This is a genomic window from Oxalicibacterium solurbis, assembly GCF_014635845.1.
In the GTDB taxonomy this organism is placed as follows: domain Bacteria; phylum Pseudomonadota; class Gammaproteobacteria; order Burkholderiales; family Burkholderiaceae_D; genus Oxalicibacterium; species Oxalicibacterium solurbis.
Genome location: NZ_BMDP01000001.1, coordinates 628373 through 859058, shown reverse-complemented (window position 1 = coordinate 859058; position 230686 = coordinate 628373). Strand labels below are relative to the sequence as shown.

214 protein-coding genes, 1 tRNA gene and 1 pseudogene (2 of these 216 cut by a window edge) are annotated in these 230686 nt (G+C 59.7%); 124 read left to right on the top strand and 92 right to left on the bottom strand.

Translation table 11 applies throughout. From position 1 onward, the window contains the following. The 3 genes from aroE to corA all read left to right on the top strand — a co-directional run. A protein-coding gene (aroE, locus tag IEV40_RS04110) for a shikimate dehydrogenase (RefSeq protein WP_188419665.1) crosses the window boundary here: on the top strand, window positions 1-304 show its 3' end. It extends 524 nt beyond the left edge of the window; only the last 304 of its 828 coding nucleotides appear in the window; its start codon lies off the left edge, out of view; the stop codon is at window positions 302-304. Window positions 305-370: 66 nt separating this feature from the next. Beyond that, entirely contained in the window at window positions 371-1066 is a 696-nt protein-coding gene (gene mtgA / locus IEV40_RS04105) for a monofunctional biosynthetic peptidoglycan transglycosylase (RefSeq protein WP_188419664.1), read from the top strand. A gap of 410 nt (window positions 1067-1476) precedes the next feature. Continuing rightward, complete coding sequence (corA, locus tag IEV40_RS04100; RefSeq protein ID WP_188419663.1) at window positions 1477-2451, top strand: magnesium/cobalt transporter CorA; 975 nt, start codon at window positions 1477-1479, stop codon at window positions 2449-2451. A gap of 46 nt (window positions 2452-2497) precedes the next feature. On the opposite strand, the gene hemL is transcribed toward corA, so the two are convergent. After that, the gene (hemL, locus tag IEV40_RS04095; protein ID WP_188419662.1) at window positions 2498-3787 is read right to left on the bottom strand and encodes a glutamate-1-semialdehyde 2,1-aminomutase; all 1290 of its coding nucleotides are present in this window, start codon (window positions 3785-3787) and stop codon (window positions 2498-2500) included. Window positions 3788-3819: 32 nt separating this feature from the next. Continuing rightward, window positions 3820-4668: a bifunctional hydroxymethylpyrimidine kinase/phosphomethylpyrimidine kinase gene (thiD, locus tag IEV40_RS04090; protein WP_188419661.1), complete on the bottom strand. Its 849-nt coding sequence runs from the start codon at window positions 4666-4668 to the stop codon at window positions 3820-3822. A gap of 96 nt (window positions 4669-4764) precedes the next feature. Between thiD and IEV40_RS04085 the strand changes: the two genes are divergently transcribed. The 6 genes from IEV40_RS04085 (at window position 4765) to IEV40_RS04060 (ending at window position 14797) form a co-directional block, all read left to right on the top strand. Beyond that, window positions 4765-4917 (top strand): rubredoxin, encoded by a 153-nt coding sequence (locus IEV40_RS04085; protein WP_188419999.1) that lies wholly within the window; start codon window positions 4765-4767, stop codon window positions 4915-4917. Between the two features lie 167 nt (window positions 4918-5084). Beyond that, complete coding sequence (locus tag IEV40_RS04080) at window positions 5085-5492, top strand: response regulator (protein ID WP_308632361.1); 408 nt, start codon at window positions 5085-5087, stop codon at window positions 5490-5492. Window positions 5493-5512: 20 nt separating this feature from the next. After that, window positions 5513-5878: a response regulator gene (locus IEV40_RS04075; RefSeq protein WP_188419660.1), complete on the top strand. Its 366-nt coding sequence runs from the start codon at window positions 5513-5515 to the stop codon at window positions 5876-5878. Window positions 5879-5892: 14 nt separating this feature from the next. After that, a complete protein-coding gene (locus IEV40_RS04070) occupies window positions 5893-6465 on the top strand; it encodes a chemotaxis protein CheW (protein ID WP_188419659.1) in 573 nt (190 codons plus the stop codon). Window positions 6466-6522: 57 nt separating this feature from the next. After that, window positions 6523-8793: a methyl-accepting chemotaxis protein gene (locus IEV40_RS04065; protein ID WP_188419658.1), complete on the top strand. Its 2271-nt coding sequence runs from the start codon at window positions 6523-6525 to the stop codon at window positions 8791-8793. 109 nt (window positions 8794-8902) lie between these two features. Then, window positions 8903-14797, top strand: a complete 5895-nt coding sequence (locus tag IEV40_RS04060; protein ID WP_188419657.1) for a hybrid sensor histidine kinase/response regulator — start codon at window positions 8903-8905, stop codon at window positions 14795-14797. 81 nt (window positions 14798-14878) lie between these two features. Here the strand turns inward: IEV40_RS04060 and IEV40_RS04055 are convergent, their stop codons facing one another. Continuing rightward, window positions 14879-16357 (bottom strand): cryptochrome/photolyase family protein, encoded by a 1479-nt coding sequence (locus IEV40_RS04055; protein WP_188419656.1) that lies wholly within the window; start codon window positions 16355-16357, stop codon window positions 14879-14881. Window positions 16358-16480: 123 nt separating this feature from the next. Between IEV40_RS04055 and IEV40_RS04050 the strand changes: the two genes are divergently transcribed. The 6 genes from IEV40_RS04050 to IEV40_RS04025 are packed head-to-tail and all read left to right on the top strand — an operon-like array spanning window position 16481 to window position 21102. Continuing rightward, complete coding sequence (locus tag IEV40_RS04050; protein WP_188419655.1) at window positions 16481-17140, top strand: YqgE/AlgH family protein; 660 nt, start codon at window positions 16481-16483, stop codon at window positions 17138-17140. A 15-nt stretch (window positions 17141-17155) separates the two neighbouring features. Further along, a complete protein-coding gene (gene ruvX, locus IEV40_RS04045) occupies window positions 17156-17542 on the top strand; it encodes a Holliday junction resolvase RuvX (protein ID WP_188419654.1) in 387 nt (128 codons plus the stop codon). Beyond that, window positions 17539-18051, top strand: a complete 513-nt coding sequence (gene pyrR / locus IEV40_RS04040) for a bifunctional pyr operon transcriptional regulator/uracil phosphoribosyltransferase PyrR (RefSeq protein WP_188419653.1) — start codon at window positions 17539-17541, stop codon at window positions 18049-18051. Before ruvX ends, pyrR begins: the two co-directional genes overlap by 4 nt. Then, window positions 18044-19003: an aspartate carbamoyltransferase catalytic subunit gene (locus IEV40_RS04035; RefSeq protein WP_188419652.1), complete on the top strand. Its 960-nt coding sequence runs from the start codon at window positions 18044-18046 to the stop codon at window positions 19001-19003. The genes pyrR and IEV40_RS04035 overlap by 8 nt, the downstream gene beginning before the upstream one ends. Window positions 19004-19008: 5 nt before the next feature. Continuing rightward, window positions 19009-20292, top strand: a complete 1284-nt coding sequence (locus tag IEV40_RS04030) for a dihydroorotase (protein WP_188419651.1) — start codon at window positions 19009-19011, stop codon at window positions 20290-20292. Between the two features lie 57 nt (window positions 20293-20349). Beyond that, on the top strand, window positions 20350-21102 hold the full coding sequence (locus IEV40_RS04025) for a lysophospholipid acyltransferase family protein (RefSeq protein ID WP_188419650.1): 753 nt from the start codon (window positions 20350-20352) through the stop codon (window positions 21100-21102). An 8-nt stretch (window positions 21103-21110) separates the two neighbouring features. On the opposite strand, the gene IEV40_RS04020 is transcribed toward IEV40_RS04025, so the two are convergent. After that, the gene (locus IEV40_RS04020; RefSeq protein ID WP_188419649.1) at window positions 21111-21935 is read right to left on the bottom strand and encodes a symmetrical bis(5'-nucleosyl)-tetraphosphatase; all 825 of its coding nucleotides are present in this window, start codon (window positions 21933-21935) and stop codon (window positions 21111-21113) included. 332 nt (window positions 21936-22267) lie between these two features. Between IEV40_RS04020 and IEV40_RS04015 the strand changes: the two genes are divergently transcribed. The 3 genes from IEV40_RS04015 (at window position 22268) to IEV40_RS04005 (ending at window position 25294) form a co-directional block, all read left to right on the top strand. After that, window positions 22268-23644 carry a phosphomannomutase/phosphoglucomutase gene (locus tag IEV40_RS04015; RefSeq protein ID WP_188419648.1) on the top strand — a complete coding sequence of 459 codons (1377 nt, stop codon included), beginning with the start codon at window positions 22268-22270 and terminating at the stop codon, window positions 23642-23644. A 183-nt stretch (window positions 23645-23827) separates the two neighbouring features. Further along, window positions 23828-25099, top strand: a complete 1272-nt coding sequence (waaA, locus tag IEV40_RS04010) for a lipid IV(A) 3-deoxy-D-manno-octulosonic acid transferase (protein ID WP_188419647.1) — start codon at window positions 23828-23830, stop codon at window positions 25097-25099. Between the two features lie 15 nt (window positions 25100-25114). Further along, window positions 25115-25294, top strand: a complete 180-nt coding sequence (locus IEV40_RS04005) for a hypothetical protein (protein WP_188419646.1) — start codon at window positions 25115-25117, stop codon at window positions 25292-25294. Between the two features lie 126 nt (window positions 25295-25420). Here the strand turns inward: IEV40_RS04005 and IEV40_RS04000 are convergent, their stop codons facing one another. The 3 genes from IEV40_RS04000 to IEV40_RS03990 are packed head-to-tail and all read right to left on the bottom strand — an operon-like array spanning window position 25421 to window position 27775. Beyond that, entirely contained in the window at window positions 25421-26038 is a 618-nt protein-coding gene (locus tag IEV40_RS04000; protein WP_229723939.1) for a phosphatase PAP2 family protein, read from the bottom strand. Continuing rightward, window positions 26035-26874, bottom strand: a complete 840-nt coding sequence (gene lgt, locus IEV40_RS03995; protein ID WP_188419645.1) for a prolipoprotein diacylglyceryl transferase — start codon at window positions 26872-26874, stop codon at window positions 26035-26037. Before lgt ends, IEV40_RS04000 begins: the two co-directional genes overlap by 4 nt. A 4-nt stretch (window positions 26875-26878) precedes the next feature. Next, window positions 26879-27775, bottom strand: a complete 897-nt coding sequence (locus tag IEV40_RS03990; protein WP_188419644.1) for a LysR family transcriptional regulator — start codon at window positions 27773-27775, stop codon at window positions 26879-26881. 204 nt (window positions 27776-27979) lie between these two features. Between IEV40_RS03990 and ilvD the strand changes: the two genes are divergently transcribed. Further along, window positions 27980-29653: a dihydroxy-acid dehydratase gene (gene ilvD / locus IEV40_RS03985; RefSeq protein ID WP_188419643.1), complete on the top strand. Its 1674-nt coding sequence runs from the start codon at window positions 27980-27982 to the stop codon at window positions 29651-29653. Between the two features lie 163 nt (window positions 29654-29816). Here the strand turns inward: ilvD and IEV40_RS03980 are convergent, their stop codons facing one another. Continuing rightward, window positions 29817-30065, bottom strand: a complete 249-nt coding sequence (locus IEV40_RS03980; RefSeq protein ID WP_188419996.1) for a DUF3297 family protein — start codon at window positions 30063-30065, stop codon at window positions 29817-29819. 258 nt (window positions 30066-30323) lie between these two features. On the opposite strand from IEV40_RS03980, the gene IEV40_RS03975 reads away from it, so the two are divergent. Beyond that, entirely contained in the window at window positions 30324-32543 is a 2220-nt protein-coding gene (locus tag IEV40_RS03975) for an OsmC domain/YcaO domain-containing protein (protein ID WP_188419642.1), read from the top strand. 101 nt (window positions 32544-32644) lie between these two features. Here IEV40_RS03975 and IEV40_RS03970 read toward each other — a convergent pair whose 3' ends face one another. The 5 genes from IEV40_RS03970 to IEV40_RS03950 all read right to left on the bottom strand — a co-directional run bounded on the left by IEV40_RS03970 (window position 32645) and on the right by IEV40_RS03950 (window position 37341). Then, complete coding sequence (locus IEV40_RS03970) at window positions 32645-33448, bottom strand: TlpA disulfide reductase family protein (protein ID WP_188419641.1); 804 nt, start codon at window positions 33446-33448, stop codon at window positions 32645-32647. Window positions 33449-33844: 396 nt separating this feature from the next. Then, the gene (locus tag IEV40_RS03965; protein WP_188419640.1) at window positions 33845-34972 is read right to left on the bottom strand and encodes a pyridoxal-phosphate-dependent aminotransferase family protein; all 1128 of its coding nucleotides are present in this window, start codon (window positions 34970-34972) and stop codon (window positions 33845-33847) included. A gap of 129 nt (window positions 34973-35101) precedes the next feature. After that, entirely contained in the window at window positions 35102-35851 is a 750-nt protein-coding gene (locus tag IEV40_RS03960) for a hypothetical protein (protein WP_188419639.1), read from the bottom strand. A gap of 160 nt (window positions 35852-36011) precedes the next feature. Beyond that, entirely contained in the window at window positions 36012-37043 is a 1032-nt protein-coding gene (locus IEV40_RS03955) for a DUF2971 domain-containing protein (protein ID WP_188419638.1), read from the bottom strand. Between the two features lie 82 nt (window positions 37044-37125). Further along, a complete protein-coding gene (locus tag IEV40_RS03950; RefSeq protein WP_188419637.1) occupies window positions 37126-37341 on the bottom strand; it encodes a TIGR04438 family Trp-rich protein in 216 nt (71 codons plus the stop codon). 147 nt (window positions 37342-37488) lie between these two features. On the opposite strand from IEV40_RS03950, the gene IEV40_RS03945 reads away from it, so the two are divergent. Beyond that, entirely contained in the window at window positions 37489-37794 is a 306-nt protein-coding gene (locus IEV40_RS03945; protein ID WP_188419636.1) for a c-type cytochrome, read from the top strand. A gap of 63 nt (window positions 37795-37857) precedes the next feature. Here the strand turns inward: IEV40_RS03945 and IEV40_RS03940 are convergent, their stop codons facing one another. After that, window positions 37858-38997, bottom strand: a complete 1140-nt coding sequence (locus IEV40_RS03940; protein ID WP_188419635.1) for a branched-chain amino acid ABC transporter substrate-binding protein — start codon at window positions 38995-38997, stop codon at window positions 37858-37860. Window positions 38998-39135: 138 nt separating this feature from the next. Between IEV40_RS03940 and IEV40_RS03935 the strand changes: the two genes are divergently transcribed. Beyond that, window positions 39136-39645 carry an Lrp/AsnC family transcriptional regulator gene (locus IEV40_RS03935; protein WP_188419634.1) on the top strand — a complete coding sequence of 170 codons (510 nt, stop codon included), beginning with the start codon at window positions 39136-39138 and terminating at the stop codon, window positions 39643-39645. A gap of 198 nt (window positions 39646-39843) precedes the next feature. Here IEV40_RS03935 and IEV40_RS03930 read toward each other — a convergent pair whose 3' ends face one another. The 6 genes from IEV40_RS03930 to folD form a co-directional block, all read right to left on the bottom strand. Continuing rightward, window positions 39844-41157, bottom strand: a complete 1314-nt coding sequence (locus IEV40_RS03930) for a D-amino acid dehydrogenase (protein ID WP_188419633.1) — start codon at window positions 41155-41157, stop codon at window positions 39844-39846. Window positions 41158-41298: 141 nt separating this feature from the next. After that, complete coding sequence (locus IEV40_RS03925) at window positions 41299-41712, bottom strand: DUF2486 family protein (protein WP_188419632.1); 414 nt, start codon at window positions 41710-41712, stop codon at window positions 41299-41301. Beyond that, entirely contained in the window at window positions 41709-42134 is a 426-nt protein-coding gene (locus tag IEV40_RS03920) for a DNA polymerase III subunit chi (protein ID WP_188419631.1), read from the bottom strand. The genes IEV40_RS03925 and IEV40_RS03920 overlap by 4 nt, the downstream gene beginning before the upstream one ends. Window positions 42135-42146: 12 nt before the next feature. Beyond that, window positions 42147-42755, bottom strand: a complete 609-nt coding sequence (locus IEV40_RS03915; protein WP_188419630.1) for a glutaredoxin family protein — start codon at window positions 42753-42755, stop codon at window positions 42147-42149. Window positions 42756-42820: 65 nt separating this feature from the next. After that, window positions 42821-44902 carry a M3 family metallopeptidase gene (locus IEV40_RS03910; RefSeq protein ID WP_188419629.1) on the bottom strand — a complete coding sequence of 694 codons (2082 nt, stop codon included), beginning with the start codon at window positions 44900-44902 and terminating at the stop codon, window positions 42821-42823. After that, window positions 44902-45750 (bottom strand): bifunctional methylenetetrahydrofolate dehydrogenase/methenyltetrahydrofolate cyclohydrolase FolD, encoded by an 849-nt coding sequence (gene folD, locus IEV40_RS03905; protein ID WP_188419628.1) that lies wholly within the window; start codon window positions 45748-45750, stop codon window positions 44902-44904. The genes IEV40_RS03910 and folD overlap by 1 nt, the downstream gene beginning before the upstream one ends. A 296-nt stretch (window positions 45751-46046) precedes the next feature. Here folD and aceE point away from each other — a divergent pair, with 296 nt between their 5' ends. The 5 genes and pseudogenes from aceE to IEV40_RS14740 all read left to right on the top strand — a co-directional run. Continuing rightward, entirely contained in the window at window positions 46047-48743 is a 2697-nt protein-coding gene (gene aceE / locus IEV40_RS03900) for a pyruvate dehydrogenase (acetyl-transferring), homodimeric type (protein WP_188419627.1), read from the top strand. A 113-nt stretch (window positions 48744-48856) separates the two neighbouring features. Beyond that, window positions 48857-50218 (top strand): dihydrolipoyllysine-residue acetyltransferase, encoded by a 1362-nt coding sequence (aceF, locus tag IEV40_RS03895; RefSeq protein WP_188419626.1) that lies wholly within the window; start codon window positions 48857-48859, stop codon window positions 50216-50218. Between the two features lie 12 nt (window positions 50219-50230). Next, window positions 50231-50800, top strand: coding sequence for an Ntn hydrolase family protein (locus IEV40_RS03890; protein WP_188419625.1), 570 nt, complete (start codon window positions 50231-50233; stop codon window positions 50798-50800). 105 nt (window positions 50801-50905) lie between these two features. After that, complete coding sequence (gene lpdA, locus IEV40_RS14700) at window positions 50906-53065, top strand: dihydrolipoyl dehydrogenase (RefSeq protein ID WP_188419624.1); 2160 nt, start codon at window positions 50906-50908, stop codon at window positions 53063-53065. A gap of 147 nt (window positions 53066-53212) precedes the next feature. Further along, window positions 53213-53395, top strand: a pseudogene (locus IEV40_RS14740) (hypothetical protein); the annotation flags it as partial. A gap of 48 nt (window positions 53396-53443) precedes the next feature. Here IEV40_RS14740 and IEV40_RS03875 read toward each other — a convergent pair. Further along, window positions 53444-54424: an integron integrase gene (locus IEV40_RS03875; protein WP_188419623.1), complete on the bottom strand. Its 981-nt coding sequence runs from the start codon at window positions 54422-54424 to the stop codon at window positions 53444-53446. 495 nt (window positions 54425-54919) lie between these two features. On the opposite strand from IEV40_RS03875, the gene IEV40_RS03870 reads away from it, so the two are divergent. The 4 genes from IEV40_RS03870 (at window position 54920) to IEV40_RS03855 (ending at window position 56918) form a co-directional block, all read left to right on the top strand. Continuing rightward, entirely contained in the window at window positions 54920-55303 is a 384-nt protein-coding gene (locus tag IEV40_RS03870) for a DUF6173 family protein (protein WP_188419622.1), read from the top strand. Window positions 55304-55400: 97 nt separating this feature from the next. Beyond that, window positions 55401-55871, top strand: coding sequence for a DUF4262 domain-containing protein (locus IEV40_RS03865; protein ID WP_188419621.1), 471 nt, complete (start codon window positions 55401-55403; stop codon window positions 55869-55871). Window positions 55872-55948: 77 nt separating this feature from the next. Next, the gene (locus tag IEV40_RS03860; protein WP_188419620.1) at window positions 55949-56188 is read left to right on the top strand and encodes a hypothetical protein; all 240 of its coding nucleotides are present in this window, start codon (window positions 55949-55951) and stop codon (window positions 56186-56188) included. 211 nt (window positions 56189-56399) lie between these two features. After that, window positions 56400-56918, top strand: a complete 519-nt coding sequence (locus IEV40_RS03855; RefSeq protein WP_229723937.1) for a DMP19 family protein — start codon at window positions 56400-56402, stop codon at window positions 56916-56918. A 222-nt stretch (window positions 56919-57140) separates the two neighbouring features. Here IEV40_RS03855 and IEV40_RS14765 read toward each other — a convergent pair whose 3' ends face one another. Then, the gene (locus IEV40_RS14765) at window positions 57141-57476 is read right to left on the bottom strand and encodes a hypothetical protein (RefSeq protein ID WP_229723979.1); all 336 of its coding nucleotides are present in this window, start codon (window positions 57474-57476) and stop codon (window positions 57141-57143) included. Between IEV40_RS14765 and IEV40_RS03845 the strand changes: the two genes are divergently transcribed. Both IEV40_RS03845 and IEV40_RS03840 read left to right on the top strand, forming a co-directional pair. After that, window positions 57364-57915 carry a YdeI/OmpD-associated family protein gene (locus IEV40_RS03845; RefSeq protein WP_188419618.1) on the top strand — a complete coding sequence of 184 codons (552 nt, stop codon included), beginning with the start codon at window positions 57364-57366 and terminating at the stop codon, window positions 57913-57915. The two genes, IEV40_RS14765 and IEV40_RS03845, sit on opposite strands and share 113 nt — an antisense overlap. A gap of 29 nt (window positions 57916-57944) precedes the next feature. Continuing rightward, window positions 57945-58343 (top strand): VOC family protein, encoded by a 399-nt coding sequence (locus tag IEV40_RS03840; protein ID WP_188419617.1) that lies wholly within the window; start codon window positions 57945-57947, stop codon window positions 58341-58343. 67 nt (window positions 58344-58410) lie between these two features. Here the strand turns inward: IEV40_RS03840 and IEV40_RS03835 are convergent, their stop codons facing one another. The 3 genes from IEV40_RS03835 to IEV40_RS03825 all read right to left on the bottom strand — a co-directional run bounded on the left by IEV40_RS03835 (window position 58411) and on the right by IEV40_RS03825 (window position 61442). Beyond that, window positions 58411-58911: a C40 family peptidase gene (locus tag IEV40_RS03835; protein ID WP_229723936.1), complete on the bottom strand. Its 501-nt coding sequence runs from the start codon at window positions 58909-58911 to the stop codon at window positions 58411-58413. Window positions 58912-58915: 4 nt separating this feature from the next. Further along, on the bottom strand, window positions 58916-60118 hold the full coding sequence (locus IEV40_RS03830; RefSeq protein WP_188419616.1) for an acetylornithine transaminase: 1203 nt from the start codon (window positions 60116-60118) through the stop codon (window positions 58916-58918). Window positions 60119-60398: 280 nt separating this feature from the next. Beyond that, window positions 60399-61442 (bottom strand): CDP-6-deoxy-delta-3,4-glucoseen reductase, encoded by a 1044-nt coding sequence (locus tag IEV40_RS03825; RefSeq protein WP_188419615.1) that lies wholly within the window; start codon window positions 61440-61442, stop codon window positions 60399-60401. Between the two features lie 17 nt (window positions 61443-61459). Here IEV40_RS03825 and IEV40_RS03820 point away from each other — a divergent pair, with 17 nt between their 5' ends. Together IEV40_RS03820 and IEV40_RS03815 are read left to right on the top strand one after the other, a co-directional pair. Then, a complete protein-coding gene (locus tag IEV40_RS03820) occupies window positions 61460-62341 on the top strand; it encodes an SDR family oxidoreductase (RefSeq protein ID WP_229723935.1) in 882 nt (293 codons plus the stop codon). Window positions 62342-62849: 508 nt separating this feature from the next. Further along, a complete protein-coding gene (locus IEV40_RS03815; RefSeq protein ID WP_188419613.1) occupies window positions 62850-63641 on the top strand; it encodes a TerC family protein in 792 nt (263 codons plus the stop codon). Window positions 63642-63821: 180 nt separating this feature from the next. Here IEV40_RS03815 and IEV40_RS03810 read toward each other — a convergent pair whose 3' ends face one another. Continuing rightward, the gene (locus tag IEV40_RS03810) at window positions 63822-64559 is read right to left on the bottom strand and encodes a CerR family C-terminal domain-containing protein (protein WP_188419612.1); all 738 of its coding nucleotides are present in this window, start codon (window positions 64557-64559) and stop codon (window positions 63822-63824) included. Window positions 64560-64637: 78 nt separating this feature from the next. Between IEV40_RS03810 and IEV40_RS03805 the strand changes: the two genes are divergently transcribed. Genes IEV40_RS03805 through IEV40_RS03795 form a run of 3 tightly spaced genes read left to right on the top strand, consistent with a single transcriptional unit; the run spans window position 64638 to window position 68872 of the window. After that, window positions 64638-65798, top strand: coding sequence for an HlyD family secretion protein (locus tag IEV40_RS03805; RefSeq protein ID WP_188419611.1), 1161 nt, complete (start codon window positions 64638-64640; stop codon window positions 65796-65798). Then, window positions 65791-67395, top strand: a complete 1605-nt coding sequence (locus IEV40_RS03800; protein ID WP_371870025.1) for an MDR family MFS transporter — start codon at window positions 65791-65793, stop codon at window positions 67393-67395. The genes IEV40_RS03805 and IEV40_RS03800 overlap by 8 nt, the downstream gene beginning before the upstream one ends. Window positions 67396-67414: 19 nt before the next feature. Next, window positions 67415-68872, top strand: coding sequence for an efflux transporter outer membrane subunit (locus tag IEV40_RS03795; RefSeq protein ID WP_188419609.1), 1458 nt, complete (start codon window positions 67415-67417; stop codon window positions 68870-68872). 28 nt (window positions 68873-68900) lie between these two features. Here the strand turns inward: IEV40_RS03795 and IEV40_RS03790 are convergent, their stop codons facing one another. From IEV40_RS03790 to IEV40_RS03775, 4 genes are all read right to left on the bottom strand, one after another. After that, window positions 68901-70124, bottom strand: a complete 1224-nt coding sequence (locus IEV40_RS03790; RefSeq protein WP_188419608.1) for an MFS transporter — start codon at window positions 70122-70124, stop codon at window positions 68901-68903. Between the two features lie 322 nt (window positions 70125-70446). Continuing rightward, window positions 70447-72255, bottom strand: a complete 1809-nt coding sequence (tfpB, locus tag IEV40_RS03785; RefSeq protein WP_188419607.1) for a type IV pilus assembly ATPase TfpB — start codon at window positions 72253-72255, stop codon at window positions 70447-70449. An 83-nt stretch (window positions 72256-72338) separates the two neighbouring features. Next, complete coding sequence (locus IEV40_RS03780) at window positions 72339-73160, bottom strand: spermine/spermidine synthase domain-containing protein (RefSeq protein ID WP_188419606.1); 822 nt, start codon at window positions 73158-73160, stop codon at window positions 72339-72341. A gap of 28 nt (window positions 73161-73188) precedes the next feature. Further along, window positions 73189-73704, bottom strand: coding sequence for a DNA-deoxyinosine glycosylase (locus IEV40_RS03775; RefSeq protein WP_188419605.1), 516 nt, complete (start codon window positions 73702-73704; stop codon window positions 73189-73191). 76 nt (window positions 73705-73780) lie between these two features. Between IEV40_RS03775 and IEV40_RS03770 the strand changes: the two genes are divergently transcribed. The 4 genes from IEV40_RS03770 to IEV40_RS03755 are packed head-to-tail and all read left to right on the top strand — an operon-like array spanning window position 73781 to window position 75709. Next, a complete protein-coding gene (locus tag IEV40_RS03770) occupies window positions 73781-74530 on the top strand; it encodes an SDR family oxidoreductase (protein ID WP_188419604.1) in 750 nt (249 codons plus the stop codon). Window positions 74531-74562: 32 nt separating this feature from the next. Then, window positions 74563-75066, top strand: coding sequence for a hypothetical protein (locus tag IEV40_RS03765; RefSeq protein ID WP_188419603.1), 504 nt, complete (start codon window positions 74563-74565; stop codon window positions 75064-75066). A gap of 11 nt (window positions 75067-75077) precedes the next feature. Then, the gene (locus IEV40_RS03760) at window positions 75078-75497 is read left to right on the top strand and encodes a nuclear transport factor 2 family protein (protein ID WP_188419602.1); all 420 of its coding nucleotides are present in this window, start codon (window positions 75078-75080) and stop codon (window positions 75495-75497) included. After that, window positions 75494-75709 (top strand): hypothetical protein, encoded by a 216-nt coding sequence (locus IEV40_RS03755; RefSeq protein WP_188419601.1) that lies wholly within the window; start codon window positions 75494-75496, stop codon window positions 75707-75709. The genes IEV40_RS03760 and IEV40_RS03755 overlap by 4 nt, the downstream gene beginning before the upstream one ends. Before the next feature lie 57 nt (window positions 75710-75766). Here IEV40_RS03755 and IEV40_RS03750 read toward each other — a convergent pair whose 3' ends face one another. The 8 genes from IEV40_RS03750 to IEV40_RS03715 all read right to left on the bottom strand — a co-directional run bounded on the left by IEV40_RS03750 (window position 75767) and on the right by IEV40_RS03715 (window position 83756). After that, window positions 75767-76039: a hypothetical protein gene (locus IEV40_RS03750; RefSeq protein ID WP_188419600.1), complete on the bottom strand. Its 273-nt coding sequence runs from the start codon at window positions 76037-76039 to the stop codon at window positions 75767-75769. Between the two features lie 43 nt (window positions 76040-76082). Continuing rightward, a complete protein-coding gene (locus IEV40_RS03745; protein WP_188419599.1) occupies window positions 76083-76529 on the bottom strand; it encodes an SRPBCC family protein in 447 nt (148 codons plus the stop codon). Window positions 76530-76642: 113 nt separating this feature from the next. Next, window positions 76643-77590 (bottom strand): MrcB family domain-containing protein, encoded by a 948-nt coding sequence (locus IEV40_RS03740; protein ID WP_188419598.1) that lies wholly within the window; start codon window positions 77588-77590, stop codon window positions 76643-76645. Window positions 77591-78013: 423 nt separating this feature from the next. Then, complete coding sequence (locus IEV40_RS03735) at window positions 78014-78802, bottom strand: hypothetical protein (protein WP_188419597.1); 789 nt, start codon at window positions 78800-78802, stop codon at window positions 78014-78016. 190 nt (window positions 78803-78992) lie between these two features. Next, window positions 78993-79529 carry an FUSC family protein gene (locus tag IEV40_RS03730; protein WP_188419596.1) on the bottom strand — a complete coding sequence of 179 codons (537 nt, stop codon included), beginning with the start codon at window positions 79527-79529 and terminating at the stop codon, window positions 78993-78995. Between the two features lie 74 nt (window positions 79530-79603). Continuing rightward, window positions 79604-80056 (bottom strand): GNAT family N-acetyltransferase, encoded by a 453-nt coding sequence (locus IEV40_RS03725; protein WP_188419595.1) that lies wholly within the window; start codon window positions 80054-80056, stop codon window positions 79604-79606. A gap of 91 nt (window positions 80057-80147) precedes the next feature. Next, complete coding sequence (gene htpG, locus IEV40_RS03720; protein WP_188419594.1) at window positions 80148-82061, bottom strand: molecular chaperone HtpG; 1914 nt, start codon at window positions 82059-82061, stop codon at window positions 80148-80150. 249 nt (window positions 82062-82310) lie between these two features. Beyond that, window positions 82311-83756 carry an aminotransferase-like domain-containing protein gene (locus IEV40_RS03715; RefSeq protein ID WP_188419593.1) on the bottom strand — a complete coding sequence of 482 codons (1446 nt, stop codon included), beginning with the start codon at window positions 83754-83756 and terminating at the stop codon, window positions 82311-82313. Window positions 83757-83913: 157 nt separating this feature from the next. On the opposite strand from IEV40_RS03715, the gene IEV40_RS03710 reads away from it, so the two are divergent. From IEV40_RS03710 to IEV40_RS03695, 4 genes are all read left to right on the top strand, one after another. Next, window positions 83914-84504, top strand: a complete 591-nt coding sequence (locus IEV40_RS03710) for a LysE family translocator (protein ID WP_188419592.1) — start codon at window positions 83914-83916, stop codon at window positions 84502-84504. An 18-nt stretch (window positions 84505-84522) separates the two neighbouring features. After that, window positions 84523-85398, top strand: coding sequence for a DMT family transporter (locus IEV40_RS03705; RefSeq protein ID WP_188419591.1), 876 nt, complete (start codon window positions 84523-84525; stop codon window positions 85396-85398). Window positions 85399-85506: 108 nt separating this feature from the next. After that, window positions 85507-85965 carry a RidA family protein gene (locus IEV40_RS03700; RefSeq protein WP_188419590.1) on the top strand — a complete coding sequence of 153 codons (459 nt, stop codon included), beginning with the start codon at window positions 85507-85509 and terminating at the stop codon, window positions 85963-85965. 51 nt (window positions 85966-86016) lie between these two features. Then, window positions 86017-87213, top strand: coding sequence for an aminotransferase-like domain-containing protein (locus IEV40_RS03695; RefSeq protein ID WP_188419589.1), 1197 nt, complete (start codon window positions 86017-86019; stop codon window positions 87211-87213). Window positions 87214-87376: 163 nt separating this feature from the next. Here IEV40_RS03695 and IEV40_RS03690 read toward each other — a convergent pair whose 3' ends face one another. From IEV40_RS03690 to IEV40_RS03680, 3 genes are all read right to left on the bottom strand, one after another. Continuing rightward, on the bottom strand, window positions 87377-88501 hold the full coding sequence (locus IEV40_RS03690; RefSeq protein ID WP_229723933.1) for an MBL fold metallo-hydrolase: 1125 nt from the start codon (window positions 88499-88501) through the stop codon (window positions 87377-87379). A 7-nt stretch (window positions 88502-88508) separates the two neighbouring features. After that, window positions 88509-90824: a DNA topoisomerase IV subunit A gene (gene parC / locus IEV40_RS03685; protein WP_188419588.1), complete on the bottom strand. Its 2316-nt coding sequence runs from the start codon at window positions 90822-90824 to the stop codon at window positions 88509-88511. Between the two features lie 146 nt (window positions 90825-90970). Next, window positions 90971-92950, bottom strand: coding sequence for a DNA topoisomerase IV subunit B (locus IEV40_RS03680; protein WP_188419587.1), 1980 nt, complete (start codon window positions 92948-92950; stop codon window positions 90971-90973). 353 nt (window positions 92951-93303) lie between these two features. Here IEV40_RS03680 and IEV40_RS03675 point away from each other — a divergent pair, with 353 nt between their 5' ends. Together IEV40_RS03675 and IEV40_RS03670 are read left to right on the top strand one after the other, a co-directional pair. Beyond that, window positions 93304-93981, top strand: a complete 678-nt coding sequence (locus IEV40_RS03675) for a hypothetical protein (RefSeq protein ID WP_188419586.1) — start codon at window positions 93304-93306, stop codon at window positions 93979-93981. 61 nt (window positions 93982-94042) lie between these two features. Beyond that, window positions 94043-94870, top strand: coding sequence for a response regulator (locus tag IEV40_RS03670; RefSeq protein ID WP_188419585.1), 828 nt, complete (start codon window positions 94043-94045; stop codon window positions 94868-94870). Window positions 94871-94961: 91 nt separating this feature from the next. Here IEV40_RS03670 and IEV40_RS03665 read toward each other — a convergent pair whose 3' ends face one another. Continuing rightward, window positions 94962-96128, bottom strand: a complete 1167-nt coding sequence (locus IEV40_RS03665) for a vWA domain-containing protein (RefSeq protein ID WP_188419584.1) — start codon at window positions 96126-96128, stop codon at window positions 94962-94964. Window positions 96129-96146: 18 nt separating this feature from the next. After that, window positions 96147-97001 (bottom strand): AAA family ATPase, encoded by an 855-nt coding sequence (locus IEV40_RS03660; RefSeq protein WP_188419583.1) that lies wholly within the window; start codon window positions 96999-97001, stop codon window positions 96147-96149. Between the two features lie 237 nt (window positions 97002-97238). Here IEV40_RS03660 and IEV40_RS03655 point away from each other — a divergent pair, with 237 nt between their 5' ends. The 3 genes from IEV40_RS03655 to IEV40_RS03645 all read left to right on the top strand — a co-directional run bounded on the left by IEV40_RS03655 (window position 97239) and on the right by IEV40_RS03645 (window position 100273). Next, window positions 97239-99410, top strand: a complete 2172-nt coding sequence (locus IEV40_RS03655) for a transporter-like protein (protein ID WP_188419582.1) — start codon at window positions 97239-97241, stop codon at window positions 99408-99410. Window positions 99411-99586: 176 nt separating this feature from the next. Further along, a complete protein-coding gene (locus IEV40_RS03650) occupies window positions 99587-99907 on the top strand; it encodes a c-type cytochrome (RefSeq protein ID WP_188419581.1) in 321 nt (106 codons plus the stop codon). Between the two features lie 12 nt (window positions 99908-99919). Then, the gene (locus IEV40_RS03645; RefSeq protein WP_188419580.1) at window positions 99920-100273 is read left to right on the top strand and encodes a c-type cytochrome; all 354 of its coding nucleotides are present in this window, start codon (window positions 99920-99922) and stop codon (window positions 100271-100273) included. 80 nt (window positions 100274-100353) lie between these two features. On the opposite strand, the gene IEV40_RS03640 is transcribed toward IEV40_RS03645, so the two are convergent. Beyond that, window positions 100354-100776: a DUF1841 family protein gene (locus tag IEV40_RS03640; RefSeq protein ID WP_188419579.1), complete on the bottom strand. Its 423-nt coding sequence runs from the start codon at window positions 100774-100776 to the stop codon at window positions 100354-100356. A gap of 155 nt (window positions 100777-100931) precedes the next feature. Here IEV40_RS03640 and IEV40_RS03635 point away from each other — a divergent pair, with 155 nt between their 5' ends. Then, window positions 100932-101516 (top strand): malonic semialdehyde reductase, encoded by a 585-nt coding sequence (locus tag IEV40_RS03635; protein ID WP_188419578.1) that lies wholly within the window; start codon window positions 100932-100934, stop codon window positions 101514-101516. A gap of 9 nt (window positions 101517-101525) precedes the next feature. On the opposite strand, the gene nth is transcribed toward IEV40_RS03635, so the two are convergent. The 3 genes from nth to fdxA form a co-directional block, all read right to left on the bottom strand. Then, complete coding sequence (gene nth, locus IEV40_RS03630; protein WP_188419577.1) at window positions 101526-102176, bottom strand: endonuclease III; 651 nt, start codon at window positions 102174-102176, stop codon at window positions 101526-101528. Then, window positions 102173-102889 (bottom strand): electron transport complex subunit RsxB, encoded by a 717-nt coding sequence (gene rsxB / locus IEV40_RS03625; RefSeq protein ID WP_188419576.1) that lies wholly within the window; start codon window positions 102887-102889, stop codon window positions 102173-102175. The genes nth and rsxB overlap by 4 nt, the downstream gene beginning before the upstream one ends. Before the next feature lie 199 nt (window positions 102890-103088). Beyond that, window positions 103089-103412, bottom strand: a complete 324-nt coding sequence (fdxA, locus tag IEV40_RS03620) for a ferredoxin FdxA (RefSeq protein WP_188419575.1) — start codon at window positions 103410-103412, stop codon at window positions 103089-103091. 244 nt (window positions 103413-103656) lie between these two features. On the opposite strand from fdxA, the gene IEV40_RS03615 reads away from it, so the two are divergent. Next, window positions 103657-103941 (top strand): polyhydroxyalkanoic acid system family protein, encoded by a 285-nt coding sequence (locus IEV40_RS03615; RefSeq protein WP_188419574.1) that lies wholly within the window; start codon window positions 103657-103659, stop codon window positions 103939-103941. 128 nt (window positions 103942-104069) lie between these two features. Here the strand turns inward: IEV40_RS03615 and IEV40_RS03610 are convergent, their stop codons facing one another. Beyond that, window positions 104070-104426: an FKBP-type peptidyl-prolyl cis-trans isomerase gene (locus IEV40_RS03610; protein ID WP_188419992.1), complete on the bottom strand. Its 357-nt coding sequence runs from the start codon at window positions 104424-104426 to the stop codon at window positions 104070-104072. A 177-nt stretch (window positions 104427-104603) separates the two neighbouring features. On the opposite strand from IEV40_RS03610, the gene IEV40_RS03605 reads away from it, so the two are divergent. The 5 genes from IEV40_RS03605 (at window position 104604) to pbpG (ending at window position 108945) form a co-directional block, all read left to right on the top strand. Beyond that, window positions 104604-105449 (top strand): EI24 domain-containing protein, encoded by an 846-nt coding sequence (locus IEV40_RS03605; protein WP_188419991.1) that lies wholly within the window; start codon window positions 104604-104606, stop codon window positions 105447-105449. An 89-nt stretch (window positions 105450-105538) separates the two neighbouring features. Further along, the gene (locus IEV40_RS03600; RefSeq protein ID WP_188419573.1) at window positions 105539-106339 is read left to right on the top strand and encodes a competence/damage-inducible protein A; all 801 of its coding nucleotides are present in this window, start codon (window positions 105539-105541) and stop codon (window positions 106337-106339) included. A gap of 32 nt (window positions 106340-106371) precedes the next feature. Then, window positions 106372-106566, top strand: coding sequence for a hypothetical protein (locus IEV40_RS03595; RefSeq protein ID WP_188419572.1), 195 nt, complete (start codon window positions 106372-106374; stop codon window positions 106564-106566). 134 nt (window positions 106567-106700) lie between these two features. Continuing rightward, window positions 106701-107615 (top strand): DMT family transporter, encoded by a 915-nt coding sequence (locus tag IEV40_RS03590; protein WP_188419571.1) that lies wholly within the window; start codon window positions 106701-106703, stop codon window positions 107613-107615. Between the two features lie 166 nt (window positions 107616-107781). Beyond that, window positions 107782-108945, top strand: a complete 1164-nt coding sequence (pbpG, locus tag IEV40_RS03585; RefSeq protein WP_188419570.1) for a D-alanyl-D-alanine endopeptidase — start codon at window positions 107782-107784, stop codon at window positions 108943-108945. Between the two features lie 189 nt (window positions 108946-109134). Here the strand turns inward: pbpG and IEV40_RS03580 are convergent, their stop codons facing one another. Beyond that, the gene (locus tag IEV40_RS03580; protein ID WP_188419569.1) at window positions 109135-109920 is read right to left on the bottom strand and encodes an IclR family transcriptional regulator; all 786 of its coding nucleotides are present in this window, start codon (window positions 109918-109920) and stop codon (window positions 109135-109137) included. Window positions 109921-110201: 281 nt separating this feature from the next. On the opposite strand from IEV40_RS03580, the gene IEV40_RS03575 reads away from it, so the two are divergent. After that, window positions 110202-110639, top strand: a complete 438-nt coding sequence (locus tag IEV40_RS03575; protein WP_188419568.1) for a diacylglycerol kinase — start codon at window positions 110202-110204, stop codon at window positions 110637-110639. Window positions 110640-110716: 77 nt separating this feature from the next. Here the strand turns inward: IEV40_RS03575 and IEV40_RS03570 are convergent, their stop codons facing one another. Continuing rightward, window positions 110717-111271 carry an NADPH-dependent FMN reductase gene (locus tag IEV40_RS03570; protein WP_188419567.1) on the bottom strand — a complete coding sequence of 185 codons (555 nt, stop codon included), beginning with the start codon at window positions 111269-111271 and terminating at the stop codon, window positions 110717-110719. A gap of 247 nt (window positions 111272-111518) precedes the next feature. On the opposite strand from IEV40_RS03570, the gene IEV40_RS03565 reads away from it, so the two are divergent. The 10 genes from IEV40_RS03565 to IEV40_RS03520 all read left to right on the top strand — a co-directional run bounded on the left by IEV40_RS03565 (window position 111519) and on the right by IEV40_RS03520 (window position 119775). Beyond that, entirely contained in the window at window positions 111519-112523 is a 1005-nt protein-coding gene (locus IEV40_RS03565; RefSeq protein ID WP_188419566.1) for a sulfate ABC transporter substrate-binding protein, read from the top strand. Window positions 112524-112566: 43 nt separating this feature from the next. Next, window positions 112567-113157 (top strand): NADPH-dependent FMN reductase, encoded by a 591-nt coding sequence (ssuE, locus tag IEV40_RS03560; protein ID WP_188419565.1) that lies wholly within the window; start codon window positions 112567-112569, stop codon window positions 113155-113157. Window positions 113158-113286: 129 nt separating this feature from the next. Then, on the top strand, window positions 113287-114273 hold the full coding sequence (locus IEV40_RS03555; RefSeq protein ID WP_371870032.1) for a sulfonate ABC transporter substrate-binding protein: 987 nt from the start codon (window positions 113287-113289) through the stop codon (window positions 114271-114273). Between the two features lie 61 nt (window positions 114274-114334). Next, complete coding sequence (gene ssuD, locus IEV40_RS03550) at window positions 114335-115483, top strand: FMNH2-dependent alkanesulfonate monooxygenase (protein ID WP_188419990.1); 1149 nt, start codon at window positions 114335-114337, stop codon at window positions 115481-115483. 9 nt (window positions 115484-115492) lie between these two features. Further along, on the top strand, window positions 115493-116323 hold the full coding sequence (gene ssuC, locus IEV40_RS03545) for an aliphatic sulfonate ABC transporter permease SsuC (protein WP_188419563.1): 831 nt from the start codon (window positions 115493-115495) through the stop codon (window positions 116321-116323). 22 nt (window positions 116324-116345) lie between these two features. After that, window positions 116346-117182, top strand: coding sequence for an ATP-binding cassette domain-containing protein (locus IEV40_RS03540; RefSeq protein WP_188419562.1), 837 nt, complete (start codon window positions 116346-116348; stop codon window positions 117180-117182). 106 nt (window positions 117183-117288) lie between these two features. Beyond that, entirely contained in the window at window positions 117289-117507 is a 219-nt protein-coding gene (locus IEV40_RS03535) for a TOBE domain-containing protein (RefSeq protein WP_188419561.1), read from the top strand. A 66-nt stretch (window positions 117508-117573) separates the two neighbouring features. Continuing rightward, window positions 117574-118425 carry an EAL domain-containing protein gene (locus IEV40_RS03530; RefSeq protein WP_188419560.1) on the top strand — a complete coding sequence of 284 codons (852 nt, stop codon included), beginning with the start codon at window positions 117574-117576 and terminating at the stop codon, window positions 118423-118425. Beyond that, window positions 118422-118988, top strand: coding sequence for an RBBP9/YdeN family alpha/beta hydrolase (locus IEV40_RS03525; RefSeq protein WP_188419559.1), 567 nt, complete (start codon window positions 118422-118424; stop codon window positions 118986-118988). The genes IEV40_RS03530 and IEV40_RS03525 overlap by 4 nt, the downstream gene beginning before the upstream one ends. Before the next feature lie 100 nt (window positions 118989-119088). Continuing rightward, window positions 119089-119775, top strand: coding sequence for a hypothetical protein (locus tag IEV40_RS03520; protein ID WP_188419558.1), 687 nt, complete (start codon window positions 119089-119091; stop codon window positions 119773-119775). A 146-nt stretch (window positions 119776-119921) separates the two neighbouring features. Here IEV40_RS03520 and IEV40_RS03515 read toward each other — a convergent pair whose 3' ends face one another. Continuing rightward, window positions 119922-120602: a Vgb family protein gene (locus IEV40_RS03515; RefSeq protein WP_188419557.1), complete on the bottom strand. Its 681-nt coding sequence runs from the start codon at window positions 120600-120602 to the stop codon at window positions 119922-119924. A 60-nt stretch (window positions 120603-120662) separates the two neighbouring features. Further along, complete coding sequence (locus tag IEV40_RS03510; RefSeq protein WP_188419556.1) at window positions 120663-121883, bottom strand: helix-turn-helix domain-containing protein; 1221 nt, start codon at window positions 121881-121883, stop codon at window positions 120663-120665. A 249-nt stretch (window positions 121884-122132) separates the two neighbouring features. Here IEV40_RS03510 and cysT (IEV40_RS03505) point away from each other — a divergent pair, with 249 nt between their 5' ends. The 4 genes from cysT (IEV40_RS03505) to IEV40_RS03490 all read left to right on the top strand — a co-directional run bounded on the left by cysT (IEV40_RS03505) (window position 122133) and on the right by IEV40_RS03490 (window position 126039). Further along, window positions 122133-122996: a sulfate ABC transporter permease subunit CysT gene (cysT, locus tag IEV40_RS03505; protein ID WP_188419555.1), complete on the top strand. Its 864-nt coding sequence runs from the start codon at window positions 122133-122135 to the stop codon at window positions 122994-122996. A gap of 1 nt (window position 122997) precedes the next feature. Continuing rightward, window positions 122998-123924 (top strand): sulfate ABC transporter permease subunit CysW, encoded by a 927-nt coding sequence (gene cysW, locus IEV40_RS03500; protein ID WP_188419554.1) that lies wholly within the window; start codon window positions 122998-123000, stop codon window positions 123922-123924. Beyond that, window positions 123921-124997: a sulfate/molybdate ABC transporter ATP-binding protein gene (locus IEV40_RS03495; RefSeq protein WP_188419553.1), complete on the top strand. Its 1077-nt coding sequence runs from the start codon at window positions 123921-123923 to the stop codon at window positions 124995-124997. The genes cysW (IEV40_RS03500) and IEV40_RS03495 overlap by 4 nt, the downstream gene beginning before the upstream one ends. 100 nt (window positions 124998-125097) lie before the next feature. Beyond that, entirely contained in the window at window positions 125098-126039 is a 942-nt protein-coding gene (locus tag IEV40_RS03490; RefSeq protein WP_188419552.1) for a CysB family HTH-type transcriptional regulator, read from the top strand. Between the two features lie 70 nt (window positions 126040-126109). On the opposite strand, the gene gap is transcribed toward IEV40_RS03490, so the two are convergent. From gap to tkt, 3 genes are read right to left on the bottom strand one after another with little or no spacing between them, the layout of a single operon-like run. After that, a complete protein-coding gene (gap, locus tag IEV40_RS03485; protein WP_188419551.1) occupies window positions 126110-127120 on the bottom strand; it encodes a type I glyceraldehyde-3-phosphate dehydrogenase in 1011 nt (336 codons plus the stop codon). 19 nt (window positions 127121-127139) lie between these two features. After that, on the bottom strand, window positions 127140-127712 hold the full coding sequence (locus IEV40_RS03480; protein WP_188419550.1) for a GNAT family N-acetyltransferase: 573 nt from the start codon (window positions 127710-127712) through the stop codon (window positions 127140-127142). Window positions 127713-127724: 12 nt separating this feature from the next. Then, a complete protein-coding gene (tkt, locus tag IEV40_RS03475; RefSeq protein ID WP_188419549.1) occupies window positions 127725-129719 on the bottom strand; it encodes a transketolase in 1995 nt (664 codons plus the stop codon). A 277-nt stretch (window positions 129720-129996) separates the two neighbouring features. On the opposite strand from tkt, the gene IEV40_RS03470 reads away from it, so the two are divergent. The 7 genes from IEV40_RS03470 to IEV40_RS03440 all read left to right on the top strand — a co-directional run bounded on the left by IEV40_RS03470 (window position 129997) and on the right by IEV40_RS03440 (window position 138189). After that, on the top strand, window positions 129997-130722 hold the full coding sequence (locus tag IEV40_RS03470) for a 16S rRNA (uracil(1498)-N(3))-methyltransferase (protein WP_188419548.1): 726 nt from the start codon (window positions 129997-129999) through the stop codon (window positions 130720-130722). A gap of 88 nt (window positions 130723-130810) precedes the next feature. Beyond that, window positions 130811-131788 (top strand): bifunctional riboflavin kinase/FAD synthetase, encoded by a 978-nt coding sequence (locus IEV40_RS03465; RefSeq protein WP_188419547.1) that lies wholly within the window; start codon window positions 130811-130813, stop codon window positions 131786-131788. 63 nt (window positions 131789-131851) lie between these two features. After that, complete coding sequence (gene ileS, locus IEV40_RS03460; RefSeq protein ID WP_188419546.1) at window positions 131852-134728, top strand: isoleucine--tRNA ligase; 2877 nt, start codon at window positions 131852-131854, stop codon at window positions 134726-134728. Between the two features lie 123 nt (window positions 134729-134851). After that, window positions 134852-135343: a signal peptidase II gene (lspA, locus tag IEV40_RS03455; protein ID WP_188419545.1), complete on the top strand. Its 492-nt coding sequence runs from the start codon at window positions 134852-134854 to the stop codon at window positions 135341-135343. A 55-nt stretch (window positions 135344-135398) separates the two neighbouring features. Then, window positions 135399-136595: a bifunctional phosphopantothenoylcysteine decarboxylase/phosphopantothenate--cysteine ligase CoaBC gene (gene coaBC / locus IEV40_RS03450; protein ID WP_188419544.1), complete on the top strand. Its 1197-nt coding sequence runs from the start codon at window positions 135399-135401 to the stop codon at window positions 136593-136595. Window positions 136596-136636: 41 nt separating this feature from the next. After that, entirely contained in the window at window positions 136637-137086 is a 450-nt protein-coding gene (gene dut / locus IEV40_RS03445; protein WP_188419543.1) for a dUTP diphosphatase, read from the top strand. A 32-nt stretch (window positions 137087-137118) separates the two neighbouring features. Next, a complete protein-coding gene (locus tag IEV40_RS03440; RefSeq protein ID WP_188419542.1) occupies window positions 137119-138189 on the top strand; it encodes a M48 family metalloprotease in 1071 nt (356 codons plus the stop codon). A gap of 116 nt (window positions 138190-138305) precedes the next feature. Here the strand turns inward: IEV40_RS03440 and glnE are convergent, their stop codons facing one another. Beyond that, complete coding sequence (gene glnE / locus IEV40_RS03435) at window positions 138306-141014, bottom strand: bifunctional [glutamate--ammonia ligase]-adenylyl-L-tyrosine phosphorylase/[glutamate--ammonia-ligase] adenylyltransferase (RefSeq protein ID WP_188419989.1); 2709 nt, start codon at window positions 141012-141014, stop codon at window positions 138306-138308. 277 nt (window positions 141015-141291) lie between these two features. On the opposite strand from glnE, the gene IEV40_RS03430 reads away from it, so the two are divergent. The 4 genes from IEV40_RS03430 to aroG all read left to right on the top strand — a co-directional run bounded on the left by IEV40_RS03430 (window position 141292) and on the right by aroG (window position 149080). Continuing rightward, window positions 141292-145350, top strand: coding sequence for a YhdP family protein (locus IEV40_RS03430; RefSeq protein WP_229723931.1), 4059 nt, complete (start codon window positions 141292-141294; stop codon window positions 145348-145350). 3 nt (window positions 145351-145353) lie between these two features. Then, a complete protein-coding gene (locus IEV40_RS03425) occupies window positions 145354-146163 on the top strand; it encodes a carbon-nitrogen hydrolase family protein (RefSeq protein WP_188419540.1) in 810 nt (269 codons plus the stop codon). 101 nt (window positions 146164-146264) lie between these two features. Beyond that, on the top strand, window positions 146265-147725 hold the full coding sequence (tldD, locus tag IEV40_RS03420; RefSeq protein WP_188419539.1) for a metalloprotease TldD: 1461 nt from the start codon (window positions 146265-146267) through the stop codon (window positions 147723-147725). 287 nt (window positions 147726-148012) lie between these two features. Beyond that, window positions 148013-149080 (top strand): 3-deoxy-7-phosphoheptulonate synthase AroG, encoded by a 1068-nt coding sequence (aroG, locus tag IEV40_RS03415; RefSeq protein ID WP_188419538.1) that lies wholly within the window; start codon window positions 148013-148015, stop codon window positions 149078-149080. Window positions 149081-149150: 70 nt separating this feature from the next. Here the strand turns inward: aroG and IEV40_RS03410 are convergent, their stop codons facing one another. Both IEV40_RS03410 and IEV40_RS03405 read right to left on the bottom strand, forming a co-directional pair. After that, the gene (locus IEV40_RS03410; RefSeq protein ID WP_229723930.1) at window positions 149151-149750 is read right to left on the bottom strand and encodes a retropepsin-like aspartic protease family protein; all 600 of its coding nucleotides are present in this window, start codon (window positions 149748-149750) and stop codon (window positions 149151-149153) included. A 117-nt stretch (window positions 149751-149867) separates the two neighbouring features. Then, window positions 149868-150353, bottom strand: a complete 486-nt coding sequence (locus IEV40_RS03405; protein WP_188419536.1) for a YajQ family cyclic di-GMP-binding protein — start codon at window positions 150351-150353, stop codon at window positions 149868-149870. A 108-nt stretch (window positions 150354-150461) separates the two neighbouring features. Between IEV40_RS03405 and murB the strand changes: the two genes are divergently transcribed. Genes murB through IEV40_RS03390 form a run of 3 tightly spaced genes read left to right on the top strand, consistent with a single transcriptional unit; the run spans window position 150462 to window position 152168 of the window. Further along, a complete protein-coding gene (gene murB, locus IEV40_RS03400) occupies window positions 150462-151502 on the top strand; it encodes a UDP-N-acetylmuramate dehydrogenase (RefSeq protein ID WP_188419535.1) in 1041 nt (346 codons plus the stop codon). Between the two features lie 8 nt (window positions 151503-151510). Continuing rightward, on the top strand, window positions 151511-151822 hold the full coding sequence (locus IEV40_RS03395) for a DUF1294 domain-containing protein (protein WP_188419534.1): 312 nt from the start codon (window positions 151511-151513) through the stop codon (window positions 151820-151822). Between the two features lie 43 nt (window positions 151823-151865). Next, entirely contained in the window at window positions 151866-152168 is a 303-nt protein-coding gene (locus IEV40_RS03390) for a hypothetical protein (RefSeq protein WP_188419533.1), read from the top strand. A 72-nt stretch (window positions 152169-152240) separates the two neighbouring features. Here the strand turns inward: IEV40_RS03390 and IEV40_RS03385 are convergent, their stop codons facing one another. From IEV40_RS03385 to IEV40_RS03350, 8 genes are all read right to left on the bottom strand, one after another. Then, on the bottom strand, window positions 152241-153551 hold the full coding sequence (locus IEV40_RS03385; protein ID WP_188419532.1) for a histone deacetylase family protein: 1311 nt from the start codon (window positions 153549-153551) through the stop codon (window positions 152241-152243). 12 nt (window positions 153552-153563) lie between these two features. After that, window positions 153564-155240, bottom strand: coding sequence for a hydantoinase/oxoprolinase family protein (locus tag IEV40_RS03380; RefSeq protein ID WP_188419531.1), 1677 nt, complete (start codon window positions 155238-155240; stop codon window positions 153564-153566). A 302-nt stretch (window positions 155241-155542) separates the two neighbouring features. Next, window positions 155543-155857 carry a pyrimidine/purine nucleoside phosphorylase gene (gene ppnP / locus IEV40_RS03375; RefSeq protein WP_188419530.1) on the bottom strand — a complete coding sequence of 105 codons (315 nt, stop codon included), beginning with the start codon at window positions 155855-155857 and terminating at the stop codon, window positions 155543-155545. A gap of 28 nt (window positions 155858-155885) precedes the next feature. Further along, window positions 155886-157229 (bottom strand): argininosuccinate synthase, encoded by a 1344-nt coding sequence (gene argG / locus IEV40_RS03370; protein ID WP_188419529.1) that lies wholly within the window; start codon window positions 157227-157229, stop codon window positions 155886-155888. Window positions 157230-157301: 72 nt separating this feature from the next. Beyond that, window positions 157302-158216, bottom strand: coding sequence for an ornithine carbamoyltransferase (gene argF, locus IEV40_RS03365; protein WP_188419528.1), 915 nt, complete (start codon window positions 158214-158216; stop codon window positions 157302-157304). Between the two features lie 275 nt (window positions 158217-158491). After that, entirely contained in the window at window positions 158492-159421 is a 930-nt protein-coding gene (gene rsgA / locus IEV40_RS03360; RefSeq protein WP_188419527.1) for a ribosome small subunit-dependent GTPase A, read from the bottom strand. Next, entirely contained in the window at window positions 159393-159728 is a 336-nt protein-coding gene (locus IEV40_RS03355; RefSeq protein ID WP_188419526.1) for a 4a-hydroxytetrahydrobiopterin dehydratase, read from the bottom strand. The genes rsgA and IEV40_RS03355 overlap by 29 nt, the downstream gene beginning before the upstream one ends. A gap of 5 nt (window positions 159729-159733) precedes the next feature. After that, window positions 159734-160999: a M48 family metallopeptidase gene (locus IEV40_RS03350; protein ID WP_188419525.1), complete on the bottom strand. Its 1266-nt coding sequence runs from the start codon at window positions 160997-160999 to the stop codon at window positions 159734-159736. A 49-nt stretch (window positions 161000-161048) separates the two neighbouring features. On the opposite strand from IEV40_RS03350, the gene orn reads away from it, so the two are divergent. Further along, complete coding sequence (gene orn, locus IEV40_RS03345) at window positions 161049-161639, top strand: oligoribonuclease (protein WP_188419524.1); 591 nt, start codon at window positions 161049-161051, stop codon at window positions 161637-161639. Between the two features lie 116 nt (window positions 161640-161755). Here orn and IEV40_RS03340 read toward each other — a convergent pair whose 3' ends face one another. Beyond that, window positions 161756-162454, bottom strand: coding sequence for a UPF0149 family protein (locus IEV40_RS03340; protein ID WP_188419523.1), 699 nt, complete (start codon window positions 162452-162454; stop codon window positions 161756-161758). Window positions 162455-162549: 95 nt separating this feature from the next. Between IEV40_RS03340 and IEV40_RS03335 the strand changes: the two genes are divergently transcribed. Beyond that, window positions 162550-163578 carry a serine/threonine protein kinase gene (locus IEV40_RS03335; protein ID WP_188419522.1) on the top strand — a complete coding sequence of 343 codons (1029 nt, stop codon included), beginning with the start codon at window positions 162550-162552 and terminating at the stop codon, window positions 163576-163578. Window positions 163579-163640: 62 nt separating this feature from the next. On the opposite strand, the gene IEV40_RS03330 is transcribed toward IEV40_RS03335, so the two are convergent. The 3 genes from IEV40_RS03330 to IEV40_RS03320 all read right to left on the bottom strand — a co-directional run bounded on the left by IEV40_RS03330 (window position 163641) and on the right by IEV40_RS03320 (window position 166389). After that, window positions 163641-164363, bottom strand: coding sequence for a glutamine amidotransferase (locus tag IEV40_RS03330; protein WP_188419521.1), 723 nt, complete (start codon window positions 164361-164363; stop codon window positions 163641-163643). Between the two features lie 59 nt (window positions 164364-164422). Beyond that, entirely contained in the window at window positions 164423-164761 is a 339-nt protein-coding gene (locus IEV40_RS03325; RefSeq protein WP_188419520.1) for a hypothetical protein, read from the bottom strand. Window positions 164762-164826: 65 nt separating this feature from the next. Then, window positions 164827-166389, bottom strand: a complete 1563-nt coding sequence (locus tag IEV40_RS03320; RefSeq protein WP_229723929.1) for a response regulator — start codon at window positions 166387-166389, stop codon at window positions 164827-164829. A gap of 266 nt (window positions 166390-166655) precedes the next feature. On the opposite strand from IEV40_RS03320, the gene IEV40_RS03315 reads away from it, so the two are divergent. Genes IEV40_RS03315 through IEV40_RS03305 form a run of 3 tightly spaced genes read left to right on the top strand, consistent with a single transcriptional unit; the run spans window position 166656 to window position 169513 of the window. Further along, window positions 166656-167276: a hypothetical protein gene (locus IEV40_RS03315; protein WP_188419519.1), complete on the top strand. Its 621-nt coding sequence runs from the start codon at window positions 166656-166658 to the stop codon at window positions 167274-167276. 1 nt (window position 167277) lies between these two features. Next, window positions 167278-167973: a hypothetical protein gene (locus IEV40_RS03310; protein WP_188419518.1), complete on the top strand. Its 696-nt coding sequence runs from the start codon at window positions 167278-167280 to the stop codon at window positions 167971-167973. Window positions 167974-167983: 10 nt separating this feature from the next. Continuing rightward, complete coding sequence (locus IEV40_RS03305) at window positions 167984-169513, top strand: Dyp-type peroxidase (RefSeq protein WP_188419517.1); 1530 nt, start codon at window positions 167984-167986, stop codon at window positions 169511-169513. Between the two features lie 87 nt (window positions 169514-169600). On the opposite strand, the gene IEV40_RS03300 is transcribed toward IEV40_RS03305, so the two are convergent. Then, window positions 169601-170647 carry a catalase family protein gene (locus IEV40_RS03300; protein ID WP_188419516.1) on the bottom strand — a complete coding sequence of 349 codons (1047 nt, stop codon included), beginning with the start codon at window positions 170645-170647 and terminating at the stop codon, window positions 169601-169603. A gap of 246 nt (window positions 170648-170893) precedes the next feature. Between IEV40_RS03300 and IEV40_RS03295 the strand changes: the two genes are divergently transcribed. The 3 genes from IEV40_RS03295 to IEV40_RS03285 all read left to right on the top strand — a co-directional run bounded on the left by IEV40_RS03295 (window position 170894) and on the right by IEV40_RS03285 (window position 181976). Continuing rightward, a complete protein-coding gene (locus tag IEV40_RS03295; RefSeq protein ID WP_188419515.1) occupies window positions 170894-175894 on the top strand; it encodes a trifunctional serine/threonine-protein kinase/ATP-binding protein/sensor histidine kinase in 5001 nt (1666 codons plus the stop codon). Further along, entirely contained in the window at window positions 175894-178017 is a 2124-nt protein-coding gene (locus IEV40_RS03290; RefSeq protein ID WP_188419514.1) for a response regulator, read from the top strand. The genes IEV40_RS03295 and IEV40_RS03290 overlap by 1 nt, the downstream gene beginning before the upstream one ends. A gap of 194 nt (window positions 178018-178211) precedes the next feature. Next, entirely contained in the window at window positions 178212-181976 is a 3765-nt protein-coding gene (locus IEV40_RS03285) for a coiled-coil domain-containing protein (protein ID WP_188419513.1), read from the top strand. A gap of 82 nt (window positions 181977-182058) precedes the next feature. On the opposite strand, the gene IEV40_RS03280 is transcribed toward IEV40_RS03285, so the two are convergent. The 10 genes from IEV40_RS03280 to rarD all read right to left on the bottom strand — a co-directional run bounded on the left by IEV40_RS03280 (window position 182059) and on the right by rarD (window position 192397). Continuing rightward, a complete protein-coding gene (locus IEV40_RS03280) occupies window positions 182059-182235 on the bottom strand; it encodes a hypothetical protein (RefSeq protein ID WP_188419512.1) in 177 nt (58 codons plus the stop codon). A 312-nt stretch (window positions 182236-182547) separates the two neighbouring features. Then, window positions 182548-183408: a sulfate ABC transporter permease subunit CysW gene (gene cysW, locus IEV40_RS03275; RefSeq protein WP_188419511.1), complete on the bottom strand. Its 861-nt coding sequence runs from the start codon at window positions 183406-183408 to the stop codon at window positions 182548-182550. Between the two features lie 10 nt (window positions 183409-183418). After that, complete coding sequence (gene cysT / locus IEV40_RS03270) at window positions 183419-184255, bottom strand: sulfate ABC transporter permease subunit CysT (RefSeq protein WP_188419510.1); 837 nt, start codon at window positions 184253-184255, stop codon at window positions 183419-183421. Between the two features lie 157 nt (window positions 184256-184412). After that, a complete protein-coding gene (gene cysP / locus IEV40_RS03265) occupies window positions 184413-185420 on the bottom strand; it encodes a thiosulfate ABC transporter substrate-binding protein CysP (protein ID WP_188419509.1) in 1008 nt (335 codons plus the stop codon). Between the two features lie 247 nt (window positions 185421-185667). After that, complete coding sequence (sodB, locus tag IEV40_RS03260; protein WP_188419508.1) at window positions 185668-186246, bottom strand: superoxide dismutase [Fe]; 579 nt, start codon at window positions 186244-186246, stop codon at window positions 185668-185670. A 140-nt stretch (window positions 186247-186386) separates the two neighbouring features. Then, complete coding sequence (gene xseA, locus IEV40_RS03255; RefSeq protein ID WP_188419507.1) at window positions 186387-187733, bottom strand: exodeoxyribonuclease VII large subunit; 1347 nt, start codon at window positions 187731-187733, stop codon at window positions 186387-186389. Between the two features lie 113 nt (window positions 187734-187846). Next, window positions 187847-189883, bottom strand: coding sequence for a TonB-dependent receptor plug domain-containing protein (locus tag IEV40_RS03250; protein WP_188419506.1), 2037 nt, complete (start codon window positions 189881-189883; stop codon window positions 187847-187849). 142 nt (window positions 189884-190025) lie between these two features. Then, window positions 190026-190529 (bottom strand): hypothetical protein, encoded by a 504-nt coding sequence (locus tag IEV40_RS03245; protein WP_188419505.1) that lies wholly within the window; start codon window positions 190527-190529, stop codon window positions 190026-190028. A 37-nt stretch (window positions 190530-190566) separates the two neighbouring features. Continuing rightward, window positions 190567-191388 carry a hypothetical protein gene (locus tag IEV40_RS03240; RefSeq protein WP_188419504.1) on the bottom strand — a complete coding sequence of 274 codons (822 nt, stop codon included), beginning with the start codon at window positions 191386-191388 and terminating at the stop codon, window positions 190567-190569. Window positions 191389-191509: 121 nt separating this feature from the next. Next, a complete protein-coding gene (rarD, locus tag IEV40_RS03235; protein WP_188419503.1) occupies window positions 191510-192397 on the bottom strand; it encodes an EamA family transporter RarD in 888 nt (295 codons plus the stop codon). A 12-nt stretch (window positions 192398-192409) separates the two neighbouring features. Between rarD and IEV40_RS03230 the strand changes: the two genes are divergently transcribed. The 17 genes from IEV40_RS03230 (at window position 192410) to IEV40_RS03150 (ending at window position 210062) form a co-directional block, all read left to right on the top strand. Continuing rightward, on the top strand, window positions 192410-192604 hold the full coding sequence (locus tag IEV40_RS03230; RefSeq protein ID WP_188419502.1) for a hypothetical protein: 195 nt from the start codon (window positions 192410-192412) through the stop codon (window positions 192602-192604). Window positions 192605-192879: 275 nt separating this feature from the next. Beyond that, entirely contained in the window at window positions 192880-194505 is a 1626-nt protein-coding gene (locus IEV40_RS03225) for an AAA family ATPase (RefSeq protein WP_188419501.1), read from the top strand. Between the two features lie 321 nt (window positions 194506-194826). Beyond that, window positions 194827-195438, top strand: a complete 612-nt coding sequence (locus IEV40_RS03220; protein WP_188419500.1) for a MotA/TolQ/ExbB proton channel family protein — start codon at window positions 194827-194829, stop codon at window positions 195436-195438. Window positions 195439-195450: 12 nt separating this feature from the next. Beyond that, the gene (locus IEV40_RS03215) at window positions 195451-195879 is read left to right on the top strand and encodes an ExbD/TolR family protein (protein ID WP_188419499.1); all 429 of its coding nucleotides are present in this window, start codon (window positions 195451-195453) and stop codon (window positions 195877-195879) included. 56 nt (window positions 195880-195935) lie between these two features. After that, the gene (gene lpxK, locus IEV40_RS03210; RefSeq protein WP_188419498.1) at window positions 195936-196997 is read left to right on the top strand and encodes a tetraacyldisaccharide 4'-kinase; all 1062 of its coding nucleotides are present in this window, start codon (window positions 195936-195938) and stop codon (window positions 196995-196997) included. Continuing rightward, entirely contained in the window at window positions 196978-197160 is a 183-nt protein-coding gene (locus IEV40_RS03205) for a Trm112 family protein (RefSeq protein WP_188419497.1), read from the top strand. The genes lpxK and IEV40_RS03205 overlap by 20 nt, the downstream gene beginning before the upstream one ends. A 54-nt stretch (window positions 197161-197214) precedes the next feature. Next, window positions 197215-197967, top strand: coding sequence for a 3-deoxy-manno-octulosonate cytidylyltransferase (kdsB, locus tag IEV40_RS03200; protein WP_188419496.1), 753 nt, complete (start codon window positions 197215-197217; stop codon window positions 197965-197967). A gap of 162 nt (window positions 197968-198129) precedes the next feature. Beyond that, window positions 198130-198786, top strand: a complete 657-nt coding sequence (adk, locus tag IEV40_RS03195) for an adenylate kinase (protein WP_188419495.1) — start codon at window positions 198130-198132, stop codon at window positions 198784-198786. A 213-nt stretch (window positions 198787-198999) separates the two neighbouring features. After that, complete coding sequence (locus IEV40_RS03190) at window positions 199000-201138, top strand: sodium-translocating pyrophosphatase (protein ID WP_188419494.1); 2139 nt, start codon at window positions 199000-199002, stop codon at window positions 201136-201138. 229 nt (window positions 201139-201367) lie between these two features. Continuing rightward, on the top strand, window positions 201368-203134 hold the full coding sequence (gene ggt, locus IEV40_RS03185; RefSeq protein ID WP_188419493.1) for a gamma-glutamyltransferase: 1767 nt from the start codon (window positions 201368-201370) through the stop codon (window positions 203132-203134). Window positions 203135-203204: 70 nt separating this feature from the next. Continuing rightward, window positions 203205-204416, top strand: coding sequence for a patatin-like phospholipase family protein (locus tag IEV40_RS03180; protein WP_188419492.1), 1212 nt, complete (start codon window positions 203205-203207; stop codon window positions 204414-204416). Window positions 204417-204530: 114 nt separating this feature from the next. Continuing rightward, complete coding sequence (locus IEV40_RS03175) at window positions 204531-204905, top strand: guanyl-specific ribonuclease (RefSeq protein WP_188419491.1); 375 nt, start codon at window positions 204531-204533, stop codon at window positions 204903-204905. A gap of 51 nt (window positions 204906-204956) precedes the next feature. Continuing rightward, a complete protein-coding gene (locus IEV40_RS03170) occupies window positions 204957-205355 on the top strand; it encodes a barstar family protein (protein WP_188419490.1) in 399 nt (132 codons plus the stop codon). A gap of 137 nt (window positions 205356-205492) precedes the next feature. Continuing rightward, the gene (gene purN, locus IEV40_RS03165) at window positions 205493-206104 is read left to right on the top strand and encodes a phosphoribosylglycinamide formyltransferase (protein ID WP_188419489.1); all 612 of its coding nucleotides are present in this window, start codon (window positions 205493-205495) and stop codon (window positions 206102-206104) included. 28 nt (window positions 206105-206132) lie between these two features. Continuing rightward, on the top strand, window positions 206133-207395 hold the full coding sequence (locus IEV40_RS03160; RefSeq protein WP_188419488.1) for an RsmB/NOP family class I SAM-dependent RNA methyltransferase: 1263 nt from the start codon (window positions 206133-206135) through the stop codon (window positions 207393-207395). A 4-nt stretch (window positions 207396-207399) separates the two neighbouring features. Further along, complete coding sequence (locus tag IEV40_RS03155) at window positions 207400-208752, top strand: mechanosensitive ion channel family protein (RefSeq protein WP_188419487.1); 1353 nt, start codon at window positions 207400-207402, stop codon at window positions 208750-208752. A 116-nt stretch (window positions 208753-208868) separates the two neighbouring features. Next, window positions 208869-210062: a DesA family fatty acid desaturase gene (locus IEV40_RS03150; RefSeq protein ID WP_188419486.1), complete on the top strand. Its 1194-nt coding sequence runs from the start codon at window positions 208869-208871 to the stop codon at window positions 210060-210062. A 94-nt stretch (window positions 210063-210156) separates the two neighbouring features. Here the strand turns inward: IEV40_RS03150 and IEV40_RS03145 are convergent, their stop codons facing one another. From IEV40_RS03145 to radC, 4 genes are all read right to left on the bottom strand, one after another. Then, window positions 210157-210807 (bottom strand): FMN-binding negative transcriptional regulator, encoded by a 651-nt coding sequence (locus IEV40_RS03145; protein WP_188419485.1) that lies wholly within the window; start codon window positions 210805-210807, stop codon window positions 210157-210159. 126 nt (window positions 210808-210933) lie between these two features. After that, the gene (rpmG, locus tag IEV40_RS03140) at window positions 210934-211101 is read right to left on the bottom strand and encodes a 50S ribosomal protein L33 (protein ID WP_188379232.1); all 168 of its coding nucleotides are present in this window, start codon (window positions 211099-211101) and stop codon (window positions 210934-210936) included. Window positions 211102-211125: 24 nt separating this feature from the next. Then, window positions 211126-211362, bottom strand: a complete 237-nt coding sequence (gene rpmB, locus IEV40_RS03135; protein WP_132257685.1) for a 50S ribosomal protein L28 — start codon at window positions 211360-211362, stop codon at window positions 211126-211128. 157 nt (window positions 211363-211519) lie between these two features. Further along, complete coding sequence (gene radC / locus IEV40_RS03130; RefSeq protein ID WP_188419484.1) at window positions 211520-212194, bottom strand: RadC family protein; 675 nt, start codon at window positions 212192-212194, stop codon at window positions 211520-211522. 129 nt (window positions 212195-212323) lie between these two features. Here radC and IEV40_RS03125 point away from each other — a divergent pair, with 129 nt between their 5' ends. From IEV40_RS03125 to ggt (IEV40_RS03090), 8 genes are all read left to right on the top strand, one after another. Next, window positions 212324-212779, top strand: a complete 456-nt coding sequence (locus tag IEV40_RS03125) for an FKBP-type peptidyl-prolyl cis-trans isomerase (protein WP_188419483.1) — start codon at window positions 212324-212326, stop codon at window positions 212777-212779. Window positions 212780-212840: 61 nt separating this feature from the next. Continuing rightward, a complete protein-coding gene (ispH, locus tag IEV40_RS03120; RefSeq protein WP_188419482.1) occupies window positions 212841-213770 on the top strand; it encodes a 4-hydroxy-3-methylbut-2-enyl diphosphate reductase in 930 nt (309 codons plus the stop codon). A 399-nt stretch (window positions 213771-214169) separates the two neighbouring features. Beyond that, window positions 214170-215099, top strand: coding sequence for a branched-chain amino acid ABC transporter permease (locus IEV40_RS03115; protein WP_188419481.1), 930 nt, complete (start codon window positions 214170-214172; stop codon window positions 215097-215099). A gap of 18 nt (window positions 215100-215117) precedes the next feature. Next, entirely contained in the window at window positions 215118-216332 is a 1215-nt protein-coding gene (locus tag IEV40_RS03110) for an ABC transporter permease subunit (RefSeq protein WP_188419480.1), read from the top strand. A 12-nt stretch (window positions 216333-216344) separates the two neighbouring features. Continuing rightward, complete coding sequence (locus IEV40_RS03105) at window positions 216345-217118, top strand: ABC transporter ATP-binding protein (RefSeq protein ID WP_188419479.1); 774 nt, start codon at window positions 216345-216347, stop codon at window positions 217116-217118. Then, window positions 217118-217843 carry an ABC transporter ATP-binding protein gene (locus tag IEV40_RS03100; RefSeq protein WP_188419478.1) on the top strand — a complete coding sequence of 242 codons (726 nt, stop codon included), beginning with the start codon at window positions 217118-217120 and terminating at the stop codon, window positions 217841-217843. Before IEV40_RS03105 ends, IEV40_RS03100 begins: the two co-directional genes overlap by 1 nt. 443 nt (window positions 217844-218286) lie before the next feature. Further along, window positions 218287-219591, top strand: coding sequence for an oxalate/formate MFS antiporter (oxlT, locus tag IEV40_RS03095; protein ID WP_229723928.1), 1305 nt, complete (start codon window positions 218287-218289; stop codon window positions 219589-219591). Window positions 219592-219723: 132 nt separating this feature from the next. Next, window positions 219724-221319, top strand: a complete 1596-nt coding sequence (gene ggt, locus IEV40_RS03090; RefSeq protein WP_188419477.1) for a gamma-glutamyltransferase — start codon at window positions 219724-219726, stop codon at window positions 221317-221319. Window positions 221320-221356: 37 nt separating this feature from the next. Here the strand turns inward: ggt (IEV40_RS03090) and IEV40_RS03085 are convergent, their stop codons facing one another. Continuing rightward, window positions 221357-222055 (bottom strand): GntR family transcriptional regulator, encoded by a 699-nt coding sequence (locus tag IEV40_RS03085; protein ID WP_188419476.1) that lies wholly within the window; start codon window positions 222053-222055, stop codon window positions 221357-221359. Window positions 222056-222256: 201 nt separating this feature from the next. Beyond that, window positions 222257-222331, bottom strand: a tRNA-Arg gene (locus IEV40_RS03080). A gap of 170 nt (window positions 222332-222501) precedes the next feature. Between IEV40_RS03080 and IEV40_RS03075 the strand changes: the two genes are divergently transcribed. Continuing rightward, complete coding sequence (locus IEV40_RS03075; RefSeq protein WP_188419475.1) at window positions 222502-224415, top strand: ATP-binding cassette domain-containing protein; 1914 nt, start codon at window positions 222502-222504, stop codon at window positions 224413-224415. Window positions 224416-224474: 59 nt separating this feature from the next. Here IEV40_RS03075 and IEV40_RS03070 read toward each other — a convergent pair whose 3' ends face one another. Both IEV40_RS03070 and murJ read right to left on the bottom strand, forming a co-directional pair. Continuing rightward, window positions 224475-225314, bottom strand: a complete 840-nt coding sequence (locus IEV40_RS03070; protein WP_188419474.1) for a SirB1 family protein — start codon at window positions 225312-225314, stop codon at window positions 224475-224477. 48 nt (window positions 225315-225362) lie between these two features. Next, the gene (murJ, locus tag IEV40_RS03065) at window positions 225363-226913 is read right to left on the bottom strand and encodes a murein biosynthesis integral membrane protein MurJ (RefSeq protein WP_188419473.1); all 1551 of its coding nucleotides are present in this window, start codon (window positions 226911-226913) and stop codon (window positions 225363-225365) included. 260 nt (window positions 226914-227173) lie between these two features. Between murJ and rpsT the strand changes: the two genes are divergently transcribed. Beyond that, window positions 227174-227437: a 30S ribosomal protein S20 gene (gene rpsT / locus IEV40_RS03060; RefSeq protein ID WP_188419472.1), complete on the top strand. Its 264-nt coding sequence runs from the start codon at window positions 227174-227176 to the stop codon at window positions 227435-227437. Window positions 227438-227562: 125 nt separating this feature from the next. Here rpsT and IEV40_RS03055 read toward each other — a convergent pair whose 3' ends face one another. From IEV40_RS03055 to cspE, 3 genes are all read right to left on the bottom strand, one after another. Next, window positions 227563-228015, bottom strand: coding sequence for a DUF192 domain-containing protein (locus IEV40_RS03055; protein WP_188419986.1), 453 nt, complete (start codon window positions 228013-228015; stop codon window positions 227563-227565). A 77-nt stretch (window positions 228016-228092) separates the two neighbouring features. Beyond that, window positions 228093-228674 (bottom strand): pseudouridine synthase, encoded by a 582-nt coding sequence (locus tag IEV40_RS03050; protein WP_188419471.1) that lies wholly within the window; start codon window positions 228672-228674, stop codon window positions 228093-228095. A 92-nt stretch (window positions 228675-228766) separates the two neighbouring features. Further along, entirely contained in the window at window positions 228767-228970 is a 204-nt protein-coding gene (gene cspE, locus IEV40_RS03045) for a transcription antiterminator/RNA stability regulator CspE (RefSeq protein WP_009665919.1), read from the bottom strand. 363 nt (window positions 228971-229333) lie between these two features. Between cspE and clpS the strand changes: the two genes are divergently transcribed. Both clpS and clpA read left to right on the top strand, forming a co-directional pair. Further along, the gene (gene clpS, locus IEV40_RS03040) at window positions 229334-229642 is read left to right on the top strand and encodes an ATP-dependent Clp protease adapter ClpS (protein ID WP_188419470.1); all 309 of its coding nucleotides are present in this window, start codon (window positions 229334-229336) and stop codon (window positions 229640-229642) included. Then, a protein-coding gene (gene clpA / locus IEV40_RS03035) for an ATP-dependent Clp protease ATP-binding subunit ClpA (protein WP_188419469.1) crosses the window boundary here: on the top strand, window positions 229639-230686 show its 5' portion. The gene runs 1256 nt beyond the window's last position; the window shows 1048 of its 2304 coding nt (coding positions 1-1048); the start codon lies at window positions 229639-229641; its stop codon lies beyond the right edge, outside the window. The genes clpS and clpA overlap by 4 nt, the downstream gene beginning before the upstream one ends.

The window sequence follows — 230686 nt, the reverse complement described above, 5'->3', positions numbered from 1 at the left end:
CGATTTCGGCGAACTGGAAGACGTGTTCGACGTCGTCATCAATGCGACGGCAGCCAGCCTGTCGTCCGAAGTGCCGCCGGTTTCGCCGCGCGTCTTCGGTCCGCATACGCTGGCTTACGACATGATGTATGCCAGTGAACCGACCGCTTTCATGCGTTTCGCGACACAGCATGGCGCGCAGGCGCGCGACGGACTCGGCATGCTGGTCGAGCAGGCGGCCGAATCGTTCGATCTGTGGCGCGGCGTGCGGCCGGAAACGGCTGCCGTATTTGCCGAATTGCGGGCGCGCATGGAAGCGACCTGATCGCATGCCATCCTCGCTTCCATCCGTCTTCATCGTTTTTCGTAACAGCGTTTTTCGTAACAGCATATGAAAACCCTGCACAGGTTGCTGCTCTGGTTGATTCTGGTGCCGGTCGCCCTGATCGTGCTGGTGCAGCTGTATTTTTTCCTGCAGATCGGCTGGTGGGTCCATCACGATCCGGAGTCGACCAGCTTCATGCGGCATCAGTTGTCCGTCATGCAGGAGAAAAATCCGAATGCGAAGCTGAAGCAGAAATGGGTGCCGTACAACCGGATTTCCAAGAACCTGAAGCGCGCGATCATCGCATCGGAGGACGCGAACTTTTCAGACCATGAAGGCATCGACTGGAGTGCGCTGGAAAAAGCCTACGAAAAGAATCTGAAGAAGGGCAGGGTGGTCGCCGGCGGATCGACGATCACGCAGCAACTGGCGAAGAACCTGTTCCTGTCGGGCGATCGCAGTTATCTGCGCAAGGGGCAGGAAGTCGTCATCACCTACATGCTCGAATTCTGGATGGACAAGGAACGCATTTACGAAATCTATCTGAACGTCGTCGAATGGGGTGTCGGCGTCTACGGTGCCGAGGCGGCGTCGCGCCATTACTACGGTGTATCGGCGGCACAGCTGGACGCGGTGCAGGCAGCAAGACTGGCTGTGATGCTGCCCAATCCGCGCTATTACGATACGCATCGTGGTTCGGCCTATCTGGCGCGCCGTACCGATTTGATCCTGCGTCGCATGAGTTCGGCGGCCTTGCCCTGATTCTGCCCCGCTTCTTTTTGGCTGTTCATTTCATCAAACTGTCACTTTTCATTTCGCATGCATTGTGGTGTGGTTGCGTGTCAACGATCCGTGTCTTCGGACGTTGAAGAGTCAGATGCGGCTTGCGGGCACAAGGACTTATCAGTAAACTTGCGCTGTTTTTATTAACGGAGACCCGACTTGGGTAGTCCAACTTCATGTTGTCAGCCGTTGCTTGACGGTCGATCCGCGAGATAGCGCTTTCGCGCACGTTCCAAAGCGCCTCTCGCCGATCCGGGTGGGAGGTCGCGTCCAGGCTGCTTGTCGGCCGCGTTCCCCTGAAAAATTTGATTTGCCCGCAGCTTGGCTGCAGGATGGGTTGTGTGTGTCATCAGCGAAGGTTGATGTCTCTAACGCGGCTGGGAGAGCTTATGATCAACGTATTCGTATTACAGAATGGCCGCCTGAACCAGGTCAATATCGATAGCCGCGCCGATCTCGAAAAGAGCCGGCCGATCTGGGTGGACCTGACCGATCCGAACGAAGACGAGCGTAACTGGGTGCGCAGCATCTACGGCGTCACGCTGCCCGGCGAGGACGAGGTCAAGGATATCGAGGCGTCGGCCCGCTACTATGAGGCGGAAAACGGTGACTTGCATTTGCGCACCGATTTCCTGCTGGAAGAAGGCGACGGCCCGTCGAGCGTCGTCACCGTCGCTTTCATCCTGACGACGGACATGCTGTTTTCCGTGCATTCGGACGACCTGCCGATCTTCCGGCTGGTGCGCATGCGCGCTCGCTCGCGCCCCGGTTCCATCAACGACTACAAGGACGTGTTGCTGGATCTGTACGCGACCGATGCCGAATATTCGGCGGATTCGCTGGAAGGCATTTACCTGACGCTGGAAGAAGTCAGCCATCGCGTGCTGCAGAAAGACGTGACCGATCAGGATGCGGCTTCGATCCTGAACGCGATCGCGCACGAGGAAGATTTGAACGGCCGCATTCGCCGCAACATGATGGATACGCGGCGCGCGGTCAGCTTCCTGATGCGCGGCCGCCTGTTGAATCCGGAACAGTTCGACGAAGCGCGCCAGATCATGCGCGACATCGAATCGCTGGACGGCCACACGGCCTTCCTGTTCGACAAGATCAACTTCCTGATGGATGCGACGGTCGGTTTCATCAACATCAATCAGAACAAGATCATCAAGATCTTCTCGGTTGCCAGCGTGGCATTGCTGCCGCCGACGCTGATTGCCAGCGTTTATGGCATGAATATGAACGTCGGTTTCCCGGAGCTGAAGTTCTTCGGCAATTTCGAGTATCCGTACACGCTGATGCTGATGCTCGCCAGCGCGCTGGTGCCGATGTGGTATTTCCGCCGCCGTGGCTGGCTGCGGTAAGGCAATGGTGATTAGCGCCGTCCGAATCGGCGGCGCGTTACCAGAATCAGTTCGCCTTCAGTTGTGCAAAGGCGCGACGAGCGGCCTGGATTGTCGCATCGATGATGGTGTCGTCATGTGCGGCCGATACGAATCCGGCTTCGAAGGCGGAAGGTGCCAGATAGATGCCGTCGTCCAGCATCGCGTGGAAGAAGGCATTGAAGCGCGTCTTGTCGCATTCCATCATCGTCGCATACGACACCGGCAATTCTTTCGCGAAATACAGACCGAACATGCCGCCAATTGCATCGGCGCAGAAGGCGATGCCGGCTTCGCGCGCCGCTTCCGTCAGGCCTTTTGCCAGTTTGGCCGTTTGTGCGGTCAATCGCTGGTAGAAGCCGGGCGCCTGGATCAGTTGCAGTGTCGCCATGCCGGCGGCGACCGTGACCGGATTGCCGGACAGTGTTCCCGCCTGATAGACACCGCCGAGCGGCGCCAGATGCTGCATCAGATCGGCGCGGCCGCCGAATGCCGCCACCGGTAGACCGCCGCCGATGACCTTGCCCAGTACCGTCAGATCTGGCGTGATGCCATACAGTGATTGCGCGCCGCCGAGTGCGACGCGAAAGCCAGACATCACTTCATCGAAAATCAGCACGGCGCCGTGCTGTGTGCACAGGCGGCGCATCGCTTGCAGGAATTCCGGTGTGGCGCGCAGCAGGTTCATGTTGCCGGCGACTGGTTCGACGATCACACAGGCGATTCTGTCACCCATTTCACGGAACGCGTTTTCCAGTTTCTGCACATCGTTGTAGTCGAGCACCAGCGTGTGCTTGGCGAAATCTTCCGGCACGCCAGCCGACGTCGGATTGCCGAAGGTCAGCAGGCCGCTGCCGGCTTTCACCAGCAGCGAATCGGCATGGCCGTGATAGCAGCCTTCGAACTTGACGATCATGTCGCGTCCCGTTGCGCCGCGCGCCAGACGCAAGGCGCTCATCGCCGCTTCGGTGCCGCTGGAGACGAGGCGTACCTGTTCGATCGACGGCACCAGCTTGCAGATCAGCTCTGCCATCTCGATTTCGCCTTCGGTCGGCGCACCGAACGACAGGCCGCGCGCGGCCGCATCCTGCACGGCCTGCACGACTTCCGGGTGCGCGTGGCCGACGATGGCTGGGCCCCATGAGCCGATGTAATCGATGTAGCGTTTGCCGTCGGCATCCCAGAAGTACGGGCCTTCGGCGCGCGTGATGAAGCGTGGCGTGCCGCCGACCGAACGGAAGGCGCGCACCGGCGAATTGACGCCGCCCGGCGTGCTCAGTTGCGCACGGGCGAACAGGGTGTCGTTATGAGAGGTCATGCGGTATTCGTAAGCGAAGAAGTGAAGGGCAATTACTGGATGGGCGGATCGACATCGCCGACCGAACCATCCGATTCGCGTGCCCAGAAATAACGATCGGGCACGAGCTTGCCCATGCCGAGGCGCTGGGCGTTGGCAATTGCGGCGATGGTGAATTCCTGCGCCTCGAATGCGGCTTCCGGCACGTCGATTCCATTGGCCAGCAGCGCAGCAACGGTTGCGGCCAGGGTCGAGCCGGCACCGCTGTACGAACCAGAAATGCGTTGCCAGTTATCGTGGCGCACGACGCCATTCTCGTCGAACAGCGTATTGGCGACATCGGTCAGGCTGGACGGCGTGCCGGTGACGAACACATATTCGCAACCCATTTCGATCAGTCGCATCGCATCGACCGCCATCATGTCTTCGTCGGAAGGTTCGCGCCAGGTTTCGGCCAGGCGCGACAGTTCCACTGCCGACAGCACCAGCAGCGTGGTTTGCGGAATCAGCAGTTCGCGCGTGGCCATCAGCATGTCTTCGCCTTCGGGGCCCTGATCGGGCAGAGAAGACAGGAAAGGATCGAAGACCAGCGGAATGTCCGGATAATCAGAGACGATTTCGGCGATCGCCGACACATTCTCGATGCTGCCGACGGCGCTGATCTTGAAGGCCGCGACGGGCATGTCTTCCAGCACGACGCGTGCCTGGTCGATCACCCAGTCCGAATCGACGACCTGCGCATCTTCGATGCGTGCGGTATCGCCGATGAACAGCGACGTCACGACCGACAGGCCGTGACAGCCCATCGCCGCAAAGGCCGCCAGGTCGGCCTGGATGCCGACCGCGCCGACCGGATCGGTCGGTCCGAAAGTGAGAATCAGCGGTGAAGTTTGGTTTTGCACGACGGGTATATTAAGATAGCTGACTGTGCATTTTAACTTGAAGGACTCTCTGCCGTGAGTAATAACGAAGCATCAACTGAACCGTTCAAAACGTGGATGTGCCTGATCTGCGGATGGATTTACGACGAAGCTGCCGGCCTGCCGGAAGAGGGCATTGCGCCGGGGACACGCTGGGCCGATGTGCCGATGAACTGGACTTGTCCGGAGTGCGGCGCGCGCAAGGAAGACTTCGAAATGGTCGTGGTCTGATTGCAGTTTGATGGCGCTGGCGCCTTCAAATCATCTGCATTATGAGTTTGGCAATTTTTGGTTGAAAAACCACGATGCGCACATTCACATCATCGGCGCTCGTCTGAAGAATCTTGCTTTTTGTTACTGATGGGCCGTATATTGTGGACACAGTTTAATCAGGAATCATGACGACAATGGCACCAGATAATGCTGATATGAAAATCATGGTGATCGACGACAGCAGCACGATTCGTCGGTCGGCAGAGATTTTTCTGGGCCAGGCGGGCTACAGGGTTGTCCTGGCGGACGACGGTTTCGATGCCCTCGCCAAGATGAACGACCACAAGCCGGCGCTGATCTTTTGCGACATTCTGATGCCGCGCCTCGATGGTTACCAGACCTGTGCGCTGATCAAGAAAAGCGCCAAATTCCATTCCACGCCAGTGGTCATGTTGTCGTCCAAGGACGGCTTGTTCGACCGGGCGCGTGGTGCCATGGTGGGTTCCGATGCCTACCTGACCAAGCCGTTTACCAAGGACAGCCTGCTAAAGACCGTGCGCGAATACACGGCGGCGGAAGCCCTTGCAAAATAATTTCGATTCAAAGGTTTTAGATGGCCATTCAGAAAATCCTCATCGTTGACGATTCCCCTACCGAACGCTATTTCCTTACCGATATCCTCGTCAAGAAAGGCTATTCCGTTTCCACTGCAGAAAACGGTGAAGAAGCGCTGCAGAAAATCAAGGCGGACAAGCCGCAACTGATCCTGATGGATATCGTGATGCCGGGCCAGAACGGCTTTCAGGTCACACGCGCCATCACCCGTGATCCGGAAACGCAGGATGTGCCTATCATCATCTGCACCAGCAAGGGCCAGGAAACCGATCGCATCTGGGGTCTGCGTCAGGGCGCGCGCGATTACATCGTCAAACCGGTCGATCCGACCGAGTTGCTCTCCAAGATCGCGGCGCTCGGATAACACGCCAGCTGACCATGAGCCAGCCCTCGTCGGATTCTCAAGCGATCCAGAAGCCGGAACTCACCGCACGGCGCACCCGCCTGCGTGAATTTCAGGCGCAATTGGTCGAGCGCATGCACACCGCGCGCAGTGAAGGCGTGCATGCCAATCTGCTCGGCGTGATGATGGGCGACAGCCGCTGGCTGCTCGATCTGCAGTCGGCCGGCGAAATCGTGCCGATCGGCACGATTACACAGGTTCCGCTGACCCAGCCGTGGTTTCTCGGATTAACCAATATCCGCGGCAATCTGATAAGCGTCATCGATTTCCCCTGCTTCGAAGGCGGCCGTTCCACCGCGGTGGACAAGGACAGCCGTATCGTCGCCTTCGGTTCCGCGTTGTCGTTCAACAGCGGCTTGCTGGTGTCGCGCGTGCTCGGCTTGCGCAATGTCGACGACATGCAGCACTACGACGGCAGTGACAACGACGGTGGGGAAAAGCCGGCATGGGCCGGTCGGCGTTATCTGGATCGGGATTCCCAGATATGGACGGAACTCGATCTTTCCTCGGTCATTCAACACCCCAGGTTTCTGCAGGTCGGTCTGTAATACAGCGACCATCGATGAACCCGGACGCATTATAAAAACAGAGTCAGGAGAATCAGTATGGCGTTTAAATTACCGCTCTTTTCGCGTAACGGAAAGGATGAAGCGGATCAGGGAGGCAACGCCAGCAACGACGCACAAGCCGTTGCGCCCGATACGCAGACGCGTGTGGAAGCTGCCGTACGCACGATCAATCCGAATGCGACCTATATCGGCGACGTTCTGGAAAAAAGCGGCGACATCCGCCTGCCGCTGATCGGCAATCTGCCGCTGCAACAGCAGGTTCGCATCCTGCTCGCCGCGCTCGGTGGTTCGCTGATACTGAGTGCCGTGTTCGTCTGGCTCAATGCTGATTATTCCGAACTGACTTCTACGCAAACCCAGATTGCCGGTGACGCGCTGATGCACTCGCAGCGTGTCGGTAAGGCAACGCCGAACGCGATTCAGGGTAACAAGGAAGCATTCAAGCAGCTGGCCGACAGCCGCAAGGAATTCAACAACGATCTGGCCGTGCTGTCCAAGGGCGGCATCTATCGTGGCCGCAACATCAGTCCACCGGACGCCAGGATGGATGCGATGCTGAAGGAAACGCAGAAGCTGTGGACCGGCTCCGACAAGGCAGCAGCATCGATCCTGAAGCTGGAAAAGGAACTGACCGGTTTCGGTTCCACGCTGGAAGTGCTGAACGGCATTTCGCCGAACCTGCTGGAACTATCCGAACAGATCGCCAACCTGAAGGCGCAAAGTGGCGCGTCGCCACGCGAGATCGCGGCGGCCGGCACGCTGGTGATGCTGACGCAGCGTCTGGCGCGTAGCGCGAACGAATTCCTGAGTTCCGAAGGCGTGGATCCGGAAACCGCCTTCCTGCTGGGCAAGGACACCAATACCTTCCGCGAACTCACCGACGGCTTCCTGAACGGCAGCGAATCGCTGCGCCTGACCAAGACCACCGAGCCGGATACGCGCGACAAGCTGCTGGAATTGCAAACGGCCTTCGGCGAATACCAGAAGTCGATTGCACAGATTCTCGGCAACCTGCAGAACTTCATTGCGGCAAAACAGGCCGAGGAACTGATCTTCAAGGAAAACGAGGCGCTGAAGCAGCGACTGTCCGACGTGCAGCAAGCCTATCGCACCGAACAGGATTCGCTGACGTTGCCGTTCTGGCTGATGCTGGCCAGCGTGCTGGCTGCGCTGTTGTCCGCTGCGGGCATTGCGCTGGTTCTGCTGCAAGACAGCCGTAATAGAACGAAGGAAGCGGACGCCCGACGGATGGAAGCAGAAGGCCAGCGTCTGGAAGCGCAACGCCAGGAAGAAGAAGCCAAGAAGGCGAACGATCAGAACCAGGCGGCAATTCTGCGCTTGATGAACGAACTGCAGGAAGTGGCGGACGGCGACTTGACCGTGCAAGCGACGGTGTCGGAAGACGTCACCGGCGCGATTGCCGACTCGGTCAACTACACGGTGGAAGAACTGCGTGGCCTGGTCGGACGCGTGACGCGCACTGCCGAGCAGGTGACTTCGGCATCCAATCAGGCGCAGAACATTTCGACCGAACTGCTGGAAGCATCGCAAAAGCAATCGCGCAACATTCAGGAAACCGGTCAGGCGGTGCTGAGCATGGCAACGCAGATTACCGATGTGTCCAAATCGGCCAACGAATCCGCAGCGGTGGCGCGGCAGTCGGTGACGGCGGCGGAACAGGGCGCGCGCGCGGTGGAAAACGCGATCAAGGGCATGAACGAGATTCGAGAACAGATTCAGGAAACCTCGAAACGAATCAAGCGTCTCGGCGAATCGTCGCAGGAGATTGGCGAGATCACCGAACTGATTTCCGATATTACCGAACAGACCAACGTGCTGGCGCTGAACGCGGCAATTCAGGCGGCGTCGGCAGGCGAAGCAGGCCGCGGCTTCTCGGTGGTTGCGGAAGAGGTGCAGCGACTGGCGGAACGCTCCGGTGAGGCAACCAAGCAGATCGGCGCGCTGGTGCGCACCATTCAGACCGATACGCACGATGCTGTCGCCGCGATGGAAAAGTCGACGCAGGGTGTGGTCGAAGGCGCGAAACTGTCCGATGCGGCCGGCGCCGCACTGGCCGATATCCGCCGCGTGTCGAATCGTCTGGCGGAACTGATTCAAAGCATTTCGTCGGCGACCGAACAGCAGGCGACGTCGGCCAACGGCGTGGCGCAGAACATCCAGGGCATTCTGAACATTACCGAGCAGACGCAACAGGGTACGCAGCAGACCGCACTCTCGATTCGCGAACTGTCGAAACTGGCCGAAGAGCTGAAGAACTCGGTGTCGCGTTTCCGCGTCACGGCCTAACACGGTCAGGCGCCATTCAGAAGTTTGTTTGCAGTCCTGCCGACGGCAGGTCTAACAGCAATCGAGACAGCCGATCGGCGATCGGCTGTCTCCGCACCGCGAGGCAGTCATGCATACCCCTTCCTCCCCCGTGTCGCAAGGCGGCCGGGACAACTTCGATACCGGTCCGCTGTCCTGGGTCATCGGTGAAATCCGCGAAGCGCTGACGCGTTCCAGGGTGGCGCTGGGCGAAGCCCTGGTGCAGCCGGATGCGGAGAACCGTTCGACCACGCTGCGGCATGCCAAGACCTATCTGCATCAGGCGCATGGCGCCTTGCAGATCGTCGACGTCGATGGTGTCGTCATCATCACCGAAACGGTGGAAGACCTGTTCGATCGTTTCGAATCGGGGCAGCTCGAACTTTCCGACGACAGCGTGCAGGCGATCGGCCACGCCTATCAGGCGCTGGTCGAATATCTGGAAGAATTGCTGGCGGGTCTGCCGCAGCAGCCGGTGCGGCTGTTTCCCTACTATCGCGCGCTGCTACAGGTGCGCGGCGCCGAACGCATCCATCCAGCTGACTTGTTCTTCCCCAACCTGGCGATTCGTCCGCAGCTGCCTCCGGCGACAAAGACGCTGGCGCGCGACGATTACGTCGCATTGCGCAAGCGCTTCGAACGTGCATTGTTGTTGTTCCTGAAAGGCGGCGACGGCAGTCAGGCCAGCGCCGCCACGATGCGCGACATCGTGCAGCGTGTCGAATACGCGCAAGCCACGCCACAGGCGCGCAGTTTCTGGTGGGTCATGCACGGTTTTGCCGATGCGGTGGCGGCGGGGCAGGTGCCAAGTGAACTGTATGTCAAACAGCTGTTTGCTCGCATCAACCTGCAGATCCGTCGCTTGAGCGAAGGCTCGTCCAGTATCACGGAACGTTTGCTGCGTGACGCCTTGTTCTTCATTGCACGCGTCGAACAGCCGTCCGCACTGGCGCAACAGATTCGCGCTGCCTATCAACTGGACGGCGCGGTACCGTCTGACTACGAGAAGAAACGCTACGGCCAGATCGATGCAGAATCGCTGGCGACCGCCAAGGAAAAATTGTCGCAGGCAAAGAACCTGTGGAACCGTATCGCAGGCGGCGATGCGAGTGTCGCGCAGGCTTTCGAAAAGGAAATGGCCGGATTGGCCGATGCCGGCAGCAGACTCAATGCACCGTCGCTGGCGAAACTGTTGCGTGAGCTGAGCGGCATCGCGCGTCATGCTGCGCATTCCCGCCCGGGCGACAGCCTGAGTCTGGAAATCGCGACCAGCCTGCTGTTCGTCGAGAATGCGCTGCAGCAGATCGGTCATTTGTCCGACGATTTTGCCGAACGGGCTGATGCGTTGACGACGCGGTTGCTGTCCGCCGTCGCCGGCGAACCGGTTGTACAGTCGGCGCAATGGCTGGACGACATGTCGCGCGAGGCGCAGCAGCGCCAGACGATGACTGCGCTGTCGGGCGAACTGCAATCCAGCTTGCGGCAGGTCGAGAAGCTGCTCGATGAATATTTCCGCGATCCGCAACGGCGCGATGGATTGGCCGATATCGACAGCATCCTCTATCAGATCAGCGGTGCGCTGTCGGTGCTCGATCAGCAGGATGCGGTGCGTGCGGTACAGCATACGCAGCAAGCCGTGCGCCGCTTCATCGATGCAGCCGATCAGCCAGACGTGAAGGAATTCGAGCAGGTGGCGCAGAACGTCGGTGCGCTGAGTTTCTTCATCGAGACCTTGCAATTGCATCCGGATGTGGCGCAAAGCCGTTTCGCGTTCGACGAAGGGAGCGGCATCTTTCGTGCCAGTCTTGCCGAACGCAAAGAAATCCCGGAAGACGGATTGACGGTCGATATTCCGCAGATACCGCAAGTCGAGGCCGATGAGCCGGCGCTGCCGACTGTCGAAGCGGAACTGGCCTATCACCAGAAGCACTCGGAAGAACTGGCGATGTCGTTGATGGATGAGCCGACCAATCCGGAGTTGCAGGAACAACTGAAGGAGTCGCTGGAACAGGTACGGCTGGATGCAACGCTGGTCGACAATCCGGAAGCGAACGATCGCGCACGCGCAGTGATCGATATGCTGGAAGCGCCCGACTTCGTGCCGTCGCCGCAGGCAATGGAAGACATTGCACTGGCGACAGGTGCGCAGGTCAAGACTGTCGATTCGGAAATGTCGGAAGTGACCGCATCCGCAGCGCCTGCTTCGGAAGAGGCGATCGATGCCGAACTGCTGGAAATCTTTCTCGGTGAAGCGATCGAGGTTCTCGAGTGCGTGCGCCAGACGCTGCCGCTGTCGCGCAATGCACCACACAACCAGGAATATCTGACGACGCTGCGTCGCTCTTTCCATACGTTGAAAGGCAGCGGCCGCATGGTCGGCCTGATTGCGCTGGGCGAAGCGGCATGGAGCGTCGAGCAGGTGCTGAATCTGCGCCTGTCCGAAACGCGTGGCGGCGATGCCGAACTTTATACATTGCTGGAAAAGGCGACCGATGTACTGGAAGCCTGGGTTGATGATTTGCAGACGAAGGGCAATTCGGAACGCACCGGTCTGGCGCTGATTGCCGCGGCGGACCGCGTGAAGAATGGCGAGCCGTTCCGCTATGCAGAAAATGAGCAGGCGACTGCGGCTATGGAATCGAGTGTGGAATTCGACGCACCGCAAACCGATGTGCCTGCCGGGATGCAATCCGGTTTTGCAGCGGACGACAATCCGGAGGAAGAAGCGCCGGCTGCCGTAGCGGAAGCGGAAGAAGTGGAACTGAGCGACGAGGAACTGGCGCAATTCCATCGTGGCGATACCGAACCGTCGGTAACGGAGGAAGCAGCGGCTGTCGAGCCGAAGGCAGCAGCAGAAACAACAGCAGCAGAAACAGCGGCGGAAGCGACTGCAGCCCCGGTTGCCGATGTCATAGACTTCCCGGGCAAGCCGGCACCGGTAGCGCGGGCTGACGACAACATCAAGCGCGTCGGCGATCTGGAAATCAGTCTTCCGCTGCACAATATCTATCTGGCAGAAACGGACGAACTGGTGCGTCTGCTGTCGCAGGACTTCGCCGAGTGGCGTCATGAATCGGATCGGCACGTCAGCGTGCAGGCCGTACATGCGGCACATTCACTGGCCGGCAGCTCGGCTACCGTCGGCTTCAAGCCGTTGCACCAAATTGCCTATGCACTTGAAATGGTGTTGCAGTATCTGGCGCGCAAACCGGTCAAGCTGCTGCTGAGCGAATACGACACGCTGGAACAATCAGTCGAGCGCATTCGCTACATGCTGCAGATGTTCGCACTGGGAGAAATGCCGGCCGAGGAACCGGATCAGGTAAAGATGCTGGAAAGCATGCCGGAAGATCTGGAGGTGCGTGCCGTAACGCGAAATGTGATGCCGGCTGCATCCATCGAAGTGCCGGTGGCTTTCGATCCTGCTGCTGCGAATGCGGTAGTCGAGGCTGCGGAATCAGGTCAATCGATGCCGGAGCACGTTCCTTTCGAGGAGCCGGTCTATCCGCGCGATGGCGAGGAACTGGCCGATCCGGCGCTGGCGATCAAGGATGAGCTGGACGCCGACCTGCTGGCCGTCTTCATCGAAGAGGGGCAGGACATGCTGCCGCAAATGGGGCAGATGCTGCGTGCGTGGCAACAGAATCCGTTGGATGCTTCCTTGCCGCAAGGCGTTTTGCGTACGCTGCATACCGTCAAGGGCAGCGCGCGCATGGCCGGTGCGATGATGTTGGGCCAGCATTTGCACGAGATGGAAACGCGCATCGAAAACATCACGCATGCGGGCCAGCCTTCTGCGCTGGTGCTCGACGATCTGCTGGCACGCTACGATCACGGCCTCTCTCTGTTCGAAAAACTGCTGGCGCCGGATGCGGTCGAACAGTCGCGTTCGCAGTCGACCGTGCTGCCATCCTCGCAACCGTCTGTCGACGAGAGCGAATCGGCACCGATGCCGACAGCAGTCGAGCATGTCTCAGGTTCCGAACCGCCGGTCATATCCGGCGTAATGCCAGCGGCAGAGCAATCTGCCGCTGCATCTCTCGTACCTTCTGCGCCTGCCGTGCCGGCGGATGCCAATACGCGTTCGCTGGCGGCACCGTCCTCGACGCCACTGGTGCGTGTGCGTGCAGACATTCTCGATCGTCTGGTCAATCAGGCCGGTGAAGTGTCGATCTCGCGTTCCAAGCTGGAAACCGAAGTCGGCACATTGAAACAATCGCTGGGCGAGTTGTCGGAAAATGTTGTCCGTCTGCGCGATCAGCTGCGCGAAATCGAGATGCAGGCCGAGTCGCAGATCAGTTCGAACATGGGCGTATCGGTCGATCGCGAATTCGATCCGCTGGAATTCGACCGCTTCACGCGCCTGCAGGAACTGACGCGCATGATGGCCGAGAGCGTCAGCGACGTCGGCACTGTCCAGCAGAACCTGAACCGCACGCTCGACAGCGCCGTCACCGATCTGACGGTGCAGGCGCGACTCACGCGCGATCTGCAGCAGGATCTGATGCGCGTGCGCATGGTGCAGTTCGCCAGCATCTCCGAACGGCTGTTCCGCGTCACGCGGCAGGCTGCCAAGGAAATGGACAAGCGCGTCAACCTCGATATCCGCGGCAGCGCGGTGGAGATCGATCGCAGCGTTCTGGAAAAGATGGCCGGCCCGTTCGAACATCTGCTGCGCAATGCGATCGTGCACGGCATTGAGTCGCGCGAGCGGCGCCAAGCTGCGGGCAAGAGCGAAACGGGTGAACTGCTGGTGGAAATCCGGCAGGAAGGCAACGAAGTCGTTATTCACTTCTCCGACGACGGCCAGGGCTTGAACCTGGAAGGCATCCGCCGCAAGGCAATCACGAATGGCCTGCTGACGAACGACGCGGAAGTTTCCGATGCCGAAGTGACGGACCTGATCTTCCATCCCGGTTTTTCGACGGCGGAGGAAGTGACCGAACTGGCTGGCCGCGGCGTCGGCATGGATGTCGTGCGTTCCGAAGCGGCATCGCTGGGCGGCCGCGTGTCCACGGTTTCCGAACCGGGCAAGGGCGCGCAATTCACCATCCATCTGCCGTTGACGTTGGCGGTCACGCAGGTCGTGCTGTTGTCTACCGGCGGCAAAACCTACGCGGTGCCGTCGGTACTGGTCGAGCAGGTGCAGCAGTTGAAGACCGGTGCGCTGGCGGCGGCCTACAACGAAAGTGCCGTGATGTGGCAATCGCAACGCGTGCCCATGCATTACCTGTCGACGCTGCTGGGCGATCAGGACGCGACGCCGGTTACGCAGCATTATTCGCCGTTGCTGATCCTGAAGAGCGGCAACGATCGCGTGGCACTGCACGTCGACGAGGTGATCGGCAACCGCGAGGTCGTCGTCAAGAACATCGGCCCGCAACTGTCGCGGATGATCGGCATCGCCGGTGCGACCGTGCTCGGCTCGGGCGAGATCGTGCTGATCCTGAATCCGGTGCCGCTGGCGCAGCGTGTCGCGCAGGAAAACATCCGTGCGCCGCGCCTGACGCCGTCCGATGTGCCGGACAACATGGGAGCGGTGGCGGAAATGGCATCGCCCGGGCGTGCGGAGCGGCATGCCGCTCCAGTGCAGGGCTTGCGCACGCAATCCATCGTCATGGTGGTCGACGATTCGCTGACCGTGCGCCGCGTCACGCAGCGTCTGCTGACCCGCGAAGGCTATCAGGTCGTGCTGGCGAAGGATGGCGTCGATGCGCTCGAACATCTGCAATCGATCACGCCGGACGTGATGCTGGTGGACATCGAGATGCCGCGCATGGACGGCTTCGACCTGACGCGCAACGTGCGCGACGACGAACGCACCCGCGACATTCCGATTATCATGATCACGTCGCGCACGGCCGCCAAGCATCGCAATTACGCGATGGAACTGGGCGTCAACGAATACCTGGGCAAGCCGTATCAGGAAGATGCATTGCTGGCGCTGGTAGCAAATTTTGCCGGCAAGGCGGCGGTCGAGCGCTAGGCCGCGCCGGCCATTCCCCAAAAAGTCCCGCACATGTTGCGGGATTTTTTATGCAGGTGTCGATGTGCCAACGCATCACGATCAGGAATAAGTTTTCTTGACGACGCCGTAGCGCTGCAGCGTACGTACGCGTGCTTCCTCGTGCGACACGATCGGTTGCGGATAATCGCGGCCCAGCACGATGCCGGCGTCCTCCAATTCGGTTGCCGCAAGCTTCCATGGCGCATGGATATGCTTGTTTGACAACCTGGCCAACTGCGACAGATAGCGACGGATGAACTTGCCGTCGGGATCGAATTTCTCCGATTGCGTGACCGGGTTGAAGATGCGGAAGTAGGGTTGCGCATCGCAACCGGTCGAAGCCGCCCATTGCCAGCCGCCATTGTTCGCGGACAGGTCGTAGTCGTTCAGTTTTTCGGCGAAATAGCGTTCGCCGCGCCGCCAGTCGATGCCGAGATCCTTGACGAGAAAGGATGCCGTTACCATGCGCAGGCGGTTGTGCATGTAACCGGTCTGATTGATCTGCGCCATTGCCGCATCGACCAGCGGATAGCCGGTGCGGCCGTTACACCAGGCATCGAACAGGCGATCCGCATGCGCGCCTTCTTCCCAGACGACGGCATCGTATTCCGGCTTGAAGCTGCGGTCGACCACATGCGGATGACGGGCAAGGATCATGAAATAGAAATCCCGCCAGATCAGTTCGTTCAGCCATGTCGCTGCGCCGCTGCCGCCCTGGCCGGTGCGCATGGCCTCGATTGCATAGCGGACCAGACCGCGGATCGATACCGTGCCGAATCGTAGATGGACGGACAGGTAGGACGGGCCTTTCACCGCCGGGAAATCGCGCGTCCGGTCGTATTGCGGCAGACGTTCCGCAAAATCCTCGAACAGCCGTTGCGCGCCGGACATGCCGGTCGACAGTTGCAGTTCCTTCAGATTGGTTGCGCTGAAACCGAGGCCGGCCAGAGTCGGCATGTGTGCATGCCGATTTTGCGCGGGGTCGGCAAAATGCGCGGCGAAGGAATCGATGTCGTACGGCTGCAGGCCGTTGATGTCGGTTTGCAGCTTTTTCATCCACGCATTCCGGTACGGCGTGAAGACCGAAAACGGTGTGCCGGATTGCGTCAGTACTTCGTCTTTCTCGAAAACGACCTGATCCTTGAGGCGATGCAGAATGCGTCCGTCTTCGGCCAGTTTTTGTGCCACGTCGTCGTCGCGGGCGATCGCGGCGGGTTCGTAGTCGCGGTTGACGAAGACGGCATCGGCTTGCAATTCTTCGGCCAGTGCGGGAATGGCGGTGCGTGCATCGCCGTGCAAGACCAGCAGCCCGCCGCCGAGCTGGCGCAGGCTGGCGTCGAGTTCGGCGACGCTGTCGCGGATGAATTCGATACGGCGGTCGGCGCGTGGCAGTTTGTCGATGATGGCCTGGTCGAAAACGAAGACGCAGAAGACCCGGCGACTTGTTGCCAGCGCATGGTGCAGGGCGGCATGGTCGAAGCTGCGCAGGTCGCGCCGGAACCAGACCAGGGCGGTATCGGAATGGGAAAAACGGGGCATCGGTATTGCCATGTTGTCCATCAGCGGGATTGCCGCCACTATGCCGCAAAACCGCGCCGGCATGCGCCCGGCGGTGAAAAAATCCGGCGAAAACAGCGGGTCAAAACTGTTAAAATAGCGGCCATGTCGAAGCAACGTAAGACCAGCAACCCTGCCAGCGATCCCGGCTCTCCCTGGGATTCACTCGATTTTTCCTCCGCTTCTGATACTCCCCAACGCGACGAGCTGAGCCTCGCCGATCATTTCCTGATCGCGATGCCGTCCATGCTCGACCCCGTATTCGGCGGCACCGTCGTCTATCTGTGCGAGCACAACACCAACGGTGCGCTGGGCGTCATCATCAACAAGCCGACCGACATGACTGTCGAAACGCTGCTCAACCGCATCGATCTGAAACTCGAAATCGCGCTGGCGCAAGTGGAAAGCAAGCCGGTGATGTTCGGCGGCCCGGTGCAGTCGGACCGCGGTTTCGTGCTGCATGCGCCGATCGGCGATTTTTCGTCGACGCTGCCGGTGACCGACCAGATTGCGCTGACGACGTCCAAGGACGTGCTGGAAGCGGTGGCGACCGGGCGCGGCCCGGAACGCATGCTGGTCAGCCTGGGTTGCGCCGGCTGGGGTGCAGGCCAACTGGAAGAAGAAATCACGCGCAACGGCTGGCTGACGGTGCGTGCCGATCCCGGCATCCTGTTCGATCTGCCGCTGGAACAGCGTTTCGTCGCCGCGCTGAAACTGCTGGGCATCGATCCGATGATGCTGAGCGGAGAGGCAGGGCATGCCTGACGGAGCGCGGCGCTAGTGGAAACCGTACTGGGTTTCGATTTCGGCTTGAAGCGCATCGGCGTGGCAGTAGGCAATACCCTGTTGAAGCAGGCGCAGCCGCTGGCTGTCATCCGTGCCGCTACCAACGACGAGAAATTCGCAACGATTGCCGAGCTGATGCAGCAATGGAAGCCCGCCTTGTGCGTGGTCGGCCTGCCCTTGCATCCCGATGGCGCGGAGCACGAGATGACGGCGCGCTGCCGGCGTTTTGCGAACCAGTTGCATGGCCGTTTCGATGTGGCAACGGTGCTGGTGGATGAGCGTTACTCATCCGCGGTGATTTCCCACCAACGCGGCGACACGATCGACGATCAGGCCGCCGCGATCATCCTGCAGCAATATTTCGATGGTATTTCGCAATGACCCTACCGAATCCTGAACTCGACGCCGAAGCGCTGTACCAGTCACTGGCAGCGCAGGTGAAAACCGCATTGGCCAAGGCCGAGAACGTCGGCATCGTCGGCATCCATTCCGGCGGCGCCTGGCTGGCCGAGCGGCTGGCGATGGAAATGCAGCTGGGCGAACGCCTCGGTTTCATCGACGTTTCCTTCTATCGCGACGATTTCGCGGAAAAAGGCCTGCGCACCGACGTCAAACCGACACAGATCCCATTCGACGTCGACGGCGCGACGATCCTGCTGGTGGACGATGTGCTGTACACCGGCCGCACCACGCGCGCGGCGATCAACGAACTGTTCGACTACGGCCGCCCGGCGCGCATCCTGCTGGCGGCGCTGGCCGATCGCGGCGAACGCGAGCTGCCGATCGCTGCCGATTTCGTCGCGACCACGATTTCCATACCGGACCGGCAGCAGCTGGTCCTGCAACGGGCCGAAGACGGCCGCTTATCCCTGACGGTGGACCATGCTTAATCCGCAATTGAACAAGAACGGCGAGCTGCAGCATCTGCTCACCATCGAAGGCCTGCCGAAGGCGCACATCCTGCATATCCTCGATACCGCTTCCTCGTTCGTCAGCATTGGCGACCGCGAGGTGAAGAAGGTGCCGCTGATGCGCGGCAAGAGCGTGTTCAACCTGTTCTTCGAGAATTCGACGCGCACCCGCACGACCTTCGAGATCGCGTCCAAGCGCCTGTCGGCCGACGTGATCAACCTGAACATCGCGGCATCGAGTTCGAGCAAGGGCGAATCGCTGCTGGACACGATCGACAACCTGTCGGCCATGCACGCGGACATGTTCGTCGTGCGTCACGCGCAATCGGGCGCACCCTACCTGATCGCCAAGCACCTGAACGACACGATGCAGCCGCACGTGCACGTGGTGAACGCCGGCGACGGCCGCCACGCGCATCCGACGCAGGGCCTGCTCGACATGTACACGATCCGCCACTACAAGAAGGATTTCAGCAACCTGACGGTGGCGATCGTCGGCGACATCCTGCACAGCCGCGTCGCGCGTTCGGACATCCACGCACTGACCACGCTGGGCGTGCCGGAAGTGCGCGCGATCGGGCCGCGTACATTGCTGCCTAGCGGACTCGAACAGATGGGCGTGCGCGTGTTCACCGACATCAACAAGGGTTTGAAGGACGTCGACGTCATCATCATGCTGCGCCTGCAGAACGAGCGGATGAGCGGCGCGCTGCTGCCGTCGGCGCAGGAATTTTTCAAAAGCTACGGCCTGACGACCGAGCGTCTCGCGCTGGCGAAACCGGATGCGATCGTCATGCATCCGGGACCGATGAACCGCGGCGTCGAGATCGAATCGGCAGTGGCGGACGGCACGCAGGCCGTGATTCTGCCGCAGGTGACCTTCGGCATCGCGGTGCGCATGGCGGTGATGAGTATTCTGGCGGGAAATTAAAAGAGATGAAAATCCACATCAAGAACGGCCATCTGGTTGATCCGGCCAACGGCGTCGATGCCAAACAGGATCTGTACATTGCAGCCGGCAAGATCGTCGGCGTCGGCAACGCGCCGGCCGATTTCACGGCGACCAAGACGCTCGATGCGAGCGGCCTCGTCGTCGCACCGGGCCTCGTCGATCTGAGCGCGCGTCTGCGCGAGCCGGGCTACGAACACAAGGCCACGCTGGAATCGGAAATGCAGGCAGCCGTGCAGGGCGGCATCACCAGCCTGGTCTGTCCGCCGGATACCGATCCGGTATTGGACGAACCGGGCCTGGTCGAGATGCTCAAGCATCGTGCACGCCTGCTGAACCAGGCGCACGTCTATCCGCTCGGCGCGCTGACGATGAAGCTGCATGGCGAAGCGCTGACCGAGATGGCGGAACTGACCGATGCCGGCTGCATCGGCTTCTCGCAGGCCGATCAGCCGATTCTGGATACCACGGTGCTATTACGCGCATTGCAGTATGCGAAAACTTTCGACTACACGGTGTGGCTGCGCCCGCAGGACCCGCATCTGGGCCGCAACGGCGTCGCGCATAGCGGCCCGGTCGCTTCGCGTCTGGGTTTGTCCGGCGTGCCGGTAATGTCGGAAACGATTCCGCTGTACACGATCTTCGAACTGATGCGCGTGACGGGTGCGCGCGTTCATCTGTGCCGCATGTCGTCGGCTGCCGGTCTGGAACTGGTGCGCGCGGCGAAGAAGGAAGGCTTGCCGGTCACCTGCGACGTCGGTGCGCATCATGTGCATCTGACCGAGATCGATGTCGGCTTCTTCGATGCCAATGCACGCCTGACGCCGCCATTGCGCGGTCAGCGCGACCGCGATGCGATTCGTGCAGCCCTGCTAGATGGCACCATCGATGCGATCTGTTCCGACCATACGCCGGTCGACGACGACGAGAAGCTGCTGCCGTTCGGCGAGGCTTCTCCGGGTGCGACCGGTCTCGAACTGCTGCTGTCGCTGGCATTGAAATGGGGCGAGGAATGCGCGGAGCCGAAGCAGGCAGTGTCGCGTGCGATCGCCATGGTCACGGCCGATGCCGCGCGCATCATCGGCGCACCGGCCGGCCAATTGGCAGTTGGTGCAATTGCCGATATCTGCGTATTCGATCCGGCGGCACGCTGGACGGTGGCGGCGCCCGTGCTGGCAAGCCAAGGCAAGCACACGCCTTTCCTCGGCTACGAATTGGCTGGGCAGGTGAAGGCGACGGTGGTGGCAGGTCATATAGCTTTTCAGCGCTGATCGTTCATCGATGAAGCCGACGCTTCTTCCCGAGACGGTTTTCGGCAGGGCGGCAGCATGATCGCATGGACCTTTTTGCGCGTGCTGCTGCATCTGCTGGCTGGACTGGCGACGTCGGCTTTCGTTTTTCCATTCGTCAACGATGCCGGCCGCGAGCGCCGCATTCGCCGCTGGTCAGGCGGCCTGCTGGCGATCTTGCACATCAGTGTCGATCTGTGTGCGGAGAACGGCGCGCAACTGCAAGGGCGCGAACTGATCGTCGCCAATCACGTCTCGTGGCTCGATATCTTCGTCATCAATTCGCAGCAGCCGTGCCGATTCGTTGCCAAGGCGGATATCCGCAACTGGCCGGCATTGGGCTGGTTGTGCGAGAAGGCCGGCACCATCTTCATCGCACGCGGCAAGCAGCGCGAAATCCGGCGTGTCTACGAAGGACTGGTGATCAGTCTGCGCAAGGGCGAGCGAATCGCATTTTTTCCCGAGGGGACGACGGCGGCGCAGGGCACGCTGCTGTCTTTCCATCCGAACCTGTTTGAAGCCGCCATCGAGGCGAAGGTGCCGGTGCAGCCGGTCGCCTTGCGTTACGTCGATGCGGAGGAAAAACTCCACCCCGCGGCCGATTTTGTCGGCGACATGACCTTCGTCGCCAGCCTGCTGACGATCATGCGTTCATCGCCTATGCGTGTGCAATTGATGCCGCTGGCGGAGATAGATTCGACTGGCACGCACCGGCGTGAATTGTCGCTGGCGGCGCATCGTGCAATCGCCATCCGGCTCGGTTACGCGGAAGAGTCCGAACGCGCAGCCTGATCCCTGCGTCAGTGTTTGCCCGGCTGCCGGTGTTGCGGGCAATCGACCTGCACGACGGAGCGATCCTGCAGATTGACGGCCGTCAGTTTGCCGCCCCACACGCAGCCGGTATCCAGCCCGACCAGGTTCGGGCGCAGCGTCAATCCCAATGTCGACCAGTGGCCGAATACGACGGTAGCGTTTTCGGTCTGCCGATCCGGCATGTCGAACCACGGCTGCAATCCCGGTGGCGCATCGGCCAGGCTTTCCGAGACTTTCAATTCCATGCTGGCATCGGCGCGGCAGTAGCGTATGCGCGTCAATGCATTGACGATGCAGCGCAGCCGGTCCGCGCCTTGCAATGCATCGTCCCAGCGGTCCGGCGTATTGCCGTACATCGTTTGCAGGAAATCTTTCCAGTTCGCACTGCGCAGCGCGGTTTCCACTTCGTGCGCCAGCGACAGCGTCTGCTGCATGCTCCATTGCGGCAGCACGCCGGCATGCACGCACAGGCAGCCATCGGCTTCCAGCGCCAGCGGCTGGTGCCGCAGCCAGTCGATCAATTCGTCGCGATCGTCGGCGGCGAGGATGTCGTCCAGCGTATCCGACGCATGCGGCTGGCGCAGTCCGCAGAAAACCGCCAGCAGGTTCAGATCGTGATTGCCGAGTACGACGCGCGCGCGATTTCCCATGGCACGCACATGCCGCAGCGTTGCCAGCGACTGCGGGCCGCGATTGACGAGATCACCGACGAAGACGAATTGCGCATCCGGCGAGGCGGCTTCGATTTTTTTCAACAGCGCGATGAACTGGGTGTGGCAACCTTGCAGGTCGCCGATGGCATAGGTGGTCATGAAGAGGTTTCGGTTGGATGCGCCGGATGCGGCATAGTGCACATTATAAGGAAAGCGCCTTTCGGCAAAGCCTGCCGGCATTGCATGTAAAGCTTGCCGTGTCTGAAACTTCCGTCGACATCGGCCGGTCATACCTGCGGCGCACGATTGCCCATGCGGCGCACCTGGCCTGCGGATGAAGACGATGGTCTTGTTCGGCAACAGTGGGTAAAGCGCGCAAGGGCTGTTAAAGTATTTCCTTCCTGCATTTTTCCGCATTCCATCGGATCACGAATCGGGTCGCTGCATGGATTGCGGTTTGGTGAATTTTTCTGAAAGGTTCAAGGTTGCATATGGCGGCTCTCACGCAAGGCATCTTCAAGGCTTATGACATTCGCGGCATCGTCGGCAAGACGCTGGATGCCGGCATTGCACGCGACATCGGACGCGCTTTCGGCAGCGCCGTGCGCGCCAAGGGCGAAACCACGGTCGTGATCGGCCGTGACGGCCGCCTGTCCGGCCCCGAACTGACGGCTGCGCTGGCGGAAGGCCTGCAGGCTGCCGGCGTCGACGTGATCGATCTGGGCGTGGTTGCCACACCGGTGCTGTATTTCGGCACGCATGAACTCGATGCGCGTTCCGGCATCATGGTTACCGGCAGCCACAATCCGCCTGACTACAACGGCTTCAAGATGGTATTGGCCGGCGAGGCGATCTATGGCGACGCGATCCAGGCGCTGCATCAGGCGATCGTCGACGGCACACTGACCGAAGGCAAGGGCAGCTATCGTACGCACGACATTCGTGATGCCTATCTGAAACGCATCACCGGCGACGTCAAACTGGCGCGGCCGATGAAGGTTGCCGTCGATTGCGGCAACGGTGTGGCAGGTGCGTTTGCCGGCGATCTGTACCGCGCGCTGGGTTGCGAAGTGATCGAACTGTTCTGCGACGTCGACGGCAATTTCCCCAATCATCATCCCGATCCCGCGCATCCGGAAAATCTGCAGGACCTGATCAAGTGCCTGCAAGAGACCGATGCCGAAATCGGCCTTGCGTTCGACGGCGATGGCGATCGCCTCGGTGTCGTTACCAAGGACGGCCAGATCATCTATCCGGATCGCCAGCTGATGCTGTTCGTGAAGGATGTGCTGACGCGCCATCCGGGCGAACAGATCCTGTACGACGTCAAATGCACGCGCCATCTGTCGCCGTGGATCGAGCAGTACGGCGGCAAGCCGCTGATGTGGAAGACCGGGCATTCGCTGGTCAAGGCCAAGATGCGCGAAACCGGCGCACCGATCGGCGGCGAGATGAGCGGCCATATTTTCTTCAAGGATCGCTGGTACGGTTTCGACGACGGTTTGTACGCCGGTGCGCGCATGCTGGAACTGCTGAGCCGCGAGAAGGATCCGTCGGCCGTGCTGAATGCGCTGCCGCAATCGACATCCACGCCGGAACTGCAATTGAAGCTGTCGGAAGGCGAAAGCTTCCCGTTGATCGCCAAGCTGCAGAGCGAAGCAAAATTCCCCGGCTCCGATCGCACGATTACGATCGACGGCCTGCGCGTCGAATATCCGGACGGTTTTGGCCTGGCGCGTTCGTCGAATACGACGCCGGTCATCGTCATGCGCTTCGAGGCGGAATCGCAGCAGGCACTGCAGCGTATCCAGGCCGAGTTCAAGCGCGTGATCACGGCAGCCAAGCCGGATGCCGTGATGCCGTATTGAAGAAGCACGGATTGCCGAATCCTGCGGCCGGCTGCATGCCGGCCGTTTTGGTTTCGCTTGCCTTCGCTTACCTTTGTGCGATGCCGCGCGGACAGTGACCCATGCCGGGCAACACGGCATAATACGCGGCATGCGATTTTCCTCCCGTCCCCCTGATATCCGCGCCGCGCGTGGACTGCTGCCATGCGCGTGATCTATTCCGTTGCCTGGTGGTTGGCCTTGCCGCTGGTGCTGCTGCGCCTGTGGCTGCGCGGACGGCAGGAGCCCGGATACCGCCAGCATGTCGCGGAGCGATTGGGTTTCTACGGCGGCGTGCAGGAAGCCAGCCAAGGCCCCCTGTTATGGGTGCATGCGGTATCCGTCGGCGAGACGCGCGCTGCGCAACCGCTGATCGAGGCGCTACTGCAGGAATATCCGTCACATCGCATCCTGCTGACGCACATGACGCCGACCGGCCGTGCGACCGGCAGGGCCTTGTTCGGCAACGAGCCGCGCGTGACGCAGTGCTACTTTCCCTACGATACCGGCTGGATGGTCGGACGTTTTCTGCGCCGTTTTCGTCCGCAGTTGTGCGTGCTGATGGAAACCGAGGTGTGGCCGAACGCGATGACGCAATGCCGGTGGCGCGGTGTACCGGTGGCACTGGTCAACGCCCGCTTGTCCGAACGTTCGCTGGCGCGTGCGATGCGGTTTCCGGGGCTGTTCACCGAAGCCGCCGCTGCGATGTCGTGCGTGGCGGCGCAGACCGATAGCGATGCGCTGCGTATCCGCCAGCTCGGTGCGCCGAATGTACAGGTGACCGGCAGCATCAAGTTCGATGTGGTGCCGCCGGAAGAAATGCTGGCGCGCGGTGCAGTGCTGCGTGCGCGTTTCGGTGCGCGCCCGGTTCTGGCATGCGCCAATACGCGCGACGGCGAGGAAGCGCTGATCCTGTCCGAGCTGGCGCAGCTCGATATCCCTAATGTGCTGCTGTTGATCGTGCCACGACATCCGCAACGCTTCGACGAAGTTGCGCGACTGGTTGTGGAACACGGCCTGAAACTGGCGCGTCGCTCGTCGAGAGGCGAAGAAGTGCTGGCACCGGACGTACGCGTTTTTCTTGGCGACACGATGGGCGAGATGTTCGCTTATTACGCGGCGGCAGATGTTGCGTTCGTCGGCGGCAGCCTGCTGCCGCTGGGCGGGCAAAACCTGATCGAAGCTTGTGCAGTCGGCACGCCGGTGCTGGTCGGTCCGCACACCTTCAATTTTGCCGATGCAGCGCAGAATGCAATCGAGGCGGGCGCGGCATTGCGCGTGGCCGATGCGTTGGAACTGATGCGGCAGGCAGACAGGCTGTTGTCCGACGTACATACACGTAATGAGATGGGGCAGCATGCGCGGCATTTTTCGCAGCAGCATCGCGGTGCCACGGCGCGTACGATGGCTTTGCTTGCGCCTTTTGTGAATAAATGATCTGACGAGGTGAAGATGAATAACGCGGAAGACAAGATGCAGTCGTCGGGCTTGCCGGAAACCGAAGCGTACAGGGAGGTGACAGTGGAAGCAGTCACTGATGCTTTCACGGTGACAGGGGAAAAGCCGGTCGATTACCGCTATGTCCGTCATGGTCACGGGCCGTGCGCCTGTTGCGGTCCGCACAGCGAATGAATGCGGATGCAAGGCTGCACAAAAAAATGCCGGTCAGTTGACCGGCATTTTTCATGAGGAAAATCGGAAGCGATTGTTATCGCTGCTTTCGATCTCGCTTTCTTCGATCAAGTTCGGTCAATGTCATCAAAGACCTGTCGTACGCTGCCGGATTTGGTCTGCATGTTCTGCGCCGGCCAATGCAATCGCAATCCGCACGATCCAGCTTTCGGTTGGTGCCGGCTTCAGTATCAATAGCGGCAGCAGGAACAATGTCGCGAGCGCCAGTGAACGGCGATCGAAAGCAATCGTCGGATGGTGCGCGCAGAAGCGGATGAACAGCCAGGCAACGGCAAAGCCGAGCATCCAGCCGGTAACAACCTCCGATACCGAATGCACCTGCAGTACCAGCCGCGAAATGCCGATACCCAATGCAAACAGCACGCCGAACAAGACGCCGGTAGTCAATACCGTGCGCGAACGGCGCTGCAACAGCACATGCATCAGCACCGGCGCCAGCGCCGCCGCGCGCATCGCATGGCCGCTGAATCCCCTGAAATCGATGGCGGCGATGCCGATGCCCCAGCCAGCATAGGCGATCTTGGTTGCGGCGACGAGGAACAGTCCGCCGCCGAACAGCACGCACCACAGCAGGCAGGTGCGCCATGTGCGGGCGCACAGCAGCCAGACCGTGAGGACGGCTGCGGCGGGAATCGTGAGATTGGTATCGGCGAGGCGGGTGAAGTGTTCCCAGTATTCCATCATCCTGCCCGCGTCTGCGCTTCTTGGGACGGCACGCGATCGGGAGCATGCGCACCGCGGCGATACGCGACGATCAGCATCACGATGCCGAGCGCGATCAGCGGCAGTGACAGCATCTGTCCGGCCGAGATCGTGATGCCGGCGAAATGGACTTCATAGTCCGGCACGCGGAAGTATTCGGTGATGAAGCGTCCCATGCCGGACAGCAGGCAGAACATGCCGCCGACTGCCATGCGCGGGCGTTCCTTGCGCGCGAAGTACCACAGCAGAGCAAACTCCACGACGCCTTCCAGCGTCTGATACAGCGGCGACGGATGGCGCGGCAGATTGTCGACGTTTGGCCAGATCATCGCCCACGGCAGCGTCGCATCGGCGATGCGGCCCGGCAGTTCGGCATTGATGAAATTACCGAGGCGGCCGAAGGCGTAGCCGAGCGGCACCATCGGCGCGATGAAGTCCAGCACGTCCCACGCATTGCGCCTGCGCTTGTAGGCCCAGATGCTCATCGCCAGCAGCACGCCGAGGAAGCCGCCGTGGAAGGACATGCCGCCGTTCCAGACTTTGACGATTTCCAGCGGATTGGCGAAATAGAATTCCGGGTGATAGAACAGCACTTCGCCGAGCCGTCCGCCGAGTACCACGCCGAGCACGCCATAGAACAGCATGTCGTCGATATCTTCTTTCGTCCAGCCGCAGCGCGCGATCTGTGGCTGTTTGATGCGCACGCGCGCCAGCGCGACGAACTGGATGAAGGCGGCCAGATACATCAGGCCGTACCAGCGGATGTGCAGCGGGCCGATCGACAGCGCGACCGGATCTGGCATCGGGTGAACCCACATAACTCTATTTCTTTCGTAACAGTTCAAGGAAGGCGCGCAACACCGGTGAGGCATTGTCGCGCCGCCAGGCCAATCCGGTCTCGACCAGCGGCGTCCTGTCCGCCAGCGGCCGGTATTCAACGCCGGGCCGCTTCAGGTTCGACACGGATTGTGGCACAAGCGCGATGCCCATGCCGGCGGAAACGAGGCCGATGATGGTCTGCATCTGGATCGCTTCCTGTCCGATGCGCGGCGTCAGCCCCGCGTCGTGATAGCAGGCGACGATCGCATCGTGCAGCGCCGGTGCAATGCGACGCGGGAAGATCACCAGCGGCTGTTCGGCCAGCGCCTGCAATGCGATCTTGGTCTTGCCGCGCAGCATGGACAGTCCTTTGGGTACGGCGAGGATCAAAGGTTCCGTCAGCACCGGCAGATAATCGAGCTGCGCCCGAGCGCGATCCGGTAATGGCGGGATCAGCAGGCCGACATCGACGCGGCCCTGCAGCAGTTCCTCGATCTGCACGTCGGTGGTGGCTTCGCGCAGGTCGATTTCCACATCGGGGTACGCCTCGCGGAATTCGCGTAGCACCGGCGGCAACACGCTGTAGTCTGCCGTCGAGACGAACGCCAGTGATAGCCGGCCCGATGCGCCAGAGGCGGCACGCCGCGCCAGATCGGGCAGGGCGGAAGTCTGCTGCAGGATACGTTGCGCTTCAGGCAATAGCGCCGTGCCGGCCGGAGTCAATGCCACGCTGCGGCTGGTACGCGTAAACAATTGCACGCCGCCGAGTGCCGCTTCCAGTTGCTGGATCGCCTGCGACAGCGGCGGTTGCGTCATGTGCAGCCGCTGCGCCGCGCGGCCGAAATGCATCTCGTCCGCCACGGTGACGAAATAGCGCAATTGCCGCAGTTCGATGTTCATCCGTTCGCCTGTCTGGTTGTGCTTGATTGATATGAAATACGTATTGATATGCATTGAATCATATATTTGACACGCAGCGCCACGCAAGGCAATCTAGCCGCTCTTTTCGGTTTTTCAAGGAATTGCCCTGTTACCGGGCAGGCAACCGCCGCAGCCTCTGTTCCGTTTTCAAATTGCGGCGCATTACCGACTTCTGGAGTCACCATGTCATTCAACCGCCGTTCCAAGAACATCACGCAGGGCGTGTCGCGCAGCCCGAACCGTTCCATGTATTACGCCATGGGTTACGAGAAGGAAGACTTCGACAAGCCGATGGTAGGCATCGCCAACGGTCACTCGACGATTACGCCGTGCAACTCCGGCCTGCAGAAACTCGCCGACATCGCGATCAAGACCATCAAGGAATCCGGCGGCAATCCGCAAGTGTTCGGCACGCCGACGATTTCCGACGGCATGTCGATGGGTACCGAAGGCATGAAGTACTCGCTGATCTCGCGCGAAGTCATCGCCGACTGTATCGAAACTGCCGTCAACGGCCAGTGGATGGACGGCTGCGTCGTCATCGGCGGTTGCGACAAGAACATGCCGGGCGGCATGATCGCCATGCTGCGCACCAACGTGCCGAGCATCTACGTGTACGGCGGCACCATCAAGCCGGGCAACTGGAAGGGCAAGGACCTGACCATCGTGTCCGCATTCGAAGCCGTGGGTGAATTCACCGCTGGCCGCATGTCGCAGGAAGATTTCGACGGCATCGAGCGCAACGCCTGCCCGTCGTCGGGTTCGTGCGGTGGCATGTACACGGCAAACACGATGTCGTCGTCGTTCGAAGCGCTCGGTCTGGCCTTGCCGTACTCGTCCACGATGGCCAATCCTGACGATGAAAAAGTCGGCTCCGCAGCGGAATCCGCCCGCGTGCTGATCGAAGCGATCAAGAACGACCTGAAGCCGCGCGACATCGTGACGCGCAAGGCAATCGAAAACGCCGTCGCCGTCATCATGGCAACCGGCGGCTCGACCAATGCCGTGCTGCACTTCCTCGCGATTGCACACGCTGCGGAAGTGGAATGGACCATCGACGACTTCGAGCGCATGCGCAAGAAGGTTCCGGTCATCTGCGATCTGAAACCTTCGGGCAAATACGTCGCGACCGACCTGCACAAGGCCGGCGGCATTCCGCAAGTGATGAAGGTGTTGCTCGACGCAGGTCTGCTGCACGGTGATTGCATGACGATCACCGGCAAGACCGTGGCCGAAATGCTGGCCGACGTGCCATCGGTGCCGCGTGCCGATCAGGACGTGATTCACCCGATCAAGGACGCGTTGTACGAACAAGGCCACCTCGCGATCCTCAAAGGCAATCTGTCGCCTGAAGGCTGCGTGGCAAAAATCACCGGCCTGAAAAACCCGGTCATCACCGGCCCGGCGCGCGTGTTCGACGACGAATACTCGGCAATGGACGCGATCATGGCCAAACAGATCAAGGCGGGCGACGTCGTCATCCTGCGTTACCTCGGACCAAAAGGCGGTCCGGGCATGCCGGAGATGCTGGCACCGACTTCCGCGCTGGTCGGTCAAGGTCTGGGCGAATCCGTCGGCCTGATCACCGACGGTCGTTTCTCCGGCGGTACCTGGGGCATGGTGGTCGGTCACGTGTCGCCGGAAGCATTTGTCGGCGGCCTGATCGGTCTGGTGGAAGAGGGCGACTCGGTCACGATCGATGCGCACAAACTGCTGATTCAACTGAACGTGTCGGAAGAAGAAATCGCACGCCGTCGTGCCAACTGGAAGCAGCCAGCGCCACGTTATACGCGTGGCGTGTTGTCGAAGTTTGCGGCACTGGCTTCGACCGCGAGCAAGGGCGCGGTCACCGGTTGATCGGAAGCGTGCTGTAACTGAAAAGCCGGACAGTAGTCCGGCTTTTTTAATGGCGCTGAAGGCAATCGGCTGAAAGCGGCTTGGCAGTGTTGCCGCAAGAAGCGTTAACGCCTGTCCGCTGCAGCCATGACAGGCATGAAGGAATGTCGGTGAAAGGCGATCGTCACCGGTAAAAAGCTTCGACCTTGCCTTTCAACTTTGTCAGTAAAGGATTGCCTTTGCGGTCCAGCGCCTTTCCGGCCGGGACTTTCACCCATCCCTCGCTGATGCAATATTCCTCAACATCGGAGCGTTCCTTGTCGTTCAGCCTGATGCCCACTTGATGTTCAAATATGGCGGCATCGTAATAAGGGCTGCGAGGATCGATGGAGAGTCGGTCGGGAAGAGCGGGGCGCTGTGTAGTATCGTTCATGTCGACAATTATCAACGATAAGATCAGGCAAAACAAATTTTGCCTTGCCTCGTGCATCGGCCGATAGCCGCTATCGACCCAAACAGCGATTGACTGCATGTGACGCCAGTTTCGGCCACTTCCCGCGTAATGGCGTTTGCCGGTCAAATTATCCGTATGCAGCAACGTTTGTGAAAAACATCGTTGCATGACACGACACCGGCGTGGCGACGGATAATAGCGGCTACTTCATCAAGCACCATTTTTGGAATTCGCCCCATGGAAATCAAGGTCAATTTTCTCGACAAGCTGCGTCTTGAGGCCAAGTTCGATGACTTTACGGTTATTGCGGACCAGCCGATTCGCTACAAGGGCGATGGTTCGGCACCAGGTCCGTTCGATTATTTTCTGGCTTCGTCCGCCTTGTGTGCGGCGTACTTCGTGAAGTTGTATTGCAACACACGCAACATTCCGACCGAAAATATTCGTCTGTCGCAGAACAATATTGTCGATCCGGAAAATCGCTACGCACAGATTTTCAAGATTCAGGTCGAGCTGCCGGCGGATATTTCGGAAGCCGATCGCCGAGGCATCCTGCGTTCGATAGAGCGCTGCACGGTGAAAAAAGTGGTGCAGGAAGGCCCAGAATTCGTCATCGAAGAAGTAGAAAATCTGGATGCCGATGCGCAGTCGTTGCTGACGTTGACGCCGGCACCCGATGCACGCACCTGCATCGCGGGTAAGGATCTGCCGCTGGAACAAACGATCGCCAACATGTCGGGCCTGCTGGCGAGCATCGGCATCAAGATCGAGATCGCGTCGTGGCGCAACATCGTGCCCAACGTATGGTCGCTGCATATTCGCGATGCGCATTCGCCGATGTGTTTCACCAACGGCAAGGGCTCGACCAAGGAAAGCGCGCTGGCGTCGGCGCTGGGCGAATACATCGAGCGCGTCAGCAACAACCATTTCTACGCCGGTGTGTTCTGGGGTGAAGACATCGCCAACGCCGAGTTTGTGCACTATCCGAACGAGCGCTGGTTCAAACCCGGCCGCAAGGATGCACTGCCGAAGGAAATTCTCGATGAGTACTCCCTGGCGATTTACAACCCGGATGGCGAACTGCGCGGCTCGCATCTGATCGATACCAACTCGGGCAATGTGCAGCGCGGCATCTGCTCGCTGCCGTATGTGCGGCAGTCGGACGGCGAAGTCGTGTATTTCCCGTCCAATCTGATCGAGAATCTTTATGCCAGCAACGGCATGAGCGCCGGTAACACACTGGCCGAAGCACAGGTGCAATGTCTGTCCGAAATTTTCGAGCGTGCAGTGAAGCGCGAAATTCTCGAAGGCGAAATCGCCTTGCCCGATGTGCCGCAGGAAGTGCTGGCGAAATATCCCGGCATTGTTGCCGGCATCAAGGGATTGGAAGAACAAGGCTTTCCGGTGCTGGTGAAAGATGCGTCGCTGGGCGGCGTCTATCCGGTGATGTGCGTCACGCTGATGAACCCGCGCACCGGCGGCGTGTTTGCATCATTCGGCGCGCATCCAAGCCTGGAAGTAGCGCTGGAACGCAGCCTGACAGAATTACTGCAGGGGCGCAGCTTTGAAGGCTTGAACGATTTGCCGCGACCGACTTTTGCCAGCGAAGCCGTGACCGAGCCGTACAACTTTGTCGAGCATTTCATCGATTCCAGCGGCGTGGTGTCGTGGCGTTTCTTCAGCGCCAAACCGGATTTCGATTTTGTCGAATGGGATTTTTCCGGCCATGGCGAAAATTCCAATGTGGAAGAAGCCGCGACCTTGTTCGGGATCCTCAAAGAAATGGGCAAGGAAGTGTACGTGGCGGTGGTCGACCAGTTGGGTGCGACGGCGTGCCGCATTCTGGTGCCCGGCTATTCCGAGGTGTATCCGGTAGAGGATTTGATCTGGGACAACACCAACAAGGCACTGCTGTTCCGCGCCGATATCCTGAACCTGCATCAACTGGACGATACTGCGCTGGAAGCATTGCTCGATCGTCTGGAAAACAACGAGCTGGATGAATACGGCGATATCGCCACCTTGATCGGTATCGAATTCGACGAAAACACGGATTGGGGGCAGTTGACCGTGCTCGAACTGAAATTGCTGATCCGTCTCGCCTTGCAGCAATTCGAGGAGGCGCATGAACTGGTAGGTGCCTTCCTGCAGTACAACGACAACACGGTCGAGCGCGGATTGTTTTATCAGGCCCTGAATGTGGTGCTGGAGGTGCTGCTGGATGACGAACTGGAACTGGACGACTATGTGGTCAATTTCCGCCGCATGTTCGGCAACGCCCGGATGGACGCGGTGCTGGGTTCAACGGACGGCAGCGTGCGCTTTTTCGGCCTGACACCGACAAGCATGCAACTGGAAGGTCTCGAAAGGCACCAGCGTCTGCTCGACAGCTACAGGAAACTGCATGCAGCGCGGGCCGGCTTGGCAACTATCGCCAGTCAGGCCGGCGCCTTGTGACGGGGGCGATGGGGGCCCGTCTTCCAGAAAAAAGCATGTTCGATAGCGGCGCGAGTGTCAGTGCGGGCATGCCGGCCTGAATGATATCAGCCGCTATTCAATCACTTTATTTTTGATAATCCACTGGCCAGCGTTGCTTCCGACAAGCCGCCTACATGCGTTGCCACCAGCTCTCCATTCTTTGAGTAGTACAAGGTAGTCGGCAGCACGCGCGCGCCGAACATGCGCATCAATCCAAAATCGTAATCGGCGACGATGCTGCCGGTCGGCAGATTCATCTGGTTGGCGAAGAGTAATCCCTCGTCCCGATCGCTATCTTCATTGACGAAGACAAAGGCAATGCCCTTGTTCTTCTTCTGCGCTTCCACCAGCAGCGGCATTTCGCGGCGGCAGGGCGGGCACCAACTGGCCCACAGATTGACCACCAGCGGTTTGCCGTGGGCGAGTTTCTCGAACGTCGTGAGCTTGCCATCGAAGGTCGTGAGCGTCACGGCTGGCAACGCGACTTCTCCTGCAATCGAATCGGCAGACGGCACGGCGATGCCCCATGCCAGCAGGAAGGTCAGTGTGCCGACGGCCAGCGGTGTGCGCAGTATCGGCTGTTTCCAGCTGCGCCACGCAACCAGCGCACAACCTGCAGCGATACCGGCCGCAACGTTGAAACCGCCGTCACGAATGTCCAGTATCGACAACGGTGCTTTCCAGTAATGTTCGAACCATGTGGCGACAAACACGATACGTGCGACGACCATCGAGAGCAGAATGATCTGCAACGATGTATCAATAATCTTGATATTTTTACGCCGGGAAACGATCAGTGCGATTGCCAGTGCAGCGAGAAGGCAGATGACGAGAAGCAGCTGCGAGGTTTTGATCGAGAAGATGCCGAAGGATAGGCTGGACATGGGCGATAGCAGGTCGATTAAAAATGAAGAGAAGACCTGTGTAATTCGTCGATGCTGGTGAATCGGTTACATCTTGTGCGGAATATTCGATGCCGGTTGTCGTGACACCGGTTTTCCGAAGAAGATCATCGCGCGTATGGTGTTTGCAATTCTCCCAATAAAAAAGCCGGACGTTTGTCCGGCTTTTGAACTTGGTCGACAGGCTTGCGAGATTGCAATCGCGCCCGGCCGATGTGGTTCCCGATGCAGCTTCCGTTACGGATTGACGTACAGGGAGATTGCCGAGATGGCGACGACGAAGATCGTCACGATGATTTTCCACTTCGTATTCATGTCTGCTCCAATAAACAATGTGCGATGGGTTGCCGGCCTTGCGACTGCCGGCAGTGATGCGTATTACGCCATCGCGTCCAGCGCCTTCTCCAGATTCGCGACGGTACGCTCGATGTTGTGCAGTTTGTCCAGGCCGAACAGTCCGACACGGAAGGTCTTGAAATCCGGACGTTCATCGCATTGCAGCGGTACGCCGGCTGCCGTCTGCAGGCCGACTGCAGCGAATTTCTTCGACGACTGGATGCCGTCGTCTGTCGTGTAGCTGACGACCACGCCCGGTGCCTGGTAGCCTTTTGCCGCCACGCTCTTGAAACCGCGCTCTGCCAGCAGCTTGCGCACGCGGTCGCCCAACTCCTGCTGTTCGGCGCATACCTTGTCGAAGCCGTAGTCTTCGGTTTCCTTCATCGTGTCGCGCAGGATGGTCAGCGCGTCGGTCGGCATCGTCGTGTGGTAGGCGACGTTGCCTTGCTCGTAGGCTTCCATGATCTGCAGCCATTTGCGCAGGTCGCAGGCGAAGCTGGTGCTTTGCGTGGAATCGATGCGTTCGCGCGCGAGCTTGCTCAGCATGATGAAGGCGCAGCCGGCGGAACCGCTCCAGCCTTTTTGCGGTGCGCTGATCAGGATGTCGGTGCCGGTCTTTTCCATGTCGACCCAGATCGTGCCGGAGGCGATGCAATCCAGTACGAACAGGCCGCCGACCGAATGCACGGCGTCGGATACCTGGCGCATGTAATCGTCCGGCAGCAGGATGCCGGAAGCGGTTTCGACGTGCGGTGCGAAGACGATGGCGGGTTTGGTTTCCTTGATGGTGGCGACGACTTCGTCGATCGGCGCCGGCGCGTAGGCGGCCTGCACGGAATCGTCCTCCGGACGCGCCATCAGAATGGTGGTGCTGGACGGGATGCTGCCGGTTTCAAGGATCTGCGTCCAGCGGAAGCTGAACCAGCCGTTGCGCAACACGAGGCAGGGTTTGCCGGTGGCGAACTGGCGGGCGACGGCTTCCATGCCGAAGGTGCCGGAGCCCGGCATGACGATGGCCGAATGCGCGTGATAGACCTGCTTCAGCGTCCGGGAGATATCGCACATGACGCCCTGAAAGCGTTTCGACATGTGATTGACCGCGCGATCCGTGTAGACGACGGAATATTCGAGAAGACCGTCGGGATCGACGTTGGGAAGTAGACCAGGCACAGTGGCTCCAGCAAGTGTGAAAAGTAAACCGGCCCGGCTGCGCATGCGCGGCCAGGCCCCAAAAAAGTGCAAATCTGCGAAACCGTGATTTTACCGCTTGTGCGGTTTCTTGGCTTGCCTGCCGGCGGTTCAGGTGGCCTGATCAGGGACGACGCGTACCGAAAATGCCTCATCGATGTAGAAACCGTCATCCGGGAAGCCCTTTTCGTCGCTGAAGCCGAACCAGCTGAAATTGCCCTTCGGCTCGATGGTCAGCAGGATTTTGCGCACGGTCAGCGTCTGATCCAGCGACTCGCTTTGCTCCCAGTCCTTCAGGAGTTGCTCGATTGTTAAGAGTTGTTTGGTCCAGGCGGTGTTGATGCGCAGGAAGCGGTCGTACAGATCCTGAAACGCATCGAGCGTCAGCGTGCCGCCTGGCGACAGCAGCATCAGGAAGGGCGGGATGATGCGGGCGATGTTGTCCGGCTCCGTCATCAGCACTTGCTGCAGATACGGGAAGGTGTCCTTGTCGCTGTCGTGCTGAAACTGTTCGGGGGTGAAGCCGAGCGCAAGGAAACGCGCGTAGATCTTGTGCCGTTGCAGTTCGTGATTCAGTACGTTGATGAAGGTCGGCGTTGCTTCCTGTTCGAACACGGAGGAAATGCCGAGCCGGATCGGGCGGAAACCGGACAGCAGGAGCTCGATCGTCAGCAGCTCCTGTGCCAGCGCCGCACTCGGATGGCGGCAACCAGCGTATTCGATGACGGCGCGTTCGCCGTCCACGCTGGAGAGCCAGTGTTCGCTATCGGATTTTTCGAACTTGAGTCGTGTACGTTGCTGCACGCTCTGCAGTAGCGCGGCAATGCGACGGTCGCCGCGGGCCTTGTCGATGACGCTCATGGGAAGGCGAAGATTGAAAAAGAGGAAGCCGGCATTATGCCGCATGCCTGCAGTTGCTTCGTTTTTGCTTCGCTTGCGTCGCGGCTTTTGTTTTCGCTTTGATATCCATTGACGGCGATGTCCGACCGTAACATCTGATCGCAATATCCGGCTACAGGATTCAGCTGCAGCGCAGCGGAATATTGGACACCACGATCTTCTTGCCCGGATGGCGGACGCCAGCGCGTTCCAGTAGTGCGACGAATTCTTCCTTCAGCGATTGCGGCGATGCTGTCGGGCCGATGATGACGCGGTTCAGCAGTTGCGGCAGGCCTAGTCCGTACAGACCGTTCTGCGGATCGTCACGGAACTTGATCTTCTGCACCTTCTGCGGAATGTCGCGTATGGTTTCGATGGCCGATGTGCGCACCGCGACTTCCGGCCATTGCGCATTGGTGATGATGCGCCATTCGCGCTCTTCGTGAAAGCCGGGATGCTTGATGCACAGAACCGCGTAATGCAGCATCGACAGCACGTTGTCGCGCACCCGTTCGCGGCCCAGGCTGCAGAGCAGTTCGCGTGCCTCTTCCATGTTGCGTACGACGGCGCGCAGTTCCTTGCGTACCTGGGCTGCCGTCATGTAGCCGACCGGGCTGGAATATGCGCCCAGCGCACGCGAGGAAATCTTCAGCATCGCTTCGGCATTCAGGATCAGCGCGACGCCGGAACTGCCGCCGTAGGCGCGCCACATCGACAGGCGGCCGTGATGGTTCTCGCGCGAACGGTGCTTGGAAACGCAGGCGATGAAGGTATGCGTCTTCAGGTGCGGCGACCAGCTGTCGAAGCGTTGCAGGATTTCTTCGGCCAGGCCTTCCGCGCAATCGTCGAGCACGGCCATGAAGCGACTCTTCAGTGCGTCGTCATCGAACGCTGTGTGCAGGCAATCGAAGCCGTATTCGATTTCCATCGCGTCGTTCATGTCGTAGGTGTCGCGCATCCAGATTTCCTCGTTGGCGAGGATGCGGCGCGCGGTCTCGGCGTTGGTGTAATAAGCGAAGCGGGATTTCTTGCTGATGCGCTGCAGTTGCCGGTCGGCGTAGGGGAAGAAGATGCGGTTGAGCCGGTTCTTCAGTTCGTTCCGGGGAATTGGGCCGGAAAATGTATCGGGCAGAACATCCGGGAGCGCATCGGGAAATTCATGATTGACCTGCATACCCCGTCATTATCCACGGCCATGTGACGGTGGCATGACGTATTCATGTTTTGACTATGCCTGTTGCCTCGAGATTTCGAGATTATTTGAAGGTCTTGTTGACGCGTTCCTTGCGCGCTTTCTCCAGCTGTTCGTGCGCCTTGCGCTTGTCCAGTCCGAACATGCGTTCGACGAATTCGAACCAGATGAAGGCGACGCAGAACAGTCCGGCGATCCACCACCAGGACAGTTTCTCCAGCGGACCGACTTCGAAGTATTTCAGCACGGCCAGCAGGACGATCACGATAATCAGCGGCATGGATTTCTCCCTGTTTTTTCCGGTGCAGCATAGGAGGAAACGGGGCAACGGTCAATTGTGTTGTCGCGTGTGCAAGACGTGACGGCGCGGCGAAACGAAATGGGGAAACAGGATAGAATGGCCGCGATCCTTTTCCGGAGAACGAGTATGAAGCGTTTGATGTTGGCGTGTCTGTTGACGATGGGCGTATCGGGCGCCGCGATGGCGAATGCCGATCTGGCGAAGGCGAAGAATTGCATGGCCTGCCATTCGGTCAACAACAAGATCGTCGGCCCTTCTTTCAAGGATGTAGCGGCAAAGTATGCCGGCCAGAAGGGCGCGGAAGACAAGTTGGTGCAGAAGGTGATGAAGGGCGGCGGCGGCGTCTGGGGCGCGGTGCCGATGCCTGCGAATACGCAGGTCAGCGAGGCCGAGGCGCGCACACTGGTCAAGTGGATCATGACTTTGAAATAATGCGTCGCTCGCAATAAAAAAGCGCTTCGATCGAAGCGCTTTTTTTGTGCCCGTCTGCCGGAATTATTTGGTGACGGCCAGCAGTTCGCGTTTGCCGTTGCGGTAGGTATAGAGCGTCAGCATGCCGTCCTTGATGTCGCCGTTGGCATCGAAGGCGATGTTGCCCGTCACACCCGGGTAATTGCTCTTCACCAGTTCCGGCAGATATTTGGCCGGTTCGGTGGAGTTGGCGCGCTTCATCGCATCGACCGCGGTATAGACTGCATCGTAGGCGTAGGCAGCGGTGTACACCACATCGATGCCGAATCTCTTCTTGTACTTGGCGCGGAATTCGTCGACTGCCTTGCGACGATCTTCCGGAACGCCGCCGGCTTCGGCGCAGACGACTTGATCATTGCCGAGTCCTGAACCGGCCAGGCCGGGCAACGAGCCGGTGCAGATGCCGTCGCCACCCATGAACTTGGCATTGATGCCGAGCTGATGCATCTGGCGCAGCATCGGGCCGCCGACGGCATCCATGCCGCCGAAGAAGATGATGTCTGGTTTCTTCGACTTGATTGAAGTCAGGATGGCATTGAAGTCGGTCGCCTTGTTGTTGGTGTACTGGTTCGCGACAATCTTGCCGCCGGCTGCCTTGACGGCTTTGGCGAACTGGTCAGCCACACCCTGGCCGTAGGCGGTGCGGTCGTCGATGATGGCGAAGGTCTTGCCGCCCATGGTCTTGACGGCATAGTTGCCCAGCGTGCCGCCAAGCTGCGCATCATTGGCGACGAGGCGGAAGGTGGTCTTGAATTTCTGCTGCGTGTATTTGGGATTGGTGGCCGACGGCGACAGCTGCGGAATGCCGGCGTTTGCATAAATGCGCGAGGCGGGAATCGTGGTGCCGGAATTCAGGTGGCCGATGACGGCGGAGACGTGTGCATCGACCAGCTTGGTGGCGGCATTGGTGGCCTGGCGCGGATCGGCAGCATCGTCCTCGGCCATCAATTCCAGCTTGATCTTCTTGCCGCCGATGGCCAGGCCCTTGGCGTTGATTTCCTCGACAGCCAGGCGTGTGCCGTTTTCATTGTCCTTGCCCATGTGCGAATCGGAACCGGTGGTCGGCGCGACACTGCCGATGAGCACGACCTGTTCCTGTGCCGAGGCTGTACCCGCCAGCGCAAGCGCCATCACGCCTGCCAGTGAAATCATCTTCAACTGCATTATTTGTCTCCTGAGGATTGTAAAACCTGGACTTAGCTGCAACACTTGGACCGTGAAGATCCCGAATAACCGGACCATACAACATCGGAAAACGGTAAGCCAAGCGTTTTGTTCGGTTTTTACGCCAGAGACGATTCCATGCCGAAAGCACATACCTTAGACAAAGTCGACCGCAAGCTGCTGAATCTGCTGCAGAAGGACAACCGGATATCGACCAGCATGCTGGCGGATAAGGTACACATTTCGCAGCCGACCTGTTTGCGCCGCATCCGGGATATGCGCGAGGCCGGCATCATCAGCGCCGATGTGGCGATGATCGATCCGTTTGCACTGGGCTACGGCATGCTGGCCTTCCTCGAAGTGTCGCTGGAGAATCAGGCCGACGAGCGCATGCAGGAATTCGAGGCACGCATGAACAAGGAGCCGGAAGTGATGCAGTGCTACTTCGTTTCCGGCGATTACGATTACTTTCTTGTCGTGCATGTGGTCGACATGGATGCCTACTACCAGTTCGTGCGCCGTGCGATTTCCGGTTCCGGCAACGTGCGGCATTTCCAGTCGAGGTTTCCGATGAAGCGCGCCAAGTTCGATACGCGTATTGCGTTCGACGAGAAGGCGGCGGAGGTGCAGGTCAAGACGGGAAAATGATGCGTTGATCCGGCGTCTTGATCGATATCTGGATTTGCTGCAGTAATTTTGTCGCATCAATTCCAGGCATTCATTCGATGCAGCTATGCAATGTCGCCATTCGATGTCGTCCGTCGGTCAATTGATGCGACCGGATGTGGAAACGGCGCAGCGAGAAAATTCGCTGCGCCGTTTTTTATTTGTCGATGCCGGAAACGTTCAGGCCGTGATGGAACGCGGCGCGCCCGACTGGCCGGAGTTGAATTCCGGTCCGGTGAAACGGAAATCCACTTCCGGCCGGCTGCCCGATACGATATCGGCGATCGCACGGCCCGAGCCGCAGCCCATGGTCCAGCCCAGCGTGCCGTGGCCGGTGTTGAGGAACAGGTTGGCGTAGCGCGTCCTGCCGATGTAGGGCACGTTCGACGGCGTCAGCGGACGCAGGCCGGCCCAGTAGGTCGGATTGTCGTAATCGCAGGCATCCGGGAACAGTTCACGCGTGCGGCGCGTGATCGCTTCGCAGCGCGTCGGATTCAATTCGCGTGTGTAGCCGTTCAGCTCGCAGGTGCCGGCCACGCGCAGGCGATCGCCCAGGCGCGACAGCACCAGCTTGTAGCCGTCGTCGGTCAGCGAGACGATCGGTGCGGTGTCCGGATTCGTCACCTTGTAGGTGGCCGAATAGCCCTTGCCCGGATAGACCATCAGGTCGATGCCGAGCGGCTTCAGCAATTGCACGGAGAAGCTGCCCATTGCCATGACGAAGGCATCCGCATGCAAGGTCTGGTGGCGGCCCTGTCCATCGATGACTTCCACGCCGGTGATCTTTGCATGCGCGCCGCTGCCGGATGTGAGCAGGCGCGTCACCGTCGTGCTGAAACGGAAATCGACGCCAGCCGTCGCCGCGCGTGCCGCGAGACCCGTGGTGAATTTGTAGACGTCGCCCGATTCGTCGCTCTGCGTGAAATCACCGCCGACGATGCGGTCGCGCATATGCGCCAGCGCCGGTTCGATGCGCACGACTTCATCGGCGCCGATCGATTCGCGCGGACAGCCGAGTTCGCGCATCAGCTTTGCGGCCGGCAGCGAATCCTCGAACTCTTTCGCATCGGTGTAGAAGTGCAGGATGCCGCGCGTCAGGTGATCGTATTCGATGCCGGTTTCGGCGCGCAGCGCCTGCAGCGTCTGCCGACTGTATTCGGCAATGGCGACGATCTGGCGAATGTTGTCGTTGGTGCGTGCTTCAGTGCATTCGCGCAGGAAGCTCAGCCCCCATTTCCACTGCAGCAATTCGGGACGCAGGCGAAACAGCAGCGGCGCATCTTCCTTGCCCAGCCATTTCAGGATCTTTTTCGGCGCGGCCGGATTGGCCCACGGTTCGGCATGCGAGACGGAAATCTGGCAGCCGTTGGCGAAACTGGTTTCCTGCGCGGCGCCGGGCTGGCGCTCGATGACGGTTACGTCATGACCGGCCTTGTTCAGGAACCACGCGGACGCGGTGCCGACGATGCCCGAACCCAGAACGATGACTTTCATTGCAAATCCCCAGCTTTATTCGATACCTTGAATTTTACGGACTTCCTGCTTTGCTGAGCGTTCAATCTGGCGGGGAATATTTGCGATTCGTTGAGAAAAATCGCAGTTTGCATACAGGAATGAAAAATATCGCCAGAAAACTTAATTTTTCGAAAATCGCATGTTTTCGATTTCCTCGGCGACGGCTTCGCGTACCAATTGCTCCAGCGTCTGTTGCAATTGGCGGCGCAGATGGCGCTGCATGTCGGCCAGCGCCGTTTCCACGGCGACGGCCACGCTGTCGGCGATCTGCTGTTCCATTACCGGATCGATGCGTTCCTGCAACTGCGCCAGCGTGCGCGCCGCCACTTTCTGTTCGAGACGCGTCCATTCTTCGTCGAGCCAGCCGTCGATCGGCTCCGGATCGATCGGTTGCGTCGATACAGGCGGTTCGTGTTCGTCGAGCGGCACGGCGGCGGCAACGACAACTGGCGGTTCCGGTTCTGCGGGAGCAGGAGGCGGCTGGATGACTTCCGTCAGCATCGGAATGCCGGCGTCTTGTGCGGATTTGTTCATGCGTTGTCGGCCACGAAATGGGTCAGCGGATAGCCACGCTGCTTGTAATAGCTGTAGCGCTCGCGTCCGGCGGACTTGTCCGTTTCGTCGGAGGAGACGATTTCGAACACCCGCTCGAAGCGGGCGAAGTGTGCAGGCGGCGTATCGGACAGGTTGATCAGAATCTGGTGATGCGGCGATTCCATCCCGGGATCGGCGGTCAGCAGGATCGGTGTCTGCGCGGCGAGGGCGTCGTTGGCCATCACGTGCGGCAGGAAATCCTGCTCGGAAAAAGTCCACAGCAGCGCATCGAGCCGCGCCAGTTGCGAACGGTCCTGTGCCAGGATCACGATGCGGAAATCGGCATTGCGGGCCTTGCGTGTCAGCCTGCAGGCGTAAGCCAGCTTGTCGGGAACGTTGCTGTGGAAGTCGATGCGTGTCATTGGATCGGCAGATCAGAAGCGGAAACCGGGCGGCGCATTGCCTGCGGCTGGCGGGCGTTCGGCTGGTGCCTGTGGTGCCGGTTCTTCGGCTGCCGGTTTCGTTTCGGGTTTTTTGGGCGCCGCAGGTTGCGGTGCCGGATTGCGGTAATTAGGTGGCAATTTGCTGGTGGCCGGATAGCCGGCGGCGGTCAGCGCGGTATTCCATTCGTCGGGATCGGCGCCAGTCAGCTTGCTTCTGCCGATCGTCACGAAGGGCAACTGCTGGGTGCCGCCGGCCTGTTTCAGACGAGCGATATCTTCATCGCTGCTGACGGTTTTTTCAGTGAAGGGAATGCCGCGAGCTTTCAGCAATTCGCGTCCGCTGGCACAGCCTTCGCAGTTTGACGTGGTATAGAGCGTGACCGGATTGCTGCGTACGGCTTGGACCACTTCGAACGGCAGGCCGCTGGTGACGCTGCTGCCGGTGCCGATGGATTTTTCCTCGACCTTGGCTGCCGAGGCGGGCGGCGGCATGTCGCTGTAGGTGACCTTGCCGTCCGGTCCGACCCATTTGTAGAGCTGTGCCTGTGCGCTGGCCGAAACCAGCAGCGACAGCAGCAGCCACGACCAGCGGTTCTTCATTGCAACGCTCCTTCGTTGTTCATGCTGCCGAATCTACCGAATGCGGAAAGTGCGGAAACGGCACGTCAGGCTGCCATGCCGCTGTGACGCAGCAACGCATCGATTTCCGGTTCGCGGCCGCGGAAGGCCTTGAACGATTCGATTGCCGGACGCGAGCCGCCCATTGCGAGAATTTCGCGCAGGAAGCGCGCGCCGGTTGCTGCCGACAGCACGTTGCCGTCCACCTTGCCGGCTTCCTCGAATGCGCCATAGGCGTCGGCCGACAGCACTTCCGCCCACTTGTAGCTATAGTAACCGGCCGCATAGCCGCCGGCAAAGATGTGCGAGAACGAGTGCTGGAAGCGATTGAATGCCGGCGGCAGCATCACCGAAACCTGTGTACGCACTTCGTTCAGTACGTCCTGCACCGATTGCGGACCAGCGGCGTCATAGCCGTTGTGCAATAGCATGTCGAACAGCGAGAACTCGACCTGGCGCAGCGTCTGCAGGCCGGACTGGAAATTCTTCGCGGCGATCATCTTGTCGTACAGCGCGCGCGGCAGCGGCTTGCCGGTGTCGGCATGCGCGGTCATGTGCTGCAGCACGTCCCATTCCCAGCAGAAGTTTTCCATGAACTGTGACGGCAGTTCGACCGCATCCCATTCGACGCCGTTGATGCCGGATACGCCCAGTTCGCCGACCTGCGTCAGCATGTGGTGCAGGCCATGGCCGAATTCGTGGAACAGCGTGATGACTTCGTCGTGCGTGAACAGCGCCGGTTTCGTCTTGCCGTCGACGGTGATCGGCGAGCTGAAGTTGCAGGTCAGATAGGCAATCGGCGTCTGCACGCGTTCGCCATCGTTACCGGTGATGACACGGCGGCCGCGGGCATCGTCCATCCACGCGCCGCCGCGTTTGCCGTTGCGTGCGTACAGATCAAGATAGAACTGGCCGACCAGTGCGCCGTTCTTTTCGATGCGGAAGAATTTGACATCCGGATGCCAGACCGGCGCATTGTCTGGCTTGATGGAGACCGAGAACAACGTCTCAACGGTGCGGAACAGGCCGGCGACGACTTTCGGCTCAGGGAAATATTGTTTCACTTCCTGTTCGGAAAACGCATAGCGCTGTTCGCGCAGTTTTTCCGATGCGTAGGTCGCGTCCCAGGCTTCGAGTTTCGTGATGCCGAGTTCTTTATCTGCGAAGGCACGTAGTTCGGCCAAATCTTTTTCCGCGAATGGGCGTGCACGCTTGGCCAGGTCTTCGAGGAAGCCGATGACCTGTTCCGGCGTTTGCGCCATCTTCGGTACTAGCGAGACTTCGGCAAAGTTCTTGTAGCCGAGCAGCTTCGCTTCTTCGTCGCGCAGCTTCAGGATCTCGACGATGTTCTGCGTGTTGTCCCATTCCGGATGATCGGTCGCCTGGTCGGATGCCTTGGTCGCGTTGGCACGATAAATCGTCTCGCGCAGCTTGCGGTTGTCGGCATATTGCAGGATCGGGAAATAGGACGGGAAGTGCAGCGTGAATTTCCAGCCGGGTTTACCGTCCGCTTCGGCGGCGGCGCGCGCGGCCTGCTTCGCGTCATCCGGCAAGCCGGCGAGTTCGGCTTCGTCATCGACGAACAACGCGTAATCGTTGGTCGCGTCGAGAATGTTTTCAGAAAACTTCGTCTGCAGCGCCGCCTGCTTTTCCTGAATCTCGGCAAAGCGCGGCTTCTGCTCTTCGCGCAGTTCGGCACCGCCGAGGCGGAAATCGCGCACGGCGTTTTCGATGATCTTCTTGCGCGCCGGCGAATAGCCGTTGTAGTCGGGGCCGAGCTGCAGCGCCTTGTATTTGGTGAACAGCACGAGGTTCTGCGACAGCGCGGTCCAGAACTCGGTAATCTTCGGCTGGTTCTCGTTGTAGGCGGCGCGCAGTTCTGGCGTATCGACGACGGCGTTCATGTGGCCGACGGCACCCCAGGCGCGGCCGAGTTTTTCGGTCACGTCTTCCAGCGGTTCGACGAAGTTTTCCCACGTCACCTGATCCGTGCGGGATTCGAGATCCTTGACGACGTCGCGGCATTGTTCGAGCAGGCTGTCGATCGCCGGACCGACGTGCTCGGGTTTGATGGCATCGAAGCGCGGGAGATCGGAAAAGTCCAGCAACGGGTTCAGGGCGATATTCATCAGAGTTCTCTTTCCGCTGCCTCGACGGTGTTGACGAGCAGCATGGTGATGGTCATGGGGCCGACGCCGCCCGGTACGGGCGTGATGTGGCCGGCCACTTCCTTCGCGTTGGCAAAATCGACATCGCCGCACAGCTTGCCGTTGTCGTCGCGGTTGATGCCGACGTCGATGACGATGGCGCCCGGCTTGATCATGTCGGCCGTCAGCGTATTGCGGCGGCCTGTGGCGACGACGACGACATCGGCCTGCCGCGTGTGATGACCGATATCCGTGGTACCGCTATGGCAGATGGTGACGGTGGCGTTGGCTTGCAAGAGCAGCAGCGCCATCGGCTTGCCGACCGTGTTGCTGCGGCCGATGACGACGGCATGCTTGCCTTTCAGGCTGGTGCCGGTGCTTTCGATCAGCTTCATGCAGCCGTACGGCGTGCAAGGGCGGAAGCCGGGGAGGCCGGTCAGCAGTTCGCCGGCGCTCAGTACCGAATAGCCGTCCACGTCCTTGCGCGGCGAGATCGCCTCGATCACCTTGTGCGGATCGATGTGCTTGGGTAATGGCATCTGGACCAGGATGCCGTTGATCTTCGGATCGTTGTTCAGTGCATCGATGCGCGCCAGCAATTCGGCTTCGGTCAGCGTTTCTTCGTATTTTTCGAGCAAGGAATAAAGACCATTGTCTTCGCAGGCTTTGACCTTATTACGTACATACACCTGCGAAGCCGGATCGGCGCCGACCAGGATCACGGCCAAGCCGGGCTGTTTGCCTTTGGCGGTCAGTGCGGCGGCACGTCTGGCGACGTCGGCGCGCAATTGTTGGGAGAGCAGGTTGCCATCGATGAGTTGTGCGGTCATGGGAAGCGTTCAGTGAAAAACGGATAAAGGAAGACGACGAACGAAATGAAAAGCGAAAAGGACTGATTATATAGAAGAGCCTGCAGCGACCCGGAAAGAGCGGTCGAGGAAAGTCAAAGTGCGGAATCAGGCAGCAGATTGCAATAGATTTCGCATTATGAAAAGTAATGCCGTAATTTGGAAATGCTAAAAACTGCTGTTAAACTCCGTGCCGTTCACATGACAATGTGCAAATCGGATTCAAATATCGTCCGCCTTTACAAAAGGCGGCTTCAGGAAAAATCAGGAGACTTATTATGTCAGCCCAGCTCGACCAGGTATTGGCGCAAGCCGCCAACGATCCCGATGTAATGGAAACGCAGGAGTGGCTGGATGCCCTCGAAGCGGTGATCGAAACGGAGGGCCCGGACCGTGCCCATTATCTCGTCGAGCGCATGATCGATCTGGCGCGCCGCCGCGGCGCACAGGTTCCGTTCTCGCCGACCACGGCCTACGTCAACACGATTCCGGCTGACATGAGCGAGCCATGCCCGGGCAACCTGGAATACGAAGAGCGCCTGCGTTCGTGGATGCGCTGGAATGCGATGGCGATGGTGGTGAAAGCCAACCGCGCCGACGGCGACCTGGGCGGTCACATCTCGAGCTTTGCCTCGCTGGCGAACATGCTGGGCATCGGCTTCAACCACTTCTGGCATGCGCCGACCGAAGACCACGGCGGCGATCTGCTCTATATTCAAGGCCACTCGTCGCCGGGCGTCTACGCGCGTGCTTTCCTCGAAGGCCGTCTGTCCGAAGAACAACTGGTCAACTTCCGTCGCGAAGTCGACGGCAACGGTTTGTCCTCGTATCCGCATCCGAAGCTGATGCCGGAATTCTGGCAGTTCCCGACTGTCTCGATGGGTCTGGGCCCGTTGATGGCGATCTATCAGGCACGCTTCCTCAAATACCTGCACGCACGTGACGTTGCCAAGACCGACAACCGCAAGGTCTGGGTCTTCTGTGGTGACGGCGAGATGGATGAAGTCGAATCGATGGGCGCGATCGGCGTGGCCGGCCGTGAAGAGCTGGACAACCTGGTGATGGTCGTCAACTGCAACCTGCAGCGTCTGGACGGCCCGGTGCGCGGCAATGGCAAGATCATCCAGGAACTGGAAGGCGAATTCCGCGGTGCCGGCTGGAACGTCATCAAGATCATCTGGGGTTCCAACTGGGATCCGCTGTTGGCCAAGGACAAGGAAGGCATTCTGCAGCGCGTGATGATGGAAACGCTGGACGGTGAATATCAGAACTACAAGTCGAAGGATGGCGCATACGTACGCAAGCACTTCTTCGGCAAGCATCCGAAGTTGTTGGAAATGGTGTCGCGCATGTCGGACGACGACATCTGGCATCTGCTGCGCGGCGGCCACGATCCGCACAAGATCTACGCCGGCTTCAAGGCGGCGCAGGAACACAAGGGCCAGCCGACCGTGCTGCTGGTGAAGACCGTCAAGGGTTACGGCATGGGCAAGTCGGGCGAAGCCCGCAACACCGCGCACCAGACCAAAAAACTGGATGACGAAGCCGTGCGCGAAATGCGTGATCGCTTCTCGCTGCCGATCGCCGACGACAAGCTGCCGGAAGTGCCGTTCTTCAAACCGGACGAAGACACGCCGGAAATCAAGTACCTGCATGAACGCCGCCAAGCGCTCGGCGGCTATCTGCCGCAGCGCCGCATGCAGGCCGACGAAAAACTGCCGGTGCCGGCGCTGGATACCTTCAAGGCAATCCTCGATCCGACCGCCGAGGGCCGTGAAATCTCTACCACGCAAGCCTACGTGCGTTTTCTGACCGTTCTGCTGCGCGACGCCAACCTCGGCAAGCGCGTGGTGCCGATTCTGGTCGACGAATCGCGTACCTTCGGCATGGAAGGTCTGTTCCGTCAGATCGGCATCTATAACCACCAGGGTCAGTTGTACGAGCCGGTCGACAAGGATCAGGTCAGCTACTACCGTGAAGACAAGGCAGGCCAGATTCTGCAGGAAGGCATTAACGAAGCCGGTGCGATGGCATCGTGGATCGCGGCGGCAACGTCATATTCGACGAACAACCGGGTCATGCTGCCGTTCTACACGTTCTATTCGATGTTCGGCCTGCAGCGCATCGGCGATCTGGCGTGGGCAGCGGGCGACATGCGCGCGCGCGGCTTCCTCCTCGGCGGCACCGCCGGCCGTACGACGCTGAACGGTGAAGGCCTGCAGCACGAAGACGGCCACAGCCATCTGCTGGCATCGACGATTCCGAACTGCCTGCCGTACGACCCGACCTTCGCGCACGAAGTCGCCGTCATCATGCACGACGGCTTGAAGCGCATGGTCGAAAATCAGGAAGACGTGTTTTACTACATCACCGTGATGAACGAGAACTATCCTCAGCCAGGCCTGAAAGCCGGCCAGGAAGCGGACATCCTGAAAGGCCTGTACCTGTTGCAGGACGGCGGGAAAAAATCCAAGCAGCGCGTGCAATTGATGGGCTCCGGCACCATTCTGCGCGAAGTGATCGCTGCGGCTGAGCTGCTGAAGAACGACTGGGGTGTCACTGCCGACATCTGGTCTGCACCGTCGTTCACGCTGCTGGCGCGCGACGGCCAGGACGTCGAACGCTGGAACATGCTGCATCCGACCGCGGAACCGCGCCAGGCGCATATCACCAAGTCGCTGCAAGGCACGAGCGGCCCGATCGTGGTTGCTACCGACTACATGCGCACGTTCGCCGAACAGGTGCGCGCGCACATTCCGAAAGGCCGTACGTACAAGGTGCTGGGCACCGACGGTTTCGGCCGTTCGGACAGTCGTGCGAAACTGCGTGAATTCTTCGAGGTCAATCGCTACTTCGTCACCATTGCAGCCCTGAAGTCGCTGGCTGAAGAAGGTGCGATCTCGGCCGATGTCGTCGCGCAGGCGATCACGAAGTACAGCATCAATCCGGACAAAGCCAATCCGGTCACGCAGTAATTCCAGTTAGAGATTCTTCCTCTGGCTGAACGGGGAATGCAGTGCGCGTTACATGTCTTGCGCCTGCTTCCCCGCAGTCATGATGGTGATACGCAAACAAGCGGAGAAAAATAATGAGCATGGTGGAAGTCAAGGTCCCGGACATCGGCGACTTCAAGGAAGTCGAAATCATCGAACTGCTGGTCAAGCCTGGCGATACGGTCAAGGCCGATCAGTCGCTGATCACCGTCGAATCGGACAAGGCCAGCATGGAGATTCCGTCGAGCCACGCCGGCGTCGTCAAGGAACTGAAGGTCAAGCTGGGCGACAAGGTCAGCGAAGGCTCGCTGCTCCTGTTGCTGGAAGCGGCGGAAGACAAGGCGGCTGCCCCGGCAGCGGCACCTGCTCCGCAGCAAGCGCCTGCACCTGAGCCGGCCGCACCGAAAGCAGAACCGGCACCGCAAGCTGCGGCAGCGCCTGCACCGACGCCAGCGCCGGTTCCCGTATCTGCACCAGCACCGCAGGCAGCGCCTGCAGCGGCAGCACCAAGTGCAGGCGCAAGCAAGGCGCATGCATCGCCATCTGTACGCAAGTTCGCACGCGAACTCGGTGTCGATCTCGGCAAGGTAGCCGGTTCCGGTCCGAAAGGCCGTATCACGCAACAGGATGTGCAGAGCTATGTGAAGGGCGCGCTGGCTGCAGGTTCGACCGCAGCAGCACCTACGGCTACATCGGCTGCAAAAGTCGAAGGCGGCGGGCTGGGCCTGCTGCCGTGGCCATCGCTGGATTTCTCGAAATTCGGCCCGACCACTATCGAACCGCTGTCGCGCATCAAGAAGATCAGCGGCCCGAACCTGCATCGCAACTGGGTGATGATCCCGCACGTGACGCAGTACGACGAAGCGGACGTCACCGAACTGGAAGCACTGCGCAAGGAAAGCAACGAGAAGCTGGCCAAGTCCGGCGTCAAGCTGACGCTGCTGGCTTTCGTCATCAAGGCTTGCGTCGCCGCGCTGAAGAAACAGCCGGAATTCAACTCATCGCTCGATGAAAAGGGCGAGAACCTGATCCTCAAGCAGTACTACCACATCGGTTTTGCAGCCGATACGCCGCACGGTCTGGTCGTGCCGGTGGTCAAGGATGCGGACAAGAAATCCGTGACCGAGATCGCGCGCGAGATGGGCGAACTGTCTGCGCAGGCACGTGACGGCAAGCTGAAACCGGCCGACATGCAGGGCGCGACGTTCACGATCTCGTCGCTGGGCGGCATCGGCGGCACCTACTTCACGCCGCTGATCAACGCACCGGAAGTGGCGATCATCGGCCTGTCGAAAACACAGATGAAACCGGTCTGGGACGGCAAGCAGTTCGTGCCGCGTCTGATCCTGCCACTGTCGTTGTCGTACGATCATCGCGTGATCGACGGCGCGCAAGGCGCGCGCTTCGTGACCTATCTGAGCGAAATGCTGGGCGATCTGCGCAAGTCGCTGCTGTAAGGGAGGTTGCGCATGACTACCTGCGTCGTCGTCAAGAAGAACAACGAGATTGCGATCGCCTGCGATTCGCTGGTGACCTTCGGCGATACGCGCTTGTCGTACGCGTACGAAGAGAACAACAAGATGTTCCAGATCGGCGACTCGTACGTCACGCTGGCAGGTACCGCCGCGCACTTCCCGGTCATGCGCAAACTGCTGACCGGCATGGGCGAGGATTGCAAGCTTGATACGCGCGATGAAGTTTTCGATACGTTCAGCAAAGTGCACCAGATCCTGAAGGAGCAATATTTCCTGAACACGAAAGAAGAGGAGGACGATCCATACGAGTCGTCGCAGATCGCCGCGCTGGTGGCCAATCCGCACGGCATCTACGGTGTTTATTCGTATCGGGAAGTCTTCAGCTTCGATCGTTTCTGGGGTATCGGCAGCGGCCGCAATTTCGCATTAGGCGCGATGTACGCCGTGTATGAAGGCAAGGCCACTGCACGTGAGATCGCCGAGATCGGCGTGCATGCCGGCGCGGAGTTCGACAAGAGTTCTGCGGGGCCGTTCCAGATCGTCAGCTTCCCGGTGAAGGCGTGATCGTCGCGCGGGAATAAAGAATCAAACAACATCAGGCCGTCGGTTCGTGAGCGAAACGACAGGATAAACAACAAAGCGACAACAAAGCGTAACGGAGCGAAAGCGATGAGCACGATTGAAGTGAAAGTCCCGGATATCGGCGATTTCAAGGATGTGGAAGTGATCGAGGTACTGGTCAACGTCGGCGATACGGTCAAGGTCGATCAGTCGCTGATTACCGTCGAATCCGACAAGGCTAGCCTGGAAATTCCATCCAGCCATGCCGGTGTCGTCAAGGAACTGAAGATCAAGCTCGGCGACAAGATTTCGGAAGGTTCGCTGCTGTTGGTTCTGGAGGGTGAAGAAGCTGCAGCGGCTCCGACACCTTCCGCGCCTGCTCCGGTCGCTGCCGTGTCGCAACCTGCGCAACCCGCAGCGCCACAACCTGCAGCGCCTGCATCGGTGCCTGTTGCATCTGCTCCTGCACCAGCCCAGGCCGGCGGCACTGTCGAAGTGACGGTGCCGGACATCGGCGACTTCAAGGAAGTCGAAGTGATCGAACTGCTGGTCAACGTCGGCGACACGATCAAGGCAGACCAGTCGCTGGTCACGGTCGAATCCGACAAGGCCAGCATGGAGATTCCGTCCAGTCACGCCGGCATCATCAAGGCATTGAAGATCAAGCTTGGCGACAAGGTGTCTGAAGGTTCGCCGCTGCTGACGCTGGAAGTCGCCGCCAGTGCGCCGGCCGCGCAACCCGCGGCTCCTGCACCTGCCGTTGCAGCGACGCCTGCAGCACCGGCACCCGCGCAACCAAAGGCGGTGGAAGCCGCACCCGTTGCAGCCAGTTTCAACGGCAAGGCCGATATCGAATGCGACATGATGGTCCTCGGTGCCGGCCCTGGAGGTTATTCGGCCGCGTTCCGTTCGGCCGATCTCGGCATGTCCACCGTGCTGATCGAGCGCTATGCGACGCTCGGCGGCGTCTGCCTCAACGTTGGTTGCATCCCGTCGAAAGCATTGCTGCACGTGGCGGCCGTCATCGATGAAACTGCATCGATGGCTGCGCATGGTGTCACCTTTGGCAAGCCGCAGATCGATATCGACAAGCTGCGTGGCTACAAGGAAAAAGTCATCGGCAAGATGACGACCGGCCTGGCCGGCATGGCGAAGATGCGCAAGGTCAACGTGCTGCAGGGCGTCGGCACCTTCGTCGGCACCAATCACATCGAAGTCGCGATGGCCGACGGCAGCAAGAAGACCGTGCAGTTCAAGCAGGCGATCATCGCTGCTGGCTCGTCGGTCGTGAACCTGCCATTTATTCCTCAGGACCCGCGCATCGTCGATTCGACCGGTGCACTGGAACTGCGCACCGTGCCGAAGCGCATGCTCGTCATCGGCGGTGGCATCATCGGCCTGGAAATGGCGACCGTCTATTCCACGCTCGGCGCGCGCATCGACGTCGTCGAAATGATGGATGGCCTGATGCAGGGCGCGGACCGCGACATGGTCAAGGTCTGGCAGAAGTTCAACGAAAAGCGTTTCGACAAGGTCATGCTGAAGACCAAAACCGTTGCTGTCGAAGCGCTGAAGGAAGGCATCAAGGTTACGTTCGAAGCAGCGGATGCTTCCGTCACCGCACCGGAACCGCAGTTGTACGACATGGTGCTGGTAGCGGTCGGCCGCAGCCCGAACGGCAAGAAGATCGGTGCAGAGAAGGCCGGTGTGGCCGTCACCGATCGCGGTTTCATCGAAGTCGACGCGCAGATGCGCACCAACATCCATCACATCTTTGCCATCGGCGATCTGGTCGGTCAGCCGATGCTGGCGCACAAGGCCGTGCATGAAGCACACGTCGCTGCCGAAGTGGCTGCCGGCGAGAAATCCTACTTCGATGCGCGCGTGATTCCGTCGGTCGCCTATACCGATCCGGAAGTCGCATGGGTCGGTATCACAGAGGACGACGCCAAGGCCAAGGGCATCAAACTGGAGAAAGGCCTGTTCCCGTGGGCGGCTTCCGGCCGTGCAGTGGCGAACGGCCGCGACGAAGGTTTCACCAAGCTGCTGTTCGATGCCGAGACGCATCGCATCGTCGGCGGCGGCATCGTCGGTACGCATGCTGGCGACATGATCGGCGAGATCGCACTGGCGATCGAGATGGGAGCCGATGCTGTCGATATCGGCAAGACGATTCATCCGCATCCGACGCTGGGTGAATCGATCGGGATGGCGGCGGAAGTGTTTGAAGGGGTTTGTACTGATTTGCCGCCGACACGAAAAAAATAAGCTTGATGGTTCGCAGAAAAAGCGACGCATTTGCGTCGCTTTTTTTTGGCGCTCAATCTGGTTCTTGCATGGAATCATGCAAATTGGACACGCTCCATCCAGAAGAGCAACTAGCATGACGACAGAAAATTTTCTTATAGCCCAAAGATGCGTAGAACGACAGAGAAAAGACAAACCATCCGGATAGGCTGTATGTTCTTCAACTGGAAGGAGGAGAGCATGAAGGAATTGCCGAAAAATGTTGTCCCCTGCAAAAGAACGCCGGAGTTCACAGCAGAAAGTGTGCTTGCCGGTCTTCTGCATGCGCATCAGACCAAGGAATCGGTATGGGCAAAGATTGACGCATGTGCCACTTTTTATTGCATGGCTATGACGAACCTAAAGGGAATCGAGCGGACTGCGTACGCCACGTCCGCCCTTGTTCAGTACGTGCGTGTAGATCATCGTGGTGCTGATGTCTGCATGGCCAAGCAATTCCTGAATCGTGCGAATGTCGTAGCCGGCTTGCAGCATGTGCGTGGCAAATGAATGTCGCAATACATGTGGAGAGCAGGGTTTTGTTATTCCTGCTCGTTTTGCTGCACTGGACACGGCGCGCTGGACAGTTTGTTCATACAAGTGATGCCGGCGCGTTTTTTCCGAGCGCGGATCGGTGGAAAGTGTCGGGCTGGGAAAAACGTATTGCCATCCCCAAGCGGTTGCGGCGCGCGGATATTTCCTTGCCAGGGCATCTGGCAACCAAACCTCGCCCAAGCCTTTTTTCAGATCGGATTCATGCAAGAGGCGGGCATGTTCGATTTGTGTTTGCAAGGGCATGATCAGATTTTCCGGTAAAACGGTAATGCGATCCTTGTTGCCCTTTCCTTCGCGAACGACGATTTCACGCCGTTCGAATTCCACATCCTTCACGCGCAGATGCAGCGCTTCCAGGATACGCATGCCGGTTCCATACAGTAGCGAAACGACGAGCCAATGCGTTCCATCGAGATGATGCAAAAGATCGCGTACTTCATGCGGTGTCAGTACGACTGGCAGGCGGCGCGATGCCTTGGCGGTAACGATATCCTGCAGCCATGGCAGATCGATACACAAAACTTCCTTGTACAGAAAAAGCAGGGCTGCCTTGGCCTGATTCTGAGTGGAGGCCGATACGCCGCGATCGACGGCGAGATAACTCAGAAAAGCAGTAATTTCCTCTGCACCCATTTCCTGCGGATGCCGCTTGCCGTGAAACAGAATGAAGCGCTTGATCCAATCGGCATAGGCTTTCTCGGTTCGAATGGAATAATGCAGTACACGAATCCGTTCCCGTACCCGATCCAGAAGGCGAGGTGGTGGCGCAAGTGAGGAATCAGTCATACGCATTTATTTAGGCGGTCTAAATCCCATGTTTATGGTAAATCTCCTTATATTTCAATGACATAGTGCGTTTCATTATTGACTTAGACAATGCCATGATCATATGATGCGGCGATCTAAATATAGTTAGGCCTCCAATGTCGCTCTATACCGAACAATGGCGGAACTACAAGCAGTGCCACTGGGCAGTTGTGGTGGGACTCATTGCCGGTTTTCCTGCGGCATGTGTTATTGCTTGGCTTCTACGGACACTCAGCATCATTCATGGCAATCTTTTTCTTTTTTTATCATCTTGCTGTGGGCTGTCGCTTGGGGCTGTCTGGCGTTTCGCTTGGCACGTTTTCCATGCCCTCGCTGCAAAGCACCCCTTGCATCTGGTCACTGGTGCGGCAAATGCGGCTTGCGGCTGTATGAGCAGGCCTAACAATTCATTCAAGCCGACACCGCTTCGCGGCGCGGCTTAATTCAGGCGTTATGCCTTAGAAGGAAAGGTGCATGGACATCGATAATTTAATGCCGCGATTTAATCCGGCACACTTAATGCCGCCTAAGGACCACAACCTTGCGGATGAATTTCACAGGCGTTTGATTCAGTGGATAAACAATTTTCACCGCTCTCTGGATGAAAATCATGAGGTAGGTGCACGGCTAGTCAGTTTCGGTCAATCCGTTACTTTCCACATTGACGATATCGGGTACTGGAACCCTTCTCTGATTTCGTTTCGAGGAAAGAATGAAAATGGAGAGGCCGTTGAGCTAATCCAGCACGTGTCGCAAATCAGCATCTTGCTCGTTGCTTTGAAACGAGAAAATCTGAGCCAACCTAAACGGCCAATTGGGTTTTCAAGCTGGGCAGAATATGACGCACAGAAGGCATAACACTTCGGTCAAGAGGGACTGCGGGACCGGCGTGGTTTCTCCGGTCAGTCTCTTTCGCGCCGCAGCCCCTTACCTCCAACGTTAAGCATACATCCCTATGCGCATCGCTCATGACAAAGCCGAGCAAAAAGTACTCGATGACATTGCAAAGTTTGGATGGCATTTCGTTAGTGTCATGGAGGATGAAACTCATCCGCCCCATGGATTCACAGTCGGACTCTTCGAAACTTTCAATCACCCAGAAGTACTCATCATTGGCCTAGATGCAAAACTAATGCACTCAATGGCAAATGAAATTGCCCGTAATTTGAAAGCTGGTCAAAGCATTTCTCCCGGCGATAACTATCCAGGTTTAATAACAGATTTCGACTGTGTTTTAGTCAATGTCGATAAAGCTCACTATCAAAGCCATGTAGGCTTTGCTCGTTGGTACTACGAAGGCAATAACTTTCCTTTAGTTCAGTGCGTATGGCCTAGCAATGAAGGTCTGTTCCCGTGGCAAGAGGGCGCACCATCAAACTTTGTATCTTGGCAATCTGTTCTGGGAAACCATGAACAATCTGCCTAACCCTTCGGTCAAGCGGGATCGTCTTCCGGCGTGCCGCCTTCAGCCGGCCCCCTTACCTCCAACGTTAGGAGTATTGGATGAAGGACGAGCTCCGTGACCTTATAAGCTTTGTAATACTAAAAGCGCCAGACCGGTTCCCCGCTGATACGGAAATGACGCTTGACGCTGCATTTGACGAAATAACACGACTCCTAAAACTGTTGAATCTTGACAATCAATTCATTGGGGCTGTTCGAGCGGCATATAAAAGCTATAGCGTTGGTGATCAGAAATCCGCCATCAAAAACTTGCAGATCGTTCGATCTTCTTTAACCTGAAATACCAATACCAATACCATTTGCCTCTACAACTCCTAACCCTTCGGTCAAGCGGGACTGCGGAATCGGCGTGGTTTCTCCGGGCAGTCGTTTTCGCGCCGCAGCCCCTTACCTCCAACGTTAGCTGTCCCCAATGACCTTGCGCGTACCTTGCCCTCAATGCGGGGCACAAATCCTCCCAGAGACAGCGGCTAAAAACGATGGGCTGTGTATGCCATGCAAAGGTGGCTTTCGAGGAAGAATCGAGGAAGGGAAAAAACGAAGGGAACGTGAGCGCGAGCACGAAAATAGTGCCGAGCGGAAATACTGGCTTGCGCTGATTGACCGAATTTACAAAACCCCAGAGGGTATTGGTGGCCTTAGTCACGCGGAAAAGACCTACTATGCCGTGTCCTGCCTAATGGGCGAGGTATACAACGGTGGGTTTGAGCAATATTTCTCAAATAGTAGTGGTGAGTTATACGGCCTTGCGCTTGATGGGTTATTTGAGTTTGGGGCAGAGAAGACTGCGGGGTTGTTGGCACAGGCGAAAGAAGTTCTGTTTGGAGACCTTCCAGTTCCAACTGATCAGTCCGGGCGGCAAAAATTAATGCCAACCTTGGGCAACGATTCTCACCCCGCCTGGGGGAAGCTCGACGTACTTGATAAGGCGTTCTACGCAGATACAGATCAGCTGACAGAGAAATGCGCGGTATATGCAGCCCATCACAAACTGTATAAAGACAGCTAACCCTTCGGTCAAGCGGGACCGTCTTCCGGCGTGCCGCCTCCAGCCGGCCCCTTACCTCCAACGTTAGGGTGCGGCATTGGCTATTCAATCCTTTGTTTTTCCCGTTTGTCGGTATCGACTCAGAGACTGATCAATTTCCGCTTGGCTCAGTATGTGAGTTGTGGGCGCATGATGCAGCAAGAACGACAAGGATCACCCCCAGAGCAAGGAAATCACAGCTGATCAGCAACGCATTTTCTTCATGCACATCAGACCAAAGAGTCGGTATGGGAAAAAATAGTGGTGCTTGAAGGCCAGTTGCAGTACACGATCAATGAACCGAAACCGGAAGGCATCATTCTTGATAAATCCGTTTTCGGTGTTGTTGAGCCCACCGTTTTTCATGAAGTGAAGCCGCTTGGTAAGATGCGGTTTTACGTTGAATTCCATCAGTAATTGCCTTGCGATGACGAAAGTGAATGCACCATCCCGATTCGAAGCAAGACTGCTCCATCCGGCCACATCGGGCGGCGACGATTGCTGGGCTTTCGTAGTTCTTCCCAAGAATGTCAGTGCCACACTTCCCCGGCGCGGAAGGACGACCGTGGATGGCACTGTCAACGGTTATGCTTTCCAGGCGACGCTGGAACCGGATGGGAAGCGCAGTCACTGGTTGCGGTTAGATCAGGAGTTGCTCGATGCTGCCGGCATGCATGCCGGAGATGTCGCGATGTTTGAGGTGACGCCCGTGGAACGCGAACCTGAGCCGGAAGTCCCATCGGACCTGCAGCAGGCATTGGACGTTTCGCCTGAGGCTTTGGCTGGCTGGAACGAGACCACGACGATCGCGCGCCTGGACTGGATACATTGGATTACTTCAGCGAAGCAGGCCAGGACGCGTGCGCAACGGATCAGCAATGCCTGCAGCATGCTTTCTTCCGGCAAGCTGCGGGTTTGTTGTTTTGATTCGTCCGGTTACTACAGCAAGGCGTTCAGCGCTCCCAAGGCAGCAGACTAGGGTAGCCGGCTATTCAGGAGATTCTTCTTATGGCGACAGTCAAACCATTTCTGATGTTTCAGGACGGTAATGCGCAGGCTGCACTGGATTTGTATTTCGCGACGTTTCCTGATTCCGGCATGTTGCAGGTCGAACGTTATACCCAGGACGGGCTGGGGCTGGCAGGGACGATCAAGGTTGCAGTATTCACGCTTTGCGGTCGGGAGTTCATGTGTTCGGATAGTCCGGTCAAGCACAATTTTTCTTTCACGCCCTCCAGTTCCATTTTCGTGGAATTCGATTCGGTGGCCGAGCTGGAGCACGTCTTCGGTATCTTGTCGAAGGATGGCGGCGTTCTGATGCCGCTGGACAATTACGGTTTCAGTCAGCGGTTCGGCTGGATCAACGACCGGTTTGGCGTTTCCTGGCAACTCAACTATGCCGGCTAGCCTGTTATCCGCGACCAAGGTGTTGACGCGGGTTTTACGACGTTAAAGCTGTGGAGAAGTTGAAGATTCAGTACAAATACGTCCGTGCCATCTCAAAACGTTTCGCAAAGTAGCGATTGTCCATGCGCTCGATACGCACCTTGCCGCGGCTCGAAGGTGCATGGATGAACTTCCCGTCTCCGATGTAAATGCCGACATGCGAGAACGAGCGGCCTAGCGTATTGAAAAAGACGAGATCGCCGGGGCGCAGGTCGCGCTTTTCGATTTCGCGTCCGCGCTTGGCGATGTCGGCCGCGCTACCGGTTACGCGCAAGCCTGCCGCTTCCCGAAAAACATAGGACACCATGCCGCTGCAATCCAGTCCCGCTTCCGGATTCTTGCCGCCGAAGCGATAGCCGGTATCGAGCAGGCTGATCGAAAAGAAGATGATGTCGTCGCGCTTGCTGGCGACTTCCGGTGTGTCGGGCGGTGGTGCCAGCGGCGCAGTGCCGCAAGCGGTGATGAGGAGTGCGACCGCCATGCTCAATAGCGTGGCGCGCAGGCGGAGCAGGGCGGTCGTGAATGTCATCGGGTCAGCAATCCAGATCGGTCAACACACCGGATAAGAGTGCGATCATCTGATCCAGTTCCTCGGTCGTCACATTCAGCGACGGCATGAAGCGCAGCAGGTCGGGGCGCGGCGAATTCAGCAGCAGGCCGACCGGTTGCAGATCGCGTGCCTTGTCGACGATCTGCGGGCCGATATCCTTGCCGAGTTTCAGTGCGCGCAGCAAGCCTTCGCCGCGTTCGCCGGCCAGGCCGTGCTTGTCGGACAGTTTTGTCAGTTCGCGGCCGAGGTAATCGCCCTTGTCCTTCACCGATTGCAGGAAGCCGGGCGCGATCAGCGTTTCGGCGACGGCGACGCCGACGGCTGTCATCAGCGGATTGCCGTTGTAGGTGCCGCCTTGTTCACCTGCTTCGAAGATGGCGATTTCTTCTTTCGCCAGCAGTGCGGCTAGCGGCACACCGCCGCCGATGCCTTTTCCCAGCGTCATGATGTCCGGTTCGATACCGGAAAGTTGGTAGGCGAACATCTCGCCGCAACGGCCCATGCCGGTCTGCACTTCATCGGCGATCAGCAGCAGGTTGTGCTGCTTCGTCAGTGTGCGCAATGCCTGCATGAATTCGCGCGTGGCGGGAATGACGCCGGCTTCGCCTTGCACCGGTTCCAGCATCACGGCAACGGTCTTGTCGGTGATCAGCTTTTCGACGCTGGCGATGTCGTTCAGTGTGGCCTTGTGGAAGCCGGGCACCTGCGGTGCGAAGATCGTGTCCCAGCCGGCCTTGCCGCTGGCGGACATGGCGGCGATCGTGCGGCCGTGGAAGCTGTGGTCGAAGGTGATGATCTCGTAGCGGTTTTCGCCGGCGGCGTTCTTGTTGACCTTGCCCCATTTGCGCGCGAGCTTGAAGGCGCCTTCGTTCGCTTCGGCACCGCTGTTGGCGAAGAACACGCGATCGAAGCAGGAGTGATCGGTCAGCAGCGTGGCCAGCTTGATCGACGGTTCGTTGTAGAACGCGGGCGACGGATTGATCAACTTCTTCACCTGCGCGTTCAGCGCATCCTGGATGCATTGCGGCGAATGGCCGAGGCAGTTGACGGCCCAGCCTTGCAGGTAGTCGAGATAGCGCTTGCCGTTGTTATCGGTCAGCCACATGCCTTGCCCTTCGACGCAGACGAGCTGTGGGCGGTTGGTGATGTACATCAGGTTGTCGACGGCATACTGGCTGAATTCCATTACGGATACTCCTGAGCGAATGAAGTGAGAGCGAAACAATAGGGGAAAACGATATCAAAAAAAAAGCCACAGGATTGCCTGTGGCTTCGTGATCGGCAAATGCTTACACGCACGGCATCCAGTGCTGGGGCAGAGGGAGACGGCGTCGCAAGTGTCTGGCGGTCATGTTCATGCAGGCATGGTAAGACGTTTCCCGTGGGGCGTCAAAAGGTTTCCCCGCAAGTGTTGCAGATGACCGTTGCGTTATTTCTGCGACATGACTTCCTCTGCATTACCTTCGTTATTCGTCCGAGACCACGCCTTGCGCCATGTCGGCTTCCGATGTGAAGGCATCCGCGTAGAACTCGTCGGTCGGCAGCTTGCATTGCGCGGTGAAGTCGTTACGCGCGGCATCGACCATGGCCGGCGCGCCGCAGGCATAAACCTGATGGCCGGACAGATCTGGCAGGTCTTCCATCACGGCATAGTGGACGAAGCCGATGCGGCCGTTCCACTGGTCTTCCAGTTGCGCGTTCGAGATGACCGGCACGTAGCGGAAGCCCGGAATCGTGCGCGTCCATTCCTCGCACAGCGCGTGCATGTACAGATCCTTCGGCCGGCGGCCGCCCCAATAGAGCGTCATCGGTCGTTTGCTGCCGGCGTGCTGCGCCTGTTCGACGATGGCCTTGATCGGCGCGAAGCCGGTACCGGAGGCGAGCAGTACCATCGGCTTGTCCGATTCCTCGCGCAGGAAGAAGGTGCCCATCGGGCCTTCGAAGCGCAGGATTTCGCGCTCCTTCATCGTGCTGAAGACATGATCGGTGAACACGCCACCTGACATGTGGCGGATGTGCAGCGTGATCTGTTGATCCAGGTGCGGTGCGTTCGCCAGGCTGTAGCTGCGGCGCTTGCCGTCCTTCAGCATGAATTCGATGTACTGGCCGGCGCGGTATTGCAGGCGTTCGCTGGCGGGCAATTGCAGCGACATGACGATCACGTCGTCGGCGATTTTTTCCAGTTTGGCGACGCGCGTCGGCAGTTTCTTGATCGGGAATTCGCCGACGCCGAGCACTTCGCGCGCTTCGAGTTCGATATCGCTATGTGGATGCGCGCAGCAGAAGAGCGCGAAGCCTTGTTTGACGTCGTTCGGCGGCAGGGCTTTCTGCTGATGCGGCGCATGCGTTACGTCGCCGGACAGCACCAGCCCCTTGCAGGTACCGCAGGCGCCGTTCTTGCAGCCGTAGGGCAGGCCAACACCGGCGCGGATCGCGGCATCGAGGATGGTTTCGTCTGCTTCGCAGGGGAATTGCCGACCGCTCGGCTTAACGGTGATCTGGAACGTCATACAATCGGGTCATGAAAATGCAAAACAAAAACAGTGCGGGGAAAACAGGCAAGCCGCGGCTGCTGGTTCTCGGTTGCGGCGATGTCGGCATGCGTCTGTTGCCGCTGTTGCGGGACAAGTTCCGCATCTTTGCCGTGACGACGCAGGAAGAGCGTCGCCAGGCTTTGCGCGACGCTGGCGCAATTCCGGTGATCGCAGACCTGGATCGACCGGCGACATTGGCTCGCATTGCCCGCTTGGCGCAGACGATCGTGCATCTGGCGCCGCCGCAATCGGATGGCGACGTCGATCGCCGTACCCGCAATCTGGTCGCCATTTTACCCGACGGGGCCAGACTGGTTTATGTCAGCACCTCGGGCGTCTACGGCGATTGCGATGGTGAATGGGTGGACGAAACGCGTCCGCTGCGTCCGCGCAATGCGCGTGCCGTACGACGTGTCGATGCGGAAAGGACCTTGCGCGCATGGGCGAAGCGCGCGCATGGGCGAGTGGCAATCCTGCGTGTGCCGGGCATCTATGGAGATGGTCGTCTTCCTGTGGAGCGCTTGAAGAACGGTACACCGGCATTGCATCGGAACGACGATGTCTATACGAATCATATCCATGCGGACGATCTGGCGCGCATGATCGTTGCGGCGCTGTTTCGGGGAGCGTCGTGCCGCGCCTATCACGCGGTCGACGATTCCGAAATGAAGATGGGCGACTATTTCGATGCGGTGGCCGATGCCTTGGCGCTGCCGCGGCCGCCACGCCTGCCTTTTGATGTACTGCGGCAGCAGGTGTCGCCGATGATGCTGTCCTTCATGTCCGAATCGCGACGCTTGTCGAATCGACGCATCAAGGAGGAACTGGGTGTGCGATTACGTTACCCGACGGTTGCTGATGGACTGAAGAAATAATAAGAAATCGTTAAAAAATTATTATAAAAATAACGAATCATCCCTTTCACCTTTCAGAAAAACATTTTCTTCTATACGGGGAATATTTCATGTTTTTCTTTCATTCATTCGTCTTCTGGACTATGCTGAATCAACGTGTTATTGATTCAATATATTGAATTTATTGATGTTTTTTACTTGTTGATTGATGTTCTCATGATGTGATTGCTCTGTTTTTATCCGTAATATTCATAAAATTATTCGGTTTTTACAGATAAAACTAACGCTAAAATCGATTTTCTACGAAGTTAAGATTGCGTTAAAGTTCCTTCGTCTGCCAAATGCAGTGATTCATGGAAAGCGAGGAGGCGCGATGTAGGAATCGGCTTTGCGATCAAGTGAATGAGGAGACCCGACAGTGTTGCCGCGATATCACGATATGCGGCTGGCAAGGATCGGTGGCAGGAATAGGGCGCGCAGTACAGGCAGAAAACAGGCGTCCTTCATCAACCAATTAATAGAGAGCATTATGGAATTTCTACAAGTTTTCACCACGCCGGAAGCATGGATTGCACTGGCGACCCTCGCGATGCTGGAGATCGTGCTGGGTGTCGACAACATCATCTTCATTTCGGTGCTGGTCGATCGCCTGCCGGCGCATCAGCAGCAAAAGGGCCGCATCATCGGCCTGGGCCTGGCGATGGGTACCCGTATCCTGTTGCTGCTGAGCCTGTCGTGGATGATGAGCCTGGTCGAGCCGGTCTTCACAATTGGCACCATGGGCTTCTCCGGACGCGATCTGATCCTGTTCTTTGGTGGTTTGTTCCTGCTGTACAAAGCCATCGTTGAAATCAAGGAACTGATGGCCGGCGGTCATGAAGAAGACGAGAGCAACAAGCCGGTCTCTGTCAAGAAGGCAACCTTTGGCATGGTGCTGATGCAGATTGCGATCATCGATATCGTGTTCTCGCTGGATTCGGTTATTACCGCAGTGGGCATGGTCAAGGAAGTCGAAATCATGATCGTCGCGATCATGATCGCGGTCGGCATCATGATGTTCTCTGCCAAGGCAATTGGCGAGTTCGTCAATAAGTACCCGAGCATCAAGATGCTGGCGTTGTGCTTCCTGGTGATCGTCGGTGCGGTACTGGTGGCCGAAAGCGTCGAGTTCCATATCCCGAAAGGCTACATCTACGGTGCCATGGCCTTCTCACTGGTGGTCGAACTGTTCAACATCCGCATGCGTCGCAACCACAACCTGGCCGTGTGCGATGTGCCGGAACATCAGGTAGGCCATCAACAGCAGAACGTGCCTGCCTGATACTGCTCCCGAGTGACGCGCCGGATTGCGTAGCCGGCTTTCAAAAGCACCTCTTGCGAGGTGCTTTTTTTTCGTCCGTATTCAGGAAATGCAGATATGCGAAGGTGCTGCTGTCACCCAATCGGTCCATACAGTCAATCCGCACAATCAGCCGTGAAGGCGTATCGATGAAGAAGGGGATTATTTTTTGCCGCGCTCTGCCGCCCACGCATCGAGCAGGATGCGGGTTTGTTCCCTCACCGTCTTTTTCAGGAAAGCCAGGCGTTCTTCATTGAGACTATCCCAGCCCAGCGATGACAGGGTGCTCTTGTGCGCCAGGCTGAAAATCGCAGCCTGACCGTGCAGCGTAAGCACGCGCATGACGGTCAGCGGATCGTCTGCCGGTACGCCGCTCAACCGGGAAAGCAGCGCGCAGGTCACTTCGCGCATGCGCGTCTTGACGTTGCGATCCATGATGTCGAACAGCACGCTCGGTCCGTGCCCGGCCTGCTCGTGCGCGATGAAAAGGCGACGATGCTGTGCATCGTAATTCTGCAAAATGTGGTCGGCGATCGCATCCTGGATGGCATGGTAAGCACCGATCAATGCTTCCCGTCCAGCATCTGCATTGTCCAATATGGCTTGCGCGGCTTCCAGTGTCGGGCGGAAATGCTGCCAGGAACTGTCGGCGATATGTTCGGCGCAGGCGCGGTACAGACCTTCCTTGTTGTCGAAATAGTATTGCAGCGCCGGTGCGTTGACGTCGGCTGCCCGTGCGATATCGCGGGTGGACGCGCCTTCATAGCCGCGTTCGCCGAACAGGCGGATTGCCGCATCGATAAGGCGCCGGCGCGTTTCTTCGCCGCGTGCGTAGCCGCCTTCCGGCGAATGCCGCAGGCGTGCGGTCTTGGCTGTCTCTTTTTTGGTCGAATTCTTCATCACGCAAAAATATACCACTTGACACAATTATTCCAAACGATAGAATTTTTCCGATTGGAATAATTTGGAGTATTTGGTATGTCTTCAGGTTCGGAACCGGCGCCGGCCGGCAGCAGCGCGTCACCGGCAAAATCCCCCGTTCCCACGCAAAAGAGCCGGCGCACCGTGGTGCTCGGCATCGGCGGTCTCGTGCTGATCGCCGCGCTGGGTTACGGCATCTACTGGTGGGTGAGCGGTCGCTTCATCGAAAGCACCGACGATGCTTACTTGCAGGCCGATGCCACGGTGGTCGCGCCCAAGGTTGCGGGCTATGTGGCCGAGGTCTATGTGAAGGCCAACCAGTTCGTCAAAAAAGGCGATCCGCTGGTGCGGCTGGACAATCGCCAGTATCAGGCGCTGCGCGACCAGGCGCAGGCGACGATCGACGCGCGCAATGCAGATCTGGAAAAGGCGAAGGCCGATTTGCAGCAGGAGCAGGCGCAGATCGACCAGGCGCAGGCGCAGGCACAGATTGCACGTATCAACTTGAAGCACGCCAGACACGAATACGAACGCTATGTGCCGCTCGACGTCAGCGGTGCCGCCACCTCGGAAAAACTGGCCGAACTGCGCAACGAGAAGGAACAGGCGGAAGCGAATCTCGCCGCTGCACTGGCTGCCGTGAAATCGGCGCAGAGCCATCTCGCCGCCAATTCGGCGCAACTGCTGCAGGCGCAGGCACAGATCAAGGAAGGCGAAGCCAGTCTGCGCCAGAACGAACTGGACCTCGGTGACACCATCATCTACAGCGCGATCGACGGCCGTGTCGGCGACGATACGGTACGTGTCGGCCAGTATGCGCAGCCGGGCACGCGCATGATGAGCATCGTGCCGGTGCAGCAGGTCTATCTGGTTGCCAATTTCAAGGAAACGCAGATCGGCCGCATGCGCGTGGGCCAGCCGGTGGAGGTGCATGTCGATGCGCTGCCGGATCTCGATCTGCACGGCACGGTCGAAAGCTTCTCGCCCGGTACCGGTGCGCAGTTCGCGTTGCTGCCGCCGGAAAATGCCACCGGCAACTTCACGAAGATCGTGCAGCGCGTGCCGGTGCGCGTCCATCTCGACGCTGATGCGAAGACACGCAATCTGTTGCTGCCGGGGCTGTCGGTGACGGCGGACGTCGATACCAAGCATGCGGGAACGCAGGACAAACCGGCGGTCAAGCAATCCGCTGCACAGACGGAGAACCTTCGTGGCTGATTCGGCTGCAAGGGCCGGTTCTGCAGGTTCCACCGATTCCGCGCACGAACCGAACGCCAGCGTCACCGATTGGATCGCCGTCGCCGCCGGCGGACTCGGCGCACTGATGGCGACGCTGGACATCTCGATCACCAATTCCGCGCTGCCGCAAATCCAGGGCTCGGTCGGCGCGACCGGCACCGAAGGCACGTGGATCGCGACTGGTTACCTGATGTCCGAGATCGTGATGATTCCGCTGGCCGCCTGGCTGACGCGCGTGTTCGGCCTGCGCAACTTCCTGCTCGGCGTCGCCGCATTGTTCACTGCGTTCTCGATGCTGTGCGGTCTGTCCGACAGCCTGTTCGTGCTGATCATGGCGCGCATCGGCCAGGGCTTTACCGGCGGCGCGATGATTCCGACCGGGCAGACCATCATCCGCACGCGCTTGCCGCGCCGGCAACTGCCGATCGGCATGACGGTGTTCGGCCTGATCGTGCTGCTGGGGCCGCTGCTGGGACCGGTACTCGGCGGCTGGCTGACCGAGAACGCCAGCTGGCGCTGGTGCTTCTTCATCAACGTGCCGGTTTGCACGGCATTGATTGCGTTGCTGATCTTCGGCCTGCCGAAGGACAGGCCGCGCTACGGCGATTTCTTCGATGCCGACTGGCTCGGCATCATCGGCCTTGCGGTCGGTCTCAGTACGCTGACCGCGGTGCTGGAAGAAGGCCAGCGCGAACGCTGGTTCGAGTCGCAGATGATCGTCACGCTGTCGCTGATGTCGGCGGCCGGCATGGCGATGGTGGCGCTGTCGCAACGGTATGCGAAGCGCCCCATCCTGCGGCTGTCGCTGCTGAAGAACAAAAGCTACGCCAGCGTGATCTTCATCGTCTTCACGGTCGGTGCCGGCCTGTATTGCGTGTCGTACCTGGTGCCGCAGTTCCTCAGCCTGATCGCCGGCTACAACGCCGAACAGGCAGGACAGGTGATGCTGCTGGCGGGCTTGCCGGCCTTCCTGATGATGCCGATCCTGCCGCGCATGCTGGGCAAGCTCGATTTTCGCGTGATGGTGATCGCCGGCTTGTTGTGCTTTGCTGTCAGCTGCCTGCTCGATACGGTGCTGACCGCGCAGAGCGTCGGCCACGATTTCACCTGGTCGCAACTGCTGCGCGGTGTCGGCCAGATGCTGGCGCTGATGCCGCTGAATCAGGCATCGATGGCGGCCGTGTCGCGCGAGGAATCGGGCGATGCCGCCGGCCTGTACAACATGGCGCGCAATCTCGGCGGTTCGGTCGGGCTGGCGATCATCGGTACCTTCATCGATCGTCGCAACGCGCTGCACAACGACATGATCCGCGAGACGGTAACCGGCAATTCGCTGCTCGGTCAGGAACGCATCGCGGCCAGTGCCGTCAGCCATTTCAGCAGCGTGGGCGACATGGCTTACGCAAAATTGCAGGCGCTGGGCCAACTGGCATTGCAGATCCAGCAGCAGGCCGCCGTAATCACCTATACCGAAACTTTTTACGCGCTGGCGATTGCGCTGCTGTTATGTATCCCGCTTGCGCTGTTGTTGAAAACACCCAAGGCTGGCGCACCTGTCGCCGATGCCGGCCACTGATGCAGGACGAGGTAAAGCCATGAACCATTCATCATCGATTCGTATTCCTTCGCTGCTTGCCGTGTTGAGTCTCGCCGGCTGCATAAGCGGCTGTACGACAGTCGGTCCCGATTACGACGGTGTACCCGACGTGGCGCAGGACGCGATGCAATCCGGCAGGTTCGTGCGCGCTTCCGCACATGCCGAAGCGGAAAAACCGGTTGCCGCATGGTGGGGCGCGCTCGGCGATGCGCAATTGAATGCGTTGATCGAACAGGCGCTGCAGCACAGCCCCGATTTGCGCGCAGCAAAGGCAAGATTACGCCAGTCGCGTGCCGGATTCGAACAGCAGCAGGCGCAGAACTTGCCGACGATAGGCGCATCGGGCGCAGCGGCGGTATTGCAGACGGCGCCGGGTACCGACGAATCGCAGACGGCCAAGCTGTACGTTGCCGGCTTCGATGCGACATGGGAAGCCGACTTGTTCGGCGGCACGCGCCGCGCTGTCGAAGCAGCGTCGGCCGAATCGGAAGCGGTGCGGGCAGAGTTGCAGGACGTGCAGGTATCGCTCGAAGCGGAAGTCGCCAATGCCTATGTCGAACTGCGTGCGCAACAGCAGCGCCGTGCACTGATGCAGCAGACAGCCGATGCCGATAAACAGATGCTGATGTTGACGCAGCAGCGCAGCGACCGCGGCGTAGCTTCCGCTGCCGAAGTGGACCAGATGCAATCGCAGGTGGATGGTACGCAGGCTACGCTGAACCAGATCGATGCCGCGATTGCCGCTGCGCTCGATCAGTTGGCGGTGCTGACCGGCCAGAGCCCCGGCGCGCTGGACGGCACGCTGTCGCAGAGCAAGCCGTTGCCGATGTTGCCGCAAAGCGTGGCGGTCGGCGATCCGGCCGCCTTGCTGAAGCGGCGTCCCGACATTCGCGCGGCCGAACGCCGGCTGGCTTCCAGCAATGCGCAGATCGGCGAGAAGAAGGCCGATTACTTTCCGAAGCTGACGCTGCTCGGCAACATCGGCTTCAGTTCGGACAGCGCCTCACATCTGTTCCGCAGCAGCAATTCGATGCTGCTCGGTTTGCCTTACCTGTCGTGGAATTTCCTGGATTTCGGCAAGACTGCAGCCGCAGTGCGCGGCGCCGAAGCCGGGTATGACGAAGCGATCGCACAATACGAAGGCACGGTGCTGAATGCCTTGCGCGATGCGAATACGGCGCTGTCGCGCTACGGCTACCAGCGCAACAGTGTCGTCAAGCTGCTGGCGCAACAGGCATCGGCGCAGCATGAAACCGAACTGATGCAGCAGCGCCGCACGGCCGGCACCGCCAGCCAGATCGATCTGCTGGATGCGCAGCGTGCGCTGTACAACGCGCAGCAGAATGCGGTGCAAGGGCAGGGCGATCTGCTGAAGGATTTCGTCTCGCTGCAGAAAAGCCTGGGCCTGGGGTGGGAAGCGGCATCGGCCGGCAGCAAGCCGGCCGATGCTTCCTGATCACGCCTGATGCATTACGCCTGATGCATCAGGCAACGGTGACGGCCGTGTGCGGCTTCAGGAACGGCGTCGCCGCCAGCATCAGCAATGCCACGCCGACCAGCAAGGCAAAGGGCACGGCGAAATCGCCGGTGATGTCGCGCAGATAGCCGGTCAACAACGGGCCGGTGGCTGCGATCAGGTAGCCGACCGTCAGGTTGAAGGCATTCCAGCGGTTGGCTTCGTCGGCGGTGTGCGTATTGTCCAGCGGCAGCGTCATCGCCAGCGTGAATGCTGCGCCGAGTCCTATCGCACACAACGGCAGCCAGACGAACGGCAGCGCATCGGGCGCGGCGACGAGGCCGATCAGGCCGGTGGCCGTCACCGCTGCCGCGCCGGCCAGCCACAGGCGGCGATCGGTCGATTTGCTGAAGATGCCGACCAGCGGACTGGAGAACATGAAGGCGATCGTGAAGCTCGCCAGCACGAGTCCGGCCGTGGCGGCGCTCAGGCCGATTTCCTGATACATGGGTGCGGTCCATGTCAGCACCGAATAGAACAGGAAGTTGACGCCGGCGAAGTAGAGCGCGATCAGCCACGCCGTCTTGTTGCGGAACGGCAGGCCGGCGAAGATCGATGTTGCAGGCGCGGTACTCACGACTTTCTGTTCGTGCCGTGTCGCAAACCACCAGGCGACCATCGCGACGATGCCGAAGATGCTCCAGATGCCGGTCGACGTCCGCCAGCCGAGTCCCACCGTCTGCGCCAGCCAGCCTGTCGTACCGGCAGACAGGGCGCTGCCGACGGAAATCGCCGTCGTGTAAAGGCCCATGATGAATGCCACCCGTGTGGCGAAGCGTGTCTTGATCAAGCCACCGAACAATGCGCCGGCGATCGCGATGCCGGCGCCGACACCGACGGTGCTGCCGAGCAGCGTGGCGGTATTCGGCGAGAAGGCGCGCGCGATCATCGCGATGCACAGGATGCCAAGCGCGATCTGCAATACCGGGTTGATGCCGAAGCGGCGCACCAGCCACGGTGTAGGCAATGCCAGCGTGCCCATCAGCAGATCGGGGATCGATGTCATCAGCGATGCAACCGTATGCGACAGCCGGAATTCGTCGATGATGGTCGGCAGTACCGGGCCGATTGCAGTGATGCCGGGGCGCAGGTCGATGGCAACCAGAATGATGGCGATGATCAGAAACAGTTGACTGCGTGTGCCGGTTTGATCGGTACTGGCGAGAGGGGTTTGCCGGATAGCGGGCTGCATGTTTTTACTCCCTGTTTGGTCCATGTGGAAAACGGCGTGAAAAGAGCGATGCGAGAGCAATGCGATCTTTCCGTGCCAGTGCCGTTGGCCGATGTAACGGCTTCAACGGCATGGACGTATTTCATCAAGCGTGCGTATCCGGCATATGTCCGGAATGGCGCTGAACGTAAGCGCGTGTATCCAGTGCGTGGATGAATACATTGCGATACAAAGTGCGGTGAAGAACGTAACGGAAGAAGCAAAAAAAGCAGGCCTTTCTGAAGAGCCTGCCTTCTTGCCGGTCCGGCGATGTCTTTGCGGACGGACGCGTGAATATCGGATATCAGCCTTGCGCCGACGTGACCTTCAGCACTTCTTCCACCGTCGTCACGCCTTCGACCACCTTCAGCGCGCCGGCCAGCCGCAGCGGCTTCATGTCGTCGGCAATGCTCTGTTTCTTCAATGCGTGGATATCGGTCTCGGCCTTGATCAGCTTGGAGAACGGCTGCGTGACCGTCAGCAGTTCGTACAGGCCGGTACGGCCGCGATAGCCGGTCTGCCGGCATTCGGGGCAGCCGACCGGGCGATAGACGGCTGCCGGCTTCGGAATGTCCCAGCCGTCGACCAGATTGGTCCAGACGTCGTCGAGAATTTCGCCGTCCGGCGTCTTGCAGTGCACGCACAGTGTGCGCGTCAGCCGCTGCGCCATGATGCCGATCAGTGTCGATTCGAGCAGGTAGTAGGGCACGCCCAGTTCCAGTAGTCGCATCACGGCCGACGGCGCATCGTTGGTATGCAGTGTGGAAAGCACGAGGTGGCCGGTCAGCGCGGCCTGGATCGCCATCTCGGCGGTTTCCAGATCGCGGATCTCGCCGACCATGATGATGTCCGGGTCCTGCCGCATCAGCGCGCGCACGCCGTCGGCGAACGACAGATCGATGCCGTGCTGCACCTGCATCTGGTTGAACGAGCCTTCGACCATCTCGATCGGGTCTTCCACCGTGCAGACGTTGACCTCGCTGGTCGCCAGTGCCTTCAGCGTGGTGTACAGCGTGGTGGTTTTTCCGGAGCCGGTCGGGCCGGTGACGAGGATGATGCCGTGCGGTTGTTTGGTCAAATGATCCCAGCGTGCCGCATCGTCGGGCGGAAAGCCGAGTTCCGGCAGCGATTTGACGACGACGTCCGGATCGAAGATACGCATCACCAGCTTTTCGCCGAACGCGGTCGGCATGGTGGACAGCCGCAGTTCGATTTCCTGGCCGTTGTTGGTGCGCGTCTTGATGCGGCCATCCTGTGGTCGGCGTTTTTCGATCACGTCCATGCGGCCGAGCAGCTTGATGCGCGCCGTCATTGCCAGCATCACCGACGGCGGCACCTGGTAGACCTGATGCAGCACACCGTCGATGCGGAAGCGGACCGCGCAGAATTCGCGTTTCGGTTCGAGGTGAATATCGGAGGCGCGCTGCTCGAACGCGTATTGCCACAGCCAGTCGACGATGTTGATGATGTGCTGGTCGTTCGCATCGACCTGCTTGCTGTTGCCCAGTTCGACCAGCTGCTCGAAATTGTTGCGCAGCGCGACGTCCTGCCCGTTCAGTTTTTTCGCGCCCTTGATCGATTTCGCCAGCGCGAAGAACTGCGTGGTGTACTGCGCGATGTCGAGCGGGTTGGCGATCACGCGGCGCACGGTGCGGCGAGAAATCTTCGCGATCTCCGGCTCCCATTCGTTCATGAACGGTTCGCAGGTGGCGATTACCAGTTCGGTCGGTGTCAGCTCCACCGGCAGGATATGGAAGCGCGTGGCATAGGAAGCGGACATCACGTCGGCGACCTTCGTGAAGTCGATCTTCAGTGGATCGATGCGGAAGAAAGGCAGTTTCACTTTTCCGGCCAGCCATTCGGTCAGCCAGTCCAGAGTCAGCGGGCGCGACGGCGAGCTGATCGAGGTCAGCTTGCACTGCGCGACGGCGACCAGCGGGTGCATGCCGGTCGGCGCATTCTTGTAGATGACCTGCGCCTGCGTGTAGAAGCCCTTGATGTCGTTCTTTGCAAGGATGCCGTCGGCCAGCAGCCAGCTGAAGATCTGCTGCAGATCCAGTTTTTTTGCGACGGGTTTGCCGGCGGACGCCGGTGCGACGGAAGCGGTGGGCATGGCTGACCTGCGGAATGAACGGTTCGGCCGATGCTAGCACATGGCTTGTGCGGCGTGCAGCCTGCCGCAGCGGATGCGGCAGATTACTGTTGCGCCTGCCACGCCTTGATGCCGTTGACCCAGGATTTGGCCGGCAGCTTGGTGGCGGCTGTGATCTGCGCCGCGCGTTCGTACAGCGCCGGAATGTCCAGTACCAACGTCGTGTTGAAGGCGATGGCGATCACATTGCCTTCGTGGACCTCCGGCAGTGTGATGACGGTATCGAACGCGTAATGCATCGCGCTCAGGTTCTTCGCATAGCTCGGATGGTCGCCGAACAGGTTGACCGTCATGATGCCGTCCGGCGTCAGGCAGTTCGCGCAAGCCTGGTAGAACTCCGGCGTATCCAGCACCGGGCCGCGCGCGGTAGCGTCGTACAGGTCAACCTGCAGGGCATCGACGCGGCCGTGGTTGGCGGCATCGTTCACGTATTCCAGCGCATCCATCTCGATCACGTTCAGCCGTTCATCGTTCGGCGGCAGCTTGAACATCGATGCGCAGATCATGAGGACGGCCGGGTTCAGGTCGATCGCGGTGACGCGCGCCTCTGGAAAGCGTCGGTAGGAAAACTTGGTCAGCGCGCCAGTGCCGAGGCCGAGTTGCACGACATGCTGCGGCTTCTCGATGAAGAGCATCCACGCCATCATCTGCTGCGCGTATTCCAGCTCGATCCAGTCCGGCTTCGAGACACGCATTGCGCCCTGCACCCATTCCGTGCCGAAGTGCAGATAGCGCACGCCGAACTGTTCCGATAGCGTGACCGGGGCGAATTTCACGGTGCGCGGCGGTTTCATGGGAACGGGTTTTTTGCCGGGGCCGCTCTTGCGGTTGGCATCTGCTTCGATGGACTTGCGTTTGATCAGCATGGAATCGGTAGGTTTTATAAAACTGCGTTCAAAACTGCGCGATGATACCGCGCCATTGCTCCAGTTTGTTTTGGAAGTTCATCGCCGCATAGGCCGGCGACGAGGATGGCAGGACCAGCGTGTCGAATCCTGCCGCTGCGAACAGCGGCGCCTGTTTGCCGGATGTCTTGCCGTTGAAGCAGACGCGGCGCAGCGCCGGACACAGATGCCTCAGTTGCGCGAAATCGTTGTGCTGCGCCTCGCGGATCGCACTGTCGAGGCTGCCTTCGCGTGTGCAGGCGGCAATGACGTCCCACAGGCCGATGCGGTGAGCGCGCAATCGTGTCAGCCTTGCTTCGTAGGAAAGGGAGGTCAGGTCTTCATTCAGCACAGATGACAATAGCGGCCAGAACTGATTGCGCGGATGCGCATAGTATTGCTGTACAGCCAGTGAGGCTTCGCCAGGAAAACTGCCGAGAATCAGGATGGCCGTCTGTTTGTCGATGACGGGAGGAAAGCAGGCCAGCGGGGAGGTGGGCGGCAACGGTTGGCGGGCAGCAGGCATACTGGTATTTTAATGCAGGCACTACCGTGCCAGACCGCCCATGCGGACAGCGGCGAATACCATTCTCGGAGACGACATGGACAGGAAAATCATCATCATCACCGGCGGCAGCCGCGGCATCGGCGCGGAAACTGCTGCTTTGGCGGCCAGCGAAGGCTATGCCGTCTGCATCAGCTATCTGCACAACCGCGATGCCGCGGAAGCAGTCGTCGAAAGCATCACGCGCGACGGCGGCGACGCGATGGCAGTGCGCGCCGATGTCGCCATCGAAGCGGACATCCTGAACATGTTCGACAAGGTCGATCGCCAGTTCGGCCCGCTGACGGCGTTGGTCAACAATGCCGGCATCCTGGAAAAGCAGATGCGCGTCGATCAGATGGACGTAGCACGTCTGCAGCGCATCTTCACTACCAATATCGTCGGCAGCTTCGTCTGCGCGCGCGAGGCGGTCAAGCGCATGTCCACCCGCCACGGCGGCAAGGGCGGCGCCATCGTCAACATTTCCTCCATTGCGGCGCGTGCCGGCGGTCCCGGCGAATACGTGGACTACGCCGCATCCAAAGGCGCGATCGATACGCTGACGATCGGCCTGGCGAAAGAGGTCGCCACCGAAGGCATACGCGTCAACGGCGTGCGTCCGGGGGTGATTTATACGGAAATTCATGCCAGCGGCGGCGAACCGGATCGCGTGGAACGCGTCAAAGCAGCAGTACCGATGCAGCGCGGCGGCCAGCCGGTGGAAATTGCCGAAGCTGTCATGTGGCTGCTGTCGGACAAGGCATCCTATACGACCGGCGCACTTCTGGATGTGACGGGCGGAAGATAGCAAAGCAGGAATCGCGATCAGGAGGAAAGAACATGAAGCAGATTACTTATGTATTCCGCCTGATCCACGGCCTGATGGCGTTGTTTTTCGCCGGTGCGGCGCTGATGCTGATCGCCATTTCCGGTCGTCTCGGCTGGATCGCGTTTGCCGGCAGCCGTGATGCCGCCGCCGCCCAAGCCATCATCGAAGCGGTCGGCTGGCTGGCCGCTGCCGTGGTCGCGCTGCAGATTGCCGAAACCATCATCGAAGAAGAAGTCATCCGCAATGCGGACATCAGCGCACCAACGCGGGTGCGCCGCTTCCTGTCGCGATTCTTCGTCGTTGTCATCGTCGCGCTGGCCATCGAGGGATTGGTCGCCACGTTCAAGGCGCTGCACGACGATCCGACGTATCTGCCTTACGCGGCCAGCCTTATCGTCGCAACCGGCGTACTGCTGGCGGCATGGGGATGGTTCGTCTATCTGAATCGTGCAGTGGAAAAATTGGAACCGGAAGCGATGGAAGAAGCGAAAAGAGAAGACAGGAAACTCAAATAAGCGAGGGCACCATGGAAGACGAAGCATTCAAACCGGTCACGCCTGCTGCTTGCCGGGCAGTGATGGACGAGCTGTCCAGGCACGAACCCGTTTTCCATCGACCGGAATTCGGCACGTCGCGCAGTGATTTCGAAGCGATCATCACCGACGATTTCTGGGAGATAGGCGCATCGGGGAATATCTACAGCCGCGACTATATTCTGGACGTGCTGGAAAAGCGGCATGGCGATACGGCATACAAGGAGGATTGGGAAACGAACGATTTTCACTGCAGCCAGATCGCGGAAAACCTCTATCTGGTGAGCTATACGCTGAGGCTGCACGGGCGCTTCAGCAGAAGAACGACGCTATGGCATCGCACGCAAGACGGCTGGAAAGCCGGTTTTCATCAGGGAACGCCTGTTAAACAAGAACAAGGAGAAACACAATGATCAGGCTGATCGGCATTGCACTCATCGTCGCCGGCACGCTGGGACTGGTGTACGGCAGCTTCAGCTATACGAAGGAAACGCATCAGACCAAGGTCGGGCCGCTTGAGTTTTCGCTGAAGGAAAAGGAAACGGTCAATGTACCGGTGTGGGCGGGAGCAGGGGGAATTGCCGTGGGTGTATTGCTGTTGCTGGTCGGCGGCAGAAAGAGATAATACTGCGGCGAGAAGAGGGGGTGTTATTGCGGCACCCCTTTACATTGGAATGAACTGTCAAGATGTATTCGCCTGCGAATAAAGATAGGCGGTACAGCCGCCCTGCACAATAAGCCATATCCATGCTGCTGCATTGAGCTGGATGCGCGCGTTCAGCGACCGATATGGTTGCGCCGCCGCCCAGATGCCGAGATTGGCAATGGCCAGCGAAATGCCCAGCATGACCATTCCGCCACGTGGATGAAGCAGACCAAAAGTCGGATCGACATGCATCAAAGCCCAATATCCCAGCAAATTGGCTATGGAAACGATGATGGCCAAGGTTTGCATCGGATTTCGGTTTGTAAACAGCCTTGTTTATTAGTTTTTCTGATCAGGCCTGAATATCCGGTTCGACGAGTTGGGCCAGCTGCATCAGCGATTCCTGCCAGCCCAGATAGCACATCTCGACCGGGATGACTTCGGGAATGCCGGCCTGCACGATATGCAGTTCCGTTCCGCACGATACAGGCTTCAATTTCACGGTCACCTGTATTTCTCCCGGCAGATTCGGATCGTCGAACTTGTCGGTGTAGCGCAGCAGTTCGTTCGGCACCAGTTCCAGATATTCGCCTCCGAACGCATGTTCCTGTCCGTTTGAGAAATTCCGGAACGACATGCGGAATGTGCCGCCTACCTTTGTATCCATCTGATGCACCGTGCAGGTGAAGCCATAGGGCGGTAGCCATTTCGCTACGGCTGCTGCATCGAGGAATGCACGATAGAGTTTCTCGGGTGTCGTTTTGAGGACGCGATGCAGTTCGACTGTTCCTGTTGCCATGGAGTATCTCCTGTGAAGGGCGGCGAGAGTCTGCATGATGCAGGGTTGGTGCGGGTTTCACAAGGCTTTTGGGGGGCTGAAATATCAGTCAATTGAAGCCAGGGGAGGAGGGCTCAGGCTTTAACTTTGACAATATATTTTGCTCTGAACTCTTCAACTCGATTTACGAACTCGCTTCGGTGGATCATTCGATGGCAGTTTGAACAAAGAACGCTGAAGTCTTTTCGGGGATCCAGATGAACTACATCGCCCTGCAGCTCGCTTAGCGGCGTAAGATGATGCGCCTCGATAAAGTCTGCACCTATGCTTCCGTAAGTCTTCAGAAAGTTAAAACCGCAGGCCACGCATGTGTAACCATGCAACTTCTTTACCTTTTGTGCAAGCTTTCGATTTCTCTCTATGCGTTTGTGTTCGCGAAGTCGTTTGAGATTCTCGGGCTCCAGGCCCACCTCATCGTCTTCCGTTTCTGTTCTTCCATAGAGACTAGACTCGTTTTCAACGAGATGTCTGTAGAGTCCAAGGAAACGCTGGAGATCGGCGACGAGAACTTCCTCTGTTGGCAAGGTAGTTCTGGGGTAGAAAACTGCGCAAATCGATCCTTGTTGGTAGTCAGCGCCCAGACCGCTTTTAACGCCAAGGTCGATAGGCCCACAATGCAGCCCCTTGGTTAATGAGCCCAACCGAGCTGCAAAATCCATTGCCCTTGTTGAAAGAGCATGTTTTGTGGAGGCTCCATATTCCTGCCGAACTGTGGTTACTCCTTGGTTTAATGACAGATAGATGCCAGAGCAATCGTCATTTACGAGGTAAACGAGGTAGTAGCCCTGTTGAGCTGTCTCTGTCTTTAGGCGATCAAGCACTGCTATCCAAGGAATATCCGCCCATCTTCCTTTACCTGGACTGCCGTCCACTTCATATCGAAAGGGATCAGATACTACTGCAGCGATCGCATTGGGAATATCTACGCGAAGTATGTCTGCCATGGGATTCTTTGCGAATGCCTGGCTCTTCGCATTTGCGTATTCCTCTAAAAGAAGACTAAGTGCTGCGTGAATACTCATTTTGATACTTGACGTCGGGGGTAAGGGAGTGCAGAGCCGGTTGTCGGCGGAGTGTTTCTTTTGACCGAAAGATTAGGAAGCTAACGGAAGAATACACAAATGTTTATTTCTTAACGGTACCTCGGATGGTGGTGCTCACCAAAGAAGGTGCTGTTTTGTTTTCTACTGTCTTTTGTTTTAGTAATTAAGAGTTGAGGCCCCCACAAGCTGTTTTTGATTCTCGACAAAAAGTTGATTCTGGTTTTGGTAAATCGCATGACGTTCCAGGGTTTCCTTTTGCTCCGTTTGATAGTCGCCCGTGCGCGCCAAGGGTCATCAAACACCAAAATTTCCTAACGTTTGAGTTAAGTGACAGGTTCGACCAGGCCTGTTCGCTTGAAAGAATGGTTATGCCCTAGCGCTCGGGTACTGACTTTTCTGCCATCACGGCCCCGTTACGTCTAGCAATGCTGGGAGCTTGATTAGACCAGCCTGCACCAGGGTAAGCAGCGCAATTACTAACGTCAGCCAAAACATGCGGCGCTGTATTTTTACGCTTTCGACGTGCTTTCTTTCCTGCTCTTCATATTCCTCGATACCCCGAATGGCGTGACCTGTTAGAGCATAAGTTCCGTTGATCATTCGTAACTCGCCGGTGTCTACAAGTGAATTTAGATAGAGCTTAACTTTTTGAAGTTGGGAATCCTTGTCTGGATGCATGACCCACTTAATCGTGTATAGCTCGGTCATTAATTCAATGACGTCGAATTCCTTCTTCCCTTCGAGAGCTTGTGCGATTAGGAATCTTAGAAGCTCTACCCGCTGTTTAGTAACGAGTTTTTTCTTGTTAAAGATGTATTGGTCCGTTGTCGTAAGAGCCCGGTAAATGTGAATTTTTATGTACTCAATGAAGAGTATTCTTCCTAGCACATAGTCATTGATTCCGAAGTACGTAATCTCAGAAAGCCCGTAGTAGTGAGATATTCGAAAATCCTTTGGGTTGACTGTCGAGAGCTTTATCTTTCGTTCATTGGCGTAGCTATTGCCATTCCACTCCATGCATATCATTTTGTCATCAACTAGCGCATTAACCAAGTAATGGGGTTTGTCATCCTTATCTATGGCTACCGTGTAGCAATTTACTTTTGCGCCTCTTTCACCTGAGCGTGGAATAAGCGTCGGGCATGGTTGGCTAAGCGCGTAAGTGATGTACTTCTTGTGGAGGATCTTCATGAACTCTTCCATAGGGCTAACTATACTTAGACAACATTGCATTGATTTTTAAGGTTGTCTAAATCCGTCAAATTCTTGTCGTTTATGCGTGTTCGTATGGGATTCACGGCAAGCCCGCTCGATTTAGGTCGCTTAAAATTACACGAACAGAGAGATTTTCAACGTCTGTCATGCCAAGTTGAACAGCATTTCACAATTCATCTACTTTCTCTTTTTTTTCCTCAACAGACTTCTCCCGCCACTTCTGAAACTGCACATATACTGCCCCTTGCAGTAGCGCCACGATGCTGCCGATGATGACTTCCGTCACACGCAACAGCGCCAGATGCAACTCTTCATGCACGCCGCTTCCCGTGAAGGCGGCAGACAGCAGGATCACGACGGTGATCGGCCCCAGCCGCCAGTTGCTCGGATAGTTCTGCCACAGCATCGCGATGGCGACGGCGACGATCATCGCAATCAGCATGGCGTGGAAGGTCGGGCCGAATACCAGCAGCGAGATACAGGCGACGACGGCGCCAGTGATGGTGTTGATCAGGCGCGCCTTGAAGTTGGCACGCGCGAGGTTCATGTCCGGCTCGGTGACGATGATCAGCGAGATCATCGCCCAGTAAGGTTCCTCGAAGCCGAGCCGGGGCAGGCCGTACCAGAGGATCAGCGAGCCGCACAGGATCTTGATGATGTAGACCAGTGCGTTCTTTTTTGGGCTGATGAATTCAAATGACATGCCTGAAATGATGCTTCTATGGGAGAAGATGGATGTCGGAGCCGTATTGTCGCAGGAATCGCCGGTGTTTATCTCTACTTGTCCGCAGCGGAGGCATCCAGCTTCATGTGCAGGATGGGATAGGGTTTCCCCTGGCCGTCGAGCGGCGAACGATCGATGACGATGAATCCGACATGCCGGTAGAAATCAACGGCCTGAGAATTCTGTTCGTTGACGTCGACCAGCGAACACTGCAGTTCGGCAATTGCATGGGCGACCAACGCCTTGCCGATGCCTTTGCTGCGCATGGCTGGATCGATGAACAGCATTTCGATCTTGCCGTCGTATGTGCCGATGAATCCCCTGATCACATTTTGTACATCGACATACGCGCGCAAGGTGACGGCGGGAAGCCATTCATTCAGCAGGCGAGGCCGCAGTTCGTCGATATAGGCCGCCGGCAGAAAATGATGCGTCGCCTTGACCGAGACTTCCCACAAGTCGATCAAAATAGGGAATTCGGTGGCGGAAACTTCACGAATAGACATGTGATAACAAGAACAGTAATTGATGTAATTGAGGGAGTGTCAAAATAAAAAACCGCGTCTTATGACGCGGTTTTTGCCACCATGGAAGCGATTATTTTCCCGCCATGCTGAGTAGCATGTCGTTCAACCGCTTCACGAATCCCGCCGGATCGGTCAAATTGCCGCCTTCCGCCAGCAGCGCCTGATCGAACAGGATGTTGGACCAGTCGTCGAACTTCGCGTCTTCGTACTTCAAGCGCTGCACCAGCGGGTGGTCCGGATTGACTTCCAGGATCGGCTTGCTGTCTGGCGCATTCTGCCCCGCTGCCTTCAGCATGCGTACCAGATTGGCGGACAACTCGTGTTCTTCCGCAACAAGGCAGGCGGGCGAGTCGGTCAGGCGGAAGGTGATGCGCACATCCTTGGCCTTGTCGGCCAGCGACGTTTTCATCTTTTCGATCAGGTCCTTGTACTGCTCTTCGGTTTCCTGGTGCTGCTTCTTCTCGGTTTCGTCTTCGAGCTTGCCGAGATCCAGGTCGCCTTTCGCAACGGAAGTCAGTTCCTTGCCGTCGAAGTTTTCGAGGAAGGACAGCATCCATTCGTCGACGCGGTCGGTCAGCAGCAGTACCTCGATACCTTTCTTGCGGAAGATTTCGAGATGCGGGCTGTTCTTCGCGGCGGCGTAGGTTTCGGCGGTGACGTAGTAGATATTGTCCTGGCCTTCCTTCATGCGGCCGACGTAGTCGGCGAAGGAGACGTTCTGCACGTCGCTGTCATTCTGCGTGGAGGCAAAGCGCAGCAGCTTGGCGATGCGTTCCTTGTTCGTATGGTCTTCGCCGATGCCTTCCTTCAGCACCTGGCCGAACTCGGTCCAGAAAGTGGCGTACTTGTCTTTCTGTTCCTGCTCGTCGCTGTTGGCGAGCTCTTCCAGCATGCCGAGCACGCGCTTGGTCGAGCCTTCGCGAATCACTTTCACGTCACGCGATTCCTGCAGGATTTCGCGCGAGACGTTCAGCGGCAGGTCGGCCGAATCGATCACGCCTTTGACGAAGCGCAGGTAGACCGGCATCAACTGTTCGGCATCGTCCATGATGAAGACGCGCTTGACGTACAGCTTGATGCCGCCGCGCTTGTTGCGGTCCCACAGGTCGAACGGCGCCTTGGCCGGGATGTACAGCAGTTGCGTGTATTCGCTGCGGCCTTCGACGCGGTTGTGCGTGTAGATCAGCGGCTCGCCGAAATCGTGCGATACATGCTTGTAGAACTCGACGTACTGCTCCGGCGTGATGTCGTTCTTGCTGCGCGCCCACAATGCGCTGGCCTGGTTGACGGTTTCGAGTTCATCCTTGACGACGGTATCTTTCTTTTCTTCGTCCCATTCCTCTTTCTGCATCACGATCGGCAGCGAGATGTGGTCGGAATACTTGCGGATGATGGATTTGATTTTCCACGACGACAGGAAATCGTCCTCACCTTCGCGCAGGTGCAGCGTGATGTCGGTGCCGCGGTTTGGTTTGTCGATTGCTTCGACGGTGAAATCGCCGGCGCCGGTCGATTCCCAGCGCACGCCTTCGTTCGCCGGCAGGCCGGCGCGGCGCGATTCGACGGTGATGCGGTCGGCGACGATGAAGCCGGAGTAGAAGCCGACGCCGAACTGGCCGATCAGCGCCGCGTCTTTCTGCTGGTCGCCGGAGAGTTTCGAGAAAAATTCCTTGGTGCCGGATTTGGCGATGGTGCCGAGATGCTCGATCGCGTCGTCGCGCGACATGCCGATGCCGTTGTCCGAGATCGTGATCGTGCGTTTTTCCTTGTCGAAGGAGACCTTGATCTTCAGGTCGGGATCGTTTTCGAACAGCGCGCCGTTGTTGATCGCTTCGAAGCGCAGCTTGTCTGCCGCGTCGGATGCGTTGGAGATCAGTTCGCGCAGGAAGATTTCCTTGTTGGAATACAAGGAGTGGATCATCAGTTGCAGCAGTTGTTTTACTTCCGCCTGGAAGCCAAGGGTTTGCTTTTCGGGTGCAGCCATTTTTTTCCTCAGAGTCTGGTGAGTGATTGCGGGAATGTTTCGAGAACCGCCGGTTTTGAAGCCGATGTTGAAGCCGTTATTGTAGGCGAGGCCGGATGGCTACCTGCATCGGAAGGGAATACGGCAGGGCGGAAACGAAACGTTGCGGGGAAAGATAAGGACGGCGGCGGCGATTTCAAGGCCATGTCTTGCGGCCGCCGCCGCAGCTGCTGTGAGGTCGTTGTTAAAGTCCGCTGTGGTGGCGACTGGTCAACGGATTTCGCGCTCCAGAAAGCGGATCAGGCCCGGATCGGCCATCGCGGCGACATTGAAACGCATGTCGGTCGTGGGCAGTTGCTTCGGCGAGAACAGGCTGCCGGGCGCCAGCAGCCAGCCTTCGGCCATCGCTTTTTCGGTCAACACATTGCTGTCGCAGCCGACGTCAGCCCAGACGAACATGCCGGCCGGCGTGGCGACGTTGATGCGGATGCCGATGCGTTCGAGCTGGCGCACGTTCTTCTCGCGTACGTCGTCGAGCTTGCCGCGCAGCCGATCGACGTGCTTGCGGTAATGACCTTCGGACAGGATGCGGTAGACGATGCGTTCGGCTAGTTCGTTGGTCGTCAGCGAGGTCATCATCTTGCGGTCGGCCAGATGCAGTGCGATATCGTGCGGCGCGGCGATGAAGCCGACGCGCAAGCTGGCGGCCAGCGTTTTCGAAAAACCGCCGAGATAGATCACACGGTTCAACTGGTCGAGCGCAGCGATGCGGGTGGCCGGCTGCACGGCGGTGCCGGGATGCATATCGCAGTAGATGTCGTCTTCCACAATCATGAAGTCGTGCTGCTCGGCGATTTTCAACACCTGAAAGGCCTTGGCGGCGGACAGCGAAGTCGAGGTCGGATTGTGCAGCACGGAATTAATGACGAACAGCCGCGGCTTGTGCACGGCCGCCAGTTCGGCCAGCTTGCCGATATCCGGCCCGTCCGGCAGGCGCGGGATGCCGACCACCTTGATGCCCAGCATCGAGAACGAGGCGAACATCAGGTACCAGGCGGGATCGTCGACGAAGATGGTGTCGCCGGGTTGCGTGAAGTGACGCGCGACGACATCCAGCGCCTGCGTCACGCCGCAGGTGGTGACGAACTGTTCGGGCATGGCGGCGATTTCCAGCTCGGCCAGTTTCAGTCGGAGTTGCTGGCGCAGCGGCAGGAAGCCCTGCGGATTGCCGTAGTGGAGCAGGGCGCTCTGGTTCTGCCGGCCGATGCTGCGCATCGCGCTGGTGATCAGTTCGCTGTCCAGCCATTCGGCCGGCAGCAGACCGCTGCCCGGTACTTTCTGCGACGGCATCTGGCGGAACATATTGCGCACCAGCCAGACCACATCGATCTGCGGCGCGGCAGAGCCAGCCTGTTTGGCATGACGTGCCTGCGGCGCCTGCATCGGCGCGCGATCGCGCACGTAGAAACCGGAGCCGCGCCGCGATTCGAGAAAGCCCTGCGCGACCAGCCGGTCGTAGGCTTCGACCACGGTGAAGCGCGAGACGCGATGCTGGTCGGCGAATTGCCGGATGGACGGCAGGCGGGTGCCGGTGCGCAGCAGCCGGTCGTCGATGCGCGATGCGATCGACTGCACGATCTGTTCGACCAGCGAACTGCCGGCCTCGCGCGACAACGATGTCGCATGCGGTGAAAGAATGTGATCCGTATCGGTCATTTTGCCGTGACAGTCGGTCAATTAAATTGAAAAGTGTATTGGTACTGTACCGGTATTTGTCGATTAGCATAGACCACCGGAACGGAACCGGCAAATCGCTTCAGGTTTTTGCCCGGATTTTTCGTTTCCGAAATCAACGATAACGATACATCCCACCATGGAATCCCTGTTTCCGCTCGCGCTGTTTGCCTTCGTCTCCACCGTCACGCCGGGGCCGAACAACATCATGCTGACTTCGTCCGGCATTCGTTTCGGTTTTCTGCGCACGATGCCGCATATCTTCGGCATCGTCTTCGGATTCCTGATCCTGATGTCGCTGTGTGCGGCAGGAATAGGCAGCCTGATCATTGCGATCCCTGCTTTGCATACGGCGCTGAAGATCGCCGGTTCCGGCTATCTGGTTTGGCTGGCGTGGCAGTTGCGCGGCATGGCGTTCGACCGCGAGGCGGAAGCGCAGGCTCGGCCGATGTCGTTTCTCGGCGCGGCACTGTTCCAGTTCGCCAATCCGAAAGCGTGGGTGATGGGCATCACGGGTGCATCGGCTTTTCTGCCTGCGGTGCAACCGATCGCGCTGGCGATTGCAATTTTTTGCATCGTCTTTACGGTGATCGAATTGCCGGCCATCATGCTGTGGGCAGGAATGGGCGCGGTGCTGCGCCATTATCTGACGCAGCGTAAATGGCAGTTGCTGTTCTGCGGCGTGATGATCGTGCTGACGCTGTATGCGGCGCTGGCAATCTGGCTGTAACGGAGAGGGAACGCAGACATGACGCAGGAAACCAAAGGCATGTGGTTGGGCGCGCTGGGCATTGCGATGTTCAGCCTGACGCTGCCGTTCACGCGCATCGCCGTGCTGGAGATGGACCCGGTACTGGTGGCGCTGGCGCGGGCGGTCATCGCTGCGCTGTGCGCGGCGCCGCTGCTATGGTGGGAGCGCGCGGCTCTGCCGGATGCGGCGCAGGTGCGTTCGCTGCTGATCACGGCGGCCGGCGTGGTGATCGGTTTTCCGGTCTTCATGTCGATCGCGATGCACGATGTGCCGGCTTCGCACGGCGCGGTGGTGCTGGGCATCCTGCCGCTGATGACGGCGCTGTTCGCGGCGCTGCGTTTCGGCGAACGGCCGTCGACCGGATTCTGGATTGCGGCCTTGCTCGGCAGCGCGCTGGTGGTCGCTTTTGCATTGCGGCAGGGCGGCGGTGAATTGCACATGGCCGATCTGTTGCTGTTCGCGGCCGTGGTTTCCGCTGCGATGGGTTATGCCGAGGGCGGACGCCTGGCGCGCACGATGGGCGGCCCGCATGTGATTTCCTGGGCCTTGTTGCTGTCGATGCCGATCGTGCTGCCAGTGACGATTGTGCTGCTGTGGCACCACGGCATGCAGGCGTCGCCGATGGCGTGGGTGTCGTTCGGTTATGTGTCGCTGTTCTCGATGTTCATCGGTTTCTTCTTCTGGTATCGCGGGCTGGCGCTGGGCGGCATCGCCCGTGTCGGCCAGGTGCAGCTGATCCAGCCGTTCCTGACGCTGCTGGGTTCCGCGCTGCTGCTCGGCGAGGTGCTGGAGGCGGACAACTTCCTGTTCGCGCTGGTCATCATTGCCGTGGTCGCGATCGGCAGAAAGATGCCGATTGGGCGGCAGGGTTGAGCAGGATTTGAGATAATCGCGGTTTCCCTTTCCAATCTGCCCGGCCGGTTTTCGGCTGATGCGGCGCGCCTCCCGGCGACGCTGCCGGCAACCGACCTGGAGCGCCGCATGTCCTTCTACGACAAACTGAAAGCACTGAACATCGAACTGCCGTCCGTCTCGGCGCCTGCCGCCGCCTATGTGATGTACGTGCAGACCGGCAATACCGTCTTCATCTCCGGCCACATCGCCAAGAAGGACGGCAAGCCATGGGTCGGCCAGCTCGGCAAGAACATGACGACCGAAGAGGGCAAGGAGGCGGCACGCGGCGTGGCGATCGACCTGATCGCGACGTTGCAGGCTGCCTGCGGCGGCGACCTGAACCACGTCAAGCGCATCGTCAAGCTGATGAGCCTGGTCAATTCCACTGCCGATTACACTGAACAGCATCTGGTGACGAACGGCGCATCTGAACTGTTCGGCGAGGTATTCGGCGAGCAGGGCAAGCATGCGCGTTCCGCATTCGGCGTGGCGCAGATCCCGCTCGGCGCCTGCGTCGAAATCGAACTGATCGCCGAGATCGCCTGATGACATGACGCGGTACTTCGCGTCTGTCCCGTATCCCTCACGAACCAATTCATGAAGATCAACAATCCGAAGCCGATAGCCTGGCAATTCTCCCGACGTGCACAGCAATTGCAGAGTTCGGTCATCCGCGAAATCCTGAAAGTCACGATGCGGCCGGAGATCATCTCGTTCGCCGGCGGGCTGCCGTCGCCAGAGACGTTTCCGATCGAGCGGATGAAAGAGGCTTTCGATACCGTGCTGTCGCGCCAGGGCAAGGTCGCGCTGCAGTACGGGCCGACCGACGGTTACGGTCCGCTGCGCGAATGGATCGCGCAATCGCTGTCCACGCCGGACAATCGCATCGCGATGGAACAGGTGCTGATGGTGTCCGGTTCGCAGCAGGCGCTGGATCTGCTGGGCAAGGTGTTGATCGATGAAGGCAGCAAGGTATTGGTCGAGACGCCGAGCTATCTGGGCGCGCTGCAGGCGTTCTCCGTCTATCAGCCGGAATTCGTTTCGGTGCCGACTGATGACGATGGCCTGCTGCCGCGGGAAGTCGAGAAGATCGCCGACGGCGCGCGTCTGCTGTATGCGCTGCCGAATTTCCAGAACCCGACCGGCCGCACGATGCCGGTGGAGCGTCGCCTGCAACTGGTGGAAACCTGCGCGCGTCTCGGCCTGCCGCTGATCGAGGACGATCCATACGGCGCGCTCAGCTATCGCAACGAGCCGCTGCCGAAGATGGTGGCGATGAATCCGGACGGCGTGATCTACATGGGTTCGTTCTCCAAGGTGCTGACGCCCGGCATTCGCCTTGGCTACGTGGTCGCACCGGTGCCGCTGATCCGCAAGCTGGAGCAGGCCAAGCAGGCGGCCGATCTGCATACGTCGCAGCTGACGCAGATGGTGGTCTACGAAACGATCAAGGACGGTTTCCTGTCGCAGCACATCCCGTCTATCCGCACGCTGTATGCGAATCAATGCCAGGCGATGCTGGATGCGATGCAGGAATTTTTTCCGGCTGGCGTGACGTGGAACAAGCCGGAAGGCGGCATGTTCATCTGGGTCAAGCTGCCGACGCATATCGACAGCATGCAGTTGCTGGAAGAAGCGATCGAACATCACGTCGCCTTCGTGCCGGGCGCGCCGTTCTATGCGAACGAGCCGGAGAAGAATACGCTGCGGCTGAGCTTCGTCACGGTGCCGCCGGCGAAGATACGCGAGGGCGTGGAAAAGCTGGCGAAGCTGATCGCAGCGAAGATGAAGTAGATCGTGTGTCGATATGGAAGGCCGAGAACCTGAAGATCGGCAATCGGGAAAAAAAAGCGGACAAATTGTCCGCTTTTGTTTTTTGGTCTTTGCAATCCTTGCGCGTCATTCTCGAAGCAGCTCCATGCATTGGCAATGCACAGAACTGCGGGAAAGCGCTGCGTCAGAACCGTATCGTCTCGCCCAGTTTCAGCGTGACGAAACGATCGGCCGGAATGCCGTCCTGTTGCAGGGCACGCGCCAGCGCTTTCGGCGGTTCGTCCAGCGATTCGTCGGCCATCTCGAAGGTGCCCCAATGGATGGCGATGGATTTGTCCGCATGTACGGTTCGGTGGATTTGTACAGCTTGTGCCGGATCGACGTGCTGCGCCTGCATGAACCAGCGCGGTTCGTAGGCGCCGATCGGCAACAGTGCGAGATCGAAACGATGAAAGCGTTTGGCGATGTCGTCGAAGTCTTTCGACAGGCCCGTATCGCCGGCGAAGAAGAAGGAAAACGGCGAGGAGAACGGCGCTTGCGATGGATCGGGATTGGTGGCGTCCGCTGCTGCCGGCGCCTGCACCGCCCAGCCGCCCCATAATGTCCTGAAACCATCGCTCAGGCCGCGTGCCGACCAGTGCTGCACCGGCACGAAATTGAAATCGATGCCTTTCAGCGTCTTCTTGTCCCACCAGTCCAGTTCCTGCACGTTCGTGATGCCGATGTCGTTCATCCACGGCTTGATGCCGAGCGGCACCAGAAACAGCGGTGCGCCGCCGGCCTGTGCGTTCAGTTTCAGCACCGTCGCACGGTCGAGGTGATCGTAATGGTTGTGCGAGATCAGCACGACGTCGATGTGCGGCAACTGCGCGAAAGGCAGTCCGGGCTGCGCATGCCGCTTCGGACCCATGAAGCTGAAGGGAGAGGCGCGCTCCGACCAGATCGGATCGGTCAGGATGTTCAGGCCGCGCAGTTGCACCAGCACGGTGGCGTGGTTGATCCAGGTAGCGGAAGTGGTTTGCGTATTCGCTTGCAGCCACGTTGCATCGGGTTCGGTGCGTGGTGTCGCATAGCCGTCGGCCGGCGGTTTCGGCAAGCCTTGCGTCAAGCGCTCCCACTGCCATTTGAGAAAGGATGCGTCGCCCTTGCCTTCGATGTAGTTGTTGCGAAAACCGTCCGGCGTGTGGTGGCGCTTGTCCGGATCGTAGTAGGGATTGCCGCCGCTGCAGCCGGTGACGAAGGCGGCAGCGGCCAGCATCAGGTGCAGCAGGCTCGTCCTGCGTCTGGCCGTTCCTGCTGCCTTCGGCATGTCTGCCTTAGCCTTGCGGTGCCAGCGCAGCCGGCTTGATCTTCGCATCCAGCGCCTTGCCCTTGCGCGCACGCTTGCCGATGTGCGGCGCGAGTGCGGATGCGGACAACGTCACTTCCTGCGTCTTGCCGCCGCGACCGGCACCGGTGACGATCACGCCGCGCTGGCTGATGGCCTGGGCGGCTTGCAGCTTCTCGCCTTTTTCCAGATCCATCAGGATCACGCCGCGGCCGCCAGCCGACAGCGACTTGATTTCGTCGAGGCCGAACACCAGCAGGCGGCCTTTTTCCGACAGGCAGGCGATTGCGCTCGCATCTGCCATCAGCGGTGCCGGCTTCAGCGGCTCGTCACCATCGTCGAGCGTGATGAAGGATTTTCCGCCACGCGTGCGTGCCGTCATGTCGCCAGCCCTGGCGATGAAGCCGTAGCCTGCGGTGGACGACAGCAGCAGCGTCGTCTCCGGCGTGCCGGCGAAGTAGTGCAGCACGCGGGTGCCGCTGGCTAGTTCGATCAGCGTGGTGATCGGCACGCCGTCGCCGCGCGCACCGGGCAGTGCGGAAACCGGTACCGAATAGATGCGGCCGTTGGATCCGAACACCAGCAGCGTTTCGACCGTGCGGCATTCGAAGGTGCCGTACAGCGCGTCGCCGGCCTTGAACGTGAACTGCGCCGGATCGTGGCCGTGGCCGGTACGCGCACGCACCCAGCCTTTCTGCGAGATGACGACGGTGACCGGTTCGTCGACGACCTTGGTTTCGGCCACGGCACGTTCGGCGACTTCGATCAGCGTGCGGCGGTCGTCGCCGTACTGTTTCGCATCGGCTTCGATTTCCTTGATGATCTGGCGCTTCATCGACGACGGATTGTCGAGCAGATCGTGCAGCGTCGCTTTCTCGCTGCGCAATTCTGACAGTTCCTGCTGGATCTTGATCGTCTCCAGCCGTGCCAGTTGGCGCAGGCGGATTTCGAGGATGTCTTCGGCCTGGCGATCGGACAGCTTGAAGGCATCGATCAGCGCCGGTTTCGGTTCGTCCGATTCGCGGATGATCCTGATCACCTTGTCGATGTTCAGCAGGATGGCTTCACGGCCTTCGAGGATGTGGATGCGATCGTCCACTTTCTGCAGGCGGAACTGTGTGCGGCGCGTCACCGTCTCGAAGCGGAACGTGATCCATTCCTGCAGGATGTCGGTCAATGCCTTCTGGCGCGGACGGCCGTCGCCGCCGATCATCACGAGATTGACGGACACACTGGTTTCCAGCGACGTGTGCGCCAGCAGCATGTTCATGAACTCGGTCTGGTCCTGGTTCTTCGATTTCGGCTCGAACACGAGGCGCACCGGCGCATCGCGGCCGGCTTCGTCGCGCACTGCATCCAGCATGCCCAGCATGGTCTGCTTCATCGCCGTCTGTTCCGGCGACAGCGATTTCTTGCCGAGCTTGACCTTCGGGTTCGTCAATTCCTCGATTTCTTCCAGCACGCGCTGCGCCGACACGCCATGCGGCAGTTCGGTGACGACCGCCTGCCACTGGCCGCGCGCGAGGTCTTCGATCTTCCACGTTGCGCGTACCTTCAGGCTGCCGCGGCCTGTCGCATACATTTCGCTGATGGCCGATGGCGCGGTGATGATCTGGCCGCCGCCGGGGAAATCCGGTCCTGGAATCAGTGCCATCACTTCATCGTGCGACAGCTTCGGATTGCGGATCATTGCCACTGCCGCCTGCGCCACTTCGCGCAGGTTGTGCGACGGAATTTCGGTCGCCATGCCAACTGCGATGCCGGACGCGCCATTCAGCAGCACGAAGGGCAGGCGGCCCGGCAGCAGCGTCGGTTCGTCGGTCGAGCCGTCGTAGTTCGGCTGGCGCTCGACGGTGCCCATGTCGATCTCGTCGAGCAGCAATTTCGCGATCGGCGTCAGGCGCGCTTCGGTGTAGCGCATGGCCGCAGCGCCGTCGCCATCGCGCGAGCCGAAGTTGCCCTGACCGTCGATCAGCGGATAGCGCAGCGAAAAATCCTGCGCCATGCGCACCAGCGCGTCGTACACCGACTGGTCGCCGTGCGGATGCAGCTTGCCGAGCACGTCGCCGACCACGGCGGCGGACTTGCGCGGCTTGGCCGCCGCGTTCAGGCCGAGCTCGTTCATCGTGTACAGGATGCGGCGCTGCACCGGCTTCTGGCCGTCGCTGACGTCCGGCAGCGCGCGACCCTTGACGACGGAGATCGCGTAGTCGAGATAGGCGCGTTCGGCGAAGGTGGCCAGCGTCAGCGATTCGCTGTCGTCGGCGGGTGCGGTTTCTTCAAACAGGTTGGCTTGGTCGGTCATCGTGATCTTGCTGGGTTGATTGGTGACGCAAATTCTTCAAAGGTTAAGGTTTCGGCATCGCGGCGAGGACAAGGCGCGCGGCCGCAGACAGTGCCGGGGGCACGGCAAGGCCAAGCAACGCCGTCATCGCCTCGATGGCGGAACCGTCAGATGTCGGCTTCGACTTCGTTGCCATGTTCTTCGATCCATGCACGGCGCGCGGCGGCTTCGCCCTTGCCCATCAGCATGTTGAAGCGTGACTCCGAAGCGGTCTGGTCGAATTCGCCGAGCGAAACCGGCAGCAGGCGGCGCGTGTCCGGATTCATCGTGGTTTCCCACAGCTGTTCGGCATTCATCTCGCCCAGGCCCTTGAAGCGCGAGATGCCCCAGGCATTGTCCTTGACGCCGTCCTTGCGCAACTTGTCTTCGATCGCTTCCAGTTCGCCGTCGTCCAATGCATAAAATTTCTGGATCGGCTTCTTGCCGCGTGCCGGCGCATCGACGCGGTACAGCGGCGGCCGCGCGATGCAGATGTGGCCGCGCTGGATCAGTTGCGGGAAGTGCTTGAAGAACAGCGTCAGCAACAGCACCTGAATGTGCGAACCGTCGACGTCCGCATCGGACAGGATGCAGATGCGGCCGTAGCGCAAACCGCTGACATCAATGTCGTCATTGATGCCGTGCGGATCGACGCCGAGTGCGACGGCGATGTCGTGGATCTCGTTGTTGGCGAACAGGCGGTCGCGCTCGGTTTCCCACGAATTCAGCACCTTGCCGCGCAACGGCAGGATCGCCTGGAATTCCTTGTCGCGGCCCATCTTGGCCGAGCCGCCGGCGGAATCGCCCTCGACCAGGAACAGTTCGTTGCGTGTGATGTCGGTCGATTCGCAGTCGGTCAGCTTGCCCGGCAGCACGGCCACGCCGGACGATTTTTTCTTCTCGACTTTCTGCGCCGAACGCAGCCGCGACTGTGCCTGCTTGATGACGAGCTCGGCCAGCTTCTTGCCGTAATCCACGTGCTGGTTCAGCCACAGTTCAAGCGCAGGGCGCGAGAAGGTGGCGACCAGGCGCACGGCGTCGCGCGAGTTCAGGCGTTCCTTGATCTGGCCCTGGAATTGCGGATCGAGCACCTTGGCCGACAGCACGAAGGAGACGCGCGCGAACACGTCTTCCGGCAGCAGCTTGACGCCTTTCGGCAGCATCGAATGCAGTTCGACGAAACTCTTCACCGCACCAAACAAGCCTTCGCGCAGGCCGGATTCATGCGTGCCGCCGTTCGAGGTCGGGATCAGGTTTACATACGATTCGCGCACCACGGGGCCGTCTTCGGTCCAGGCGACGACCCAGGCCGCGCCTTCACCTTCGGCAAAACCGTCGGCGTCACCGTCCGCATATTGCTCGCCTTCGAACAGCGGAATCAGTGGTTCGGAATGAGAGGTTTGCGCCAGCATTTCGTTCAGATAGCCGCGCAGCCCCTGTTCGTACTGCCAGCTTTGCGATTCGCCGGTCTTGCCGTTGACCAGCGTGACTTTCACGCCCGGCAGCAGCACGGCCTTGGAGCGCAGCAGGCGTTGCAGTTCGGCCTGCGGGATTGCCGACGAATCGAAGTATTTCGGATCGGGCCACGCGGTCACGCGCGTGCCGTTGCGCTTCTCGTCGCGATTGAGCGGACGCGATTTCAGCTTCTCGACGACGTCGCCGTCGGCGAAGGCCAGCGTATGGAAGGCGTTGTCGCGCCAGACGCTGATCTCCAGCCGCTTCGATAGCGCGTTCGTCACCGACACGCCGACGCCGTGCAGGCCGCCGGAGAACGCATAGGCGCCGCCCGAACCCTTGTCGAACTTGCCGCCCGCATGCAGGCGGGTGAAGACGATCTCGACGGTCGGCACCTTTTCTTCCGGATGCAGGCCGACCGGAATGCCACGGCCGTCATCCTCGACGCTGACGCTGCCGTCGGCGTTCTGCGTGACGATGATGTTCCTGCCGAAGCCGCCGAGCGCTTCGTCGGAGGCATTGTCGATGACTTCCTGGATGATGTGCAGCGGGTTTTCGGTGCGGGTGTACATGCCCGGACGTTGCTTGACCGGTTCGAGTCCCTTGAGGACGCGGATGGAGGATTCGCTGTAGTCGGATTTTTTGGTGGCCATGCGGTCGCTGGTTAGATCGTGTGCCTGTATTACTGGGAAAAGCTACAGGCCCAAAGTGTCAAAAGTGTCTGCATTCTAATGAAAAATGCGTTGCCGTATGCTGACGGTCGAGGAATTGCCGAAAAGATATTGTGGCAAAAGCAGGTGATCAATTGTTAAATATGGTTAGATTTGCAAGGCGTTACTGGCGCTTTTCCCGCAAACACGCTCCAATATCGAACAACGCTGTGTTTTTAACATTGTGACGAGACAGAGGGGAGCGAACTTGATCCGCGGACGGAAAATCCGCGACGCGGCGTATCGTTGCGTTTCCGGGTAAAGTTCATGATTTACTGTCAACAGCACTGATTCCCATGTCTTCACATCCGACCATTCAACCGTCCCAACCGATCCAGCCCATCGAGAAAATCGTGGTGATCGCATTGCTGCTGTTTTCGGCGATGCTGTTTTTCATCATCTATACGATCGATGTTTCCGTAACCCACAAGCTGACCAGCGAATCCGGCTTCTTCGAAGTGGTGTCGCCGCCGCTGTGGATTGCGCTGGCGGTGCTGTGCCTGTACAAGCTCGGCTTCCAAAAGTGGGGGCTGGGAACTGCAGCATTGAGCCTGATCTTCGCCGCACGCGAAGCGGACCTGCACAAGGCTTTCACTGCACAGAGCATCTTCAAGCACCATTTCTACAAGATGGACGGCGTGCCGTTCGCGCAGAAATTCTGGGGCGGGCTGGTGGCCGTGATCTGCATCGGCATCATGCTGTGGATGCTGTTCGCTTTCATCCTTTATCTGTATCGCACGAAGGGCTGGCGCCAGGCATGGGGCCGTCTGACGATCCTGTCGATCGCATTGGTGATCTTCACCAAGATCTGCGATCGCCTGGAAGCGACGCTGAATGTCGATTACCACATCTTCCTGACGGAAGTGCAGGGGGAGATTTGCAATATGCACGAAGAAGGCTTCGAAATGCTGCTGCCTGTCGTGTTTGCAATCTCGCTGCTGGTCTGGTGCCGCCACGTGCGCGGCGACAGATAGCGCAGCTCCGCACTGAAGCCGGGAGATCAACAAGCAAGTTTTTGCCTCCGCTATCCGAACGATGACGAACAGTTTTCCCTTTGCTGTCCGCCTGATCGGCTTCAGTCCGCAGGAAACCGAAATTTTCGATGCCACCTTTGCCCTCGGTCAGGGCAAGGGCTACGGTTATTTCCGGCTTGACGACGACAACTTGCAGGACCCGGACATGTACATCGCCAACGCTTCCGAGCTGAAGGCGCTGCTGACCTTGTCCGACCTGCGCCCGAGCGACGTGCGGCCGGCATTGCTGGTCGGCGAGCCGCCGATCGACGTGCCGTACGTACGTGTCGAGCGTCCGATCCGCTGGCACCGCATGTTCGATGCGCTGGACCAGCTGGTCGAGAAACGCGCCGATGCCCTATCCAAGCTGGAAGCATCCGACGTCGTTGCGGTGCCGGAGCGCCGCCGCCGCGATCGCGTCGACATCGACCTGACCGATCCCGCCGAATATCGCAAGATGCGTGCCGAACTGATACACGGCGGCGCCGTGCTGGTGGTCGACAAGACGCCGGCTTTCCGCGATTTCGTTGCCGAGCTGCTGGTGCGCAGCAAGGTCGAAGTGCTGTGGGCCAGCGGTGAAGCGGAAGCGGAGGGAGCCTGCGCGCGGCAGCGCGTGGCGGTCGTCATGATCAATACGTCGATGACGGAGATCGATCCGTATCGCCTGTGCCATGCGGTCAAATCGGTGCGGCCTAACGATCGCACGTCCGTTGTCTTCCTGACGCCGCGGCTTAACGGCTACGATCCGGTGCGCGCGAAGCATGCCGGTTTTGACGGCTTCCTGACGAAGCCAGTGGCCGGCCATCATCTGGTCAGCGCGCTGAAGAAATTCATGCACCTGACGCGCTGACGCACCGCATTCGGCGGCGCTTTCCTGTTACGTTTTTCTGCCGCGCTTCCTGCTGAGTTTTTGTCGTGCTTCTCACGGCTTTTCCTGCCGTCTATTTCGCCAGCAGCCGCATTCCCCGTTCCAGTCCTTCCAGCGTCAGCGGCACCATGCGGTCGTGCATCTGCTGACGGATGATCGCGATCGATTGCCGGTATTGCCACAGGTGTTCCGGTTCGGGATTGAGCCACACGTAACTCGGAAATGCCTTCGTGAAGCGCTGCAGCCATGCGGTGCCGGCTTCGTCGTTGTGATAGTCGATGGCGCCGCCGGGCCGCAGGATTTCGTACGGGCTCATCGTCGCATCGCCGACGAAGATCAGCTTGGTGTCCGGCGGATAGGTGCGCAGCACATCCCATGTCGGGAAGCGTTCCGATTGCCGTAAATGATTGTTGCGCCACAAATGGTCGTAGACGCAGTTGTGGAAGTAAAAGAAATCGAGATGCTTGAATTCGGCCTTGGCCGCCGAGAACAGTTCTTCGGTCTGCTGGATGTGATCGTCCATCGAACCGCCGACGTCCAGCAGCATCAGCACCTTGACGCTGTTGCGGCGCTCCGGCCGCATGCGGATGTCCAGCCAGCCGGCGTTGTTGGCGGTGGAGCGTATCGTCTCGTCGAGCGCCAGTTCGCTGGCTGCGCCCTGACGCGCGAAGCAGCGCAGCCGGCGCAAGGCGACCTTGATGTTGCGCGTGCCGATTTCGCGCGATGCGTCGTAGTCGCGATAGACGCGCTGCTCCCACACCTTGACGGCGCTGCGATGCCGGCTCTCGCCGCCGATGCGTATGCCTTCCGGGTTGGTGCCGCTGTTGCCGAACGGCGAGGTGCCGCCGGTGCCTATCCACTTGCCGCCGCCTTCGTGGCGTTCCTTCTGTTCCTTCAGCAATTCCTTCAGGCGGTCCAGCAGCTTGTCGTAGCCGAATTTCTGCAGCGCTGCGCGTTGTTCGTCGGTCAGTTCGCGCATCGCGCGCTGCATCAGCCACTCGAGCGGAACGGATTCCTGGTCGATGGCGGTTTCGATGCCGTGGAAGTATTGCGCGAAGGCGCGGTCGAACTTGTCGAAATTGGCTTCGTCCTTGACCAGCGACAGCCGCGCCAGATAGTAGAAATCGTCGAACGAATAATCGATGACTTCGCGATCGAGCGCCTGCAGCAACAGCAGGAATTCCTTGATCGAAACCGGAATGCCGGCATCGCGCAGGCGGAAGAAGAAATCGATGAGCACGGTGAAGCCTGAAAGCGCCTAGCGATTGGTACGCGACATGTAGACCAGCCGTTCGAACAGTGCGATGTCCTGTTCGTTCTTCAACAGTGCGCCGTGCAACGGAGGAATCGATACGCGCGCATCGCCGCTGTGCAGCGCTTCCGGCGGAATGTCTTCGGCCAGCAGCAGCTTCATCCAGTCCAGCAGTTCGGATGTAGACGGCTTTTTCTTCAGGCCGCCGACCTCGCGCAGTTGATAGAACACTTCCAGCGCTTTCGCCAGCAGTTCCTGTTTCAGATTAGGGAAATGCACGGCGACGATCTGCTGCATCGTCTCGCGATCGGGAAAACGGATGTAATGGAAGAAGCAGCGGCGCAGGAAGGCGTCCGGCAATTCCTTTTCGTTGTTCGATGTGATGATGACCAGCGGACGATGCTTGGCCTTTACCATCTCGCGCGTTTCGTAGACGTGGAATTCCATGCGGTCCAGTTCGCGCAGCAGGTCGTTCGGGAATTCGATGTCGGCCTTGTCGATCTCGTCGATCAGCAGCACGACCTGCTGTTCGGCGGTGAAGGCCTGCCACAGCACGCCCTTGACGATGTAGTTGTCGATGTTCTTGACGCGCTCGTCGCCGAGTTGCGAATCGCGCAGGCGCGATACCGCGTCGTATTCGTACAATCCCTGCTGTGCCTTCGTGGTCGACTTGATGTGCCATTGCAATAATGGCATGCCGAGCGCCTCGGCAACTTCCTCGGCCAGCATTGTCTTGCCGGTGCCGGGCTCGCCCTTGATCAGCAGCGGGCGCTGCAATTGCAGCGCGGCGTTGACGGCCAGTTTCAGATCGCCGGTGGCGACGTAATTGCGGGAACCTTCGAAACGTGTTGCTTGTCGCATGCGTGTCACTGGAAAGAAAAGAAACCGGAGTATAAGCGAAACGCCTTGCGGGCCGGGCGTAAAGCCGCAGCGATCTTCGGTGTTGCCGCATCGTGTCATTGCAGTGCCATCGCGGTGTTATTTTTGTGTCGTTGCACATCGTTGCCGCATCGTTTTCGTGTTGTTGCTGTGCCGCTGCTGCACCCTTGCCGTTACTATTGCCGCTGTTCAAAAATCCTTCTTATTACAAGAAATACAATGAAGCTTTCCTTTTCACGAATCTGCGCGATCTGGCGCAGGTTCCGTCGCGGTGCGTTGCGGCATCACACCGATCACGCGCGCTATCTGCCGCAGATCGAATCGCTGATGCGCCGTGCCGATCCGAATGCACACTGGCATGTGCGTGCAAACTGGATGATCGATCTGGCCGAATGGGTGCGCCGCGAACCCAAGGTATCGCTGCTGGGCGACGACAAGTGGCGGCGCGTCAAGCATCAACGCATCCGTTTCCTGCTCGACTGGCTGGATGCGAATCGCGACGTGCGGCAGAACGTGCAGGCGACGCTGCGCAAGACATTGCGCGAAGCAACCGGGCATGAACTGTTTTCCGCCACTGGCATGCCGCGCGAATCGGCGTTCTTTTCGGAATTATCCGAACGCATCGCCAAGCTGGTGCTGCCGCGCCCGGTCGGCCAGCAGGATCTGTCCGCGCTGTTCACTGCAATGTTCCCCGACGAATCCGATGCGGCCTGGCTGATGTCGCTGGACGACAGGACGCTGTTGCGCCTGTGGAAACTGGGTGGCGACGATGGCATCGCACACGGCTATCGCCAGCAGATCGATGAAGCGATGCTGTATCTGGTGACGATGGTGATTTCGGTCGGTATCAGCCCCGCTTTTCGCCAGCGGCTGGAACCGCGCATGCCGTTGCTGGCGACGCCGTTCATGGCGTTGCGCCGCGAACTGGAAGTCTGCCTGATGATCAAGACGCACGATGCATCGGCGCTGCGCAGTGTGCGCATGCTGGTTGCAGTGTGCCAGGCGCAAACCGACAAGATCTATGCGCATCTGGATGAACACGGCGTCTCCGTCAGCCTCGTCTATCACGTCGAACGCATGCGCGCGCAACTGGCACGCATCGCTCGCCTGCTGGATCTGCGCAGCGCACAGGCCGAGCATGGCTCGGGGCAAGTGCAGGCGGTGCTGGCCGATCTGATCGTCGCCAATCATCATCGTTCGTCGGTACGCGAATTGCTGAGCCGCAGTTTTGCGCTGCTGGCGCGCAAGATGGTCGAGCGTAATGCCGATCACGGCGAGCTCTACATCGCACGCAATCGCATCGAATACAAGATGGTGTGGAGGGCCGCGCTGCTGGGCGGATGCGTGGCGGGTTTTATAGCGCTGGCGAAACTCGGCATCGATACCATCGGTCTTGCGAAATTCTTTTCGGGATTGTTCCAGTCGGTCGTCTTCGCGGCAGGCTTCCTGTGCATTTCGGCAATCGGCGGTGTGCTGGCGACGCGGCAGCCGGCAGTGACGGCACCGGCGCTGGCGGCGGAAACCGCTGCGCTCGATACGCCGGAAGGATTGCGCGCGCTGTTGTTGCGCGCGACCGCGATCCTGCGTGCGCAAGCGGCGGCGATCTTCGGCAACCTGCTGACGGTGGTGCCGGTGATGGCCGTGTTGTGTACCGTGGTGCTGCCTGTCTTCCATCGTCCGTTGATCATGCCGGCCAAGGCCGAAGTCGTGCTGCACAGCCTGTCGCTGGTCGGTTTTACGCCGCTGTTCGCGATCGCTACCGGCGTGCTGCTGTGGCTGGCGAGCCTGGCGGCCGGTTTTGCCGACAACTGGTTCACCCTGCGCGGGCTGAAGCTGGGACTGGCGCATCATCGCCGGCTGGTGCATGCGTTGGGCGCCAACCGGGCACAGCGACTGGCGGCCTGGCTGGAGCGCAACATCGCCGCCATCGCCGGCAATCTGGCATTGGCCGTGCTGCTCGGCATGACGCCGGTGATCGCGGATTTCTTTGGCGTGCCGCTGGCCGTACGGCAGGTGACGTTGTCGGCTGCAACACTGACGGCAGCGGCCGGCAGTCTCGGCTGGGACGTATTCTCGACGCCGCAATTCTGGCTGGCCTGCGCCGGTGTTCTTGTAACGGGCCTGTTGAACGTGGCGACGGCTTTCGGCTGTGCGCTGGTGCTGTCGCTGCGCGCACGCGATGTGCCGCGAGGCCGCCGCCGCATGGTGTTCCGTGCGGTGCTGCGCCGTTTCGTGCTGGCGCCGGCGGCCTTCTTCTGGCCGGTCACGGTGCGTAACGAAGAAGCGGCATTGCAACAGGAAATGGACGAGCAGATGGTCGAACAATCGCAAATGGAAGAAGCGGAATCCGTGCGGGAAAAGAAAGAGGAACGGGAAGAAGAGGGAAGATAACGGCAAATTGCCATCAGCAGGCGGACGATGTGGCGGAAAATTTCAACGTGACGCGCGTCCGGTCTTCAGTTAGAATCGAGCGGTTTTTGGTGTGGCTTGGCAATATTTTTACGTAACAAAAGCTGTCTCATGCGGCGTCCCGTCAGCGGGATTCGTATTAATCTTCCACAGACATCATGAAAAAACTCTTTGCACTCCTCGTGCTTGCGGGTGTGGCCAACGTTGCCGTCTCGGCAGAAATCGTCGGCGATGCCAAGGCGGCAGCCAACAAGGTTGCGATGTGTATCGGATGCCATGGCATTTCCGGTTACAAGACATCGTTCCCTGAGGTCTATCAAGTCCCCATGCTGGGCGGCCAATCAGAGAAATACATCATTGCCGCGCTGCACGCCTACAAGAAGGGCGACCGCAATCATCCGACCATGCACGGCATTGCAGCCAGCATGTCCGATCAGGACATCGCCGATGTGGCGGCCTACTACGCACAGCAAAAATAAGGGGAGGCCATCATGAAGAAACTCATCGCATCGGCCGTCTTGCTGCTGTCGGCCACGGTTTCGTTCCACGCATCGGCCAACGACCGCATCGAAGCGGGCAAGGCCGCCGTCACCAAGTTCAACTGCGCGTCCTGCCATGGTGCCGATTACAACTCGCCGATCGATCCCGCCTATCCGAAGCTGGCCGGCCAGCACAAGGATTATCTGGAACATGCGCTGATCGCCTATCGTCGCGGCGCGGGCGGCCCCAACAGCCGCAGCAATCCGATCATGGGACCGCTGGCAAAACAGTTGTCCGACCAGGACATCAAGAACATCGCTGCCTATCTGCACAGCCTGCCGGGAACGCTGGTCATTCGCAAATAATTCGATGCCAATACGGTGCCATTCAAATAAAAAAGCCACGGATCAAACCGTGGCTTTTTTATTGTTTGTGACGCAGACGATCAGCAACGCTTCCTGATGCATTCGATGTAGGCTGCACCATCCGGCGGCAGGCCGCTGCGCTGCGATGCCCAGATCATTTCGCCCAGGCATTCCATTACTTGGTGATGCGCATCGTGCTCGCCGATGCGCTGCGCCAGCATCTGGTAGGCAGCGCGGATGCCGGGCGGCTGGTCGATCGAGATCTGCTCGGCGATCGACAGGTGCATCGACAGGTGCAGGAAAGGATTGCTCTGTCCCGACTCCACCGAATAGTCGGCCGCTAGCGCCGCTTCCACATCCTTCAGCGCATCGGCGTATTCGGGATGCTGGACGATCCAGTCGCGCGCGATCGCTTCCAGCGGTGTCAGGATTTCATTGGCCTGCTGCTTGCGGAAGGTCTCGCAGAAGAATCGGCGAACGTCGTGTTGTGACGGGGTAAACATCGGAGACGGGGTGTTCGATAGGGACAATCCGGTATTGTACGTGGCTTGCCGGCTGCCCGCATGGCCGCTTTCCGCTACCATAGCTGCCTTTATTCGGCACTGTATGCGGCTTCGCATGCGGGCCGCCCCGAGAAACAGAACAGAATGGACACGCCATGTTGAATCAGGAAGCGATCGAAACCCTCTTTACTCACGCACATACCAACCATGCATGGCTGGACAAGCCGGTGACCAACGGCCAGTTGCGCGAAATCTACGAGCTGATGAAGTGGTGCCCGACCGCGTTCAACTGTTCGCCGATTCGCATCGCTTTCATCAAGTCGGATCAGGCCAAGGCCAGGTTGGCGGCCTGCGTGTCACCGGGCAATGTGGAGAAGGTGAGGTCGGCGCCGATCACTGCGATCGTCGGCATGGACATGGCGTTCGGACGCAAGATGCCGCAACTGTATCCGCATGCAGATGTACAGGGCATGATGGAAGCCAATCCCAAGCTGGCGGAGGAAACTGCCTTCCGCAATTCGTCGCTGCAGGGCGGCTACTTCATTCTGGCCGCGCGCGCCGTCGGCCTTGATTGCGGACCGATGTCGGGCTTCGATGCGGAAAAGGTCAACGCCGAATTCTTCGTCGGCACGCAGGTGAAAGCCAATTTCATTTGCAGCATCGGCTATGGCGATCACGACAAGATCAAGCCGCGTCTGCCGCGCCTGACGTTCGAGGCTTCCTGCGCGCTCGTGCTGTAAGCAGAAAGATCAGACGGCCTTGGCCGGTAGCGGTGTCTTCGCCTTGTATTCGCACAGGTCGGCGATCAGGCAGTTCCAGCACTTTGGTGCGCGTGCGATGCAGGTGTAGCGGCCGTGCAGGATCAGCCAGTGATGCGCATCCTGCTTGAACTCGTCGGTTACGAACTTCATCAGCTTCTGCTCGACGATCTCGACGTTCTTGCCCGGTGCGATGCCGGTGCGGTTGGAGACACGGAAGATGTGCGTGTCGACGGCGATCGTTGGTTCGCCGAAGGCGGTGTTCAGCACGACGTTGGCCGTCTTGCGGCCGACGCCCGGCAGCGCTTCCAGTTCCTCGCGCGTGCGCGGCACTTCGCCGTTGTGGCGTTCCAGCAGGAGCTGGCAAGTAGCAATGACGTTCTTCGCCTTGGTGCGATACAGGCCGATGGTCTGGATGTAGGGTTCCAGTCCTTCGACGCCCAGCTTCAGCAATTTCTTCGGCGTATTGGCGACCGGATACAGGCGGCGTGTGGCCTTGTTGACCGAGACGTCGGTCGCCTGCGCCGACAGCAGCACGGCGATCAGCAGTTCGAACGGCGTCGTGTATTCGAGTTCGGTGGTGGGATGGGCATTGGCGGCGCGCAGCCGCTCGAAGATTTCGCGTCGCTTCTGCGCGTTCATTCCTGGTCCTTCTTTTCCTTGTCTTCTTTTTCCTTTTCGGCCTGTTCCTTCTTCAGCCGTGCGCGTTCGATCGCGGCCTGGATGATGGCTTTCTTGCGCGCCTGCTCCGTTTTTTCTTCTTCGGTCAGCGCTTCTTCGTTCTGTACCGCCTGCAGTTTCGCGGCGGCCTTGGCGGCCAGGCGGGCGTCGTTTTCTTCCTTCTCGCGTTTCAGCCGCAGCGCGCGGAAATCGTGGCGCGCACGTGCGGCATCGGCCTGCTCTTGCGACCATGCCTGCCAGCCGGTCTTGCCGGGCGTGACTTCGACCATCGCGATGCAGTCGACCGGGCAGGGTGCCACGCACAGGTCGCAGCCGGTACACAGTTCGGCGACGATCGTGTGCATCTGCTTGGCGGCGCCGACGATGGCATCGACCGGGCAGGCCTGGATGCATAGCGTGCAGCCGATGCACAACTGTTCGTCGATCAGCGCGATCGGGCGCGGACGCACGACGCCGTTGTCGGGATTGATCGGGATGACGCGTTTGCCCAGCACTTTCGCCAGCCGTTCCACGCCTTCGACACCGCCCGGCGGACACTGGTTGTGTTCCGCGCGGCCTTCGGCCATCGCTTCCGCATAGGGACGGCAGGCCGGATAGCCGCATTTCGTGCATTGCGTCTGCGGCAGCAGATCTTCAAGCTGATCGGCAAGCGTGCGGGAATCGTTGGAAGACAAAGGGAGTCGGGATGTCTGTGGCGGAAAACCGAATTATCGTCCAAGGTGGGCTTGCGCGCCAAACGAAACCGGTTGCCGGCAGGCGTTGGACAGGTGTTGAGCAGGTGTCGGACAAGCGTTGATGTGAAAACGCCCCGGGAGAAAAACTCGCGGGGCGTTGCGTACAGTGCTGATCAGCGTGGATTCAACGTGCCGAAATTTAACGCGCCAGATGCGGCAGCTTGTTCTGCTTGTCTTTCCATTCTTCCGCTTCCGGCAGCGCAGCCTTGGTCTTCGTGATCGAAGGCCAGTCGCGCGACAGCTCGGCGTTCAGCGGGATGAAGTGTTGCTGATCCGCCGGCACATCTTCCTCGGCATAGATCGCATTGACAGGGCATTCGGCCACGCAGACGGCGCAATCGATGCATTCGTCCGGATCGATCGCCAGGAAATTCGGGCCTTCGCGGAAGCAATCCACCGGACACACATCGACGCAGTCCGTATAACGGCACAGGATGCAGGAATCGGTTACTACGTGGGTCATACCAGTCCTAATTCTGAAAATAGTCGGGAGCGGACGGCTGTCGGCCAAGAGGGCGCAACGGAAGTGGGCGCAGCAGGGCAGTTGGCAGCCGCAGAAACCCTGCATTTTAATGCATATCGGCCGGCCTCACAAACCTGGCTTATATGGATTTGGAATAAGCAAATGCGGACGACGAACGCAGGGAATCCCGCCGGAAACCGCTTCCGCGCTAGAATTCCGTCCTTTTGACGACGGGAAGAAGGGCATGGCGGATATCAGCATTCGGCGCGAACACGGGCTTTCGCTGCAGCAAGCGAAGGAAGCGGCGCAACAGATCGCGGACCGGATGGCAGACGAATTCCAGATGGCGACCGAATGGTGCGGCGATGTGCTGTCGTTTCGCCGCAGCGGCGTGGCCGGCACGCTTGTGCTGCAGGAACGTGCGGTGCAGATCGATGTGACGCTGGATTTCCTGTTCAAGGCGTTTTCCTCCACGCTGGAGGAAAAGATCGTGCGCAATCTCGACAAGGTATTCGGCGCGCGCTCGTGATACGGTGGCCGATATCGGCCATTGCCGTGGAGATGGAAGGGCAGTGACAGTGAGTTAATTAATTACACAATAAAAAAGCCCCGGTCGCAGGACGCGGGGCTTTTTTGTCGGCTTTGCCGCCAGCCGGATCAGACGCCCAGCAATTCTACTTCGAAGATCAGCGTGGCGTTCGGCGGAATCACGCCGCCCGCGCCGCGCGCGCCGTAGCCCAGCGATGCCGGGATCGTCAGCACGCGGGTGCCGCCGACCTTCATGCCCTGCACGCCTTCGTCCCAGCCCTTGATCACGTGGCCTGCACCCAGCGGGAAGGCGAACGGATCGTTGCGATCCTTGCTGGAATCGAACTTCGTGCCGGCGCTGCCGTCCGGATTCTGCAGCCAGCCGGTGTAATGCACGGTGACGTGGTTGCCGGCAGTCGCTTCCGCGCCGTCGCCGACGGTCTTGTCTTCGTATTGCAGGCCGGAGGAGGTCGTGGTGGTCATGATCTTGTCCTTCAATGAAAGTGATGTCCGAAACGGCAGATTGTAGCAGCGATAAAGATTCCAAATACGGGTTCGAATCCAGGTTCCGAAGGCATTGCCGCCGTGCATTGTCCGGCCGGCCGCGCCGCATCGGCACGCACGGTAAAATGCGGCGATTGTTGCGAAAGGATTTTCTGCTTGATACGCCCGATATTGAACGCCTTCGGCAAGGCGCTGCTGTCGCAGATGCATGTGCGCATGCTGATGCTGACGGTCGTGCCTTTCATCCTGTCAGTTGCGGTCTGGGGATTCGTGCTGTGGTTGTACCTCCAGCGGATGATTGACTGGCTGCAGCAATGGTTTGTGCAGAACGATGCCTTCAGCGTCGCCGGCGGCGTGCTGGCGATCGTCGGCATGGGCGCGTTGAAGGCGGTGGTGGTACCGCTGCTTGCGATGTGGGTATTGCTGCCGCTGATGATCCTGACCGCGTTGCTGTTCGTCGGCACGATGGCGATGCCGGTCATCGTGCGCCACGTCGGCCGGCGCAGCTACGGTGAACTGGAACTGCGCCGCGGCGGCACCTTCGCCGGCAGCCTGTGGACTTCGCTGTCTTCCTTCGTCGTCTTTCTCGTGCTGTGGCTGGTCACGCTGCCGCTGTCGTTGTTTCCACCGCTGACCTTCGTCGTGCAGCCCTTGCTGTGGGGCTGGCTGACCTATCGCGTGATGGCCTACGATGCGCTGGCCGATCATGCCGATGTGGAGGAACGCCGGATAATCCTGAAAACGCATCGCTGGCGGCTGCTGGCGATCGGCATCGTCACCGGTGCAATGGGTGCGGCGCCGACGCTGCTGTGGCTGGGCGGCGCATTGTCGGTGATCTTCTTCCCGGTGTTGGCGGCCGGCGCGATCTGGCTCTATGTGCTGGTGTTCGTGTTCACCGGATTGTGGTTCCAGCACTACTGCCTGGAAGCGCTGCGCCGATGGCGTGCCCTGCAGTCGGCAGCAGCAGCCGGGGAGGCGCCGCTGCAACTGACGGAGAACGACTGATCGCCTGCCGTTCCGCATTCATGAACTAATTCGTTCATTCACGTGTTCCCCAACCGATTTCTCAACCAATTCAGCGCAAGGTAAAACGCATGGCATTCGGACTCATCATCATCGGCGACGAAATTCTGTCCGGCAAACGCGTCGACAAGCATTTCGCCAAGGTCGTCGAACTGCTGACGACACGCGGCCTGTCGCTGTCATGGTCCGAATGCATAGGCGACGATCCGGCGCGCATCACGGCGACACTGAAACGCACCTTCGCCAGCGACGACGTCGTGTTCAGTTGCGGCGGTATCGGCGCGACGCCCGACGATCACACGCGCCAATGCGCTGCCGCTGCATTAGGTGTGCCGCTGGTATTGCATCCGCAGGCGCAGGAAAAGATCCGCGAGCGCATGCTGGACATGGCGCGCGAAGCGAAGGTGGATTTCGATCCCGATCGTCCGGAAAACCTGCATCGGCTTAAGATGGGCGAGTTTCCGCAAGGCGCGGATATCGTGCCGAATCCGTACAACAAGATTCCGGGTTTTGCGATCCGGCATGGCAATGGCGGTGCGCATTACTTTCTGCCGGGCTTCCCGGTGATGGCGTGGCCGATGATCGAATGGGCACTCGATACGCATTACGCGCACTTGTTCCACCAGCGTCCGCATCTGGAAAAGTCGGTGCTGGTGTTCGAGGCGATGGAGTCGGCATTGACGCCGCTGATGGAAACCATCGAACGCGCCTTCCCGGCAGTAAAGGTGTTCAGTCTGCCCAGCGTCGGCGATGCGCAGACGCGCCGCCACATCGAGCTGGGCGTGAAAGGCGAGCCGCAGCAGGCGGAAGAGGCGTTTGCTGCGCTGCTGGCAGGACTGGAAAGCCGCGGCTGCGAAATCGGCACCGCTTGATTTTCAAAAGCCGGCGTTTCGATGCACGATAGATGATGCGTCACGCATCGATGTGCGTGGCGCGATTTTCTTTTTTCACTCCGCGCATTTCTTTTCATCGATTCGTTCTTCATCAAGGCTGCATGCTTGATGCAGCACCCGCATGGAAGATCGTGCTGGATGAAAAATACATCGTGGGAAAAGTTTCTGTGACGGCGCATCAACTGCATTGCCGCACTGCATGCTGAGCATATTTTCTGCAGATGGCCCACAATGCGGATGCGCCGCATGACAGAAACTGCAGGGTCTTGGAAATTGCTGGACCATACTGCAGCGGCGCCACTGCACGATTTTCCGGTGCAGTGTCTTTCATCGAAACATCATGCGTGCTACCGGCAATACTTTTTCTTCCTTCGCTGTTTCTTCCAACCGCAATCCATGGCTGGCTTCGGTTCCCTGGCTGTTCGTGGTTCTCTGGAGTACCGGATTTATCGCGGCCAAGTACGGCCTGCCGTATGCGCCGCCGCTGACTTTTCTGTCGCTGCGTTTTCTCGGCGTGCTGCTCTTCCTGTTGCCGCTGGTGCTGATCATGCGCGCGCCATGGCCGGTGGGAACGATGCGCCACATCGCCGTCGCCGGCATTCTCGTGCAGGCGGGTTATCTGGCGGGCGTCTGGTGCGCGATCAAGCTCGGCATGCCGGCCGGGTTGTCGGCACTGATCGTCGGCATGCAGCCGGTGTTGACGGCATTTGCCGCGCCGCTGGTCGGCGAACGTGTACGCGGCCGGCAATGGATCGGCCTGGTGCTGGGCTTGTGCGGCGTGGCGCTGGTGGTGGCGAACAAGATTTCGCTGATCGGTCTGACGTGGCAAAGCATTGCGCTGTGCGTGATGGCGTTGTTGTCGATCACGATCGGCACGCTCTATCAGAAACGCTATTGCCCGCGCTTCGATTTGCGTACCGGCACCATCGTCCAGTTCGCGGCTTCGCTGGCCGTGGTGCTGCCGCTGGCAATTTTCTTCGAAGATATGTCGCCGTCGCTGTCCACCGTGCAGTGGACATGGGCGTTCATTGGTGCTTGGGCGTGGTCGGTGCTGGCTTTGTCGATCGGTGCGATCTTCCTGCTGTTCGCGTTGATCCGCAAAAGCGCAGCAACGCAGGTGACCAGCCTGTTGTACCTGACACCGCCGACCACGGCGCTGATGGCTTGGGCGGCATTCGGCGAATCTTTCAGCCTGGCCGGCATGGCGGGCATGTTGCTGGCGGTCGTCGGTGTGGCTTTCGTCGTGCGGAAATGAGGCCGAAGGTCGGATAGGTGTCCGGCGTGGCTGAAAACTGACAAAATGATGACAGCTAGTGAAGAAAATGGATTAATGAATAACGCTAACTACCTAATTATCTTGCACATTTTTGGTGATTTGCTACACTGCAAGCAATTTTGTTGGTCCGATTCGGGAGTCGCAGATGATTAAATCCGCGCTGGGGATATGCTTATCCTTGTTGGTCATGTGCAATGTTTCTGTGGCGCAAGCCAAGGAACCGACCACTTCCGCCAAAAAAACGACGGTCAAGAAAGCCAGCGTTACCAAGAGCAAGGCCGTTGCCAAGCGCAACGTCAGCAAGAAGACGGCTTCGAGCAGCAAGAAGAAAGTCGCTGCGAAAAAATCCACACGCAGTTCCGGTCGCCGCACCGTTTCGCTCAATTCCAAGGAAAAACTCGTCAAGAAGGTCGTCATGGTGCGCGGCAAGCGCAAGGTGATCTATGAGCGTGTGGCCAAGCCTGCGGTATCGATCGTGCCGCCTGTGATGTCTGCCGGCGATCTGGCGGGCCTGAACCTGACGCGCGATCCGCTGGACCTGGCGTCGAACGTGGCGTTGGTGCTGGACCAGTCGAGTTCCGAAGTGCTGCTCGAAAAGAATGCGAATGTGACCTTGCCGATCGCATCGATCACCAAGCTGATGACGGCGATGGTAGTCGTCGAATCGCATCAGGACATGGACGAGATTCTCCAGGTGACCGACGATGACGTCGATCGCATCAAGCACAGTTCGTCGCGCCTGCGTGTCGGTTCGCGCCTGTCGCGCGCCAACATGCTGCATATCGCGCTGATGAGTTCGGAGAACCGTGCTGCTTCGGCGCTGGGCCGCAACTATCCGGGCGGCGTGCGTGCCTTCGTGGTGGCGATGAACGAGAAAGCGCGCGAACTCGGCATGACGGGCACGCATTACGTCGATCCGACCGGTTTGTCGAGCGACAACGTGGCGACCGCGCGCGATCTGGCCAAGCTGGTGATGGCAGCACTGCATTACCCGGTGCTGCGCCAGTATTCGACCGATACGCAATACGTCGTCGAACCTAGCGGTCGTTCGCTGCACTACGCAAATTCCAACCGCCTGGTCGCCAATGCAGACTGGGATATCGGCATCCAGAAGACCGGCTACATCACCGAAGCGGGGCATTGCCTCGTCATGCAGGCGAATATCAACGATCGTCCGATCGTGATGATCTTCCTGGATTCCAAGGGAAAATATTCACGCCTGGGTGATGCGCGGCGCATCCGCAAGTGGCTGGAGAAGGAACCGAAGAATGCAGTTATCGCGCATGCATCGCATACGGTGGAAAGCTGATCGCGGCGATAGCAAGCAAAAGACAATAAAAAAGGCGAACTGCGGTTCGCCTTTTTTATTGGTGCGTACGGGTTTGGTATCGGCCTCCGATTTCGGTATCGATTGGATATTGCGCAGACCGTGAAGCTGCCGTTTATCGATCGTTATCGGCCGCTTGTGGTTGCCACTCAACCGCTACTCAATGACTACTTAATCGCGGCCGGGATTGCCGCTTTCCTTGTAGCCGAGCGCCGCTGAAATCTGCCTGGCCGTCGTCATCAAATCCTGCAGCCAGGAATCCTGCAAGCGATCAGCCGGTGCGGAAATCGACAGGCCCGCGATCAGCTTGCCGGTGTCGTCGTAGATGCCTGCAGCCATGCAGCGTACTCCCAGTTCCAGTTCCTCGTTGTCGCGCGCGTAGCCGTGCTTGCGCACAGTGCCGAGCTCGTTTTCCAGTTGCGCCAAATCGGTGATCGAGTTTCTGTTGTGACCGGCCAGGCCGGTGCGATGCGCGTATTCCGCAACCATCTTCGGCTCGTCGATCGACAGGAACAGCTTGCCGGTCGACGTCAGGTGCAATGGCGCGCGGCCGCCGACGGCGCGCACCACCTGCATGCCGGAACGTTCGGAAAAGGCGCGGTCGATGTAGATGATTTCGTCGTTCTGCCGTACCGACAGGTTGACGGTCTGGTCGGTCTTGCGGTGCAGGGTGCGCATCAGGTCCATCGCCGCATCGCGTACATTGAGGCGGCTCTTGACGATGTTGCCCAGCTCCAGCAGCCGCATGCCGAGCCGGTAGGCACCGGGCTCGGAGCGGTCGACGAAGCGCTTGAGAACGAGATCGTTGAGGATGCGGTGAGCCGTCGACGGATGCAGGCTGGTGGTGCTGGCGAGTTCCTTCAGGCTGACCGGATCGGGGCAGGCGGCCAGTGCATCCAGCAGCGAGACCATGCGCTCGATGACCTGGATGGAGGTTTTGTCGTCTGTCGTTTTCATGTTTCGTTTGTTGCAAGGCCGTCGCCACGTTATATCACATTGTGAAAGATCGACAAAGGCCGTATCACTTTGCCAAGTGCATTCCGTATCGAAGCGGCTATCGAAAATCGCCATTGGGCCGGTAGCCGGTATAAATCAGTATGGAAACCGGCAGGCAGCGTACGTTTTAACGCGGCGTTCACGCGTAACCCCGATAATGCCGTCATCCCATCCGTCGTTCATCCTGTCACGATGCGGTTCGTCAGTCGCGATGTGAAACCCTTTTTGTTTGGTGCGTAAAGATGAATATTGATCATTCTGCCGACCGTCCGGTCGACCAGCCCGTCGGCGTGCAGCCAATCAGCGAGTTCAAGAGCAAAAGCGGACTCGGGCGTTTGTTTCCTGCGTTGCGCTATTCGATGGCAGGGCTCCGTGCCGCATGGCACGGCGAGCATGCGTTCCGTCAGGAAGTGTGCGTGTTCGTCGCGGCGGCGCTGATCGCTTTCATGCTGCCGGTCACGCCGTGGGAGCGCTTGCTGATGATCGGCGTCTTCGTGCTGGTGCTGATCGTCGAGCTGATCAATTCGGCGATCGAAGCGGTTGTCGATCGTGTGTCGCTGGAGCGCAATGCCTTGTCGAAGAATGCAAAGGATTTCGGCAGTGCCGCCGTGCTGCTGACGCTGCTGCTGGCGGCGGCAACCTGGCTGGTGATTCTGTGGCCGCATTTTTTCGGCCGGTGATTCGGACAGAAGAATTTGCAAACAAAAAAGCCGGTGAAATGTTCACCGGCTTTTTCATGTCCGTCCAGTTTGTTTCCTTATTTGTTTCGCTCTATCCATTGCACGAATGCATTGAGGAACTTGCCCATGAACTGGATCGTGGAAGCATTGGTCAGTTCGCCCTTGTCGTCGAACTGGTCGCCGGCATTGCCGATATAGGCTTCCGGTTGCGCCATCGTCTTGATGCCGACGGCTGTCATCACCTGACGCAGGTGATGGTTGGCGCCGAAGCCAGCCAGCGGGCCAGGCGAAACGCTGACGACGGCACCCGGCTTGCCGATCCATACGCCTTGCCCGTATGGACGCGAAGCAATGTCGACCGCATTCTTCAATACGCCCGGCACCGAACGATTGTATTCCGGCGTCAACAGCAGCACGGCGTCCGCAGCCTTGATCTTCTCGCGGAAGGCCAGCACGTTCTGCGGTGGATTGTCTTCCCAGTCCTGATTGAAATGCGGCAAGTCGGCGATTTCGACGATGGACATCGACAGCGACGGCGGAGCGATCCTGATCAGCGCGTTGGCCAATTTGCGGTTCAGCGAATCCTTGCGCAGGCTGCCGACGACGATAGCGACGGTATGCGTTGTGCTCATGGGTGTCCTTTCGATAGATGAAGAAGCGGGTGAGGTCGGCTGGTACGACGCGGCTGGTACGACACCCGATATGTTTCAGCGGAATATTTTTAACCCGTTCAGTCTAGCAATAAAACATTGCGGTACGCCGCATGAGTCCGATGTTATGCGGAAACCGCATATGCAACGGCGAAACAATTCGTTCTGTTTTTTTTGACGGCCCCTTAATCTGCATTCCTCGAAAACGAAATACTCAGGGGAATGAAACATGCTGATCAAGAAACTTACAGCCGCCGCCTTTGCATTGACAGTGATTGCACCGAGCCTGCACGCAGCGGAAATTTCGTTGCTGAACGTCTCCTACGACCCGACGCGCGAGCTGTATCAGGAATATAACAAGGTCTTCGCCAAGGAGTGGAAAGCCAAGACCGGCGAGGATCTGAAGATCAAGGCGTCGCACGGCGGTTCCGGCAAGCAGGGCCGCGCAGTGATCGACGGACTGGAAGCGGACGTCGTCACGCTGGCGCTGGCCTACGACATCGATGCGATCGCCGATCGCGGCCTGATCGCCAAGGATTGGCAAAAACGCCTGCCGCACAACAGCGCGCCGTACACATCCACCATCGTCTTCCTCGTACGCAAAGGCAATCCCAAGCACATCAAGGACTGGAACGATCTGATCAAGCCGGGCGTTTCCGTCATCACGCCGAATCCGAAAACCTCGGGCGGCGCGCGCTGGAATCATCTGGCCGCATGGGGCTATGCATTGAAGCAGCCGGGCGGCAACGAAAAGACCGCGACCGAATTCCTGACCAAGCTCTACAGGAACGTGCCGGTGCTGGATTCCGGTGCGCGCGGCGCGACGACGACCTTCGTCGAGCGCGGCATTGGCGATGTGCTGCTGGCCTGGGAGAACGAAGCGATCCTGGCGCTGAAGGAACTCGGTCCGGACAAGTTTGAAATCGTCGCACCGTCCGTCAGCATCCTGGCCGAACCGCCGGTTGCCGTGGTCGACAAGGTGGTCGATCGTCACGGCACGCGCAAGGTAGCCGAAGCCTATCTGCAATACCTGTATTCGCCGGAAGGCCAGGAAATCGCCGCGCAGAACTACTACCGTCCGATCGACGAAAAAATTGCGAAGAAATACGCCAGCCAGTTCCCGAAAGTGAAACTGTTCACGATCGACGAAGTGGCAGGCGGCTGGACCAAGGCGCAGAAAGAACACTTCGCGGATGGCGGCGTCTTCGATCGCATCTACCAGCCGGGCAAGTAATTCGGGCAAGTAAGCACTCGTAAAGAAAGATTCAGGAAACCGCATGAACATCCTGTTGCTCGCCGGCAGTCCATCGTTGTCCTCGCGCTCCACGCGGCTGCTGCATCACGTCGGCGAAAAGCTGGCACTGCTCGGCCACCGCTACGCAAAGCTGAACGTACGCGACCTGCCGGCGCTGGCGCTGCTGCAGGCGGATTTCGGCGACGAAACGCTGAAGGCGGCGCGCGGACAGGTGGCCGATGCGGATGCCGTCGTCATCGGCACGCCGGTCTACAAGGCGGCATACAGCGGCATCCTGAAAGCCTTTCTCGATCTGCTGCCGCAGGACGGCCTGAAAGGCAAGCTGGTGCTGCCGCTGGCGACCGGCGGCAGCCAGTCGCACATGCTGGCGCTGGATTACGGCTTGCGTCCGGTGCTGTCGTCGCTGGATGCGCGCCATGTGCTGCCCAGCATCTATGCGACCGAACAGCAGATCGTGTGGTCGGAGGAAGCAGGGCTGGTGCTCGATCCTGCGATTGTAAGGCGCGTGGCCGACGGCGTGGAAAACCTGTCGGCCAGCCTGATTGCGCTGCAGGAAGCGGCCGCGGCCGGCTTCGAGCCGATTCCGTTTTCCAGCGTGCGATGTAGCGTCTAGCACCGCATGCGCGGCATGCGATAGAAGCATCGTACTGAAGCGCACTGTAAAAAATCATCCCGCATTTTTCGGAAACGGCATCGCATGCCGGCGGGATTTCTTTTGCCGAAAATCTTGAAGAATGGAGAAATGCCGATGAGCGATCCAAAGCAGAAACATGCCGCCAGAAGGCGCACGCTGGGTTATCTGTCTGCCGCTGCACTTGGCGCCTTGAGTGCCGGCTTGCCGAATCTGGCTGCGGCGCAAGCGAAAAAAGTCGTGCGTATCGGCTACCAGAAATACGGCACGCTGGTGATCCTGAAAGGAAGCGGCGCACTGGAAAAACGTCTGGCAGTCGAAGGTGTAGACGTGAAGTGGAGCGAGTTCCCGGCCGGCCCCACGCTGCTGGAAGGATTGAATGTCGGCAGCATCGATTTCGGCACGGCAGGCGAAGCGCCGCCGATCTTTGCGCAGGCTGCCAGCGCCGATCTGGTCTATGTCGGCAACGAGCCGCCATCGCCGGCGGGCGAAGCCATCATCGTGCCGAAGAATTCGCCGCTGAAAAGCGTGGCCGATCTGAAGGGAAAGAAGGTTGCGCTGAACCGCGGCTCCAATGTGCATTACCTGCTGGTGAAGGCATTGGAAAAGGCTGGGATCAATTACCGCGACGTCAACGTTTCCTATCTTGCGCCGGCCGATGCGCGCGCCGCCTTCGAGCGCGGCAGTCTCGATGCATGGGTGATCTGGGACCCGTTTCTCGCCGCTGCAGAAAAACAGCTGGGCGCACGCGTGCTGGCCGACGGCACCGGGCTGGTTGCCAATCATCAGTTCTTCCTCGCTTCGCGCTCCTACGCGGAAAAGAATGCGCGCATCGTGGCTATCGTGCTCGACGAAATCGACAAGATCGATCAATGGAGCAGCCGCAATCTGCCGGAAGTCACGACGATCCTGACGAAGCAGACCGGGCTGGACAGCGACGTCGTCGAACTGGCGGCGAAGCGTCTGGCGTACGGTGTGCGCCCGGTCACGCCGGCAGTGATCGCCGATCAGCAGAAGATCGCCGATGTGTTTGCCGAGCTGAAGCTGATTCCGAAAAGAATCAACGTGAAAGATGCCGTGATCGTTCCTCGTTCCTGATGCCCGGTACACAGGAACGTGCATCGGAACACCGTATTGCCTTCAAGGATTGATGATGAGTTTGAATGTTTTCTGGTTTATTCCCACACATGGCGACAGCCGTTATCTCGGCACGTCGAAAGGCGCGCGCCAGGTGGATTTCGATTACATGAAGCAGGTGGCGGTCGCCGCCGATACGCTCGGCTATGACGGCGTGCTGCTGCCGACCGGCCGCTCCTGCGAGGACCCGTGGGTTGCCGCGTCCAGCCTGATCGGCGCGACGCAGAAACTGAAGTTTCTGGTGGCGATCCGTCCGGGGCTGAGCACGCCGGGTCTGTCGGTACGCATGGCGTCGACCTTCGATCGCCTGTCGAAAGGACGTCTGCTGATCAATGTCGTCACCGGTGGCGATCAGGCGGAACTGCAAGCGGACGGCCTGTGGGCCGATCACGCGGAACGCTACGAAATCTCGTCCGAGTTCCTGAAGATATGGCGCGGTTCGATTTCCGGCGAAGGCGGCGAGGCCGGTTTCGATTTCCAAGGCAAGCATCTGCAGGTGAAGGGCGGCAAGACGCTGTATCCGCCATTGCAGAAGCCGTATCCGCCGTTGTACTTCGGCGGCTCGTCGGAAGCGGCGCATGAGTTGGCGGCCGAGCAGGTCGATGTCTATCTGACCTGGGGCGAACCGCCGGCATCTGTCGCAGAGAAGATTGCCGATATCCGCAAGCGCGCCGCCAAACATGGCCGCACGCTGAAGTTCGGCATTCGCCTGCACGTGATCGTGCGCGAGACGAACGAGGCAGCATGGAAGGCCGCCGACGAACTGATCAAGTACGTTGACGACAACCTGATCGCACGTGCGCAGGCATCGTTCAACAAGATGGATTCCGAAGGCCAGCGCCGCATGGCGGCATTGCACGGCGGCCGCAAGGACAAGCTGGAAGTGTCGCCCAACCTGTGGGCCGGCGTCGGCCTGGTGCGCGGCGGCGCCGGCACCGCGCTGGTCGGCGATCCGGAAACGGTGGCGGCACGCATGCGCGAATACGCGGATCTCGGCATCGAGACCTTCATCCTGTCCGGCTATCCGCATCTGGAAGAGTCTTACCGTTTTGCCGAACTGGTGTTCCCGTTGCTGAACAAGGGCAAGGAGCGCACGGACGAGCCGGCGCTGACCGGGCCGTTCGGCGAAGTGATTTCCAACGACATCCTGCCCAGGGTGTCACAAAGCTGAGGAAATGCAATGAGCGCAGTGTTATCCAATACCGCGGCAGTAGTCACCGGACAAGCGCCGGCAAAACGCATCACGGCAACCGATGCATGGAAACGCGTGCTGCCGTGGATCGTGCCTATCCTGTTGCTGGCGGCATGGCAGACCGCCTCGTATTTCGGCTGGCTGTCGAATCGCGTGCTGCCAGAGCCGTTCGCGGTGGCGAAGGCAGCGTGGAGTCTCGCGGAATCCGGCGAGCTGTGGATGCATGCCAAGGTCAGCCTGTGGCGCGCGCTGGTGAGTTTCGGCGTCGGCGGCGGCCTCGGCCTGCTGTTCGGTCTGTTGACAGGCACGTTCAAGACGGCGGAGACGCTGTTCGACACGACTTTCCAGATGGTGCGCAACATTCCGTCGCTGGCGCTGATTCCGCTGGTGATCCTGTGGTTCGGTATCGAGGAAACGGCGAAGATTTTTCTGGTTGCGGTCGGCGTGTTTTTCCCGGTCTATCTGAATACCTTTCACGGCATTCGCTCGGTCGACAAGGGGCTGATCGAAATGGCGAAGAGCTACGGCCTGTCCGGCTGGGCGCTGTATCGCGACGTGATCCTGCCGGGCGCGCTGCCGTCGATCCTGGTCGGCGTGCGTTTCTCGCTGGGCCTGGTGTGGGTGATTCTGATCGTGGCAGAGACGATTTCGGCGCAATCCGGCATCGGCTACATGACGATGAATGCGCGCGAATTCCTGCAAACCGATGTGGTGCTGGTCGGTATCCTTTTGTATGCGCTGCTGGGCAAGCTGGCGGACGTCGTGTCGCGCGGGCTGGAACGCTACTGGTTGCGCTGGCATCCCGGCTACCGTCATTGAGATCGTTGAAAGGGAAAGCATCATGCAGAGCAATGCCATCGAGCAGAAAACACTGGATGCAGCAGCACGGCGCGGTGTGCGCGTAGCCATCGGCAGTCTCGTCAAATCCTATGGCGGCCGCGAAGTGCTGAAGTCGGTCGACCTGACGCTGGAGCCGGGCGAGTTCGTCGCCGTTGTCGGCCGCAGCGGTTGCGGCAAGAGCACGCTGCTGCGCCTGATCGCGGAACTGGAAACGGTGGATCGCGGCACGCTGGTCTTCGCCGACGGTGCGAAGCGGCCCGAGACACGCATCATGTTTCAGGATTCGCGGCTACTGCCGTGGAAAAAGGTGCTACACAACGTCGCGCTCGGCCTGCCGAAACGCAGCGGCAAGGCCGATGCATTGAATGCGCTCAGGCAGGTCGGCCTGAACGAACGTGCCGGCGAATGGCCGGCTGTGCTTTCCGGCGGCCAGCGCCAGCGTGTGGCACTGGCGCGCGCGCTGGTGCACGACCCGGAACTGTTGCTACTGGACGAACCGCTGGGTGCGCTCGATGCGTTGACGCGCATCGAGATGCAGCAGCTGATCGAATCGTTGTGGCAGCAGCGCGGCTTTACCGCGCTATTGGTCACGCACGACGTGCAGGAAGCGATTGCCCTGGCCGATCGTGTTGTGCTGATCGAGGATGGGCACATCACGCTGGACGAGCGTGTGGCATTGGCACGCCCGCGAGTGCGCGGCAACGCCGCATTCGCGCAACTGGAAGAACGCATTCTGGCGCGTGTGCTGCAGCAGCCCGTGCCGGCAGGCAGCCCGGATGCCGAACTGGGCGATGTATCGCTGTTGAGGACGGTCGGCCAGTTCGCCTGGGCGGTTTGAATTTCGCCGGCTTGCTTCTCTCTTTATTGGTTTTTTCATTTATTTCTTCATTCATTTTTTCACGCACTTTTTTATTTGTGCCTTCATTCACCATTCAAGGAAAACCATGAGCATCGAAAAAATCAACGCCCGCAACCAGTTCAAGGGCAAGATCAGCAACATCATTCTCGGCGACGTCTTGTCGGAAGTCGATGTCGACACGCCGGGCGGCACTGTCACTTCGGTCATCACCACGCGCTCGGTCAAGGATCTGGAATTGCAGATCGGCACCGAGGTCGTGGCGCTGGTCAAGGCGACAGAAGTGTCGCTGGCCAAGCTGCTGTAAGCGATGCTGTTGCGCGACATTGCCTATCGCGCTGCGCGCGCAGCAGTTTTCGCGGAAAGGAAAACGATGAGCTTTCCCGCTTTGCAGGATTACCTGGCGCGTCTGCGCGATGCGCCGGTCGATACTTCCCTGTGGCTGGATCGGGAGGGGAAAGCCTACGGCCGTTATCTGAATGCCACGCTGACCAGCGTGTTCCAGCCGATCCGTGAAATAGGCGCCGGCCGCATTGTAGGCATGCAGGGTTTCATGCGCAGCCAGTCGCATAGCGACGATGGCCTGAGCGTCTGGAAGCTGCTCGATACAACGGCCACCGATGAGCAGTCGATCGAACTGGATCGGCTGTGCCGCCTGCTGCATACCGTCAATTTCTATCGGCAGCCGTCATTGGCGGACGCCGATCTGTATCTCAGCGTGCATGCACGCTTGCTGGCCGCCGTCGACAGCAATCACGGCATGTCTTTCCGTCGCGTGCTGGACCTGCTCGGCCTGCCGTGGACGAATGTCGTGCTGCAACTGCCGACGATCCGGGAAGATCAGGCATGGATTGCGCATTACGTGGCCGACAATTACCGGCGCAATGGCTTTCGTCTGGCGATTAATGTCGCCGATGCGCGGCAGGGAATCGAGCAACTGCGCCAGATCTGCCCGGATGTCGTCAAGCTGGATGCGCGCGAACTGAACGACGAGGGTGCCGCCCTGCAATTGCTGGAAGAAGCGGAGGCCGGCAATGCAACCGTCATCTTCAAGCGGGTCGAATCGACGGCCGTGCGTGACAAGCTGCATGCGCTGCAGGCACGGACGGGGTGGCCTGTTCTTGCGCAAGGTTTTCTGTGGGATGTGCCGACGGCCATTCCGCACATTGCAGAGACGCACAGCGACGCTGTTCGCGATGATTTGCCGGCGGCGATCGCATCATGATGTTGCCGGACCTGTCCGATTATCGCGTGCTGATCGTTCCGGGGCTGAACGATAGCGGCCCCGGCCATTGGCAGACGCGCTGGCAGGTGCATTACCCTGCTTTCGAACGCGTCGAACAGGATCGTTGGGATCGCGCTGATCTGATTGGTTGGTCGCAGCGGCTGACGGAAAAGCTGCAGCAGTCGACACGGCCCGTCATCATCGTCGCGCACAGTTTCGGCTGCCTGGCATCGGTGCACGCAACGCGGCGTTTTCCGCATGTCGTTGCGGCGTTGCTGGTGGCGCCGGCCGATCCGGAAAAGTTCGGCGTTGCCCATCTGTTGCGCGATGCCCGCATGCGTTGCCCGACGATCATGATGGGCAGCGAGAACGATCCGTGGATGGTGGCGCACCGCGCGGCATACTGGGCCGACTGCTGGGGCTGCGGTTTCGTCAACGTCGGTGCGCTCGGCCACATCAATGCGGAATCGGCATTGGGCGATTGGGAACAGGGGCTGCAGCAACTGGGGCGCTTGCGTGCAGTGGCGGATGTCTGCCTGCCTTCCTTGCGCGCATCCTGCTGAAGTTCGGTCGTCAGTCGCGATACCGGACGATTCGCCGCCGCCCACGAAAAACGCAAGCTCAGTACACTAGTCGCTACTGCAAACAATTGCGGAGGCGACTGTGCGTTATTTCGATTTCAATTCCTGGCATGGCGTACTGACGACGATCCTCGGACTCGCGGTCTTCACGCTGATCGGCGTGGGTGCGCGCGTACTGATGATGCAGACGATTCAGCAGCGTCGCGAACGGATGAACCGCCAGATCAACGAGCGGCTCAGGACATTGATTGCCGCATATAAAACCCTGGGAGGCTCCTTTACCGGACAGCTGACGGTCGATCCCACGCATTTGCGCGATCTGCGTCTGGCGGTGCGCGAAGAAGAGGGCGAGCAGGCAGCGGAACAGGACGAGATTTCCAGTTCCGATCGCGCACGCCGCATCCGCGATGCCGTGGAAGCCGCGTTGTCGGACATCATTCTGCTTGGCACCGAAGAGCATGTGCGCCTGGCGAGCCAGGCGGCAACCGACATGGCTGCCGGCCGGCCGATCCATACCGCCGAACTGGTCGTTTCCCTGCGCAACTTCATTCGTGCCGCGCTCGATCTGGGAGCTATTCCGTCGGATATCAGCATTCCGCTGCAAGGGCCGACGCGCTCACAATCCAGCGGCAGCCGCGGCAAAGGTGATGCCGGCAAGGAAGGCGGCAAAGCTTCTACGCGTGGCGGCAACATGAGTGGTGCCGGTGCCGGCATGGGAGTGGGAATCGGCCTCGGCATGGGACAGAAGGAAAACGACCGCCCCGATTGACTTGCATGCTCTCGGCGCGATGCGAAGAAGCAGGCCGAGGCTGGTACCGGCGAATCTGATCGTGCCGGAATTTCATTCCTCTCGGTGCACAGGATACTGCTTCGGATCGGCGTTCTCGCTCGGAGGAGCCGAGCGAGAACGGGCAGTCACATCGCGATTGCATCCTTCGGGCGCTTTACCGCGCGGACTTTCCCGCTGTTGCCGCCGCCGCAGAAAAAAAGATCCTGTCCATCGGATTCCAGTCCGCTGACGGAAGTGCCGGCCGGCATTTCCAGCCGCGTGAGCACAGCGCCGTTTTCCGGATCGATACGACGAATGTCGCTTTCTCCTTCTTCCGATGTTCCGTGCCACAGTTCGCCATCGACCCAGGTCACGCCGGTGACGAACCGATTGGATTCGATGGTGCGGATGATGGCGCCGGTAGCCGGGTCGATCTGATGGATTTTCCGGTCGCGGTATTGGCCTACCCACAAACTGCCTTCCGCCCATGCCATGCCGGAATCGCAGCCATTGCCGGGTGCCGGAATCGATGCGATCACCTTGCCGCTGGCAGGATCGATCTTGTCGATGCGATGTTCGGCAATCTGGTAAAGATAGGTGCCGTCGAACGCGGTTCCTGCATCGCAGGCATGTTGCAACGTATGTGCGGGCCTCCCGCTTGCAGGATCGAATGCGATCAATTCGCGACCGGTGGCGGCCCACACGAGTTTGCCGTCGTGCGTGACGCCGTGCACGCAGTCTGCGCCGTCAAACGGGCCATATTCACGCACGATTTCGGCCTTGTGTGCGACGGCTTCCATCACATTTTTGCTGGTGGTACTGGTCATTTTCAGCTCCTTGTTTTTCAGCTTCCTGTAATGCGCCTTGATGCGGCGCTCAGGAACACTCTATGTGATCGACAGCGCAACCGGGAGTAACAAGATTGTCGTGAATTCCGTCAGCGGCGGCGCCAGCCAGCGTTGCGCGCGCCCTCGGCCGATCGAGCGCACCTGTCCGGCGGATTCGAGCGCTGCCAGTGCGCGCTGTACGGTGCGTTGACTGGCACCCAGCGCCAATGCGAGGGCCGACGTCGACCATGGAACGCCATCGGAAAGCAAGGCGATCAGTGCACCCTCGTCGCCATCGACGGGCGGCGCCAGCAGGACAACACTGCATTGCTTGTTCGGTCTCAGAAGAAATCCGTGTTCGGTAGCCTCGATGCGGGCCAACGGTGCGATCAATGCACGCAAGCGTCCGATCTCTACACGCAAACGGACACGATGCGATTCATCGAAATGCCGGGTTCGGAATGCACATGCGATCAAGGCAGAGCGATCGACATCGTTCGGCCACGCCTCTGCAAGTGCCCGTACCAGTGCAAACAATATCGGGCGGCGTGCCAGCGGCAACCATGTTTCCCCGGAAACCAGCCCGTGGCGACAGGCATCGATCACCAGCGTATCGGAAGCCAGCAGCGTTGCGACTTCATCCAGCGGCAATGTCCGTTCCTCGCCTTTGTGGATTTTCCGGGCGGCGGGACGGTTGAATGCCGTCCGCGCTTCCAGCACCTCCTGGTGCAGCACCGGCACTTGTGCGCGATCGGCCGCTTTCTGCGCACGGGCAAGCGCTTCTTGTGCATCGCCGATGCGAAGCAGTCGCAAGGACAGTTCCGCAACAGTCAGTTCGGCCACCGCCACCAGCGGCAATGCGAGACTGGCGATATCAAGTTGCCGAAGGATGTCTTCCGCATCTTTCAGACGACCGAGCAGTAAATGCTTGCGTGCGGTGATGAGTCTTCCCTGCATTGCATTGGCGCGGTCGCCGTGCGCTTCCAGTGTGGTCATGGCCGTCATCAGTGCACGTGGTGACGTGCCGAAGTCCCGCATGATCATGGCAATCTCGGCCTCCGCGACAATGCAGCGCGCGCGGGACAAGTCTTCGTGCGCGCCGAAGCGACGCGCAGCGGTGCGCAAAAGCTCGCGAGCGCGCGCATGTTCGCCGAGTTGCGCCATGGCGATTCCGCGCAAGGCCAGCGCGGGCGGATCATCACGCAGGGCAACATGCTTGAGGGCGTTCAGCGTGTCGCCGGCGGCGAGCGCGCGTGCGGAGGCCGTTATAAGAGAGTCCATGTTGAAAGAATAGCCATTCGCATCAGGTTGGAAGCGCAAAACGTCGGGCCGACGCACACCGCTTGCGATTCCCGGTGGATGAGCCGCCGATCGCCTGCTCGATACAGTTGCCGCCTACCTTGCCACTTTATGGCGGAAGCGGCCCATATATGTTTTTCTTCTAACGGCATGCAAAAAGATTCGTTCTCTTTATAACGATGGAGTGCAATTATGGCGACCTGTTAGCTGGATTTGTAATAAAGAGCCATTATGTCCGCCGTATTTGCCATTGCAGAAAAGAAACATATCGTGACCAGGGTGTTGCCCGGCTTCCATCTGTCGCTGGGCTTCACGCTGTTCTATCTGAGCCTGATCGTGCTGATCCCGCTGTCGGCCGTGTTCCTGAACACGTTCTCGATGAGCTGGGACGGTTTCGTCGCGGCGGTGACGTCGCCGCGCGTGCTGGCTTCCTATCGTTTGACGTTCGGCGCGGCGCTGCTCGGTGCGTTGTTGAATGTCTTCTTCGGCGGCATTGTCGCCTGGGTGCTGGTGCGCTATGAATTCCCGGGCAAGAAGATCGTCGATGCGCTGGTCGATCTGCCGTTTGCCTTGCCGACCGCGGTGGCCGGTATCGCACTGACGGCGCTGTATTCGGTCAACGGCTGGATCGGACAATATCTGGAAGCGATCGGCATCAAGGTGGCGTTCACGCCGCTGGGTGTGGTGGTCGCGCTGACTTTCATCGGCCTGCCGTTCGTCGTGCGCACCGTGCAACCGGTGCTGGAAGATGCGGAGCGCGAGCTGGAAGAAGCGGCCGTCAGTCTGGGAGCGAGCCACTGGCAGACGTTCGCCAAGGTGATTTTCCCGACCGTGCTGCCGGCGCTGCTGACCGGTTTCGCGCTGGCCTTTGCCCGGGCGACCGGCGAATACGGTTCGGTCATCTTCATCGCCGGCAACATGCCGATGGTGTCCGAAATCACACCGCTGTTCATCGTGACCAAGCTGGAGCAGTACGACTATGCAGGTGCGACGGCGATTGCGGTCGTGATGCTGCTGGTGTCGTTTGCGATGCTGCTGACGATCAATCTGTTGCAGGCATGGTCGCGCAAGCGCGGTCGTGCGGAAAGGGGCTGAAATGGCGGCGATTGCTCCTTCTCCCGTGTTGCCGGCAATTGCCGTGCCGCGTGCCGCCAAAGTGCCGCCGGCAACGGTGGAATCCTGGTGGGTGCGTGGACTGCTGATCGGCATTGCACTGGGCTTTCTGACGCTGTTCCTGTTCGTGCCGCTGGTGGCGGTGTTTGCCGAAGCATTGAAGAAAGGCTGGGACGCCTACCTCGCTGCCATCGTCGAAGAGGATGCGCTGGCGGCGATCAGGCTGACGCTGTTGACGGCGGCGATTGCGGTGCCGCTGAACCTGGTGTTCGGCATCGCGGCATCGTGGTGCATTGCCAGGTTCGAATTTCGCGGCAAGAGCATCCTGCTGACGCTGATCGATCTGCCGTTCTCTGTGTCGCCGGTGATCTCGGGTTTGATCTACGTGCTGCTGTTCGGCGCGCAAGGCTGGTTCGGCGCGTGGCTGCTGGATCACAACATCAAGATCCTGTTCGCGGTACCGGGCATCGTGCTGGCGACGGTGTTTGTCACTTTCCCATTCGTGGCGCGTGAACTGATCCCGCTGATGCAGTCGCAGGGCAGCGAGGAAGAAGAGGCCGCGCTGGTGCTGGGCGCGTCGGGCTGGCGCATGTTCTGGCACGTGACGCTGCCGAACATCAAGTGGGGGCTGCTGTACGGAGTGATCCTCTGCAATGCGCGGGCGATGGGCGAATTCGGCGCGGTGTCGGTGGTTTCCGGCCACATCCGCGGCCAGACCAACACGATCCCCCTACAGGTGGAGATTCTGTACAACGAGTACCAGTTTTCGGCGGCTTTTGCGGTTGCGTCGTTGCTGGCGCTGCTGGCACTCGTTACACTGGCGCTCAAATCATTTATCGAGTGGCGCTTGCGTAACGGACATGACGTGCGCGCCGTGCAGGAAGAACAGTTTCAGGAGCAGGGATCATGAGTATCGAAGTCAGGAACATTCACAAGCAGTTCGGCAGTTTCGTCGCGCTGAACGACGTCTCGCTGAGCTTTCCGGCGGGCGAACTGACGGCATTGCTGGGCCCGTCCGGCTGCGGCAAGACCACACTGCTGCGCATCATCGCCGGCCTCGAACAGCCGGACAACGGCCAGGTGCTGCTGGACGGACAGGATGCGTCGGCGCGCCACGTGCGCGAACGCCAGGTCGGTTTCGTGTTCCAGCACTACGCGCTGTTCAAGCACATGAGTGTGTTCGAGAACATCGCCTTCGGTCTGCGCGTGCGCCCGGCTGCGACGCGGCCGTCGGAAGCGCAGATCAAGGAAAAGGTCATGAAGCTGCTGGAACTGGTGCAGCTCGACTGGCTGGCTGATCGCTATCCACCGCAACTGTCCGGCGGCCAGCGTCAGCGCATCGCACTGGCGCGCGCCTTGGCGGTGGAGCCGCGCGTGCTGCTGCTGGACGAACCGTTCGGTGCGCTCGATGCCAAGGTGCGCAAGGAACTGCGCCGCTGGCTGCGTCGCCTGCATGACGAGCTGCACGTCACCAGCATCTTCGTCACGCACGATCAGGAAGAAGCGCTGGAAGTGGCCGACCAGATCGTGCTGATGAACAAGGGCAATGTCGAGCAGATCGGTGCGCCGCGCGAGGTCTACAACAATCCGGCATCGCCGTTCGTCTACGGCTTCCTCGGCAACGTCAACCTGTTCCACGGCCGCGTGCACGAAGGCGTGTTGCAGTCGGAAGGCTTGTCGTTCGCCGCCCCCGACTACGCGCAGACGCAGGATGCGAAGGGTATCGGCTATGTGCGTCCGCACGATTTGGAAGTCGAGCGTTACGCGCGGGACGCAGACGGCATTGACGGCATCGTCGTCAAGCTGCTGCGTGTTCATGCGATCGGCCCGCTGGCACAGCTCGAACTGGAGCGCGACGACAACAACGCGTTGATCGAGGCCGTGATTTCGAACGACCGCTTCACGCAAATGCAGTTGAAGGAAGGTGAAACGCTGGTCGTCCGCCCGAAAAAGCTGCAGGTGTTTATCGACGATTCCGTCTGATCGATCCGGGCGCGCCGTCGAAGCAGCGCGCAGTCGGATCATCGGGGAATCGCACAATGATTTCCGCCGATTCGACGGCGTTTTGACAGGGTGTCCCACGATGAATTTTCAGCAACTGCGTTCGATACGCGAAACCGCGCGCTGCGGCTACAACCTGACCGAAGTCGCCAACGTGCTGTACACATCGCAGCCGGGCGTGAGCCGCCAGATCCGCGAACTGGAAGAAGAGCTCGGCGTCGATATCTTCGAGCGCAACGGCAAGCGCCTGACCGGCCTGACCGATCCCGGCCGCGGCATCCTGCAGATCATCGACCGCCTGCTGCTGGAAGCGGAAAACCTGCAGCGCGCCAGCCGCGAATACACGGCGCAGGAAATCGGCACGCTGGCCGTCGCTACCACGCACACGCAGGCGCGCTACATGCTGCCCAAGGTCGTGCAGGCATTTCGTTCCGCTTTCCCCAAGGTGCGCATCGCGCTGCAGCAGAGTTCGCCCGAGCATATTGCCGAATGGGTCATTTCCGGCAGATCGGACGTTGGCATTGCCACCGAAGGCTTGAGCCAGTTCGATGAACTGGTTTCCTTCCCGTGCTACCGCTGGCATCACGCGATCGTCGTGCCGGACGGTCATCCGCTGCTGCAGAAAAATCCGGTCACGCTGGCCGATCTGGCCGAATATCCGCTCATTACTTACGACCTCGGCTTCACCGGCCGCGGCCACATCGACGATGCCTTCCGTCAGGAAAACATCACGACGGATATCGTACTGACCGCAATGGATTCCGACGTCATTCAGCAATACGTCGCACTCGGCCTCGGTGTCGGCCTGGTGGCATCGATGGCGTTGCAGCATCGCAATGGCGATACGCTGACAGGTACGGGCTTGAAGGTGATCGACGGCGCGCATCTGTTCGCGCAGAACGTCACGCGACTGGCAGTGCGGCGTGGCGCGTACCTGCGCAGTTATACCTACGATTTCATCCAGTTGTTTGCGCCGGAACTGTCGCGTGCCGATATCGAGAAGGCGGTGAAGGCAGGCACGTGATGCATCGTTGTTGATGCGGAAACAAAAACGCCCCGATATCGGGGCGTTTTTTATTTGATGAAGCAACGATTTATTTTGCGCTCATCAATGCCGTCGTCGTATCCAGCATGCGGTTCGAGAAGCCCCATTCGTTGTCGTACCACGACGAGACTTTCACCAGGCGGCCGGAGACTTTCGTCAGCGTCGCATCGAAACTGCTCGATGCCGGATTGTGGTTGAAGTCTACTGACACCAGCTGTTCCGTCTGATAGGTCAGGATGCCTTTCAGCGCGCCTTCCGATGCTTCCTTCATGATCGCGTTGACTTCCTCGACCGTCGTGTCGCGCGCGGCGATGAAGGACAGGTCGACGATCGAAACGTTGATCGTCGGCACGCGGATCGCGAAGCCGTCCAGCTTGCCGTTCAGTTCCGGCAGCACGAGGCCGACCGCAGCGGCAGCGCCGGTCTTGGTCGGGATCATCGAATGCGTGGCGGAGCGTGCGCGGCGCAGGTCTTCGTGCATCACGTCGGTCAGTACCTGGTCGTTGGTGTACGAGTGCACAGTCGTCATCAGGCCGTTGACGATGCCGAGCTTGTCGTGCAGCGGCTTGACCAGCGGCGCCAGGCAGTTGGTCGTGCACGATGCGTTCGAGATCACGGTGTCGGTCGATTTCAACACGGTGTGGTTGACGCCGTAGACGATGGTCGCGTCGACGTCCTTGCCGCCCGGCGCCGAGATGATGACTTTCTTCGCGCCACCCTTCAGGTGAGCCGACGCTTTTTCCTTGGTGGTGAAGAAGCCCGTGCATTCCATCACGACGTCGACCTTCAGGTCGCCCCACGGCAGCTTGGCCGGATCGCGTTCGGCGAAGACCTTGATGCGGTCGCCGTTGACGACCATGCAATCGCCGTCGACTTCGACGGTGCCGGGGAACTTGCCGTGTACCGTGTCGTAGCGGGTCAGGTGCGCGTTCGATTCGGGCTTGCCGAGATCGTTGATGGCGACGATTTGGATGTCGTTCTTCTTGTCGCCTTCATAGTGCGCACGAAGGACATTGCGGCCGATGCGGCCGTAACCGTTGATTGCGACGCGGATGGTCATCTTCTTCTCCAGAAAGGGTTCAACTCAGTTTCAACTGCAAAACATTCTTTTCGCTGCCGCAATCCTGCAGCAGCCGGTCCAGATCGTGCCAGGCATAGCCGGCTTCGGTCAGTTCGAGGTCATCCCACGAAAACGGTTGTTCGACCAGCAACGCCGCACCGAGTTCTTCGAAAAACTGGCGCGCGGGTTTGTTGTCGGCAAGCACCCACGTCAACAGCGACGTCGCCTTGTGTTGCTGCATTGCCTGCACGACTAGCGCCAGCAGGCGGCGTCCGACGCCGCCGCGCTGCGCGATCGGCTTCAGGTAGATGGCAGTCAGTTCTGCATCGCAATCCAGCTTGGCGGGCGACAGCAGCATGCCGGAAGCAAAGCCGACGATCTCGTCGCCGGCAGTGGCGACGAAGACGGCGATGCCGGGACGTTCGGCCTGCAGCACTTGCGACCACATCGATGCGCTGTCTTCGGCACGCATGTTGTCCAGGTAGGTTTCCGGAATCACGCCGCGATAACTGGTGCGCCAGCTTTCGACACGCAAGGCGGCGATAGCCGACGCATCGGCGGCTGTGGCGTGGCGGAAAGTGATTTCGGTCACGTGCGTTTTGCGTTAAGCCAGCACTTTTTTGACGGTGGCGATCACGTTGTCGACGGTGAAGCCGAAGTGCTTGAACAGCACGCCGGCTGGCGCCGATTCACCGAAGGTGTCGATGCCGACCACGCCGCCTTCGAGGCCGACGTACTTGTGCCAGAAGTCGGTGACGCCGGCTTCGATGGCGACGCGCGGCACGCCCTTGGTCAGCACGCTGGCCTTGTAGGCATCGTCCTGGCGGTCGAACACGTCGGTCGACGGCATCGAGACGACGCGTGCAGCAACGCCGTGTCCGGCGAGTTGCTCGGCGGCCTTGGTCGCCAGTTCGATTTCGGAGCCGGTCGCGATCAGGATGACTTTTGCGTCTTTCGCATCGCGCAGCACGTAGCCGCCGCGCGCGATGTCGGCGATCTGTTCGGCCGAACGTTCCTGGAACGGCAGGTTCTGGCGCGAGAAGATCAGCGTGCTCGGGCCGTTGTGGCGCTTGATGGCCTGTTGCCATGCGACGGCGGATTCGACGGTGTCGCATGGACGCCAGTTGTCCAGGTTCGGAATCAGGCGCAGGCTGGAGACGTGTTCGATCGACTGGTGCGTCGGACCGTCTTCGCCGAGGCCGATGGAGTCGTGCGTGAAGACGAACAGCGAGCGGATTTTCATCAACGCTGCCATGCGCAGCGCATTGCGGCTGTAGTCGGAGAAGGTCAGGAAGGTCGCGCCGAACGGCAGGTAGCCGCCATGCAGGGCGATGCCGTTCATGATCGCGCTCATGCCGAATTCGCGTACGCCGTAGTTGATGTGGTTGCCCGGCTGGTTGGCGCGCACGGCGACGCTTTCCTTCCAGTTGGTCAGGTTGGAACCGGTCAGGTCGGCCGAGCCGCCGAGGAATTCAGGCAGCACTTGTGCATACGCCTGGATCGCGTTCTGGCTGGCCTTGCGGGTGGCGATGGTTTCCTTCTTGTCGACGCAGGCGGCGATGTAGGCGTCGACGGCCTTGTCGAAATCGCCCGGCAGTTCGCCTTTCATGCGGCGCGTCAGTTCGCTTGCCTGTTGCGGGAATTCTTTCGCATAAGCTTCCAGCTTCGCGTTCCAGTCGCCTTGCGCCTTCAGTCCCTTGGCTTTTGCATCCCATGCGGCGTAGACGTCGTCGGCAATGACGAACGGCGCGTCGCTCCAGCCCATCGCTTCGCGCGTGGCGGCGATTTCCTTGTCGCCGAGTGCGGCGCCGTGCACATTGTGCGTGCCGGCCATGTTCGGCGAACCCTTGCCGATGACGGTCTTGCAGCAGATCAGCGTCGGCTTGTCGGATTTTTTCGTCTGCGTGATGGCAGCGTTGACGGCGGCAACATCGTGGCCGTCGACGGCGCGGATCACGTTCCAGCCGTAGGCTTCGAAGCGCTTCGGCGTGTCGTCGGCGAACCAGCCTTCGACGTGGCCGTCGATCGAGATGCCGTTGTCGTCGTACAGCGCGATCAGCTTGGACAGGCCCAGCGTGCCGGCCAGCGAGCAGGCTTCATGCGAGATGCCTTCCATCAGGCAGCCGTCGCCGAGGAAAACATAAGTGTGGTGATCGATGATGTCGAAGCCGGGGCGGTTGAATTCTGCTGCCAGCAGTTTTTCGGCCAGCGCCATGCCGACCGCGTTGGTGATGCCCTGGCCGAGCGGGCCGGTGGTGGTTTCGATGCCTGGCGTGATGTCGACTTCCGGGTGGCCCGGCGTCTTCGAATGCAATTGGCGGAAATTGCGCAGTTCGTCCATCGGCAGGTCGTAGCCGGTCAGGTGCAGCAGCGCGTAATGCAGCATCGAGCCGTGGCCGTTGGAGACGACGAAGCGGTCGCGGTTCGCCCATTTCGGGTCGGCCGGGTTATGCGAATAATGATTTCCCCACAATGCGACGGCAATTTCCGCCATCCCCATCGGCATGCCCGGGTGTCCGGAATTGGCCTTTTGTACTGCGTCCATTGCCAGCGCGCGGATCGCGTTGGCCATCTTGTTCGTCGGGAGCGTGGAAGTCATGTTCGATTAAATGGCGAATTAAGTGGCGGATTAGGTGGCGAGTCGGATGGAAGTGCGTCGAAGCGATCGATTTGCAGGCATGGGCACAGCAAAAATAACCTTGAAAAACAGCCCTGCTGCGAAGCCGACTATTTTACCAGACCGGGGCCTCGGACTAAAATCGGAATTGCTGTCCGGATCGTTGATTATTTGGCTAACCTTTGCCGGTGCAAGACATGCTGAATCGACAACTTCGCCGGATTACTCCTAACCATTACGAACTGTCCACGGACTTTACATGCCCCGTTTTTACTGCCCGCAATCGCTCGCCCTCGGCACCGTCGTCACGCTGCCGGAGGCTGTCGCACGTCATGTTCAGGTCGTGCGTCTGGCGGTTGGCGACCGCATTACGCTGTTCAACGGCGAGGGCGGCGAATATACGGCCACGATTTCCGTCATCGAAAAAAAGCGCGTGACGGCCGAAATCAAGCTGTTCGAACCGCATGAGGTCGAATTGCCGTACGCGATCACGCTGGCGCAGGCGCTGCCGGAAGCGTCCAAGATGGACTGGATCGTCGAGAAGGCGGTCGAACTGGGCGTGCATGCGATCCAGCCGCTGGCATCGCAACGCTGCGTGGTGCGGCTGTCCGCCGAGCGTGCGGAAAAACGGCTGCAACATTGGGTGGGCATTGTCGTCGCCGCATCCGAGCAGAGCGGCCGCAACCGGCTGGCGACGGTGGCTGGACCGGTCGATTTCACGCAATGGATTGCGCAGCAGGATCTGCATCCGCGCATCATGCTTAGCCCGCGTTCCGGGCAGTCGCTATCGGACTGGGCGCGCCATCATCCGCCGCAATCGGTGGCGCTGATGATCGGCCCCGAAGGCGGTTTCACCGAACAGGAGGAAGCGCAGGCGCAGGCCAAGGGTGTGCTGATGCTCGGCATGGGGCCGCGCGTGCTGCGTACCGAAACCGCCGGACTGGCGGCGGTGGCGGCGCTGAATGCGGTCTGGGGCGCGCTGTAAGCGGCGCATCCACCGTCCGGAGCAGGGTGAAAGCATCTATAATTCAAGGTTTTGCGACGGTTTTCCCGTCAAATCCATACACGATTCGATGAAGGTATTTCGCGGACTTCCCAATGCTGCGTCGCGCGCGCCCTGTGCGCTGGCGATCGGCAATTTCGACGGCGTGCATCGCGGCCATCAGGCGCTGCTGGCACGCCTGCGTGAAGTGGCGTCCGGCATGGGCATCGAATCTGCGGTGATGACGTTCGAGCCGCATCCGCGCGAATTCTTCGCGGCGCGCGCCGGCGATCCGTCGCGTGCGCCGAAGCGCATCGCCAGCCTGCGCGACAAGCTGGTATCGCTGTCGCATGCCGGCGTCGATCGCGTGATCGTCGAGCATTTCAACGAACATTTCGCCGCGCTGCCGCCGCAGGAATTCGTCGAACGCATCCTGGTGCAGGGATTGCACGTGAAGTGGCTGATCGTCGGCGAGGATTTTTGCTATGGAGCCAAGCGCGCCGGCAACGTGCAGACGCTGATCGAGGCAGGAAGGCAATACGGCTTCACCGTCGAGACGCAGCCGACCGTGACCAACGATGGCTTGCGCGTATCGTCGTCGGCGATCCGCGAAGCGCTTGCCGATGGCGATTTCGTCCGTGCCGAAGCCTTGCTCGGCCACCCGTATTCGATTTCCGGCCATGTCGTGCACGGCAAGAAGCTGGGACGCACGATTGGCTTTCCGACGCTGAACCTGCGCGTGGCGCACAAGCATCCGGCAGTGTCCGGCATCTACGTTGTGCAGGTGCGCGGTCTGGAAGACACGCCGCTGCCGGGCGTGGCCAGCATCGGCGTGCGGCCGACGGTGGACGACAGCGGCCGCGTGCTGCTGGAGACGCATCTGTTCGATTACAACACGTCGTGCTACGGCAAACGGGTGCGCGTGGAATTTTTGAAGAAGCTGCGCGATGAGGAAAAGTACGTGGACCTGCCGACGCTGACCGCTGCGATCGAACGCGATGCCGAGCAGGCGCGCGCGCATTTCCGCCAACTGGCTGATGCCGCGACGTCCGCCACCGACCGAATTTGACGATCGAACGCTTTCATCCATTCGTTCGTTCGATCCACAGAATCCCAGAAAAAGAAACTTTCCATGTCCGACAAGCCAAACAAACCGGCCGACAAGGCAGCCAGCAAATATCCGGTCAACATGACCGATACGGCGTTCCCGATGCGCGGCGATCTTGCCAAGCGCGAGCCGCAATGGGTCAAGCAATGGCAGGAACGCAAGATCTATGAAAAGATTCGCGCCGCGTCGAAAGGCCGCCCGAAATTCATCCTGCATGACGGCCCGCCGTATGCGAACGGCGACATCCACATCGGTCACGCGGTCAACAAGATCCTGAAGGACATCATCGTCAAGTCGAAGCAGTTCGACGGCTACGACGCGCCCTACGTACCGGGCTGGGATTGCCACGGCATGCCGATCGAGATCCAGATCGAAAAGCAATACGGCAAGAACCTGCCGACCGATGAAGTGCTGAGCAAGGCGCGTGCCTATGCGAACGAACAGGTCGAACGCCAGAAGAAGGATTTCATCCGCCTCGGCGTCCTGGGCGAGTGGGACAACCCGTACAAGACGATGAACTTCGGCAACGAGGCCGACGAAATCCGCGCGCTCGGCACGCTGATGGAAAAGGGTTACGTCTATCGCGGTCTGAAGCCGGTCAACTGGTGCTTCGATTGCGGCTCCGCGCTGGCGGAAGCGGAAGTCGAATATCAGGACAAGCGCGATCCGGCGATCGACGTCGGCTTCCCGTTCGCGGAACCGGAAAAGGTCGCGAAGGCGTTCGGCCTGCCGAAGCTGCCGGTCGACAAGGGTTACATCGTCATCTGGACCACGACGCCGTGGACGATCCCGTCCAACCAGGCGCTGAACGTGCATCCGGAACTGCGCTATGCGCTGGTCGAAACGTCGCGCAACAATGCGCCGCTGCTGCTGATTCTCGCCGCCGATCTGGTCGAGGAAGTGCTGAAGCGTTACGGCTTCGAAGGCAAGGTCGTCGCGACCTGCGACGGCGCGGCACTGGAAGGCATTCGCTTCAAGCATCCATTCGCCGATGTCGATCCCGGCTACAACCGCACGTCGCCGATCTATCTGGCCGACTACGTTGCCGCTGACAGCGGTACCGGCATCGTGCATTCGGCGCCGGCGTATGGTGTGGACGATTTCATCTCGTGCAAGAAGCATGGTCTGCGCGACGACGAAATCATCGCGCCGGTGATGGCCGATGGCAAATACGCATCGTGGCTGCCGCTGTTCGGCGGCATGACGATCTGGGAAGCGTCGAAACCGATCTGCGCCAAGCTGGACGAAGTCGGTTCGCTGTTCAAGCTGGTGATGTTCGATCACAGCTACATGCATTGCTGGCGCCACAAGACGCCGATCATCTACCGCGCGACTTCGCAATGGTTCGCCGGCATGGACGTGATGCCGAAAAACCAGGGCGCGACCTTGCGCGAAACCGCGCTGGCCGCAATCGAGGAAACGCAATTCTTCCCGAACTGGGGCAAGGCGCGCCTGCACGGCATGATCGCCAACCGTCCCGACTGGACGCTGTCGCGCCAGCGCCAGTGGGGCGTACCGATGGCCTTCTTCGTGCACAAGGAAACGGGCGATCTACATCCGCGTACGCCGGAACTGCTGGAACAGATCGCGCAGCGCGTCGAGAAGGAAGGCATTGAAGCGTGGCAGTCGCTGGACCTGAAGGAATTGCTGGGCAGCGACGCCGATCTGTACGTGAAGAATCGCGACACGCTGGACGTCTGGTTCGATTCCGGTTGCACGCACCAGACGGTCTTAGGTGGACCAAAAGGACAGGGTTCGCATGGAAAAGAACTGGCGTTCCCGGCCGACCTGTATCTGGAAGGCTCGGACCAGCATCGCGGCTGGTTCCATTCGTCGCTGCTGACGTCGTCCATGCTGAACGGCCGCGCGCCATACAAGGCGCTGCTGACGCACGGCTTCGTCGTCGACGGCGAAGGCAAGAAGATGTCGAAGTCCAAGGGCAACGTCGTCGCGCCGCAGAAGGTCTCCGATTCGCTGGGCGCCGACATCCTGCGCCTGTGGGTTGCGGCGACCGATTATTCGGGCGAACTGTCGATCTCCGACGAAATCCTGAAGCGCGTGACGGAAGCCTATCGCCGCATCCGCAACACGCTGCGCTTCCTGCTGTCGAACACGTCCGACTTCGATCCGAAGAAGGATCTGGTCGCCGTCGACGACATGCTGGAAATCGACCGCTATGCGATCGCGCAGATGGCCGAGCTGCAGCGCGAACTGGTCGAACATGCGCGCGCATACGAATTCCATCCGGTCGTGTCGCGTCTGCAGGGCTATTGCTCGGAAGACCTCGGCAGCTTCTATCTGGATATCCTGAAGGATCGCCTATACACCAGCGGTGTGACCTCGCATGCGCGCCGTTCGGCGCAGAGCGCGATCTGGCACATGACGCATTCGCTGCTGCGCCTGATGGCGCCGATCCTGTCGTTCACGGCGGAAGAGGCGTGGGCCGTATTCGCCGGCGACGAGGCGGGCGATACCATCTTCACGCAAACGAACTATGTGTTGCCGCCGGTGTCCGATGCTGCGACATTGCTGCAGAAGTACGCAGCGCTGCGCACGATCCGCGACGACGTGATGAAGCAGTTGGAGGAAGTACGCGGCACCGGCGCGATCGGTTCGTCGCTGCAGGCTGAAGTCGAATTGAAGGCCAGCGGTGACAAGTTCGATCTGCTGAACGGTCTGGGCGACGATCTGAAGTTCGTGCTGATCACGTCGCAGGCGAAAGTCAGCAAGGTGGCATCGGAGCAGGAAGAGGGCGTGGTCGTCACGCCGTCCGCCGCGCAGAAATGCGAACGCTGCTGGCACTATCGTCCGGCTGTCGGCACGCATGCCGATCATCCGGGCCTGTGCGACCGTTGCGTGGACAATCTGTTCGGCAGCGGCGAGGCACGCCGTTTTGCCTGATTGCCGGTGTAATTGCAAACGTAATTACGGACGTAATTGCATCAATGATATTTAGCGTGCAATGCAAACGCGGTTCCGCTCCATGCGGAACCGCTTCCCCTGACATCGCAACGAAAACAATCGATGGCTAAGAAAATCTTCGGCAATTCCTGCAACATGGCGCCCTGGCTCGGCATTGCGGCGATCGTGGTCCTGATCGATCAGATCACCAAGATCGCGATCGAACGCCTGTTCTTCTACGGCGAATCGCACACGGTCACGTCGTTCTTCAACCTGGTGCTGGTCTACAACAAGGGCGCGGCGTTCAGTTTCCTCGCCACCGGCGGCGGCTGGCAACGTTACTTCTTCACGGTGATGGGTATTGCCGCGGCGCTGTTCATCGTCTGGCTGTTGCATCGGCATGCCGGCCAGCGTCTGTTCAGCTGGGCGCTGGCGCTGATTCTCGGCGGTGCGGTCGGCAACGTGATCGATAGGTTGATTTACGGCCACGTCATCGATTTCCTCGATTTCCATGTCGGCGGCTGGCACTGGCCGGCCTTCAACATCGCCGACAGCGCGATCTGCATCGGTGCAATCCTGTTCATTTACGACGAATTGCGCCGCGTCGGCAAATAGCGGGCAGTGGAGCTGAACTGTTACACTAGCCCGCGACATCTTCCAGGAGTCTTCGATGGATCTTGCCGGTAAAAAAATCGTGCTGGGACTGACCGGCGGCATCGCCTGCTACAAGGCAGCCGAACTGACGCGCGCACTGGTCAAGGCCGGCGCGTCGGTGCAGGTGGTAATGACGGATGCGGCCACGCACTTCATCACACCGGTCACCATGCAGGCACTGTCCGGCCGGCCGGTCGTCACCGACCAGTGGGATGCGCGCATCGACAACAACATGCCGCACATCGACCTGACGCGCGACGTCGATGCGATCGTCATCGCGCCGTGTTCCGCCGATTTCATCTTCAAGCTGGCGCATGGCGCCTGCGACGATCTGCTTTCTACCTTGTGCGTGGCGCGTCCGATGACGCTGCCGCTGATGGTGGCGCCGGCGATGAACGTCGAGATGTGGCAGAACCCGGCCACGCAGCGCAATGTCGCGCAACTGAAGAACGATCGTATCGCCGTGCTCGGCCCCGATGCCGGCGAACAGGCTTGCGGCGAAACCGGCATGGGCCGCATGCTGGAGCCGGCACAGTTACTGGAAGAAATCGTCACCAGCTTTCAGCCGAACCTGCTGGTCGGCAAGAGCGTGCTGATTACCGCCGGCCCGACCTTCGAACCGATCGATCCGGTGCGCGGCATCACGAATCTGTCGTCGGGAAAGATGGGTTATGCAATTGCCCGCGCAGCGCGTGAAGCCGGTGCCGACGTGACGCTGGTATCCGGCCCGACTGCGCTGGATGCGCCGTACGGCGTGCACCGCATCGGCGTGCAGACGGCGGAACAGATGCACGATGTCGTGATGTCGCGCATCGCAGCGCAGCACGTGTTCATCGCGGTGGCTGCGGTGGCGGACTGGCGCGTGAAGAACGCCAGTGCACAGAAGATCAAGAAAGACGCCGATGGCAAATCGCCGACGCTGGAATTCGAGGAAAACGCCGACATCCTCGCCGCCGTCGCTGCATTGGACAAGCCTCCTTACTGCGTCGGTTTCGCTGCCGAATCGGAAAACCTGATCGAATTCGGCGAAGCCAAGCGCAAGAAAAAGAATATCCCGCTGCTGGTCGGCAATATCGGTCCGCAGACTTTCGGTCGCGACGACAACGAACTGATGCTGTTCGATGAAAAAGGCCATCTGCCGTTGCCGCATGCCGACAAGCAGACGCTGGCGCGCCAGTTGATCGCCGAAATTGCACAGCGCCTGCCGGACTGATCGTCACGAATCCATTTCACGTATTTCCACAAATTCCCTACATGAAGAATATCGACGTCAAAATCCTCGACCCTCGCATGAAAGAACAACTGCCTGCATATGCGACATCGGGCAGCGCGGGCCTGGATCTGCGCGCTTGCCTCGATGCGCCGCTGGTGCTGAAGCCGGGCGAGACGCATCTGGTGCCGACGGGTCTCGCGATCCATATCGCCGATCCTGGCTATGCGGCAATGATCCTGCCGCGCAGCGGCATGGGCCACAAGCACGGCATCGTGCTTGGCAATCTCGTCGGGTTGATCGACTCCGATTATCAGGGTCAGCTGATGGTCTCGACATGGAACCGCGGCCAGACCGAATTCACGCTGAATCCGATGGAGCGTCTGGCGCAACTGGTCATCGTGCCGGTGCTGCAGGTCGGCTTCAACATTGTCGACGATTTCGATGCCAGTTCACGTGGCGCCGGCGGTTTCGGCAGCACCGGTAAACACTGAAACGGCAAATACTGATTCACCAGGAGAAATCCATGCAAGACCTGCTTCGTCCCTTCCTGTCTTCCCTGAAACACGTTCCGGTGCGCATTGGCCTGTTGTCTGCAGCTGCAATGCTGGCAGGATGCAGCACGGTGCCGCTGGATGCACCGGGCGGTACTTATGCCGGCAGCGGCGAGTCGGCGCAAGTACAGGCGCTGCGTACGATCACGACGCAGCAGGATCGCCTGTACCGTGTCGCTGCGCCGCTGCTGGTCAACAACACGCCGCTATGCAAGGGCAATGTGCGCAACCTGATCGGCTTCAGTGCGAAGAACAAGTATTCGTATTCGGAAGACTACGTGGCAGCCGCCAGCGCGCTCGGCTATGAAGAACGCCTGCAGGTGACCGGCGTGCTGAACAACAGCGGTGCGGCGCGTGCCGGTGTGCGGCGCGGCGATCTGCTGACATCGGTGCAGGACCAGCCGATGCCGCAGGGACCGAATGCCGAACGCCAGGCTGCCGCCGTGCTCGGCCCGCTGGTGGGGCGTTTGTCCAGCGTCAAGCTCGGCCTGCAGCGTGATGGCAATCCGCTGACCGCGAATGTGCCGCTGACGCAGGCTTGCGGCTTCGGTATCGAACTGGGCAACGTCGACAACGTCAATGCCTATTCGGACGGCCGTCGCGTGCTGATCACGCGCGGCATGCTGAATTTCGCGCGCAACGATACCGAGCTGGCGTACGTGATGGCGAAGGAACTGGCGCATACGGCACTGGGACATCCGACGCGCCAGCAGATGAATGCCACGATCGGCGGCATCATCGACAACATGATCCGCGTGACGCCGGATACCGCGCCGTTGAGCGGCACGGCCGGCGTGAAGGCGATGCCGCAGGAACTCGACGAGGCCGCCGATACGCTGTCGCTGTACATGCTGGCGCGTGCCGGCTACAGCATCGACGGCGCGGCCGCGTTCTGGCAACGCCTGGCAAGCCAGTATCCGGCCAGTGTGTTGAACGGTTATACGGCAATCCATCCGGATACCGATGCACGTCTTGCTGCGATCCGGAAAGCGACGAATGAAATCAAGGCCAAGCAGAGTGCGAAGAAAACCTTGATGCCGTGATAGCCCGGGCAATCCGGACTATCCGGATTGTCCGGTTCACCGCATGCTAAAAATGCTGTTCGAAAAAAAGCCGTCCGAAGAGGACGGCTTTTTTCATGAAGATGCGGTTGGCGTGATCAGCCGAATACCTGCTGCCACAGTGTCGTGACGGCACCGGTTTCCGCTACCACCTTGTCCTTGTCAACGCGTGCGCGTTCTTCGCCTTGCAGCCGGATATGGTGCTGCATGCGGCGGAAAGTGCGGTAGGCATCGGCGCATTGTTCCGACAGGTCACGTGCAATCAGTCCCAGTTCTCCGCACAGTTTCAGCAGTGCGATATTGCCGATGTCGCCGGTCAGTCGCGGCTGATCGGCGGCATGGCGCAGCACCAGATACTGGACGATGAATTCGATATCGATCATGCCGCCGGCATCATGCTTGAGGTCGAACAGCTGTGTGCGGTTCGGATGCGCGTCGTGCATCTTCTTGCGCATTTCCAGTATGTCCTGTTTCAGCTTGCCGTCGTCGCGTGACTGGCACAATACCTTTTCGCGGATCGACTCGAACCGCTCGCCGATGTGGGTGTCACCGGCGCAGAAGCGGGCGCGCGTCAATGCCTGGTGTTCCCACAGCCAGGCGGACTGGGTTTCGTATTTCTCGAACGAGGCGACTGTCGTGACCAGCAGGCCGCTGGCGCCGTCGGGCCGCAGCGCGGTATCGATGTCGAACAGGATGCCGGCCGGCGTGTGCGACGTCATCCAGGTGATAAAGCGTTGTGCGAGCTTGGCGTATAGCGCCGGCGCATCGGGATGATCGTCGTCGTACAGGAAGATGACGTCGAGATCGGAGGCGTAACCGAGCTCCTTGCCGCCCAACTTGCCGAAGGCAATCACGGCGAATTGCGGCACATCGCGATGGCGGTTGGGCAGCATCTTCCAGATTGCGTTCATCGTCAGCGCGACTAGCCGGTCGGCCAGATCGGACAGATGATCGGCCAGGCGTTCGACGGTGAGGTCGCCGACCAGATCCTGCGCCAGCAGGCGGATCAGTTGTGCGTGGTGCATCTCGCGCAGGATGTCCATCTGTCGTTCGGTATCGCCCGGCACTTCATCCAGCTGGCGCTGGCAATTCTGCACGAAGGCGCCCCAGTCGGGCGCGGCCTTCAGCGTGCGGTCGTCCAGGAGTTCGTCGAGCAGCAGCGGATGGCGCGTCAGGTAGGTGGCGGCCCAGTTGCTGGCGGCGATCATGCGGATCACGCGTTCCAGCGCGTGCGGATATTCGGTCAGCAGCGCCAGATAAGCGGCGCGACGTGCGATCGCTTCCAGGAAATCGAGCATGCGGCCGAGCGTGGCGGCATGGGTTTGCGTGACTTTTGCGATGAGGGGCAGCGCGGCGTTGACGAGGGCAACCAGCTTGTTGCGGCTGGCTTCCGGCAGTGACTGCAGGCGCGGGGAATGCCAGGTGGCGAGCATGCGGCGCGCGGCTTCTTCCGGATGGTCGAAGGCCAGCGTCTGCAGGAAGGCGGCGATTGCTTCCTCGCTGTCGGAGGCGGACAGCACGGCATGCAATTCCGCGCTGACTTCGGCCTGTTGCTGTTCGCTCTTCCGGTCGTCGAAGATTTCGTCGAACTGCAGGGCGACCAGCGCACGCTGCTCTTCCAGCGTGGCCAGCAGCGCAGCGGTGTCGGCATAGCCCATCATCCGCGCGACGGTCAGCCTGTCGTCTTCGTTGGCGGGCAGCGTGTGCGTCTGCGCATCGTCCAGATACTGCAGCCGGTGCTCCAGATTGCGCAGGAAGGTGTAGGCGTCCAGCAGCTGGTCGACGATCTCGGGTTTGAGCAGCTGCTTTTCCGCCAGCGTGCGCAATGTATGGCGCGTCGAGCGGTCGCGCAGTACGGCGTCGCGTCCGCCGCGGATCAGCTGGAACACCTGCGCGATGAATTCGATCTCGCGGATGCCGCCGCGGCCGAGCTTGACGTTGTTGCTGCGGTCCGGATGGCGCGCTTCCTGCCGCGCGACTTCGGCGCGAATCTGCGCGTGCATGTTGCGGATCGCATCGATCGAGCCGTAGTCGAGATAGCGGCGATAGACGAAGGGGCGCACGATCTGGTCCAGCGCGGCGATGTCGTCCGGATGGCCGGTCAGCGCGCGTGCCTTGACCCAGGCGTAGCGCTCCCATTCGCGGCCTTGCACGATCAGGTATTCCTCGACCATGTTGAGGCTGGCGGCCAGTGGCCCGGACGCGCCGTTCGGCCGCAGCGCCATGTCGACGCGGAAGGTGAAGCCGTCTTCGGTGATTTCGGACAGCGCAGCGATCAGCTTGCGGCCGGTGCGGACGAAGAATTCATGGTTGGACAACTGCTTCTGCTCGGGCGAGGTCGTCGCTGTTTCGCCGTCTTCCGGGTAGACGAAGATCAGGTCGATGTCGGACGAGACGTTCAGTTCGCCGCCGCCGAGCTTGCCCATGCCGAGCACGATCATTTCCTGCGGGCGGCCCGATTCGGCGCCGATAGGCGTGCCGTGCAGCGCGATCATGTCGGCGGTGACGGCGGCCAGTTGCTGCTGCACGGCGAAGTCGCCGAATGCCGTCATCGTGTCCAGCACTTCGGCCAGATCGGCATGGCCGCTCAGATCGCGCCGGATCAGCGTGCAGATCACCAGGTTGCGCAAGCGGCGCATGGCGGCCGGCAGCGCGGTGCCGGCGGCGGTCTCCTCTTGTAAAATCCGAGCGAAAACTTCGGCGTTCAGGGATAATCTGCCGGTTTCGGCCACCTTTTGCGCGCGCGATGCATCGGCATTGATCCATCGGGTGTAGAACCGCGAGGCGGAGATGTCGGATTGGGGCATGTTCGTCAAGATTGGGTTCCAGAATTGTCGAAAGACGGATGGTTTGTCGCGGCGATACCTGAGATCGATGATTGAGATACTTGAACCAAGCCGTCTCGATGTTGTCAGCACCGAGCAGTGCGCCGAATTTATTCTACGCGATGTCGACCTACCGACTCTTTGATTAATGCCTACCGAGCAACGCCAACCCGAACGGATTTCTCTGGCTGACAGGCTGCAGACAGGCTGGCGTTCTCTCCACATGTCCTGCAGTCGACTGGGCAGCATAGGATGTCACATGCTGAAGTGGCTGTTGCGGTTAGCGATCGTTTTCTATTTCATCTTCTGTGCGCTGTTCCTGACGCTGCGCTATGCGGTATTGCCGCAGATTGCCGATTACCGTGTCGATGTCGAACAGGTGGCGGCGCATGCGCTGGGACGCCCGGTGACGATAGGCGCCATCGCCGCATCCTGGCGCGGCCTGCAGCCCGAACTCGCGCTGAGCGATGTCGCCATTTACGACAAGAACGGCAAGCCTGCGCTGCAATTGCCGGCAGTATCCGCCACCGTGTCATGGTGGTCGCTGCTGGCGGTCGATCTGCGGCTGGATCGGCTGGAGATCGACCGGCCGGACATGGATGTGCTGCGCGATGCAGACGGCAACTTCTACGTGGCCGGCTTGCCGCTCGATCTGAAACAGAGCAGCGACGGCCGTGCTGCCGACTGGGTGCTGTCGCAGCAAGAAATCCGCATCCACGGCGGCCGGCTGCGCTGGAAGGACGATCTGCGCCAGGCACCGGAGCTGCAGCTGAACGATGTCGACATCGTGCTGCGCAACAGCGGCAACAGTCATCGTTTTGCGTTGCATGCGACGCCGCCCGAAGCGATTGCCGCGCCGCTGGACGTGCGCGCCAGCTTCGATCATCCCTTGTTTGCCGACAAGATTTCCGATGCGACGCAATGGACCGGCGAGATCTACGCCGATCTGCGCAACACCGATCTGGCCGCATGGAAGACCTGGCTCGACTTTCCGTTCGATCTGCAGGCAGCCAGAGGATCGGTGCGGGCCTGGCTGGCCTTCGATCATGCGCGCGTGGCCGATCTGACTGCCGATCTGTCCTTGTCGGACGTTCGGCTGCAATTGCGCCGCGATCTGGCGCCGCTGGACCTGATCAGTGCCAACGGTCGCGTTGCAGTGCGCGAATCGCTGGACGCGGCAGCTACCGGCCTGCCGACTTTCGGCATGCAGGGCCACACGATCGCCGTCACCGACCTGACGCTGCACGGGCGTGACGGGTTGATATTGCCGAAGACCACGATGAGCGAACGCTATGTGGCGGCGAAGAACGGCAAGCCGGCGCTGACCGAGGTGCAGGCGACCTTGCTCGATTTGCGCGCGCTGGCCGATTTCGTCGGCCGCCTGCCGTTGCCGGTCGAGCAGTTGCGCCTGCTGGAGGATTTTTCTCCGCGTGGGCAACTGAAGAACTTTTCTGCGCAATGGCAGGGCGCATATCCGGACATTCAGTCCTACAAGGTCAAGGGCGATTTCATCGGACTGGCGCTGAATGCGCAGCCGGCGCGCGCGGCACGGCCGGCGACCGCCCACAGGCCGGCGCAGGCTGCGGTGCCGGCGATTCCCGGTTTCGAAAACCTGAGCGGCCATATCGATGCCAACAGCGAAGGCGGCGCATTTGTGCTGGCATCGAACAACGTGAAGTTGTCGCTGCCGACCTATTTCACCGAGCCGGAAGTCTTCTTCGATGCGCTGAAGATGGATGCGAAATGGGATTTCCGTCCGAACGATCAATTATTCCTCGACGTGCGCCGGCTCGATGTGGCGCAGGGCGGATTGAACGTTTCGCTGTCCGGCACGCATCTGATGCCGCTGGATCGCAAGGGGCATGTGCCGGGCGTCATCGATGTCAGCGGCAATATCGACGGGCTGGAATTGAACCGCGTCGGCGATTATCTGCCAACGGCAATGGATGCCGACGTGCGCGACTGGCTGACCGGCGGACTGGTCGGCGGCACCTTGCGCGACGGCCGCATCCGCATCAAGGGCGATCTGGCGCAATTCCCGTTTCATACCGCCAAGCCGAACGACAAGCCCAAGGGCGAATTCACGTTCAGCGGCCGTATCGACGACGGTGCGCTGAACTATGCGCCGGATGAATTCGGCCGAGACGGCCAGATGCCGTTGTGGCCGATCCTGGACAAGATCAAGGGCACGATCCGCTTCGACCGCACGCGCATGGAAATCCTGGCTGACAGCGGCCATACGCACGGCGCGACGGTTTCCGACGTGAAGGCCGTGATTCCCGATCTGTTGTCGGACAACCTGATGCTGGAAATAGATGGCGATGCTTCCGGCACGCTGCAGGATCTGGTGCAGTACACGGTGGACAGCCCGGTGGCAGGATGGATAGGCCACTTCACCGACGAGACGAAGGCGACCGGCGATGCCGCGCTGGGCCTGAAGCTGCGCCTGCCGCTGAATCATCTGGACGATGCCAGGGTTGAAGGCCGCCTGAAGTTCGCCGGCAACGGCGTGACATTGATGAATGCGATGCCGCAGATGACGCAGACCGGCGGCGTGGTCGCTTTCAACGAAAAGGGCGTGACGCTCGAAGGCGTGAAGACGAATTTCCTCGGCGGCCCGTTGACATTGAGTGGTGGCTCGCAGAAGGACGGCAATATCCTGATCAAGGCCGATGGCAGCCTGACAGCCGCCGGCCTGCGCAAGAGCTATGCGTCGCCGGCGATGCAGAAGTTTGCCGATCGCATCAGCGGCAGCACGAAGTTCACGGCGGCGGTGGCAGTCAAGGGCAAGCTGGTCGACGTGACGGTGGAATCCAACCTGCGCGGCCTCGGTCTCGATTTCCCGGCGCCGTTGCGCAAGGCGGCGCGCGATGCGCTGCCGCTGAAGTTCGCACAGAGTGGTGTGGCTTCCGACAACGCGGCGCTGTCGCGCGACACGATACAGATTTCGCTCGGCAGCATGATCGCTGCCAGCTACCAGCGCGAACGCAATGCAAACGATCCGGCTGCGAGCTGGCGCGTGGTGCGCGGCGGTATCGGCGTCAACGTGCCGCCGCCGATACCAGATGACGGCCTGATGGCCAACGTCAACATGCGTTCGCTGAATGTGGACGACTGGCTGGATCTGACTTCGTCATTGAGCGATACGGCGAAAGGCGGCAAGAAGGCGGCACCAGACGGACCGGACGTGGCGCAGTATGTAGAGCCGAATGTGGTGGCGGTGCGCGCCACCGAGCTGTACCTGCTCGGCAAGAAGATCGACAACGTCGTGGTCGGCGTGTCGCACGATGAAAACACCTGGCAGGCCAATATCGATTCGCAGCAGGCTTCGGGTTACCTGACGTGGGTCGAATCGTCGTCGGGGCGCGGCCTCGGCAAGGTGACGGCGCGGCTGGCATCGCTGGTGGTGCCGAAGTCCGCCAGTTCCGATGTCAAGACCTTGCTGGCCAATACCGACAAGACGACCGAGATGCCGGCGCTCGATATCGTCGCCGAGGATTTTCAGTTGTTCGACCGCAAGCTGGGCCGCCTCGAACTGCGGGCGCATTATGTGCGCGCAACCGAGGGCCGCGAATGGAAGATACGTAATCTCGCCTTGAAGAACACGGATGCGACGTTGAACGCAAGCGGCAGCTGGCTGGCGAAGAACGGCAGCAATATTTCCAGCCTCGACTACAACCTGGACATTGCCAACGCCGGCGGCCTGTTGAACCGTTTCGGCTTCGTCGACGTGGTGCGCGGCGGCAAGGGCAAGATGAGCGGTGCGATCAACTGGAAAGGATTGCCGTTTTCCATCGATTTTCCGACGCTGTCGGGCAACCTCGATCTCGACATCAGCAGTGGCCAGTTCCTGAAAGTGGAACCGGGTGCGGCCAAGCTGCTCGGCGTGCTGAGCCTGCAATCGCTGCCGCGCCGCCTGACGCTGGATTTCCGCGATGTGTTCTCCGAAGGGTTTGCATTCGACGGCATCAACGGCAACGCGCAGATCGCCAACGGCGTCGCACACACGGACAACCTGAAAATGCGCGGCGTCAGTGCTACTGTATTGATTACGGGCTCGGCCGACATCGACAAGGAAACGCAGGACCTGAGCGTGGTCGTCGTTCCGGAGATCAACGCCGGTGCTGCATCGGTCGCCTATGCGCTGGCCGTCAATCCGGTGATCGGTGCCGGTACGTTCCTGGCGCAGTTGTTCCTGCGTGCACCGCTGGCGAAGGCATTCACGTTCGAATATGCGATCACCGGGCCGTGGAGTGATCCGAACGTCGTCAAGGTCGAACGCAAGACGGAAATTGCACCGACTACACCGGAGGGATGAACCATGCATGATGCTGTCACCCGGATTGCCGCAATACAAATGGTGTCGACGCCGGTTGTCGAAGAAAACATTGCGACCGCGACGCGTCTGATCGCGGAAGCGAAGCAGCAGGGCGCGCAACTGGTGCTGTTGCCCGAATACTGGCCGGCGATGGGCATGCGCGAGACAGACAAGATTGCATTGGCAGAACAGGTCAGCGGCGGGCCGATTCAGGAATTCATGGCGCGTGCAGCAAAGGACTTCGGTATCTGGCTGATCGGCGGCACGTTGCCGATGGTCGCATCGTGCGCGGACAAGGTGCTGAACACGACGATGGTCTATGGCCCTGACGGCCAGCGCGCGAAGCGCTACGACAAGATTCATCTGTTCAGCTTCACGAAGGGCGAAGAGTCCTACGACGAGGCGCGCACTATCGTGCAGGGTAGCGAAGTGGCGAGTTTCGATGCGCCGTTCGGCCGCGTCGGCCTGTCGGTCTGCTACGACCTGCGTTTTCCGGAGCTGTATCGCGCGATGGGCGATTGCACATTGATCGTGGTACCGGCCGCGTTTACTTATACGACCGGCCGCGCTCACTGGGAAATCCTGCTGCGCGCTCGTGCTATCGAGAACCAGTGCTACGTACTGGCAGCCGCGCAGGGCGGCCGCCACGTCAACGGCCGCACGACATGGGGACACAGCATGCTGATCGACCCGTGGGGCGAGATCGTCTCCGTCTGTGCCGAGGGCGAAGGCCTTGCAATCGGCGACATCGATCCCCAACATCTATTGCGTATCCGCGAAAATCTACCGGCGTTGCGCCACAGGAAACTGTAGTGCGACACCCGTTCCGGAGTCGATCCGGCGGATGTTCTACAATGCATGATCCGAATCCCGAATTTATCCTGTGCGCGATTTGACTGCGCCACCGAAAGCCCATGACGCCATTCGAACCCAATCTGAAAACACTGGCTGCCGCGCGCGACATCCTGTTGACGCCATTCGGCCTCGACGAATCCGTGCTGCTGAAGACGCTGGGCACGATGTTCACGCATCGCGTCGATTACGCCGACCTGTATTTCCAGTTCACCAAGAGCGAAGGCTGGAGTCTGGAGGAAGGCATCGTCAAGACCGGCAGCTTTTCGATCGACCAGGGCGTCGGCGTGCGCGCGGTGTCGGGCGACAAGACCGCGTTCTCGTACTCCGATGAAATCTCCGAGCGTGCCTTGCTCGAAGCGGCGACGGCCACGCGCACGATTGCGCGCCAGGGCGCCGGCAAGATCAAGGTTGCGTCGGCGATCCAGCCAAGCGGCGGCCGTTCGCTGTATCTGCCGAACGATCCGTTGACGTCGCTGGATGCCACCGAAAAGGTCAAGCTGCTGGAACGCATCGAACGCATCGCGCGCGCCAAGGACCCGCGCATCGTGCAGGTGATGGCGGGACTGGCAGGCGAATACGATGTCGTGCTGGTCGTGCGCAGCGACGGCGTATTGGCGGCGGATATCCGTCCGCTGGTGCGTCTGTCGATCACGGTGATTGCCGAACAGAATGGGCGTCGCGAAATGGGCACCAGCGGCGGCGGCGGTCGTTTCAGCTACGGTTACTTCAGCGATGAACTGCTGGAAAAATATGCGAGCGAGGCGGTGGCTTCGGCCTTGGTCAACCTGGAAGCGCGTCCGGCTCCGGCCGGCCCGATGACGGTCGTGCTCGGCCCTGGCTGGCCTGGCGTGCTGTTGCACGAAGCGATTGGCCATGGCCTCGAAGGCGATTTCAATCGCAAGGGTTCGAGTGCGTTTTCCGGCCGTATCGGCGAGCGCGTCGCGGCCAAGGGCGTTACCGTCGTCGATGACGGCACGATCGCCGATCGCCGCGGTTCGCTGAACATCGACGACGAAGGCAATCCGACGCAGTGCACGACGCTGATCGAAGACGGCATCCTGAAAGGCTACATCCAGGACACGATGAACGCGCGCCTGATGAAGATGCCGGTGACCGGCAATGCGCGCCGCGAATCGTATGCGCACCTGCCGATGCCGCGCATGACAAATACCTACATGTTGGCCGGCGACAAGGAGCCGGAAGAAATCCTCGCGTCGGTGAAGAACGGCTTGTACGCGGTCAACTTCGGCGGCGGTCAGGTCGACATCACGAACGGCAAGTTCGTGTTCTCGGCCAGCGAAGCCTACATGATCGAGAACGGCAAGCTGAGCTACCCGGTGAAAGGCGCGACGCTGATTGGCAACGGTCCCGACGTGCTGAACCGCGTGGCAATGATCGGCAACGACATGCGTCTGGACAGCGGCGTCGGCGTCTGCGGCAAGGAAGGACAGAGTGTGCCGGTTGGCGTCGGCCAGCCGACGCTGCGGATCGACGGCGTGACGGTAGGCGGCACGGCCTGATCGTCTGTTGACAATCAGGTCATTGTTGCCGCTTACGCCACGAAAGCAACGCCAAACTTGCCAAACCCGGCCGATTGCTGCAATATTGTTTGGAAATCTCGTTTTTTCGGTACTGAAATGACCTTTTTGCGCTTTTCGTTTTACTTTTACTTTAGCTATTCCAGCCCGATGGCGGTGGAGAAGCGGTAAGCGCGCAGACTGAAAAAGCTTAAACCGAATATCTGACAGAACCGCCAGCGATGGCGGTTTTTTTGTTTCATCGAAAAGTTTTGATTGGAGAAGAAACCATGCCGCGCACCGACGATTTACGGATCCGAGAAATGAAGGAACTGACTCCCCCCTCGCATTTGATTCGCGAGTTCGCCTGCTCCGAAAAGGCAGCGACCACTGCAGCCAATGCGCGCACGGCATTGCATCGCATCCTGCACGGTCAGGACGACCGCTTGATGGTCGTCATCGGCCCGTGCTCGATTCACGACACCAAGGCGGCGATGGAGTACGCGAACCTGCTGGTCAAGCAGCGCGAGCGCTTCGCCGGCGAGCTGGAAATCATCATGCGCGTCTACTTCGAGAAGCCGCGTACGACGGTCGGCTGGAAGGGCCTGATCAACGATCCGTACATGGACAACAGCTTCCGCATCAACGACGGCCTGCGCATGGCGCGCGAACTGCTGCTGAACGTCAACGAACTCGGTCTCCCGGCCGGTACCGAATTCCTCGACGTGATCAGCCCGCAGTACATCGCCGACCTGATCAGCTGGGGCGCGATCGGCGCGCGCACGACCGAATCGCAGGTACACCGCGAACTGGCGTCCGGCTTGTCGTGCCCGGTCGGTTTCAAGAACGGCACCGACGGCAACGTCAAGATCGCAGTCGACGCGATCAAGGCCGCATCGCAGCCGCACCATTTCCTGTCGGTGACCAAGGGCGGCCACTCGGCAATCGTGTCGACCAGCGGCAACGAGGATTGCCACGTGATTCTGCGTGGCGGCAAGGCACCGAACTACGATGCAACCAGCGTCGACCAGGCCTGCAAGGACATCGCCGCAGCCGGCCTCGCATCGCGCCTGATGATCGATACCTCGCATGCGAACAGCTCGAAGAAGCCGGAGAACCAGATTCCGGTCAACGCCAATATCGCCGAGCAGATCGCTGGCGGCGAAACACGCATCGTCGGCGTGATGGTGGAATCCCATCTGGTCGCCGGCCGCCAGGATCTGATTCCGGGCAAGGAACTGACTTATGGCCAATCGGTCACCGATGGCTGCATCAACTGGGAAGACAGCCTGGGCGTGCTGGAAACGCTGGCAGCGGCAGTCAAGCAGCGTCGCCATGTGAAGGATCCGGATGCGTGATGACGGTGATGTTTTGCCATGAAAAAAGCCCCGGTATGTCGGGGCTTTTTATTTTTATTTTGTGAAGCGATCAGTATCTTTTTGTCAGCACCATTTGTTCGCCATCACGTCGCATTTCCATGCGACGCAGGAAGGACATGCCGAGCAGGACGACCGGCAGGCCGCTTTCCTGCACGACGCCATCCACCTGGTTCAGCACGATGTCGCCGACTTTCACGGTATCGAGCTTGACCTGATAGGCACGCACCGTGCCGTTCGCGGTATTGATGAAGACCGGCCGGCCTTTGGTGTAATCGATGCCGAGGCGCTGCGCATCGGAAGCAGGCAGTGCAACCATCGATGCGCCGGTATCGACCAGCATGCGCAGCGTGCCGCCGTTGATCTGGCCCTGCGCAACGAAATGCCCGCGGCCGTCGGCCTGCAATGTGACGCTGGAGACGGCGGATGGCGCGATGCGGCTGACGTAGCCGCCAAGGTCGATCGTCTGGCGTTTGCCGTTCGCATCGAAGACGGCGCCGTGCTTGCTGACGGAAACCAGCTTGATGCCGCTGGCGACTGTGTTGCCGACCGAATACGTCTTCGGCATGCCGCCGTCGATGACCAGCACCGCCTTGTCGGGAAAGACGCCGACGACGCTGATGTCCGCAGCAAAAGCCTGCAGCGAAGTCATGCAAAGTGCGCACGCAAACAGACGCATGTTCATCGAATGATCTCCGCGAAGTGGTTGGCGGCCGGGGCCGTCGTCGAGGCCGTCAGTGGAAATTGCAGGTGGCGGTGCGGGTAGCGATCAATCGCGGAAGTTGTTGAATTCCAGCGGCAGGTCTTTCACTTCCTTGCGCAGCATCGCCATCGTCGCCTGCAGATCGTCGCGCTTGGCGCCGGTCACGCGTACTGCATCGCCCTGGATGCTGGCCTGCACCTTCATCTTGCTGTCCTTGATGATGCGCACAATCTTCTTGGCATCTTCGGTCTCGATGCCGTTCTTGACCTTGATCACCTGCTTGACCTTGTCGCCGCCGATCTTCTCGATCTTGCCCAGATCGAGGAAACGCACGTCGACGTTGCGCTTGGTCATCTTGTTCGTCAGCACGTCGCGTACCTGGCCGAGCTGGAATTCGGAATCGGCATAGGCAGTCAGATCGCGTTCCTTTTGTTCGACGCGTGCATCGCTGCCCTTGAAGTCGAAGCGGGTGGAGATTTCCTTGTTGGCCTGGTCGACGGCATTCTTGACTTCGACCATATTGGCTTCGGAGACGGTATCGAAAGATGGCATGTTAGTGATTCCTCTGTAGATGGCGCAGCCGCAGGAGGCGGCCTGTTGACGGGCCATTCTAGCGGACAAAAAACCGGGTGAACAGTCGCGCGATTATAATCGCCGGCTATGGCTGATTCTCTTCCCGTTCGGACCGCTGTACAGACCGATTTCCCGTTGCGCGCGCTGAACACATTCGGCGTCGAGGCGACGGCGCGCGCCTATCTGCCGGTGACGGATGTCGCGCAGCTGAAGGCCGTACGTCGCGATCCGGAGCTTGCCGGCTTGCCGCGCCTGGTGCTGGGCGGCGGTTCCAACATCCTCTTGACGCGGGATTTCCCCGGCCTCGTGCTGCACATGCAGTCGAAAGGGATGGAAGTCACCGGTGAAGACAACGATGCGACCTATATCCGCGCCGCTGCCGGCGAGAACTGGCATGGTTTCGTGCAGTGGACGCTGGCACACGGTTTCGGCGGGCTGGAAAACCTGTCGCTGATTCCCGGCAGCGTCGGCGCCGCGCCGATCCAGAACATAGGCGCCTACGGCATCGAGATCAAGGATCGCTTCCATGCACTGACGATCTTCGATTTCGAAACCGGTGAAACCGCCGTCCTCGACAAGGCCGCCTGCGCATTCGGCTATCGCGACAGCGTGTTCAAGCACGGCTTGCGCGAACGGGCCGTCGTGCTGGACGTGACGTTCGCGTTGCCGAAGCAATGGCAGGCGAATAAGCGGTATGCCGACGTTGCGCAGGAACTGGCGGTGCGCGGCATTGCCGAACCGACGGCGCGCCAGATCGGTGATGCCGTCATCGCGATCCGCACCCGCAAGCTGCCCGATCCGGCGGCAATCGGCAATGCGGGCAGTTTCTTCAAAAACCCGGTCGTGACGGCAGTGCAGCGCGATGCGCTGCTGGCGCAATATCCGCAACTGGTCAGTTATGCGCAGCCGGACGGCAGCTACAAGCTGGCAGCGGGCTGGCTGATCGATCAGTGCGACTGGAAGGGAAAGACTGTCGGTGCGGCCGGCGTACATGATTTGCAGGCGCTGGTGCTGGTCAACCGCGGCGGTGCCAGCGGCCGCGAGATCGCACAGCTGGCGCAAGCGATTCGTGACGATGTCGAACAGCGCTTTGGTATCGTGCTCGAGCCAGAACCTGTTTTCCTATAACCGCTGCGATGCGTTGGTATGTAGCTACTTGGCTGCTGGTGCCGGCGGTATATGGCGTTCTGAGCCTGATCAGCTTCTCGGTTTACGCCAGCGACAAGCGTGCGGCGTGTCGTGGCGAACGCAGGATTGCCGAGCGCACTTTGCATCTTGTCGATCTGATGGGCGGTTGGCCCGGTGGATGGTTGGCGCAGAAGAGCTTGCGTCACAAATGCAGCAAGCGCTCGTTTCAGAAAATCTATTGGGTAACTGTTGTGCTGCACTGCGCGATCGTGGGATGGCTATTGGCGCCAAGCATGGCGAGACTGTTTGGCGCGATATGATCTAGAATTTCTGCTTCCAATTATGCCCAACGAAAAATATCTGATGACGAGCACCGATGCAGGGCAATTTCGCAGTGTTATGACTTTCCTGTTCCTGATTGCGTGCCTTATGTTTTATTTTGCGTTCGATACTTGGTATGACGAGACGCTTGCATGTCGATCATCTCGAAGCATTTGCATGTTAAGCCAGATGATTTCAGACCTGACCGGCATCGAACTGCGCAAGGTGACTGCACAAGTTTGGGCGGCGTTCGGTCTGACCATGTTTTTCATTATCTTTCTTGTTTTCCGTGATCGCCGCAAAAAAGAACAAAGAAAGGGAGTGCAAATTCAGCGTATGAAATAGAGCGTGCGACGCTCTGATCGAGAATAAAAAAGCCCGGTCTCCAAACCGGGCTTTTTTGTTTTACTGAATGCCTTACTTGGACAGATAGCGGTCGTTGTCCTTGTCCTGCAGGAATACCTGCGTATATTCCCCGCGTCCGGTTTTCGCCTTCTCGTATTCCGCTTCACCATGGCTGCGGCAAGCCGCGCATGCGTAACGCGGGATCTGCACGGCCAGGATATGGCTGCGCGTATCTTCGCATTGCGAATCGATGACGACCGTGCCGCCGCATTCCGTGCACGAACGCACGGTTTCGTTGATGTGTTCGCGGATACCGGCAGTGTCGTAATACACGTCCTGGCTGCGTTGATGGAATTCCTGCTGCGGATACACCTGCTCGCGTAGCGCTTCCCGATTGTTCCAGTGGTAGAAGGTCGCGTCCTTCAGCTTTTCCAGATACGCGCCGATCGCAGCCGGCTGCTTCTGGTCTTCCGCGTCGTAGTCCGGTTCCTTGATGTGGCTGAAATCCATGCCGGCCATCGCCAGGATGATGCCGGTGTTGATGTAGGGCAGCGCGGTCTCGATCGAATAGCCGCCTTCCAGCACGGCCAGATCGGGCTTCAGGCGCTGGTTCAGCACCGCGTAGCCGTGCGCGGTGAATTTCATGTTGGTGATCGGATCGGAATAGTGGTTGTCCTGGCCGGCCGAATTGATGATCAGGTCGGGCTTGAACTCTTCCAGGATCGGCATCACGATTTCGTCCAGCACGTACAGGAAGCCTTCCTCGCAGGTGTCCGGCGGCATCGGCAGGTTGATCGTGGTGCCGAAGGCGTTCGGCCCGCCCAGTTCGCTCGGGAAGCCGGAACCGGGGTACAGCGTGCGACCATCCTGATGCAACGAAATGAACAGCGTGTTGGGATCGTGCCAGAAGATGTCCTGCGAGCCGTCGCCGTGATGGCAATCGGTATCGACGATCGCGATTTTCTTCACGCCATACTTGTGGCGGATGTACTCGACCATGATCGCTTCCATGTTCAGCGTGCAAAAGCCGCGGCTGCCGTGCACTACGCGGAAGGAGTGGTGGCCGCAGGGGCGCACCAGTGCGAAGGCGTTATCGACTTCCTTGGTCATCACCTTGTCGGCCGCAGTGATGCAGCCGCCGACGGCGATCAGGTGCGAAGCATGCACGATCTCGTCGATGCCGGGTACGCAGAAATGCACGCGCTGGATGTCTTCCTTGGTCGCGAGTCCGGGCTTGAATTCCTTGATGTTGTCGAAGTCCAGCAGGCCTTCCTCGAAGACCTGATCCTGCGTATAGAGAAGACGCTCTTCACGCTCCGGATGCGTCGGCGAAATTGCGTAGTCGAATGCCGGGAAAAATACCAGTCCTGTCTTGTTCGTCACGATGGGCCTCTCTCAAACTTGTGCGGTGTTGCTGGGTTCGTGCTTGATCAGTCCGGGCTTGATCTGCAGCCGGACACGGATGTTCTTGCCGGTGGTCGAATAACCGTGGATCACGTTGAACGACTGGCAGTCCGCGACTTCGACTTCCACATCTTCGTCCTGCGCGCCTGCGGCCCTCGCGATTTCGATCAGCCGTTCGCGGCCGATGTCCACCACGTCGTCGACCGTGGTGCGCGAGGAAATCCGCACCTTCTTGCCGTCTTCGGCGAAGGTCAGTTCCTGCGATTCGGTGTCGGCCAGGATGTTCAGTTCCACTGTAGTACGAGCGGTTGCTGCACCGGTGGCATTGATGACGTCCGAGTTCTCCGGCACGACGGCCGGCATCACCAGCAATTCGCCGATCTGGTCTGCCACATAGGGCGCCGGTCCGCCGACGGCGATCAATTGCTGAGGATTCAGCGTCTTGCCTTCGAGCAGTTCGTGGATCGTGTAGACCGGCTTGCTGTTGACCTCGGCAATCATCTGCTGAACTTTGGCGGCAATGCTGGCGCACATGGTATCGATGACAGCCTGTGCGACCTGTTGTGGCGTCTGCTTCAGTTCTGCTGCCAGGCCTTCCATCGCGCGCAAGGCCTTGGCCTTGTCGCCGATGCTGGCACGTCCCAGCACGATCAGCGCATCGGTCGGCGTCGGTACCGGGCCGTCGAAAGCCATTGCCGCGCCTTTGCGTTCCGGGCCGACCTGCAATTTTCCATCGACGACCTGCACGTGGCTGTCGCCGCCGAGCGCCATCGAATGCGTGAGCAGGCCGCGGATCAGCGTCTTGTGGCCTTCAATCTCCACGCCTTTCGGTTCCAGCAGCGGCGCGCCGTCGGCGAACAGTGCGATGTCGGTGGTGGTGCCGCCGATGTCGATCGAGACCGAATCGCCGTTCTTCGAAACGAAGGGCAGCACGCCCATGATGGTGGCGGCCGGCCCGGACAGGATGGTCTGCACCGGGAACAGGCGTGACTGTTTGACGCCGATGGTTCCACCGTCGGCCTTCAGGATGAACAACGGTACATCGGCGCCGAGTTCGTGCAGATAGCTTTCCAGCTGAGCGATCATGCGGCTGTGCAAACGCCAGATCGCGGAGTTCAAATAAGTGGTGGCGATGCGACGCGGGAAATTCAGCACGCCCGACTGGTGATGGCCGAGTGACACATGCGTGGCCTGATCGGCGAAGAAGGCGCTTACTTCCTGCTCGTGCACGGGATTGCGCGTGGAGAATTTGCCGATGATGGCGAGATTGTCGATCTTGTCGTTGCCGAACTGCTGCTTCAATGCTGCCAGTTCCTCTTCGTCAATCGCTTCCGCTTCGATGCCGCGGTGGTTCATGTAGCCGGCGATGAAATGTGCCTGATCGAACAGTGGCAGATCCCTGGGCGATACGCCGGGGCCGTTCATCACGATCAGGCCGACCGGTTCGAGCTGGTTCTGCGCAACCGCATTGGTGGAAATCGTGGTGCTGAGCACGATGCGCTTCAGCTTCCTGATATCGTCCGGCGTCACAACGGCCTGGGTTGCGCGCATCACGCAGCCGAGAATGTCGTTCTTGTCGGTCAATACTTTGGATTTGCGGATGATTTTGCGGTCCTGCATCAATACCGAATCGGTATGCGTGCCTCCCACATCAATGCCAAGGATCATGCTTTTCCTTCCCGGGAAGAAGAGACGGCGACTGCCGTGAGCGGGCAGAAGCGTGCTGGGTAAATCAACTTTGGACGGGCCGGCAATATCCGGCCTTCAACAGCGTTCATTATAGGCGGTAGGGCTGCCTGGAATTTCTGACGGCTTTCTGTTGGTTTCCTGTTGCGGCCGTGGCGCGACATGCATTGCATTAGCCTATACGGCGCAGAAACAGTCGATGAAAGAAAGTCCTGCCAAATGTCCTGCCGTTCGTGAAAAAAGCCCGGCTATACCGGGCTTTTCGGTTCGCGGTACGGTACGCGTTACAGGTAGTAGCAGACGTAGTCCAGCATTTCGATCGTTTCGATATCGAAGCTGGAGTTGGCCGGCACGTCGAATTTCTGGCCGCCTTCGTAGGTTTGCCAGTCGGATGCGCCGGCCAGTTTGATGCGGCATTTGCCGGCGTTCAGTTCCATGATCTCGGCGGCGCCGGTATTGAACTTCAGCGTCGACGGAAAGATCACGCCGATGGTTTTCTTGCTGCCGTCCGGGAACAGTACCGTGTGTGAGACGCATTTGCCGTCGAAGTAGACGTTGGCCTGTTTGATGACGGAGACGTTGTCGAATTGAGTGGTCATGATTTCTTCGTAATGAGTAATGGATGAATTACTTCTTGTCGCTATTCTTGTTCGGACGCGGCAGAGCCACGGACGAATTGCCGGACAGCAGGCCGACCTTGCTGTAGATGCCGAGCTTGTCGCGCGTGTCGCTGATGTCCAAATTGCGCATCGTCAGTTGGCCGATACGGTCGGCCGGCGAGAACGGCGCATCTTCCACCTTCTCCATCGACAGGCGTTCCGGCGCGTAGGTCAGGTTCGGCGATTCGGTATTCAGGATCGAATAGTCGTTGCCGCGGCGCAGTTCGAGCGTGACTTCGCCGGTGACGGCGCGCGCGACCCAGCGCTGCGACGCTTCGCGCAGCATGATGGCTTGCGGATCGAACCAGCGGCCTTGGTACAGCAGGCGGCCCAGCTTGCGGCCATTGTCGCGGTATTGCTCGATCGTGTCTTCGTTGTGGATGCCGGTGACGAGACGTTCATAGGCGATGAACAGCAGTGCCAGTCCCGGTGCTTCGTAGATGCCGCGGCTCTTGGCTTCGATGATGCGGTTCTCGATCTGGTCGCTCATGCCGAGGCCGTGGCGGCCGCCGATGCGGTTGGCTTCCAGGATCAGGTCGACCAGGTTCGGATAGGCAACGCCGTTCAGTGCGACCGGACGGCCTTCCTCGAAGCGCACGGTGACTTCCTCACGCTTGACTTCGACGTCGTCGCGCCAGAACGCCACGCCCATGATCGGTTGCACGATCTTGATGCCGCTGTTCAGAAATTCCAAGTCTTTCGCTTCATGCGTCGCGCCCAGCATGTTGGAATCGGTCGAGTACGCCTTTTCCACCGACATCTTGTAGTCGAAGCCGGACTTGATCAGGAATTCGGACATTTCCTTGCGGCCGCCGAGTTCGTTGATGAAGGTGTCGTCCAGCCACGGCTTGTAGATGCGCAGCGCCGGGTTGATCAACAGGCCGTAGCGGTAGAAGCGCTCGATGTCGTTGCCCTTGAAGGTCGAGCCGTCGCCCCAGATGTCGACGTTGTCTTCCTGCATCGCGGCGACCAGCATGGTGCCGGTGACGGCGCGGCCCAGCGGCGTCGTGTTGAAGTAGGTGACGCCAGCGGTCGTGATGTGGAAGGCGCCGCTTTGCAGCGCGGCGATGCCTTCGGCGGCCAGTTGTTCGCGGCAGTCGATCAGGCGTGCCTTTTCCGCGCCGTACTGCAGGGCTTTCTTCGGAATCGCATCGTAATCCGGTTCATCCGGCTGGCCGAGATTGGCGGTGTAGGCGTACGGCTGCGCGCCTTTCTGCTTCATCCAGTGCAGCGCTGCGCTGGTATCGAGGCCGCCGGAAAAGGCGATGCCCACTTTCTGGTTGACAGGGACGGATTGAAGAATGGTCGACATGATTGCCTGATGTGCTGATTGATGTTTGGGGATAGATAAATCGGGAATGGAGCGATGTCTTTCTGGCGGTGTTCAGTCGAGCTTGCCGAGCACCAGATATTCGAGCAATGCCTTTTGTACGTGCAGCCGGTTTTCAGCTTCGTCCCACACCACCGACTGTGGACCGTCGATCACTTCGGCGGCGACTTCCTCGCCGCGATGGGCGGGCAGGCAGTGCATGAACAGGGCATCCGGTTTGGCGCGCTGCATCTTGGCTTCATCGACGATCCAGCCGTCGAAGGCTTGCAGGCGCGCGGCGTTTTCTTCCTCGAAGCCCATGCTGGTCCAGACGTCGGTCGTAACCAGGTCGGCATCGGTGCAGGCTTCGGTCGGCGTCGCATGCACGGTGTAGTGCGTGTTGCCCGGTGCGACCAGTGACGGATCGATGTCGTAGCCGCGCGGCGTGGACACCTTGACGTGAAAGTCGAATACTTCGGCCGCCTGCAGCCACGAGTACAGCATGTTGTTGGCGTCGCCGACCCAGGCCACGGTCTTGCCCTTGATCGAACCGCGCTGCTCGATGTAGGTGAAGACATCGGCCAGTACCTGGCAGGGATGATGTTCGTTGGTCAGGCCGTTGATGACCGGCACGCGCGAATTGGCGGCGAAGCGGTCGATGATGTCCTGGCCGAAGGTACGGATCATGATGACGTCGCACATGCGGGACATGACTTGCGCTGCGTCTTCCACCGGTTCGCCGCGGCCGAGCTGGCTGTCGCGCGTGTTCAGATAGATGGCGGCGCCGCCCATCTGATGCATGCCGGCCTCGAACGACAGGCGGGTGCGCGTGGAATTCTTTTCGAACACCATCACCAGCGTGCGATCGGCCAGCGTGTGGTGCGGCTCATAGTTCTTGAATTTTCGTTTGATGAGGCGCGTGCGTTCGATCAAATATTCGAACTCGTCCAGCTTCAGATCCGAAAACTGCAGAAAATGTTTGATTGCCATAATGAAAACGGCGGCGAGGTTGGCGCCTGCCGCCGATTGTTCTAACTTCTTCAATTATAAGGGAATTTACCCCCAAAAACTACGCCGGACCGGGAGAAAGGCCGATACCGGAGGCGATCCGGGGCAGATGCACGGTCGATTCATGGCCGATTTCCGTTGCTTGTGGGGAGGAACCGAAGGGCGGCAGGCGAGGTTCGCTATCGGCATTGCCCGTTTTTGGGTGGGCGCGGGTGAAGTGACGGGAAAATATGTAAGGCAGAAGCCTGCGACGGTCGTCAGTACAATTTCTGCGACGATTCATGCAGCAATTGCAGATACAGCTCATGCCGCATGGCGCTGATCTCGCCATGTTCGACCGCCGTGCGGATCGCGCAGTCCGGTTCGTTGACATGATGGCAGTTATAAAATTTGCAATGTCCTAGATGCGGGCGGAATTCGGGAAAGGCGCGTTCCAGCATGCCTTCGGTCAGATGGTAGAGGCCGAATTCCTGGAATCCCGGCGAATCGATGACGGTGGTGTCGGCATCGATCGTGTAGAGGCGCGTGAAGGTCGTCGTGTGCTTGCCGGTATCGAGTGCGGCGGAAATCTCGCGCACAGCGGCGTCCGCATCCGGCACGATCAGATTGATGATCGACGACTTCCCCATACCGGACTGGCCGATCAGGATCGTCGATTTGCCTTGCATCAGCGGCATCAGCAAGGCGCACATGGCATCCGGCTCGGCGCGCGCTGAAATGGCGTGCACCGGATAACCGAGATCGCCGTAAAAGTCGACGCGCTGCCGCGCCTTGTCCAGCGCTTCCGTTACGTCGGTCTTGTTCAGGATCAGGTGCGCCTCGATGCCGGCGGCTTCGGCGGCAACCAGTGCGCGCGAAACGAGGTCGTCGGAAAAGCCGGGTTCGGTGGCGACGACGATGAAAAGCTGTGTGACGTTGGATGCCAGCAGCTTGGACTTGTACTGATCCGAGCGATACAGCAGTGTCGCCCGTTCGTTGATCGCTTCGATGACGGCCTGATCGTTCGATGTGCGTTTCAGCGCGACGTGATCGCCGACGGCGACGTCGCTCTTCTTGCCGCGCGTGACGCATTGCAGTTTCTCGCCATCGACTTCGGCCACGTAATGGCGGCCATGCGCCGCGATGACGATGCCGACGCTGTCGTGCGATTCTTGATTGTCAGGCTTGCGGTTGCGCGGTGAGGGCATCGATCTTGGCGGCGCAGATGAAGTCGTTGAGGGAAATGCCTTTGGCGGTGTGCGTGTCGTAGCGGACGGTGCAGCGATTGTAGCCGACCGTCAGTTCCGGATGATGATCCTGCTGGTGCGCAATCCAAGCGACGGCATTCACGAAAGCCATCGTCGCGTAGTAGTTGTCGAAACGGAATTCGCGTACCAGGCGTTCATCCTCGATACGCCACGCGGGTGTCGCTACCAGCAATTGCGCACGTTCTGCAGCGGACAATGCGCCGTACTGCGGCACGCATTGTCCATTTTGCAGATCGGCGGCATTCATGGACTTCAGCCGGCGGCCAGCAGGCGGTTGATGCGCACGGTGGCCGGCGGATGCGAATCGTAGAAGGCCGAGTGTAGCGGGTCGGGCGTTAGCGTCGACGCATTGTCTTCGTACAGCTTGACTAGCGCCGACACCAGATCCTGCGAATTCGTGTATTGCGCGGCGAAGGCATCGGCCTCGAATTCATGCTTGCGCGAGCCGAGCGAGGTCAGCGGCGACAGCAGGAAGGAAAATACCGGCAGCACCAGCGCGAACAGGATCAACGCCATCGCATCGTTGTTGCTGCCGCCGATCAGCAGCGGCTCCACGCCAAGGCCGGTATAGAACCAGGCCTGCGTCTTCAGATAGCCGAGCAGGGCGAGGAAGACGAGCGAGGCGGCAAACATCAGCGCGATGCGCTTGGCGATGTGCTTCAGCTTGAAGTGGCCGAGTTCGTGTGCCAGCACCGCCTCGATTTCGTTCGGTGCCAGGCGTTCCAGCAGCGTATCGAAGAACACGATGCGCTTGGCCGCGCCGAAACCGGAGAAGTAGGCGTTGCCGTGCGCGCTGCGGCGCGAGCCGTCCATCACGAACAGGCCGCTTGCCGAAAAGCCGATACGCGCCATCAGGTTCTCGATGCGCGTCTTCAGGCTTTCGTCTTCCAGCGGCTTGAACTTGTTGAACAGCGGTGCGATGAACAGCGGGCCGATGACCAGCATCATCAGCTGGAAGGCACACCAGACGATCCATGCGTACAGCCACCAGAAGCCACCCGACTTGTCCATCAGGATCAAGACGATCCACACCAGGCCGAGGCCGATGGCCAGCGAAATCACCGAACTCTTGAGCGTATCGCTGACGAACAGCGCCGGCGTCATGCGGTTGAAACCGAAGCGCGCTTCCAGCACGAACTGGCGGAAATAGTCGAATGGCAATTCGATCAAGCCCGAGATCAGTGCGAAAGCCAGCACCAACGCCAGTTGATAGCGGTAGCCAGGGCCGAAAATATCGAATGCATGTGCAGACAGCCATTGCAGGCCGCCCAGTAGCGTGAAGCCGATCAGCACGGCGGCGTTCAGCAGGTGGATGAACAGCGTGAACTTGGTCTTCGCGATCGTATAGGCGGCGGCGCGACGGTGTGCGTCCAGCGGGATGCTGCCGGCGAATTGCTCCGGTACCGCGTTTGCGTGCGCGAGGATATGGCGGATGTGGCGCGATGCGAGCCAGAAGCGCACGAGCAGGGAGACGACCAGAAAGCCGACGAACAAAACGGTAAACGCGTGTGATGACATGCTTTTCCTGTGAGAAAATGGCGGACTGCGCTGTATAAGGGAAACAATTATGTCACAAGCTATCGAACAAACGCCTCAGGCTTCCACCGCTCCGGCGCGTCCGAACGAATTCAATCTGATCTGGGTCGACATGGAAATGACCGGTCTGGACCCGGACAAGGACCGCATCATCGAGGTCGCCGTCGTCGTGACCGATTCCCAATTGAACATTCTGGGTGAAGGCCCGGTGCTGGCGATCCACCAGTCGGACGAAATTCTCGACGGCATGGACGCCTGGAACAAGGGCACGCACGGCCGTTCCGGCCTGATCGACCGCGTCAAGGCGTCGACCGTCACCGAAGCCGAAGCCGAAACCGTTCTGATCGAATTCCTGAAACAGTATGTTCCGGCCGGCAAGTCGCCGATGTGCGGCAACACGATCTGCCAGGACCGCCGCTTCATGGCGCGTGGCATGCCGAAGCTGGAAACCTTCTTCCATTACCGCAACCTGGACGTCTCGACGCTGAAGGAACTGTGCCGCCGCTGGAAGCCGGATCTGGTCAACGGTTTCAAGAAGCACCAGAAGCACACGGCGCTGGCCGATATTCTGGAATCGATCGAGGAATTGCGTTACTACCGTGAGCACTTCATCAAGGAATGATGAAAAAGCATGGCAAATAAAAAAGGCGTTCGATGGAACGCCTTTTTTATTGCTGCTGTGGAATGAAGTGATTGATAAGTGACTGATTTAAATTGCCATAGTACGTATCCGACGGCTCATTCCTCGCTGCCATCGGCCCCGCAGCATTTCTTGTATTTCTTGCCGCTGCCGCACGGGCAAGGATCGTTGCGGCCGGTCTTCGGCTCTTCGCGCTGTACTGTCTTTACCGACGATTTGCGCAGCGGCAGCCAGAACCTGTGGATCGCCGGAATCGCTGCTTCCATCTCGATTGCCAACTTATGGGTTTTCAGTGGCGTATCGACCAGCGTCAATTCCTCTTCCTCGATTTCCTCGGCGCCGAGCAGATAGAACGGTCGCAACAGCGGTGCGACTTCCGATTCGTGGATCGGTTGCCAAGCATCGGCACGCAGATTCATGCCTTCGGTAAACCCCCAGGCCCAGGCTTCGCCGTCGATGACGGGTTTGCCTTCCCATTCGTGTTCGCAGAACAGCGGTTCGTATTCCTTCGGTGCGACTTCCAGCGTGATCGCGATCTCGTTCATGAAGCGCGCGATCAGGCCGATGATGCGCTCGTATTCCTTTTCCGTCTTGAACCTGGGCGCGGCTTTCTCGTCGGTGCCCCAGATCTGCGGTAGCCATTCGAGTAGCGGCACTTCTTCCGGGCCGATCGCCAGTGCGGTCAGATAGCCGTGCAGCGCATCCATCGTCATGCAGTCGTCGGCGGTGCGGTCGGAAAGCAGGAACTTGTCGAGCTCGTCGAATTCTTTGTCGGAAAGAGGTTGGTCGAGATGCATGGCGATTTGTCTGGCAGAGGGGAAGAGGGAAGGGCGACAGTGTAGCAGCATGCGCCAGGGATGGACGCAACCACACAGCCGTACAATGCTGCTCCATGAACGACGATTCCGACATCCCGTCCCGAGACGACACCCAAGGTATTTCCCCGGCCTTTTCCTTTGCCGCGCTGACGCCGGACTGCGTGCTCGACGCGCTGGAAAGCGTCGACCTGTACAGCGACGGTCGCCTGCTGGCGTTGAACAGCTACGAAAACCGCGTCTATCAGGTCGGCATCGAGGATGGCCCGCCGCTGGTTGTCAAATTCTATCGGCCCCAACGCTGGAGCGATGCGGCGATTCGCGAAGAGCATGCGTTTGTCGATGAACTGGCCGCCGCCGAAATTCCCGCAGTGCCGGCGATGCAGATTGCCGGCAGCAGCCTGCACACTTTTGCCGGTTACCGTTTTGCCGTCTTCAAACGTCGCGGCGGCCGCGCGCCTGAACTGGACGATGCTGCCACGCGCGAATGGCTGGGCCGCTTCATCGGCCGTATCCATGCGGTCGGCATGACGAAGCCGTTTGCAGAGCGACCCACGCTCGATATCGCGAGCTTCGGCGAGGAACCGCGCGACTGGTTGCTGGCCCACGATTGCATTCCTGCGGATCTGCGTGAGGCGTGGCAGAGCGTGACGGCGCAGGCGCTGGAAGGCGTGCGCCGCTGCTACGAGCGCGCCGGTGACGTGAAGCTGTTGCGGTTGCATGGCGACTGCCATGTCGGCAATGTGCTGTGGACGGATGCCGGGCCGCACTTCGTCGATTTCGACGACAGCCGCAGCGGGCCGGCGATCCAGGATCTGTGGATGCTGCTGTCGGGCGAACGCAGCGAACAGCGGCTTCAACTGACCGATCTGCTGGCCGGCTACGAGGATTTCGTCGAATTCGATGCACGCGAACTGTACCTGGTCGAAGCGCTGCGCACGCTGCGGCTGCTGCATTATTCGGCATGGCTGGCGCGGCGCTGGGACGATCCGGCGTTTCCGGTTGCCTTCCCATGGTTCAACACACAGCGTTACTGGCAGGATCGCGTGCTGGAAATGCGCGAGCAGATCGCGCTGATGGACGAACCGCCGCTGTGGCCGGCCTGAGCCGACTGTAACGATTTCTCGGTTTTGGCTTGGGCTTCAGATTCGTCCGAACGTCGAATAGCTCAGGCGTCGTTGTGTGTGGCTACCAGATGGCCGAAACGCTGCAGCAGCGAAGCGGCTTCGGCGGTTGGCACCACCTCGCGCCATTTGGCGGCGACGTCGACACCTTTCGCCGTCAGATCGTCAGCCAGGCGATCGACGTAGCAGCGCATCGCATCGTCGTCGAATTCCGGATGGAATTGCACGCCCCAGCTGCTGCTGCCGACGCGGAATGCCTGATGCGGCTCGAATGCGTTGTTCGCCAGCAGCGCCGCATCCGGCGGCAGACGGCGCACGCTCTGGCTGTGCACGACGTTGGCCATGAAGTGCCGCGGCAGGCTGGCGAACAGCGGATCGTTGTCGGCCTCTGCCGTCTTGTCGATCGGCACGCTGCCGATTTCCATGCCTTGCGAACGGTAATCCACTTCGCCGCCGAGCGCATCGGCCAGCAGTTGGTGGCCGTAACAGATACCCAATAAAGGAATGCCGCGCCAGTGCGCTTCGCGCAGCCAGCCGGCCAGACGTTCGCTCCACGCGGCGCGGTCGGTCACCATCGCATGCGAGCCGGTCACGATGGCGCCGGCCGTCTCGTCGAATGCAGGTAGGGCAGCCGCCTTGCGCGCATCGACCACGCTGACCGGTAATGCGTTGCCGACGCCATCGGCGATCCAGTCCTCGAAATCGCCTTGCGCCTGCGCCAGATCGGCAAAGGTGCTGCCGGCCTTGAAAATGATGAGGGTCTTCATGAGAAGTGGTGACGCAGTACGGTGAAGCAGTGCGGTACCGAATAAGATGAAAGATGAGATCAGACTTTCTGCGCGGTCTTCGCCAGTTCGTCCAGCGCGGCGATGACCTTGTCGGCCGATGCATTGCTGTTGGCGATCAGCACGGCCTGTTCGATCGCGGCATCGCGGCCGTTCCTGCCGTGGTAGCCGAGCAGGTAGTCGCCGTTGTCGGTACCGCTGCCGTTGCGCGGATCGTCCTTCGCCAGGCGCCGCGCATACCAGACTGCGTAGCCGTTCGACTCTTCGCAGCAATAGACTTCGACCGAATGATGCGGGCCGAGCGGCGAGATTTCGGGATCGGTATGCCAGATGGTCTTGCGCCACAGGTGGTTCTTCTTCGATTCGGGAATCGGGTTCATATGTTGCTGTCTTTCCTGTTCCGGTGGGATCACGACAGAGATCGTAGCGCGTTTGCGGGAAACGTTCAGCGGACCGGCGATTGCAGCATGCCGTTCAGCCGTGCTTCTATCCGCGCGTATTCGAATGCGATGGCGTCGAGTCGCGGTGGCACTTCATGCATTGCACCGTTGCGCGCGGCGACTTCCAGTTCGCGGCTCAATGCGGCCAGCAGTGTGGCGCCCAGCGAAGCGGAGCTGCCGCACAGCACGTGCGCGAGCTTGGCGATTGCGGCGTCGTCGTTACGGTCGATGGCTTCGCGCAGCGCGTTCAGCCGCTGAGGGCTGTCGGCGAGAAACAGCCGTGCCAGTTCGGGGAAGTCGTCGCCGAACATCTGCCTTGTCGCATCGAGTTCATCGTCCTGTTTCGCCTGGGTTTGCTTGGCGGTGCGTTGCAGCCAGCGCACCAGAATGGCGCTCAGTTCGCGCATGCGCATCGGTTTGGCGAGAAAGTCATCCATGCCGATGGCGAGACAGGTATCGCGTTCGTTGCGGTTGGTGCGCGACGACCAGCCGACGATCGGCGTATGTTTCAAGCCGCCTTCGGCCGCACGCAACAGCGCCGTGGCCTGATAACCGTCCACGCCGGGCATCTGGCAATCCATCAGGATCAGATCGTAACGACGGGCTTCCGCCAGCTCCAGCGCCTGTTCGCCGCCGGCCGCGGTATCGACCAGGCAGCCGAAGCGCGTCAGCATGCGTTCGGCGACTTCGAGGTTGACGGGATTGTCGTCGACTACCATCACGCGCGCTTGGGTAAAAGAGTCCGCGAACGAATCGGTAAAAGAATCGGAAAGCGAATCGACGCTTTCCGGCGCTGGCTGCTCGCGCTGCGTACGTACGCCGGCGCAGATGAAGCGCGGTGCATCCTTCTTTGCGATGCAGCCGCACAGCATGGTCAGCGTATCGATCAGCATCGGGCGCGGAACGGGTTTGGGCAGCCAGGCTGAAAAACCGGTCAGGGCGAGTCGATCCGCATCCTGGCGGTCGTGTTCGCTGCTGATCAGCACGAGTAGTGTGTCGCGATGGGCAGGCGCATTGCCGATCGCGGAGCCCAGTGTTTCGCCATCGATGCCATGGATATCCTGATCGAGTAGTGCGATGCGGTAGGGATCGCCGGCTACAGCAGCCTGTTCCAGCGCGGTCAGCGCGGCATCGGCGCGTTCCACACCGGTGGCGCGCATGTCGCGATGCATCAGTTCGTTTTCGATTCGCGTGCGCAATGCCGTATCCGGCGTGACGACCAGCACGCGGACATCGCGCATTGCCTCGTCGATGTGCATCGCCGTATCGTCGGCAAAAGCGTCCCCATCGAACAACCGTCCGGTATCCGACAGCAGTGTGTTGGCGCTGCGTTGCGCCAGGCCGATCAGTTCGCGCTGCTCGGATGTCAGTTCATGCTGGCGGATCATTTCCAGCACGCCGACGATGCCGTTCAACTGTGTGTTGATCGTACGTTGCAGCCTGTCGAACAGGTGCTTGTCCGGTTGCGCGTCATGCGCCGCTTTTTGGCGACGTCTTGCAATGCGTGCGCGTTGCGCATCAGTGCGTCGGGCGGAAAGAAAGGTATGGAATGAGTGGAATGAAGGCATGACATCCCGAATGGTTGATGGTCTTGTTGCCAGTTGCGTCCAGCATATCGCAAAGCTTCGTGCAATTGAATCGCAATCCATGTCTTGCCGGAAATATATTTGCCAGAAATATATGCGCTCGGGTACGCTTGCGTGCTGCCGACAACGGAAAAAACACGGGAGCGTCCGCATGCGACAGAGACGGACGACGGCAGCGGAGATGAAAAGGCGGCCCCATGCAGGCTGCCGCACCCGCTGCCGGTGAACGATAAAAAAGGGGGAGTGCAATGTCGAATATTGCAGGCAAGGCGTATGCGATGAACGTGATCACGCCGATCCGCTGGTACATGACGTGGATCAACAAGGTGATCTTCTGGTTCGCGCTGAAGTTTCCATCCACGCTGAGCGGACTGATTACACTGTCGCTGATCCATTACGCGCGCTGGGTCATCATCGGCCGCAAGCAGTTTCCGCATTTGGACGAACACCAGCCGAAGGAAGACCTGCATTATTCGTACATGCTGTTCTTCAGCAATTTCAACGGCAGCTGGGCGCAGTACGTCGATTCGTTCACCTTCGCGATTCCGGCCGGGCTGGATCAGTTCTGGAAGTGGAACATCCGCTATCCGCGCTCGGTGCCGCTGACGCCTTTCCACTCCTACATCACCTACAACCAGATCCAGACCGATCATTACTACAACGCTTATCCGATGGCGTCGTCGAACGACATCAAGTCGGCGAAGAAGCTGAAAGCCGCGCTGATCGATTTCGACGCGCAACACGGCAACAAGTCGCCCGACGATTTCATCAAGGAATACAACGCGCTGTTGCGCAGCCTGCAGCACGACATGGGGACGATGCAGCCGCTGCCCATTGTCAGCCTGGCCGACCAGGCAAAAGGAGACTGAGATGGCATCGAACGTCAGCGGCAACGCCTATGCATTGACCTGCCTGTGCCCGATCCGGAAAGGGCATTTCGAAGGCACGGCCTACAGCGATGAAGTGCGGCATCGGCTGCAGAACTGGGGGGTGCTGGAACACAGTCCGATGGCGAAGGTGCCGCAGACTTATCTGTGCCGCTTCTTCGTGCTGGACGACGTCTATTACGAATCGCTGCCGGGTACCGAATTCGGCGGCACCTTTTTCGATTTCCTGTCGATCTTCTCCGACCGCTTCCGCCGTCGTGCCTTGCCACGCGAGGATCATCTGAAATCCAAATACATCGTCTTCTCGTGCAATCTGCACGGCGATCCGGACAGCTACCTGCACACGATGTGGAACACGATCAGCGACGACATCCGCCACATCTGGCAGTTCTGCTATGGCTTCGACCGGGTACACGATGCGGCTTCGTTCGCCGCCTACATCCGTAAATGCCAGCTCGATGCGTCGCTGTTTTTTGTTGGTTCCAACGACGATCCGCTGCCGGAGCAATTGAAGTCGCTGTACATCAAGCAGGAATTCTCCCGCTTTGCCGAGGAACACCAGGGTTTGCCGCCGGCTGAATTGCAAAAGGCGTATCAGGCATTCATCCAGCGCGTGCAGCCGCTGAACCTGGCAGGGCCGAGCTGGCGCGCCGGTCAATCGACCCTGCAGAACGGATAGGAGAATCATCGTGCAAAAGGAACTTGACCTGCTGGATATCCAGGGCAACGTGGTGCGCGCCTATGGCCGCTACAACTTTCCGTTCGCCCGCTATGTCTTCCTGAACATCCGCGAACATCGCCGCGGCCGCGAATTCATCGGCAGCGTGACGCAAGAAGTGACGAGTGCCGTGCGCTGGAACGACGGCCCCGATCCGATCAAAAAGCCGCTATCGACCGTCAACATCGCCTTCACCTATCAGGGCCTGAAGGAACTGGAACTGCCGCGCGCCTCGCTGATCGGCTTTCCGATGGAATTCGTGATGGGCATGAAGAAGCGGCGCGACATTCTCGGTGACGACGGCAGCAGTGCACCCGAACACTGGGACCCGATCTGGCGCGACAATCGCGAGACGGACCGGCACAAGGACGTGCACGTCTGGATTTCGATCAACGGCCAATCGAAGGAAGACGTGCAGAAGCGCTACGAATGGCTGCAGCAACTGGTCACGCATAGCGCCGGCGGCGTGGCGATCCTGTCCGGCCATCGTGGCGACGACGGCCAGGAGCATTTGCCGTTTCAGGATGTGCATGCGCTGTTCGAGAACGGCAAGCCGACGCCGAAGGAGCACTTCGGCTACACCGACGGCATCGGCGATCCGGTGTTCGAGGGTTTGCCGGGCCGGCCGGAGCGCGTGCAGGGACGTGGCAAGCAGATGAAAAACGGCGAATGGGTGCCGCTGGAGACCGGCGAATTCATCCTCGGCCACAAGGACGAGGCGAACGAATATCCGGCCGCGCCGCTGCCGCAGCTGCTGTCGCGCAACGGCACCTACATGGTCTATCGCAAGCTGCATGAAAACGTCGGCACCTTCAACGCCTATCTGGAACAGGAAGGCGCGAAATACCCGGGCGGCAAGGAATTGCTGGCGGCAAAATTCGTCGGCCGCTGGCGCGACAATGGCGCGCCGCTGGTGTCGGCGCCGGATGCGAAGAGCAAGGCGGAATGGGATGCGAAGTTTGCTACCGCCAATCCGGCCGATCGCGATCGCATGTTGAGCGGTTTCACCTTCGACAGCGATCCGCACGGTGCGAAGTGCCCATTCAGTTCGCACCTGCGCCGCATCAACCCGCGCGCGGCGTTGCAGTTCAATCCGAAGGCGTTCGAGACGCCGGGTGCGTTGTCGAATCGCCGTCGCGTATTGCGGCGCGGCTTGCCATACGGCGCGGTGACGGACCCCACGCGTGACGACGGCAACCACGGCATCGTCATCATGATGCTGAATGCCAGCATCAGCCGGCAGTTCGAGTTCGTGCAACAGCAATGGGTCAATTACGGCAACGATTTCAAGGCAGGCAACGACAAGGAAATCATCCTCGGCAACCACGATGGCAGCGCGGCCAGCCGCGCGGTGCTGGAGGTCGAGCCGGACAGCGACGCTGCGCCGTACTTCCTGTCGAAGATCCCGCGGCTGGTCGAAACGCGCGGCGGCGATTACTTCTTCGTGCCCAGCCTGACGGCGCTGCGGATGATTGCGAAAGGCATCGTCGATCCGACCTGATTGGCTTGCATGGTGGTCGACTGCGGGCTCCAGTTTTTCAGGCGTGTAGTGCCGCCACGCAGTCCGGTCGTGCCGTTCAGTTGAGCATCAGTCGATGTCCCAGCTCGTCGGCTCGCGGCGCGGCACGCCGTTGCGTTCGTGGCGGAATGTCGAAATCGCATCATAGACAATTTTGCGTGCGCGGTTGATGCCTCCGAGCGGGCGATGCGCCGGCAGGCTGTGCCACGGCGTGAACGACAGGTTTTCGCCGAAGACGCGCTGCGCGTCGCTGTCGAAGTCCTGCTGCAGGATGCGGATCGTCGCCACCTTGCGGAATGGCGATTCGGATTCGCGCCATTCCTTGCCCGGGTCTTCGATCGGCATGCTTGCGTTCTTCTGCAGTTGCACGGTGAAGTCGAATAGCGCATCGCGCTGCGACAGTTGCCGAATCATCGCTTCGCGCAGGAAGTCGGGGCCGGCGCCGGAAGGCGGCGGAGCCTGATCGAATTGATGTGGAATGGCCGAATATTTGACTGCGGTATCGCCGAACAGGTACGGCGTCGTGCTCCAGTAGCGCATCTGCAGAGGATTGGCGAACTTCTTCAGCGACAGCAGCAGGTTCCAGATCACGCGCCAGTGCGTGCCGAAGAACAGGATTTTCGCCAGCAGGTTGCCGGTCATCGCCTTGATCAGCGCATCGAATTCGGCAACGTTGCGCGTGACGAAGACATTGGTACTGATGACGATGAAATCCTGCGTTTGCTCGTCGCGCTGGGCTTCCAGCAGCTTTTCGCCGGGCACGCCCATCAGCTTGATTGCCATGCCGCGGATGTCGCCCTTATGGTCGTCCTGGATGATGGCGTCCTGGTTGGAGAAGCGTATCCAGGCGCGGTAGGTTTTCGGCTCGGCGAAGAGGCCGATCTGCAGTTCCGGCGGCAGGTTCGGCTCGACGGTGAATTCTGCCTTCACCACGCCGTGCATTTTCGGATGCGCGTCGCGCCGCATGATGCCGGTCCGGTTGTCGTGGATGATCTTGGCCTGCAGCCGTGCGGCAAGGTCGCGCGTGCATTCGGTTTCGTCGGCGGGGATGTGTTCCTGAGCGAGCTGATTCGTGCGTTGGCTGGTGTGCTGATCGGAAGACTGAATGTCAGGCATGAAGGATGACAGATTTAACGTTGCATCGTTGCCGCACGGAAGGAGTTTCAACTATATTACGCGGGTGGCGGAAGCCCCGGGCAATGTTGCCTATCATTAACTGCAATGCCTGCTTTTAGCAAGGAAAACCGGTGCAGCGGCGCGCCGGCCGCGATTGAACCGGAGCCTCAAATCAAACTTCCCCAACAAACGGACTGGACGCCGGCGAAACGGGCAACGCCAACAAAGAACAATCTGCATCGCACGATGTTCTTTCGCCTGGCCTCGGTTGCCGATGCCGAAGCATCCGCGCCAGCGGCGGCTTCCTACGATCTGGACGGCGCGCTTGCACTGTTCGCCGCACTGGTGCGCGGCCTGCGCGACGTGCATGCGCATATCGATTTGCATCAGGCGCTGTGCCTGGCAAATCTGCGCGTGCAGTCCGATGGCACCATCGAATTCCGTAACGATGCCACCGTGCCGCTGGCCTATAGCTCGCCCGAGCAGACCGGGCGCATGAACCGCCAGGTCGATTACCGCAGCGACTACTATTCGCTCGGCATCGTCATGTATGAACTGCTGACCGGCCAGTTGCCATTCGAATCCGACAGTGTGATGGAACTGGTGCACAGCCACATCGCGCGGCGGGCAGTACCGCCGAGCCGGCTCAATCCGGCGATTCCCGATGTGTTGGGCGATATCGTATTGAAGCTGCTGGCGAAAAATGCGGAGGACCGCTACCAGAGCCTGGACGGCCTGCTGGCCGATATCGAATCCTGCCGCCGCGCGCTGACCGAGACCGGCATCGCCGAATCCTTCCCGCTGGCACGTAACGACGTTTGCGACCGACTGCAGATCTCGCAGAAACTCTATGGCCGCGACGTCGAGTGTGCACACCTGTTGCAAGCGCTCAAGAACGTGGTGGCGGGCAGCGCGGAGCTGGTGTTGGTGACCGGCTATGCCGGCATCGGCAAGTCGTCGCTGGTCAACGAAATTCACAAGCCGGTGGTGGCGCAGGGCGGCTACTTCATCTCCGGCAAGTTCGACCAGTTCAAGCGCGCGATTCCGTATTCGGCCTTCAACCAGGCTTTCCGCGAGCTGATCCGGCAGATCCTGACCGAAAGCGAGAACCGCATCACGCAGTGGCGCAACAAACTGATGAAGGCGCTCGGCGCCAATGGTCAGTTGATCATCGATGTGATTCCCGAACTGGAATTCATCATCGGCAAGCAGCCGGAAGCATCGTCGCAGAGCGGCACGCGCAACAGCTTCAACTATGCGATGCAGAATTTCGTCAGCGTCTTCACGCATTCGGAACATCCGATCGTGCTGTTTCTGGACGATCTGCAGTGGGCCGATGCCGCTTCGCTGAAGCTGATTCCGCTGCTGATGAAGAATCTCGATACGTCGCGCCTGCTGCTGATCGGTGCCTATCGCGACAATGAAGTGGACGTTGCACATCCGTTGAACATGACGTTCGACCAGATCCGCAAGGATACTGCGGTGACGACAGTGGAGGTCAGTCCGCTCGGCAAGGACAGCATCGTCGAACTGGTGGCCGATACGCTGAAATGCGATCCGGCGGAGACGCAACCGCTGGCGCGTCTCATCTACCGCAAGACGCTCGGCAATCCGTTCTTCATCAATCAGTTCATCAAGAGCCTGCACGGCGACGGTCTGCTGCGCTTTGAGAGTGGCCGTTGGCAATGGCATATCGGCCAGATCGAGGCGGCCGGCATCACCGACAATGTCATCGATCTGCTCACGCGCGAACTGCACCGATTGCCGCCGGCGACGCAGCGCCTGCTGACGATCGCCGCCTGCATCGGCAACCGTTTCGATGTGCACACGCTCAGTATCGTCAGCGAAAAATCGGAACTGGAAATCCAGGAAATGCTGCACGAGGCAATGCAGTCGGCACTGATTCATCCGGCAGAAGCACGTGTTGCCGCATCGACGATCGTCTCGCATGCCTATCAGTTCCAGCACGACCGCGTGCAGCAGGCCGCCTACGAAGGTATTTCTCGCCAGGAGACGGATACGATCCACCTGCAGATCGGCCGCCTGCTGCTGAGCAGCCAGACGCCGGCCGAGCAGGACGAGTCCATCTTCGACATCGTCGATCACCTCAATCGCGGTCGTGCGCTGTTGATGCACCGGCACGAGAAGGACGAACTGGCCGAGCTGAACCTGCGGGCGGCACGCCGTGCGCGACAATCGGCGGCATTCGACGTGCATCGCGAATGCATCGCCATCGCCGATGAATACGGCAGCGTGGAAGACTGGCGCGACAAGCAGGCCTTCATGCACGCGCTGTACATGGAGCGCATCAACGAAGCCTTCGCACGAGCCGACTATCGCGAGATGGAACGCTTGTGCCAGGTCGTCTGCGACAACAGCGCGACGCCGCACGAGATGATCGCCGCCAAGGATTATTTGATCCGCTGCTACGGCGCGCTGTACCGGCCGCAGGATCTGATGAAGACCGGTATCGAGATGCTGGAGATTTCCGGCATCCGGCTGCCGCCGAACCTGAACGAGAAGCACATCCTGCTGGCGCGGTTGCGATTGAAGGCGGCGCTGCGCGGCCGTGATCCGCTGGAGTTGGCGAACATGCCGCCGGCCACCGACCCGGAATACCTGTTGCAGGTGCAGGCGACGATGGCTTTTCTCGCTTACGGTTTTACCTATCTGGCCGATTCCATCGTCGTGTTGTGGGTGGCGATGGAAATCGTGCGGCGTTCGGTTCGCCACGGCTCATCGGTCTACACGGCCTATGCCTATGCAGTGTGGGGCCGCACGCTGGCCGGCAAGCTGGGCGGTGTCGCGGATGGCTACAAGTTCGGCAAGGTGGCGTCGCTGCTGGGTGGCAGCAAGCCGATGCTGGGCGCGGTGGGCATCTTCCACGGCATCATCCGCCATCGTTGCGAGCACCTGCGGCTGTCGCTGGAACCGCTGCAGGATACCTATGCGAAGGCGATGGAAATCGGCGATCGCCCTGGCGCGATGGTGGCACTGTCGTTTTCCGACGCAGTGCGTTTTCAGTCGGGCGGCAACGTGCACGAAGCACTGACGGCAATCCGCAAGGATATCGTCGTCTATCGCAAGATGGATTACGCGGCGCTGCTGGGCGTGATGATTCCGTGGGCATTGCTGTTTTCGCGGCTGGTCGGCGAACCGATAACCGATGTCGCGCAGGGCTCGCACGAGGAATATGCGCAGGCGCGGCGCAAGGCCGCCGATCCGTGGGGAGTGTTCTACGTGCGTGCGATCCAGTCTATCGGCGAATGTTTTTTCGGCGAATTCGACGAGGCGCGCATACATGCGGAAGAAGCAATCGGCTTGCCGGGTTTCGATTTCGGCACGCCGTCCTCTGGCTTCCTGATGTGGGTGCATTCGCTGGCTGCACTGGCGCCGCTTGCACCGCGTGCGCCCGGTACGGCGCGCATCGTCGCCAGCGTGCGCACGATGCAGCGGCGTTTCCGGCCGTGGGCGGAACATGCGCCGATGAATTATCTGCACAAGTGGCAACTGGTTGAAGCCGAGCGTCATCGCGTTGCCGGCCATGCAGGCCGTGCCGAGCGGTATTACGACCTGGCGATCAAGGGCGCGCGTACACACGGTTATGTCAACGACGAAGCGCTGGCGCATGAACGTGCCGGCGAGTTCTATCTGGCAAGAGATCGCGACGTCAATGCGCGCATGCATCTGGAACAGGCGCATGCGAAATACGAGGAATGGGGTGCGTTCGCGAAGGCGCAGCAACTGGAAGAACGGCATCCCGAATTGCTGGAACAGATCGTCGCCCGCAAACGCGCGCGGCGATACGGCGACCCTGGCCTGCACGAAAAGCAGGTGGACATCCAGACCGTGATTCGTGCATCGCAGACGTTGTCAGGCGAAATTCAACTGGATAAGCTGCTGGCGCGCTTGATGAACCTGCTGATCGAGAATGCCGGTGCGCAGAAAGGTTCGTTGCTGCTGATTGAACATGGCAGGCTGTATGTGCAGGCGGCGCTGGTCGATGACGAGATCGCCGTGCAGCAGCATCTGCCGCTGGAGCGCAGCGAAGGCATCAGCCTTGCAGTCGTCAATTATGTGCGACGTACCGGCGAGAAAATCGTGCTGGGCGATGCCGCTACCGACAGCCGGTTCAGCGGCGATCCCTACATCGAGAGCATGCAGCCGAAATCCATCCTGTGCCTGCCGCTGCAAAAGCAGGGCCAGCTGGTCGGCATCCTCTATCTGGAAAACAGCCTCGCCGTCGATGCCTTCACGCCGCAGCATGCGGAACTACTGCAGATACTGTCCACGCAGATTGCGATTTCGCTGGAGAACGCGGGGCTGTACAACGATCTGGAACAGAAGATCGAGGCGCGCACGCAGGCGCTGACGCAGAAGAACACGGAACTGCACGAAACGCTGGCCTCGCTGCGCCGCACGCAGAAGCAGCTGGTCGAATCGGCCAAGCTGGCATCGCTCGGCCAGCTGGTCGCTGGCGTTGCGCATGAAATCAACACGCCGGTCGGTGTGGGCGTGACCGGTGCATCGACACTGGCCGAAGAAACGGCGCGCCTGAAATCGCTGTTTCAGACCGGTGCGATGAAGCGTTCCGATCTGGAAGCCTACGTCGGTACCGCAGCGACGATCAGCAAACTGCTGCTGGGGAACATGGAACGCGCGGCGACGCTGATCCAGAGTTTCAAGGATGTCGCCGTCGACCAGACCAGCGAGGAACGCCGCACCTTCCGGCTCAAGGCCTACATCGACGAGGTGCTGTCCAACCTGGGACCGATGCTGCGCCGCGCCGAGCATCGCATCAGCGTCAATTGCGACGATGAACTCGAAGTCGATACCTATCCCGGTGCGCTGTCGCAGATCATCACCAATTTCGTCATGAATGCGTTGCTGCATGCCTTCCCTGACGAAGCTCCTGGCGAGATGCTGATTGTGGTGCGCGGCATCTATGCGGACGGCCGGGAAACCGATCAGATCGAACTGCGCTTTTCCGACAACGGCCGCGGCATTGCGCAGGAGAACCTGTCGAAGATCTTCGATCCGTTCTTCACGACGATGCGCGGACGCGGCGGCAGCGGTCTCGGCCTGAACATCATCCATAGTCTTGTCACCGGTCCGCTGCAAGGGCAGATCACGGTGGAAAGCCAGGTCGGCGTTGGTACCACCTTTATCGTGCGTTTTCCGCGCAGTCCGAAGTTGACCGCGACGCATGATGATGCCGAACATGATTCCGGCGAGGGAGCGATCTGATGTTCGACGATTTTTCCTTCGCACCGGAAAAGGAGGCACTGGCCGGCATCGGTGAGCCGCCCTGGAAGATACTGATCGCCGACGACGAAGATGAAGTGCATCAAGTCACTACGGTGGCATTGCTCGATGTGAAATTCAAGGGCCGTCCGCTGCAATTCCTGCATGCGTATTCGGCAACGCAGGCGCAAAGCATGCTTGCCGAACAGCCCGATATCGCCATCGTCCTGCTGGACGTGGTGATGGAAACGGAAGACGCCGGCCTGCAGCTGGTACGCCACATCCGCGAACAGATGGGTAATCGGCGGCTGCGTATCGTGTTGCGTACCGGTCAGCCGGGGCAGGCGCCGGAGCGCGACGTCGTCGTCGATTACGACATCAACGATTACAAGTCGAAAACCGAACTGACGCGGCAGAAGCTGCTGACCTGCATCGTCTCCGCCCTGCGTGCGCATGACGACATCCTCGCGCTCGAACGCTCGAGCAACGGCTTGCAGGGCGTGGTCGGCGCTGCCGGCGCACTGATGCAGGCGGTCTCCGAACAGGCGTTCGCGCAGCAGGTGCTGCAGCAGATGAGCGTATTGCTGCGACAGCCGGTCTGCGGGTCTATCGTGTGCCGCATGCCGGGCAGCGAAGAGGTGAAGATCGTTGCGGCCTTCGATCCGGCCGGCGAGACGGAACATGAAATCGTGGCCGCTGCGGTGCACATACTGGATGCCGGCCGTCATGCCGACGATGGCCGTCACGCAAGTTTCTACATTCGCCCGCTGAACGGTGTCGGCGAATATGCGGTGCGCATTCCGCTGCAGCGCCGCCTGTCCGAGCTGGAGCGGCAACTGTTCGGTGTGCTGTGCACGAACGTCGCCGCGGGACTGGCAAACGTGCAGCTGGTCGAATCGCTGAAGCGCCTGAGCCTGGATCTGGAAAACCAGGTCGTTGAGCGCACGCGCGACCTGCAGCTGGCGAAGGAAGAGGCGGAACGCGCGAATCGCACCAAGTCGGAATTCCTTGCCGTGATGAGTCACGAGATTCGCACGCCGATGAACGGCATGCTCGGCATGATGCAGCTGGCGCTGGCTGAAGCCACGCATCCGGTACAGCGCGAACGGCTGGAAACGGCGCAGTATTCGGCCGAAGCCTTGCTGACCATCCTCAACGACATTCTCGATTTTTCCAAACTGGAATCCGGCAATCTGCAGCTCGAAGCAGCCGCGTTCGATCTGCGCAAGACGGTCGACAGCGTCATCGACCTGATGGCCTCGCGCATGCAGGAAAGTGCGGTTTCACTCGGCGTGGACTGGCGGGATGGCGTTGCATCCATGCTGGTCGGCGATGCGGGACGGCTGCGCCAGGTACTGTTGAACCTGATCAGCAATGCGCTGAAATTCACCGAGCGGGGCAGTGTCGTGCTGCAGATCGAGCAACTGGCATGCAGCGAACGCGATGCGACGCTGCGCTTCACCGTCGTCGATACCGGCATCGGTATCGCGCCGGAAGCGCAGGCACGGTTGTTCCAGTCGTTCTCGCAGGCCGACAATTCGATTTCCCGCCGTTTCGGCGGCACCGGGCTGGGCCTGTCGATCTGTCGCAAGATCGTCGAAATGCAGGGCGGCCGCATCGGCGTGCACAGTGCGCCGGATGTCGGCAGCCGTTTCTGGTTCGAACTGGTGTTTGCCTTGCCGGAAACCATGCCGCAAGTGCAACCGGCGGCGGCTGAGCCGTTGCACATGCCACATGGCATGCGCAGCATGCACATCCTGCTGGCGGAAGACAACGAGATCAATCAAAAGGTCGCCGTCGCACTGCTTGCAAAATCCGGCCACACGGTCGAAGTCGCCGGGAATGGTTATGAAGCGGTGCTGGCGGTACAGCGACAGGCGTTCGATGTCGTCCTGATGGACATGCACATGCCGGAAATGGACGGCCCGGCCGCGACCAGGGCGATTCGCTGCCTGCCTGGGTCGGCCTCGACCTTGCCGATCGTTGCGCTGACGGCAGCCGGATCGTTGTCGGATATACAAACCTGCATGGATGCCGGCATGAATTACTTCCTCGTCAAGCCGTTCCGCATGGAGCGCCTGCAAGGCATCCTGCAGGGGCTGCCGGTCGCGACCTCCCAGGCCTGAATCTTCCGCTTCACCGAGTTTATATAGTCGATGCGGCAACCGGTTGCACGAGCTGGCTGCCGCATATTGCCGAAATGGCTCGGCTTTTCCCCTCTTTTCCAAGTCTGGTTTGACGATCCGCCCCCGATAATGCCTATCAGGAAGAAGTCCGGTCTGCATGCGATGGACCGGAGCGGAACAGTCAACCAGGAGCCATGATGGCAACGAACGAGGCGCAGCGCAAAACCTTATCCCTGCAAGGTGCAGGAGCGGAAAACGACGACTTCATCGACAGCGTGCTGCACGCGCCGCGCAATGGCGGACGTGTCGGCGGCATGGACCTGAAAGCGATCCGCGAAGCGATTGCGCGCGTCGAAGCCGAAGCCAAGGCCACCGTCAATGCGGAAAACCGCGCTGCCGCCGAGGCACAGGCACGTTCGCTGGCCGAGGAGCGCGCGCAGGCGGATGCCGCTGCTGCTGCCGAAGCCCAGCGCAACGCGCGTGCGGCAGAAGATGCAATCGCCGCCAGCCGTTCCCGTCTCGAAGCAGAACGCGAAGCGCGCACGGCCAGCGAAGCGCGTGCTCAGGCCGTCAACAAGGAAATCGCCGAACTGCGCGCCCGTGCCGAAACCGATGCGCATCTGAGTCGCATCGCCAGCGAACGCGCGCAGGCCGAAGAGCAGGCGCGCAAACTGGCCGCCGAACAGATCGATCAGGAGCGCGAACTCGAGGCACGTGCCCGCGATACCGAAGCGCGATTGAACGAACGCATTGCCATCACCGAACGCGCCACGCGCGCAGCTGAAGAAGAAGCGACGCAGCGCGGCCATCTGGAAGCACAGGTTGCCCGCATGGCGCGCGAACTGGAACGCCGTGAGAAGGAAGCGCAGGAGACCAGCAAGCTGCTGTTGAGCGCCAAGCGCGATGCGATGCTGTTGGCTCAGCAGCGCGAAGAAGCCGAAGGCAAGGCATTGAGTCTCATGCTCAGCCGCGTGCCGGCAGAAGTGCGCGCGCGTGAAGAAGCGCAGGAGCGCGCCGCAATCGAAACCGAACAGCAACGCATCGCTGAAGCGCGCATCGAATCCGAACAGCGTGCGCTGGCCGCCGTGCAGCAGCGCCTGCAGGCCGAAGCCGAGATGCGCGCGACTGCCGAACGCCGTGAACATGTGGAGCAGATGGCTGCTGTCGCCGCGCAATCGCGCCGCGAAGCAGACGAACGTGTGCGTGTCGCTACCGAGGCACGCATCCAAGTCGAAAAGCAGTTGCAGGATGCCGCCGTCGCACGTGTGGAAGCGGAACATCAGGCGGAAGAACAGGCGCGTGCACGCGTCATCGTGGAAGCGCGCGCCGCGGAAGAGGCGCAGCGCCGCGAAGCGGCCGAGCAGCAGGCGCTCGCTGCTGCCCACGTGCGTGCGGAAGAAGAGGAGCGTGCGCGTGCACTGGCCGAACAGCGCCTGCATGCCGAACGTGCCGCTGCCGATATGGAAGCAGGCCGCGCCGTGTCGGAAAAACTGGCGCTGGACAAGGCAGCCGAATATCTGGCGCTGCAGCAGCAACTGGCCGATGCCGCCGGACAGAAGGCGCAACATGCGCTGGCACTGGCCGATGCCGAACATGCGCGCATCCTGGCCGAACAGCAGGCGATGCAGGCATTGCACGAAAAAATTCGCGCCGAAGACGCATTGGCTGCCACGGCAGCGGCACGCGTCGAAACCGAGAAGGAACAGGCTGCGCTGCTGCGGATGAAGGACGAAGCCGAACAGAAGGCCTTGGCTGCACAGCAGGGCGAACGCGAAGCCGCGCGCGTGACGTTGGAACAGACGATGGCGCAGGCCGATCTGAAGAGCGCCGCCGCCGAAGCCGCCGTCGCCAAGGCGAAAGAAGCCGTTGCGCTGGCAAAAGTTCAGGCGCAGCGCCTGCAGGATGAACAGGCCGCATTGGCGCTGATGCAGAAAAAGCTGGCGGCCGAGCGCCGCCATGTCGCTGCCGTGCAGCAGGAAATGGAAAGCCATCGCGTCCGCATTGCGCAGGAAGAAAAAGCGCGTGCCGAAGCCGAAGCGCGTGCGCGTGCCAACGACGAACAAGCTGCTTTGCTGGCAGAACAGGGAAAAGCCGATCGCGAACTGCGCGCCGCCTGCGAAGCAGAGCAGGTCGCGCAGCAGCATATTCTGGCGCAGGCGAAAGCCAAGACCGAATTGCAACGCAAGACCACGCACGTCTCGCTGACGAAAGTGCGCCGCATGATCGATCTGACGCGCGCCGAGCGCGAGCGTGTCGAGGCGGAAGAAATGGCCGTGCAGGCCGTCGAGGAAAAATGCCGTATCGAAGCCGCGGCGAAAGACGAAGCCGAAACACGCACGCAAGCCGAACTGCAGCAGATGGAATTGCTGCGCGAACGCGAACTGGCGGAACGCAAGATACGTGAAGCGACCGAAGTCGAATGCAATGCCATGCGTGTGCAGCTCGAACAGACGCGCGTGCAGGCGGAATTGCAGCAGGCTGCTGCAACGGCAGCGGAACAGCGCGCCACCGAAGCAGTGGCACTGGCGCAGGCCGAACGCGCACGCAGTGATGCGGAGCAGCAGGCACTGCAGGCCGTACGAAACAAGTTCGCGATGGAGCAGTTGCTGCATGCGGAAACGACTGCACGCCAGCAGATCGAACAGAAACAGGCCGAACTGCTGCAAGCGCGCACGGAAAACGAACGTACCTTGCATGCGGCGGCGGTGACCATCGTTGAGGCCGAGAAGCAGCAACTGGAAGAACTGACGCAGCAAGTGAAACTGCAATGCGCGACGGCGGAAATTGCCGAAGCCAAGGCACGTCGCGCCATCGAACTGGCACAGAAGGAACGTGCGCGCGCGCAACTCGAACAGCGTGCGATGGATGCCATCGAGCAGAAACTGATCGCCGAACAGCAGCGCGCCGATGCCGCCGAGATCATGCTGCTTGCCACGCAGGAAAAGCTGGCAGCCGAACAGGCCGCGCTAGAAGCGACCGAAGCGCGTGTGCGTGCCGAACAGGAACAGGCTGCGATCATGCGCAGCCGCGAACGTGCACAGCAGGCATTGTGCGATGCGGCCGCCGCCGCGATTGCCGCCGAACAGGAGACGCTGAAGCAGGAAGCAGCACAGGCCGAGGCACAACGCATCGCAACCGAAGCGGTTGCGCGCCAGGCTCAGCAGGCGACACAGCTGGCGCAGGCCGAAGCGCAGCGCGCGGAAGCCGAGCAACAGAGGCTGGCAATGCTGGAAGAGCAGCTCGAAGCAGAGCAGCAGCGCGCCGAAGCGAACGAAATCGCCATGTATGCGTCGCAGGAAAAACTGTTGGCCGAGCAGCAGGCACGCACGGAAGCCGAACTGGCCGCGATCGCGGAAATGGAAGCGGCGGAGCTGGCGCGTCAGATCGCGGCTGCCGAAGCCGAAATGCGTGCAGCGCAGGAAGCGAAGACGGCAACGGAACGTCAGGCTGCGGAGCTGGCGCAGCAGCATGCGCGCGCTGCTGCAATGGCGCTGGAATTGTCGCAATCGGATCGCGATCGGCTGGAGCGCGAACGCATCGAGGCGCAGAAGCTGGCCGATGAACTGATCACGCGCATCGGCGAACGCGGTGCGCAGCACGAGGCATGGCAATCGCGTGCGACTGCGGTGCTGGCTGAAGCGCCTGTCGCGATGCCGTCACGCAAGCCGTCGGCTGGTCGAGCCTTTGCCGCACTGGCTGCAGGCCTTGCGCTGCTGGTCGGCGTGGCCGGATGGAATGCACAGGATGCGGCAGTGCCGGCACAGTCGCAAAAAATGCAGGCGACGCAAAAGAACGCTGCGGAAGGAAATGTGCAGCCGGCTACACCGTCCCGCCTGCAGATGTCGTACGAACTCGCTGTACGGCCGGCAGAAGTCGAGGCTGCAGATGCAGCACAGAAGACGGCGGATATTACGGTGGCGGATGCGGGCGCTGCAATGCGTGCGGGGCAGCCAAGATAGAACGGACGGAGGAGAAGCAAAAAAAAGCGCGGTCATTGACCGCGCTTTTTATTTGTCGGAGCAACAAGCTCCGCGGCACGTCTTACTGGAACGAGCCGGTTTTAGTCGTGCTGAAAGGAACGACGGTGATGTGGCTGGGCAGCGCATCTTCTGCATCGGCGTCGGCGACGATATCGCGTTCTTCCACCGGGATATCTTCCCGTTCGTCATCCTGGCTGGCGTACAGCGGAGAAGCGAGGTCGTCCTGATTTTTGTACATATCGATTCCTTTCTCGAAATGGAAATCGGTGTGCAGACTGCAAAGCTGCCGCTGTCACACGTCAATCCCGGACAAACAATTTTCTGCGCGACTGTCGAGTTGCGAGAATAGAGGAGCCTTCGTTCGATGGCGATCGGTCATTTCCTCGGGTTGGTGTAGGAAAAGGCCGACAAATTGTGCGAACCCTGAAGTTCGACTGCTGTGGCTGGGGGCGTACGCCCTTACCGGCAGTGACCGAAGTCTAACATCATTCCGCCGGAAAACGCGACGGAAAAATCTGATAAAAAAGGCGGTGCCAGTATGACAAGAAGATCAGGCTGCGCGTATATCGGCCGGTTCGCTCTCGCGTCTTTCCTGGCGCCATTCCATCAACGTCTTCAGCACCAGCGTGATGAGCGCCATGCAGGCCAGCAGCGCGGCCGCAGTGAAGGCGGCCGCGGTCTTGTAATCGTTGTTCAGCTGCTCGACCAGCAGCGGCAGTGTCAGCGTCTGGTTCATGATGGTGCCGGAGACGACTGCCACCGCGCCGAACTCGCCGACTGCGCGCGCATTGGTGATGACGGCGCCGTACAGTAGTGCCCATTTGATGTTGGGTAGCGTCACGTGCCAGAAAATTTTCCAGCCGCCGGCACCCAGCGACAGCGCGGCGATTTCTTCCTCGGTGCCCTGTTTCTGCATCAGCGGCATCAGGATGCGCGCGATGTAGGGCGCGGTGACGAATACGGTGACCATGATGATGCCGGGCCATGCAAACATCAGCTGGATGTCTTCCGCATACAGCCATTTGCCGATCGTGCCTTCCAGGCCGTAGACCACCAGATAGCAGAAGCCGGCGACCACCGGCGACGTCGCATAAGGAATTTCGACCAGCGTGATCAGCAGCCGGCGGCCGAAGAAATCGTAGCGGGTGACGCACCACGCAAGCAGGATGCCGAACACGAGATTGATTGGTACCGTCATTACTGCAGTCAGCAGCGTCAGTTTCAGTGCATGCTGCATGAAGTCTTCACTGAGGTTGGCGCGCAGCAGTTCGACGCCGCCTTGCAGCGCCTGCGTGAAAATCAGGATCAGCGGCATGGCCAGCAGCATGATCGCCAGCGCGATGCCGGTGGCGATCAGCAGCCACTGATGGAGTTCGACCGGACGTTTCGCCTTGCGTGTCGTTTGTGCCATCCCGCGCTCCTTACGATTTGTTGAACAGCTTGCCCTGCGCCAGTTGCAGCAGGAACAGCAGCGTCAGCGACGCGAGCAGAACGACCGAAGCGATGGCGGCGGCGGCAGGGTAGTTGTATTCCTGCAGGCGCACGAACAGCATCAGCGACGTGACTTCGGTTTCGTACGGAATGTTGCCGGCGATCATGATGACGGCACCGAATTCGCCCAGGCTGCGGATGAAGGCCTGCGACGAACCGGCAATCAATGCCGGCAGCAGCGTCGGCAGGATCACGCGCGAGAAGATCTGCCATTTGTTCGCACCCAGCATCAGCGCGGCTTCTTCCAGCTCGGCATCCATGTCTTCCAGCACCGGCTGCACCGAACGCACGATGAACGGGATGCTGGTGAAGATCATCGCCACCACGATGCCGGGGAAGGCATACGAAATCTTCCAGCCAAAAAGCTCGAACCATTGGCCGAGCCAGCCGCTGGGAATGAACAGCGCCGACAGCGTGATGCCGGCTACCGAGGTCGGCAGCGCGAACGGCAGGTCGACCAGCGAATCGAGCAGGCGGCGTCCCGGGAAGTTGTAGCGCGTGATGATCCACGCCCACAGGAAACCGATCATCGTCACGATGACGGTTGAATAGAAGGCGCCGGCGATCGTGACCTTGTAGCTCTGGATCATGCGCGCATCGCTGATGGCGAACCAGTACTGCGACCACGTCATGCCGCTGATGTAGATCAGCAGTGCGGAGATCGGCAGCAGGATGACGAGGCTGATGTACAGCGTCGAAACGCCGAAGCTGAGCGAGAAGCCCGGCAAGACTGGCGTGCTGCGGAAAAAGCGGAGCGGTGAAGTCACGATAGGGTGCGGGTTTCAGAAACGGCCGCGCAGCGCCGCGAACGGTCTTGCGCCAAAACAAACGACCATCCGATCAGGATGGTCGTGTGAACGAGCGGCATTGTAAACCACCGTGGAACGTACTGCCAGAAAGGCAGCGCCGTTTATCAGTGGTCAATCAGTGGCGTTTTGCCAGCAACTGATCGAGCACGCCGCCGCTGCTGAAGTGGGTCGCCTGGATGTCGTCCCACGAACCCAGCACTTTGGTCGGATCGATCAGGCGCACCTTCGGATACTTGTCGGCCACGACCTTGGCGACGTCCGGATGGTTGACGCGGTAGTTGAACGTCGTCAGCAGCAACTGGATTTCGCGCGAGTATTCGTAGTTCAGGTAGGCAGTGGCGACCTTGCGGGTGCCTTTTTCATCGACCACCTTGTCGACCACGGCAACCGGGAATTCAGCCAGCACGGAAACCGGCGGCACCACGATTTCATAACCGCCGGCCTTGAATTCGTCGCTCTTGGCGATGTTGATCACTTCCGATTCGAAGGTCAGCAGCGCATCGCCCTGATTGTTCTGCGCAAAGGCCACCGTCGCGCCGCGGCCACCGGTCGGGAAGTTCACGACATTGTGCAGCAGCTTGCCGACGAATTCCTTGGTCTTGGCTTCGTCGCCCTTGTACTTCTCGTTCGCATACAGCCATGCGGCCAGATAGGTGTAGCGTGCGTTGCCGGAAGTCTTCGGATTCGGGAACACGACCTTCACGTCGCTGCGCACCACATCGTCCCAGGTATGGATGTTCTTCGGATTACCCTTGCGCACCAGGAAGGCGATCGTGCTGTAGTACGGCGAACTGTTGTTCGGGAAGGCTTTCTGCCAGTCCTTGCGCACCAGGCCGCGCTTGGCCAGGATGTCGATGTCGGTGACCTGGTTGAAGGTGACGACGTCGACCTTCTTGCCCTGCATGATGTCCTGTGCCTGGCGCGAGGTGCCGGCAAACGACTGGTCGATCTTCAGATCCTGGCCGGTTTCCTTTTTCCAGTAGGCCTGGAATTTCGGGTTGATCGCAGCGAAGGTTTCGCGGGCGACGTCGAACGATGCGTTCAGCAACGGTTTTTCCTGTGCCTGTGCAACACCGGACAGCAAAGCCGCGGTAGCGGCCAGCAGGACGATTTTCTTGAACATTTGTTCACTCCATGTGTGTGGAAGCGGTACTGCCTGTCCGCTTTTTATTGTCTTGACGCAAGTTGATGCGAAGCGAACCGACTATAACAAAGTTCCTTATGCGCTCAAACGATAACTTTTGTATTTGATCATGCGAAAAAGGAATATAGAAATTCAGTCGTCAAGTCGCTCTGCAAATACGCGTTGCCAAAACAAAAAGCCCTTGCCGGTAAGGCAAGGGCTTTTGCGAGTCGTGCGGGGGCGAGAATTACGCCAGGTTTTTCGACGCGAAATCCCAGTTCACTAGCGCCCAGAACGCTTCCAGATATTTCGGACGGGCGTTGCGATAGTCGATGTAGTAAGCGTGTTCCCAGACGTCGCAGGTCAGCAGCGGCTTGTCGCCGGTCGTCAGCGGGGTGGCAGCGTTCGACGTGTTGACGATGTCGAGCGAACCGTCGGCCTTCTTCACCAGCCAGGTCCAGCCGGAACCGAAGTTGCCGACGCAGGATTTGGTGAACTCTTCCTTGAACTTGTCGAAGGAACCCCATTTTGCATTGATCGCATCGGCGATCGCACCGGTTGCAGCGCCGCCGCCGTTTGGCTTCAGGCCGTTCCAGTAGAAGGTGTGGTTCCAGACTTGTGCCGAATTGTTGAAGATGCCGCCGGAAGATTTCTTGACGATGTCTTCGAGCGACAGGTTCTCGAATTCGGTACCTTTGATCAGGTTGTTCAGATTCGTCACATAGGTCTGATGATGCTTGCCATAGTGGAATTCAAGCGTCTCTTTCGAGATATGGGGAGCAAGCGCATCCAACGCATAGGGCAGTGCCGGCAGGGTATGTTCCATGGTCGTCCTTTGTGGAGGTTGAAAGTAAAACTGCAACGATTGTTGTTTTTGAAAGGGCCTTATTGTAAAGCGGTTATGCCATGCCTGCATACCCGGCAGGGAATTTCCTGTAGACATGCGGGTTGGTCGTGCCAGATTGCTCAGTCGCCGCCCAATGGCTGCTGCACGCTGGCGATGCCGATCTGCGCGGTGCCGTCGGCCAGCCGCAGCGTGACATGCTTGTGCGGTTGCAATTGCCGTGGCGTGCGCACGACCTGGCCTTTTTCGTCGGTGACGATCGCATAGCCGCGTTCCAGCGTGCGTTGCGGATTCAGCATTTCCAGTTGTGCGCTCAAGGCGGACAGATGCCGCTGCCGGCGATCCAGATGCGCGCTCACGCAGCTCGTCAGATGACGTGCATGGGCGGCGATGCGGATGCGCGGTGCGCGCGTATCCGGTAGTTGGGCCTGCCAGCGTTGGCGCAATTGCGCGAGCGCAAAGCGTGCCGTGTCCAGCGGCATGCGATGGGCATGATGCAGCCGCGCCTGCAGGTTCTGCAGCTTGACGCGCTCATGCGCAATATAGGCCGACGGGCTGATCAGGCGGCGCGACAGCCAGTCCAGCGTCTGCGAGGTGTCGGAGATGCGCTTGCGCAGGGCATACTGCAGGTCGTCGGCATGGCCTTCCAGTTGCGCTAGCCAGTCGGCGCGCGGCAGTGCGGCGAGCTCGGCCGCAGCCGTGGGCGTCGGCGCGCGCAGGTCGGCGGCAAAATCGGCGATGGTGAAATCGGTCTCGTGGCCGACACCGACGATGACGGGAATATCGCAGCCGACGATGGTGCGCGCCACGATTTCATGATTGAACGACCACAGGTCCTCGATGCTGCCGCCGCCGCGGCATACCAGCAGCACGTCGCATTCGTTGCGTGCCGAAGCGGTGGCGATGGCCTGGGCGATCTTCGAAGCAGCGCCTTCGCCTTGCACCGGCGTCGGATACAGGACGACGCGGACATGCGGTGCGCGGCGGCGCAGCGTGGTCAGCACATCGCGCAGCGCTGCGGCTTGCGGGCTGGTGACGATGCCGATGGTGCGGACGAAATCCGGCAAGGGACGTTTGCGCGCGGCGTCGAACAGCCCTTCGGCGGCGAGCTTTTCCTTCAGCTGCAAAAAGGCTTCGTACAGATTGCCGACGCCGGCGCGGCGGATCGCCTCGACGTTCAACTGGTAATCGCCGCGCGGCGCATACAGCGTGACGAGCGCGCGCACCTCGACGCGATCGCCTTCGCGCGGCGTGAAGTCCGCATATTGCGCGCGGCCGCGGAACATCACGGCGCGTACCTGCGCCGCATCGTCCTTCAGCGTGAAATACCAGTGGCCGGAAGCGGCGCGCGTGAAATTCGAAATCTCGCCGCCGATCCACGTCAGCGGAAAGCTGCGTTCCAGCATGCGGGCGACCGCCTGATTCAGGGCGGAAACGGTAAGAACGGAAGGGGAGGCGGATTCGGTCATGGCATCGGGCAATCATCGCGCCGCTGTGGCGCGAAGCCAGATGGTAAAGCAAAAACCGGCGTAAAAACGGGCGAAGCAAGCCTTGCCCGTTTTCATGCCGTGATGAAACGCGGTCAGAACCGTTGATTGACGCCGATGTACGCGTAGCGGCCTTCCTGCGGAAATCCGTAGCTGGCCGCATAGACGCGGTCGAACAGATTGTCGACGCCGATGTACAGTTGCGTCTTCGTTCCCGGCAGCGTGTAGGCGAGGCGGCTGTTGAGCAGCACATAGGACGGCAGCTGATCCGACTGCACTGTCGTGCCGCGCGAATAGTAATCCTGCTTGCCGACATACAGCAGATCGGCCGACAGCAGCGTGCGTTCGTCGATGTGCCATTGCGCATCCAGCGTCAGGCGATGGCGCGGCAGGTATTGCAGTGTGCGCGCATTGCCTGTTTCGCCGGATTGATCCTTGCCGACCAGATAGGTGTAACCGGCACCGTATTGCACCGGACCGGTTACCGAACGCAGTTGCAGTTCGAGGCCGGTATTGCGATAGCGATCGTGATTCTGCTGGCGGCCATCGGCATCGGACTGGATGAAGTTGCGGATCGCCGAACGGAACAGCGTGGCATCGACGGTCGTATTTGCCGACGCTTTCCACGACGTACCCAGTTCGGCGGTGGTCGTTTCTTCCATTTTCAGATTCGGATTGCCACGTGCGCTGTCATACAGTTGCGCAATGCCTGGTGCACGCGCCTTGCGCGACAGTCCGGCTTTCACGCGCCATGCGGAATCCATGTCCCAGTAGCCGCTGATACCGCCGATCGGTGCAGATTGGTCGGCACCGTCGTCGCGACGCTGTGCGATCCAGCCGGCACCGATGACAAGACCGGTGGCAGCCGTCGTGCGGTAATCGAATTCGCCGGTGACGGAATCGACATGGACGCTGTTGTCGGTATCCAGCGCACGAATGCCGTAGCTGGCACCTGCGCCGCCACCGCCGCCACCGCCACCACCACCGCCACCACCACCGCCACCACCGCCACCGCCACCACCACCGGCGATGGCGACGTCGCGAATGCGGCCGTTTTCGCTGTAACTGTCGCGGCGCGTGTCGAGCGCGACGCTGAAGGTCATCCGTTCGTTGAGGATGTGTTCGAGCTGGACGTGATAGCCGAGGCTTTCGCTGTTGGAGGTCTTGTCGAAGCCGCCATTGATTTTCGTGTTTTGCAGCAGCGCCATGTCTGCGCCGTCGAAGCGGAGTTCATCCTGTTGCAGCGCATTGCCGTAGATCCAGCCGTGCAGGCGTGTGCTGTCGTTGATCGCCCAGTCGGCGGACAGCTGTGCCGACGTCTGCTCGATGTCTTCGGTGCGTTCATAGCGCGGTTGCTGTGCGAACGGATCGCTGGCGTCGAACGTGCCTGGCGGTTTTCCCTGATCGCCACGGCCCGCATTGAAGCCGAAGCCGAGTTGCAGATCGCGATTGACGCGATAGCTGAAATTGCCGGCGACGTTGGCATCGTTGAAATCGCTGTTGACGCGCTTGTCGGACGATTGCAGCGCCGTATGGTCGTAGCCGGACGGCAGGCGGAAGTCGCCATGCTCCAGATAGTCGGCGGCGATGAACCAGTCGAGACGGTCGTCACTGCCGCCGATGCTGCTGCTGACGGCGCGCGTGCTGTTGGTGCCGACGCGTACATCGACATTGCCGGATGCCGGGCCGGCGCCGCGTCGCGTTATGACGTTGATGATGCCTGCCGTGCCGCCTTCGCCGTACAGCACCGAAGCGGTGCCGGTACGCACGACGATTTCCTGGATCTGCGCGACCGGAATCATGCTGGGGTTGAACTGGCCGTCGGCATTGGAATTGACCGGCACGCCGTTTACAAGCAGTTTGATCTGCCGCGTGCGCTGTCCGCGCATGTCGATGCGCGGCACGCCTTCGCCGCCGTTGCGCACGTTCAGTCCGGGTACGATCGTCAGTGCTTCATCGAGCGTGCGGGCGCCGCGCGCGGCGATGTCGTCGGCGCTGATGCGCCAGACGGTGGTGCTGTTGTCGGAGACGCTGGTCGCCGATTGATCGACGACTTCGATCTGCCCCAGCGTGTACGGTTGTGTGTCCGCCCATGCAGCGTGGCATAACGGAATGGCAAGGCTGCCGAGCAAGAGCGATCGGCGGGAAAGACGGTGTTTCACGATGGTTGAGAAGAGTGGAGAAAATCGGAAGGCAAAAAAACGCCGGCATCGAAATGCCGGCAAAAGGACGTGAGTAAGTCGATCGTTCTGGTTGGTCGTGGTGCGTGGCGTTTCAGTGCCGTCCAGGTTTGCGCGACAGGAACACCAGCAGGCCGATCGTCGCACCGGCGGCTCCGAACAAGGCGTGCGTGGCAAGCGGATAGGCGAGGCCGTTGACCAGTGAGTGGAACGGCAGCGTGCCGGCAACCAGCGACATCCATGTATTGCGCAGCAATGGTGCCGTCATGTGAATCAATGCCCCGGCGATCGGAATCCACGCAAAGAACACGATGCGCAGGCGCGGACGAAACAGCAATGCATCGGCAAGGCAGCCTTGCAGCAGGAGGGTAAGCGCCAACGCCATCTGGCCGTGGCCGCTGCCAACGCAGATTGTCGTGAGGGCCGCACCGATACCCGTGACCATGCCGGCAACGGGCCGCGCCGAGGTCAGTCGCGCCAGCACAAGAATCGCCAGCCACTCGATGCCGTGATGGCCGGGCATGCGCAGCGGTAGACGAAATGCTTCGCGCAGCAAGGCAGCCGCGATGCCTGCGGCGAGCAACAGCAGCAAAGCCACCGGCAGCGGGGAGGTCGCGCTGCGCGAGCCGGGCCAGTCAAAAGTGCTGGCGGATGTGGTTTTTGGAGGCAGAGCGCCATCCGCTGAAAATCGGTTCATCGGTTTTCTCCACAAGCAGGGTCGGATGTTCGTTGACGAAGACCGCGCGCGGCCATTCGCCGAGATCGACGATGTCATCATGCGGAATCGCGTTGCCGTCGATCGTTTGCACGGCGATGCCGGTCAGCTGTTGCAGCGTGGCGGCGCTGTGCCGTTCGCACGACATGCTGCGCAGCCGTTTGATCCACAGGAAGCGGCCGTCACGGCCGCTGGCGTTCAGCCCGGTCGCGGCCAGGGCGCCGATCACGCCGCCGCCGGTGCCGGTCAGCCCGGCCATGTCGATGCCGTGCCGCGCGGCGAGTGCGCGTGCATCGTTCTGTTCCAGTACCGAGACCTTGGCGGCCGCGCCGAAATCGCGCATTTCCTGCGGCAACGCATCGCGGCGAACCAGCACCGTGCCGGCGTCGGAGCCTTCGGCACTTTCCTTCAGCAGGTAATCGCAGGTGTAGTCGAATACTGCGCGCCGGTCTTTGATCGCGGCGAGTACCAGGCAAGCGGAACTGTTGTGCGAGGTGTAGGGAATGCGCGGATCGACCAGCAACTGATGGCGCGTGATCGCCTTGACGTCGGCCAGGCCGTGTTCACCGAGGCGCAACGCCAGCTGGCGCGCCAGAAAGCCGGTGCCGCGCGAGGTCAGGTTGTCCGTGTCGTCGATCGCCAGCAGCCAGTCGTGCGGTGACGGCGACTGCCAGGGAGCGCCAATGGCGTCGAGCGCCCGCCACTGGGTCTCGTTCACCGGATCGCGGCCGAATTGCTGCATGACGCGGATTTCCTGAGTTGCAAAAGTTCGTTATGTTATACAAATACATAACGATGGGCAAGAACAGGCAATTTCCTGATTGAAGAGCAAATGAGGAGCAAAAGAAAAGGGAAAGGAAGCGTCAGTCTTCGCTGCGACGCGGCAGGCGCAGTGAGCGAAGACCGTCTGCCGCCAGTAATGCGACGGCCAGCCAGATCGGGATGTACGTCAGCCATTCGCTGCCGCGTATCGTTTCGCCGAGCAGCAGCGCGACGAAGACGAGCAGCACCGGCTCGACGTAACCGAGCAGGCCGAACAGGCTGAGCGGCAGCATCTGGCTCGACAGCATGTAGAACACCAGCGCCGTCGAACTCAGTACACCGAGCAGCGGGATCAGCAGCAGCAAGGCGCGGTGCGATTCCAGTGCTTCCATGCCGACGCTGCCGGTCACGATGAAGTACAGTCCGGCCGGCAGCAGCAGCGCCATGTCGAACCACAGGCCGCCCAGATGGTTGGCATCCATGCGGCGGCGGATGACGAAATAGAACGGATAGCCGAGCGCGACCGCCAGCGTTTCCCACGACAGGCTGCCGACCTGGATGAATGCATTGGCGACGCCGATCGCGGCGCAGGCCGCCGCCACGTTCTGCAGGCGCGACAGCCGTTCGCGATAGAGCAGCCGGCCGGTCAGCAGCATCGTCAGCGGCAGCAGGAAATAGCCGAGCGACACATGCAGCGCGCGGCCGTGCAGCGGCGCCCACATGAACAGCCACAGTTGCAGGCCAAGGAAAGCGGAAGTGGCCAACGCACCGATGATGATGCGCGGATCGCGGCACATGCGTTGCGCTAGGCCAATGACCAGTTGCTGCTTGCCGCTCCACCAGATGAAGGCGCTCAGGCAGGGAAAGGTCAGCAGTGTGCGCCAGCCGAAGATCTGTTCGCCGTCCATCGGAGCCAGCAGCGTCGAATAAAAGTACAGCACGGCGAACAACACCGACCCGATGATTGAAAAAAGGACACCTCTGGACACGCAAACTCCCTGATGATCGACGACCGCCCGTCAGGCCGGCGGCATGGGCTTTTCCGCAAAGCGGGGTTTTCTCCCTCGGAAAAGCGGCTCTTCGGCAGCATTGGAAAAGCATGTCCGTATTTGCGCGAATCGATGTCCGTAATTGCGCGCATGTGCGTCTGCGAGACGCCGGACCTGCCTTTCCTCGTACTGCGTATTGCATTATGATGGTCTCGCGATGAAGCAGGAACCTCTCTTCAGCGATGAAACGGAAGCAAGACAGCGATGAGAGGTGGCAGGAATCGTCCGCAGGGCGGCATTCCGGTCTTGGCAGCGACAAGGTACGGCTTCCCAGGATGGAAGCCGTTTTCTTTTGCCCTTCCTGCAACAGCCATCGCATGCGACAGGAAAGCGGCGTGAATTGAAATACGGCTGTCCGCCTGCATCTGATAATTATTCCCACAATCCCGATGCCGCTAGGCGCGCACGATACTGGAGTTGTAATGGATTTTGAAATACCGGAATCGCTGGTCAACGTATTGTTGGAGATGGTCGAATCCGACACGCCGCTGGCGAAGCGTCTTTCCGAACATGGCGTCTGCCATGGCCGGATGATCGTTTCCAGCAAGCTGTTCGACGCCAAGTCGCTCAATACGCTGTACAACCTCAGCAAGTCGCATGAAGACCGCGCGCTGATGTTCCAGATGCTGGCGCTGGACAACATCTACAACGCACCGCAGGCGCGCACGATTCCCGATCTGGAAAAACTGGTGCCGGGCCTGGCCGCCTATCTGGCGCGCGATGTCATCGACGGCTGGCTGTACCGCCGCAACAAGGACGGCGTGATGCTGCCGTGGCTGGTGCATCGGTTGCGTTACGTGGTGCCTGATCAAGGTGCGCCTTATGTCGTCGTCGACCTGCTGGCCAACACGATGCAGGCTGCCACGCGCGAAGAAGCGTCCGACATGCGCATGCGCCGCGCCGGCATGACCAATGCGATCGTCATCAACCGCCACGACATCGTCAACCGCACGATTCCGGAGCTGCTGAGCGAGTTCGGCTACTTCAAGGAATGCAAGGAATTCAAGCAGGAATACGAAAAGCAGGCCAAGCGTTTCCTGGTGTATCAGCGCCAGTTCGGCAAGCAGTTCATTGCATCCAATGCGGCATTCATCGTCGATGACAAGGGCCGTCCCACGATGCTGCCGCTGAAGAACGGCGTCGCCGCCCGCTGCGTGAACGATGAGGAAATCCTCGACCGCCGCTTCGAGATGATGACGGATGCCGAATTCTGGCGCGATGCCGGTTACGAGACGGCGTTCGACCGCATTCCGCTGCATTGCTATCTGCACCTGTTCCATCTGGAGCTGCACCACAATGTCTGGGTGCACGTGCAGAACATCACGGCCTACGAATACAAGCCGGAACTGCGCGATAAACTGATCCTGCCCGATCATCACCGCGATCTGATCGATATCCTGACAGCCGACATGAGCTCGTTGATGGAAGATATCGTCGAAGGCAAGTCCGGCGGCACGACGATTCTGTGCAAGGGCGCACCGGGCCTGGGCAAGACGCTGACGGCAGAAGTCTATTCGGAAGTCGTCGGCAAGCCGTTGTACCGCGTGCATTCCGGGCAGCTCGGCATTACGGCGGCTTCGGTCGAGCAGAACCTGTCGTCCATCCTGCGCCGTGCCGCACGCTGGGATGCGATCCTGCTGCTGGACGAAGCTGACGTCTACATTCGTTGCCGCGACAACGATCTGCAGCACAACGCGATCGTCGCCGAGTTCCTGCGCACGCTGGAATACTTCAAGGGCCTGCTGTTCATGACGACGAACCGCATCGAGGACGTGGACGATGCGATTCTGTCGCGCTGCATCGCGACGATCCAGTACGAACTGCCACCCAAGGAAGATGCGATGCGCCTGTGGAAATCGCTGTCCACGCAATTCCACGCCGATCTGTCGGACGAACTGATTGACAAGCTCAGCGACGTCTATGCGAAATGCAGCGGCCGCGACATCAAGGAACTGTTGAAGCTGACGTCGAAATACTGCAAGCGCAAGCAGATTCCGTTCTCCGAGGAAGCCTTCCGCCAGTGCGCGGTGTTCCGCGGTATCAAGTAACGCAGGAATCCGGCTTCCAGGCACGCCGCCGTTGCGCCTTGCGTCACGGCGGCTTTTTTATTTATGTTTCCTGGTTCTGCCCGCAGATCGATGCACCGCCTGTTTTGCAGGCAGAATAAAAAACTGCTTTGAAATCAAATGCTTCGATCTTTACTCATTGGTTGCGCACAATGTTATCCACAGAAACTGTGCACAACCGCCGACAGCTGCGCACATGAAGAAAACGTCAAGGCAGCGCTACTTGCTCTCGTTGCGCCAAACCGTTACATTCTCCATCCGTAACGTTTACAACTCTTCCCCGAATCGACCAAGGAGCCCGTTTTGCTCTCCATCATTCATGCGGCTGGCTGGCCGATCTGGCTGCTGCTGATTTCCTCCATCATTGCCCTGACGTTGATCATCGAACGTTCGCTGTATTTGCGCCGCCGCCGCATCCTGCCGCCGACGCTGCTCGATGAGGTGATTCGTGTCTATCACAACGGCAAGATCGACACCAATGTGATTGCTACGCTGGAACAGAACTCGCCGCTGGGTCGCGTGCTGGCCGCCGGCCTGCGCAACGTCAATGCACCGCGCGACGTGATGAAGGAATCGATCGAGGAAGCCGGGCAGGGTACCGCGCACGAACTGGAGCGCTTCCTGACGACGCTCGGTACGATCGCTTCGCTGGCGCCGCTGATGGGCCTGTTCGGCACTGTGGTCGGCATGATCGAGATCTTCGGTTCGCAGAACGCCAGCGGCACCGGTTCCAATCCGGCGCAACTGGCGCACGGCATTTCGATCGCGCTGTACAACACCGGTTTTGGCCTGGCGATCGCGATGCCGTCGCTGGTGTTCTACCGTCACTTTCGTGCCCTGGTCGATAGCTTCGTGGTCGACATGGAGCAGCAGGCAGTCAAGTTCGTCGACATCGTGCACGGCGCGCGCCGGTAAACGGAGAAGACGATGAATTTCCGCAGAGGCCAGGGACGCGAGGAACCGGAGATCAACCTGATCGCCTTCATCGACGTGCTGATGGTGATCCTGATCTTCCTGATGGTGACGACCACCTACAGCAAGTTCACCGCGCTGCAGATCACGCTGCCGACCGCCGATGCCGAGAAGGCGATGGAGCGACCGCTGGAGATCAACGTCGGCGTCGATGCGCAAGGTCATTATTCGATCAACAATGCGCGCGTCGCCGTGCAGAATCCCGATGCGCTGGCGGCCGAGCTGACGGCTGCGGCCAATGCTTCCGGCAAGACGAATCCCGATCCGGTGGTCATCATCGCCGCCGACGCGACGGCGGCGCACCAGACGGTGATCAATGTGCTGGAAGCGGCGCGCATCGCCGGTTATGCGAAGGTGACCTTCGCCGCACAAAGCAAGAAGTAGACATCGATCGAACGGCCGCTGCGGCGGCCTTTTTTATTGGACTGAACGAATCCGCCTTGGCCCTGCAGCGCTCCACCCTCGAAGATTTTTTCGCACGCACCTGGAAACGGCGCGGCGCGGCGGCGTGGCTGTTGCTGCCTCTGTCGTGGCTGTTTGGCGCATTGTCGGCGCTGCGCCGTTTCGCCTTTCGCTTCGGTCTTGCAAAAACGCATCGCCTGCCGGTACCGGTGATCGTCGTCGGCAACATCTTCGTCGGCGGCACGGGCAAGACGCCGCTGACGATCTGGCTGGCGCAGTCGCTGCGCGAAGCAGGCTTTCATCCGGGTGTGGTGTCGCGCGGTTACGGTGCGGATAGCGATGCGCCGCGTGCAGTCACGCCGCAGTCGCAGGCACAGGAAGTCGGTGACGAACCGCTGCTGATCGCGCACCGCGCGCAATGCCCGGTTTATGTCGGGCGCGACCGCGTGGCGGCGGCGCAGATGATGCTGGCGGCGCATCCGGAAATCGACGTCGTGATTGCGGACGACGGCCTGCAGCATTACCAGCTGGCGCGCGATATCGAGATCGTGTTGTTCGACAGCCGCGGCGTCGGCAACGGCTGGCTGCTGCCGGCCGGTCCGCTACGCGAACCGGCGACGCGCCGTCGCGATTTCACCGTCGTCAACGGTTCTCACGAAGAAACGGAAATCATGCCGGGTGCGATCCGCATGCGTCTGGCCGGGCTGCTTGCCGAACATCTGGTTTCGTCAGGCGATTCGTCTGGAGATATGCCGCGTGCGCTGCGCTCGTTTGCGCCAACGGTCAGCGGTTATTCGCCGGCGCGCATCGTGGCGGCGGCCGGCATCGGCAATCCGCGACGCTTCTTTACGTTGCTGCGCGAGGCCGGCGTGCAGTTCGACGAAATGGCGCTGCCCGATCATTACGATTTTGCCGACAATCCGTTCGCTGACGTAGCGGCGGACGTCATCCTGATCACGGAGAAGGATGCAGTAAAATGTCGGCAAATCGATGCATTGAAAAACGATCCGCGCCTGTGGGTCGTACCCGTGACGGCGCAATTCGACCGCGCCTTCGCCGAACATATTGTGGAGAAACTCCGTGGACACTCGACTGCTTGATATTCTGGTTTGCCCGATCTGCAAAGGTCCGCTCGAGCACGACAGGAAGGCGCAGGAACTGATCTGCAACGCCGACAAGCTGGCCTATCCGATTCGCGACGGCATTCCGATCATGTGGGCCGACCAGGCGCGCGACCTGCAGGCTGCGCCGTCGTCGAACTGATGCGCAACTGACGCAGCTGTCTCGCTTGCCCCGTTTGCCTTTTCGGAAGTCTGCATGTCCTTTACCGTCATCATTCCTGCCCGTCTCGCTTCCACTCGCCTGCCGAACAAGCCGCTCGCCGATCTGGGCGGCAAGCCGATGATCGTGCGCGTCGCGCAACGCGCAGCGCAGTCCGGTGCACAGCAAGTGGTTGTCGCCACCGACCATGCCGATATCTACGACGCTTGCCGCCGCAACGACATCGCCGTGCAGATGACGCGTGCCGATCATCCTTCCGGCACCGACCGCATCGCCGAAGTGGCCGCAACGCTGGGTTTGCCTGACGATGCGGTGGTGGTCAATGTGCAGGGCGACGAGCCGCTGATCGATCCGTCGCTGATTGCGGCAACGGCGGCACTGGTGGCTCGCGATGTGCCGATGGCGACTGCCGCGCATGCGATTCACGATGCGGCCGATGTCTTCAATCCGAACGTGGTGAAGGTCGTGCTCGACAAGAATCATCGCGCGCTGTATTTCTCTCGCGCAACAATTCCATGGCATCGCGATGGATTCGCACAAGGCAAGGACGCCTTGCCGAAAAATTATGCACCGTTGCGCCACATCGGCCTGTACGCATTCCGCAATGGCTTCCTGCAGGATTACCCGGAACTGCCGGTATCGCCGCTGGAACAGATCGAGGCGCTCGAGCAGTTGCGCGTGCTGTGGCACGGTTTTCCGATTGCGGTGCATGTCACCGAACATGCGCCGGCAGCCGGCGTGGATACGCCGGAAGACCTGGAACGGGTGCGCCGCCATTTCCATCCATGATGCGCCGCATCAAAGCCGAAACGGGGATTTGTGGTCATTTTGTGGTAAGTTTCGGGCTCTGCTCATAAGCCAAATCCGACAATTCACGATTGTCACCGCGGCGCCGATCCAACGTGCGCCCTTCGGTCAATAGCATTTCAATTCGTTTTTTAGGGAAATTTCATGCGCCTCATCCTCCTCGGAGCGCCTGGTGCCGGTAAAGGCACGCAAGCTGGTTTCATCAAGGAAAAATTCAACATTCCGCAAATCTCGACGGGCGACATGCTGCGCGCCGCCGTCAAGGCTGGCACGCCGCTCGGCCTTGCCGCCAAGAAAATCATGGACGAAGGCGGCCTGGTGTCGGACGACATCATCATCGGTCTGGTCAAGGATCGCCTGAAGCAGCCCGACTGCGCGCACGGCTATCTGTTCGACGGTTTTCCGCGCACGATTCCGCAGGCCGACGCAATGAAGGAAGCCGGCGTCGCGATCGACTATGTACTCGAGATCGACGTGCCGGATGCGGCCATCATCGAACGCATGAGCGGCCGTCGCGTGCATCCGGCATCGGGTCGTACGTATCACGTGAAGTTCAATCCGCCGAAGGCAGAAGGACGCGATGACGCTACCGGTGAAGAGCTGATCCAGCGCGACGACGACAAGGAAGAAACGGTCAAGAAGCGCCTCGCTGTCTATCACGATCAGACCGAAGTACTGGTCGACTACTACAACAAGTGGGCCGCATCGGGACAGCCCGGTGCGCCGAAGTACCGGAAGATTGCCGGTGTCGGACCTGTGGATCAAATTCGCGACAGCGCCTTCGCTGCGCTGCAAGGCTAAAGAGCAAAACAAGCGGACCATGTGTCCGCTTTTTTCTTGCCTGCTTGTTTGAACCTGCATATCGATATAGCATCAAATCAGCCAGCCCTGGCACGTACGACACAATAAAAAGGGCGACGGAAGTCTTGCAGTACGCAGCACGGCGGACGCCCTTGATGTCCGCCGGAATGTCGTAGCGGTCAATTCTTTGTCGTGACAACAAGAGGAGTCGATATGTCCATCTCCATATGGCTGGTCATTGCGTGCGGTATTGTTGCGGTGGTCTACGGGCTGGTTTCGCGCAGCTGGATTCTCGGACTTGATCCGGGCAATGCGCGCATGCAGGAAATCGCATCCGCCATCCAGCAGGGCGCGGCCGCCTATCTCGCGCGGCAATATCGGACCATTGCCATCGTCGGCGTCATCCTGTTCATCATCATCGCCTTTGCGCTCGGCTGGCTGACTGCGGCCGGTTTCCTGGTCGGCGCGGTGCTGTCCGGTGCTTGCGGTTTCATCGGCATGAACGTATCGGTGCGCGCCAACGTGCGCACTGCGCAGGCGGCAACCAAGGGGATGAGCGAAGCACTGGACGTCGCTTTCAAGGGCGGTGCGATCACCGGCATGCTGGTGGTCGGCCTCGGCCTGCTCGGCGTGGCGATCTTCTTCCTGGTACTCATCCTGTCTGCACAGCACGGTTCCTTCGTCGGAACATTGCACGATGCGATCGTGCCGCTGGTCGGCCTCGCGTTCGGCGCATCGCTGATCTCGATCTTCGCGCGTCTCGGCGGCGGCATCTTCACGAAAGGCGCGGATGTCGGCGCCGATCTGGTGGGCAAGGTGGAAGCAGGTATACCTGAAGACGATCCGCGCAACCCGGCCGTGATCGCGGACAACGTCGGCGACAACGTCGGCGATTGCGCCGGCATGGCGGCGGATCTTTTCGAAACCTACGTCGTCACGCTGATCGCGACGATGCTGCTGGGTTCGCTGATGATGACCGGCATGGAGTTCACCGCTGCGATCTATCCGCTGTTGCTGGGCGCAGTGTCGATCATCGCGTCCATCGTCGGTTGTGCGATGGTGAAGGCGAAGGAAGGCAGAAAAATCATGTCGGCGCTGTATATCGGCCTGTGGTGGGCTGCCGGCCTCTCGCTGCTGGGTTTTGCCGTCATCACGTGGTTCGTGATGCCGCGCGAACTGTTCGTTGCCATGTTCGGTTCGTCGGTGATCGGCATCGTGCTCACTGCCGTGATGGTCTACGTCACCGAGTATTACACCGGCACCGATTTCAAGCCGGTACGGCATATTGCGCAGGCATCGACCACCGGACACGGCACCAATATCATCGCCGGACTCGGCGTATCGATGCGCGCGACTGCATGGCCGGTTGTCGCCGTGTGCGTGGCGATCCTGGCATCGTACTGGCTCGGCGGGCTGTACGGCATTGCAATCGCAGCGACAGCGATGCTGTCGATGGCCGGCATCATCGTGGCGCTCGATGCCTACGGCCCGATCACCGACAACGCCGGCGGCATCGCCGAAATGGCCGGCATGCCGGAATCGGTACGCGCGATCACCGATCCGCTGGATGCAGTTGGCAATACGACGAAGGCGGTGACCAAGGGTTATGCAATCGGCTCCGCCGGGCTTGCCGCATTGGTGTTGTTCGCCGATTACACGCATGCGCTCGATTCGGTCGGCAAGGGTACCTTCTTCGACCTGTCGAATCCGATGGTCATCATCGGCCTGTTCATCGGCGGATTGATTCCGTATCTGTTCGGTGCGATGGCGATGGAAGCGGTTGGCCGTGCTGCGGGTGCCGTCGTCGTCGAAGTGCGCCGCCAGTTCAGCGAGATCAAGGGCATCATGGACGGCAGCGGCAAGCCGGAGTACGACAAGGCCGTCGACATGCTGACCTCGGCGGCGATCCGCGAGATGGTGATTCCATCGCTGCTGCCTGTGGTGATTCCGATCGCGGTCGGCGTGCTGCTCGGCCCGGCGGCATTGGGTGGCTTGCTGATGGGCGCGATCGTCACCGGCATCTTCGTCGCGATTTCGATGACGACCGGCGGCGGCGCGTGGGACAACGCGAAGAAATTCATCGAGGACGGTAATCACGGCGGCAAGGGTTCCGAAGCGCACAAGGCTGCAGTGACCGGCGATACGGTCGGCGATCCGTACAAGGATACGGCCGGCCCGGCCGTCAATCCGCTGATCAAGATCATCAACATCGTTGCGCTGCTGCTGGTACCGCTGCTGCCGATGTCCGGCATGGATGTGGCGGCTGTTCATGAAGAGACATCGATGGTCGTTGTCGCGCCGAACAGCGTTGCGCAACAGCAGGAAGATGCGTCGCAGAATAATGCGCAGTGAAGTGCAACAAAGTGCATGCAATGAGATGCATGCAATGAAGCAGGGTTTGCCTGTCTCTGTTTTCTGAAGACGGTGCAAGGAAAGGCAGCTGCGGCTGCCTTTTCGTTTGTGGCCATTTGTGGCGGCATCGGACTGAACATCGATGTACATACGCTGGTGCGCTGCGGAGTAGGCGCAACGCGATTACACTGCTGCAGGTTATCTTCTGGCCTTTCTGCGGAGCATCTGCATGTCCCGATTCGTCGTTGCCGTCATCCTGTGTGCCGCCTTTGCTGGGGTGCGGGCCGAAACCGTTCTGCGCGAACCGTTGCCGGTCACGCCGGAAGCCGGCAGTGGCTACAGCGTCAAGCCGGGATGGGCCGCGAAGAAGTTCATGGTTGCCGCCGCCAATCCGCTGGCGGTCGATGCCGGCTACCAAATGCTGAAGCAGGGCGGCTCGGCCGTCGATGCAGCCATCGCCGTGCAGATGGTGCTGACGCTGGTGGAGCCGCAATCTTCCGGTATCGGCGGCGGCGCCTTCCTGTTGCATTTCGACGGCAAGCGAGTGCGGGCTTTCGATGGGCGCGAGACGGCGCCTGCGTCGGCTACCGAAAAACTGTTCCTTGATGGGGCAGGCAAACCGATGCCGTTCTTCGATGCCGTCGTCGGTGGCCGCTCGGTCGGCGTGCCGGGCGTGTTGCGTATGCTGGAACTGGCGCATCGCCGCTACGGCAAGCTGCCGTGGAGCACGTTGTTCGTACCGGCGATCCGGCTGGCGGAAGAAGGCTTTACCGTCAGTCCGCGGCTGGCGATGCTGTTGAAGGAAGAGCCGTACCTGAAGAAGGATGCGGCAGCGGCTGCCTATTTCTACGACGGCAACGGCCAGCCATGGCCGGCCGGACACTTGTTGAAGAATCCCGCGCTGGCACGGACGCTGCGGCAGATTGCCGAAGGCGGCGCCGATGCCTTCTACGAAGGCCGCATCGCGCAGGACATCGCGGACAAGGTCGCGCATCATCCGACCAATCCGGGTGGCATGACGACGGCCGATCTGGCCGGTTATCGCGCGAAGGTGCGTGCGCCGGTCTGTAGCGCTTACCGGATCTGGATGGTCTGCGGCATGCCGCCGCCATCGTCGGGCGGGATTGCCGTGGCGCAGATGTTGGGTATTCTGGAACGGACTAATCTTTCGGCATTGAAGCCGGACGACGGCGCGTGGAATCCGCAAGCCGCCCATCTGTTTACCGAAGCCGGACGCCTCGCCTATGCCGATCGAAATCGCTATGTTGCCGATACCGATTTCGTTCCGCTTCCTGGCAACAGTTACGCACCACTGCTGGACAAGACCTATCTGGCGCAGCGCGCTGCGCTGATCGGTGAACGTTCGATGGGCCACGCCGAGGCGGGTGTGCCGCGCGGCTGGCAACTGGCGTGGGGTAACGATGCGTCGCCGGAATTGCCGTCGACGTCGCACATGTCGATCGTCGATGCAGAAGGCCATGCGGTAGCGATGACGACAACGATCGAAAACGCTTTCGGCTCACGGTTGATGGTGGACGGTTTTTTGCTGAATAACGAGCTGACCGATTTTTCCGCGGTGGCCGAGGATGAGTCGGGGCCGGTCGCCAATCGCGTGCAGCCCGGCAAGCGGCCGCGCAGCACGATGGCGCCGACCTTCGTCTTCGACCGGTCGAACCGGCTGGTTCTGGCGATCGGTTCGCCGGGCGGTTCGTCCATCGTCAATTACGTGGCGAAGGTGCTGATCGGCACGCTGGACTGGGGACTCGACATGCAGCGGGCAATCGATCTGCCGAATGTCGGTAGCCGCAACGGTCCGACCGAACTGGAGAAAGGGCGTGTATCGCCGGGGCTGATCGCCGCCTTGCAGGCACGCGGACATGCGGTGCTGATCGAAGACCAGACGTCGGGCTTGCATGGCATCATGCGTGCGCGAAGCGGCGATGCCTGGTTCGGTGGTGCGGACCCGCGCCGCGAGGGAATCGCGCGCGGCGACTGAATGCCGTCTGCAGGACGGCAAGGTGGGCGCTTGCTTGCCCGAAACCGCAAACGCCTTAATAATGGATCGTATGCAAGATCGGAAAAAAATCGCATTGATCCTGACTGGCGGCGGTGCACGTGCGGCTTACCAGATCGGCGTCCTGCAAAGCGTGTCCGCGATTCTGCTGGAGGCAGGATGGTCGCCCGACCGCAATCCCTACGATATTATCTGCGGCACCTCCGCCGGCGCGATCAATGCCACGGCGCTGGCCTGTCATGCCGACGATTTCAATAACGGCCTGGATCGCATTGCCAACGTATGGGAAAACTTCACGGCGGAACAGGTCTACCGTGCCGACTCGCTGGGCGTGCTGCGCTCCGGCGCGCGCTGGCTGTCGCTGCTGTCTTTCGGCTGGCTGATGCGGACATGGCGGGCGAATCCGCCGATGTCCCTGCTGGACAATACGCCGCTGGTCAATCTGCTGAACCGCATGCTGAATCTGCCGAAGCTGGACAAGGCGCTGGCGGAAGGCAAGCTGCATGCGCTGGCGGTGACGGCGTCGTCCTATACGGCCGGCCAGCACATCACTTTCTATCAGAGCGAAGCCGACATCGAACCGTGGGTGCGTACGCAGCGTAGCGCGGTGCGTGCGCAGATCGGCATTGAGCATCTGCTGGCGTCGTCGGCGATTCCGCTGATTTTTCCGGCGACGCCGATTTTCTGTGCCGGCCGCCGCGAATATTTCGGCGACGGATCGATGCGTCAGCTGGCGCCGATCTCGCCGGCCATCCATCTCGGTGCGGACAAGGTGCTGGTGATCGGCTCCGGCCGCCTGCTGGAACCGGCGATCGATCCTGCCGCGCATGCGCAGTATCCGACGCTGGCGCAGATTGCCGGCCATGCGATGTCCAGCATTTTCCTCGACAGTATTGCCGGCGATGTCGAGCGCCTGAACCGGATCAACGAGACGCTGTCGTTCCTGACGCCGGAGCAACTGGCGCGTACGCCGTTGCGGCCGATCCAGATGCTGTCGATTTCGCCGTCGGAACGGCTGGATACGATCGCCAGCCGTCATATCGGTAGCCTGCCGCGGCCGGTGCGCATGTTGCTGGCCGGCATCGGCGCTACCGAGGTGCGTGGTGCGGCGCTGGCATCCTATCTGTTGTTCGAGAAAAGTTACACGTCGGAGCTGATCGCGCTCGGCCGTCAGGATGCCTTGGCGCACAAGGCGGAAATACTTGCCTTTTTTTCACAAGAGCCAGAGGGTGTCGTGGCGCCAGCGCTACGCGCCGCAAGCTGAGTTTGCGTTCGCTCACTGACGGCCTTATCTATTGCTTCGTTGTCAGCAACACGGTACGCTCGATGCCGAAATGTGGCTGATTTGGTAAAACAGCCTTAAAACGGGAAAACATTCGTGAAAACCAAATTTATTCGACGTTTTGGGCTGTTTTTCGCTACATTACTGCTTTCTTTTAACGTTTTTGCCTTCGATTCGGGCAAATTAGGCGTTATTTCGTTCACCGAGTTGCCGCCGGAGGCGCAACGGACGATTGCACTTATCCGCCAGGGTGGTCCTTATCCTTACGAAAAGGACGGAGCGGTATTCGGAAACTACGAAAAGGTTTTACCGCAGCGAAAGCGCGGGTATTATCGCGAATTCACCGTTAAAACGCCGCGTGCCCGCAATCGGGGCGCCAAAAGGATTGTTACGGGCGGCGAGAAGAAACAGCCAAGCGAATACTATTACACCGCCGATCACTATAGAAGTTTCAAACGTGTCATAGAGTGAAATATGGCCCTGTTGTCACCGATGAAAAATTTCCTGAAGGTAGAGGAATCGATGAGTTTGCTTAAAACCGTGCCGTCGAACGTCGTGCAATCGATTCGCGCTTTTCGCGTCGTCGAACTGCAGGCCGAAGCCGCGCAGCTTGGGCAGCATTTCCTGTATGCGCATTGTGCTCATGCAGCAACCAAGCAGCAGGTGCTGACCACGATTGCGGAAGCGTTCCAGTTTCCACGGCATTTTGGCAAGAATTTCGATGCACTGTCCGATTGCTTGACCAGCCTGCCGCACAAGGCCGGTGTGCAGCCCGGTTTCCTGATCGTGCTGGAGCAGTTGCCGAACACGCCGAAATTCGACAAGGAAGCGCGCGAAACGCTGCTCGACGTGTTCCGCGATGCCGCCGAATTTTGGGCTGAAAAGAAAATCGCCTTCCGCGTCTTCTATTCCTTTCAGTAGTTTTCTCTTCCGGCCGCCGTGCAGGTGGCTGTCTTCCCCGAATCCTTCCGTTTCGTCCGTTCCTTCGGGAGCCGGAATGCCGCATATTTGCTTGCATTCGGCGGATCGGCGGGTGGCAGTGCGGTACAATGCGCGCCATGAAAAAAATCGTCATTTTGATTTCCGGACGCGGCAGCAACATGGATGCCATCCTGCGTGCCGCCCGGGACGAAAAATGGCCGGCACAGGTCGCTGCAGTCATCAGCAATCGTGCGGATGCGCCGGGTTTGGCGGTTGCGCAGGCGCACGGCATACCCGCCATCGTCGTCGCCAGCGTCTCCTATCCGGAACGCGAGGCATTCGATGCCGAACTGCAGCGCACGATTGACAGTTTTTCCCCGGATCTGGTCGTGCTGGCCGGATTCATGCGCATCCTGACTGCGGGATTCGTGGCGCATTACGCAGGGCGCATGCTGAACGTTCATCCATCGCTGCTGCCGAGCTTTACCGGCCTGGCCACGCATCGCCGTGCGCTGGAAACTGGCGTCAAGATTCACGGTGCGACCGTGCATTTCGTCACGGCCGAGCTGGACCATGGACCGATCGTTGCGCAAGCGGCCGTTTCCGTCTTGCCGGACGATGACGAACAGACGTTGTCAGCGCGCGTACTGGAGCAGGAACACATCATTTACCCGCACGCGATCCGTTGCTTCGTCGAAGGACGGCTGTCGGTTCGCGACGGCATCGTCCGCATCGCCGATGCGCGATGAAAACAGAACAAGTCAACAAGGAATTTGCATGAGATTGCCTCCCTACGTCATCGGCAGCACGGAAGAAGTGCTGCGCGAGATACTGCGATTCGCCGGCCCGGCCGACGTCACGCTGTCCTACTATTTTCGCGGTCATCCGAAGCTGGGCTCGCGCGAGCGCGGCGTGATCGCCGAAGCGGTCTATGCGATCCTGCGCAACCGTGCGGTCTATACCAATTTTTCGGAATCGGGCAGCGGCCCCGCGATGCGGCGCATGGCTTTGCTGGGACTGGCCGAGGTCGTCGGTGCGGAAGCGCTGGGCGGACTGGCGGAGGAAGAATCCGACTGGTTGGCACGCGTGATGCAGATCGATCGCGAAACATTGCCTACCACCTTGCGCGCCAATCTGCCGCAATGGCTGTTCGACAAACTGGTCGAGCGCGACGGCGAGGCAGCAACGCTGGAATTGGCGCACAGCATGAATCAGCCGGCACCGCTGGACTTGCGCGTCAATGCGTTGAAAGCCGGGCGCGACGACGTGATCGCCGAACTGGCAAAGGCGCCCATCCAGTGCGAGCCGACGCCTTATGCGCCACTCGGCATTCGCGTGTGCAAGAAGCCGGCGCTGCAGAACATGCCGCTGTTCAAGGATGGTGCGATCGAAGTGCAGGATGAAGGCAGCCAGTTGCTGTCGCAACTGGTCGGTGCCAAGCGTGGCGAGATGGTCGTCGATTTCTGCGCCGGTGCCGGCGGCAAGACGCTGTCGCTGGGCGCAGCGATGCGCAATACCGGCCGGCTGTATGCGTTCGACGTTTCCGACAAGCGGCTGGCGAAGCTGAAGCCGCGGTTAGCGCGCAGCGGGCTGTCGAACGTGCATCCGGTGGTGATCGCGCACGAGAACGATGCCAAGGTCAAGCGCCTGGCCGGCAAGATCGACCGCGTGCTGGTCGATGCGCCATGCAGCGGGCTGGGCACGCTGCGCCGCAATCCGGACATCAAGTGGCGTCAGACGCCGCAGGCGGTGACCGAACTGAACGAGAAACAACTGTCCATCCTGAATGGCGCCGCGCGTCTGGTGAAGCCGGGCGGCCGGCTGGTCTATGCGACCTGCAGCATCCTGGACGAAGAGAACGAAGCCATCGTCGCGCAGTTCCTCGCGTCGCGCGACGATTTCACGCTGGTGCCGATGAAGGACGTGCTGGCGGAACAAAAGATTCCGCTGGAAATGGACGACTACCTGAAGCTGCTGCCGACCAAGCACCAGACCGATGGTTTCTTTGCCGCAGTGCTGGAGCGCAAGGGAAAGGCGTGACGCAATGAACCCGAATCTGCTTTCGACTTTCTGGACCGATCTGTCGACTGATCTCGGCAATCCCGGATTGCGCTGGCAGATCGGAGCGTTGCTGTTATGTATCGCGGTCGGCTGGCTGCTGGCCCGTTTGATACGGAGCATGTTTACCGAAGATGGCGAGAAGCAGGGCGTGCGCCGGTTCGGCGTGGCGAGTTTTTCGCGCGTGCTGTGGCCACTGCTGACGTTGGTACTGATCGTGATCGCCAGGTTGATTCTGGAGCCGCTGATTACCAATGTGGATATGCTGCGCATCGCGATCCCGTTGATCGGTTCGTTCGCGCTGATCAGGCTGTCCTTCTATGTGATGCGCCGTATCTTCGCCAAGGGTGGCAGGGTCGGCAATTTCGTCCTGCTGTTCGAGAAGAGCTTTGCGTTGCTGGTCTGGGTCGTCGTGGCGCTGCATATCACCGGATTGCTGCCCGATCTGGAAGTCTTCCTGGAACAGACGACGATACCGCTGGGCACGAACCGGGTGTCGATCATGACAACGCTTCAGGCGGCGCTCTCGGTCTGCGTGACCATGATCGTCGCGCTGTGGGCTTCCGCGCTGCTGGAAGAACGTCTGATGCGGCTCGACAGCGTGCATTCGTCGATGCGTGCGGTGCTGTCGCGCATGGCGCGCGCGGTGCTGGTGCTGCTGGCGCTGTTGATCAGCCTGTCGATGGTTGGCATCGACCTGACCGTGCTGTCGGTTTTTGGCGGTGCGTTGGGCGTCGGCCTCGGCCTCGGCTTGCAGAAGATTGCCAGCAGTTACGTGTCCGGCTTCATCATCCTGCTGGAGCGCAGCCTGTCGATCGGCGACATGGTGTCGGTCGACCGTTTTTCCGGTCGCGTCGCGCAGATCAACACGCGTTATACGGTGCTGCGCACCGGCGACGGTTCAAGTGCCGTGGTGCCGAACGATTTGTTCGTCTCCGGTTCCGTGCAGAATTTTTCGCTGATGGACAGCGTGGTGCTGATGTCGACAACCGTCGGTGTCGATTACCGCACCGACATCGATCTGGCGCTGCTCCTGCTGGAAGAGGCGACGCAGGAGCAGCCGCGTATCCGCCGTGATGGCGATCGTGCACCGAAGGCGTTGATGATGGGATTCGGTGCTGACGGCATCAACCTGCAGCTGAATTTCTGGGTGAATGAAAGCGAACGTGGCGGCGTGCTTTCAGATGTCAATCGGACAATCTGGAAACTATTTCAGGCGCATCAGATCAACGTTCCTTTCCCGCAACGCGAAATCAGGTTGGCGGATGAGCAATACACTGCGGTAAAAGAGCGCCTAAATGTGCAACAAGTGGTTGCAAAACCCGATTTGCCGACCTAAAGGCGGTACAATTCTCCATTGTTTTGGGTAATTTTTCGCCGGTTACCCCTCGTATTTCGAAAAGGCGACCCCACTTGAGCGCCATGCCGTTTTTCGGCATTTGATACGGAGAGACAATGATAGACGCAGTACTCGATTTCTTTTCCAACGGCTTGACCAATGCCAGCGGCTGGGAAGTTTTCATTTTCACGGCGGTGATGACGCACATCACTATCGCCGCAGTTACGATTTTCCTGCACCGTTCGCAAGCCCATCGCGGGCTGGATCTGCATCCTGTGATGATGCACTTCTTCCGCTTCTGGCTGTGGATGACGACCGGCATGGTCACGAAGGAGTGGGTCGCGATCCACCGCAAGCACCATGCCAAGTGCGAGACCGAGGAAGATCCGCACAGCCCGGTTACGCGCGGCATCAAGAAAGTGTTTTTCGAAGGCGCAGAACTGTATCGCGAAGAAGCGAAGAACAAGGAAACGCTGGAAAAATACGGTCACGGCACGCCGGACGATTGGATGGAGCGTAACGTCTACACGAAGCATAGCGCACTCGGCGTTACGCTGATGCTGATCCTTAATGTGATGATGTTCGGCGTCATCGGTATCACCGTGTGGGCAGTGCAAATGATCTGGATTCCTCTGACGGCGGCCGGCATCATCAATGGCATCGGCCACTACTGGGGCTATCGTAACTACGAATGTAATGATGCCGCGACCAACATTTTCCCGATCGGCATCATCATCGGCGGCGAGGAGCTGCACAACAACCACCACACCTATGGCACGTCGGCCAAGCTGTCGTCGAAGTGGTATGAATTCGATATCGGCTGGATGTACATCCGCATCTTGGAATCGGTGGGTCTGGCCAAGGTTAAAAAAGTGGCGCCGGAACCGAAGTTCGAACAGGGCAAGCTGCATCTGGACTTCAATACCTTGCAGTCGGTGATCGCAAACCGTTACGACGTGACGGCCAAATATGCGAAATCGTTGAAGAAGACATGGCGCGAAGAACGCGAACACCTCGAAGAGAAGGCCAAGCTGGAATCCGGCTTCCTGCGTTCGACCAAGAAATTGCTGCATCGCGAACCGGCCAAGCTGGAAGAGCCGCACAAGGCACAGTTGACCGAACTGTTCGCACACAGCAAGGCGTTGAAGACGATGCACGAGATGCGTGTCGAACTCGGTGCGCTGTGGGAACGTTCGCATGCGAGCCGCGACCAGCTGCTGCATCAATTGCAGGACTGGTGCGCACGTGCTGAAGCCTCAGGCATTTCGGCGCTGCGTGAGTTCTCGCTGCGACTGCGCAGCTACGCCTGATCCGGCGATCGTTTCATGGAAAAGCCCGGCTACAGCCGGGCTTTTTGTTTGTGGTGTGTGTTGGTAGCTGGTAGCCACCTATGTGTTGACACGTCTATTTCGTTTCGAAATGCGGCGTTTCCATCAGGCTTTGCACGATATGCGAAACGGCTTTTGACTGATCGTCGCCAGATTGCAGGCCCGTCACGACGCCTTGCCGATCGACGTCGCTCCGATTCTGACTCATTTTCCATTTCGCCTGTAAGCCGGCGATCCGGATTTCCAGTCCGACGATACGGGCTAGTTGCTCGTTGATGAAATCGTGTGGCGCGCCCCCCATTTTCCATGGCACCTCGCGCGATGTTTCCAGTTGTTGTGTCAGCCGGCCAGCCTGCGCGCGCAGCCATTTCATGTCGTCGTGAACGATGATCTTGCCGGTTATGTGGACGGCGGCGTAGTTGTAGGTCGGCACTACGCGGTGCGTGTCGTTCTTGCTGGGATAGAGGCTGGGAGAAATGTACGTGCTGGCTCCCTGGAAAATGACCAGGCAATCGACATCGGACTGCATCTGTTGCCATACCGGATTGGCGCGTGCCACATGGCAAAGCAGGCGAACGGATTCCTGTGTTCTGTCCAGCAGGAAGGGCAGATGATTGGCCTCGATGCCGCCGGAAGATTGCGTGATCAGGATGCCTAGCGGTGATTCTTCGATCAGGCGGTAGGACGCTTCGATGTCGGTCTGCGCAAAATGCGGAGGAAGATACATGGCGACGGCAAAACGAAGATGGAGGATTTGCAGTTTATCCCGTTGCGGAAATGGCGGAAGCAGGTAATCATGCCGGCAATAAAAAAGCCGCTCGTTGGAGCGGCTTTTTTGCAACCGGAAGACCAATTACTTGATCTTGGTTTCCTTGTATTCGACGTGCTTGCGAGCTTTGGGATCGAACTTGATGATCGCCATTTTCTCGGGCATCGTGCGTTTGTTCTTGGTGGTGGTGTAGAAGTGACCCGTACCTGCGGTCGACTCCAGCTTGATTTTGTCGCGGCCAGATTTCGCCATGATGGTTCCTCGTTATTCTGCAGGTTAGATTTTTTCGCCGCGAGCACGCATGTCGGCCAGAACGGCGTCGATGCCGATCTTGTCGATCACGCGCAGGCCGGCGTTGGACAGGCGCAGGGAAACCCAGCGGTTTTCGGATTCAACGAAGATGCGGCGGTTTTGCAGGTTAGGCAAAAAGCGGCGTTTCGTCTTGTTGTTTGCATGGGAAACGTTGTTGCCGACCATCGGCCCCTTCCCGGTGACTTGGCATACACGTGCCATGATGCGCTCCTAAAAGATTCCAGAATTGGAAAAACAGCGAGTATAGCCAAAAAGACGCGATTATTCAATAACTTGCGAAAAACAATTGTGTCTTTGTTGATTCAATAATTTAACAATCTTGGAAGCTTCAGGAAAAGGTTTTCGCATAGTCTTGCCATCACAGTTCGCCATGCTCGGCGAACGAATAGACATGCCGGCCGGCGACGACAAAATGGTCGAGCACACGCACGTCGACCAGCGCCAGCGCCTGTTTCAATGCCTGCGTCAGCATATGGTCGGCCTGGCTGGGATCGGGCGTACCCGATGGATGGTTGTGCGCGAGGATGACGCCGGCCGCATTGTGCGCCAGCGCGACCTTGACGACCTCGCGCGGATAGACCGATGCATGCGTCAACGTTCCGCGAAACATTTCGTCACAGGCGATCAGGCGGTTCTTCACGTCGAGGAACAGGACGGCAAACGATTCATAGCTGCGACCACCCAGCAGCAGTTGCAGATATTGCTTGACCGCCTGCGGCGAACCGAGCGTGACGCCGTTCTGCAATTCTTCGGACAGCGAGCGCCGTGCCAGTTCCAGCACGGCCTGCAGTTGCGCGTATTTGGCCGGACCGAGGCCGTTGATGCTGGAAAAATCCGTCAGCGATGCGGAAAACAGGCCGCTCAACGAGCCGAAATGCGTAACCATGTCGCGCCCGAGATCGACGGCGCTTTTGCCGGTCACGCCCACACGCAGAAATACCGCCAGCAGTTCTGCATCCGAAAGCTTGCTTGCACCGTGCCGGATCAGCCGTTCGCGCGGACGCTGGTCTGCCGGCCAGTCTGTAATCGCCATGTCTATCCTGTCGAGAAGGGAAAAGCGGGCGCGGTCGGGCATGCCGCCGCGGATTTTTATCGTTCGTCCGGCAAGCCGATGCAGGCAACGTGGCTTAAAATGACGCCTGTCGTGCAAACCGGAAATGTCATGTCAAATTTACCACACTCCGTCGTCACCGAATCTGCGCATCTGACGCTGCATTACCGGTTGGCTTCGGAGGACGGCGAAGATATCGTCAGCACCTTCACTGACAATCCGGCTACGCTGCAATTGGGGCAGGGCCAGTTGGCGCCCTTTCTGGAGCAATGCTTACTGGGACTGGAGGAAGGCGCGCATCGTACGTTCGAATTGTCGCCGGAGCGTGCCTTTGGCCCGCGTAATCCTGAACTGTTGCAGCGCATTTCGCGTGCGACCCTGGATGAGGGTTCCGGTCCGGGAGCGGAATATGCGATCGGCGATCTGGTGGAATTCGCGGCGCCGGGCGGCGGACAATTCGCCGGTGTGCTGCGCGAACTGGACGACGACACAGCGTTGTTCGACTTCAATCATCCGCTGGCCGGGCGGCCACTGCGGTTCGAAGTCAGGATCATCGGCATACTGTGATGGCCGTAACGCGCGGAGCATTGCGCGTGCATGCGACACGAAGAAACGAAACAGGAACGAAATGGAAAGTGAAATCCTCTTGGCCCAGCCGCGCGGTTTTTGCGCCGGCGTTGATCGGGCGATCGAGATCGTCGAACGTGCGCTGGTCGAATTTGGCGCGCCGATCTACGTGCGCCACGAAATCGTGCACAACGCTTATGTGGTGACCGATCTGCGCAGCAAGGGCGCGATTTTCATCGAGGAACTGGCCGACGTACCGGCCGGCAATACGGTGGTGTTTTCCGCGCACGGTGTTTCGAAGGCAGTGCAGCAGGAAGCCGAGCAGCGCGGCCTGCGCGTATTCGATGCTACCTGCCCACTGGTGACCAAGGTTCACATCGAAGTCGAGAAGATGCGTCGCGACGGCCGCGAGATCGTCATGATCGGTCATGCCGGGCATCCCGAAGTCGAAGGTACGATGGGGCAGACCGAGGATGGCATGCATCTGGTCGAAACGGTCGATGACGTCGAAAAGCTGCAGGTGAAGGATCCGGATCTGGTGTCCTACGTGACGCAGACGACGCTGTCGATCGACGATACGCGCGATGTGATCGCCGCATTGAAGAATAGGTTTCCCAACATCTCCGAGCCGAAGAAGGCCGACATCTGCTACGCGACGACGAACCGCCAGGAAGCGGTCAAGTTCATGGCGCCGCAGGTCGATCTGGTGATCGTCGTCGGCAGTCCGAACAGTTCCAACTCCAACCGCCTGCGCGAAGTGGCCGAGAAGCGCGGCGTGCCGGCGCATATGGTCGACAATGCGGCGCAGATCGATTCGACATGGCTGGCCGGCAAGCGTCGTATCGGCGTGACGGCCGGCGCTTCGGCGCCAGAAGTGCTGGTGCAGGCCGTCATCGATCGCCTGAAGGAATGCGGCGCGAAAAACGTGCGCACGCTGGAAGGCGTCGAAGAAAACGTCACTTTTCCGTTGCCCAAGGGATTGAAGAAGTAACGGCGCGTCGTCATGCTTCATGCGGCCGTGGAACGCAGGCATTCCACGCAGGTCGAAACGATGGAAACGACGGACGATGCACTGCAATCATGTGAGGCAGCCAGTCGGCCTTCGTCCAATACGTGTATTGGGGAAGGTATTCTGTATAATCCGGCCCGATTTGCTGCGGCATCGCGTCGCGGCGCCAATACAAGGATAAGAATGGAGACCATGAAGATGACGCGCTTTCGCTTTTCCGCCATTTTTGCGTTCGTCATTCGCCTCGCCGGATAAGCGGTAGACACACGATGCGGCACTCTGACTGATCAGAGTGCCGTTTTGTTATCCGGAACGATCCTTGCGTGTAACGCGGTTATGTAACGTTGTTTGCGGCAATCTTCTTCTGAGATCGGATTCGACATGGATATTTTCATCCAGCAGATCATCAACGGCCTGGTGCTCGGCAGCATGTATGCGTTGGTGGCGCTCGGCTATACGATGGTCTACGGTGTGCTGAACCTGATCAACTTTGCGCACGGCGACGTGCTGATGATCGGCGCGATGGCGGGGCTGACGATTCTGCACATGCTGGAATCGGTGGCGCCAGGCCTGCCAGGCATCGTCAAGATGATCATCGCGATCCTGGGCGCGATCCCGGTTTGCGTGATCGTCAACATCGTCATCGAACGCGTCGCCTATCGCCGCCTGCGTAATGCGCCGCGATTGGCGCCGCTGATCACGGCGATCGGCGTGTCCATCCTGCTGCAGACACTGGCGATGATGGTCTGGGGCCGCAGCCCGATTCCGTTTCCGCAAGTGATGCCGTCCGATCCGATGCACGTGATGGGCGCACTGATCTCGCCGACGCAGGTCATGCTGCTGATCCTTGCAGCGGTGGCGATGGGCTTGCTGGCACTGCTGGTTGAAAAAACGAAAATGGGAAGGGCGATGCGCGCGACGGCCGAAAATCCGCGCGTGGCGGGGTTGATGGGTGTCGATTCGAATCGCGTGATCGTGATGACCTTCGCGATCGGTGCGACGCTGGCGGCGATCGCCGGCGTCATGTGGGCTGCCAATTATTCGTCGGCGCAATTCGCAATGGGCTTCGTTCCCGGGCTGAAGGCATTTTCGGCTGCCGTGCTTGGCGGCATCGGCAACATCTACGGTGCGATGCTGGGCGGCATTCTGCTCGGCCTGATCGAAAGCCTGGGTGCCGGCTATATCGGCGACCTGACCGGCGGTTTCTTCGGCAGCAACTACCAGGACATCTTCGCCTTCGTTGTGCTGATCATCGTGCTGACGCTGCGGCCGTCCGGCATCATGGGCGAGCGTGTGCCCGATCGCGCGTGACGTAGTCGAGGAGCTGTCATGTCCCGTTACTTCGATCTGACCAACCATCCGCGCCAGGCGCGCTTCAGTCTTGCGGCAATCTTCATCCTTGCGCTGATCTTTCCGTTTATCGCGCAGCACTTCGGCAATTCCTGGGTGCGCATCATGGATCTGGCGCTGCTGTACATCATGCTGGCGCTGGGGCTGAACATCGTGGTCGGTTTTGCCGGCCTGCTCGATCTGGGTTACATCGCCTTCTATGCGATCGGTGCTTATCTGACAGGCTTGCTGGCCTCGCCGCAGTTCGCCGCGGTGCTGGAATCCTTCGTCAATCAGTATCCGGCAGTGGGAGAGGCATTGCTGGTGGTGTTCGGACCGGAGATCGCGCAGAACGGCATTCATCTGTCGCTGTGGTTCATCGTGCCGCTGGCAGCGCTGGTGGCGGCGTTCTTCGGCGCATTGCTCGGCGCGCCGACGCTGAAATTGCGCGGCGATTACCTGGCAATCGTCACCCTCGGCTTCGGCGAGATCATCCGCATCTTCATGAACAACCTGAATGCGCCGGTCAACATCACCAACGGTCCGCAGGGCATCAACCTGATCGATCCGATCCGCATCTTCGGCGTGTCGCTGGCCGGTGAGCCGGGCTCGGGGTCGATGGTGAAGATACTCGGCTACAGCATGCCGTCGGTAAATGCGTATTACTTCCTGTTCCTCGCCTTGTGCATCGCGATCATCTTCATTTCCGCGCGCCTGCAGCATTCACGTCTCGGCCGCGCCTTCGTCGCCATCCGCGAGGATGAGATCGCAGCCAAGGCGATGGGCATCAACACGCGCAACGTGAAGCTGCTGGCATTCGCGATGGGCGCTTCGTTCGGCGGCGTGGCTGGTGCGATGTTCGCATCGTTCCAGGGATTCGTGTCGCCGGAATCGTTTTCGCTGACCGAGTCGATTGCGGTGCTGGCGATGGTGGTGCTGGGCGGCATGGGACACATTCCCGGCGTCGTGCTGGGCGGCGTGCTGCTGGCGGCATTGCCGGAAGTGCTGCGTCACGTGGTCGAACCGGCGCAGCGCCTGTTGTTCGGCAAGGTGCTGATCGATGCGGAGATTTTGCGGCAACTGCTGTACGGGCTGGCAATGGTGCTGATCATGCTGAATCGTCCGGCCGGATTGTGGCCGTCGCCGAAGATCGAGGATCGGCCGGTCACGAATGACGATACCGAAAAGGGATCGACCGATGTGGTTGCGGCGTAAGAGGGCAGGGCGATGACGGAAGCGCAGATCATGCTCGAGATCGCCGGCGTCAGCAAACGCTTCGGCGGGCTGCAGGCGTTGTCGGACGTCAGCATCCGTATTCGTCGTGGCCAGATCTACGGATTGATCGGCCCCAACGGCGCAGGCAAGACGACCTTCTTCAATGTGATCACGGGCCTGTACCAGCCGGACGACGGTAGGTTCGAACTGGCCGGTCAGCCGTATTCGCCGTCCGCGCCGCACAAGGTGGCGAAGGCCGGCATTGCGCGGACTTTCCAGAATATCCGCCTGTTCGGCGAAATGACGGCGCTGGAGAATGTGATGGTCGGCCGTCATGTGCGCACGCATCAGGGTTTGCTGGGCGCGGTTCTGCATCATCGCGCTGCACGCGAAGAAGAGGCCGGCATCCGCAAGCGTGCGATGGAGCTGCTCGAATTCGTCGGCATTGCACAATTCGCCGAGCGCACCGCGCGACACCTTTCTTACGGCGATCAGCGTCGTCTGGAAATCGCCCGTGCATTGGCGACCGATCCGCAACTGCTGGCGCTGGACGAACCGGCAGCCGGCATGAATGCAACCGAGAAACTCGCGCTGCGCGATCTGCTGCAGCGCATTCGCGAAACCGGTGTCACGATCCTGCTGATCGAGCATGACGTGAAACTGATGATGGGCTTGTGCGACCGCATCACCGTGCTCGATTACGGCCGCATCATCGCAGAAGGCACGCCCGCCGAAGTGCAGAACGACCCCGCGGTGATCGAAGCCTATCTGGGAGGAGCGCACTGATGGCGAAATCCCTGCTGCAGATCGCCGGCCTGAAAGTGGCCTACGGCGGCATCCAGGCCGTCAAGGGTATCGACCTCGACGTGCACGAAGGTGAACTGATTGCGCTGATCGGCGCCAATGGTGCCGGCAAGACGACGACGCTGAAGGCAGTCACCGGCACGCTGCCGGGTAGCCGTGTCGAAGGTCATGTCGAATACGACGGCAGGCCGATCAAGGGGCTGCATTCTTTCCAGCTGGTCGAGCGCGGCATGGCGATGGTGCCGGAAGGCCGCGGCGTATTCACGCGCATGTCCATCCATGAAAATCTGCTGATGGGTGCCTACACGCGTAACGACAAGGCCGGCATCGCCGCCGACGTCGACAGATGGTTCGATATTTTTCCGCGCCTGAAGGAGCGTGCGGCGCAGATGGCCGGTACGCTGTCCGGCGGCGAGCAGCAGATGCTGGCGATGGCGCGTGCGTTGATGAGCCATCCGAAGCTGCTGTTGCTGGACGAGCCGTCGATGGGCCTGGCGCCGATCATGGTGGAGCGCATTTTCGAAGTGATCCGCGATGTGGCGTCGCAGGGCGTGACGATCCTGCTGGTCGAGCAGAATGCGAAGCTGGCGTTGCAGGCGGCGGATCGTGCCTATGTGATGGAATCCGGGCTCGTCACGATGCAGGGCGATGCGCAGCAGATGCTGGACGATCCACGCGTCAAGGAAGCCTATCTCGGCGAGGGCTGACGATCGCCAAGGCATTGGGTCCTGTTTCTTGTTTCCTGGTGCCGTTGCCGTATTGCGCAATTACTATCCGCCGGCTTTTCTTTTTTTCTTCATCCCTCTGAACCTTCACTTTGCACCTTTGCTGTGCAATGCGGGCTGCCCGTGCGGCTGGCAGTGAAAGCAGCATGTTGCCGGTAGAAGGCATTGCCGTTGTGCTTGCTCGCACTTGGAAGACGACGCTTCCGCTGCTGCCGCGTCGTGGCTGAAACCGCAAATCTCTGGCACCAAGCTTGCTTAACGTGGTGTGGTTTGTAAAAAACTGCGGATTTTGACCATCCGTTTCCCTTCTTTCTTCCCTTTTTCTTGACAAGTGTATTTATTCGGCCTAACTTTCACCAAAACTGACATGTCAGTAATCGTCATGTGATGTGAGGCGTAGTTGGACCCTGTTTATTGGAGGCTCTATGAATCATGCAGATACCCATCCCGCAACGATGACGGCAGCAATGGCGGCCAGTACGCGATGGTGGCAGCTTTTCTTTGGCGTGGTGGCGATGATGGCGATCTCCAGTCCGCAGTATGTCTGGGCGCTGTTTACGACGGAATTGACATCGATGCTCGGTGCCACGCTGCCGGAAGTGCAGGTGACGTTCGCGATCCTGATCGTCGCGCAGACTTTTCTCTCGCCATGCCAGGGCTTCCTGATCGACAAGTTCGGGCCGCGCCTGCTGCTTTCGGCCGGTGCGATCCTGACGGCGTTGAGCTGGATTTTGGCATCGCAGGTCGCCAGTGTCTGGGGCCTGTATCTGACCTACGGTCTGCTGGGTGGCGTGGGTACCGGCATCATTTACGTCGGCGTCGTCGGCCTGATGGTGCAATGGTTCCCGGATCGACGCGGTTTCGCGGTCGGCATGGTGGCGGCCGGTTACGGTTTCGGCGCGATCCTGACGACGTTTGCGATTTCGTCGCACATCAAGTCGTCCGGCGTGCCGAGCACGTTGATCACTTTCGGCCTGATTCTCGGTGTGGTCGGTTTCCTGGCTGCGCAGGGCATGCGTCGTCCAAGGGGCAGCGAAGTCACGGAGCTGGCCGAACGGTTCAAGGCACCTGTGACTAACAGAGAAAGCGCGCACAGCTACCAGCCGGCGGAAATGCTGAAGAAGCCGATTTTCTGGCTGCTCTTCATCATGATGACAATGATGTCCACGTCGGGCTTGATGGTCATTTCGCAGATGGGTGCGTTTGCGAAGGATTTCGGCGTGCATGATGCAATGGTGTTCGGCATGGCCGCGCTGCCGCTGGCATTGACGATCGACCGCTTTGCCAATGGACTGACACGTCCGTTCTTCGGCTGGGTGTCCGACCGCATCGGACGCGAGAATACGATGTTCATCGCCTTCGGCATGGAAGGCGTGGCGATGACGTTGTGGCTGATGACTACGGATAACCCGGTGCTGTTCGTGCTGTTGTCTGGCGTCGTGTTTTTCGGCTGGGGAGAGATTTTCTCGCTGTTCCCGTCGATCCTGACCGATACTTTCGGCACCAGGCATGCGACGACGAACTACGGTTTTCTCTACATGGCGCAGGGTGTGGGATCGGTCATCGGCGGTCCGCTGGCGGCGATACTGCATGATGCGACCGGTTCGTGGACGCCGGTTTTTGCCACCGTGATCTGCATGGACTTTGCAACGGCAATTCTGGCAATGATCGTATTGAAACCATTGCGCAGAGGTTTTCTGGAAAAAACCAGAAACCTTGCCGGGCGATAGACAACACGATTAGCCATTGCATGGCCTGGAGGAGAGATGTTTTCTCCTCCAGGCATCCGAAAAATTTTATTTTCGTCTTTCTCTCCATTCACGGAGAGATTGGTTTTTTTATTGCTTTTTAAGGTTGGAGATATGCTTAATACGACCCACGCTACTCGTGGTATGGCAGTTGCGCCACATTCACTTGCATCGCAAGCGGCTTTGGCGGTTCTGAGGGAGGGCGGCAACGCTATTGAGGCAATGGTTGCAGCAGCGTCGACCATTGCCATCGTTTATCCCCATATGAACGGTATCGGTGGCGATGGGTTCTGGGTAATCTCCGAGCCGGGCAAACCGGTATTGGCAATTGAGGCATGTGGCGTGGCGGGAGCAGCAATCTCGCAAGAGTTCTATACCAGCCGTCAGCTGACCAGCATTCCCATGCGTGGTCCGATTGCCGGCAACACGATGGCTGGTACCATCAGCGGCTGGCAGGAAGCGTTGAACATCAGCACGGGTTGGGGCGGCAAGCTGCAGTTGTCCGATTTGCTGAAAGATGCAATCCATTACGCGGAAGAAGGGATTGCCGTCACCGCATCGCAATATGCTAGCACCAGTGCCAAGCTGGATGAATTGGTGGTGCAGCCGGGTTTCAAGGACACCTTCCTGGTGGACGGCAAGATACCGCCAGCAGGCAGCCGTTTCGTGCAGCCGCGCCTGGGCAAGACGCTGCGCAGACTGGCTGCAGATGGACTGGATAGCTTCTATCGCGGCGCATTGGCCGAAGACATCGCAAAGGATCTGGCAGAAATCGGCAACCCGATCACGCTGGAAGATTTCCATGCCTATCGTGCGCGCACTTGCGAAGCGATCCATCTGGATCACAGCGTGGCGGATATCTACAACACGGCGCCGCCGACGCAAGGCGTGATTTCGCTGATCATTCTGGCGATCCTGGACAAGCTGAATCTCAAACAGTATCAGCAGGACAGTCCGGAATACATTCATCTGGTCGTCGAGGCGACCAAGCAGGCCTTTGCCATCCGCGACCAGTACGTCGGCGATCCGGCGTACATGAAGGTCGATCCGCAATCACTGCTGACGGACGAATTCCTTGCACCGTATGTCGCGAAGATCAGCATCGACAAGGCACTGCCGTGGGGCAAGGGTAAAGGCCCGGGCGACACGATCTGGATGGGGGTGATCGACGGCGAAGGCCGTGCGGTATCCTTCATTCAAAGCATCTATCACGAGTTCGGCAGTGGTGTCGTTCTGTCGCGTACCGGTATCAACTGGCAGAACCGCGGTTGCTCGTTCTCGCTGGATTCGGCGCATATCAATTGCCTGATGCCAGGAAAAAAACCGTTTCACACGCTCAATCCTGCATTGGCCCGCTTCAAGGATGGCCGCACCATGGTGTATGGCACGATGGGCGGGGACGGCCAGCCGCAGACCCAGGCTGCCGTATTCACCCGATATGCCATTTTCAACCAGCCGATCCAGCAGGCGATTACCGCGCCACGCTGGCTGTTGGGACGTACCTGGGGGAAAAGTTCGGAATCCCTGAAAGTGGAAAGCCGTTTTACCGAAGGCGTCATCCGCCGTCTGCGCTCGCTGGGACATGAAGTGGATGTGCTGGCCGACTTCGACGAAATGGTCGGCCATGCAGCCGCAATCGTGCGCGATCCGTCGGGCGTATTCGAAGGTGGATGCGACCCGCGCAGTAACGGCGGCGTCGCCGGGTTCTAAACCGCGTGATGAGGCATGGGCGGTGTAAGCGGAGACGCTACATTCCGCCCATGAAGTGCAGCGTCTTGCGTGTGTATTCCTCGACGTAGTCGATCAGCTTGTCCGCAGCATCGCGTGCGCCGGGTTCGTCGTTGGCGGCGATGGCGCGTGCAATTCCGGCATGCAGTGTCGACACGCGTTGCAGATCGCCGAAGCGTTTGAAGTGCAGGTACCAGAAGCGCCGCGTCTGCGCTTCGATCGGGCCGATGGCGTAGGCGAGATATTTGTTCTGTGCGGTATCGATGCACAGACCGTTGAATTCCCGGTCCGTTTCGATGAACAGCGTGCCGTTGTCCTGTTGTGCGGCACGGTCAAAATCATCGGCCAGCCTGAGGAAGGTACGCCGTTGATCTTCCATCGCCAGACGCGCGGCACGGCCGGCGATGATCTTTTCCAGCTCGCGCCGTACCTCGATCATGTTCAATTGATCGGACAGGTCGATTTCCGACACGATGACGCCCGAACGCGGCAGGATCTTCACGTTACCCTCGATCGCCAGCCGCTGCAGCGCTTCACGCAATGGCGTGCGGCCGAAGCCGAGCGAACGATTCAGCGCCTTCTCGGAAATCTTGCTGCCTGGCGGCAGTTTCAGCGTGACGATCATTTCTTCCAGGATGCGATAGGCCATCTGGGCCTGGTTCTCGCCATTCCCTTCCATTTCGGATTGCAGTGCTTGTATCTGTTCTTCGGTGATCATGTATTCAGTCCCGATATTCAGTCCGATTGTCGCCGTTGTTGATGGTCGGTATCGATTATACGGTTGCTGCCGGGGCGCGACATCTTTTTGAGACTCGGGGGAATGGCATCGAAAGGGCTGCGAACGGGGCTATGCCCTTTGCGGTATGCCGATCGCAAATGCAGGATGTTGCTTGAGTGATTTGACGGAAGAATCCGGGTCTGGTCCCGCCGACAGGAATCGAACCTGTATCTAGCGCTTAGGAGGCACTCGTTCTATCCATTGAACTACGGCGAGACGCGGGAGAAGGACAGCATTGCCTGTCGTTTCCGTCCGGGATTATAGCCGATGGGCATGTGCAATGATCGTGTGAAATGGCGTGTGCGGCCGCAGTCGGGCTGCGCGACCGGTACAATGCGGACTTCATTGCTCAATTGCGCGGTGCGCGCACATCTTTTCCTATCCTTATGGCAGTCATTTCCCTTTCCGATGCGCAGCTGGCGTTCGGTCATGTTCCTTTGCTCGACCATGCCGAGTTTTCCCTTGAAGCGAGTGAGCGTGTCGGCCTGATTGGCCGCAACGGCACCGGCAAATCGTCGCTGCTGAAGATCATTGCCGGCCGTTCGCGTTTGGATGACGGCTTGCTGGTCATGCAGCAGGGCATCAAGATCGCCTATGTCGAGCAGGAGCCGCAGTTTGCGCCGGAGAGTTCGGTGTTCGATGCAGTCGCTTCTGGCATGGGCGATCTGCAGTCGCTGCTGGCCGAATACGATGGACTGACGCAACAGTTCGGCAGTGGTGACGACGACGCATTGATGGCGCGCATGCACGACATTCAAATCAGGCTGGATGCGGCCGATGCCTGGAATCTGAACCATAAGGTAGAAGCCACGCTCGATCGTCTGAATCTTGTCGGCGATGCGACGATGGCGACCTTGTCCGGCGGCATGCAAAAGCGTGTGGCGCTGGCGCGTGCATTGGTGGGTGCGCCCGATGTTCTGCTGCTGGACGAACCGACCAATCATCTGGATTTCACTTCCATTCTGTGGCTTGAGGGTTTGCTGCGCGATTTCAGGGGCAGTGTGCTGTTCATCACGCACGATCGCCGTTTTCTGGACAACGTGGCGACACGCATCATCGAACTGGATCGTGGCCGGCTGCTCTCCTTCCCGGGAAATTTCAGCGCCTATCAGGCGCGCAAGGAAGAACTGCTGGCGAACGAGGAAGTCGAGAATGCCAAATTTGACAAGCTGCTGGCGCAGGAGGAAGTGTGGATACGCAAAGGTGTGGAAGCGCGGCGTACACGTAATGAGGGTCGCGTACGGCGGCTGGAAGAATTGCGCCGCATCCGCGGCGATCGACGCGAACAGCAAGGGCAAGTCAAGCTGGATATCGCGACCGGCGATCGTTCCGGCAAGATCGTGGCGGAACTCGAACATGTGAGCAAGTCTTTTGGCGACAAGGTTATCGTTCGCGATTTCAGTGCGACGATTATGCGTGGCGACAAGGTCGGCCTGATCGGACCGAACGGTGCCGGCAAGACGACGCTGTTGAAAATCATTCTCGGCGAGGATGCACCGGACAGCGGCACCGTCAAGCAGGGTTCGCGTCTGCAGATCGCCTATTTCGACCAGATGCGCGCACAACTTAATGAAGAGGCCAGTCTGGCCGACACGATTGCGCCGGGCAGCGACTGGGTGGAAATCAACGGTCAGCGCAAGCATGTGATGACGTATTTGTCCGACTTCCTGTTTGCGCCGGAACGGGCGCGTTCGCCTGTCAAGTCGTTGTCGGGCGGCGAGCGCAACCGCCTGCTGCTGGCGCGCTTGTTTGCCAAGCCGGCCAATGCGCTGGTGCTGGATGAACCGACCAACGATCTGGATATCGATACGCTGGAATTGTTGGAGGAATTGCTGGAAGACTACAAGGGCACGGTTTTCCTGGTCAGCCACGACCGTACCTTCCTCGACAACGTGGTGACGCAGGTGATCGTCGCCGAAGGCGATGGACGCTGGCAGGAATATATCGGCGGCTACAGCGATTGGGAACGCGTGCGGCCGGCGGCGTCGAATATCGTATCGCCGAAGCCGACTTTGAAGGCGGAGGTAAAAACTACGGAGCAGGCTGCACCTGCCGTCGCCGCTTCGAAACCGAAGAAACTCAGCTACAAGGAACAGCGCGATCTCGAACAGTTGCCGACGATGATTGCGCAACTGGAGGAAGAGCAGAAGAGCATCACGGAAAAGCTGGCCGATCCTGCCATGTACACGGAGCAGCCGGATGAAGTGAAGTGCCTGAATCAGCGTTTTGCGGAAATCGATACGTCGCTGCTGGAGATGCTGGAGCGTTGGGAAGATATCGAGAAGCGGGCAAAAGGATAGCTACATAACGCCATCGCCGGACCGACATGCCAGGCTATCGAATGGTTGCGCGGCATAATTCAGTTCAGCTTGTCGATCGCATCCCGCAATTCCGGCAGCCTTGCCTGTACTTCCGCTGCATCCATTGCATACGGACGTTGGGCCAGATAGGCTTCCAGATCCTGCAATGCGGCCTGCGGGCAATCCAGATGCGCGAACGCCAGTCCGCGATCGCGGCGCTCGGTAATGTCGTGCGGAAGCAGGATCAGCAGTCTTTCCTGTACGGTTAGCAGATGTTGCCAGCGCTTTTGCTGCATGAACAACGCCTTCAGGTTGCGCAGCATGCGCACCAGAATGTCGTGCGGCGTGGCGGATGACAAGTAGGCGCCGAGCTGGAAATCGTCGGGAAATTCCTGCCGCAGGATATAAGGTTCGACGCGCTCTTCCAGTTCTTCGCGCGACAGGCTGGTGCCGTTGAACGGATCCAGCACGACCTGCCCGGACTGCACCGACAGTTTCATCAGGAAATGGCCGGGGAAGGAAATGCCGTGCACATCGAGGTCGATCTGCCGGGCCAGTTCCATGTACGTGACAGCCAGCGAGATCGGAATGCCGCGTCGTGTATGTAACACACGGTGCAGATAGCTGTTGTCGGGATTGTAGTAATCGTTGACGTTGCCGCTGAAGCCGAGTTCGGTATAGAAGTAATGGTTCAGTACGCGCAGCTTTTGCAGATTGGATGCATCGGCCGGCAACCGCTGGCGCAGGCGGGCGGCAAGCTCGTCGATTTCGGTTTGGGACTCATCCAGATCGAGATCCGGATAAACATCCTGTGCAATCGACAGTGCCGCCTCGAAGAGCGGGATGCTGTCGTCTTGCTGTACTAGCATGGCAAAGTATTCAAGGGACTGAGTCGTCATATGCCTCCTATTTGATGAGGACGCCATGTTCAGTCACATGTTACGCGATCAATTTGCGATGCGCTTGAAATCCCGAAAGCGAAATCCCATGGCAAGCAGGGCGCCGAAGTAGCTGATGCCGCAGGCCGCCAGAACCAGTACCAGCGCGCCGACGCGCTGGAGCGGCACAGCGTGCAACGCCACCCAGTCGAACTGGGCTGCTGTCCAGGATGCAACGCCGGCCATCAGAAGCAGCGCACCGGCCAGTCGGATGAAAAAGATGCGCCAGCCGGGCAGTGCCGTATAAATGCCGCGACGACGCAAGCCCCAGTACAAGAAACCGGCATTCAGGCAGGCGCCCAGACCGATCGACAATGCCAGTCCGGCATGCGCGAACCACGGGACGAAAATCAGATTCATCAATTGCGTGGCGATTAATACGCCGACGGCGATCTTGACCGGCGTCTTGATGTTTTGTTGCGCATAGAAGCCGGGCGCCAGGATCTTGACGAGAATCAGGCCGAGCAGCCCGACGCCATAGGCAATCAGCGCCTTCGACGTCATCGCGACCGACAGCGCATCGAATTTTCCGTAATGGAAGAGCGTGGCCGTCAGCGGCTGGGAAATCGTCGCCAGTCCGACCGCGCATGGCAGAGCCAGCAGGAAAGTCAGCCGTAGTCCCCAGTCGAGCAGCGCCGAATATTCTTCCTTGTTGCCTTCAAAATTCGCCTTGGACAGGCTGGGCAGCAGGATGGTCCCGAGAGCAACACCGAGCAGGGCGGTCGGGAACTCCATCAGGCGATCCGCATACGACAGCCACGACACGCTGCCGCTTTCCAGCCGCGACGCGATGTTCGTATTGATCATCAGGCTGATTTGCGCGGCGGAAACCGCAAAGACGGCCGGGCCCATCTTGCGCAAGACCTTGCGTACACCATCGTCGCGCAGGCTCATCAGCGGATTCATCGCAAGCCGCGGCAGCATGCCGATGCGCATCAGGGCTGGAATCTGGATGGCCATCTGCAGGATGCCGCCGATGAGCACGGCAATCGCCATCGCATAGATCGGTTGCTGCAGATGCGGTGCCAGGAAGAGCACGCCGCCGATGAAGGTCAGATTCAGCAGCACGGGAGTGAATGCCGGAATCTTGAATTCGCGCCAGGTATTCAGGATGCCGCCGGAGAGCGCGACGAAAGCCATGAAGCCGATATACGGAAACATCAGGCGCGTCATCCAGACGGAGGCATCGAATACTTCCTTGTTGCCCTTCAGGCCGGTGGCGATCAGATAGATGATGACTGGCGAAGCGATGATGCCAAGCAGGCAGGTCGCCAGCATGGTCCACATCAGGACGGTGGCGACATGGTCGACCAGGCTCTTGGCGGATTCTTCACCTTGCTGGCTTTTGTATTCGGCCAGAATGGGGACAAAGGCCTGCGAAAAGGCGCCTTCGGCAAACAGGCGGCGCAATAGGTTGGGAATGCGGAAAGCGATATTGAACGCATCGGTATAGGCTGATGCGCCGAATGCACGGGCAAACAGGATCTCGCGGATCAACCCCGTCACACGAGAAACCATGGTCATGCCGGAGACTGCCGCAAGCGTTTTGTGCAAGTTCATGGAGCGCGATTATATAGTCTGTCGGCTGAAGATGATGGTGCCAGGGAGCTTGCGACCGGCACGAGAGATCGATATCTTTTTGATATTTTTCTCATCTCTTCCTTTTGGAAGAGGGCATGGCGGCAAGGAAGCAACATTCATTTGCCCGATTCAGGAAATGCCGCTATAATCCAATGCTTTACCGAATTCCGTCTCACTTACGGATGCGTTTTTGCAAATGCGTGCAAATGCGTGTCGATCAGTTTTAGGAAAATTTATTCATGGCAAATACCGCACAAGCACGCAAACGCGCTCGTCAAGCGATCACGCTGAACGCTCACAATTCCAGTCAGCGTTCCACTCTGCGCACCGCTATCAAGGCTGTTCGCAAAGCGATCGATGCAGGCGACAAGGCTGCAGCTTCCCAGGTTTTCCTGGCTTCCGTGTCGACGATCGATCGCATCGCCGACAAGAAGATCATCCACAAGAACAAGGCTGCTCGCCACAAGAGCCGTCTGGCCGCTGCTCTGAAAGCACTGGCCTAAGCAATTCCCGGTTTGATCGCTGGTCAGCGATCGGCGAATGAAAATCCCGCCTGATGTTGATGCATCAGGCGGGATTTTCTTTTGGTTGCTTCGTTCGGTCGTTTCGATATGGGAAGTGTTGGCAATCAGTGCGCTGGCGGCAGTCCATCGATGATGGTGCCCGGTTTGATATTCCTGCTTTTGAACCAGCCGGCATTCATCTCCAGGGCGTAGTACACCTGTCCTTTGGAGCAATGCGAATCCAGTGATTGCGGTTTCATTTCTTCGATGTTGGCAATGCGTCCGTTACGGTCGATGAAGGCGACCGAAAGCGGAATCAGCGTATTTTTCATCCACATGCAGGCCTGAGCCGGTGCTCCGAACAGGAAAACCATGCCTTCGTTCGTTCCCATGCTTTCGCGAAACATCAATCCCTGTTCGCGCTCTGCGGCGTTGGCGGCTACTTCGGCATGGATGACGTTCATGCCGGCCGTCAATTGAATGACCGAAAATTTCTTGATTTGCTGGGCAAATGCGACGGAAGATACCGCGGTGGCAAGTGCGAGGGCGACCGTATATACGCCAAATATTTTTTTCATGGGCAATGCTTGCAAGTGAAGAGGCATCGGCGAGTGTAAAGGAAAAGTCCCATTTTCGTTTCTGGGTACGGTCTTTATTATTTTCGAACGGAAGGAAAATCGAGTCCGAGTTCTGCTGTTGAAATTTCCCGCCATTCGCCCGGCCATAACGGATGTGTCTGGAGTGAAACGGGGCCGATGGCAATGCGAACCAGCCGTAATGTAGGAAAGCCGATCGCGCCGGTCATGCGCCGTACCTGTCGATTCTTGCCTTCGGACAGCGTGATCACCAGCCAGCTGACAGGAATTTCGGCGCGCGCGCGAATCGGCGGATTGCGCGGCCATAGCCAGCCGGGTTCTTCGATTCGCCGGGCATCACAGCCTTGCGTGATGAAGTCGCCGAGATCCAGCGGTGCGCGCAGCCGGGCGAGTGAATCAGCATCCGGTATGCCTTCTACCTGGGCCAGATAGGTTTTCGTCTGTTTGTGATCGGGATGGCTGATCTGGTGCTGCAATTGGCCGTTGTCCGTCAGCAGCAACAATCCTTCGCTGTCGGCATCAAGCCGGCCGGCAGGGTAAATGTCAGGGATATTCAGGTAATTGGCCAGGGTGTCGCGCGTCGGGTGCGGCGAGAATTGGCTCATCGTGTGGAAGGGCTTGTTGAACAGAATCAGAGGCATGGTGAGGATGGTATGCGGAATGCAAACAAGTCGCCATTCCTGTTGCCATAAAAAAACCCCGCCTTGGCGGGGTTTTTGTAAGCCACAACAAATCAAGGAGCTTGAATGTTGGAAGCTTGCTTGCCTTTAGGGCCTTGCGTGACTTCGAACTGGACTTTCTGACCTTCTTTGAGCGTCTTGAAGCCGTTCATCTGGATTGCAGAAAAATGTGCAAACAGATCTTCGCCGCCGTCGTCCGGCGTGATAAAGCCGAAGCCTTTAGAATCGTTGAACCACTTGACTGTACCTGTTGCCATAAAAGCGTCTTTCTTGATATAGACTTAATCACACGAGCCGCAAAAGTAAGAAGCCTCGCCTAACCGTTGCCCCTCCTTAGAACTTGCTCACTTCTTTTTTTATTGACACCTCAGATGTTGTCAAGGATGTCAATAGATTCATTCTTTACGTAAAAAATGTAAAAGTCAAGAAGTTTTGATGGCGATTTTACAAGTCTGTTTCGTCCTCGAAATGGATACCAAAACATCTGTTGTGCCCCTTGATTTTGGCTAGCAGGGCGTCATCTGCATCGACAGAAGAAAACGCGTAAGATTTGAACTGACGATTTATTTCTTCGCTCTTCCGGGCATTGTGCGTCTGGGCGAACGTATTAGAATAAGCCTATGACAATCAAGCATGACGAAGGAACGGTTCTTCAGCGGCAGGAGCAGAAACTCAAGCCGCCGTCGATGTACCAGGTGTTATTGTTGAACGATGATTACACGCCGATGGAATTCGTCGTGATGATTCTTCAGGAATACTTTAATAAAGATCGTGAGAATGCGACGCAAATCATGCTCATGGTTCACCGCGATGGAAAAGGGATTTGTGGCGTTTATCCGAGGGATATTGCGTCTACAAAGGTTGAGTTGGTTTTGAGCCACGCCCGAAAAGCGGGGCACCCCCTGCAGTGCGTGATGGAGGAAGTATGATTGCGCAGGAATTGGAAGTCAGTTTGCATATGGCGTTTGTCGAAGCAAGACAGGCGCGCCATGAATTTATTACTGTTGAGCATCTGCTGCTGGCATTGCTCGACAATCCGTCGGCTGCGGAAGTCCTGCGCGCCTGCGCCGTCAATATCGACGATTTGCGCAAGACGCTGACGAACTTCATCAACGACAATACGCCGACCGTGCCGGGCACGGCCGAAGTCGATACTCAGCCGACGCTGGGTTTCCAGCGCGTGATCCAGCGCGCGATCATGCATGTGCAGTCTGCATCCAACGGCAAGAAGGAAGTGACCGGCGCGAACGTGTTGGTTGCCATCTTCGGCGAGAAGGATTCGCACGCCGTCTATTACCTGCATCAGCAGGGCGTGACGCGGCTGGACGTCGTCAATTTCATTTCCCACGGCGTACGCAAGGATCAGCAACCTGATTCCCAGAAGGCGTCGGAAGGCGCTGAAGATGCGACACCGGTCGAAGGCCAGCAGAAGGAAAGTGCCCTCGATCAGTTCACCCAGAACCTGAACAAGATGGCTGCCGAAGGCAAGATCGATCCGCTGATCGGCCGCGAAGGTGAAGTCGAGCGTGTGATCCAGATACTGTGCCGCCGTCGCAAGAACAATCCGTTGTTGGTTGGTGAGGCTGGTGTCGGCAAGACGGCAATCGCCGAGGGGCTCGCGTGGCGCATCACGCAGGGCGATGTGCCCGAAGTGCTGCAGAATGCGGTCGTCTATTCGCTCGATATGGGCGCCTTGCTGGCCGGCACCAAGTATCGGGGTGATTTCGAGCAGCGCCTGAAGGCTGTGCTGAAACAGTTGAAGGACAACCCGAACGGCATCCTGTTCATCGACGAGATCCATACGATCATCGGCGCCGGTTCGGCGTCGGGCGGCACGCTGGATGCTTCCAATCTGCTAAAGCCGGCGCTGTCGAACGGCCAGCTGAAATGCATAGGCGCGACCACGTTCACGGAATTCCGCGGCGTGTTCGAGAAAGACCATGCGCTGTCGCGCCGTTTCCAGAAGATCGATG

Coding starts and splice junctions, on each gene's coding strand:
- IEV40_RS03755 (WP_188419601.1), top strand. CDS start 75,494: ATGATCAGGCTGATCGGCATTGCACTCATCGTCGCCGGCACGCTGGGA.
- IEV40_RS03935 (WP_188419634.1), top strand. CDS start 39,136: ATGCCGAAAGCACATACCTTAGACAAAGTCGACCGCAAGCTGCTGAAT.
- IEV40_RS03390 (WP_188419533.1), top strand. CDS start 151,866: ATGACGAGCACCGATGCAGGGCAATTTCGCAGTGTTATGACTTTCCTG.
- IEV40_RS03380 (WP_188419531.1), bottom strand. CDS start 155,240: ATGATCCTTGGCATTGATGTGGGAGGCACGCATACCGATTCGGTATTG.
- IEV40_RS04005 (WP_188419646.1), top strand. CDS start 25,115: ATGAATAACGCGGAAGACAAGATGCAGTCGTCGGGCTTGCCGGAAACC.
- IEV40_RS03495 (WP_188419553.1), top strand. CDS start 123,921: ATGAGTATCGAAGTCAGGAACATTCACAAGCAGTTCGGCAGTTTCGTC.
- IEV40_RS03105 (WP_188419479.1), top strand. CDS start 216,345: ATGACGGAAGCGCAGATCATGCTCGAGATCGCCGGCGTCAGCAAACGC.
- sodB (WP_188419508.1), bottom strand. CDS start 186,246: ATGGAACATACCCTGCCGGCACTGCCCTATGCGTTGGATGCGCTTGCT.
- hemL (WP_188419662.1), bottom strand. CDS start 3,787: ATGACCTCTCATAACGACACCCTGTTCGCCCGTGCGCAACTGAGCACG.
- IEV40_RS03865 (WP_188419621.1), top strand. CDS start 55,401: ATGCGCATCGCTCATGACAAAGCCGAGCAAAAAGTACTCGATGACATT.
- murJ (WP_188419473.1), bottom strand. CDS start 226,913: ATGAACTTGCACAAAACGCTTGCGGCAGTCTCCGGCATGACCATGGTT.
- IEV40_RS03930 (WP_188419633.1), bottom strand. CDS start 41,157: ATGAAAGTCATCGTTCTGGGTTCGGGCATCGTCGGCACCGCGTCCGCG.
- cysP (WP_188419509.1), bottom strand. CDS start 185,420: ATGTTCAAGAAAATCGTCCTGCTGGCCGCTACCGCGGCTTTGCTGTCC.
- ssuC (WP_188419563.1), top strand. CDS start 115,493: ATGAGCGCAGTGTTATCCAATACCGCGGCAGTAGTCACCGGACAAGCG.
- IEV40_RS03790 (WP_188419608.1), bottom strand. CDS start 70,124: ATGCAGCCCGCTATCCGGCAAACCCCTCTCGCCAGTACCGATCAAACC.
- IEV40_RS03325 (WP_188419520.1), bottom strand. CDS start 164,761: ATGAACCCGATTCCCGAATCGAAGAAGAACCACCTGTGGCGCAAGACC.
- IEV40_RS03530 (WP_188419560.1), top strand. CDS start 117,574: ATGAGCTTTCCCGCTTTGCAGGATTACCTGGCGCGTCTGCGCGATGCG.
- IEV40_RS03940 (WP_188419635.1), bottom strand. CDS start 38,997: ATGCAGTTGAAGATGATTTCACTGGCAGGCGTGATGGCGCTTGCGCTG.
- gap (WP_188419551.1), bottom strand. CDS start 127,120: ATGACCATCCGCGTCGCAATCAACGGTTACGGCCGCATCGGCCGCAAT.
- IEV40_RS03825 (WP_188419615.1), bottom strand. CDS start 61,442: ATGACGTTCCAGATCACCGTTAAGCCGAGCGGTCGGCAATTCCCCTGC.
- pbpG (WP_188419570.1), top strand. CDS start 107,782: ATGATTAAATCCGCGCTGGGGATATGCTTATCCTTGTTGGTCATGTGC.
- IEV40_RS03700 (WP_188419590.1), top strand. CDS start 85,507: ATGTCCTTCTACGACAAACTGAAAGCACTGAACATCGAACTGCCGTCC.
- IEV40_RS03740 (WP_188419598.1), bottom strand. CDS start 77,590: ATGAGTATTCACGCAGCACTTAGTCTTCTTTTAGAGGAATACGCAAAT.
- lpdA (WP_188419624.1), top strand. CDS start 50,906: ATGAGCACGATTGAAGTGAAAGTCCCGGATATCGGCGATTTCAAGGAT.
- IEV40_RS03775 (WP_188419605.1), bottom strand. CDS start 73,704: ATGCCTGCTGCCCGCCAACCGTTGCCGCCCACCTCCCCGCTGGCCTGC.
- IEV40_RS04035 (WP_188419652.1), top strand. CDS start 18,044: ATGCTTAATCCGCAATTGAACAAGAACGGCGAGCTGCAGCATCTGCTC.
- clpS (WP_188419470.1), top strand. CDS start 229,334: ATGACAATCAAGCATGACGAAGGAACGGTTCTTCAGCGGCAGGAGCAG.
- IEV40_RS03910 (WP_188419629.1), bottom strand. CDS start 44,902: ATGAATATCGCCCTGAACCCGTTGCTGGACTTTTCCGATCTCCCGCGC.
- IEV40_RS03735 (WP_188419597.1), bottom strand. CDS start 78,802: ATGAAGATCCTCCACAAGAAGTACATCACTTACGCGCTTAGCCAACCA.
- IEV40_RS03690 (WP_229723933.1), bottom strand. CDS start 88,501: ATGCCGAAGGCAGCAGGAACGGCCAGACGCAGGACGAGCCTGCTGCAC.
- lgt (WP_188419645.1), bottom strand. CDS start 26,874: ATGTGGGTTCACCCGATGCCAGATCCGGTCGCGCTGTCGATCGGCCCG.
- IEV40_RS03955 (WP_188419638.1), bottom strand. CDS start 37,043: ATGCAGGTCAATCATGAATTTCCCGATGCGCTCCCGGATGTTCTGCCC.
- purN (WP_188419489.1), top strand. CDS start 205,493: ATGAAAAAAATCGTCATTTTGATTTCCGGACGCGGCAGCAACATGGAT.
- aceE (WP_188419627.1), top strand. CDS start 46,047: ATGTCAGCCCAGCTCGACCAGGTATTGGCGCAAGCCGCCAACGATCCC.
- IEV40_RS03465 (WP_188419547.1), top strand. CDS start 130,811: ATGAAGGTATTTCGCGGACTTCCCAATGCTGCGTCGCGCGCGCCCTGT.
- IEV40_RS03840 (WP_188419617.1), top strand. CDS start 57,945: ATGGCGACAGTCAAACCATTTCTGATGTTTCAGGACGGTAATGCGCAG.
- IEV40_RS03290 (WP_188419514.1), top strand. CDS start 175,894: ATGTTCGACGATTTTTCCTTCGCACCGGAAAAGGAGGCACTGGCCGGC.
- IEV40_RS03915 (WP_188419630.1), bottom strand. CDS start 42,755: ATGAAGAACCGCTGGTCGTGGCTGCTGCTGTCGCTGCTGGTTTCGGCC.
- IEV40_RS03760 (WP_188419602.1), top strand. CDS start 75,078: ATGGAAGACGAAGCATTCAAACCGGTCACGCCTGCTGCTTGCCGGGCA.
- IEV40_RS03805 (WP_188419611.1), top strand. CDS start 64,638: ATGTCTTCAGGTTCGGAACCGGCGCCGGCCGGCAGCAGCGCGTCACCG.
- folD (WP_188419628.1), bottom strand. CDS start 45,750: ATGACCGCACAACTCATCGATGGCAACCTGCTCTCCCAACAATTGCGC.
- IEV40_RS03680 (WP_188419587.1), bottom strand. CDS start 92,950: ATGGCCACCAAAAAATCCGACTACAGCGAATCCTCCATCCGCGTCCTC.
- IEV40_RS03055 (WP_188419986.1), bottom strand. CDS start 228,015: ATGAAAAAAATATTTGGCGTATATACGGTCGCCCTCGCACTTGCCACC.
- IEV40_RS03650 (WP_188419581.1), top strand. CDS start 99,587: ATGAAAAAACTCTTTGCACTCCTCGTGCTTGCGGGTGTGGCCAACGTT.
- oxlT (WP_229723928.1), top strand. CDS start 218,287: ATGAATCATGCAGATACCCATCCCGCAACGATGACGGCAGCAATGGCG.
- tldD (WP_188419539.1), top strand. CDS start 146,265: ATGACGCCATTCGAACCCAATCTGAAAACACTGGCTGCCGCGCGCGAC.
- IEV40_RS03645 (WP_188419580.1), top strand. CDS start 99,920: ATGAAGAAACTCATCGCATCGGCCGTCTTGCTGCTGTCGGCCACGGTT.
- IEV40_RS04015 (WP_188419648.1), top strand. CDS start 22,268: ATGGCGGCTCTCACGCAAGGCATCTTCAAGGCTTATGACATTCGCGGC.
- IEV40_RS04065 (WP_188419658.1), top strand. CDS start 6,523: ATGGCGTTTAAATTACCGCTCTTTTCGCGTAACGGAAAGGATGAAGCG.
- IEV40_RS04070 (WP_188419659.1), top strand. CDS start 5,893: ATGAGCCAGCCCTCGTCGGATTCTCAAGCGATCCAGAAGCCGGAACTC.
- IEV40_RS03565 (WP_188419566.1), top strand. CDS start 111,519: ATGCTGATCAAGAAACTTACAGCCGCCGCCTTTGCATTGACAGTGATT.
- rpmB (WP_132257685.1), bottom strand. CDS start 211,362: ATGGCACGTGTATGCCAAGTCACCGGGAAGGGGCCGATGGTCGGCAAC.
- IEV40_RS03075 (WP_188419475.1), top strand. CDS start 222,502: ATGGCAGTCATTTCCCTTTCCGATGCGCAGCTGGCGTTCGGTCATGTT.
- IEV40_RS03815 (WP_188419613.1), top strand. CDS start 62,850: ATGGAATTTCTACAAGTTTTCACCACGCCGGAAGCATGGATTGCACTG.
- IEV40_RS03335 (WP_188419522.1), top strand. CDS start 162,550: ATGAACGACGATTCCGACATCCCGTCCCGAGACGACACCCAAGGTATT.
- IEV40_RS03150 (WP_188419486.1), top strand. CDS start 208,869: ATGATAGACGCAGTACTCGATTTCTTTTCCAACGGCTTGACCAATGCC.
- argG (WP_188419529.1), bottom strand. CDS start 157,229: ATGTCGACCATTCTTCAATCCGTCCCTGTCAACCAGAAAGTGGGCATC.
- IEV40_RS03660 (WP_188419583.1), bottom strand. CDS start 97,001: ATGCGACAAGCAACACGTTTCGAAGGTTCCCGCAATTACGTCGCCACC.
- IEV40_RS03780 (WP_188419606.1), bottom strand. CDS start 73,160: ATGCTGATCAAACGCAAGTCCATCGAAGCAGATGCCAACCGCAAGAGC.
- IEV40_RS03070 (WP_188419474.1), bottom strand. CDS start 225,314: ATGACGACTCAGTCCCTTGAATACTTTGCCATGCTAGTACAGCAAGAC.
- IEV40_RS03970 (WP_188419641.1), bottom strand. CDS start 33,448: ATGTCCAGCCTATCCTTCGGCATCTTCTCGATCAAAACCTCGCAGCTG.
- IEV40_RS04075 (WP_188419660.1), top strand. CDS start 5,513: ATGGCCATTCAGAAAATCCTCATCGTTGACGATTCCCCTACCGAACGC.
- IEV40_RS03715 (WP_188419593.1), bottom strand. CDS start 83,756: ATGACCGATACGGATCACATTCTTTCACCGCATGCGACATCGTTGTCG.
- IEV40_RS03615 (WP_188419574.1), top strand. CDS start 103,657: ATGGCGGATATCAGCATTCGGCGCGAACACGGGCTTTCGCTGCAGCAA.
- IEV40_RS03180 (WP_188419492.1), top strand. CDS start 203,205: ATGCAAGATCGGAAAAAAATCGCATTGATCCTGACTGGCGGCGGTGCA.
- cysW (WP_188419511.1), bottom strand. CDS start 183,408: ATGGCACAAACGACACGCAAGGCGAAACGTCCGGTCGAACTCCATCAG.
- IEV40_RS03240 (WP_188419504.1), bottom strand. CDS start 191,388: ATGCAGCAATTCGGCCGCGATCCGGTGAACGAGACCCAGTGGCGGGCG.
- IEV40_RS03145 (WP_188419485.1), bottom strand. CDS start 210,807: ATGTATCTTCCTCCGCATTTTGCGCAGACCGACATCGAAGCGTCCTAC.
- IEV40_RS03830 (WP_188419616.1), bottom strand. CDS start 60,118: ATGGAATTCAGCCAGTATGCCGTCGACAACCTGATGTACATCACCAAC.
- IEV40_RS03555 (WP_371870032.1), top strand. CDS start 113,287: ATGCCGATGAGCGATCCAAAGCAGAAACATGCCGCCAGAAGGCGCACG.
- IEV40_RS03765 (WP_188419603.1), top strand. CDS start 74,563: ATGAAGCAGATTACTTATGTATTCCGCCTGATCCACGGCCTGATGGCG.
- kdsB (WP_188419496.1), top strand. CDS start 197,215: ATGTCCTTTACCGTCATCATTCCTGCCCGTCTCGCTTCCACTCGCCTG.
- IEV40_RS03405 (WP_188419536.1), bottom strand. CDS start 150,353: ATGCCATCTTTCGATACCGTCTCCGAAGCCAATATGGTCGAAGTCAAG.
- ppnP (WP_188419530.1), bottom strand. CDS start 155,857: ATGACCACTCAATTCGACAACGTCTCCGTCATCAAACAGGCCAACGTC.
- IEV40_RS03595 (WP_188419572.1), top strand. CDS start 106,372: ATGATGCGTCACGCATCGATGTGCGTGGCGCGATTTTCTTTTTTCACT.
- IEV40_RS03705 (WP_188419591.1), top strand. CDS start 84,523: ATGACGCAGGAAACCAAAGGCATGTGGTTGGGCGCGCTGGGCATTGCG.
- rpsT (WP_188419472.1), top strand. CDS start 227,174: ATGGCAAATACCGCACAAGCACGCAAACGCGCTCGTCAAGCGATCACG.
- glnE (WP_188419989.1), bottom strand. CDS start 141,014: ATGCCCCAATCCGACATCTCCGCCTCGCGGTTCTACACCCGATGGATC.
- IEV40_RS03410 (WP_229723930.1), bottom strand. CDS start 149,750: ATGACTTCGCTGCAGGCTTTTGCTGCGGACATCAGCGTCGTCGGCGTC.
- ispH (WP_188419482.1), top strand. CDS start 212,841: ATGGAAAGTGAAATCCTCTTGGCCCAGCCGCGCGGTTTTTGCGCCGGC.
- IEV40_RS03745 (WP_188419599.1), bottom strand. CDS start 76,529: ATGGCAACAGGAACAGTCGAACTGCATCGCGTCCTCAAAACGACACCC.
- murB (WP_188419535.1), top strand. CDS start 150,462: ATGGCTGATTCTCTTCCCGTTCGGACCGCTGTACAGACCGATTTCCCG.
- aceF (WP_188419626.1), top strand. CDS start 48,857: ATGAGCATGGTGGAAGTCAAGGTCCCGGACATCGGCGACTTCAAGGAA.
- IEV40_RS04050 (WP_188419655.1), top strand. CDS start 16,481: ATGTCGAAGCAACGTAAGACCAGCAACCCTGCCAGCGATCCCGGCTCT.
- ggt (WP_188419493.1), top strand. CDS start 201,368: ATGTCCCGATTCGTCGTTGCCGTCATCCTGTGTGCCGCCTTTGCTGGG.
- IEV40_RS03655 (WP_188419582.1), top strand. CDS start 97,239: ATGAAGCTTTCCTTTTCACGAATCTGCGCGATCTGGCGCAGGTTCCGT.
- aroG (WP_188419538.1), top strand. CDS start 148,013: ATGCCGCGCACCGACGATTTACGGATCCGAGAAATGAAGGAACTGACT.
- lspA (WP_188419545.1), top strand. CDS start 134,852: ATGGCTAAGAAAATCTTCGGCAATTCCTGCAACATGGCGCCCTGGCTC.
- IEV40_RS03330 (WP_188419521.1), bottom strand. CDS start 164,363: ATGAAGACCCTCATCATTTTCAAGGCCGGCAGCACCTTTGCCGATCTG.
- IEV40_RS04055 (WP_188419656.1), bottom strand. CDS start 16,357: ATGCCCCGTTTTTCCCATTCCGATACCGCCCTGGTCTGGTTCCGGCGC.
- IEV40_RS03975 (WP_188419642.1), top strand. CDS start 30,324: ATGGAAATCAAGGTCAATTTTCTCGACAAGCTGCGTCTTGAGGCCAAG.
- IEV40_RS04030 (WP_188419651.1), top strand. CDS start 19,009: ATGAAAATCCACATCAAGAACGGCCATCTGGTTGATCCGGCCAACGGC.
- IEV40_RS03155 (WP_188419487.1), top strand. CDS start 207,400: ATGAACCCGAATCTGCTTTCGACTTTCTGGACCGATCTGTCGACTGAT.
- IEV40_RS03945 (WP_188419636.1), top strand. CDS start 37,489: ATGAAGCGTTTGATGTTGGCGTGTCTGTTGACGATGGGCGTATCGGGC.
- IEV40_RS03980 (WP_188419996.1), bottom strand. CDS start 30,065: ATGAACGATACTACACAGCGCCCCGCTCTTCCCGACCGACTCTCCATC.
- IEV40_RS03950 (WP_188419637.1), bottom strand. CDS start 37,341: ATGCCGCTGATTATCGTGATCGTCCTGCTGGCCGTGCTGAAATACTTC.
- parC (WP_188419588.1), bottom strand. CDS start 90,824: ATGACCGACCAAGCCAACCTGTTTGAAGAAACCGCACCCGCCGACGAC.
- IEV40_RS03310 (WP_188419518.1), top strand. CDS start 167,278: ATGGCATCGAACGTCAGCGGCAACGCCTATGCATTGACCTGCCTGTGC.
- IEV40_RS03535 (WP_188419561.1), top strand. CDS start 117,289: ATGAGCATCGAAAAAATCAACGCCCGCAACCAGTTCAAGGGCAAGATC.
- ileS (WP_188419546.1), top strand. CDS start 131,852: ATGTCCGACAAGCCAAACAAACCGGCCGACAAGGCAGCCAGCAAATAT.
- IEV40_RS03395 (WP_188419534.1), top strand. CDS start 151,511: ATGCGTTGGTATGTAGCTACTTGGCTGCTGGTGCCGGCGGTATATGGC.
- IEV40_RS03470 (WP_188419548.1), top strand. CDS start 129,997: ATGCCCCGTTTTTACTGCCCGCAATCGCTCGCCCTCGGCACCGTCGTC.
- IEV40_RS03085 (WP_188419476.1), bottom strand. CDS start 222,055: ATGATCACCGAAGAACAGATACAAGCACTGCAATCCGAAATGGAAGGG.
- IEV40_RS03425 (WP_188419540.1), top strand. CDS start 145,354: ATGCATGATGCTGTCACCCGGATTGCCGCAATACAAATGGTGTCGACG.
- cysT (WP_188419555.1), top strand. CDS start 122,133: ATGTCCGCCGTATTTGCCATTGCAGAAAAGAAACATATCGTGACCAGG.
- IEV40_RS03115 (WP_188419481.1), top strand. CDS start 214,170: ATGGATATTTTCATCCAGCAGATCATCAACGGCCTGGTGCTCGGCAGC.
- IEV40_RS03990 (WP_188419644.1), bottom strand. CDS start 27,775: ATGAACATCGAACTGCGGCAATTGCGCTATTTCGTCACCGTGGCGGAC.
- pyrR (WP_188419653.1), top strand. CDS start 17,539: ATGACCCTACCGAATCCTGAACTCGACGCCGAAGCGCTGTACCAGTCA.
- IEV40_RS03770 (WP_188419604.1), top strand. CDS start 73,781: ATGGACAGGAAAATCATCATCATCACCGGCGGCAGCCGCGGCATCGGC.
- IEV40_RS03695 (WP_188419589.1), top strand. CDS start 86,017: ATGAAGATCAACAATCCGAAGCCGATAGCCTGGCAATTCTCCCGACGT.
- IEV40_RS03100 (WP_188419478.1), top strand. CDS start 217,118: ATGGCGAAATCCCTGCTGCAGATCGCCGGCCTGAAAGTGGCCTACGGC.
- IEV40_RS03870 (WP_188419622.1), top strand. CDS start 54,920: ATGGACATCGATAATTTAATGCCGCGATTTAATCCGGCACACTTAATG.
- IEV40_RS03730 (WP_188419596.1), bottom strand. CDS start 79,529: ATGTCATTTGAATTCATCAGCCCAAAAAAGAACGCACTGGTCTACATC.
- IEV40_RS03710 (WP_188419592.1), top strand. CDS start 83,914: ATGGAATCCCTGTTTCCGCTCGCGCTGTTTGCCTTCGTCTCCACCGTC.
- ssuE (WP_188419565.1), top strand. CDS start 112,567: ATGAACATCCTGTTGCTCGCCGGCAGTCCATCGTTGTCCTCGCGCTCC.
- IEV40_RS03835 (WP_229723936.1), bottom strand. CDS start 58,911: ATGACATTCACGACCGCCCTGCTCCGCCTGCGCGCCACGCTATTGAGC.
- nth (WP_188419577.1), bottom strand. CDS start 102,176: ATGAACGCGCAGAAGCGACGCGAAATCTTCGAGCGGCTGCGCGCCGCC.
- tkt (WP_188419549.1), bottom strand. CDS start 129,719: ATGACTTCCACGCTCCCGACGAACAAGATGGCCAACGCGATCCGCGCG.
- IEV40_RS03515 (WP_188419557.1), bottom strand. CDS start 120,602: ATGACCAGTACCACCAGCAAAAATGTGATGGAAGCCGTCGCACACAAG.
- IEV40_RS03510 (WP_188419556.1), bottom strand. CDS start 121,883: ATGGACTCTCTTATAACGGCCTCCGCACGCGCGCTCGCCGCCGGCGAC.
- IEV40_RS03225 (WP_188419501.1), top strand. CDS start 192,880: ATGGATTTTGAAATACCGGAATCGCTGGTCAACGTATTGTTGGAGATG.
- IEV40_RS03355 (WP_188419526.1), bottom strand. CDS start 159,728: ATGAATGCCGCCGATCTGCAAAATGGACAATGCGTGCCGCAGTACGGC.
- IEV40_RS03350 (WP_188419525.1), bottom strand. CDS start 160,999: ATGTCATCACACGCGTTTACCGTTTTGTTCGTCGGCTTTCTGGTCGTC.
- IEV40_RS03170 (WP_188419490.1), top strand. CDS start 204,957: ATGAGTTTGCTTAAAACCGTGCCGTCGAACGTCGTGCAATCGATTCGC.
- IEV40_RS03810 (WP_188419612.1), bottom strand. CDS start 64,559: ATGAAGAATTCGACCAAAAAAGAGACAGCCAAGACCGCACGCCTGCGG.
- xseA (WP_188419507.1), bottom strand. CDS start 187,733: ATGACCGAATCCGCCTCCCCTTCCGTTCTTACCGTTTCCGCCCTGAAT.
- adk (WP_188419495.1), top strand. CDS start 198,130: ATGCGCCTCATCCTCCTCGGAGCGCCTGGTGCCGGTAAAGGCACGCAA.
- fdxA (WP_188419575.1), bottom strand. CDS start 103,412: ATGACCCACGTAGTAACCGATTCCTGCATCCTGTGCCGTTATACGGAC.
- IEV40_RS03875 (WP_188419623.1), bottom strand. CDS start 54,424: ATGACTGATTCCTCACTTGCGCCACCACCTCGCCTTCTGGATCGGGTA.
- IEV40_RS04060 (WP_188419657.1), top strand. CDS start 8,903: ATGCATACCCCTTCCTCCCCCGTGTCGCAAGGCGGCCGGGACAACTTC.
- tfpB (WP_188419607.1), bottom strand. CDS start 72,255: ATGCCCACCGCTTCCGTCGCACCGGCGTCCGCCGGCAAACCCGTCGCA.
- ilvD (WP_188419643.1), top strand. CDS start 27,980: ATGTCATTCAACCGCCGTTCCAAGAACATCACGCAGGGCGTGTCGCGC.
- IEV40_RS03525 (WP_188419559.1), top strand. CDS start 118,422: ATGATGTTGCCGGACCTGTCCGATTATCGCGTGCTGATCGTTCCGGGG.
- IEV40_RS03925 (WP_188419632.1), bottom strand. CDS start 41,712: ATGAACAAATCCGCACAAGACGCCGGCATTCCGATGCTGACGGAAGTC.
- IEV40_RS03230 (WP_188419502.1), top strand. CDS start 192,410: ATGATCGACGACCGCCCGTCAGGCCGGCGGCATGGGCTTTTCCGCAAA.
- IEV40_RS03670 (WP_188419585.1), top strand. CDS start 94,043: ATGACGAACAGTTTTCCCTTTGCTGTCCGCCTGATCGGCTTCAGTCCG.
- IEV40_RS03635 (WP_188419578.1), top strand. CDS start 100,932: ATGTTGAATCAGGAAGCGATCGAAACCCTCTTTACTCACGCACATACC.
- IEV40_RS03440 (WP_188419542.1), top strand. CDS start 137,119: ATGCAAGACCTGCTTCGTCCCTTCCTGTCTTCCCTGAAACACGTTCCG.
- waaA (WP_188419647.1), top strand. CDS start 23,828: ATGCGCGTGATCTATTCCGTTGCCTGGTGGTTGGCCTTGCCGCTGGTG.
- htpG (WP_188419594.1), bottom strand. CDS start 82,061: ATGGCTGCACCCGAAAAGCAAACCCTTGGCTTCCAGGCGGAAGTAAAA.
- IEV40_RS03160 (WP_188419488.1), top strand. CDS start 206,133: ATGAGATTGCCTCCCTACGTCATCGGCAGCACGGAAGAAGTGCTGCGC.
- IEV40_RS03215 (WP_188419499.1), top strand. CDS start 195,451: ATGAATTTCCGCAGAGGCCAGGGACGCGAGGAACCGGAGATCAACCTG.
- rpmG (WP_188379232.1), bottom strand. CDS start 211,101: ATGGCGAAATCTGGCCGCGACAAAATCAAGCTGGAGTCGACCGCAGGT.
- IEV40_RS03315 (WP_188419519.1), top strand. CDS start 166,656: ATGTCGAATATTGCAGGCAAGGCGTATGCGATGAACGTGATCACGCCG.
- IEV40_RS03570 (WP_188419567.1), bottom strand. CDS start 111,271: ATGAGCACAACGCATACCGTCGCTATCGTCGTCGGCAGCCTGCGCAAG.
- IEV40_RS04025 (WP_188419650.1), top strand. CDS start 20,350: ATGATCGCATGGACCTTTTTGCGCGTGCTGCTGCATCTGCTGGCTGGA.
- IEV40_RS03590 (WP_188419571.1), top strand. CDS start 106,701: ATGCGTGCTACCGGCAATACTTTTTCTTCCTTCGCTGTTTCTTCCAAC.
- IEV40_RS03490 (WP_188419552.1), top strand. CDS start 125,098: ATGAATTTTCAGCAACTGCGTTCGATACGCGAAACCGCGCGCTGCGGC.
- IEV40_RS04085 (WP_188419999.1), top strand. CDS start 4,765: ATGTGCCTGATCTGCGGATGGATTTACGACGAAGCTGCCGGCCTGCCG.
- IEV40_RS04020 (WP_188419649.1), bottom strand. CDS start 21,935: ATGACCACCTATGCCATCGGCGACCTGCAAGGTTGCCACACCCAGTTC.
- IEV40_RS04080 (WP_308632361.1), top strand. CDS start 5,085: ATGACGACAATGGCACCAGATAATGCTGATATGAAAATCATGGTGATC.
- orn (WP_188419524.1), top strand. CDS start 161,049: ATGTCACAAGCTATCGAACAAACGCCTCAGGCTTCCACCGCTCCGGCG.
- IEV40_RS03845 (WP_188419618.1), top strand. CDS start 57,364: ATGACGAAAGTGAATGCACCATCCCGATTCGAAGCAAGACTGCTCCAT.
- IEV40_RS03300 (WP_188419516.1), bottom strand. CDS start 170,647: ATGCCTGACATTCAGTCTTCCGATCAGCACACCAGCCAACGCACGAAT.
- IEV40_RS03430 (WP_229723931.1), top strand. CDS start 141,292: ATGCTGAAGTGGCTGTTGCGGTTAGCGATCGTTTTCTATTTCATCTTC.
- IEV40_RS03285 (WP_188419513.1), top strand. CDS start 178,212: ATGATGGCAACGAACGAGGCGCAGCGCAAAACCTTATCCCTGCAAGGT.
- IEV40_RS03920 (WP_188419631.1), bottom strand. CDS start 42,134: ATGACACGCATCGACTTCCACAGCAACGTTCCCGACAAGCTGGCTTAC.
- IEV40_RS03580 (WP_188419569.1), bottom strand. CDS start 109,920: ATGAAAACGACAGACGACAAAACCTCCATCCAGGTCATCGAGCGCATG.
- IEV40_RS03190 (WP_188419494.1), top strand. CDS start 199,000: ATGTCCATCTCCATATGGCTGGTCATTGCGTGCGGTATTGTTGCGGTG.
- IEV40_RS04000 (WP_229723939.1), bottom strand. CDS start 26,038: ATGATGGAATACTGGGAACACTTCACCCGCCTCGCCGATACCAATCTC.
- argF (WP_188419528.1), bottom strand. CDS start 158,216: ATGGCAATCAAACATTTTCTGCAGTTTTCGGATCTGAAGCTGGACGAG.
- IEV40_RS03855 (WP_229723937.1), top strand. CDS start 56,400: ATGCCATGCAAAGGTGGCTTTCGAGGAAGAATCGAGGAAGGGAAAAAA.
- IEV40_RS03890 (WP_188419625.1), top strand. CDS start 50,231: ATGACTACCTGCGTCGTCGTCAAGAAGAACAACGAGATTGCGATCGCC.
- IEV40_RS03320 (WP_229723929.1), bottom strand. CDS start 166,389: ATGCCTTCATTCCACTCATTCCATACCTTTCTTTCCGCCCGACGCACT.
- IEV40_RS03050 (WP_188419471.1), bottom strand. CDS start 228,674: ATGCCTCTGATTCTGTTCAACAAGCCCTTCCACACGATGAGCCAATTC.
- rsgA (WP_188419527.1), bottom strand. CDS start 159,421: ATGCCCTCACCGCGCAACCGCAAGCCTGACAATCAAGAATCGCACGAC.
- mtgA (WP_188419664.1), top strand. CDS start 371: ATGAAAACCCTGCACAGGTTGCTGCTCTGGTTGATTCTGGTGCCGGTC.
- ggt (WP_188419477.1), top strand. CDS start 219,724: ATGCTTAATACGACCCACGCTACTCGTGGTATGGCAGTTGCGCCACAT.
- IEV40_RS03295 (WP_188419515.1), top strand. CDS start 170,894: ATGTTCTTTCGCCTGGCCTCGGTTGCCGATGCCGAAGCATCCGCGCCA.
- IEV40_RS03860 (WP_188419620.1), top strand. CDS start 55,949: ATGAAGGACGAGCTCCGTGACCTTATAAGCTTTGTAATACTAAAAGCG.
- coaBC (WP_188419544.1), top strand. CDS start 135,399: ATGGATCTTGCCGGTAAAAAAATCGTGCTGGGACTGACCGGCGGCATC.
- IEV40_RS03725 (WP_188419595.1), bottom strand. CDS start 80,056: ATGTCTATTCGTGAAGTTTCCGCCACCGAATTCCCTATTTTGATCGAC.
- IEV40_RS03640 (WP_188419579.1), bottom strand. CDS start 100,776: ATGTTTACCCCGTCACAACACGACGTTCGCCGATTCTTCTGCGAGACC.
- IEV40_RS03340 (WP_188419523.1), bottom strand. CDS start 162,454: ATGCATCTCGACCAACCTCTTTCCGACAAAGAATTCGACGAGCTCGAC.
- IEV40_RS03820 (WP_229723935.1), top strand. CDS start 61,460: ATGCAAAACAAAAACAGTGCGGGGAAAACAGGCAAGCCGCGGCTGCTG.
- IEV40_RS03575 (WP_188419568.1), top strand. CDS start 110,202: ATGAATATTGATCATTCTGCCGACCGTCCGGTCGACCAGCCCGTCGGC.
- radC (WP_188419484.1), bottom strand. CDS start 212,194: ATGGCGATTACAGACTGGCCGGCAGACCAGCGTCCGCGCGAACGGCTG.
- IEV40_RS03960 (WP_188419639.1), bottom strand. CDS start 35,851: ATGAGCGTCATCGACAAGGCCCGCGGCGACCGTCGCATTGCCGCGCTA.
- dut (WP_188419543.1), top strand. CDS start 136,637: ATGAAGAATATCGACGTCAAAATCCTCGACCCTCGCATGAAAGAACAA.
- IEV40_RS03110 (WP_188419480.1), top strand. CDS start 215,118: ATGTCCCGTTACTTCGATCTGACCAACCATCCGCGCCAGGCGCGCTTC.
- cspE (WP_009665919.1), bottom strand. CDS start 228,970: ATGGCAACAGGTACAGTCAAGTGGTTCAACGATTCTAAAGGCTTCGGC.
- IEV40_RS03280 (WP_188419512.1), bottom strand. CDS start 182,235: ATGTACAAAAATCAGGACGACCTCGCTTCTCCGCTGTACGCCAGCCAG.
- cysW (WP_188419554.1), top strand. CDS start 122,998: ATGGCGGCGATTGCTCCTTCTCCCGTGTTGCCGGCAATTGCCGTGCCG.
- corA (WP_188419663.1), top strand. CDS start 1,477: ATGATCAACGTATTCGTATTACAGAATGGCCGCCTGAACCAGGTCAAT.
- IEV40_RS03750 (WP_188419600.1), bottom strand. CDS start 76,039: ATGCAAACCTTGGCCATCATCGTTTCCATAGCCAATTTGCTGGGATAT.
- IEV40_RS03795 (WP_188419609.1), top strand. CDS start 67,415: ATGAACCATTCATCATCGATTCGTATTCCTTCGCTGCTTGCCGTGTTG.
- IEV40_RS03540 (WP_188419562.1), top strand. CDS start 116,346: ATGCAGAGCAATGCCATCGAGCAGAAAACACTGGATGCAGCAGCACGG.
- IEV40_RS03675 (WP_188419586.1), top strand. CDS start 93,304: ATGTCTTCACATCCGACCATTCAACCGTCCCAACCGATCCAGCCCATC.
- IEV40_RS03600 (WP_188419573.1), top strand. CDS start 105,539: ATGGCATTCGGACTCATCATCATCGGCGACGAAATTCTGTCCGGCAAA.
- IEV40_RS03125 (WP_188419483.1), top strand. CDS start 212,324: ATGTCAAATTTACCACACTCCGTCGTCACCGAATCTGCGCATCTGACG.